Here is a 230,686-nt window from a genome sequence, read left to right on the forward strand (position 1 = left end):
TATGCACGGCATATTCCATCTGAAGGTCAAATTCAGATTTTTTTTGGGAATTGGTACAGTGATTTGTTGTCAACCGCCATGCATGTTTCTAAGCCCTTAGATGAAACCATGTTCGATGCTTATATCGAAAACATGCGTGCTTTTGAACAAGACCTTAAAAATAACCATGTCGATGTAATTAAAGTGTGGTTTGACTTACCATGGAAAAGTTTGCAAAAACGTTTAGATTCAATGGATTCATCTGAACAACGTTGGCATAAGCTCATGGGGCTGGATTGGCGCAATAAGAAACAATACGACACCGTACAAAAGTTGCGACAACGTTTTACTGATGATTGGTATGTGATTGACTGTGATGATTGTATTTCAAGAGATCAGCAATTTGCCCAGTATATTTTACAAGCATTGAAAAAGTTACCCAAGCATAAAACCACGGTCAGAACTAAATGGAAACAAACGGCTGTTCCAGAAGCATTATTACAACCAGCGACGGATGAATTAGATAAAGATCAGTATAAGGATGAATTAAAAAAACTCACTAAAAAAGTTTCAGAAGCGTTGCGAAACGATTCTCGAAATGTTGTGGTGACATTTGAAGGTATGGATGCGGCAGGCAAAGGTGGAGCAATCAAACGTATTGTCAAAAATCTTGATCCTCGCGAATACGAAATTTATACCATCGCAGCACCTGAACAGTATGAGTTGCGTCGACCTTATTTATGGCGTTTTTGGACCAAGATTCAACCAGAGGAAAAAATCAGTATTTTTGATCGAACTTGGTATGGACGGGTCTTGGTTGAACGTATAGAAGGCTTTGCCAAACCTGCTGAGTGGCAACGTGCTTATGATGAAATCAATCGTTTTGAAAAGGACTTGGTAGACAACCAAACGGTATTGGTTAAATTCTGGCTAGCGATCAGTAAAGAAGAGCAAGAAGCCCGTTTTAAAGCCCGTGAACAAACACCGCATAAACGCTTTAAGATTACACCTGAAGATTGGCGTAATCGTGGACATTGGGATGAGTATTTAAATGCAGCGGCGGATATGTTTGAACGAACCAATACTGAATACGCGCCTTGGCATATAGTGGCAACCAACGACAAATATTCAGCGCGTATTCAAGTGTTGAAAGCCATTCTCAAACAGCTAAAAGCAGATTGAAAATTCTTAGGCGTTGGTAGGTATGAGAACATTACAAAAGATTTTGCTTGATCATAAACAGCATTTAACTCTGCCGAGTGAAAAATTAATTCAGCAGTTGCTTCGAAAACTAGATAATGATTCATACTTACCTGATCGTAAAAATGCACAGAAATTGCACCTGCTTTCTACGAATGAGGTCGATAATTTTTTGCTCAATTGTTTTGCTAAATATCAACTGTGCAATGAGCTCTATGATTTAAGCAATCATGATATCGGCAGTTTAAGAGCGGTCTAGGTTGTATTAAGTTTCTCGAAAAATCCTGAGGTCATTCAATAATTTGATGATCTAAAGCTTGCACTGCCACGCTTTAGTGCTAAAGTTTAAATTGTTTTGCGTAGGCGATGCCTCATATGCGCCGAGTTAAGCCATAATAACTCTTCAATTATTTGAATTTCATCATAAATTCATTTGATCATAAACTGTAATTTCCGCTTTCGCCTGCGTTCTGACAGGCTATAAAGTATATCCTCTGTAAATTCAGAGCGCATCGGAAACAATGCCATCAAACCTGCTTTAACTTGATTTTGTATTAGAGTGAGTGGTCGCCAAAGACTTAACGGACGTTCATTCCAAAACTCAAATAAAGTTGTATGCGGAAATTTTTGCACAATCAATTTTTCTAATAAGACCGCATAGAGTAACTTACCCAATAAATAAACCTCTGCAAGCATACTTCCTTTCTTAGCGCGTAACTTATCAATATTTAATATACTTTTCAGTCGTTTAAATGCTATTTCAATCTGCCAACGTGCTTGGTAAATATTCTTGATTTGTTCTGCCGAAAGACGTGTTGGTGGCAAAGTACTGATGATCAACATCCAATTAGCCAAATACAATGTGATCGCTTTTGGTGGGTTCTTTGCACACCTTTTACTGGATTGCCTCTTAATTTTTCGACGTACTTGCTCTGCGTCTGCTTCACTTCTAGGAAATGCATGAATATATACTTTGTAGTATTTTTGCTCTGTTTTCGTTCCTCCTATCATCCAAGCTTCTATCACTTGCGGTTGATTAGAATTTTGATTTAATTTTTCTTGCCAATCTATTTGTTTGAACTCTATATGATCGTTTTTTATTATTTTTTCATAAGTCAGCATCGAATTTGGGTTGTACCGAATCACTATTTCTACCCCCATATCAACAACAGGAAGGATGGTTTTTGTGCGACTGTAGCCACGATCGGCAATCACCACATCTCCTTTCTCAAACCTATGATGTTGTAAACTTTCTGCGACTTTACGAGTACTGAGTACAACTTCAAGTAAAGATAAATTCCATAAGTCCATTGCTGTATGTAAGCGATATGTCGCTCCATCTGCACCGCGTTCTTGGATGCTTGTACTATCAACGATTACAAAACGTAAGCTGTCGTCACTTTGTCGGTGTGTGATTTTAAACATATGAATTATGAGTGATTTAATCCAGTTTATGCTCTTACATAATCGTTCTTTAATCGCATCATCGGACAGACGACCATATGTTTGAGCAAACACGCCTGCACAGCTTTTCAATGATAAATCGTGTACACAATACAACATGATAATTTGAAAAAGTTCTTCAGGGCTTTTGATTTTTCTAATGCGTTGAAATGCTTCATGTTGGTAAGCGAGTTCGGAAAAATGAGTAGGAAGGGCTTGCATTAATTGTTCAAATACATTCATGATTGTGACTTAATGATGGTTGTTGGTAAATATTCACAGTAAGAGGTTAATATCTGCCACACCATCATCACAAATTTATTAATGTTTTCCAATGCTTTAACTCTTAACTCGGCGCATATGAGGCGATGCCTCACTTTTCAGAGATGAAAAGTGACAAAAATCTTTCGTTGAGCGAGGGGTACATCCTATATACCCCCGCTCAACATGGCGACATCCATGTCGCTTCACGATAGCAAGACCATCTATAGATTCAAAAGGGCGAAATAAATGAATCATCTAAATCACTTGTATGAATAATCAGGCGGTTTACCTATATAATTCAACGTAAAAAAGTTGAGGCGTGGATCAAAAATCGGTTTGTGCTTGAATGACAAATTTTCTTTTTCTATGTTCATTTTTTTATGTTGATTTTGTCTCATAAAGCGGACTAAGTCGCGCTTTATGAGTGTATAAATAGAGATTATGAATATTTAACAACGCTGGCTTGTTGTTTTTGCTGAATGCCTTTGGCAAGCTTATAACATTCATCTACATGCGTTTCAGCCACTTTTTTCATGACAATATAGCCTAAACTTGCAGCAATAATTGAACCACCAAGCGGAATGAATTTGGTCACTTGTTTGGTGATGATTTTTGCAGCCATATTGTTAAAGGATGCTTTAACAGCAGTACGTGCCACCACTAAACCTGAAAATTCGAAACCACGTTTGCGCAGTTCATTCCAGTGGATTTTCTTGGTGGCAGGATCATAAACACTGATTTGATCTGGTGCCAAACCAAAGCGAGCATTGATTTCAGGAATCAGGAAAGACAACATACCGACATCAATGACCACATCAAAAAATGGCACTGGTACAACAGCTGCACCTGCGGAGACATAGGAACGCTTTTTGACAAGTTCTAAGCATTCTTCACGAATCTGTTCTAGATTCAAGGTGGGATCAATCGAGTCTGGAATTTTATCAATTTTCATAAATCAAATACCTATGTTTCAAGCTTTTTGTCATATTTCTGGAAACTCATGTTTGAGCTTGAAATTGTGAAGTTATTTCCAAATAATGTTTTAAAAATGCCATAGTATGTTGTTGTTGTATAGTGGCGAATGTTTATGTTTTGTGCATGAACATAGACAATAGAATATTGAAAGTCGAGGAATTATGGCAATACATGTGATTCAAAGCCAACGCATTGATGTCTTGGTGCAAGGGCTTTTGCAAAATACCATTCGGCCATCCAAAAATCCTTTTGCAGTTTTGCAAACGCAACATTTTATTGTACCCAGTCCTGCGGTGCAGGAGTGGTTAAGTCAACGTATCGCAGAACAACAGGGCATTAGCGCCAATAGCCAATTTCATCAGCGTATCCGTGGATTTCAATGGTTTGCTTATCAACAAGTACTTGATGATAAAGACAAAGTACGTAAAGCCAATATTCCACGTCTGATTATGAAGTGGCGGATTTATCAGACTTTAAAAAGCTTTATTGAACATGAGGAAAATAGTCTGGCTGAAGACCATCCGTTGCATTCTATTATTCAACGGATCTATGACGCCGCTTCACAGTTACAACAAGGTTTAGATAAACAACTGAAAAAGCAAAGTATGTTGTATTGGGTGTCTGAGCAGGTTTCAAAACTGTTTAGTCACTATATGTTGTACCGTGCTGATTGTGTACGTGGCTGTCCGCAGAATCAAGCTTGTCAGTGCCCAAGTAATTGGTTGGCGCAATGGGGGCGTGGAGAAGCACTGAATTTAGAACAGCAATTTTTTAAGACCAATCAGCAGATTTCAGCATTTACGCTGAATCAGGCACAAGAACTGGAAAACTGGCAACGTTGGTTATGGCAACATACATTTCATGATGATTTTATTGAAATGCAGAGTATTGATGCTGATTTTTGGCATGTGATGGAGGATGTTCAACAACGACCACAGGCTCTAAAAAAATTACCAAGTCAACTGATTGTCTTTACCTTGTTGGATTTGCCACCCAGTCAATTACAGTTTTTGAGACGACTTGGACAATATCTGGATGTGGTGATTTTACATTACAATCCATCACAAGAGTACTGGGCAGACAGTGTCGATCCCAATTGGAAAAAACAATACGATTTAAGGGTTAAAGAACGCTTTATTGGCAAAAATCCCAATGCAACAGATGCGGATATTCAAAAATTTTTCGATGAATTTACCTTAAATTTTAATGCTGAAATTCGAGAATCTCGTCATCCTTTATTGACACGTTTTGGCAAACAAGCGCGTGATCATTTTTCGATTCTTTCCAATCTATCTTCTGGAGAAGAAGGACAGTGGGTAGATGCTTTTGTCGATGAACAACCGATTAATTTATTGACTAAACTCCAGTCCGATATTCTTTATTTAGTTGAGCCAGAGGCACATGCTTATCCAATCGCAAAAGAGGATGATTCGATTCAGATTCATGTATGTCATTCTGCATTAAGACAACTTGAAGTACTGAGAGATCAATTGATTGCTTGGTTAGCCAAAAGTTCGTTAGATCAGCCTCGTCGTCCAAATGATATTTTAGTTTTAGTGCCAGACTTAAAACAGATTGAGCCACTGATTCGCAGTGTATTCCCACATACACCGAATCAGGACAGTGTTTATTTGCCTGTGAAAATTGCAGGAGTGACGGCATTGGATGCTCATAATGCTTGGCGCGCTGTGTTAGGACGTATTCAATTGATTGAAAGTCGTTTTAGCATTGAGGATTTTGCAGATTGGTTAAGTTTAACTGCGACTCAATTACGTTATGATTTAGATATTGCCAATACAGAACGCATGATTGAATTGCTGATCAATGCTGGATTTAAACGTGGTTTAGATGCGCAACACTTAAAGCGTTCGTTGAGTCATGATGACGATGATTTTCGTTTTAGTTTTAAATTTGCATTGGATCGTTTGGTATTGGGCATTGCAATTCCAGAACACCGATTATTTGAAAATGTATTGAGTTATGCACAAGTCTTTACAGCTGATTTTGAGCTGATCACGACCTTGGTACAGATTTACCAAGATTTTGATCATCGTAGAGATTGGATGATTGCACATGAGCTCGGCAAACAAACCACATTAAAATGTAATGTGGAAGCGTGGTTAAAATTGCTGATGCAGGATATTGTTGAATTTGAACAAGCAGGTGTCGAATCTTTAAAAACGGTACGTGAGATCGTAAAAAAACAAGAACGTATGCTGACTTTGGCGAGTTTCTATGACGAGCAAGAACAGTCTATTCTCCAAGATATTGATTTGCCTTTGGTATATTTACTCAATGAAATTCAAAACTTATTAGAGGGGCAAATTGATCAGGCTTTACCGACAGGGCAGATTACGTTTAGTCAGATCGGACAAATTCGCCCGCTGCCTTATAAGCTGATCGTACTGTTAAATTTGGATGGTGGTAAATTCCCAGATCGTGATGTTCATGTCCCTTTCGACTTAATGCAAATCCTTAAACCACAGTTGGGTGATCGTTCACGTTTGGATGATGATCAAGGTGCATTTTTAGATGCTTTACTGTTGGCACAAGAAAATCTATGGTTATTTTACAATGGCTTTGATGTCAGTGATGGTGAGGTTCGAGACCCATCAAGTGTATTACAAGAGTTGATCAATCATATTGCCTTTATTAGTCAAGCCGATCATTTGCAATCAACATCCACATCAAATACAAGCCCTGAGAACTTGACTGCTGTAGCACAAACCGTGTCCTTAGATGGAATTGAAGTACCAGAACAGATTCAAACTTTATATCATGTCCACACTTTACAGCCCTTTGAGCCTTCTGGTTTTGAATCCCAACAGTCCATCCGTTATCAGGACCAATGGTTCCAAGTCGCACAACAGATTCGTCAAACAGAGGCATTGGCTCAACGTGATGCTTGGGTGAATACCGCTTATCCATCAGCTCAAGACGATATTATAGTATTGGATGCAGGGCAGTGGATTCAAGATATGACCTTCCCTGCACGATTATATTTAAAAACCTTGGGGGTTGAAAATCTAAGCGCAGATGATATGCCAGCATTGAATGAACCTTTGATTTTGGATGGCTTGGCACGTTATCAAATCCGAGATTTTTTACAAAAGGCGACGCTTCATTCTGTAGATGATGCTGCGGTAAATGATATGCGATTATTACAGAATCAACTTCCGATAGGCAAGGTTCAGCTCAGTGCATGGCAAATCGGCTTGGCTGAACAAGATAGTTTAAAAGCACGCTTAAAGCGTTATGCGCCTGAAGTGACATTGACCACACAGCGTCAGTGGCGGATTGAATCTGGTTTGGTTATGAACATTACCTTGCCTCAACAGCAGCGCACAGATTGGGTCAGTTTAGATGCCTCAAGTGGTCGTGCTAAACGTCGTACTAAAGTTTGGTTAGAGTATTTGTTGTGGCTGAGTTATTTAAATCTGGATGCCGAACAGTCGAAAGGTTTACAACGGATTGCGGTATTTAGTGATGTGACGATCATCAATACAGGATTAAGTTCAGCACAAGCAAAACAATATTTATTGGCATGGTTTAAAGCCTTTGCTTATGGACAGTCTGAGCCTTTGGTATTGCCCGCTGCATTATTGTTGAAGCTCAGTGAAAATAATAAAACATTGACCTGGATAGCTGAAGACTCTGGTCGTTCAGTGATTGAGGATTTCACAGTAATACTCAATGAGTGGAATAAAAGTGATGCATTTTTACCTTATGATTTGACGGAAATGGAGTGGAGTAAAAAGCATCGGGATTGGCAATTTATTTTGCAAGAACAAGATACGACTGCACTGCTCAAGCATGCTTGTGATCAATTTGCGTATGATCTGTATCAACCCATTTATCAGTATCAAACTGTTGCGGAGGAATCATGATGACTTCCGTAAATTTATCGCTTAGTAACACAGCCAGTAGCAAAAAAAAGCAGGTTTCGATTCAACCGATTGAAGATATGCACTTTGCTGGTTTACATTGGATCGAAGCTTCTGCAGGTACAGGGAAAACCTATACCTTGTCCAGTTTGATGGTGCGGATTTTTTTAGAAAAATACTTACCAAGCCAAGTGATTGCAACCACATTTACTCGAAAAGCTGCTGCAGAGTTGAAAAGTCGGATTCGTTCACGTTTACAAGATACGTTTCACTATTTTGAATCCTGTCGAGAGCTGACTGAATCACAGGTTTTAAACAAAGCCCAGCAGGAAACCGATCCTTTATTTTCTAAGTTGTTGAAAACATTTGCATCGCAAGTGGCTTATGCCTGTGAACGTCTAAAACTGGTGATTGATCAACTTGATGAATTGTTTGTGGGGACCTTAGATAGCTTTAGTCAAAAACTATTACGTGAATTTGCTTTTGAAAGTGGCAAGATTGAACGTGCAGAAATTACTGATGATGCAAAAAGCTATACTTATCAATTAATTCACGATGTTTTAAGGGCATGGATTCAAAAACAACCGCAAGATATTGTCGATAGTTTGATGTTTGCAGGAGAGTTACATGGTGTCGACTACTATGCATCGACAGTTGAGCAAAGTTTAAATTTCGCATCGGCAAAATTTGTTGAGCCACAATTTTCTACTGTGGATGCTCAATCATTTCAACAGGCAATAGAACAACTGTCGCAAATTCAATTGCAACAGTTACAAACACTTGAAGCTTATTATTTATTGGACGGTGATTATTATAAGTTTTGTAATGGGACAAAATTTAGGAGTGATCGTTTTCATCGTATTTTTACCAAGAGTCTGCCACAAATTATTCAAACCACCCAACAACAGGGCTATAAACATTATTTGAGTTCCGGGTTGACAGTGGAAAAGTCTGATTTTTCCACTTTGATCAAAGTGCTTCGTGAACAACAGATCTTTAAGAAAGCAGCCCCTGAACATGTACAGCTGGGATTTTATCAACATCCGATTGTTCAACAGCTGTTGAGTATCTATGCGCAAATCGAAGTATTTGAAAATCAGTTGCTCGGAACCAATACTTTTCTTAAATATTATTTGGCGCAAGAAGTGAAACAGCGCTTGCCACAAGTATTACAACAAAAGGGCGAAACCACCTTTGCCCAGCAAATTCGAACGCTTGCGGAAGCTTTACAAGGTGAACAAGGACAACGGTTTGCTACTTTTGTCCATGCACGTTATCCCTTAATTTTGGTTGATGAGTTTCAGGATACCAACCAAGATCAAGACGATATGTTAGCGCAAATTTGGCGTCATCCAAGTCGAGTTAAGAATGGCTGTATGATCATGGTGGGTGATCGTAAACAAGCGATTTATGGTTTCCGTGGTGGGGACATGCTGACTTTTTTAAAAGCACATCAGGATGTGTTTGGTAAAGATGGCAACGAATATAACTTGATCTATAACCATCGTTCAGTAAAACCCTTGGTTGAGGTGGTCGATGCCTTATTTCAAAGACAAATGGATTTTGGCGAGCAGGTGATCTATACCCCTGTGCAAGCAGGCAGTCGCCCACATCCAGATTTGATTGATCAGGGACAGATAAATCCTCAACCTTTAAGATGGCTCAAGTTAGCAGATAAACAGCTTGAAGCAGAACAAGTGGCATGGAAAATCCGTGATTTGCTCAATCAAGGTATTCAAGGCAGTTTATTGTTTAAGGAGAAATCCGCGCAGCGTCCGCTAGATGAAAATGACATTGCTATTTTATCGAAAAACCACGATGGGCTGGATAAGGCACAAGCTGCGTTAGAATTTCTGGGGATTCGCACCAATCGACCTTCAAAGAAAAGTGTTTTTGAAAGTCAGATTGCACATGATGTTGGGGCTGTACTGACTGCAATTTTGCACCCTTACCATGAAGCGAAAGTAAAACGTGCCGTATTAAGTCGTATGATTGGTTTGAGCTTAAAAGATTTGATTGCCTTAGAACAGCATGCAGATGGCTTAAGTGAATACATTGAGTTGTTTGATCAGGTCCGTGAAATATGGCTGAATCAAGGTTTCTTAACTGCTTGGCAATATCTACTCAATCAGTGTGCGGTCTGGAAAAAACTGGTGGAAAAGCGTAGTAGTGATAATGAGCGTGTGGTGGTGAATTTACGTCATTTAACTGAACTGCTCAGCCAACACAGTGAAACATATCAAGGTGCGCAAAATCTTTATCATTGGTATTTAAAACAGCTGACTGCACCAATGGAACGAGAGTGGGAAATGGAGCGTAAACTGTCCAATGAGGCAGGGGTCCAGTTGATGACCATTCACCAATCGAAGGGTTTAGAGTTTAAATTTGTTTTTTTACTGGGTGCAGACAAAGAATTTAAAGAAATCAATAAGACCTTGAACTTTTCGACAGCAGTCCAATTAAATAGCCAGACAGGGCAGACTGAACAACAGCGTGTGGTGGCTGTTAATGACAGTAATTTACTGGATAAAAAAGATATCGAACAACATAATGAGCGTGCTTTAGCAGAACATCATCGTTTGTGGTATGTGGCGTTGACCCGTGCCAGTTATCGTGTTTATGCCATGTTGAGTGATACCAAAGAAAAGTCGACAACAGGCTTGGCATTTTGGCGGGGTCAAGGTGCTGATGTTTTTCAGCATATCGGTAGCTGTATGGAAGACTTACTGACTGAGCGTCCTAAAGCACTGGAAAAACCTAAGTCTGAACATCCTTTACCATTAATTGCGCAAGCATTTCCAACACAGCGTTTTTATCCGCGGGGAAAAACCAGTTTTAGTGCTTTGGCCCAACATTTAACACGACAACAAATTCAAGATGCCTTGGCAGTTTCTGAACAAAAGCAAGACCGTGCAGAAGATGAAATTCAACAGCCGATGATTGAAATTATTCAGCAAACACAGCCTGAGCAACCGATTGCATGGATCAAAGCCAATTTTCCAATGGGTACCATTGCAGGAAATTTCTTGCATGAAATCTTCGAACATATTGATTTTCAGAATACACGATATTGGCATCTTGAAATTCGTCGACGTTTTAAAAATGACTACTCCAGTTTGTGGACAGAATTGCTTGAAAAATACCGACTGGCTTTTTTAAACCAAACTGTCGAGGAGAATGCTTTAGCACAATCCAATGCTGAAGAAACTTTGCTGACTTGGGTTGCTGAGTGGCTGGCTGAGGTCTTATCCACACCAATTCTCAAAAATTTCCAATTAAAACAGCTTGAACCTCATCAACATTTGGCTGAGTTCCCATTCTATTTATCGCTTTCAGATCGAGTTTTGGCAATTCAACGGATTTATCAGTTATTTGATGAGTACGGAATAAAAATGCCTGAGTTTAATGATGCTCGTTCAGCCCGTTATCTCAATGGCTCAATTGATTTGGTTTTCTTTGATGGGCAGCAATATCATATTGCCGATTATAAAAGTAATTTTCTGGGTGCGGATCAACACAACTATACCTCAGAAGCCGTGCAAGAGAGTATGTCACATGCCAGTTATTGGTTGCAGGCAGCGTTATATTTGGTGGCTTTACATCGCTATTTAAAAATCCAACTTGAAGACTACCAAATTGAACGGGATTTAGGTGGTGCAACTTATTTGTATTTACGTGGTATGAATGCTCAAGTCGATCAAGGCTATTATTTCTGGCGCCCCACCACAGAGTTTATTTTGAGATTAGATGCGATACTGGGCTATTTTGTTGAGGATAAATCTAGTGAAATTGTGTGAATAGTTGTTTGAAAAACTGTATAAACAATAGGTTATCATGTGGATAACTGTGTTGAAAACCTTGTAGATAACTCTGAGGATAACTGTGTGGAAAATCAACAGGATTTAGAAAGTCAAGTCCCACAATGGATTGAGACATGGAGTAAATATGTTTTAACACAGTATTCCACAAGCCCTAAATTAGATGAACATGCACTTGAACTGGCACAAGAAATACTTTTGGCAAGTACTCAGGGTGATAGTTGTATTCCCGCAAAGGATAAAAATACAACAGGGTTAAAGTCCTTGATGATTCAGGCAGACAATCTAGAAAGCGCAGTTGCGCCGTTTGTACAAGATCATGAATATCTTTATCTCTATCGTTATTGGCAACTTGAGAGACGCTTGGCACAACAAATTAAACGTCTGAGTGTGCAATCTACTACTCAGGTGGATGTTTCGGAATTTGATGAACTATTGACTGATGCTTATCAAAAAGCGGCTTTGGCTATGGTCGCGAAATCGGCTTTGAGCATGATTACGGGGGGACCGGGTACAGGTAAAACCTATACTTTGGCAAGAATCATTGCCGTATTATATCAAGCAACTCCAGATATTCGAATCGCGATGGCAGCACCTACAGGAAAAGCTGCACAACGTATGGGGGAAGCTTTGCAGAAGTCCTTGTCTGATCCTAAATTACAACATTTTGGTTTAAGTCAAAATCTATTTAATCCGATGACCTTGCATCGTTTGTTGGGATTAGGTCATCAACAGACCCCGCGCTTTAACCAACGCCAACCACTGCCTTATGACGTTGTGGTTGTAGATGAAGCTTCAATGCTGGATTTAAATTTAGCAACCATGCTGTTTGAGGCGATTCCTGAACATGGACGTTTGATCCTGTTGGGCGATGCAAATCAATTGGCTTCAGTGGATGTCGGTGCAGTCCTTGCTGATCTACAACAGATGGAAACTTTGTCTGATCATCGGGTCAATTTAATGACCAGTCAACGCTTTAAAGAAGGTGCATTGATTGGGAAAATGGCAAAGTTTATTCAAATGCAAAAAACGCTGGATACTGCTCCATCGCAACTTTTAGCACACTTTGAACAAGAGGTGGTTGTTGCACGAGAACTTAAACCAGTCGATTTATTACCAGACATGCAAGATGTCATTCAACTTGAGTATCTTCCTGAAAAAATTGCGCAAGCTGATTTAGCGGGCTACTACAAGAAATTAAGTTTAGGTTTCCATACTTATTTTGAAAGCCTTCAGGTTTATTTGAATACCGACACAGAACATGATCAAGCCAAGATGGTTGTACACGCGTTTGACAGTTACCGGATTCTCACCGCGATACGTCATGGGGTAATGGGTTTAAACAGTTTAAATACAGAAATGGAAAAAGCTTTATTTGAATATATTCCGACCCTATCCAAACGAGGTGATTGGTATGTGGGGCGTCCTGTGATGATGACCTACAATGATTACCAATTAGGACTCTCTAACGGAGATATTGGGATTTGTCTGAAACACCGTCAACAGCAGGGACAATTCGAAGTCTATTTCCCTAGCCTGGATAAATGGTTTCCTGCAACTCGTTTGCCTAAAGCAATGCAGACGGCTTTTGCACTGACGATTCATAAATCACAAGGCTCAGAATTTACCCATACCGCAGTGGTTTTAGATTCGGCAGCAACTCGGCTATTAAGTCAAGAGTTGATTTATACCGCAATTACACGAGCCAAATCTGTGGTCAGTCTCTTGGTGGATCAAAGCGCATTTGTACAATCTCTGAATATAGCAACCACACGTACTAGTGGATTGGTTAGGATGGTTAATGCGGTATAATTATTTTGAAGTTTAAATTGATAATTTGAACATTGTACGAAATTGCTTACATGAATTCGAGAGATTTGCGCATAGAGCTTCATGTTAGTTTTTGAGATGATGAAGCCATAAAGAGCTCAGCAAGGATCGTTGAGTAAAATCGCAAAATAAGAACAACTTGAAGTCGTGAGACTGCGAACTTACAAGAAAGTAAGTAATAAAAGAGGAAACTTACAGCCGCTAAGCCTTGTAGTTTTGGGAGAGACTACAGGGCTTTTTTATTGCCAAGGGATTGCCACTCTAGTTTTCAAATTATGATAGGTTCATCTTTTATTTTTGTTAGTTTAGATTAAAAATTATACTTGAAATCTACATTTATTATGTCATCTATCACATTTTAAAAGGCTTTTTATGAAACTCACCACGGTCATTTTTCTGTACGCAATTTCTCACATAAAGATGAGTTAAATACGACTTTTGTCTTACATATTTGACATGCATAATAAGTCATATATGGACATAATTGGTCACATGGTCGTGAAAATGAATGTCAGTGATAAAATAATAAGTGTCGAGAGCACAATAAAGATAATAAATAAGATACCGACAATAACTAAACAAGAAACTACAGCGCAACGGAAAAGCCCTAAGAGTAATCTTAGGGCTTTTTCATATCTTATTTTTTGATTTAAACCAACTCTGTTTCAGTACGATCTGTACCAAATACAGCACGACGTTGTGCTTTCGGGATTTTAGGGCAGTTATTGGAAATTTGGTAAAGTGTTTGTGCCAAAGCAGGAATATGTGTACCCATGACGGCTTTTCCTGTATTTAAAATACTGACACTAATATCACGTTGAGGGTCAGCCCAGCATAAGATATTGGAAAATCCAAGATGACCAAACGCTTGTCCTGTCATTGGACCAAAAATACCCAAAGGATTGCTGCCTAACATTGGACCTAATGCATAGCGCATAGGGGCAAGTAGTGTTCGATCAATATTGGTGGTGGATGTTGGTAGCGTTGCACGGAAAACCGTTTCTGGGCTCATGATCCGTTTGCCCTGATATTCTCCGCCATTCAACAACATTTCAAAAAAACGGTTGGCTTGTTCTGCACTGGTATAAATGTTGCCAGCAGGGCAGACAGTATCCATAAAGCGTGGATCATTGGTTACATCTACCGCAAGTTGTAATCCCCCACCTAAAACATGATTTAAATATAAATCAGTTCCAAGTTTTGGATGTACACCAGTCGGATAATTCAGCGCGACTTGATCGCGATATTCAGGTTTTAAACCATAATTGAAAAACGGCATATTCATGGGTTTTTCAATTTTTTCATGGAGGAATTGACGGAGATCTTGTCCAGTCACGCGCTCGATCAATTCACCGAGAATATAACCTGCTGTGACTGCATGGTAAGCTAAATGTGAGCCTGCAGGGGAAATCGGCTGTGCAGCATAGAGATATTGTAAAATTTGATCTTTATCAAATAAGAGCTCTGGGGTGACTTGCATTTCTATACGTGGAATGCCACCACGATGCGACAGTAAATGAAAGATTGTGGCACGGCGTTTGCCATTTTGTGCATATTCAGGAATGTAATGACTGATCGGGTCCAATAAGTTGATTTCACCTGTTTCATCTAACATGTGAATCAAGATGGCGGTAATCATTTTGGATGCTGAAAATAAGCAAATGGGGGTATCTGGATTTGCAATCACAGCATTTTTGGCTAAACCATCCGCAGAGTTTCCTGAGGCATGCCCCAAACTGCGGTTCAATATGATTTGACCTTTACGTCTTAAACACACACTGATCAGGGGGTGATTACCTGTTTGATAAAGGTGCTCAATACTCTGCCAGATTTTATCTACTTGTTTTACGGTCATTCCCCCGAGTTCAGGATGAACTTCATTTTTACTACTGGTGATGCTGCCCAAATCCTTGGGTACAAAACAGGTGTTGGTCGAAAATAACTTCACAATCGTTGTCCATGCTTATTTTTATTCAGAACAAGTGTGAACTGAGTCGAGATAAATGTCTGTGTCCGAATTGCCATGCACTGTGTAAAAAAAGTGCAATATTGATGTGCTTTTATCATCAAGTGAAACTTGCTAGAAGTGAGATGTACAATATTTTTGCAATCTCAACATACTTCCTTTAAAATAAGCCTCTGCTGTAGTGATGCACGGCAGTTAAATTGGTTTTGAAGAATCAATTTGATTTGTATCAAGTATTTAAATTAAGCATCTCGGAGAAATCGAATGGCTTTAACAAACGCAGATCGCGCAGAGATCGTTGCAAAATTCGCTCGTGCTGAAAATGACACTGGTTCACCAGAAGTACAAGTTGCTTTATTGACTGCTCAAATCAATGATTTGCAAGGTCACTTCAAAGAACACAAACACGACCATCATAGCCGTCGTGGTTTGATCCGTATGGTTAACCAACGTCGTAAGCTTCTTGACTACCTTAAAGGTAAAGATGCTACTCGTTATAGCGATTTGATTGCTGCTTTAGGTTTACGTCGTTAATTCGATTTAAACTTTTATTTTCGGATTATTGCATGCAGAATGCTGTATTGATGAAAACTAAAGTCTATCCAGTATTTACTGGATAAAAGGGAAGGGGCGAATATTCGCTCCTTCTTCGTGTTTAAAATTAGTCTAAATAAAGATTTATTGTCTAGTGAGGTCGGCTTCTAAGCTTTGTCATTTATGTAACAGATATGAATGCCAAACCTTAGGGGTCTCCACTAGAATAAAATTAGGAAACAAAAATACATGTCAATGTTTAATGTTATTCGTAAAGAATTTCAATATGGTCAACATCAAGTTGTATTAGAAACAGGTCGCGTTGCTCGTCAAGCAAACACTGTATTGATCACTATGGGTGGTGTAACTGTTCTTGTAGCTGTCGTTGCACAACCTACTGCTAAAGCAGGACAAGACTTTTTTCCACTTACAGTAAACTATCAAGAAAAACAATATGCTGCAGGTCGTATCCCAGGTGGATATGGTAAGCGTGAAGGTCGTGCTTCAGAGTCAGAAACTTTAATTTCTCGTCTTATTGACCGTCCAATTCGTCCATTGTTCCCTGAAGGTTACTATAACGAAATCCAAGTGACTGCTACAGTTGTTTCTTCTGATAAAACAATGGAAGCGGATATCGCTGCAATGTTGGGTACTTCAGCAGCTTTAGCTATCGCTGGCACACCTTTCCGTGGTCCAATCGGTGGTGCGCGTGTTGGTTTAATCAACGGTGAATATGTTCTTAACCCAAATTTAGAACAGCTTGCTCAATCTGATCTTGATCTTGTTGTTGCAGGTACAGAATCTGCGGTATTGATGGTTGAGTCTGAAGCGAAAGAGCTTTCAGAAGACCAAATGTTGGGTGCTGTGCTTTTCGGTCATGATGAAATGCAAATTGCGATCCAAGCGATTAAAGAATTTGCTGCTGCCGCTGGTGCAACAGAGTCAACTTGGACTGCTCCAGTTAAAAACGAAGACCTTCGTGCAAAATTAAAAGACGCATTTGAAGCGAAAATCTCTGAAGCATATACCATTGCGGTTAAACATGACCGTTATGCTGCATTAGATGCTTTACAAGCTGAGGCTGTTGCGCAGTTTGTTCCAGAAGAAGATGTTGATGGTATCGCTGACGACTTAAATGAACTCTTTGAAGATTTAAAATACCGTACAGTGCGTGACAACATCCTTTCAGGTAAACCACGTATTGACGGTCGTGATACCAAAACTGTTCGCGCATTAGACGTACAAGTGGGTGTATTGGATCGTGCTCATGGTTCAGCATTGTTTACGCGTGGTGAAACTCAGGCGTTGGTTACAACGACTTTAGGTAATACACGTGATGCATTGATGGTTGATACTTTAGCGGGTACAAAAACTGACAACTTCATGTTGCACTATAACTTCCCTGCATACTCTGTGGGTGAGACAGGTCGTGAATCTGGTCCTAAACGCCGTGAAATTGGTCATGGTCGTTTGGCTCGCCGTGGTGTTCAAGCGGTACTTCCACCCGCTGATCGCTTCCCGTATGTGATTCGTATCGTGTCTGACATTACTGAATCAAATGGTTCATCTTCAATGGCTTCTGTATGTGGTGCATCATTGTCACTTATGGATGCAGGTGTTCCGCTTAAAGCGCCAGTTGCTGGTATTGCAATGGGTCTCGTAAAAGAAGGTGAGCGTTTTGCTGTGCTTTCTGACATCTTAGGTGATGAAGACCACTTAGGTGATATGGACTTTAAAGTCGCAGGTTCTGCAAACGGTATTACTGCACTTCAAATGGACATCAAAATCGAAGGAATCACAGAAGAAATTATGGAAGTTGCGTTGAATCAAGCATATGCAGGTCGTATGCATATTCTTAACGCAATGAACCAAGTGATTTCACGTGCTCGCCCTGAAATTTCAATGCATGCGCCAACATTCCAAGTGATCAACATCAACCCTGATAAGATCCGTGATGTGATTGGTAAAGGTGGTGCGACAATTCGTCAAATCACTGAAGAAACTAAAGCGGCAATTGATATCGAAGACAACGGCACAGTACGTGTATTTGGTGAAACTAAAGCAGCAGCTCAAGCAGCGATTGCAAAAATCCAAGCACTTACAGCAGAAGTTGAACCAGGTAAAATCTACCCAGGTAAAGTGATTCGTATTGTTGAATTCGGTGCATTTGTAAACATTATGCCGGGTACAGATGGTTTACTTCACATCTCACAAATTTCAAATGAACGTGTTGCAAACGTGACAGATATTTTGGCTGAAGGTCAAGATGTTAAAGTTCAAGTTGCTGATGTAGACAACCGTGGTCGTATTAAATTAACGATGAAAGATGTAGACCAAGCATAAGCTTGCTAGGCTTTAGACCTTTTTAGTTTGTTTAAAGTCTAATAAAAAAAGCCCGCCTTGAGTTTTGCCAAAGTAACAACTTTGGCTTGCTCAGGGCTTTTTTTATGGCATGATGCATAGCAAGAAAGATCAATAATTACTGTGAATATGCAAAGTTTCTATTTTTTTCAGCATCCTGATGAACCTTATACTTGTATACAGAAACAACCTGTGCTCGATGCAGAACAACAGTTCGTTTGGGTGGATTGTACGCGTGAAGATGTAGTTAATCGTGCGGAGCAATGGCAAAAAGAAATTCATAATGATACGGACGTTCATCTCAATGAATATCATATTCGAGATATTTTAAACATCGAACACCCATGTGCCTTTGATACGATGGAAGATTATGATTTATTAATTTTTCGGAAACTGATTACTCCAGATGATCAGATCAGTAGTGGTGACACGGCATTAGAACAACATGATCGTGTTTTTGGTTTAGCGACATCTCCAGTCAGTTTTATTATTACCCCTCAAGCTTTAATCACCGTACGTGAGCAGGGCAATCATGCCTTTGAAAGCTATTTAGCTCGTATCCTGAACATCATGAATAAGGATTTAGAAGAGCAAAACAAACCACGCAAACTCCCGAGAACACCCTTAGATTTAGCGTTACGTTTATTAAATAGTATGATTGATGGCTATCTAGATTTGCGCAATCCGCTTTCACGCCGTGTGGAGTTTTGGCAACAAGAACTTTTGCAAGGCAATCGTCGCTTTTCAAAATGGCATCAGCTATTTCAAGAGAATATGGTGTTTCAACAAATCGAAAACCTATGTGAAGAACAAATTGATTCTTTACAGGAACTTCGAGATGAAATTGTTGAAAACTATGCCCATTTAAAGGGTAAAAAGCATAGTGAAAAGCAAGATATTATTTTGGTTCGGGTCGATGATTTGGTGAGTCATGTCGAGCGTATCCAAAAGTATACGGTGAGATTGAGCACAGCCATTCAAACAGCAATTGATTTACATTTTTCAGCAATCGCCAATCAAACCAATGAAAACATGCGAATACTTGCCATTATTACTGCGGTATTTGCACCACTCACCTTGTTAACGGGTGTTTATGGAATGAATTTTGAATTTATACCAGGTTTGCGTAGTCCCATGGGATTTTGGATTATGCTTGGGGTGATGCTGGCATGTACGATCGGCTTATTAATCTACTTTTACCGCCGTCATTTGGTTGGACGTGGTGAAAGAAGTGTGATTGATATGTTGGCACAACAACATAAAAATCAACACGTGAATTTACTCTGGTTTTTGGATTATGAGCCGATCAAACAAACCATGAAGGAAGTTGAAAAAATCACAAAACTGAAATAATTAAATATTATTCTGGTTGAGGATTGATATGAGCTGTTTTTTGTAAAATCAAATAGAGTTGATCTTTTAATCTCAATTTTTTACGTTTAAGTTGCTCAATATTTTCATGAATATGATTGAGGGGATCAAGTTCAAGATGACTGATTTCACGATCCAGTTCATCATGATCAATTAAAAGCTTGGCAAAATGCGGATCTTCTTGTTTTAGCATACACATGAGATCACGATATTCTGGGAACATGTGTTTCAACTTTTTATTCATTACTTTCGAATTCATTAGCGCCTATAACCTCTTGCATAAAAATTCTAACAATCAAACAAAAACGGAAAGACAAGTTCTGCATCATGACAGGTTAAATATTAACCTGTCACTAGGCATTAACATTTTGAAATGAATTAATGAACATGGAGGTGAAGGTGTTTGACTTGTTTGCGTAATTGTTGAACCTCGTCAAGTAAATCCATCATCATCGCGACAGCAGATAGACTGGCTTCAAAGTCACGTTGCAAGCGGTAGGCTCGACGTGCTCGTGAAATATCTTCTCCAAAAAATTGATGGATACGATTTTCTGGGCGTGCAGGTAAAATCTCATATTCCAATAATTGCAAAATCCATTCAGGGCTTTGACCGCATGCTTCAGCAAAATGTTTGAGATCTAAATTTATGTTTTCATCTACGATTTCCGCATCATGGAAACCGTCATAGACAATTTCACGATATTGAATGGTTGTCATGATTGCTCTCCTTTAGCATCGCTATATGCATCTATAAAAATTATGAACGTGGGTGAAAGTCATTAAAAGCATCTGCAAAATCTTGATATGCTTTTTGCTGTTGGTCTGTGGTGACTTTGGGATAAACAATATTGATCACCAAATAAAGATGCCCGGGTGTCTTATTGGGTATGCCTTTGTCTTTTAGGCGTAACTGTTGATCGTTTTTGGCATTTTTAGGAACAGTGACTTTGACTTTACCAGCAGGGGTGTCGATTTCAATACTTTGACCAAGCGCTGCTTCCCAAGGTGTGACATCAACTGTGTAGTAAACGTCAGCGCCTTCAACGCGAATGCGGTCAGTGTCTTGATATTGAATTTCAATATACAGATCACCATTTTCACCCCCATTGATACCCGCTTGCCCTTGTTTGGACAGACGAATTTGCTGTCCTTCTTTCATGCCTTTTGGGATTTTAACTTGCAATGTTTTTCGCTGTACTTCAGGCTCACCATAAGCATTGTAAGTGGGAATTTGCAAGGTAATGCTTTGTGTTGCACCTTCATAACCAATATTTACAGGAATTTGAATACTGGCATGTTGATCCTCACCTCGATAACTGCGTTGCTGTTGAGACCCTCTTTGTCCAAAATCTTGTGAGCGCCCACCACCAAAACCACTGCCAAAGCGACCAAATAGGTCTTCAAAGCCACTAAAGTCTTCGCCACCACCTTGACTATAACTGCGATGGAACTGGCTACCATCAAAACCACCTTGCCCTGAAGATTGCCCACCGAAGCCACTTGCATTTGCATAAGGGTTGTCTAACTCAAAATCATATTGTTTTTTCTTTTCTTCATTGCTTAGGGTGTCGTAAGCCACATTGATTGCTTGCATTTTGACTTCGGCATCTGCCTCTTTACTCACGTCAGGGTGGTATTTGCGCGCTAATTTTCGATATGCCTTTTTTATCTCATTTGGTGTCGCAGTTCGAGAAACACCTAAATCTTCGTAATAGTTTTTTGCCATAGTTCAGGTCATTATTTTGTTTAACTTTATTCTATTTTTATGCCTTTTTTTAGGCAGATGGAAGAGTAACTTAGTGTGGTTATTGTTTCAAAACTTATTTTTGAGTCATATTGGCATCATCGTGAGTCAAAATGCATTAATATAAAAAAGGGTATAAGCCATGATGACGGCTTTGTATCATGTAATATTCATTGAAAAATAAATGTATCCAAAAAGATGAATCCTGTGAACTCACATCAAAAATATTATAAAAAAAGCGCCAAAGCGCTTTTTTTATAATTAACCACAATTATTCAATTCTGACCCAAGTTTGAGATCGACCCAATAAGGAAATTCCAATATATCCACGGAGTGTTAATCGGTTGCCTTTAGGATTAATTTTAATTTTACCCGAATAGACATTGCCAGATAATGGGTCTAAAACATGTCCTGAAACATATTCACTAGGATTATCTGGACTTTGTTTAAAGTCATCAATAATTTTCAAGCCAACGATTGGGGCGTCTTTAAGATTACCTTTGCATTTATGGCAATATCCCACTAAAGGGCTATTGGGCAGGGGGCGGGTATTATAAATTTTACCGCTATAAGTCCCATTTGGATTTTTACTGATTTCAACATCTGCTCTGGAATAGCCAGTTTTGTCATCAATCGCCTTCCATTTACCTGCAAGATCTGCTGCTTGTGTCAAACCTGTAAACAACAGGAAACTGAACATAACAAGTGCTTTTATTTTCATTGGACATCCTTGTGATGAATTGAAATAGAATAAAAAAAGAGCAAATTAGTTTGCTCTTTTTTAAATTAAAATCAATATGTTAAAGGGTTGGAAACTTAAATATAAATCACTAAAATGTCGATCAATTAACTTAAATGTTCACCAAAGAGATTTAATGCTTCTTTTGCTGTGAACTGATATTTTTTATTGCAGAATTGGCAATCCATTTCGATTGGATTTTGGATTTCCAAAGTTTCCTTCACTGCATCTAAGCCAATTTGAATCAATGCATTTTTACATTTATCACGTGAACAAGTGCAGTTAAATTGAAGTTGTTCAACATCAGGCAAGCGAACTTCTTCTTCATTGTATAAACGATACAGAATTTCTTGCGCAGTCAAGTCGGTTAACTCTTCAGGTTTGAGAGTTTGGGTCAACATAATCAAACGTGGCCACAAATCTTCATCTACACGCTGTTGTTCTTCTTCATTATTACGTGGTAATAACTGAATCAGTAGTCCCCCCGCATTGTGGTGGGTGCTCGCTAAAACAATGCGTGTTGGAATTTGTGCAGAAAGGTCATAGTACTGCATTAAGCAACCCGCAAGGGTAGGTTGATCAAGTGGTACAATTCCTTGATAACGTTCACCCATTTCAGGTTCAATGTTAATAAATAAAACAGGTTGTTGTAGCGTGCTGAGTACAGTGCTGCTGTCTTCACTCAACATAAAGTGTGGATCTTCTTCATAATCTGCAAGCGCACGTACATCACCTAAATGATTGCACTCAGCCATCGCCCATTTAAATGTACCTTGGGCTTGAATTTGTAAGCTAATACGTCCTTTTATTTTTAATGTACTTGCCAATAATGCGGTAGCACTCAACATTTCACCAAGTAAGATACGCACAGCAGGCGCATAATTACGTTGTGACAAAATGGTTTGTAGTGCAGTATCTAAATGCACAATCTCACCACGCACAGGGCTATCTTCAATATAAAAACGTTGACGTAAATCAGACATAAAATTCTCCAAATCCCTGTTTAGATGGTGACGATATTATAAATCACAAGTTCATTTCACCCTAAAAACTATGCTTCTTAAAGTTAATTTTCGTCATCACGGGCAATATTGATACGATCATATTGGGTTGATGCATTTTCGGATTGAGCCACAGGACGTTCTAGACCTGATTCATCCAGATCTGGCATATCTTTGTATTTCTCCAGATTTTGATGTTCTACTTGGGCATCACTTTCAAATAGATGCTCAAGTTCAGAAATAAAATCACGGTAACTTTCAAAAACTTTTTGCTCATCCGTATAAATGCGCTGTTGGCGTGCTAACAGTTCTTCATCATAGTTTCTAAACAACTCAACACTTTTATAAGCTTCTTCTTTGCTCATGCCCAGTTCACAGAGTGTTCGATAACCCATACCCAATGAGGTTAAATAGGTTTCGCGCCAAATATGTTTTACCCCCACATCACGCAGTAAATGCATATGATAGCGATCACGAGCACGTACCAATAATGTCAGGTTGGGGTAATTAAGTAAAATATGGCGAGAAACATTCATGGAGTCCTCAACATCGTCAATCGCCAAAACAAAAACTTTGGCTTGTTCTATTCCTGCTGAACGTAATAAATCGGGTTGTGTGACATCACCATAATATAAAGTACCGCCATAACGGCGAACAAAGTCAATTTGCTGCAGATTGTTGTCAATTGCAGTAAATGGAAAATGGCGAATACGTGCTAAACGTGCAACGATTTGTCCGACACGACCAAATCCAGCAATAATTAAAGCAGGATGTTCATTGGGAATGTCATCGTATTTAGGTGCTGTATTTTTATTGATTAAGGGTAAAAGCCAACTGCTGACCAACCAAAATACAACAGGGGTGAAGATCATGGACAAAGTCACAATCAAGGTGATCGGTTCCAAAATTGCTTCAGTCAACACTTTTTCACTCTTGGCGACATTCAAAACCACAAATGCAAATTCACCACCTTGAGCCAAACAGCTTGCAACCATCAAGCTGTTGGTCCAAGTCATTTTTTTATAGCGTGCAATCGCTAGCATGGTCAGCAGTTTAATCAGGACTAAACCAATCGCCCCACCGACGATCAGGAGCGGCATGTCTATGACTAATGAGATTTGTGTGGTCATACCCACAGTCATAAAGAAGAGACCGAGTAATAATCCTTTAAATGGCGCAATGCTGGCTTCTAGTTCATGACGAAACTCTGAGTCTGCTAGCAATACACCTGTTAAAAATGCACCTAATGTCGTGCTGATGCCCAGTGTATCCATCAATAAAACCACACCCAGAACGATAAATAATCCCACTGCGGTGATGAGTTCTGTAGCACCACTTTTTGCCACAAAGCGGAAAAAGGGACGCATGACATAACGACTAAAAAGAAATAAACCTGTAAATGTCGCGACAATCGCAGCAAAGTAAGCGACACCGTGATGGCTAGATTCACTGCCTGCTAAAAGCGGAATGATAGCAAGTAAGGGAATTGCGGCAATATCCTGAAAAAGTAAAATAGAGAAAGACTGTTGACCGTGGGTGGTGTTGAGTTGTTGTTTTTCTTCCAAAAGCTGTAAAACGAAAGCAGTTGATGACAATGCTAAAGCAAAGCCGATGACAAAGCTTGCGGGCAGTGATTGTTGAAACAGTAAAAAGAGCGTACCCATCAGTACCACGCCGGTCACAACGACTTGTAAACTCCCCATGACAAAAATCGACTGACGCATTTCCCACAAACGTTGTGGGCGAAGTTCCAAGCCAATTAGAAACATTAACAGAATCACGCCAAACTCAGCGAGATGCATAATTTCTTCCGGGTCATTGGCAATATTCAGCGCACTTGGACCAAGCAATATTCCTGTAAAGAGATAACCGAGCACTGTCGCAATGCCCAGTTTTTTCCCGAGGGGAACAAGGATTAAAGCTGCACCAAGAAAAATGGTGATTTGGAGTAACAATGACATTCACGTGCCTTACATTCTTTTCTTTCTCAGGAAATTGTAGCTTGATTTTGTGACTGACTTGGAGATATTTATTGAGAAATTGCTTGTGAGTAGAATAAAAGTAAATAATTTCTTTAAATTTAAAGCCTTAAAATAATGGATTTTTTTAACGTGCTTTTTAAAGCAAAAATCATCTAAATACTTCTAAACCTAGCCTTTTATCGATGTGTGAGGTTACCATCAAGATCAATATTATTAATAACATATGATATTTTTGACTTTTGTAAGATGTCTACGATAGGGTGGATTATTAGGGATGAATTTTAATTTTTTTACTTTATTTTTATAAATTTTGGCTTTTAATACTTGGATTTTTAATAAGAATTTTCAACCAACCGTTATTTAGAAAGACTTAATAAAATCAGAAAGTAATTAAAAAATACAATTGATAATGATTATTATTACTGAATTGGTTGTGTTAGCGTGTCCTATAACTCGAACTTATAGAGAATAACAATGAAAATATTCGTATCTTTGATTTTTTTAATTTTTTTTCCAATTAAAACGTTTGCTGTGTCAACGTTAGAATGCAGAATGGGTTCGGACTCGGAAGAGGAATACAATGAGTGTATTTACGGTGGGAATAGTGGCATAGGGTCATTGCCGACAATAACCGTCACAGCGACAAAACCCGATCCATTTCCTAGTGGAATTTATTACCCTTGGAGTGGCGGTAGCGGTGGGGGAAATTCGGGTTCTGGTGATCGTGAGGTTATTTTTCCCAATTCAACACAAACGGAGTGTTCTACAGACACTACTGCTAATCCTATCGTGATTGCAAATGGAAAAAAGATCCAACAAGAGCAGGACTTTCTAGGCTCTGGTGAAATGCCATTAGCCTTTGTTCGATATTATGATTCTTTTGCGAGTGGTTCTGCGAACTTCTCAGCCAATGGTAAGTGGCGGCACAATTTTGACTATCGTTTAGCCAATGATGCTCAAGGAAGAAAAATTCGAAAATTACCAAACGGTGAAAATTACTACTTCAATGAGTTGATGCTGCTTCAGGGAACTCGTACAGAAACCAATGTTATTTTACCCGATGGTGGTGTTGAAACCTACACACTAGATGGACGGCTACTTCGTAAAAAGAATGCTCATAATATTGGCTGGGTACTTTCTTATGATGAAAAGCAAAGATTAATTAAAGTGACACATACCAATGGGAAAACGGTGGTTTTAACATGGAATCAAGATGGTATGTTGGGCTCAGTGACAGATCCATCAGGGAATATTTATCTTTATAATTACGATTATAGATATAGATACTCTAAAAGAATTGGATTCACCAAAATAAAAATCCCATATCTTGTTTCTGTCACTTATCCAAATAGTTTAGGTTCGCGAGCATACCATTATGGAGAGAATGGTGCAGGTAGTCAGGTACTGAGTGGGATCTCTGTAAACGGTACCCGTTACAATAGTTATTCTTTTAATGGAAATAAAGCGATTCAAAGTGGTCGTAGTGATGGTACACAAGTTGATAACTTGGTTTTTGCCGATAATTATACAACAGTGACAAATCCTTTAGGTGCTGTATTTAAGTATATTTATACCAATAATCAAAAAAATAAACTCGCAAAAATAGAAAGAAGTGGGGTCAATAATTGTCCAAATAGCAGTGCAACCACCACCTATGATGACAATGGGTATGTGATTTCCAAAAAAGACTGGAAGGGTATAGAAACACGCTATCAGCGTGATGGTTTTGGACGAATTACACAAGAAATATCAGGTATCCAGAACAATAACCTTGCCAATGCTCAAATCAGAAATTATAGCTATCTTGAACGAACAAATTTAATTACTCAAATCCAAATATTGGATGGTTCTAATCGTTTAATTCGGGATGAAGTATATAGCTACTATGGTGTGAATGAATCTGCGAGTTATCGACTTAAAAGTCAGAACATCTGTAATAAAACAGGGACAGTCAATTGTCGTGCAACGGGCTATGGCTATAGTTTACACAGCAATGGAATGTTGAGTGCTGTTGTGATCAACAGTAATGGTAAAAATACAATTTATCAATATGATTCTGAAGGGAATTTGATTCAAAACACCAATGCATTAGGGCATGTAACATATTATTCAAATTATAATGGCTTAGGATTGGTCGGTAAAATTACCTATCCAAATGGTTTGATCGAAAACTATCGTTACAATGCTCGTGGTCAAACGACTCAAATTACACAAATACTTGATCAGAATCAGATTCGGACTCAAATATTTGAATATGGACCATTTGGTGCCACGCAGATTGACCGTAATGGCGTGAGAGAATCTATCTATTACAATAATAATGGCACAGTTTCTCAAATTACTCATGGTCGGGGACGCGAGGTTTTAAATAGCCAAGAATACCAGTATTCAAATCTTGGGCAACTGTTGAGCGTTCGCTATAAAGAAAGCGGTTCGGTTCGTTACTCCAAAGCCAATCAACATAATCAACTTGGTTGGACCACTGCGGATCTCGGTAACAATGGGCAAAACCAACGTTATGAATATGATGCAAATGGAAATGTCATCAAACAAACAGACTCTTTGGGCAATATAACGTCATATTCTTATGATTCACAAGGCAATATTAGTCGAGAATCTCGTAGTGATGGCTCATCTGTTACTTATTCCTATGATGCTTTTGGACAATTAACTAATATCAAAGATGCTAAAGGGAATATAACGACATATGCTTATGATGGGTTTGGTCAACTGTTATCAACAAACAGTCCTGATACAGGAGTGACCCAATATCAATATGATAATGATGGTAATTTAATTCGTTTAACACGAGCAAATAATGTTATTACAACGTATAGCTATGATGCTTTAAATCGTCGTATAAAGGCACAATCAGGCAATCAAGTTCAAACTTGGGTTTATGACAATTGTACTAATGGTATTGGACAATTGTGTGCAACAGCAGATGGAGTGACTTCCACAGGTTATGGATATACCAAAGACAGTCAGCTTGCGGTAGAAATCAAAACAATCGCTGGCGTTACTTATTCAACCTATTGGAGCTATGACAATCTCGGCAATTTGATTGGTGAAAGCCGTGAAAATGACAACAACAAAGTCATTTACGAGTATGACCAATTAAATCGAGTGAGTGCGGTTAAATTTAAGACAGGTTCATCCACACAAACAGTAGTCAATAATGTCACTTATGAACCCTATGGTGGCATTAAAAGCTGGACTTATGGCAATGGTTTGTCACGACAAACCAGCTATGATCTAGACTACCGTTTAACAAATATAAACTCACAAGGCGTACAAAATTTAATTCATCGTTATAATGCCAATAACTGGATGACTCAAATTAATAATGGTTTAGATGGTAATAAAACAACTAGTTATCTCTATGATGCTTTAGGACAACTCAATGTTGCTTCTTCAGTGCAATACACTGAAAGATGGCAACAAGACAGTAATCACAATCGGATCAGTCGTACAGGTCATAGCAATGCTGTGACGAATTATGTAATAGGTCAAGGAAATCGCTTAAGTAGTACCACGGGCGCTGAAGCAAAAAGTTTTAGCTATGATAGTGTTGGTAATCTAATCCAGAAAACTGGTTATGGCGGAACAGTTAACTATACTTATGATGGCTTTAACCGTTTAAAAAGTGTCAATACCGGTACTACGGTAAGTTATGACTATGATGTTTTTAATCTCCGTAGCCGTAAATCTGGCAGTGGCGGAACGATTAATTATATTTATTCGGTTGATGGTCGCTTATTGGCTGAAAGCCCACTATCTAGTTCGCAAAATGGTAGTTTGTCTAAGATTTATATTTGGTTGGGTGGTCAACCGATTGGATTCGTTACAAACAATCAATTTTACTATATCCATAATGATCATTTAGGTCGCCCAGAGATCATTACAGATGTAAATCAAGCTATAGTATGGAAAGCACAACTCAGTAGTTATGACAGTGCAGTAGTTCACAGTAGTATTGGGGACTTTAACTTAGGTTTTCCGGGGCAGTATTTTGATGTTGAAAGTGCGCTTTGGTACAACTGGAATCGTTACTATGATGCCAGTATAGGGCGTTATACTCAGAGTGATCCGATTGGCTTGGCGGGTGGTTTAAATACCTATGCTTATGTAGAAAATAATCCGATTAGTTTTATTGATGAAAATGGACTTAACCGAAGACTTCCAAATCCATCTAGTGGATCAGCCTTTATTAACTATCAAGCGGCATCCTTAATAAATCAAATTCGGAGATATGATCCTTCGTTTAGCTATCCAACGATTAGTAATACTTATAGCCCAGCAAGATATACTCGAAATGATATTAATGAATTAAACCAAAACCTACGTAATGCCCAAGCATCAGGTCAATGTGGAAATGGTGTCGCTAATCCAAGACGAGTTAATGAATATGAAAAAATTACTAATCTTAGACCAACTCATGGTCCAACAATGAGTAGGAAAGATTTAAAAGAGCTAACGCAAAGTATTAGGCAACAAGGTGTGAAAGTACCAGTTACTGTAACAAAATATAATGGTCAACTATATATTCTTGATGGTCATCATAGAATAATTGGAGCTAACCGATCGGGAATATTTGAAGTACCGATTGAAAGAGTTGAATTACCATACGGTTATTACAGAACACCAGCAGATCTTATGTACACACCAGGAGGATATTAATGGATATTATTTATTCTATTCGCGCAAACATAATCTCTTGTAGAAATGTTTTGTTAAATGGAAATCCAAAAGAGCATATTGTTGATTGTCTTCAATATGTTATTGATAATTCCTCATTCGTTCCTGTAGAGAGTACGCGTAGAATACTTGATTTCTGTTTAAAAGAGGTATTATTACAAGTTCATTCTTCGGATTTTCGTAGTGCTGGAATGATTTTGAATTTAATACACAATCTACCGCTAGATAAAGAAAAAGAAGAGGTATGGGATGTTGACTATTTTTTGTCTTCAGAATTAATTACCTTTTTGCGAAATTATAAAACTATTATATCGGCAAGAAAAATAGCTTTTTTTGTCTGTAAAGAGCTAAGTTCAAAGTATGTTGAATGAAGAGGACTGGGGTAAAATAAATTATTAAATTTTTATTAGCGCGGTAATCCTTAAATAAAGAGATGACTTGTAATGGAGAAATAGAAATTGTTGACTAAAAACATATTATTCTTATTTTCTTTAATTATAGGTATTCTTTTAATAGGATGTATTTATTTGATTTCTACATTTCATAAATTAAATTTTGTGGAGTCTAATCTATTAAAATCTAGAGTTATCAATGTATGCATGAGGATGCCAAATGAGAAAATTCCTAGTTATTTTTGGACTTCGATGGATTATGAAATTAAAAGAATTAAATTTATAGATCGTAATCAAAGAGTAAAATTTTATACTGCTATTTTAGTTGTCTGTGGTGATAAAATTTCAAGAAATCATGAGCAAAGCTTAATTTTTTACGAAAATGTAAAAATTGAAGATACTGAATTATTAATAAATAGCTTAAAAGAATTTATAAATAGGCATAAATATAAAAACGTATCTGGAGGTGAAATTCAAATGTTAGAGAAATGGGTGGAATATTTTAATGTGAAGTTAAAAGAGAAAAGCTATGAAAATATCCATAATTAGCTTTATTTGTCTGATGATTACTGGGTGCAACTTTATGAAGGTAGACCGCTGTTTGGATAAAGGTGGTCGTTGGGATAAAGAAAAACAAGAATGTATCTACCTTGATGAGTTAAACAAAATTGCTCTGAGAGGTGGTTTTGAAATACCAGAAAAATTTAAATGATATTGAATACTTACACCACTTCTAAAATACCGAACACAAACAACAGCGACTCAACTCAACTCTTGTGGATCAACATCAATCGTTACTTTCATTGTAGAGGGTTTTTGCTGTAGTAATTGGGTCCACCATTGATGCACATAAAAGTGCATTTTTGCTCGATCTTGTGAAAGCAATACCACATGTGCTTGGTAACGACCTGCTTTCCGCTCCATTGGAGCTGGAATAGGTCCCCAAATATCGATTAAATGTGGTTCCGACATTTGACGAAGTAATTGCGTCATTTCAGTCAAAAACTTTAGATTTTCTTCCTGATGTTTAGATTCACAACGTATCAAACTGGCATAGCGAAAAGGGGGAAGCAAAGCGGCTTGACGATCTTTTAAGGTTTGCTTGGCAAAGGTTCGATAGTCATTGTGAATCAAAGTATTTAATAAAGGATGATCAGGTCGAAGTGTTTGCAAATAGACTTCTCCTTTGTTCTCTCCACGACCTGCCCGACCTGCAACTTGAATAATCAATTGGGCTGTACGCTCTGTTGCTCGAAAGTCGACACTGAGTAAACCTGCATCTATATCTAAGATTGCAACCAAAGTGACATAGGGGAAATGATGCCCTTTAGCGAGCATTTGCGTCCCAAGCAAAATCGTGGGTTCACTTTTTTGAATCTGATCATAGATTTTCTGCCAACTGCCGACACGGCTAGTTGAATCCCGATCGACGCGAAGTACAGGAAAGTTGGGGAATAATTCAATTAAGGTTTCTTCAACCTTTGCAGTTCCCATGCCGATTGGTTTTAATTGTTGTTGATTGCATTGTGGGCAGGCATCAGGCAAGCGATTAATCGTCCCACAATGATGACAGTGTAAATGCTGATAAGGTTTTAAGTGTAAGGTAAAGTGTGCATCACAATTTGGGCAGTTGGCTTGCCATCCACAACTTTCACAAATTAATACAGGTGCATAACCGCGACGATTTAAAAAGATTAAGACCTGTTCTTTTTTATCTAAACGCTTTTTAATTTCCCCGATTAAAACATCACTTAAGCCATGTTGCTTCTTAGCAACTTTTAAATCAATCAAATGCATTTTCGGCATCAATGCGACGCCTGCACGTTGATTTAATTCAATACGTGTCAGCTTTTCTTGACGAGCCAAATAATAGCTTTCAATACTTGGTGTGGCAGAACCTAAGATAATTGGACAATTTTCTAAATGCGCACGGTATAACGCAACATCACGGGCATGATAACGGAAACCTTCTTGTTGTTTAAATGAAAGATCATGCTCTTCATCCAGAATAATTAAACCGAGATTAGGTAAGGGTGTATAAATTGCAGAGCGAGTCCCTAAAATAATAGAGGCTTTACCTGTTTGTGCATGTTGCCATGCTTGTAAACGTTTGCTGTCATTTAAACCGGAGTGAAGCAATGCAATATTGCAATGAAAGCGTGACTGAAAACGGCTGATGGTTTGTGGTGTTAAGCCAATTTCAGGGACTAAAACAAGCACTTGTTTGCCTTGTTTCAGTACTTCGTGCATCACTTGTAAATAAACCTCAGTTTTACCACTTCCCGTTAAACCATCTAACAAAAATGCTTGATATTTCTTTAGTGCCTTTAAAATCGTTTGGATGGCTTTCTTTTGATCTTCATTGGGAGTGAGTGGCAACTGAGCCAATTGAACTGGTTCAGGTTGAGTATTTTGAGGTTCAAGTGCAAATTGGATAATTGCTTTTTTCTCAAGCACTTTTAGTGTTGCTGTTTCAATACCACTCAGATTTAGGATATTTTCCTGCGTTGCTTTTGGATGTAATTTTAGAATTTTATAAGCATCTTGTTGTTTTTCAGAACGCTTTACTTTGTCTTCAGCATGTAAATCTATCACTTTCCAAACACGAGCCAATAAATCATAAGGTTTACCTTGGCGGAGTAATGTAGGAAGGGCAGTTTGAATCACCTCACCAATTGGGAATTGGTAATATTGCGATGACCATGTCAATAAATTTAAAACTTTACTGTCTAGAATAGCGTGATCATCTAATAGTTCAATAATTGCTTTGAGTTTAAAATGAGAGTCTATAGGTTCATCAATCGGAATTTTTTTTACAATCACCCCAACAAGATTTTGTCGTCCGAAAGACACAGCAACACGTGCACCGATTTCTGCCTGTGCGTACTGTTCAGCACTCACTTGATAGTCAAAACAGTCATTCAAATACACTGGAACAGCAACTTGAACACGATAAATAGTTTGTGGTGTAACAATGGTATTCGGCATTTTAAATTCAGTGGCTCATTAATTTAGTGAGGCTGTGATGAAATTGTTTCATGTCCATATTCGGCTTGTGTTAGAGTGTAACCGTCATTGATAGACATGAATATGAATGATTTATAGGGTATGACGCAACAGCGTAATCAAAAAATTTGGGAAAATTAGAGCATAACAATGCCAGCATATCAATTTACTGCGCTTGATGCTTCAGGAAAGCAGCACAAAGGCGTGTTAGAAGGTGATTCAGCTCGCCAGATTCGTCAACAATTACGGGATAAAGAATGGATTCCTGTAAGCGTAGATGCTGTTGAACAAAAAGACAAAAATAAAAGTTCGGGTTTGTTTCAACGTAAATTTTCAGCCTATGATTTGGCACTCATGACACGTCAGCTTTCCGTTTTGGTTGCTGCTGCAATTCCACTTGAGGAGGCTTTACGTGCCGTTGCCAAACAAAGTGAAAAAGTCTACGTGCAAAATCTTTTGCTTTCTGTACGTTCCAAAGTTTTAGAAGGACATTCTCTAGCACAAGCGATGCAACAAATAGGGCGTTTCCCTGATTTATATATTGCGACAATTGCTGCGGGTGAGCGTTCAGGGCATTTAGATTTAATTTTAGACCAACTTGCAGACTACACGGAAAACCGTTTTGCGATGCAAAAGAAAATTCAAGGTGCAATGATCTATCCGATTATTCTCATGTTTATGTCTTTTGCAATCGTTATGGGCTTGATGACTTATGTTGTTCCAGACATCGTCAAAACGTTTGACCAAAGCAAACAGGCTTTACCTTGGATTACGGTGGCTTTGATGAAAGCCAGTGAAATTATTCGGCAAGCTTGGCCATTTATTTTGGTTGCCAGTGTGGTGGGAATCTTCTTACTGATTCGTTTTTTACGAACATCGGCAGGGCATTATGCTTTTGATCGTTTAACGCTCAAACTGCCATTAATTGGTAAATTATCTCGTGGTATAAATGCTGCACGTTTTGCCAGTACCTTGTCCATTCTCACTCAATCAGGTGTGCCTTTGGTCGATGCTTTAAAAATTGGCGCAGCCGTGAGTAGCAATTGGGTCATTCGTGATGCAGTCAATGTTGCTGCAGAAAAAGTGACAGAAGGTGGGAATTTGGCAACGCAATTGGAGCGCTGTGGTTATTTCCCACCAATGATGGTACAAATGATTAAAAGCGGTGAAGCTTCTGGTGAGTTAGATCGAATGCTAAGTCGTGCATCAGATATGCAGGATCGAGAAGTATCTTCATTTATTTCAACTTTATTGGCCTTGTTGGAACCGTTAATGTTGGTATTTATGGCTGGTATTGTTTTAGTGATTGTGATTGCTGTCATGTTGCCAATCGTCAATATGAACAATATGATTTAAGCCAATTATTTTTATAAAGAATAGAGAGTAAGTAGATGCTACGTAAGATGAATAGGACTCGTCAGTCAGGTTTTACCTTAATTGAAGTGATGGTTGTGATTGTGATTTTAGGTGTACTTGCCGCTTTGATCGTGCCGAATGTGATGGGACGTGGAGAAAAAGCCAAAGTTGATACCACAAAGATTACTTTAAAAGGTGTGGCAGGTGCACTTGATCAATATAAGTTGGACAATGGTCATTATCCAAATAGCCAAGAAGGTGGTTTAGATGCGTTGGTCAACCAACCTGCAACAGCGAAAAACTGGTTACCAGGTGGTTATGTTAAAGGTGGCTATCCAAAAGACAGTTGGGAAAATGATATTCAATATGTCATTCCGGGTTCAGAAGGTCGTAAGTTTGATTTATATTCTTTTGGTGCCGATGGTAAACAGGGCGGCGAAGGAAACGATGCTGATATTTATTACCAGCCATAATTAAAAGTATTTTTTGCAGTACTTTATGGAATTAATCACTTCACTTTATCGAGATAATAAATGTGGAGTGAAGTGATAATATTTCTTATTTGATAAATATATTATAAGCCATTGAAATTTATCAATTATATTAAATAATTAATGTTTGAGAGTTATAATAAGAATTATTCCCATATTTGATAGTTACAAGAATGTTAAATTGTGAATAAAAATAGACTTTTTATTTATTAAAAAGCTTGCATAATAGTTCTCAAGGCAATTTAAATTGCTTGGAGGATGAGATGAAAGCATTATTATTATCAGATGAAATTAGCCAATTTCATTGGACGATGCTCAAATCTGTTCTTTTAATTTTGAGCTTATTGCCGATTAGCCAGTTTTTTTTAAACCTTTGGCAAAATGCTGATGCCAGTAGTCAAATCGTGATTGGGTTTATGGCGATTAGCGTATTTAGTGCATTATCTATTATCAGTTTTTATAATGCTTTAAATTTAACGGTGATTCAGTTAAAAACTGAATTCTCATCATTATTAGAACAATATTTAGTACGTTTATACCGTTATGTTCCTATGCTGTTTCTAGCAGGCATGTTGTCATATTTAGTGACTCAAATTTAATTGGTGCGTTAAAACCGAGGAAATGTCCTCGGTTTTTCGTTTCTGTGTTTTACTGTTTTGATTAAAAACTGAAATTTAATCCAATTAACTCGGTTGAACAATAAGCATCGTTATTTTACGCACAATCGGTAAAACCAGAAGCAATACTGGAAATGCGATCAGCCATGAAATTCCCCATGCTGAAACCCACGTATTGACGGAAAAATTGTCGAAACCCATACTTCTCAACGTACTAATACATGACACAATAAAGGTCATAATAATTGATAAAAAGAAAGGCATTACAATTGCAGTATAACGATTTGGAATTTTTCTTAAATAAAAAGATTGAGATTTTTGCATTTTTTACTCCGTAAACCAACAAACGCCAGTGCCACATCAAAATATTCAAATTTTGATAAAAAATAGCTCCAAGCCTTGTTGGAGATATGTTGGCACGTTGATTGACGTAAACGTTTACGGCTTTATGATCAGCACAGCTAATGTAGCATAAAGCGAGAAACAATTGAAAGAAAAAATCAGTGAATGGCAGGTAAAGTATAGCGACATATAATTGAATTAGATTCGTTTTTTAAAAATTTGATATGTTGAATAAATGTCCTTTTTAAATGATTCATTGTCCATTTCATATAAGGTCGATGGGGCTAAATTTATTTAAGATGCTAGGGCTGTTGACATTTCATAAATGGCTTGCGCTGTAGGTTAAAATTGAGCAGGCATGAGGAATATACTCCGCAAGGAAAGGAAGAGAATAGCGAGACTATTTTCAAGTTTCATAACACCGGCTGAGATAATTTGAACCACAACCCTGAGCAAAAAAAGCATGACTTTGTTTGTAGCGCAAGTTGCAGCGGGGGGACTCGTGTGTTTTGTATCGCTTCGTCGTTCCCCTGTAAAACAGTGTTTCTCATCATTTAGAGTGGCTAAATTTCGTATTTTTTGCCTAGTGTCGGCTAAAAACACACATAGTCGCAAACATAGGTGAATTGTCAGCAGATCCTAGATATTTATGGTGATCAATAGAAAGAGGAAACCCAAATGCAACAAATTGAATGGAATGACTTTTTTAAAGTGGAATTACGTGTAGGAAAAATTATTCAAGCTGAAGTATTTGAGAAGGCGCGTAATCCTGCTTATATTTTACATGTCGATTTTGGAGAAGAGATTGGTATTAAAAAATCCAGTGCGCAGATTACCCAACTCTATCAGCCTGAAAACTTAATTGGAAAGTTGGTCGTTGCTGTGATTAATTTCCCAAAGAAACAAATTGGTCCTATTCAATCTGAGTGTTTAGTGACAGGTTTTCATAATCAAGATGGGCATGTTGCCTTGTGTGTCCCAGATTTGAATGTGCCTTTGGGGACCAAGTTACTTTAATACATTATGATATATCCGTATCAAAAACACCTCCTTTATGATGCATAGAGAAGGTGCTTTTGATGCGATTGGGGGGCTGCTTTAGCGTCGTGCTTTAAAACTGATGTCGACTGTTTTAGGGCGATAAAACCAACCTAAAATTAACAATAAAAGCGATAAAATTAAAATCGGATAATCGCTAAAACGGGTATACCACGTCTCACCTTGCATTGCAGGTAAATCCCCACGCAGAACCGCTTTCTGATCTACAGGCGCTTGTTTTACGATATGTCCATTGTGGTCAATAAAAGCAGTTACGCCTGTGTTGGTAGCACGGATAAACCAACGCCCATTCTCTTTGGCACGCATTTGAACCATTTGCAAATGTTGTAATGGACCTGCAGTTCCCGTAAACCATGCATCATTCGAAACAGTCACTAAAAAATCACTGTTGATCGCATTACGTCGGGTAAGATTTGGATAAGCAACTTCATAGCAAATCGCAGCAGCTAAATCATGTCCTTTAATATTAAAAGGCTTTTGATTCGATGCACCTTGAGAAAAGCCACTCATCGATGGATCATTTTGCAAAGCGGGTAAGACCCAAGATAACAATCCAGAAAGTGGAATGTACTCACCAAAAGGGACTAAACGTTGTTTTTTATACAAACCTGAAGAATCTGCACCAGAAGCCATCATGCTGTTGTAATACATTGGATAGCCATTCTTTTTTGATTCTTTTAAATCCCAATAAGGAATGCCTGTCACCCATGCTGTACCCGAGCTTTTGGCTTGCTGATCCATCATCTCCAAAAATTGTTCAATATCTGTTTGAAATAGGGGAATGGATGATTCAGGCCAAACAATGAGATCTCTACCCCATTCAGTACGACTTAAGTTGACATAAATTTCTAAAGTCTTGACTTGGTATTCGGTTAGCCATTTTAAATCTTGAGGAATATTACCTTGAATGAGCGATACAGAGAGCGGTTTTTCAGCTTTCGGTTGTACAAAAGTGATAAAAGAAGCTCCCCAGGCGCCAAGTAAAACAACAAGCGCAGGAACAACCCAAAACACTTTCCTATTCAGGATTTCCACCACGGCACAGGCAAGAAGAATAACGGCAAAAGACACCGCAAATACACCAAATAAAGGCGCATAACTATCTAAGAATCGTTCAGTGAACGCATATCCTGCAAACAACCACGGAAAACCGGTGAACACCCATGTTTTAGACCATTCAAAGATGATCCAAAGCGGTGTAAATGTTAATGGGGTTTCAGGGAAAAAACGACGATAAACCCATGTCTGGACTGCCGTAAATAGCCCCATCACAAATGCCATAACTGCAATCATCAATACGCTGAGGACTGCGTTGGTATCACCATAAACGTGGATGGAGGTATAAAGCCAAAATGCCCCAACAAACCACAGTCCAAAGCCATAGCTAAGACCTATGGCAAAGGCTTGACGAGGACTACGACCTTTTAAGCAAGCATAAAGTAAGGCTGGTGATAAGATTGCCAGCCACCACCAATAATAAGGTGCGAGTGCTAAACTAAATACTGCACCTGAGATTAATGCGATGATTAAAGGGAAAATGAGGGGCAATTGTTTTTGTTGTTGTGATGAATTTAACAGCTTGTCAAAATAGGCTCTCATTTACGTACAGCTCGAATCAGATGAATAGTGCGGGCATCTGCTTCAACAATGGTAAATTGCCAATCTTCAAGTTCAACCACTTGACCTTGAAGATCACTGACCAAACCAATTTCCTGAAGCAGTAATCCGCCCATAGTTTCTACTTCATCATCGGAAAATTCAGCATCTAAAACATTGTTAAAATGTTCAATTGGTGTAAGTGCTTGCACAATCCATGCATTGGCTATGTTATGGGTGGTATCAGGAATGATAAATTGAGCTTCTTCATCGGCATTGTCATGCTCATCTTCAATTTCGCCAACAATTTCTTCAAGAATATCTTCCAAAGTCACCAAACCAGCAGTTGAACCATATTCATCAATGACAACGGCAATATGAGTCTGGGTATTTTTTAACATTCTCAAAACTTGATCTGATCGCGCACTTTCAGGGACGAATAAAGGCTGGCGCATTAATGCATGAACATCTACACCAGAGCTACGATTGGTTAAAAATGGCAATAGATCTTTAGCCAATAAAATCCCTACCACGTTTTCAGGTTGGTCAGATGAGAAAACTGGAAAACGTGAATGTGCGGACTCAATCAGCACATCTAAAATATCAAGAAGTTGGTCGTCTTCTTGCAAGCTCACCATCGCTGTGCGAGGGGTCATTACTTCACGAATTTTTGTGGCAGGAAGGTCCAACACGCCCTCTAACATTGCCACAGTATCGGGTTCTAAAAAACGACGTGAATCTTGTACTAATTTTAGCAGTTCATCGCGGGTTTCTGGTGCTGTACCTAACCATTTGCGTAAGCCACGCATTCCCCACGACGGGCCTGATTCCTCGTGCATGATCTTTCCTAAAGACTCTTAATATCTAGTAAATGTTTTTTATCATACCGAAGAAAATACAGATGTCTATCTATTAAATAAGGTAAATAGATGAATGCATGCGTCATTTTTACACAGAGATAACAAGCCTTATTGATTATTTGAGTTTGTGTTAAAATCTTGGACTGATTTAGCTTTTTTGAGATGAGATATGTCTGAACCATTGCCTATAGCAAACATTCAATTAAATACACGTGGCTTGCGTTGTCCTGAGCCTGTAATGATGTTGCATCAAGCAATTCGGAAATCTAAATCTGGCGATGTTGTTGAAATCTTTGCAACAGACAATTCAACCTCTTGGGATATTCCTAAGTTTTGTATGCATTTGGGACATGAACTCGTTTTACAAGAAGAAATTTTGGATGATGCGGGCAATAAAGAATTTCATTATCTCGTCAAAAAAGGTTAATTCTTAAACAATAGCAAAATCATAGAACATTCGTTGAGGCAGATGCATAAACATAATTTTATTGTTTTTATCAAGTGCATCTGGCTAGCGATATTCAACAGCTCATCAATGTTTAAAAGCCAATTAACAAGTAAACATCTATATAAAGTTGAATACAAAAATGAGAGATAAAGCTTTTAAAAATAATCGATAATTGTGGTACAGATTTTGAATAAATTCTTTCTAAAATCAATTACAAATGAGAGTGTCTAGAAAGTTGGATAATCTTCGTACTTGGTTTTAGTTATTTTATATTTTTGATAAATATAAGAAAATATTAAATTTTACAAATTTTCAATGACAGTTTTTTGACTTTTGAGTATAATCTAAACACATTTGTTAATAATAATTAAATCATTCTAATGAATAGTTTAGTCAATAGTATTTATAAAGTATTGGATCAATTAGGATTAACCGCTCAAAAAAGAGCTTTGCATATTCAGTTTAGCAATCCTGATTTGACCGCCCAAGTGTTCTTGCAACGCATTGATGGACAACATGCCATCAATCAAGGCGTGTCTGCGGAACTGATCTGTCTTGCAACATCTGCAAATATTCCACTCAAACAATTTATCGGTTGCCAAGCTGCAATCGACCAAGTCACCGACCGAGGACAACTGTTCCGTACCACAGGCATCATTACCAAAGCTGCACAGGGACAAAGTGATGGTGCACTGACGGTCTATAAGCTCAAACTTGAAGATGCAACGTCACTGTGGCATAAACGCCGTAATAGCAGAGTGTTTCTGAATAAGTCGGTGATTCAAGTTATTGAAATACTTCATAAAGAGTGGCAGCAAAGAAGTCCGCTGTTTGCTGCTAGTTTGAGTTTAGATAAAACTGGTCTAAGCAAAGACTACGATGTTCGTCCATTAATTATACAGATGAACGAAAGCGACCACGATCTACTTACTCGTTTGATGAGAAGTGAAAATTTAAGCTGGTTGATTGATGAAGCAGAACTCAATGTTGCCAACATTTCAGCACCGATCCAAGCCCAAAAACTACGTTTAATTGATGACAACAGCCAATACACTGCGCTAGAACGCAGAAGCATCCGCTTTCACCGCAGCTCCGCGGTAGAACAACAAGACACGATTACATCATTTACAGGTATACGTTCACTCCAACCGACTTCAGTACATATTCACCGTTGGCAAGCCGATATTCTTGAAACCGAAGAAGGTGCTGGCAATGTACAAAGCAAACATCAGCACAGTGACCAGTACGACAATGCTAGTCTAGGCTTAGAACAAGTATGGCACTTTAGCCCTGCATGGATACCTGACTTGAATGGGGAAGATGGTGCAACGGCATCAGGCAACAGTCAGATCGAACGCTTTAACCAAAACCTTAGCAACTACTACGATGCCCAAGCCAAACAATTCACGGCAATATCGACGGTACGAGATGCACAGGTCGGCTATTACCTTGAGCTAAAAGGGCATCCTCAAATCGATCAAAAAGATTCTGCCGATCAGCAGTTTTTGATCATCTCCAAAAACTTTTATAACCAAAATAATTTACCCAAAGACCTCAACGAACAAATCAATCGTTTAGTTGAACACAGCCATTGGCAGCTCACCAGTATCCCCACAAACAACAGTGAAGAACGCCAAGCCAATCAGCTGATCTTACAACGCAGAAACATCAGTACGGCACCAGAATACAACCCACTCAAACACCGTCCAGTGGCGTATCCACAACGCGCCAAAGTGGTTGGTCCGAGTGGAGAAGAAATCCATGTGGATGAATGGGGACGTATCAAGGTTCGCTTCCTCTTTACCCGCAATGAAGACCATAGCCATGATGGTGGTGCAGGCTCGAATGACAATGATACCGACTCAGCTTGGGTTGATGTCTTGACACCATGGGCAGGCGAAGGTTATGGGGCACGTTTCTTACCAAGGATTGGGGAGATTGTTGTCATCGACTTCTTTGATGGCAACATTGACAGACCATTCGTGGTGGGTCGAATCCATGAAGCGCAACGCAGTCCGAGCAAGTTTGATGACCAAGGCAAGTTGCCCGATACCAAGAAATTGGCAGGGATTAAAAGCAAGGAATATCAGGGCAGTGGCTATAACCAACTGAGATTTGATGATACCACCAACCAGATCAGCAGTCAGTTACACAGCAGTCATGGCGCAACGCAACTCAATCTTGGCAACCTCAGTCATCCAAAAGAGACAGATAGCAGCGAAGGTCGAGGAGAAGGCTTTGAGCTAAGAACGGATCAATGGGGTGCGGTACGTGCAGGTCAAGGCTTACTGCTGAGTACGCATGCACAAGATGGGGCATCAGGTAATCATCTAGATACAACCGAAGCCAAAAGTCAGCTAGAAAGTAGCCTGAACAATGCCAAAGCCTTAAGTGAAGTTGCCAAGAATCAACAGACTGATCCTTTAGAAAATCTAGATTATTTGAAATCATTTATTTCGGATTTGGAAAAAGATCAGTCTGATGAATCCAAGAATCAAGCCGATGCATTTAAACAAGCCTTGATGGTTTTAGCCTCGCCGAATTCAATTGGCTTGTCGAGCAATGAAGACATTCATGTCTCTGCGGATAAGCAAATTAGCCTTAGTGCAGGGGATAGCGTCAATCTGAGTACGCAAAAGAATTTCTTGGTGCATGCACAAAACAAGATCAGTATGTTTGCAGCACAAGAAGGTGCAAGGCTTTATGCAGCAAAAGGTAAAGTGGAGATTCAAGCCCAAGGGGATGGTGCAGATTTGATTGCCCGTAAAGGCATTCAGATTATTTCGACTGAAGATCGTATTGAGATTAAAGCCAGTAAGAAAATTGTGTTAATTGCTGATACTACTCAAATTGAGATTGGTGGTGCAGGTGTTTTGCCAACCACACCAGGTCTGTTTGAAGTTAAAGCTGGACAACATAAGTTTTTGGGACCACAAGAAATTGCTGTGGGTTTTGATAAGTTACCAATAAGTTCTATTTTTGATGATAAATTTCAATTATTAGATCCACTAGGAAAAAAACTTGCAGATTTAGATTACAAAATAACGAATACTACCTCTAATGAGCAATTTTTAGGGAAAAGTGATAAAAATGGTTTCACTAAAAGATTGGGTACAGTATCAAGTCAAAAATTAAAGATTGAATTTAATTACGAAGATTTAATAGTTAATGAAATAGAAGATAAAGAGGAACAAAAATGACGATATTGCAAGAAACAGATACAAATGAAATATGTAATAGTAATTGTATTACTAAAGTTGATTGTAAAAATATGTGGTCATTAGTTCAATACTCATCATATATGGCTTTAACAAGTTATAAAAGCTTAGAAGTTATAAAGAAAGTTGTTCATGGGGGAGAGGTTAAGAGAGAATTTTTATATAAAGGAAGTGATGATCAAAAAAGAGTAAAATTAATTTCTAGTCAATATGCGAAAATGTATTTAGAAAAAAATAAAATAGGTAATGTTAAGTATAAAGGGCGATTTTATTGGATGGCTTTAGGAGCGATTGCAGCAAAACAAGTTTATTGTGGAATTTTAGCATTAGATGATTTTGTTTCAAAAATTGGAGGTGGTGTTATTCTTGATGGAGCCAATAAAGTTTTAGATAAAATAGATATAAGTGATAGACGTTTTATAGCGACTGGTGGGATCACAAAATCAGATTTTGATTATATGAGATATTGTATGTTAAAGGGTAATCTTTGGCTTTATTTAGATATATATCCTTATCATGAGTATTATTGTAGATTTTCTAATACATTTAATGACTGTTTATCAAAAAGAGATGGTAACACTTATGATACTAAAGTAGCAAATGATATGCATAAAATTCCATATAATGAAGCATATAATAAATTAGAAAAATTTAAATACTCAGATAATATTTTGAATAATTTGAAAGAAGCTTTTCAATATGTAAAAATTTTTGAAACTGAAAAAATAATCCAAAAGAAACAAGATGCTCAGTTTAATAATTTAATGACAATTGCTGTTCATGAACAACATATTGTTTTAGAAAAAAGTTTTTATTCTCCGAATGGACAACCTGATCAGAGATTAAAAGATATCTTTGATAAACAGTCTAAGCTTGAAAGTAATCATCCATACTATACACAATTTGGAGCTTTAATTGCAGACGTTCAAAATAGGCAGGCAGTATTTACAAATTCATGTACATTGCCAATAGGATTAAATGGATTATCTGATAAAGATAAGTTTTTTGAAGATATGCTAAAAAACGAAAGGCTATATATAGTTAAAGAAAGAATGAAATTTATTACACGCATTGCTGAAGATTTTCATTATGTTATGAAAAAATATCCTGGTTATATGGAAAATTGTTTAGCCAGATTAGCTGAAGGTGATATAACTGAAAAATTGCCAATAATTTAAGTCGGGAATCATAATGAATTCAAATCAAATCATTCAAGTCTTGGTAATTGCACTAATATTCAGTTTGGCAGCATGTAATTCATCCTCAGAGACAATGAGTAAACAGGAAGAAAAGAAAATGAATGAATCTGATTATATTATTAGTTTTATTGTTGGAGATTCTAGAGAAAATTTAATTAGTAATAATGCTAAATTTTTTTCACAATATAGTTCAGGTGCAAGTGTAGGTTTTATAAGACCAAATTTAGATACTAACCAAGAAAGAAAGCTTAAGTTAAATTTAAAAGATGGATATGACCATACAGTTTTAGTTTTCAATCATTTAGAAAATTTAGTTTTTGTATCAGATGCTAACTATCCAAAGCAAGGAATTACTGATATAGGTTTTGATATGAGTAATATAGAGGCCAAAAAAATTAATGAAAAAAGTAGTTATCTTGCTTATGAGGGAATTGTAAAGCAATTGAATAAAAATGGTTGGAAAGTCTTTTACTTCGAGTCTGAGCCAAGAATATTTGGAAAGCAATCATTTGAAGCGAATAATAAAATACCTAACTATCTCGGGAGTTTGGATGGTTTTTATTTAGATAGTGAAGAAAAATGGGAGAAGTATTCGAGTGATTTAAAACGTCAACCTCTTCGATTTTATAAAAACAATGTCATCTTAACGATAAATTTTCGTGAATCTATTGATGATGTGAAAATTCATTTGGATTTCGTTACTTTCTTTTCTCATTATTTTTACCAATATGATGAGAAAATTAGAGATAAAGATTGGAACACATTACTGTCTAATGATTTAAATAAATGGAAGATTGAAAGAGATAGATCTGAGAATAAAATGCAAAAGCTTGGTTACAGCATCAACAAAGATTATCAAAATCCTAACGTTTTTAAATTTTTGAATGTTCATTAGTTATATTTCTTGTTTATATCATGCTTTTAATTAATTGATTCTTACGATACATTAAATGTTGATCTATAAATAATATGAAATAATAAACCCGCCGAAGCGGGTTTATTGATTTACATATTTGGATAGTTAGGACCACCACCACCCTCAGGTGTTACCCATGTGATGTTCTGAGAAGGGTCTTTAATATCACACGTCTTACAGTGAACGCAGTTTGCTGCATTAATCTGGAAGCGCTTAGAACCATCATCATTTTCCATGATTTCATATACACCAGCAGGGCAGTAACGCTGAGCAGGCTCATCCCATTTTGGTAAGTTGACATTCACAGGAATCGTTGGGTCAGTCAGTTTTAAATGTGCTGGCTGATTCTCTTCATGTACCGTGTTAGAAACGAATACAGAAGACAAACGGTCAAAAGTCAATTTACCATCTGGCTTTGGATAGTTCGGTTTAAAGGTAGAAGCATCTACAGTTTTCAATGCACTAAAGTCAGGCACAAGATCATGTAAAGTAAATGGAACTTTAAAGATATTTTGGTCGATAAAGTTAAATGCACCACCCATCCATAAACCAAATTTATGCATTGCAGGGCCAAAGTTACGAGAACGATGTAACTCTTCTTTTAACCAACTGTTGTTGAATTTGTCTGTATATGCCGTCAACTCTTTCGCAAAGAAGTCTTCACCCTCAGTCACACGAGCAATGGCTAAATCACCACCTTTTGCATGACCTGCTTGGATTGCTTCAAATACAGCCTCACCACACAACATCCCCGATTTCATCGCAGTATGAGAGCCTTTGATTTTAGCAAAGTTTAAGAAACCCGCATCATCACCAATCAGGCATCCACCCGGGAAAGTCAATTTTGGCAGTGAGTTTAGACCACCTTTTACAACAGCACGTGCGCCATAAGAAATACGTTTACCACCCTCAAGATATTGCTTGATTAGTGGGTGTGTTTTCCAACGTTGCATTTCAGCAAATGGATACATATGTGGATTTTCATAAGATAAATCGACAATCATACCCAAAGTCACTTGGTTGTTTTCAGCGTGATATAACCACCAACCACCTGAAGAACCAGTTTCAGCAAGTGGCCAACCTGAACCATGCATCACCAAACCTGGTTTATGTTTTGCAGGGTCGATTTCCCAAAGCTCTTTAATCCCGATACCATAATGTTGCGGATCGGCATCTTGATCTAAGTTGTATTTTGCAATTAAACGCTTACCGAGATGTCCACGGCAACCTTCTGCAAAAATCGTATATTTGGCATGAAGTTCATAACCAGGCGTAAAGTTATGCGTCGGTTCACCATCTTTACCAACGCCCATATCACCAGTTTGAATCCCTTTTACAGAACCATCTTCATGATAAAGAACTTCTGAAGCAGCAAAGCCCGGGAAAATAGAAACTTCTAATTCCTCAGCCTTTTGACCCAACCAACGAACAACATTACCCAATGAAATGACATAGTTGCCATCGTTGTGCATGGTTTTAGGAACCATCCAATGCGGTGCTTCTTGAGACTTTTCAGCAGACATGAGGAAATAAGTCTTGTCCTCAGTCACAGGCACATTTAAAGGTGCACCTTGTTCTTTCCAGTCAGGGAAAAGTTCATTGATTGCACGAGGTTCAAGTACAGCACCAGAAAGGATATGCGCACCAACTTCAGAGCCTTTTTCAACCACACAGACAGAAAGGTCTGAAAGGTTGTTTTCAATAGCCAATTGACGAATTTTAATCGCAGCAGAAAGACCCGCAGGACCTGCGCCTACGATCACTACGTCAAACTCCATCGATTCGCGTTCGATGTGTTCCATGTAGGACTCCTCATATTTCTAAGGGTGGCAACCGTGAGCATTTATTGGGAATTAATAAATCGGTGCTGCCATGAGTGTTCTAAAAATTCCGAGATACGAATTAACGCTCGTACCAATAATATATTTTGCGCTAGTATAGTTATAAACCTCAATCTAGCCAATTGGCTGAGTCGTATTATTTTTTAGTCAGCAAGGCATAAACCATGGTAAATCAAAATAATTCAACATCAGCGGCTCAAAATCAGCCTGATTCTGATAATAAAAACTTAATGTCTATTACACAATACTTAAAAGGTGTACAGGCGGGTCACAAAAGGTCAATACCCCCTTTAGAGCAGTGGCAACCAAAGCATTGTGGCAAAATGGATTTGAAGGTAAAAGCCAATGGAGAATGGTGGCACGAAGGTCAATTGATTAAGCGTCAAGCGCTGTTGGACCTGTTTACAAAAGTGCTTTGGAAGGAACAAGGGAAATTCTACTTAAAAACGCCTGTTGAGCAGATTGAAATCGAGGTTGAAGATGAGCCTTTATTGGTTAATCAGGTTGATCAAGTCGAGATCGACGGACAGACTTATTTACAGGTCACTACCACCAATCAAGACATCTGTTTGGTGGATAAAGAACATGCTATTTTTATGCGCGAATATCAAGGTGAGTTAAGACCATACGTGCATATCCGTTTTGGGATAAATGCGTTAATTCAACGCAATGCTTTTTTTCATTTAATTGAATACGGAACCTTACTTGAAAATGAGCAAGGAGATACCATTTTGTCTTTACAAAGTGGTGATTTGCACTTGCAATTAGGCACTTGAGGTTTAAGCTAGTTAATTATTTTCAATACCTATCCATAGTGGATCAAATGAGCGCTATTCTTCCCCTGTATCCTTTAGAAAATCCCATGCCAAAAGCTTTGGCAAATGCGCCTATTGGGATTTTTGATTCAGGAATTGGCGGGCTTTCAATTGCACAAGAGATTGCCAATTATTTGCCAAATGAACGTATTGTTTATTATGCAGATACCGCACATGTTCCATACGGTCCACGAACAGATCAGAATATTCGAGAGTTAACAGCACAAGCGATTGAGTGGCTGTATCGCCAAGGCTGTAAGATTGCTGTTGTCGCTTGTAATACTGCATCTGCTTTTAGTCTGGATTATTTGCGTGAGCATTATGGTGAAAACTTTCCTATTGTCGGTTTGGTTCCTGCATTAAAACCTGCGGTTTTACAAAGCCAATCTAAAGTGGTTTCAGTGTTGGCAACACCTGCAACTTTTCGTGGGCAACTGATCAAAGATGTTATCCAACGCTTTGCTGAGCCTGCCCAAGTCGAGGTACTCACCATTACTAATTTAGACCTAGTTCCGCTGGTCGAATCTGGACGCTATAACACGCTGGAGTGTAAACAAAGTTTGCAGAAGGTTTTGGATCCTGCTGTTGCAAAAGGTGCAGATTACTTGGTTCTGGGATGTACACATTACCCGTATTTAAAGCAAAGTATTCAAGAGCTTTATGGTGCTAAATTGAGCTTAATCGATTCAGGTCTGGCAGTTGCACGACAAACGGCGCGTATATTATTGAAAAATGAGTTAATATCGACTGATTTGCAAGAGAGTGGCGTGCGGTTGCGATGTTTTGTGAGCGGGCAAAATGCAAAAGAATTAGAAAGCGTCCTCAAGCATCTCATACAACCTGAAATTACATGGTCTATCGAAAATATTGTTGAAAAACTCGGCTAATTCTTTCAATATTGGAAAGATTTAATATTTTTAATAAGTGTAGGGCATATTCTACTTAAAGCTCAAGGATGGATTTAAGTTGAGTATGACAAGAATGGGTTAACCTATGCTCGATAAACGTTATCAAGTTTTTATTACAACATCTGGCAAAGAAATGCAGCCAGAACGTATGGTTGTGTCTCAAACATTGATTGGGATGGGGTTCTTTTCTTGGGGATTAGAACAGCGTACACCGTTAAGTACCGCTTTTGCACGTCGTCAGATTGATGATTGTGATTATGTGTTATTGCTGTTGGGGAGCCAATATGGTGAGCAGTCTGTTTCAGGAGTGAGTTATTTACATCTTGAATATATTTATGCAGTGACCAAACAAAAGCCAATTATTGTGTTTATGCATGAAAATCCAGATTCTCGTGAGCCACATTTAAAAGAAGAAAGCGCGATATTAAAAGGCAAATTCAATGAATTTCGTCATCAGCTACAAAAAGAAGTTGAGCAGGTTGTAACCTATCGCACCTTGCGAGATTTAGAGCTCGCAGTACGCTCTTACATGCCACAAATGCTTGAGCGTTATCCTGTTGTTGGTTGGGTAAGACCACAAAATATTCAGGTCTTGCAAGACGAAATTGATCGTTTAAAAGCAAAATTAGCACAGGTCTCAGTTGAACAAGGGCGTAAAGAAGCAGATCCATTTTTAACCTTACCAAAAGTTTCACTGCATGAAGTATTTAACTTCGATTACCGTATGCATGCTTATCAAGATGGTAATTTTAGGGAGCTTTCTCCAGCACGTGAAATGACTTGGGCAGAGTTATTAAAAATATTGTCTGTTGAATTCAGGAAACCAACACCTGAGGATTTTTTCTCTAAAGTGCTGAATGACTATTTAAATAATACAGGTCTGACAGATGCACAAGTAGTCATGCCTCGTGCGCATGCTGTATCTAGAGCACAGATCAATATACGTTCTTTACATACGATTAAACAACAAGTTCGTCAAAATGAATGGATTGTCCCTGTTGGGCGTGATGATCGTCAGCGTATGTTATGGCAAATGACCGATAAATGTGTCAAATTGCTGGAAAATTCACAACGTATCAGTCATCGTTCCTCTATTTTTTAAGGGTATACAGTGTGAATATACAGATAAAAATTCTGTTTATAGATTGACTCTGTTAAGCTGATATTTAGAGATCATGATATTGTGCAAACAGAGTAAAAATGTCTTTATCCAAACCTAAAGTCCTGATTATTATTGCCAATCTTGGCACACCAGACGCACCAACAGCTCCAGCGGTTCGGGCTTTTTTAAAGCAGTTTTTATCGGATCAGCGGGTTATTGAAATTCCCAAAATTTTGTGGGCAATTATTTTAAATGCTTTTGTTCTGCCGTTCCGACCTAAGCGTGTAGCGGAAGCCTATGCGCAGGTATGGTCGAATGACTCTCCAATGCGAGAAATTTTATTTAAACAGGTTCAACAACTTCAAAAGAAATTGAGCGTATTCAATACTGATTTTGATTTAACCATTGTTCCTGCAATGACCTATGGTCGACCAGGTATTGATCGTGTGTTAGATGAAGCTGAATCACAGCTTTATGATCACATTATTCTTTTTCCGCTATTTCCTCAGTACTCGGCAACATCTACCGCACCCTTATATGATGCAGTAGCAAAATGGCTGCTGAAACAACGAAATATTCCAGGTCTAAGCTTCATTCGTGATTATTATCAACACCCGTTATATATACAGGCTTTAGCCAATAGTGTCCGTGATTATCAACAACAGCACGGTCAAGCGGAAAAGTTATTAATGTCTTTTCATGGTATTCCGCAACCTTATGCAGATAAGGGTGATCCGTACGCAGATCGTTGTCGTGTGACTGCGCAAAAGGTTGCTCAGGCACTACAGTTAAGTGATGACCAATGGGCGATAAGTTTCCAGTCACGTTTTGGGAAACAGGAATGGGTCAAGCCTTATACGGATCAATTATTGCAAGCATGGGCAGAACAAGGTGTAGCATCTGTGCAAATCCTGAGTCCTGCATTTTCAGCAGATTGTTTAGAAACTTTAGAAGAGTTGGCAATTCAGAATGCTGAATTATTTTTGAAAGCAGGGGGTAAAGATTATGCTTATATCCCTGCATTGAATGATCGAGACGAACACATTGATCTATTGGGACTGCTGTTACAGACTCAATTAGAGGCACTCAAGTCACAGTTACAGGCTTAGCGTTTTTTGCAATGTCAACAGACGCTATTCTTTTAGGAAAATTATTATGTTACAAGTCAAAATTGTACCCGTAACGGCGTTTGCTCAAAACTGTTCGATTGTTTGGGACTCGGAAACTAAAGAAGCGGTACTGATTGATGCAGGTGGTGAGCCTGAAAAATTAAAACAAGAAGTTGAAGCGCTTGGCTTAACGGTAAAAGCGTTATGGTTAACGCATGGGCATTTGGATCATGCTGGTGCTGTGGGTGCATTGGTTAAAGCATGGAATGTACCTGTGATTGGTCCACATAAAGAAGACCAATTTTGGTTAGATATGATTCAAGAAGTGTCTGCTCGTTATGGCTTTCCTATTCCCGAGCCAGTTAAAGTTGATCAATGGCTTGAAGGTGGTGAAACTTTGAAATTAGGGCAGGAGGAATTTGAAGTTCGTTTTGCGCCTGGACATACCCCTGGTCATGTCATCTTTTACAATGCTAAATACGCTGTGCTGTGGACGGGTGATGTATTGTTTAAAGGTTCAATTGGGCGCACAGATTTTCCAAAAGGCAATCATCAACAATTACTCGATTCTATTCAGCGTGAATGTTTTAGCTTGCCTGATGAAACCCAATTTATTTCAGGGCATGGTCCTATGAGTACGATTGGGTTTGAGAAACAGCATAATCCATTCGTGGCAAGTAAAGCAGGGTAATTTTTTTGAAACTTGCCATCTAATAAAATACAGCTCAGTCAGTGTTGGATAATGCAATGAGTGAGCTAATGATCGTTCATTCTCAATTATTTATTCGATGGTAGTGTTAGCGTTTTATAAACGGATTGGTTGATCGATTTTGCGCCTCTAAAACAATCAAGAGAATTGAAGCTGCAAAGAGAATACCAATAATAATCAGTGATGCATCAAGTGCATAAATGCCTATCGTGGTAAAAAATACACATAAAATGGCTAAAATAGCAGTAAAAACTTTTAAACCTATATACATTTTGATACTCCAATTTAGTTTCAATGAAACTTTTTTTAATTTTTTATATGGAAAAGTGTGACATTTAGCACGCAATGATCATATAGCTAAGCGTGTGTTAAAAAATAGGCGTTTATTGTGAAATATATATGTCTATTGTGTTTAAATTATAAAAAAACTGTTTAATCAGAGTAAGAAAGTTACACTGAATTAAAATATGGAACAAAAATTGTCTTAATTTTGGATTTTGATCTATCTCGTCGGACATGGCGAATAATTTTTACTCATTTTTAACGATAACGACTATCGAACAAAATATTAACTAAACAGGGTCTACAAGGATAGTATTTTTATTTAGAATAAAATTTGAACACTGTTGTGGTACTGATTAGGTGTTAATTTTTTAAATAAGAATTGAATTTGGAGAAAAATTTTATGCAATGGATAAAACCAGCTTTTACTGACTTACGAATTGGTTTTGAAGTTACCATGTACTTCGAAGCCCGTTAATTATTTTTACTTTCAAACCCAAATAAGCCCTAGCCTTGATCTGGGGCTTTGATCTTTATCATCATCAGATCTTACTGCTATGTATATTTATGTATTGGGTTCAGCCGCAGGTGGTGGATTTCCACAATGGAATTGCAATTGTGTTAATTGTGATGGTATCCGTAAAGGCACGATCCAAGCTACAGCTCGAACACAGTCCTCGATTGCCATTTCTGAAAATGGCACGGACTGGATTTTGTTAAACGCTTCGCCAGATATTCGCCAACAGTTATTTGATTTTAGGGCAGCTCAACCAGCGCGTAAATTACGTGATACTGGCATTACGAATGTCATTCTGATGGACAGTCAACTTGACCATACCTCAGGGCTTCTTAGTTTACGCGAAGGATGTCCAATCTCTGTATGGTGTACTGAAATGGTCTATCAAGACCTCAGTACAGGTTTTCCTGTATTTAATATATTGAAGCACTGGAATGGTGGACTGCAATATCGCCAGATTGACCCAAATCATGCTTTTCGAATAGATGGTTTTAAGCATTTGGAATTCATTCCTTTGCTGATTCAAAGTGCGGCTCCGCCATATTCACCTCATCGCCATGATCCGCATGAGGGTGACAATATTGCTTTAATTATTAAAGACCAAAAAACACAAAAGCAGTTGTTTTATGCGCCTGGTCTTGGAAAAGTTGATGACATGATTATGGCGACGATGAGGAACTCAGATTGTGTGATGATTGATGGGACACTATGGACAGATGATGAGATGCAAAAATGTGGTGTAGGCGTAAAAACTGGAAGAGAAATGGGACATCTGTACATTAGTGGTGAAGGTGGATCATTGTCTTATTTGAATCAGCTCTCAGATGTAAAAAAAATACTGATTCATATTAATAATACCAATCCAATTTTAAATGAGAACTCCATCCAATTTGCTGAACTTCAAGCAAATGGGGTAGAGGTTGCTTACGACGGAATGCACATTGAACTTTAATAAGATGCCCTATGAATCAAATACCAAAAGCGTTGACACTAGAAGAATTTAAACAAGCGATTATAGACAAAGGACAGTATTACCATATTTATCATCCGTTTCATGTCATGATGTCGGAAGGAAAGGCAAGCCAACAGCAAATTCAGGCGTGGGTTGCAAATCGTTTCTATTATCAAATTAATATTCCACTTAAAGATGCTGCGATCATGGCAAATTGTCCAGATCAACGGGTACGTCAGGAGTGGATTCAACGAATGATTGATCAAGATGGTACGTATCCCGATGGTGGGGGGCGAGAGGCTTGGTTATGTTTGGCAGAAGCTGTAGGTCTTCGACGTGAACAGGTAATTTCTGAAGAGCTCGTCCTCCCAGGGGTACGTTTTGCTGTAGATGCTTATGTCAACTTTGCACGCAGAGCGTCATGGCGGGAAGCTGCAAGTAGTTCATTAACTGAATTATTTGCACCTAAAATCCACCAATCGCGGTTAGACTCATGGCCAAAACATTATCCCTGGATTGATGATCAGGGGTATCAATATTTTCGCTCTCGATTAAGTCAAGCTCGACGAGATGTTGAGCATGGTTTGACGATTACACTGGATTCCTTCACCAGTTATGAGCAACAGCAACGAATGTTAGAAATACTACAGTTTAAACTTGATGTTTTATGGAGCATTTTAGATGCTTTAACTTTGGCTTATATACATCATGAAGCGCCTTATCATACTGTGACTAAACAACGAGTTTGGCATAAAGGATTATTTAGATGAACAATAAAGCACTTGATCAAAATCTTATTCCTATTTGGCGACCTGGCTACCGTTTTCAGTTTGAACCTGCGCAAAATAGTTTTGTTATTTTATATCCTGAAGGCATGATCAAGTTAAATGAAAGCGCTGGTGCGATTGGGCAATGTATTGATGGGATAAATAGTATTTTAGATATTATTACTTATTTAAAACAACAATTTGGAGATATTGCTGAAATAGACAATGATGTTTTTGATTACATGTTAGTTGCTCAACAACAATATTGGATTGATTTTAAATGACAACCGATATTGGACTACCGTTATGGTTACTTGCAGAGTTAACCTATCGTTGTCCATTACAATGTCCATATTGTTCCAATCCTTTAGACTATACACAACATAAAAATGAGTTAACGACCCAACAGTGGTGTGATGTTTTTGATCAAGCTCGCCAGCTTGGTGCTGTGCAGTTAGGCTTTTCTGGTGGAGAGCCTTTGGTTCGTCGAGATTTAGAGCAGTTAGTTGCACATGCACATCAACAAGGTTTTTATACCAATCTTATCACTTCGGGTATGGGGTTGACGGAACAAAGAGTAAGCTGTTTAAAACAAGCAGGTCTTGATCATATACAAGTGAGTTTTCAGGCAAGCGATCCGTTGGTAAATGATGCATTGGCGGGTTCGAAATATGCCTTTGAACAAAAATACAATATGTGCCGTATTATTAAAAAATATGAATATCCAATGGTGCTTAATTTTGTCATTCATCGACATAATATTGATCAGATTGAACAAATCATTGAGCTTTGTCTTGAATTGAATGCGGACACTGTCGAGTTAGCAATTTGTCAGTTTTATGGATGGGCTTTTTTAAATCGTCAGTATTTATTACCTACTCAAACGCAGTTAATACGTGCTGAGCGCATTACCAATGCTTATCGAGAAAAATTACGTCTGCAAAAGCGTCCTTGTAAGCTTATTTTTGTGGTACCTGACTATTATGAAGAGCGTCCAAAGGCATGTATGAATAGTTGGGGGAAAATATTCTTAACGATAGCGCCTGATGGCATGGCACTGCCATGTCATGCGGCTCGTCAATTACCGATGACTTTTCCGAATGTCCGTCAACAATCTTTAGCAAAAATTTGGTATGAATCTAAGGCTTTTAACCAATATCGTGGAGATGCTTGGATGCCTGAAGGTTGTCGTACATGTCCTGATAAAGACCGTGACTTTGGTGGCTGTCGCTGCCAAGCTTATATGTTAACGGGCAATGCATCTAATGCTGATCCAGTCTGTGCTAAATCGCCATATCATCATTTGATTGAACAAGCACGAGCAGAAACTGAACAAGCTGTTTCCCTCAGTAATTTAATTTTTCGCAATAGTAAAAATTCTAAACGAATGAATAATCACATTTCTGTTCTAAACATTTCAAATGGATAATTTTAGCGAGATGTGCAGTATGCGCCACGATGTTATTCCAATTTTCGATGGTCATAATGATGTTTTAACAAGGCTGTGGTTATCTAATGATCATGATCCTGTCGATGCTTTTATCCATCAAGGATTGCCTGGGCATCTTGATTTCAAACGCTGTCAGAAAGCAGGTTTTGCAGGTGGGTTTTTTGCTATTTTTCTACCGCCATTTGATTATGTAAAGCAACATCATCCTAATAAACTATTCGATCAAAGCATTGATGAGTTTACCCAACAACAGATTGAACAGATTTGTTTGCAGCAGCTTGATTTAGCTCAACAGTTGACTAGACGTTCGCACAATATTCAAATCTGTACATCTGTTGAAGACATTGAATTTTGTATCACTGAAAAAAAGTTGAGTATTGTCCTTCATATGGAGGGGGCAGAAGCTTTACAACAAGATCCTAAACTATTGGATGTCTTATATGATGCAGGGCTGCGTAGTATAGGACCACTATGGAATAGACCAAGTCTGTTTGGACATGGTTTAAATGCTAAATTTCCTCATTCTCCAAATACAGGTCCCGGTCTTACAGTTGAGGGTAAAGCTTTAATTGCACGTTGTGCGGATAAAAAGATGCTCGTTGATGTCTCACATATGAATGAGCGTGCTTTTTGGGATACAGCAGAGATTTTAGCGCAACCGATTGTTGCAACTCACTCCAATGCTTATGGATTATGCCCACAAGCACGAAATTTAACGGATACTCAATTGAAGGCAATACGCGATAGTCAAGGTATGGTTGGAGTAAATTTTGATGTGGCATTTTTACGCCCAGACGGACAGCGCAATGCCGATACGGCCATCAATATTATTTTAGATCATTTGGAATATATGATGCGCTACTTAGGTGAAGAACATGTCGGCTTTGGTTCTGATTTTGATGGTGCACTGATTAGTAATGAACTCAAAGATATTATGGGAGTTTCGAAACTCATCAGTGCAATGCGACAACGCAGTTATTCAGATCAATTGATTGAACAAATATGCTTTAAAAATTGGCTTAAGGTACTTAAACGAATTTGGGCAGCCACATGATTGATTAATCTTCATAATCATCTTCATGTCGTTTTTGATCCATTTGAGGCGCATCTTGAGTAGGAAGTTTATATTCATCATTCGCCCAGGCACCGAGGTCAATCAATTTGCATCGGTCAGAACAAAATGGGCGAAATTCATTTGCTTCCCATGTTGAAGGTTCACCACATCGTGGACAAGGAAATGTTTTAGCCATACAGAAACTCTCATTTAGAAAAGCAAAACCTGCAAAGAATTGTTAAACTTGCAGCGATTTTTCTTAGTTTGATCTGATTATGCCGATTCGTCAATTTCAAGCACAGCGTATGCATGCTCCCCGTGATTTTCAATGTATTGAAAATACTCCTATTTGTGTGGAAATTGGGGCAGGGAAAGGCAAACATGCATTGTTGTTTTCAGGACAACATCCAGACTTGAGCCTGATTGCAATCGAGCGCACACGTGAAAAATTTGTGGCGATGCAAAAACAGCATCAATTAGAAGGGCAAACCAATTTAACACCAATTCATGCCGATGCATTGCCATGGGTTGTACATGCATTGTACCCAGCACAGGTGCAACAGTTGTTTATTCTCTATCCAAATCCTGAACCGCATAATCCAGCACAACGCTGGTTAAATATGCCTTTTTTTGAGTTTTTGATTTCTAGGCTACAGCCAAATGGCAGCATTACATTGGCCAGTAATATTCCCGAATATATCGCGGAAGCAGAGCAACAGTTACAAGACGTTTGGAAACTTCCTTACGAGAAACAAATTATTGCATCAGATTCAGCACGAACACATTTTGAAATTAAATACTTAGAACGTGGTGAGTTGTGTCAGCAATTGATTATTCGTAAGCCTGAGCATTATTTAACTCGTTTTGATGATATGCAACCTCGTCATGGGCAGGCAGCCGAGACATCATCCGAGCAAGCACATGTCGATTAAGAGAGTTGCAATTGTTGGTGCAGGTCCTGCAGGTTTAATGGCGGCAGATGTTTTAAGCCAATATAAAAATTATGAGATTCATGTTTTTGAACAAAAGCCATCGGCAGCACGTAAGTTTTTGATGGCGGGAAAAACGGGACTGAATATCTCACATGCTGAAACCTTTGAGCAATTTATTCAACGTTATGATCAAGTGGAATGGTTGAGACCTTGGATTGAAAAGTGGGATGCTGCTTGGATTCAAAAGTGGATGCAAAGTTTAGGCATTGAATCTTATGTAGGCAGTTCTGGGCGGATTTTTCCTGTAGAAATGAAAGCTGCACCACTGTTAAGAGCATGGTTGAAGCATTTAGTTGAGCAACAGGTTAAGTTTCATTATCGTCATCAAGTTACTGACCTGAAACATCAGCAACTCAAGATGATTGATTTAAAAAGTAATCAAATCAATGAGCAGAAATTTGATGCGATTATTTTGGCATGTGGTGCTGTGTCATGGTCTCGTTTAGGCAGTGATGGCGCATGGCAAAAATGGTTGTCCTCATCTGAAATTGAAACTTTTCAACCCAGTAATGCGGGCGTAGTTTATCCATGGTCAGACTATATGCAGTCTGTTTTTGGTCAGCCTTTAAAGCGCGTAGATGCTTGGGTTGAGCCTTCGGTTAAAACTCAAGGTGATATCGTTATTACCCATTATGGCTTGGAAAGTGGGCTCATCTATAAGCAAGGACGCTCATTGCGTCAACTGATTCAACAAAGTCAACCACTCGTCATGTATCTGGATTTGTTACCCGATCAATCTATTCAGCAATTGGTACAAAAATTACAGCCATCTAAAAAGCAGTCGACTGCCAATATTTGGCGTAAAGCAGGCTTAGACACAGCAAAATCAAGTTTGCTACGTGAATTGGTTGATAAAGCGCTTTGGAATGATCCAGAACAGTTGGCGCAACAGATTAAACACCTCAAAATCGAATTACAGGGATTCCGCCCTATCGAAGAGGCGATTAGTTGTGCAGGTGGTGTCAAAGAACAAGCATTGACTCAGGATTTACAACTCAAATCTCATCTTTCGGTGTTTTGTTGTGGTGAAATGCTGGATTGGGATGCACCGACAGGTGGATATTTATTGACGGCTTGTTTTGCTACTGGTCGAGCGGCAGGTGAAGGCGTGCATCAATATCTTTCTGACCTGTTATAAAAAAGGATTTATTTCCGCTAAAAGTAGATATTTTGTGCTAACTTGATGGAGTAACTAATCATTTTGCACATGGTGAGATTTTCAAAAATGTCTGCTGAAAAATTATATACAGGAAGTTGTTTGTGTGGAGGGATTCATTATGAGGTTCATGGTGAAGTAGGTCCAGTCATCCAATGTCATTGTAAACGTTGCCGAAAAGCAAATGGTACGGCATTTGCGACCAATGCACCCATTCAAAAAGCAGACTTTAAAATCGTAAAGGGTGAGTCGTTGCTAAAACAGTTTGCATCAACCGAGACTACCACGCGATGTTTTTGTCAGGAGTGTGGCTCGCCGATTATCAGCATCAAAGCTGAAGCTCCAGAGACCTATCGTTTAAGAATTGGAACACTCGACACGGCATTGGAACATCAACCCACCATGCATATTTATGCAGCCTATAAAGCAGAGTGGGATCATATTTGTGATGGTTTGCCACAATATGATGAGCGACCATAAGCGCAGAATAAAGGGATCAATTTGATCCCTTTATTGTTTTAATTGCGATATGTAGCTTGAGCCAATTCATTGATGTTTACAATGATGATAGATATTATTTCGCAGTTAAAGCTACACCCTCAAATTGAATGCCATCCCAACCATTTTGCATAAATTGACGAATATTTTGATGATCTGACGCATCTGGAGTCGCCAAAACAGAAGCATAGTGTTCTGCGAACAAGTTCAAGGTTTGCTGTTGGTCGAGTTGATTTAGCTGAGCAAAAGAAAAAACTTTAGCACTGCCTTGGTTTTCTGTTGCTGCATTATGTTGTTGACCATTTTGAAATGCGGTTGGGGTATGTGTATAACGCGCTTCAATATGTTGAATAACATCGGCAAATTTTGCTTTGCCAGTTTGAAGTTGTTGCAATAAATCTTGAACCATGATTTGAGAATTCCATATTCAGTCGTGCACATAGCATAACCTATCGTTCATAGATCAGTAATGTTCTCATGTGTTTTGCCAGATAAATTATTTTTTAACGGTATTTGTTAGAATCAAATGCTTGAAGGGAACAGTCATCGTGTCTTATGAACCGACATCGTCTTAAAAAACAAACTGCAGGCGTTACTTTAAAACTCATTGCATTTTTTGCGCAATGCTCATTTTTACTTCGTTTACGCCGTATCTTGATGCGTTTTATTCCCTTTTTGCAGTTACAAAGTCAGGTAAAAAATATTGTTTATTTGTCGTGGTTGGTGGATATAGAAAAAGTCCGTTCACGCTATCCGAGTCATGTTCAATTGTGGGAAAAACAAGGTAAAACGATTTTTAGTATTTTGACTTACCAACACCAGCATTTTGGCTTTTCTTTTTTAGGTCGTTTACGTCAGCTCATGCCATCACCTCGACAAAGCAATTGGCGTTTTTATATTGCACCTGAGCAACAAGACAAAACGGTGATTTTTGAACAGGTCATGATTGATCAGAAACTGTATGTACTCAGTGGGCGTTTAACAAGTGATGCGATGCGTGCACAATATGCCTTGCAATTTGTCCATGAAAGACAAGATGATATTATTCAGACACAGATTGAGCTAGATGCACTTTATCGACTTTCCAGCGCAGTTAAGATCAAAACAGATCAGCAACTCCCTCAAGCTTGGCACCCTTTGTTTCCTTCATGGAAAGACGCTATTGCCTATCTTGTGGATCAAGATCATGCTTGGGTGGAATGGGTTGATCAGCCTGAACATTTGTCACAAGGTGATATTGAAATGCCTTTTGATTTTAATCAAATTCAAGCAGCACAGGTGCTAAATATTGATTGTCCATTACTACAACAGTGGGAAGTTCGGGAACAAGATGTCTTTGCATTTGTGGTTCCTGCATTGAACTTTTATGTAAAAAATGAGACACCACTCGATTAGATTGCTTACTATTGTTGTGTAAAATTGTGGATAACTATTGGGTTATACACAAACAAAGTGGCATTGCGTCGTTAGTGTTAAAAGAATTGATTTAAAGAAGATTGAAGGACGTTAGAACATGAATTGGCTATTGGTCGCATGTGGTGGAGCAATTGGTGCAAGCTTACGTTATGGGGCTGGTTTTTTGATTTCTAAACCTCTCAGCCTTTTTCCTTGGGCAACATGGTCAATTAATATTTTAGGGTGTTTTCTGGCAGGAATTTTCTTTGCTTTTACCCTGCGTTATCCAATTCTACAACAAGAAACACGCTTGTTTTTCATGGTGGGAATCCTCGGTGGATTTACGACTTTTTCCAGTTTTGGCTTAGAAACTTTTCAACTCATTCGCCAAGGACACTTTCCTATTGCGCTGGCCTATACAGTTTCAAGTGTTATTGTCGGTGTCGTCTTTTTAGCGATTGGTTTTTATATTGTGCAAATGATTTTATCAACAAAATAATATAAATCTCTGTTGCACTTCATCAGAGAATCTAAGAATAAAAAAAAGCCTAAGTTTAGAGAGGTAACTTAGGCTTGAACAACAGTTTTAAACTTAACGTTTAAAACGTGCAAAACGTTTATTAAAGTTGGCAATACGACCTTCATTGCTTGCTTGACGGATTTCACCCGTATAGAAAGGATGAGAAGCACTCGATATATCTAATGTTACATAAGGATATATTTTACCTTCATGTTCTTTGGTATTTGCAGTCTTGATCGTACTGCCAATTACGAAGAATGCATTTGCATTGGTGTCATGGAACAACACTTCACGATACTCTGGATGGATACCTGGACGCATGATTTGATCCTCTCATTATTTTGGCTTAATGAAATATTATAACATAACATATAATTTGTAAAGTCTATTTAAATTTGAGTTCAATCTGTCAGATAAAAATGATTTCATATTGCTGAAAATAAAAAAGAAACCTAAGCAGGAGGAGGGTGCTTAGGTTTCAAATATGGTTTTAATTTAAGATGATTGCCTTAAAATAAAATTAATCACTACCGTGAGAGATAATGATTATTCAATTCGAGTTTTAACGATACATCCCCTGATTCACTCACTGTATAAATGACCTTAGTTATCAACCTTTTCTTAATCTTGCAGTGGAACCAATTCTTCGAAAAGATCATTCAAATTATCATGAACTTTCAGTTGAATCAGATTCCAGTATTGCCCTGAAATGGTACGATTTACCATTAAAGTATCTGGAGATGGCTTAAATACATCCCAGTATTTCAGAGATTTTTTCACCAATTTAATACCATCATGATGGGCTGAGTTTTCAGCAAAATCATAATGTGTCGTCAGTGGGCGTAATAAAACTTCGAGCCATGCTTGATAAAGCTCTTCAGGGAACTCGCTTTTTTCAGCCAATGCATCCAATGCGGTTAAATGCTCTTCAATGCTAGCAATATCTTGTTTTCTCGCAGCTCTGACTAAAGCTTTAAAATGGGTAATGATTTCATTGGATAAGGTTTTTACTCCACCAAAATCATAAATAATCACACTACCATCTTCACGGAAAGCAAAATTGCCTGGGTGTGGATCGCAATGGAAGCGTTTTAAGAAAAAGATCTGTTGACCCAGTGCTAGAATCAAACGACGACCAATTTCATTGCGAATATCTAAGTCCCAAGTGCTTGCAGTTTCAATACTTTCACCTTTTTCAAGGCTTAAGGTCAGGATTCGACGACTTGAGTATTCAGTAAAAACTTTTGGAATAATAATTTTGCTATCCAAAGCCTGATGGAAAGTTCGAAATACTTGTAAATTTTGTGCTTCGATTTCGTAATTCAATTCTTCATGCAGGCTGTCTTGAATTTCTTTAAATAAGCGGTCTTGTAATTTCTTATCAACTTTAAGTACCCCCATAAGACGTAATGCTAGGCGAACTTGTTTTAAATCACTTTCACAGGCTTCATCCACACCTGGGTACTGAACTTTAACCACCACTTCTGTGCCATTTTTCAAAGTTGCTTTATGTACCTGACCAATTGAGGCTGCGGCAAAAGGTTGCTCATCAAAATATAAAAAGGCTTGATCAATGGGTTTGCCAAGCTCTCGTTCGACTTGCTGCTTAATTTCAATAAAGGGCATTGCAGGTGCTTGGCGTTGCAATTTGGCAATGGCACGAGCAACTTCTGGCGGAAAAATATCTTTGTACTGAGAGGCGATTTGCCCAACTTTCATTACAGCACCTTTCATTTCACCTAAGGTGTCTGCGATTTGTACGCCAATATCTTGAAACAGCTTGCTGCGCGCTTCATTTTTCTGCTCTTCATCTGCATTGAAGTTACGAATTGAATTTGATACCGTTTTTGTCGCAATACTTGCAGTCATACTGGCAAGTTTCATAAAGCGGCGACCGGGTGTACTGGTACTTTTCGACATTCGTAATCATCCTTCAGTTTAGATTAGATGTTTCATTTATTTTGATCATAGGCGACTATTGTTAAACTGCCTACTCTAATTTGTTAAGCGTTTGTTTCTGCTTGGCTATTTTTAATATTTAAACTCGTTGGACAGTATAAGCCTGTTTTTGTGTATTTTGGATTAAAATGTTTTCACATATTCATATAGTTGTAGTTGGATGAAAGTTTATCGTTATTTAACGGGCAAAGATGATGTTCACTTTTGTGCAAGGGTGAGCAAAGCGCTTAACGAAGGTTATGCGTTATACGGCGCGCCAACCATGACGTTTAATGGTACGGATGTGATTGTTGGGCAAGCAATCATCAAAGAGGTTGCAGATGTATCGGAAATGTCTGAGAAATTTCAACATGCCTATCAACTTCAATCTGAATAGATGGAAAAATTTAAGTTCATCATGAACTTTATATGATCTGGTCAAGTCACCTGAGGATTTAGACAGATGATGTATTGTTTAGATGATATAACTCAGTTTGAGTTGACTTGATTTAGAAAAAATAATGCTGCTCATAAAACAGCATTATTTAAAATTTTAATTATTAGTTTTGTGCTAAGCGTTTGTTATTGTTATATAAGCGCATAAGTAATAAGACGCAAGCAACCGTTAATCCAATAATTAAACCTGTCCAGACACCCGCCGCACCCATATCAGTATAACGTGCCAAATAGATTCCAATTGGAAAGGCGATGATCCAATAAGCCAGCATCGTGATCCACATGGGTCCTTTGGTATCCTGCATTCCACGTAAACAACCAGCAGCACTCACTTGCCAAGCATCCATGAGCTGATAGCCAATTGCAAATAGAATCAAATAAATGGCAGCTTGAGATACATCATAATCACGCGTATAAACAGAAACGATTTCTGGACGTAATAGCAACAGTAATAACATGGTGGTACAGGCAAATAAGGTACTGGTCATTAATCCAACTTTTTGCACTTTACGCATGGCGAACCAATTTTTTTCACCAAAATAGGTTCCTGTACGAATCGTCAGCGCCAAAGCGAGTGACATTGGGATCATAAACAGCTGAGAGGTGACGGATAAGGCAATTTGATGTGCGGCAACCGTAATCTCTCCCAATGGACTGAGCACAATTGCACCCGTACTAAAAATACTCACTTCAAAGAAAATCGCTAAACCAATCGGTAAACCCAGTTTAAGAATACGCTTGATGAGTACACTGTCCATTTTCTCAAATTTACTCAAGGGTTGAGTCGACTGATAACGCTTTGCTTTGAAAATATAAGTACTGATTGTAATGAACATGAGCCATTGCAATAATGCTGTGGCGAAACCGCACCCCGCGCTCCCTAGATGTGGAATCGGTCCAATACCATACATAAAAATAAAGTTGAGTGGAATTTGCACCACCAGTGCCACGAGGCTAATCACTGTGACAGGACGTGGATAACCTAAAGCTTCAGAATATCCTCGTAAAGTTGAATACATGGTAAAAGCCGGCATACCGAAAGCAATTGCATGTAAAAACAGGCTGGCTTTAGGAAGCAGAGACTCAGGCACACCAACAAGAGGCAAAAGCAATGGAATGATTTGCAAAACCATCATTCCAATCAAGCCAAGTAAGAAAGCAACCCATAACGATTGACGAACAATCGAAGGAATTTTTTCAGGCGTACGTGCGCCGTTGGCTTCAGCAACCAAAGGTGTTGTGGCAATCATGATACCGCTGAACAGCAACATCACTGGAATCCATAATCCAACCCCAACAGCAATTGCGGCGAGATCTTCGGCAGACATATGCCCAGCCATGATGGTATCAATCAATCCAAAGCCTGCGGCAGCAAATTGAGTGATCAAAATCGGCAGCATCAAATGAAAAAGTTGCTTTAATTCAAAGCGGGTAGTCGTGGCTTTTACTGATACAGACACAGGTAATACTCGTTTTAAATGTGCTTAAGAAAAAATAAACTGGTTAGCGTTGTAGAGTGAGAAGCACACCTATAAAAATCACCACGCCACCTATAAGACGTTGCCAGTTGACTGGCACTTTATCTGTACCCAATACACCAAAGTGATCAATGATCATTGATGTGGCGATCTGCCCGAAGATAATCAACCCTGAAAGGGTTAAGAAACCAAGTTTAGGGGCAGTATAAATACTAATACTAATGGCATAAACCCCAAGACAACCCCCTAGCCAGAGATACCAAGGAATCACAGCGAAACTGTGTAGTGTTGGTTTTTGTTCAGACTGGAAGATTACCAAAACTACGAGCAATAGTGTACCCACCAAAAAAGATAAAAGCGCGGCTTGTAAAGGGGAGTAAAGATATTCACGCAGTTGCGTATTGATGGCTGTTTGAAACGCCATAGCAATACCAATGCCCATGGTGAGTGGTAAAAGAAATAACAATTGACTGGATAATTTCATCATTCTTGTTCATCTACTTTTTATTGCGCATATCCAGTCTAAAGCAATTTGATGAGTTGTTCTAATCAGAAGCTAGAAGTCATGTTAAAATTAATTATTCTGTTAGTTGCTTTGAGCTTTTCTTTGACTGCTTTAATCCCTCAAAATATTCCATTATCGCTTTATATCCATATGCCGTGGTGTGTGCGTAAGTGTCCATATTGTGATTTTAATTCGCATGCTGTACCCGACGGAAAATTGTCTTTAGATTTGGAACAGGAATATCTACAGGCATTGGTTGAAGACTTTAAAACGCAAATTGAATTTGCCCAAGGGCGAGAAATTCATAGTGTGTTTATTGGTGGAGGAACGCCGTCACTTATTTCAGCTCAAGGTTATCAATGGTTATTTTCTCAATTAAAAGCCTTACTGCCTTTTGAGCAGGATTGTGAAATTACTTTAGAAGCCAATCCGGGAACAGTTGAACATGATCCTTTTGCAAGTTATTTAGCTGCAGGTATTAATCGATTATCCATAGGCGTGCAAAGTTTTAATACCGAACATTTAAAGAAATTAGGGCGTATTCATTCCAATGATGATGCTGTTTCAGCGATTCGAAATGCTCGAGAAGCAGGTTTTCAACGAGTGAATGTTGACTTGATGCATGGATTACCAGAACAGACCTTGGAACAGGCGTTATACGACTTAAAACTGGCTGTTGAAAATGGTGCGACACATATTTCCTGGTATCAATTAACCATTGAACCCAATACAGTTTTTTTCCGTACACAACCGATTTTGCCAGTCGATGATGTTTTAGAGGCGATACAGGAACAAGGTGAGCAATATCTAAAAGCCAGTGGTTTTATCAATTATGAGGTATCTGCTTGGCGTAAAGAGCAACCATCAGCGCATAATTTGAATTACTGGCAATTTGGTGATTATCTGGCAATTGGTGCAGGAGCACATGGCAAAGTTACTCAAACTGATGGTGTTTACCGCTATCAAAAGACCCGTTTGCCTAAAGACTATTTAGCCAAAGTGCCTGCTGAACATTTGCAGTTTAAACGTATCGAAGATGTTGAGATGCCGTTTGAATTTATGATGAATGCTTTGCGTTTAAATGATGGTGTCGTTGCTGAACTCTATACTGAACGTACAGGTTTGAATCTTGAGGATTTAAATGAGCGAATCAGCCCATTAAAACAGCGTCATTTAATGGTCAATGATGCAACACGCTTGTCCTGTACGGCGCAAGGGCATATATTTTTAAACTCTGTTTTAGAGGCATTTTTATAAATATATTGCTCAAAATAAACAGCAGGAGATATCCAGTTTTGTTATGCTGTGACTGAAAATAAATATTTTAAATCTTTAGGTTATAACAATGAATAAATATCTCATCAGTCTGTTTTTTACCCTAACAGCAATCTCAATTGCTCATGCGAAAAGTGCAGTTCCCCAGTTTCGTGATTATCCTGTGAAATCGGTATATACGGGTAAGACCGCCAAACTGGATATTTCTGATCCAAGAGCCAATATGTTTCGTACTCGACTGAGAGATGCTTTGAAAGAAAAACCAGATTTTGCTGGTGAATATGTCACCACCATGTGGGGATGTGGTGCAAGTTGTAGAATGTATTCTTTCGTCAATAAACGTACAGGGCAACTGTTAGCTGATGGTTTTGGGGGCGAGGCACGAACAGAAGATGTCATCGCAACACGTGCGAATAGTCGTTTATTGGTCACACAAGAAGAACATATGGATCAAAACTATGACGTGGAACAAGTGACTACACGTTTTTATGTGCTTGAAAAAAACGGCTTTAAATTGCTTAAAACCATCGTTGAACCCGTGTCAAAAAATCAAAAATAAGGCAAAACAAGAGATGATTTTTTGGATTCCTGCACAGAATTTTTTAAAAACTTAGCATTTATTTAACCTGAGTTCGATAAAAATCCTTGATGAAAGATGATACAGCCAAACCGCCTGATTATTCATACAAGTGATTTGGATGATTCATTTATTTTGTACTTTTTGAATCATTGATGGTCTTGCGATCGTGAGGCGACATGGATGTCGCCATGTTGAGCGGGGGTATGAGGATGTACCCCTCGCTCAAAGAAAGATTTTTGTCACTTTTCATCTCTGAAAAGTGAGGCATCGCCTACGCAAAAGAATTTAAACTTTAGCATTAAAGCGTGGCAGTGCAAGCTTTAGATCATCAAACAATCTATTGATCGCCTTCATTTTATTGATCAGAGCAATGAAACTATATTGATGGTGGCGCTTACGAAGCTCCGCTACTCATCCAAAATCGGATGAAAATCCAGAAAAAATCCACATAGATTTATTATTTTTCAATGAGTCGAAGATTTAATTGCATCGAATTCACGTTGTTTAGTATGTTTTAGTGCATGGTGGGTGACTAAAAATGCGAAAAAATCAGCTTTCTATTGTTATAAACAAGTAGAAAAGAGGATGAGTTATCGCATATTCCGGCAGAATTTCAATTAACTTTCCTTAAAAATACAAAAGAGCGCCGAAGCGCTCTTTCTATTTTTCTTAGCGAAAACCTACATATTAGTAGTCAAAACTAAAATGTTCAGCTTCAAGTGACATCATGGTCTTAGATGGGTTGACCATCGACTCAGCATGCCCTTGTGCACGCGGTAGCAATTGCTCAAAGTAGAAATCAGCAACTTTGATTTTTGCTTTATAGAACTCAGGAACTTCAGCACCATTTCCTGACGCCAATTTTTCAGAAGCCACGGCTGCTTGTTGTGCCCAGTAATAAGCCATCATTGCATAACCAGAGAACATCAAGAAATCTACAGAAGCAGAAGAAACGATGTCACGGTCTTTACGTGCTGCAAGCATGATACGAACAGTTAAAGCATTCCATTGCGCACAGATTTTAGTTAAATCCCATGCAAAGCGACGCATATATTTATTACGTGCATGTTGACCACAGAACTTCAAGATTTCAGCGGTGTATTCACGAACCACTTTACCTTTAGAAGAAAGCAATACTTTACGCCCGATCAAATCAAGTGCCTGTACGCCAGTTGTACCTTCATACAAGGTTGAAATACGTGCATCACGTGCAATTTGTTCCATGCCATGTTCTTTAATATAACCATGACCACCAAAGACTTGCATCCCGTGATTTGCAGCCTCTAAGCCCATTTCTGTTAAGAAGCCCTTGAGAATTGGCGTATAAAAACCAAGTTTATCGTCATATTCATCAAATTTTGCTTGATCACCTTGCGCCAAAGCATCAGTCATCTTATCAGCCAATTGAGCAGCATGATAAATCATTGAACGACCACCTTCAGCAATTGCCTTTTGGGTCAATAACATGCGACGAACATCAGCATGGTGAATAATTGCATCGGCAACTTTCTCTGGATCTTTTTTACCTGAAAGTGCACGCATAGACATACGATCTTTTGCATAAGGCAGTGCGCCTTGGAATGCTAACTCAGCATGTGCAAGACCTTGAACTGCAGTACCAATACGTGCAGTGTTCATGAAGGTAAACATGGCATGTAAGCCTCTGTTTACTTCACCGATCAAGTAACCTGTTGCAGCATCAAAGTTCAATACCGCAGTTGCTGACGCACGAATCCCCATTTTGTGTTCGATTGAACCACAAGTCACTGGGTTGCGTTCACCAATACCGCCATCTACCGTTGGGATAAATTTTGGTACGATAAATAATGAAATCCCTTTTGTGCCAGCAGGTGCATCTGGTAAGCGCGCAAGTACGATATGAATGATATTTTCAGTCAGATCATGTTCACCCGCAGAGATAAAGATTTTTGTACCAGTGATGGCATAAGTTCCATCTTCTTTTGGCTCTGCTTTGGTTTTAACTTGTCCTAAGTCTGTACCACATTGTGGTTCAGTCAAACACATCGTACCTGACCAAGTCCCAGCAGTAAGATGTGGCATGTAGGTTGCTTTTTGTTCATCCGTACCAAATTGCATGATGGTGTTCATACAGCCCATGCTTAAACCTGGGTACATCGTGAATGACCAGTTTGCAGTTCCCATCATTTCCGATTTAATCAGATTTAAAGACATTGGTAAGCCCTGACCACCAAACTCTTCTGGGTACGACAAACCTTGCCAACCACCTTGAACGAATTGATCGTAAGCTTCTTTAAATCCTTTTGGTGTAGTGACTTCACCTTCTTTAAAGTGGCAACCTTCTTCATCGCCAGACTGATTCAAAGGAGAGAGCACATTTTCACAAAAATCTGCTGCACCTTCTAAAATCATATCAATCGTATCAGCATCGGCATTTTCGCCAATTGATAATGTTTTATAGTGCCCAGAATAGTCAAAAACTTCGTTGATTAAAAAACGAATATCACGGAGCGGCGCTTTATATGCTGGCATGTATTTAATCCTAATTTAGAAATAGTTTTGGATATTCAATCGATAGTTTCATTATTCATAATCATATGAGAAATACATTGATAAGACTCTCTAAAAGAATTGTCAGAAATGCGAATTTGGTAGAAAAAGTACATGCGAATCTGTTGGTTTTTTGATAGTATTGAACAGTTTGTTTTTGTAGTTTCATTGCTATTTTTAGTATCTTTATAATATTGAAGTGAGTCAATCTCTCATGCATTTAAAAAAATTAACATTATGTCTTTTAGGTTTGAGTTTGTCGGCATGTTCAACACATGTGATTAAAAGTAATGCTTTAAATGCAGATCAAGACGCTCCTCAACGTGCAATTCAAGGGTTTAATGCGCTGTATGAATATCCTAATTTTGATTATCGTGGGCAATTTCAAGTTCATTTAGATCGCCCACAGAAAGATCAAAATCTAAAGTCTACGGATTCAAAGCAACTAGATCCTGCCATTGAAAAAAAGGTCAATCAGTATTTAAAAGATCAAAAAATTAAACTGACAGATATACAGAAAAAAGAACTTTATCAAGCGATTGCGAAACAGGATTCAAACTATATCAGTCGTTTTGTCGGCATGGGAGCAGATGTTGTTCAAAATATTGTCAATGATTTGCAAATTCGATACGACGGAACAGTGAATTATCGCCAAAAAATGGCATCGTTTAATTTAGAAACACAATACAAAAAGCCAAATTTATCTGTGGAAATGCGTATTCCTACAGTTTTGGATATGAATAATTATAAATTCTATACCCATATTTTTTCGATCATGCCTTATTTGGCAAATTCTCAAGATCAAGACAAATATGCGTATTATGATTTTTCAAAATATAAAGATGATATTAACAAGGTGAATGGCAAAGCCTTGATCGAGTTGCTTAAACAGTCGGGTGCAACTTCATATTTAATTGCCCCGCCTCATCAAATTCAAAATCTTGCAGTGAGTTCTGCGGACAAGCAAGCAGGAATCGTTGAAAAAATTCGCTTAAATACATCAGTAGAAGAAATGTTCTTACAAGGGCAATTATACTCTACAGTGAATCGTCAATATTTGATGAATTCAGTGTTTGGATTGAATCAATCTAATATTGCAAAAATCCTAGGACCGAGTAGCGACAGTCAGGTAAGTGATGAGGCTTATGAAGCTGCTCAGGAAGCGATGAAAGCTGCAGATGAAGCGGTAGCAGGCATCACATCGAGTGATGATAGTGCCAATGATGCATCAAGCGCAATGTATGAACTTTACAATGCCGTCAATCGTAAGTCTCATGAAAGTTTAGAGGAAGAAGTAGAAGCAGGGGATGCATCGCAAGCAGCATATGATGCGGAACAAGCAGCACGTGCTGCTGTAGAAGATGACGGAGACGATGCGACTGCTGATCAAGAGCGTGATTCTGAAAATGAGACTGTTGAAGCTGCAGCAGACGGCAATACGACAAAAATCTTAACTGAGCAACAATGTGAAGATTTGTCCAAAGCTAAAACAAATCCTCGTTTTGGTGATGTGGAGTATTGTCAATATCATTACGAAATAGACGTCTTAAAAGGTGAGCAACAAAAAGAATCCTCATCAGATACTGCGTTGAGAGAGAAAAATAAGACTGCATTGGTCAGCACATTTAATGGCTATGCGAAAGATCAGTTGGTCGATGCGCAACAATTTAAACAATTGTGGAATCAACATCTCACTGAGATTGAAAGCAGTTTGCCAGCTCCAGACAAACGTAACCCACTGATCGTTGATTTGTCATTGGACAATAAAGGACGAGCAGTTAAAGCAGATTATGATATGGGCTTAGATTTAGATACCTTAAATCGTAAGTTAAACATTAAAATGGACATGCAATTCCTTAATTATGGCAATGCAAGCAAGATTGATCAAAATGTTCTCAAACAGGCGAAACCTTTTAAAGAGATCTTTAAAGGCAGCATTATGCAACAAGCTGTAGGAGGCATTGCAGGTTCAGAACGTAGTGATGAGCAAAAATACTTAAGTTTAGATGAACGTTTAGCGCTATTGGCAGAACAAGTATTTACACAAACTGGGTCTTATGAAAAAACTTATAAAGCAGTGTTTATTGCAAAATTGACTGCGCAAAAACCTGAATTGATCAAGCAATATTCTGTTCAAGATTTACAAGAGATTGCTGCGATTTATGCATATGCATATTCTGATGAAGAGATCTACAATCCAAAAGGTCAGGCTTTAAAACAAATTCAAGCACTTCAGAAAAAGCATCATTTAGAAGATGATCATCAGTATGATGATGAACTTGGAAATGATGTAGATGAGATTGTTGCTAAAATCTGGAAAGCTAAACAAAGTACTTTAGAGGTGCAGGGTTTAGTTAAAAAATATAAAACAACCGAAGCTGTGTTTGCACAATATTACATGCAGAAGTTTGAAGCAGAAAATGAGATTGAAAAGTCTCAGCGTGGAGAGTTTATAAAAACAGCAAAAGTTTTAGCAAAATCTTATGTTGCATTTAAAAATAATAAGTTTAATGATCAAGTCGTATCGACATTGAATGTTGATTCTAATGAATTTATTGATTATGACTTATTCAAGCAAGCTTATCAGGCATTGAGTGATGCCAAGTTAAAGTAATTGTCTTGTAGCGATTGATAAAAAAGAACCTCAATAGAGGTTCTTTTTTTGATGCTTATTCTGTCCTAGATAAGCATTCTACAGAGCTTATACATCAGTATACATTCAGAGAAAATCTTTTAGATTTGGACGGACACCATTCCAGATATAAAATGCCTCTATTGCTTGCCCAACCAACATACCAAAACCTTCCGAGCTTGGAACTTGACGTGCTTTGGCTTGTTCAATAAAACTTGATGCTTTGCCATATGCCATTTCATATGCATGATTAAATGTTAATGTTTCAGGGAGTATAAGGGCGTCACCACTTAGGCTTGCTGAGGTCGCATTGATAACAAGATCAAATTGCCCCTGTAATGCTGTTAAGCTACAAGCCATCAGCTGTGCTTCAGGCACGCTGTCTGCTAAGTCTGCAACCAATTGTTCAGCACGAGCAAGTGTACGGTTGGCGATCACGATTTTTTTTACCCCTGCTTTTACCAACGGATAGATCACACCTCGAGTTGCACCTCCTGCACCAATAATCAGCAAGTCTGCATCCTTTAAGTCCCAATCCAAAGCTTTAATGGCATCGACCAGACCTTGACCATCTGTATTGTCTCCATGTAGCTCACCATTTTCCATCCATAGCGTGTTTACAGCTTTGGCAATTTTTGCGCGTTCAGTAAGTTGCGTGCACATGGCAAAAGCTTGTTCTTTAAAAGGAACTGTGACATTGATTCCTACGCCATTTTGAGAGAAAAACTCATGCACACTGCTTTCAAAACCATCTAGTGGGGCTAGACGTCTGCTGTAATTCAGATCAATACCTGTTTTCTTTGCAAAAGCATGATGTAACTCAGGAGAACGAGAATGTTCAATCGGATTGCCAATGACTGCGAATTGTTTGCTCATGTCCAATGTCCAAGTATTGATAATATTGATTTTTAAGGCGTGGCAACAATATACGGGAAAACGTTGAAGACAACAAAAAGTATCTTGGCGTACTTTGGGATTAAATCGTTATATTTTGATTGTTAAGATTTAAAAAAAAAGAGAAATTATTTTTGAATTATGGATTACATACAGATTCTAGAAAATCGAGAAAAATCATCGCAAAAACGACAACAAAACCAATCGATAAAACAACACTGGAAGTAATTGAAATACTATCCGATAAATCATTGGTAGAGATGATTGTGGTTGAAACAGAACACACCAGTAAAAACAGAATGCCTACTGAAAGTGTAAGTTTATGATTTTCTAATAAATTCCTCATATCAACCTCTCGCGTTAACTGCTATAATCTTCTGATATTCAATATAAATTTATCGAAAAAATTAAGGAAATTTTAAGTCTGCTATAGTAGCCGAGTTTAAGGTTAATTTAAATTAAAAAAGCTGCGTTATTGTGAATCATTCTCATCTTAATTGTGAGTAAATCTTTCAAAACTTATTTTGATGAAGCATAAAAAAGCTACCTCATGTGACTGGGTAGCTTTTTTTAATTGTTTTAGGTCATTTGAGTATAGATAACCAATCATGAGGTTTTAAATAATATTCGGTTAATTGTTTTTCTGGGCTCTGTTCGTCCCATTCAGGACGATAAGACCATGCCGCAAGCGGTGGCATACTGACTAAAATAGATTCAATGCGCCCCCCCGTTTGTAAACCAAATAAAGTGCCTCGGTCATAGACGAGGTTGTACTCAACATAACGACCACGACGATACAACTGGAAATCTCGTTGGGCTTCGGTATAGGGTTTATCTTGATTGCGTTGAAAAATAGGCAAGATGGCTTTTAAATAACCGTTACCCACAGCTTGCATATATTCAAAGCATTTTTCAAAATCCCACTGATTTAAATCATCAAAAAACAAGCCACCAACACCACGTTGTTCATCTCGATGTTTTAAATAGAAATAATCATCACACCATTGCTTATGTTCTGTATAGACTTCTTCTCCAAAGGGTTTGCATAAATCAAATGCGCTTTGATGCCAACTCAATACGTCTTCTTGATTGGGATAAAATGGTGTCAGATCAAAACCACCTCCAAACCACCAAATTGGCTCTTGACCTTCGGGTTCAGCGACGAATAAGCGAACATTGGCATGAGAGGTCGGAACATTTGGATTTTTGGGATGAATCACCAAGGATACGCCTAATGCTTGAGCTTTAGCTCCTGCTATAGCAGGATGGCGCTCAGTCGCAGAAGCAGGTAGTTTTGAAATATTGATGTGCGAGAACATCACACCACCTTTTTCGATTACTGTCCCATTCTGTAAAACGCGGGAACGACCACCGCCACCCTCAGGTCGTTGCCAGTCATCTACTTCAAATTTTGCAGTCCCTTGACCTAATTGTTCTTGTTGTTCCAAAGCTGAACAAATTCGCGCTTGTAAATCGACAAGAAACGTACGAACACGTTGAATATCTTCAGAGGTTGGGTTTTGCATGACGATCCTCAAAGGCGCACAAAATGATTTTATACATCAAAGCATAAAACCATTAAAAAAGAAAACCATTGAAAAAAGAAGATGTTTTTTTGAATACTTTTGCTACTGGATTCAATGCATAAGAATATTATTGACTGTTTCAAGTCTTTTACAAAAAATCCCGAGCAATTCGCTAGGTTGAAATCTATGTTTAAGCTCAGCACAATGGATTGAGGATAGAGGCACTCGTGTGCATTTATAGGTTTGTAAATCTTAATATGGTACTGAGCAGTAAATATGAGTTGTTCTTTAATTCAGAAATATAATGTGGCTGGTCCACGTTATACCAGTTATCCAACAGTTCCGTATTGGGATGAAAGTTCTTTTTCATTGCAACAATGGAAACAGACCCTAAAGCGTTCTTTTGACGAGTCTAATCAAAGTGAGGGCATTAGCTTATATATCCATTTACCGTTTTGTGAGAGTTTATGTACTTTCTGTGGATGTCATAAGAAAGTGACCAAACGGCATGAAATGGAGCAACCTTATATCCAAGCCGTTTTAAAAGAGTGGGATTTGTATTGTCAATTACTTCAAGAAAAACCCATCATTAAAGAAATTCATTTGGGTGGTGGTACACCGACTTTTTTTTCAATAGAGCATTTACAACAGCTTATTCAAGGTGTCTTAGCCAAAGCTGATATTGCGAAAGACTATGAATTTAGTTTTGAGGGACATCCAAATAATACAACACGTGCGCATTTGCAAGCATTGTATGATCTCGGATTCCGCCGCGTAAGCTATGGTGTGCAAGACTATAACGATACTGTTCAAAAAGCCATTCACCGTATTCAACCTTTTGAGCAGGTTGCCAATGTCACACAGTGGGCGCGTGAGATTGGCTATCGTTCAATTTCACATGATCTGGTTTTTGGTTTGCCTTTTCAAAATCTAAATGATGTTTTGAAAACAATTGATTTAACCAACAGTCTTATGCCAGATCGTTTGGCTTTTTATAGCTATGCGCATGTACCTTGGATTAAGGGGAATGGACAGCGTGGTTTTAAAGATCAAGATGTTCCAAAAGATGATGTGAAGCGAACCTTGTATGAAGCGGGTAAAAAGCAACTCTTAGCGCATGGTTATCATGAAATTGGCATGGATCATTTTGCCTTAGCACAAGATGGTATGTATCAATCTTTTCAGGCGGGTACACTGCATCGCAACTTTATGGGCTATACATCGTCAAAAACACAACTCATGATTGGTCTTGGAATATCTTCGATCAGTGATAGCTGGTATAGCTTTGCTCAGAATGAAAAAGACCTGGAAGCATACTATGCGTGTCTAGACCGTGATGAAATTCCTGTCGTAAAAGGTCATGTACTGAGTGCTGAAGACTTGAAAATTCGTCAGCATATTTTAAATTTAATGTGTACTTTTCAGACATCATGGGCTGAGCCGTCTATGGATTTCACAGAACGAGCTCAGGTTATCGAGCAACTTATCGAGATGCAACAGGATGGTTTGCTGACAATTGAAACAGATCGAATTGTGATTACTGAACAAGGCAAGCCTTTTGTTCGTAATATTTGTATGGCTTTTGATTTGCATTTAAAACGAAGAAAGCCTGAAACACAGATTTTCTCAATGACAATTTGATGAAAACTTAATGCCTTTGTTTTAATCATTCTCAATCTTTATGATGGCTCTATTCTGAGCTAAAACATCCTGAGCTAAAACGGCTTTAAACGTTAGAGGAGGTATAGTGCATACCTCCGACTATTAAGCAGACGATGGTTTTTATCACTGCGTTTAGCAATTTCTCAAAAACATACTTGCAACGAATCAGTGATTAAAAATCATCTTTCTCATACATATGAGACATACGATCGTGTTTGGTTTTTAAATAATCTTCATTGAATTTATTTAAGCCAACAGTTAAAGGAACACGATCAACAACGTCTATACCCAAATCTGTTAGCGCTTTTAGTTTTAACGGATTATTGGTGATTAACTTGACTTGTTTAACCTGTAAATGATCCAACATGATGCTACACATGTCATATTGGCGAGCATCAGCAGGGAGGTTTAACAATAAATTGGCATCTACAGTATCATGACCTTGGTCTTGTAAAGCATATGCACGAATTTTATTGGTTAAACCAATTCCGCGACCTTCTTGGCGTAAATATAAAATTACACCTTGACCTGCCTCATTCATCATTTTCATGGTGTTATGTAACTGTGGACCACAGTCACATTTCAATGAGCCAAATGCATCACCAGTTAAGCATTCGGAATGAATGCGAACTAAAACAGGATGTGTGGGAGCGATTTCTAAACCCTTAGAAAGAGCAACATGCTCTTCGCCTGTCAACGGATCTTGAAATACAGAAATTTTAAAATCACCATAAGCGGTGGGTAATTTTGAAGTGGCAACAAACTCTATTGACACAGAATCTTCCATCTATTTGTTTAGAAATTAGCTAAAGTATAGCGTAATGCTTGGACATTGGTAGAATTGAAAAGCATGTTTTTATAGATAACTTTGCGATAAAAAATTCTTTTTTGTATAAAGCGCACGATAATAGTTGATATATAGATAGATTATTCATGATAATTGACACCAAGAGCACACTTGCTGACTTGGAAGTCTCCAATGACGCATCATTATAAATGTGGCTGATCGAATGTGATATGATTTGTTTTCACAATCATGCTAACCCGTGTACCTAGCTTAGATTTGCCAGGCTTTAGAAGGCTTTGCCACATATGTTGTATACCGAAATACCTAATCAACGTCCTGTTACGCCATTGTTGGATGAAGTAGACCATCCTCAACAATTACGTCAGCTTGAGCAAAGCCAATTGGTGCAGGTCGCAGACGAATTGCGTCAATTCATTTTGTATGCTGCTGGACAAAGTGGCGGGCATTTTGGGGCAAACCTCGGCGTTATTGAACTCACTGTCGCTTTACATTATTGCTTTGAAACACCTAAAGATCGTCTAGTTTGGGATGTGGGGCATCAAGCTTACCCACACAAAGCATTGACTGGTCGTCGTGAACAATTAACCACGATTCGTTCCAAAAATGGTTTGGCTGCTTTCCCTGCACGAGAAGAATCAGAGTTTGACACTTTTGGTGTTGGTCACTCTTCAACTGCGATTTCAGCGGGCTTAGGTATGGCGTTAGCACGTCGTTATCAAAAAGATCCTTGTGAAGTCGTGGCGATTGTGGGGGATGGTGCGATGACGGCAGGTATGGCTTTTGAAGCCATGAATGATGCTGTTGCACACAATGCTGATTTGATTGTGGTACTGAATGACAATGATATGTCTATTTCGTGTAGCACAGGCGGTTTTGCAAAGCATTTGGCTGCAATTTGGGAACAAGGGCAATTCATCAATATTGATGAAGAGGGGCAAGCTTTTGTTCAAGACTGTCCAGAGTGGGACTACAATTCTCGTTTACACCAGTCAGCAACAGATGCAGCCGATAATTTATTTAAAGCAATTGGCTTTGATTATTTTGGTCCATTTGATGGTCACGATGTTGAGCAGTTGGTACAAGTATTCAATGCATTGAAAAAACGTAAAGGTCCACGTTTAATCCATGTATATACGGTAAAAGGTAAAGGTTTTGCACCTGCCGAAGCTGATCAAATCAAATATCATGCGATCGGTAAAACGCATGCTTCGCCTGCTAAAAATTCAGCGCCGAAATATTCAGATGTATTTGGGCAATGGTTATGTGATGAAGCCAAACAAGATCAACGATTGTTAGCGATCACACCAGCGATGTGTGAAGGTTCGGGGATGGTGCAGTTTGCCAAACAATTCCCAGAACGCTACTTTGATGTCGCGATTGCAGAGCAACATGCAGTCACTTTAGCAGCAGGTATGGCTTGTGAAGGCTTAAAACCTGTTGTTGCAATTTATTCGACCTTCTTGCAACGTGGTTATGATCAATTGATACATGATGTTGCTTTGCAAAATCTCGATGTAACCTTTGGTATTGATCGTGCGGGATTGGTTGGAGAAGATGGACCGACTCATGCTGGCGCTTATGATTATGCTTATATGCGTACAGTACCGAATATGGTGATCATGGCACCAAAAGACGAAAACGAATGTCGTCAGATGTTGCACACTGCCTATTTATATCCAGGTCCTACGGCTGTGCGTTATCCACGAGGAAATGGTTTAGGGGTTGAAATCCAGCAACAACTGACTGAGCTTGAAATTGGTCAAGCCGAATTATTATTAGAACTCAATACTGAACATGATGAAGGTATGAGTATTTTAGCATTTGGTAGTCGTGTCCAGCCTGCCTTGGAGGCAGCTAAACAGCTTGCTCAACAACTGGATATTGCCGTTCGTGTGGTGAATATGCGTTTTGTTAAACCACTAGATGAGCAGATCATTCGTGATTTGGTGGATAAAACCAGTTTATTTGTTACCGTGGAAGAACACGCTGTCATGGCAGGTGCAGGAAGTGCGGTGAATGAATTTTTAGCACATGCTCAAATCATAAAACCGATTTTAAACTTAGGTTTACCTGATGAGTTTCTGGCTCAAGCAACTCATACTGAAATGCTTCAAGACTGTGGTCTAGATGCGGATGGCATCAAAAACTCAATTCAGCAGACATGGTTGAAACTTGTTCAACATGTTTAAATGACTGTAAAAACTCAATATGTAAAATTTTAGAAACAAAATTTCCCAAAAAGCGCAGATATTTGTTAAAATGCCTGCGCTTTTATGCATTATTCTTTATCAGTATCTTCAAATTTGTAGTGGGTGTTCAATGGAACCTATGGTGGTGATGGCTGCGCGTGCGGCTCAATTAGTTGGTCAAGAGCTTTTAAAAGCGCATCAAAATCGTCATAAACTCGATCTACAAGTCGAAGAAAAAGGGATTGATGGTCCTGTGACTCGTGTAGACCGTTACATTGAGCAACTTACCATTGATACACTTCGTAAAAGTTATAAAAATCACAGCTTCCTTGGTGAAGAATTTGGTCTACAAGAAGGTAAAGGTCACGATGCCGATTGGTGTTGGGTGATCGATCCACTTGATGGCACTTTAAACTTTATCAATGGTTTTCCACATTTCTGTGTATCTATTGCAGTTCAACATAAAGGTGTAACTCAACACGGTGTTATTTATGACCCTGTAAAAGATGAGTTATTCTCAGCAAGCCGTGGTCGCGGTGCTATGTTGAATCAACGCCGTATTCGCGTAAATGTTAAAGACAGCCTTGAAAATACTTTTGTTGGTGTAGGACATGCTTATCGTGCAAAACGTAACGGTGAAATTGTTTCTTATGCAAAAAATCACTTTGAATCTTTGTTAAATGTCACTGAAGCTGGCGCACAATATCGTCGTGCAGGTTCTGCTGCATTAGATTTGGCTTATGTTGCTGCTGGTCGTTTAGATGCTTATTTTGAACTTGGTTTAAAGCCTTGGGATATTGCGGCAGGTGAATTGATTGTGAAAGAAGCGGGCGGTACAGTTGTTGATGCTCGTGGTGGTTCAGAATCAATGGAAAATGGTCAAGTTATCGCTTGTTCTATGAAGTTGTTAAAACCATTGATGCAACAAGTTGTTCCAGCATGGGGCGAAGCTGCGAAATAATTTTTAATTATTTGTGTAGATTGAGTTTTAAAAAGCCTTCATGTGAATGAAGGCTTTTTTATGTTATTTTTAAAACACAAGTTAAAGCAAAAAACACTGCTTTTCCTTGTTTTTTTATTTGTTTCTGCATGGATATTGATAGAGATATTATATGTTGTAATTGAATAAGAAATATTGGGTTTAAAGCTTTTATTGAGAGAACAAAGAAAAATATATTACTCATAACAGGTGTTGAGACAATCTAAACCTTATGAAAACAATTTATCAAAATGAAAAATTCAGTATAGAAACACATCATCAAATTCCCAACAATGATATTACTCAGCAAAACATAGATTTTTGGATTAAAACAGAAGGTAAAAGTTATTGGGGGAGTGCAACAACGATTGCAAATATCCAATATTTAATTCAAAGATACAGTCAAACAGGTGAGAATTCTTTTGGTGCATTTTATTGGCAAGCAAATACCATAATCATTCATGAGTTCACTGTTGATAGTTTGGTTGCTAGTGTTAAAAGTCTGATTGAGGATAGCCACGACAATTTAGGTGATATTTTTTATTTAATTATATAAAGAGCCACAGTAAGTGAATGATACAGGAAAAAACAATAAAACTTCGTGACATTATTATAAATTCTGCTATACTCCGCGCACGCACTAAATTTCGTTCATTACCTGAACATTCTCTTCTATATTGTGTATGCGCGTCCGGTCCAAAGAGAGGACAATATTTCGCGCCCCACCCAATCGCTTAAGCGATTCCTTCAGGTTGCGGCTGTTATCAAATGTGCGTTATACGCATCGTCGTTCTCGGATCGCCGCTGATTCTATATTTTCAGCGATTATTGCTGTGCCGCTTTTTGCCGATGTCCATCAGACCATATATTAATGGAGCACCCACATTAGGGTGAATATCTCTATGAGCAAAACTTTTGCTGAATTTTCATTAGACGAGTCGCTACAGAAAGCACTCGAGAGTCTTGGTTTTACTACACCGACTCCTGTTCAAGAATTATCTATCCCAGCGGCTTTAGAAGGCAAAGACCTTTTAGTATCAAGCCAAACTGGTTCTGGTAAAACTGCTGCATTCTTACTCCCAACGTTAAATGCTTTAGCTGGTCAAGATACATTTGTACCATTTAAAGAACGTATGAAAGCAGTCACTCAACCGAATATTTTGGTGATTTCACCTACTCGCGAACTTGCACAACAAGTATGTCAAGATGCGATTGCATTTGTACGTCACATGAAAGGTGTACGTGTTGCTGCGATTATGGGTGGTATGCCTTTTGGTAAGCAAATCCAACAATTAAAAGGTGCACAAGTTGTTGTTGCAACTCCAGGTCGTTTACTTGACCTTGTGAACCGTCGTCAAATCAAACTTGATTCAGTTGATGCTTTGATTGTAGATGAAGCTGACCGTATGCTTGATTTAGGTTTCTCTGAAGACCTAGAAGCAATTAGTGATTTGGCTTTAAATCGTAAACAAACATTAATGTTCTCTGCAACATTTGCACCACGTATCATTAACCTTGCTGAACGCATGATGAATGATCCAGAACGTATTGCAATTGAAACAGGTCATTCTACCAATACCGACATTACCCAAACCTTACATTGGACTGATGGTTTTGAGCATAAGAAAAAATTGCTTACCCATTGGTTAAATGAAGAAGACGTCGATCAAGCAGTTGTATTCGCATCAACTCAAGAAGATACAGATATGTTGGCTGAAGAGCTTGCAGAAGCGGGTCTTTCTGTTGTTGCGCTTCATGGTGCTATGCCACAAACTGTACGTAATCGTCGTTTACGTAGTATCCGTGAAGGTCGTGCAAAAATCCTTGTTGCTACAGATGTAGCAGCACGTGGTCTTGACGTACCAACAATCTCACACGTAATTAACTTTGGTCTTCCAATGAAGAACGAAGATTATGTACACCGTATCGGTCGTACAGGTCGTGCAGGTCGTACAGGTAAAGCAATCACTTTAGCGACTTACCGTGAGCGCGGAAAAATTCGTGCTTTAGAAGATTATTTGGAAGCGCGTTTAAGTGTTTCTGAAATCGAAGGTTTAGAGCCATCTCCACCTCCTGCACGTGGTGGTCGTGATGGTGGTCGTGGTCGTAACGGCGGTGGTCGTCGTGATGGCGGTCGTGGTGGTTTCGGTGGCGGACGTCGTTTTGAAGGTGAATCAAACTTCAAACGTCGTGAAGGCGGTGATGATCGTCCACGTCGTAGCTTCGATGACAAACCTCGTGGTGATCGTCCATCTTATGGCGAAGATCGTCCTAAGCGTTCTTTCGGTGGTGAAGACCGTCCACGTCGCGAATTTAATTCGGATCGCCCACGTCGTGAAGGTAGTTTTGAAGACCGTCCTAAGCGTTCTTTCGGTGGTGAAGATCGTCCACGTCGCGAATTTAATTCAGATCGTCCACGCCGTGAAGGTGGCTTCGGAGATCGTCCACGTCGTGAAGGTGGTTTTAATGATAAACCGCGTTTCAATGATGACAACCGTGGCAACAGTGTAGATTATAAACCACGTCGTGAAGGTAGCTTCGGTGACCGTCCTAAACGTTCTTTTGGTGAAGATCGTCCACGTCGTGAATTTAACTCAGATCGTCCACGCCGTGAAGGTGGTTTTGAAGACCGTCCTAAACGTTCTTTTGGTGGTGAAGATCGTCCAAAACGTGAGTTTAATTCAGACCGTCCTAAACGTTCTTTTGGCGGTGAAGATCGTCCAAAGCGTGAATTTAACTCAGACCGTCCACGTCGTAAATTCAATGACTAATTAAGCCTTTGCAATAAAAAACCAGCCATTCGGCTGGTTTTTTATTGCAAGTTGAAAAGTATTTGGTAAAATAAAATGTGATGCAGTTCAATTTATTTAATGAAACAGTTAGGTTGTTCTATTCTGTGAGATATTGAGTCTGAAATGAAGGCGATGAGTTTTTTTGAGGCAATTATGTTATACATGTTTTCAGCTTTATTGATTTCCAATGTAGGTTATTTCTTTTATAGCTTCATTTTCAAATAAGCTGGCGTTGTACAATTAAAACACTGCAATTTAGAAGTAAAAAAACAATGCATTTGATTTAAATGATATTATTTAAACAATACATATGAGTTTAAAGCCGTAGTTTTATCTTTTAATTACAAAAAATACAGATATTTCAGAGTATAGTATCTGAGCTGGTAAATGCAGGAAAATGTTCAGCTATGAATAAGCAAAGCCATTCCGAAGCTGAAGCTTTAATTGAAGTCAAAAATTTAAGTTTTAACCGTGGTGAGCGTGTAATTTACGACAACGTGGATTTAAAAATTCGTCGTGGGCAAATTACTGCAATCATGGGTCCATCAGGTACGGGTAAGACGACCTTATTGCGTTTGATTGGTGGTCAGCTAAGCCCTGATGAGGGGCAAGTATTACTTGATGGAAAAAACATTGCGTCAATGTCACGTAGTGAGCTTTTTTCTGCTCGCGCACGTATGGGGATGCTTTTCCAAAGTGGTGCATTATTTACAGATATGACGGTCTATGAAAATGTCGCATTTCCAATTCGCGCACATACACATTTACCCGAAAATTTAATTGCAGAATTAGTCGCGCTTAAACTAGAGTCAGTCGGTTTGCGTGGTGCTGAAAAACTTATGCCTGCTGAGCTTTCAGGTGGGATGAATCGACGTGTTGCTCTGGCACGCGCCATTGCGCTTGATCCAGATTTGATCATGTATGATGAACCTTTTGCCGGACAAGATCCGATTGTGATGGGCGTTTTAACGCGTTTAATTCGTTCATTACGAGAAGCACTAGATCTCACCACGATTATTGTTTCACATGATGTGGATGAAACATTGTCTATCGCTGACTATATTTATGTGGTGGCAGAAGGCAAAGTACAAGGTGAAGGCACGCCTGAGCAATTAAAACAACATGCTTCTCCATTTGTGCAGCAATTTTTAACAGGATCTGTTGAAGGACCTGTGGATTATCAATTTAGCCATCAAGCTTATTTAAGCAATGAGGTGAGTTCATGAATGCTATTGCCTTATTAGGTAGACGCGTTCTAGAACGTGTTCAAGGCATTGGTGTAGCAATGCTGATGTTGTTGCGAATCTTATTTTCGCTTCCCACAATACTGGGCGTAAAGCTGTTCATTTATCAAATGTATCGTGTCGGTGTTTTATCTTTGTTGATTATTGCTGTATCTGGTTTATTTATCGGTGCAGTTCTAGGTCTACAGATGTATAACATTTTGGTGACTTTTGGTAGTGAGGCGATGTTAGGCGCTGCTGTAGCTTTGACGTTGTTGCGTGAGCTTGCACCCGTGGTCGCTGCCTTACTTTTTGCAGGTCGTGCAGGTTCTGCTTTGACTGCTGAAATAGGCTTGATGAAAGCTACAGAACAATTATCCAGTATGGAAATGATCGGTGTTGATCCTTTGAAACGTGTAATTTCACCACGTTTATGGGCAGGTATTGTGAGTTTACCAATGCTTTCTGTCATTTTCGCCGCAATCGGCATTATGGGCGGGAAAATGGTTGGTGTGGATTTTCTAGGTGCAGACGAAGGTTCGTATTGGAGTGGCATTTTAAGCAGCACCCAGTTTATGAAAGATGTCTTTAACGGCACCATCATCAAAAGTTTAGTCTTTGCTTTAATTTGTACTTGGATTGCGGTGTATCAAGGCTATGCCTGTGAACCAACATCTGAGGGAATCGCAACATCTACAACACGTACTGTTGTGTATTCATCACTATGTGTTTTAGGTTTTGATTTCGTGTTGACTGCGGTCATGTTCGGAGGTGTTTAATGAAATCACGTACTAGTGAGTTGACCGTAGGTGTTTTTGTCATCATCTTTGGTATCGCTCTATTCTTTTTAGCAATGAAAGTGAGTGGCTTGGTCGGCACAAACTTAAAAGACAGTTATGAAATGACTGCAACATTTGACAATGTGAATGGTTTAAAACCACGTGCAAAAGTTACAATGAGTGGTGTTAAAATTGGTCAAGTTGATGCAATTACACTTGATCCAGTGACCCGTCAAGCGACAGTTAAATTTGATTTAGATGGTTCATTGACGACGTTTAATGCTGAGCAGCTGAAAAAAGTCAAAGAAAATGCTTTAGGTGATTTGCATTACAGTGCAGATTATCAGGCAGCTACGCCTGAGAAACAAAAAGAAATGGAAACACAACTTTTAAGTAACATGAAATCCATCACAAATATTGATGAAGATGCTTACATAATGGTCGCAACCAATGGTCTTTTAGGCGAAAAATATTTGAAAATCGTTCCTGGTGGCGGCATTAACTATATTAAACGCGGTGAAAGTATTGCCAATACACAAGGTACGATGGATCTAGAAGATTTGATTACCAAATTTATTACGGGTGGTGCTGGAAAGACATCGACTGGCGCATCAGATGCTAAAGACACATCTGCATCCACTGAAACAACTGATGCTCAAACTTCATTCGTTGAATAAGCATTAGAGGAGTTATTGAAATGAATATGTTATTAAAACAAACTTTGACTGCAAGTGTTTTGGCTACGATGGTCGCTACAGCTGTTCAAGCTGCGCCAGCGGAAGCACCGCCTGCCTTTGTTAAACGTGTTGCTGATGGTTTGATTTCACGCCTAAAAGCAGAGCATGGTAAATTACAAAATAATCCAGCTGCGGTGAAAGCGATTGTCCGTCAGAATCTTGATCCGTTTGTAGATGGTCAAGCTTTTACACGTATCGTGATGGGGACTTATGCCAATAACAGTACGCCAGCGCAACGTGCTCAATTTGAACAAAACTTCCGTAATACCTTGATTGAAAACTATGGTAGTGCTTTTGCGAAGTATTCAAACCAGACCTATACAATGCGTCCTTATAAAGCGACCAATAGCAAATTCCCTGTTGTGACGATTGATTTCAATAACAACGGTGAAAAAATTCCAGTTTCTTTCCAATTATCTGATGCAGGTAGCCAATGGAAAGTGCGTAATTTAAATGTGTCTGGTATTGATCTAGGTTTGCAATTCCGTAATCAATTTGCGGCAAATGTGCAACGTAATGGCGGTAATATCGATAAAGCCATTGCGACATTTAAACCAGATGCAGATGCTGCTGTAAAAAAATAAGCGTATCTCATTGAGCTAAGATAGGTGTAAGCAAGTGATTGAATTTAAGAATCAGGAATTATATGTCAGTGGTAAAGTTGCTTATGAAAATGCGGAAAGTTATTATTTAAATGGCTTGAAAGTTATTCAAAGTGAGAAAAACTTTCCATTGACGGTAAATCTGTCTCAGCTTGAACATGGTAGTACGCTTGCACTGTCTGTCTTTGTACAATGGCTGCGTCAAACCCCTGATTTACAAGGGTTACAATTTAAAGCAGTGCCAGAAAAAATGATGAAAATCATTCAGGCTTGTCATTTGCAAGATGATTTGAAATTGATTTAAATCACTTCTCAATAAAAAAGCACCATCAGGTGCTTTTTTATTGAATTGAACTTTGTGTCCTAAAATACTGATTAAAATATTCATCGCTTATGCTGAAAAAGTCATATAACCCACCAGTTTTAGATCCATTTTTTCCATCTAAAGTAAGCCAATGGACCAACAAAAAATGCGATCAACAATGAAATAACAACGTAGAAACTCCAATGCCCATGCGCAAAAGGAAGAATTTCAGTGTTCATTCCATAGATGCTGGCGATCAACATGGGTGGTGCAAGCATGCTGGGTAAAATCGAGAATCGACGAATCGTATCGTTCTGTTCTGTGTTAATGAATCCAGAAGTCGTGTCGAGTAAGAAGCGGACTTTTTGAAACAGGAAGGCATCATGTTCAACAAGAGAACGTACGTCTTCGCTTAACTCTCGGATATCAGCATCATAAATATGACTACCCAATGCACGAGGACGCGATAAGAAGGTGAGAACACGGCGTAAATCAATTAAACAGAGCTGTGCCTTTCCAAGCATGTCCTCTTTCTGTGCAAGACGTGTAATCATGTCATCAAGGTCGAGAATCATCTCACGATGACGTACGTTGAGGACTTCAGTAGAGTACAGTTCTAAATCTCTGTGGATATCTTCCAAGATATCCGCAAGCTCATCAAGTTTCGCTTCGAGTAAACCGAGAAGAATCCAAGTTGGATCTTTATAGTCGATTTCATAATCATTACGTCGAGCACGTGCACGGAAGGCGCGAAAGGCAACCAGTTTCTCTCCGCGCAAAGTAAATAAACGCTCTTTATGCAAGATAAAAGCAACGGTTTGTACATTCGCCAGCATATTCGAGGTGTCTTCTGGATCACCCTCAACTTGGTAATTTTTATTTTTTGTTAAAAAATACGTACTGATATGTAGAATACCATCATCATCACGGTAAAATCGTGCAGAAGATGAAATGTCTTCTAAAGATTTGAGGGTTGGTAAGTTTTGCTCATAGGCATCTAAAACCCATTCTTGTTCTTCTTGTGAAGGTGCAATAAGATCAACCCAAACCAATTCAGGATGTAGGTCGAATCCACCATTAATGGTTGCATCTTCTAAGCTACCGCGCTCAGTGGCGTAAAAGGCTTCAAGCATTGTGTCTTTTCTCCCTTGCGCAGTGTGGTGTCAATTTGATGTGTGTATTTTAGACAAGGATTTTAGGAAAAACACTGCTTACAACGCTCTTTTGTAAAAAAAATCTTTATTGTTCGTCTATATTTTTAGCATGACTAAATTAAAATTAGGTTAAATTTATGAATTCTATTGCTATTTTTTGTGGTTCATCTTTAGGTACAGATCAGATTTTTGCTGATGTTGCACAACTGACTGGTGAAACTATCGCCAAGCATGGTCAAACATTGGTTTATGGTGGTGGACGTTCAGGCTTAATGGGGATCGTCGCTGACAGCGCATTGGCGGCAGGTGGTCAGGTAATTGGTGTGATTCCTCAAGGTCTTGTGGATCGTGAGCTGGCACATCCCGGGCTCACTGAACTTCATATTGTGAAAAATATGCATGAACGTAAAACAAAAATGTCTGAATTGTCTGATGGCTTTATTGCATTACCGGGTGGTGCAGGGACGATTGAGGAAATTTTTGAACAATGGACTTGGGCGCAACTCGGCATTCATTTAAAACCATGTGCATTTTTAAATGTTGAAGGGTTTTATGATGATTTGTTGAAATTTATACAGTTGACCACAGACAAAGGATTTTCTAAGGCAAGATTTACAGATCAATTGATTCATTCTGGATCAATTGAGGATATTTTGGCTCAGTTTAAAGCCTATCAAGCACCAGAACCAAAGTGGGGCGTTAAAGAGCGCGAAGAATTGGTAAAATTAGATTAAAACTTAATTTACTGGTTAGTGCTTTATTCAGTTTGTTTCGCTAATTTTTAAAACACAATATATTGTTTTTAATTTTATTAATGTCACAATATATTGTGTTTTTTAATGTTCCTTAGAATGATGAATGTAATTACTGTAGCTGCCGCTGTGATTTTAAATAATCAAAATCAATTATTACTGGTACGAAAAAAGAATACACAGTTTTTTATGCAAGTTGGTGGGAAGTTGGAACCAAATGAAGCACCTGAACAGACCATGTTACGTGAAATCGCAGAGGAAATAGGTGTTCAAGCTGAGATTAAACACTATATTGGTCGATTTGAAACTTCAGCTGCGAATGAGGCAGGGCATCAGTTGGTGAGTTATGTCTATCAAGTTAATTTACCTGATGCACCCAAAATTGATGCAGAAATTGCTGAAATGAAGTGGATTGATTTAGACGATCAACAGACGTTATTGGCACCCTTAACAAGAGAAGTGGTGATCCCTTGGTGTAAGGAAAATTTTTTAAGCTAAGTCAAATGAATTTAAAAAGCATTATTCTTTAAATTATTGCAATGATCATTTCAGAGAAGGATGTGCTGCTGCAATACAAAGACTGGAAATCTGCTGACAGCCCAAGCGTTGTAAAGCTTGGGTGAGGGCATGAATTGAACTTCCTGTTGTGACCACATCATCCACAATCAATACTTTTTTATATTTTCTCTTTTCGGATTGAATGGTTCGAAATTGATGCTCAATGTTTTCCAGTCGTTCAACTCGACTTAAGCCTTTTTGTGAATGTTGAGCTTGTCGAACCACGGGTTGCCAAACAGGAATTTTTAATTGTTTTGCCATAATTTTAGCCACAATCAACATTTGGTTATAACCCCGTTCTTTAAGGCGCTCTGTTGAAATGGGCATGGGAACAATCGCTTGAACTCTAGAAAATCTTAAGTTTAATAAACTATGTGCAAGCACGTTTTGATATTGTAATTGTTGCTCATATTTATAAGTTTGAATGATGCGATCAATTGGGAAATCATAGTGATGTGCGCAAAGTATTTGTTGTTCATGTCGCTCTATGGATTGTTTGTACCAAGGGAGTTGATTCCAACAGTCCTGACATAAGGAGTGAGCTTGTTGTTGGTCAATGCCGCACAGTAAGCATGGAGAAATATATTGAACGCCTTTATGGAGCAGTTGATGGATAAATTGGAGCATATTTTCTAATCTTTATTTGATCAAACTTCAGCGATGATCCATTCATATCAGCAATTTCAAATAAAAACTTTTCATTCGACGACATCCATAAAGACGATAAATCATCACGATTGTGAAAATTGTATTGCAAAATCCTAGCGTAGTCGAAAGCCTAAATCATTCTATTTTCGTTATGTTAAACATAAGCATATCGCGGTGCTTCAGGGAGCCAACGTTTGAGTAATGCTTCTGCACTTTCTGGAAAATCTTTAAGTACTTGGGCAGCCACATAATGCGCTTGATTGAGCAAATGGTCATCTCGTTCAAGTTTGGCAACCCTAAATCCCATATCTCCAGTCTGTTTTGTTCCCAGTAATTCTCCAGGACCTCTGATTTCTAAATCTTTTTCGGCAATGATGAATCCATCATTGGTTTCACGCATAATTCTTAACCGTTCTTGTCCATTTTGAGACAGTGGGTTTTTATAAAGCAGTGCACAGAAACTTGCTGTTGCACCACGTCCTACACGTCCACGTAATTGATGGAGTTGTGAAAGCCCAAGCCGTTCAGCATTTTCAATCACCATAATCGATGCATTGGGCACATCGACACCCACTTCAATCACTGTAGTGGCAATTAAAAGTTGTAATTCATTGTCTTTGAATTGCTGCATTACAGTTTGTTTGTCGTCAGCTTTCATTTTGCCATGCACTAAACCGATATTGAGGTTTGGAAAGCGTTGTTTAATTTCTTGATAAGTTGCTTCTGCTGCTTGTGCATCCAAGGTTTCAGATTGTTCAACCAGTGTACAGACCCAGTACGCCTGTTTACCCTCAGCACAATTGGTAGCAATTCTTGTTAATACTTCTTCACGTCGATCAAGTGGAATCGTGACGGTCTGAATCGGTGTTCGTCCTGGTGGAAGTTCATCAATGACAGAGGTATCTAAATCACCATAGGCAGACATTGCCAGTGTGCGAGGGATCGGGGTGGCTGTCATGACCAGTTGATGAGGAGTGGTGTTATCCACGCCCTTATTGCGTAGCGCCAGACGTTGATCTACACCAAAACGATGTTGCTCATCAATAATCACTAGACCAAGTTTAGAAAATTCAACATTGTCCTGAAATAAGGCATGGGTACCTACAATAACATTGGCTGTTCCATCCTTAATCGTCTGCTCAGCTGCTGTACGTGCTTTACCTTTTTGTTTGCCTGAGAGCCAAGAAACATTTAAGCCTAAAGGTTCAAACCACTTTTTAAAGTTTAAATAATGCTGTTCTGCTAGGATTTCAGTCGGTGCCATCAGTGCAACTTGCCAACCTTCTTCCAAAGCATGACAAGCAGCAACACCTGCAACCAATGTTTTACCTGCACCCACATCACCCTGTACAAGGCGTAACATCGGTTTATTTTGTTTCAGGTCTTTGGCGATTTCATTCGATACACGTTTTTGCGCATCGGTCATTTCAAAGGGCAAACTTGCCAACAGGGCTTTGGCAAATTTTTTGCTTGGCGAAAAAGATGGGGCCGCAATTTGTTGAATATATGCCCGTCGAGTGAGCAAACTAATTTGGTGTGCAACCAGTTCTTCAAAAATCAGACGTTGTTGAGCAGGATGAGCACCTTGCGCAAGCTGTAGCATGTTGGCATTCACGGGAGGGTGATGGATATATTCCAGTGCTTCTTTGAGCGCAAAACCATTGGTGAATTTTTCTGGCAATAATTCAGGAAGCTCATCTGCATGTTGATTCAGTGCCTGTTTGACATATTCACGTAATTTTGGCTGGGTTAAACCTTCTGTAGCGGGATAGATTGCCGTTAATTGTGTTTTAGGAAGCGGTGTATGTTCGGTAATCAGTTGTATTTCTGGGTGATAAAGTTCTAAGCCACGCGCACCGACTCGCACTTCACCAAATATTCTTAAGCGATTGCCTGCTTTCGCTCGATCAGTTAAAGCTTTATAAACATGGTAAAAGCGTAGCGTGACTTTGCCAAAGTCATCTTGTAATAAAATCGCCATGGATTTACGTTTACCAGGTGGCATGTCGATAGATTTAACAACACCTTCTAACAAGTAACTCCGACCTACCTGTAATTGGTTCATGGCAATGATCGTGCTACGATCCTCATAATCCCGTGGCAAATGAAACAGCAAGTCATCTGTTGTGAAAATATTCAGTTTTTCAAGTAAGGTAGCTGCGGCATTGCCAACCCCTTGTAATTGATGAACTGCTGCCATGTCCCCTCAGCTTAAGTTTGATTGATTTTGAAGAATAGGTCGTGTCATGCATATTCTATTTGTAGGTTATGGTAAAACATCACAACGTGTTGCTAAACAATTATTTCAGCAAGATCACCAAATTACCACAGTTAGCCGTAGCCCGAAAGCGGATGATTTTGCTCAGCACTTGATGCAGGATATTCATGCACTCGACTTGTCACATATTCAAGCTGTGGATGCGGTCTATGTCGCACTCGCACCTTCTCGAAATACTTCGCTCAATGCCTTAGACATGTATCAGCACACCTATGTAGATTCTGTACAACCCATCGTCAAGGCACTGAGAAATCATCCAGTGAAACGTATCATCGTGGTGTCATCTACACGGGTGTATGGAGAAAATCAGGGTGAAGTAATCACCGATGATTCTGTAATTATTCCGAGTGATGAACAAGGTCATTTACTGCTAGAAATGGAACAATTGTGGAGACAGGCTTACCCTGTTGAATGTGTGATTGTTCGACCGACAGGAATTTATGGCATGTCTACAATGAGAATGGCAAAACTTGCAGAAACGACTCGAAGTTATCCAAATATTCATTGGTCAAATCGAATCCATATTGATGATCTTGCCAATTTCTTAGCGTATTTGCTTCACGTGGAACATCCTGAAAAATCATATATTTGTACAAATAATAAGCCGCAACCTTTGCATGAAAAAATTTTAAATCTTCAGCGCGAATTGAATTTATCCGAGTTGGCTTTAGAAAGTGATCGGGAGTCGGGAAAGAAAATTTTTGCGGAGAGGGTGTTGGCAAGTGGGTTTAAATTAATGCATTAAGATATAGTCAATCTGTTGAAAAATTCATACAGTAGAATATCATTTCTCTTGATCAATAAAATTAAAGCGATCAATATATTGTTTGATGATATAAAGCTTGCACAGCCACACTTTAGCTCTAAAGTTTAAATTGTTTTGCGTAGGCGATACTTTACTTTTCAGAGATGAAAAGTAACAAAAATCTTCCGTTGAGCGAGGGGTACATCCTAATACCCCCGCTCAACATGGCGACATCCATGTCGCCTCGTGATAGCAATACTGTTTATGATTCAAAAGTACAAAATAAATGAATCATCCAAATCACTTGTATGAATAATCAGGCGGTTTGACTATAGCTATAAAGCCTAAGAATAAAGATGATCAGTAGGTGATGAATATAAATGTAACCCGAACAAAGAGAGATTCTTTGATAGAAATATTCACATTTTTATAATTTCCCATTTCCTAATCGGAGAGAGGTAGCTAATCATCCCCCTCCTCCTAAAGGAAGAAGGGGGGTGACATTTATTTTTTCTTGCGCTTTAAACGCTTCTTGGCTTGTTGTGCGGCTAAAGCATCTAACGCCTCTTTTAGCTCCTCATCGGTAAACGAGGTAATGTGGTGAAGCATTTGTAAGGTCACATCATCCAGTACCAAATTGGCATATTGCGCAACATTTCTGAACTGCTCATCAAAAACGATTGCATGATCTTCGTTGGTTTTAATATAACCTTGTTCAATTAACACTTTCATAAAACTTTGGAATAAAGCTTTATCAAAGAACTCAGGTGAATTGAACTCGTACAATACGGATAAACGTTGTCCAACCAAATGACTTAATTCTTCAACTTGGCGAATTGAGATATTTCCAGAGCCACGCTGAGTAATAAGCGCAAGCGTCATGTAATAACGTTCAAGACTTTGACGAACAGGTGCAGCTAAAACAGCAAGTTGATTGTGGTCTTCAGAGTTTGGTGCAGGGCTAAAGATAAAGCCTTCATCATCGACAAAAATTAAATTTGCTTGTGCCAAAGCATCGACATATTCAGTCACTTGAGCTTTGATTTCATGATCTTTCCATTTTAAAAACAATTCAGCTTTTAAGAATGGGTATAGTGTGCGAATCACATTGAGCAGATCGCTCTGGCTGATTTTACCATTATGCTCGACCAAAGCAGCAATCAATGATGGAAGTACAAAGGCGTGTAAAATATTATTGCGGAAGTAGGTCAGTAAAATAGCTTGATTATCTTCAATCGCAATAATATCACCCAGTACATGCTGAACCCGTTTAATCAATTTCAGTTTCATGCCATAAGCAATGATTTCTTTACCTGAAAGTGGTGTCACCTGAGTGCGTTGATCATAAGGAATTGCCGTCAATAACTTACGATAAGTATCCAGTTGTTTAATGCAGATTTCTTCATCCAAAGTGTGTTTTGGTGTCGCCAATAAAATAAGTGATAACAGCGAAACAGGATTGATCACTACAGCGCGGTTAATATTTTCTAAAATGGCATTGGCAGAACTGTTGACTGCATTGGATACTTCTTGAGGGATCGGCGCATCATTGTGTTCAATGCGGATTTGATCTGCACCATGCTGTTTCAATAAGTCGTCTAAAAACACAGGTTCGCCGAAGTTAACATGTACTTTACCAAAAATACGCTCAATTTTTTTCAGGGTTTGTACAATCCCCCAAATGGATTCAGCCTCTTTGGGTTTACCATTCATTTCACCCACATAGGTTGCGCCTTCCATCAAGCGTTCATATCCCACATAGGTTGGAATGAAAACAATCGGTTTGGCACGACCACGTAAGTGACCATGTACCGTCATTGCCAACATCCCTGTTTTAGGAGGTAATAAGCGTCCTGTGCGAGAGCGCCCACCTTCAATAAAGTATTCAAGTGGCGTATTACGAGAAAGAATGCTGAATAAATATTCTTTAAACACTGATGTATATAAAGCATTACCACGGAAAGAGCGACGAATAAAGAATGCACCACCACCACGAAGCAATTGCCCTACAAATGGCATATTCAAGTTATCACCAGCGGCAATATACGGCACCATCAAACCACGTTTATAAATCACATAAGACAACAGTAAGTAGTCAATATGACTGCGATGACATGGGGTATAAATCACTTCATAGTCTTTGACCAATTCACGTACTGTATTGAAGTTATGTACTTCAACACCATCGTAAAGTTGCGTCCATAGACGGGTTAATGCCATATCGGCAAAGCGTACAGCCGAAGCGGAATAATCCGATGCAATTTCGTTGACAAAACCGATGGCACGACGTTCAGCATCAATCATACTGATTTTAGAGCGAACACTTTCTTTGCGAATCGCATCTTGGACATCAGGTGCTTTGATCAAAGATTGCATCACATTACGGCGATCAGATAAATCTGGTCCAAGAATAACTTCTCGCTGGCGATCTAGAAAGTCATTGAGTTGATTGACAATATAGGTTGCTGGAGAAATGTTGGGATGATGGATTTTTGCATGTTCAACTAAGCCACGCAGTGATTGTGCTTCATGAAATTCTAAGAAGGACTGACGACCATGTAAGCCGATATTCATCAATTGTTTGACTTTACTTGGTGTCGCCCAAGTGTCGGTAAACAAAAGTTTAAACCAAGAATCTTCTTTATCAGGTGAACGTCCCCATAATACTGTCACAGGAATCAGCTCAATGTCTAAGTTCGAATCTTGATCCAGAGACTCAATCAATCGGAGTAAACGTGGCGGAAATGCATGCTCAGGAGGGTTAAAATAATTATTTTCATCCTGATGCTGTAAAAACAGAATCGCCGCTTTTTCACGGTTCGCACCAATCACTAGTGGATCAAGGGCTGGCGCAAGTTGTAAACGACGTGTTTCACCATCAACGACCAAAGCATTACTTCTAGAGTAATTCTGTAATACATAACACACTACTTTCTGAGGTGTTGATGTATTATTTTCAGTGCGATCTGTTGACTGGTCTAGCGTTGGAGTTTCTGTAGGAACCTCTCCAAGAACATGTGGGGTTACCACAAGGTCAAGTATTTTACTCGAAAGTCGACGATACATTTGACCAAAGCCACTCTTGGACATAAATACTCCTAGCCAATGATGAATCACGCAATACAGCGTATAAAAATAAAAGTTTCTGTAATTGAAGCACAGAACAGGATGTCATTTTCTGACAAATTCACTATTTCTTGTCAGATTTTATCGTTAAAAATCGTATTTTAAACAATCCAGCTAGACAAGAGAAGTGACAGCATGGTTTATGAAAGTTTAGTTTATCACTCTGGATTTATGGCAAAATAGAGTTAAATCTCTAAAATATGAATACTTTATTCTATCCATTTGAATAAAGTCAGTATATAGATAGGTCACTTATGAATGCTTTAACCCAAGAGCTTGTAGAGCTTTTAACGCTAGAAAAACTTGAAGAACATATTTTCCGTGGTCAAAGCCGAAACTTAGTGGGCAAACGTGTTTTTGGTGGACAGGTTTTAGGGCAAGCGCTACGAGCAGCATCATATACTGCGGACCGTCCTGTACATTCATTGCATGCCTACTTCTTATATGGTGGGGATATTAATGCCCCGATTATTTATGAAGTGGATCGTTTGCGTGATGGTAAAAGCTTTTTAAGTCGTCAAGTGCGTGCCATTCAACATGGGCGTACTATTTTTTCAGCAATGGTTTCATTTGCAACACCTGAAGAGGGGTTGAATTATCAAATTGCTGAACCTGAATATCCAGATCCAGAATCATTAAAATCTGAACAGGAATTAAAAGAAAATTTAATCAGTTTTATTCCTGAAAACATTCGTGCTGCATTTATGCGTCCACGTCAGGTAGAAATTCGTCCGATTAACGTAACCAATCCTTTTCAACCGCAGCCAGAAGCGCCATCCTATGCGCATTATTTGCGTACACATGAGCCATTAGCCGCGGAATTGGTAGATGATATTTCATTAAATCAGGCGATTGTTGCCTTCTATTCAGATTATACCTTGATGATGACTGCATTGCGTCCACACGGTTTAAACTATCTCTCGCCAAGTTTGCAGTGTGCGAGTATTGATCATGCGATCTACTTTCATAAGCCTGTCAAAGCAGATGATTGGATGCTGTATGACATGGATGCAACGGTCAGTGCAAATTCACGCGGTCTAAACTTTGGGCGGATGTGGCAAAATGGTGAATTGGTGTGTAGTACTGTTCAGGAAGGTCTGATGCGTGTACGTGAAATCGAAACACAATAAACGAATAAACCATTCAGGATTAAACCATAAAGAATTAAGCCATCACCATTGATGGCTTTTCTATTTTTTAGCAGAGCTTGTGACAAAAAAATGCTCGATTCTAAATAACTTCAATGGCATAGTTTAAAATGTGAAAATATATAACAGTCAATGACGATGAGCTTAAATACCCAAATTTTAATTGCCGCCATTCTTGGTGTGGCATTTGGATTTCTGTTAAACCAATTCCCTGATACTCAGTTTTTAGACGGCAGTATTTATACTTTGAGTATCGCCAGCAGTATTTTTATTGGTTTACTCAAAATGCTGTTGGTACCGCTAATTTTCAGTTCAATTTTAGTTGGGGTTTCTAATTTAGAAGCAGGTAGCCAGTTAAGCCGTGTCTGGAAAATTACCTTAGCTTGCTGTGTAACGACAACCACTTTGGCACTGATTCTTGGTTTGGCCTCCACTCACTTTTTCCATGTCGGGCAGGGTGTGGATATTGACTTGTTTAAAGATGCTATGAGTCAGCATAAAAGCCCTGATTCATTAACGCCTAGTTCATTTCTGACCAATTTTATTCAAAATACCTTAATTAACCCTTTTAAAGCTTTTAGCGATGGCAATGTTTTGGCGGTTGTGCTGTTTGCATTGTTATTGGGTTTAGCATTGGTGCAGGGCGGAGAACGTTTTAATTCAATCAAACAACTGGCACGTCAATTTTTTGACATTATGATGATGTTGGTTGGTTGGGTAATGAAAGTTGCGCCAATTGGTATTTTTGCCTTAATGGCAAAGCTGATTGCAACAGAAGACATCTCTATTTTGAGCCGTCTTGCTGAGTTTGCGATTGTGGTTACTGGGACAACCATATTTCATGGCGTGGTGGTTCTACCGCTGTTGTTATGGATTTTTGGGAAAATGGATCCCATCACTTTTTTCAAAGGAACGCGTGCGGCATTAATCACGGCCTTTGCGACCAGTTCAAGTTCAGCAACAATGCCTTTAAGTCTGAAATGTACCCAAGAAAATTTAGGGGTACGTCCACAAATTGCAGGTTTTGTCGTTCCATTCGGTTCGCAGTTAAACATGGATGGGACCGCACTTTATGAAGCAGCAGCAGCATTATTTATTGCAAACCTCATGGGATTGGAGTTATCGATTACCCAACAAATTATTGTGTGTTTGACAGCGATGATTGCATCATTAGGTGCCCCAGGAATCCCAAGCGCAGGTATGGTCACCATGATTATGGTCTTACAGTCTGTGGGCTTGCCTGCTGAGGCGATTGCGATTTTATTACCAATTGATCGAATTCTCGATACGGTGCGTACTGTAGTGAATGTGCAAGGGGATATGATGATCAGTGTTGTGGTTGATCGACATACTCGAGATATGGAAAGTTCATCTTAGTACAGGGTGTAGACAGAAGCGTTATGCACTTATTTTAAAGTGTTAACTGATGTTACGCAGTAACTCTAAAATTAAATTTTGGAGCTAGAAGAATGTGGATACGCGGAAACGTCATCCGCAATTGCTTGAGGCAGAACTCCTTCTAATAAGTAAAGTTTCTGCGAAATTTTGAATATTTTGACGATAGTGAATGAGTTCTGCGGTGAGCAGCGATGTCGCTGCACAAGATGGTTGCCCTTGCGGAGCTTTGCTCCTCATGCCAAAGCAAAAGTACCTCGAGCCGAAGGCTATTCCATAAATTTAAACTTTGGATGTAAGTCTCCGTCGTGTAAATTTAGCTTTTTCTTTTTCACCTACTTAATTTAAATCAAGTGCGTAACATCAGGTGTTAAGCATAAAAAAGCAGGATTTAAAATCCTGCTTTTTTGATTTCAGTACTATTTAGGCTTGAGCAGTCCCTATGCTGCAACTCTAGGCAAAGCGCGTTTTGCAGCAGGCGATTGATCTAAATACGCAATTGCATCTTCAGTTTTGGCTTCATGTACAGGGTCGTACCATGGCATTAAATACCCCAACTGCTGTGAAACCAACCAAAGAGGGTGTGGCATTAAACGATTGTCAGATTGTGCAATACTTGCCCATTCACGCCAAATCCAAGGTTTATAGAATGCTGGCTTTTTGTCTGCAAAACGTGGGTCTTGTCCCATGATATGTGCAGCACCATCTACCCATAAACCTAATACGGCAGCAATCACGATCACACTTTGATAATAACGTGAAATATAACCACCACCTAAGTGACGATATAGATCAAATGCAACTGTGCGATGTTCAATCTCTTCTGCACCATGCCATTTGACCAAATCGAGCATGTTTGGATCTGCGCCTAATTCAGCCCACTTTTTATTATAAAGTGCATATTTACCCAATACACAGGTCATATGTTCAACAGTTGCCACAATACCTAAACGGAACAAATCCCATTGATGATCAAGAACTTTAGGAACTTTGAAACCAAGTGGTTGATCTGCCAGTAACTTTCCAAACAAGAAATCCATAATTTCAAGATTTCTTTGAATATCAATATGGCGAACGGTTAAGTATTCTTTATTTGCTGACACATGTGCTTGTGCATGCATGGCTTCTTGGCGGATAAAAGCACGAACATCTTCTGCAAGTTTTTCATCTGTGACTTTGGGTAAAACGCGGTTGTATAAACGGCAGAACCAAAACTCACCCGCAGGAAGAATATTGTTGATCTCGTTGATAAAGTAGCTGACAAAAGGCTGATTTGGAATCCAATCGACTGGTGTGTCTTGCCATTCAAACTTCACTTTACGTGGTTTGATGTGGTACTGAATAGACGATCCAATCCGACTGTTTTTAAATTTAGCGAGTAACTTCATCACAGTGTCCTAATTTTTCTTTGGTGATTTCACACTTTATTTATTCAAGTATAAAAAAATGTCCTAAATAGTTATTAGCAATTTAGGACATTGAAGTATCAATATGTGATGAATTTTGTCAGACAAGACGATTTTTAGTTGTTACTCTGGTTTTTCATTTATATTTCCATCAATATTTTCAACATCAAGGTCTGCTTCAGCATCTTGATCGATAAACTCATCTTCGATGTCGTCAGCACTGAGTTCTGGAATCGCATCGAGATCAAAGCCTAAAGTTTTATCTAAGGTGTAATTTAGACGACCTGCCATCACAGAAGCGAGTTCTTCTAAACCTTGTTTATTCAGTGATGAGAACAGTTGAATCGAAAAGTTCAGCTTCATCTTTTTGAGTTGTTGCTGTACTTCTAACAATGCTTTATTGGCAGGACCACGATTGAGCTTATCTGCTTTAGTGAGTAGAACGTGTACAAACAAATGACGAGAATATGCCCATTCCAACATCATGACATCAAAATGTTGCAGAGGATGGCGAATATCCATCAATAAAACTAAGCCTTGTAAACTTTTTCGATGAATCAAATAATTTTCAAGTTCTTTTTGCCAAACGATTTTCATTGCTTCAGGGACAGCGGCATAACCATAACCCGGTAAGTCGACTAGACGTTGGTCTGGATTTCCCAAGCTAAAGAAGTTAATCATTTGGGTGCGACCAGGTTTCTTAGATGCGCGTGCCAATTGTTTTTGATTGGTTAGTGCATTGATGGCGCTGGATTTCCCTGCATTTGAGCGACCCGCAAAGGCGATTTCATAACCTGTATCTTCTACACAAAGATTCAGTTTTGGCGCACTCATCAAGAATTCAGCTTTACGTAACCAGTTTAAAGATGAGGTTGAGTATTCCGAAATCGCAGGATCAGCCTTTTTTTCATAACTGATTTTCTGTTTAGGGGCATGTGATGCCTTACTATTTTTAGACTTTCCACTGCTGCGATGCATACTTCAACTTCAATAAATGGATAAACAAGGGACATTATAAAGGAAGTCGAAGATTCAAGCGAATTTTGACACAGATAATTCAAACGGGATTGAGGCGCTTATTTAAATGCAGACATTAAAATAATTTTAAAACAGTTCAATTGAGATCCAAATGCTTAAACATTCAAGTTTGGGATAGGAGAGTTAACAATGGTAGTTTGTGGTGGGGCATTTAAAACATCGGCAACCGTATATTGGTCTAAACTCTGATAAAACTGTTCAACTGCCTGATCTAGAATACCTTTTAAACCGCAACGAGGGCGAAGGACGCATGGTGGGGTATTGCATTCTACGATTTGTGCATCACCTTGCAGGATGCGCACGATATGCCCTAATCGAAACTCAAGGATTACAGGGTTTAAGCGTAAACCTCCACCTTTACCACGCGTGGTAATTAACCAGTCCTGTTTTCCCATAAAATGCACAATTTTAACCAAATGATTCTGTGAAACATTCAAGTCTTGTGCAATTTCGGCAATCGTATAAGGTGTATCTCTTGGAAGAGAGATGTACATCAAAATACGTAAGGCATAGTCGGTAAATTTATTAAGTTGCATAGATTTAAATTAATTGGACATGAACAGATTGCATGTTTATCTTAGCGTGAATAGACAATGAAAGATATGTTGTCTACAAATTGGCATATTCGAGGATCTCTTGTCCCATGAGTATGCAACCACTTTGGCTATAATACTCAAAGCGCATACGATACTGACCTTTATATATGTAGCCCCAGACTTCTAATACATCGAATCTTTGCTTTTTATTACGTGGGTTGACGATAGATGGAAGCGCTTTGACCTCTGGTTGAATTTCAATACGATCATCTGGACCAAAATGAAACTCTAAAAGTTTGGCGGCTTGTTTGATTGCTTGATCTTTACATTGCGTAGAAGATTTTATTTCAGCTGTATGGCTAGCCACTGAAAAAGATAACAAACTAATGCTTAGACTGAGAATCAATATGATACGTTGCATGATCTGAACTCTGGTTCATCAATATAAGTATCAGTGTATAAATATTGATTTAAAAGTTAAAGCGCAAAAAGATCAACGATAGTGTAGAGATTTTGAGCTATTCAAAGCATCGTAATGTATGGATTAATCAGACACCATACATTACGGGAAATATCATTGAGTATTATTTTACCTGTGGTGCAGTCAATTTGACTTGATCACCCACTTGATAGTGATTCAATAATATATTGGATACCGAATATTCAGTGTGATTTTCTTCAGGCTTTACAGCAAATTGATAAGTGTTTTCAGTCGCCTGAAGGACAGTGTATTGATGTGGTTGCTCAATATTTTTTTGCGGTACTTTTACTTTCACTGAAATGAATTCGCCTCCATGAATCTGGGCAACTGTCTGTTGATCTGCTGACTGTACAGTAAATATTTTACCGTTTTCAGATACTTCAATCGCGATAATTTTAAATGCTCTCCAACCTGCCCAACCGCCATTTTGAGCAACTAGGTTTTCATATTTTTGCTTTTCAACACCAATCAAAATATCTGCCAATTGTAGATAAGCCACTTTCCATGCAGCAATCAATTCAGAGTCCATCGGCACATCTAAAACTTCGCTAATAGAATGCAGTAGATTCTCTCCGACAATTGAATACTGATCAGGTTGAATATCTAAGCTAACATGCTTGGTCGTAATGTGTTGAACTGCTTTTGCTAAAACAGCAGGATTTTCAATATTCTCAGCATAAGCCAAAACTGCTGCTGCAAGTGCACGAGGTTGGCGACCTGAGTTTTGACTATCTAAGTTGAAAATATTGTTCAGCTCAGGATTATTACCCAACATTCTTTTATAAAAATAGCTGGTTAATGCAACACCATTTTCACGAAGTACAGGGACTGTAGATTTTACAAGTTCAATATGCTGTGGAGTCATTGGCTAGACCTTTTTTATCTGGCTTTATAAGATGTATTTAAAATACATCTTATTAAAAATATTTGCAATACATCTATTTGAAAAAGACATAAAATAATTATGGTTTATTTTAAGATTAAGCCTTATTGCTTGAAATAAATGAATTTATTTTTAGATTTTCTGAAAGTTCTTATATGAGTTCGGAGCAAATGATAAGAAAAAAGCAAATATCAAAATAAGTAATATATGTGGCTAAAGCATGGGAAATAAAAAGGAGCGTTAACGCTCCTCATAGATGTGTTTAAAAGAATTAACGTCCACCAAATAACGAACCTAATAAGCCACGTACCAGTTTTTGTCCTGTTGGACCGCCAAGTGTTCTGGCTGCACTCTTGGCAAATGTACCAATGACATCCTGCGTCAGTTTGGCACGAGCAGCGGCGGCTTTGGCTTCTTCTTTTTGTAAACGTTCTTGCTCTTTGGCTTGTTGTTTGTCTAGGACTTGTTGCTGTTTTGCGAGTTCTTCCAATTGTTTGGCTTGTTGTGCGGCAGCTTCAAAGGCAACTTGTTGCTGTGTGTTGTCGGTCACTTTACGTTGAAGCATTTCATAGGCACTGTCACGATCCACTTCATTGTCATAAACACCCGCCACAATACTTTGTGCCATCAGAGCTTTACGTTCTTCAGGTGTGATTGGGCTAAAAGAGGAGTAGGGTGGCATAACCATACCACGCTCTACAATTTGGGGGGTGCCTTGCTCATCCAGAAAACTAATTAATGCCTCACCAACTGCCAGCTCTGTAATGGCTTGATCAACTTTGAATTCAGGGTTGGCACGGAAAGTATCTGCAGCTGTTTTTACTGCTTTTTGGTCCTTGGGGGTGAATGCACGTAAGGCATGTTGTACTCGATTTCCCAATTGCCCTAATACATTTTCAGGAATATCCAGTGGGCTTTGAGTGATGAAATAAATACCCACGCCTTTTGAACGAATCAGACGAACCACTTGTTGGATTTTTTCTTGCAATGTTGGACTGGCATTATTGAATAATAAATGAGCTTCATCGAAAAAGAATACCAATTTAGGTTTGTCTAAATCACCGACTTCAGGCAATTTCTCAAATAACTCTGAAAGCATCCACAGCAAAAAGGTTGCATAAAGCTTTGGCGTATTCATCAACTTATCCGCAGCCAATAGGTTGATGTAGCCATGCCCATTTGAATCAGTTTGAATAAAATCCATAATGTCTAGGCTTGGTTCACCAAAAAAACGCTGTCCGCCTTGATCTCCTAAAGCCAATAAATTACGTTGGATTGCACCTAAGCTGGCAGGAGAGAGATTGCCATATTCAGCTTTTAAGTCAGCAGCATTTTCGCTGACATAAGTCAACATGGCTTTTAAATCTTTAAAATCAATCAATAATAAACCTTGGTCGTCTGCAACACGGAACACAGCTGAAAGCACACCTTCTTGGGTATCATTTAAATTCAACATTTGTGCCAACAATAAGGGACCAATTTCTGAAATGGTGGTGCGAATTGGATGTCCTTGTTCACCAAATAAATCCCAAAAAATGGTTGGTGATGCGGCAAAAGGGATACTGTCTATCCCTAAGCTTTTAATGCGTTCATCGAATTTAGGATTGCTTGAGCCAGCTTTGGCAATACTGGATACATCACCTTTGGCATCAGCAAGAAATACTGGAACACCAATTCTGGAAAAACTTTCAGCGAGCACTTTTAGGGTTACGGTTTTACCAGTACCTGTCGCACCTGCAATGAGTCCGTGACGATTGGCAAATTGTGAGTGTAGAACAATATCTTGAGTGGAATCTGAGGTCTTTTTTGCAATGACGATTGGTGTGCCCATTGTTATTCCTATAGCTTTGATCTAAGTTCGAATCTTATTCATTTGACTCGGTATTTATATGCTTATTGTTATACAAAATTGCATAAAATGATGATGTTGTAAATCTGTGTTCAGTGATAAAAAGTTTTCACGTATCAAAAGCGATACGTGAAGTCATTAAAGCGCTATATTAAAAAAATATCAGATATAAATTAAATTGAAATCGCTTGAAGAGCTGTTTGAATATCATAGATTAAATCTTCTGGATCCTCTAATCCAATACAAAAACGCACCAAGATTCCTTGTTGTAAATGTGGACGTTCTAGCTGACGCATCTGGTCAAGTTGATACAACATCACAAGGCTTACTGGACCGCCCCAGCTAAATCCGAGCTTAAATAGTTGAAGCTGATCGCAAAATTTACGAACTGCCGCGAGATCGAATTCGGATTTGAAGATCACGCTGACGAGTCCAGCACTTTGCTGAGTTTCACAAGTTTCTTTCCAATAAGCGTGACTCACATTGTCTGGGTCCGCTGGATGTAAAACCTGTGCAAAGACCGCTTGTTGTTTTAACCAGTTTAAGAGTTTTAAGGTACTTTGAGATTGATGCTGATAACGCAATTGCATTGACGCTAGACTACGTTGTACTTGGGCAGCATCATCACCTGATATGGAGATTCCTTGTATTGCATGCATACGATACAACTGATGATGTAAAGCCCGATCTTGTGTAACCACAGAACCCATCAAAATATCGCCCCCACCACTAGGGTATTTGGTGAGTGCATGTATGCTGATATCAACGGCTAAATGTTCTTGGCTAAAATCAAAAGCATTAAATGCCAGTCCTGCGCCCCAAGTATTATCCAAAGCGACCAGTATATTTTTGGCTTTTGCTTTTTTCACTAAATTAATCAAATCTGGGAATTCAAGCGTGACTGAACCTGCGGCTTCGAGCCAGATTAATTTTGCTTGTTCAGACGGTTGAAATGAGTCAGCACAAATAGGGTCATAAACTTTGACGATGATCCCATAGCGTTGTTCAAGATTGCGCAAATGTTCCATATTTGGACCATAGATATTGTCTGCAACCCAAACTTCATCACCATGGCTTAAAAAACATGAGTTCACAAGGTTGATGGCTGATAACCCACTTGGAGTAAGCAAGCAATATTGACCACCTTCTATTTTTGCAATGTTGTCACCCAGCGTGAAAGTTGTTGGAGTGCCGTGGGTACCATAACTATAGTCATAATCATCAGTCCAATGGCGATTAAATAGTGCATCGGTATTTTCGAATATGATTGTCGATGCACGAAATAAGGGAGGTTGAACTGTATGGATGTACTGTGGCGCTTGTCTTGGAGAATGAATTAAAGCTGTTTGTGGTTTTAGTTTCACAAGAATACTCAAATTTTGTAAATATCAGGACTAAAATAAGGAAAACATAATCACTCGGTGACGAAAAGCAATAATTTGTGAAAAATAATAAATAAAACTGATATTGGCTTCATTTTTGCATTTGTTGAACTGTGTTTTTTGATTTGTAGCGTAGTCGATACAACAAGAATAGGTGATAACATGAAAAAACTTAAAGTGCATTATTTTCAACATATTGCAGGTGAAGGCTTTGGTAGTTGCTATGAATATTTAAAGGCAATGGGTGCCGAAATTACTGCAACAGAGTTTTTTGCTTTACCGACAGATTCAGCATTAGATATAGATGCATTACCTCATGTCAATGATGTGGATTTGCTCATTATTATGGGTGGGGAAATGAGTGTAAATGATGAAGCAAACTTTCCTTGGTTAAAAGTGGAAAAACGCTGGATTAGACGTTATTTGGCATCTGAGAAACCGGCAATTGGCTTGTGCTTGGGTGGGCAGTTAATTGCTAATGCACTTGGTGCAAATGTGCGCCGTAATAATGTGCAAGAGTTAGGCTGGACTTTTGTCAACAAAAGTGATCATGTGCCAGCAGAATACTTTCAACTTCCTGAGCAAATCAGTGTCATGCAGTGGCATAGTGAGACTTTTGATATTCCTAAAGGTGCGATTCGTTTGGCAGAAAATCAAGCATGTCCAAATCAACTCTATCAAATTGGTAAAAATGTTTTGGGTTTCCAGTTTCATCCAGAAATTACACCGCATAGCTTAAACATATTTATCGAGCATGAAGAGGAAGGAATGGTATTTAGCGATATACATAATCAGTCACTCTCCAATTTGAAAAAAACGCCAAACGCAGATTATGTCATTGGAAACCAGTTGCTGAATCATGCAATTGACTATGTTTTAAGGGTTTAAACCTTTGTTTAAATCTTAAACATTTTATTTCTTTACCAATATTGGAATACTGCGAAAAAAATCTAAATTTATTTGCTTAAGCGTTAAACAATCGTTATAATGGGCGACCCTTCGATATGAAGGGATGAATGGCGAAGAAAGTCATTCAGATCGTTACAGTCGTGGCATCGATCACGACCTTAGTGATTTTCACTGCCTTTGACACTTGCCTTATTTAGTGGGGTGAGATGCGTCAAGGGTGATTCTTTATATATTTGGCTTGGAGTTAACTGGTATGTCTAACCAGAGAATTCGTATCCGTCTTAAGTCTTTTGATCATCGTTTAATTGATCAATCTTCTCAAGAGATCGTAGAAACAGCAAAACGTACTGGCGCACAAGTTTGTGGTCCAATTCCGATGCCTACTCGCATCGAACGTTTTAACGTTTTGACATCACCACACGTGAACAAAGATGCGCGTGACCAATATGAAATCCGCACATATAAACGTTTGATCGACATCGTTCAACCTACAGACAAAACTGTAGATGCATTGATGAAGTTGGATCTTGCAGCTGGTGTTGATGTTCAGATCGCATTGGGTTAAGGCTTTCGGTTAATTAACGCTCTAAGTTAATTAAGCCGCTTTTTTAGAGGTTTATGCACATGGCTATTGGTTTAGTCGGTCGCAAGTGCGGTATGACACGTATCTTTACAGATGCTGGTGTTTCTGTGCCTGTAACAGTGATTGAGGTTGATCCTAACCGTATCACTCAAATCAAAACGCTTGAAACTGATGGTTATCAAGCGATTCAAATCACTACTGGTGAACGTCGCGAATCTCGCGTAACTAACGCTCAAAAAGGTCACTTTGCGAAAGCTGGTGTTGCTGCTGGTCGTTTGGTTAAAGAATTCCGCGTTGCAGAAGCTGATCTTGAAGGTCGTGAAGTTGGTGGAACTATCGGTGTTGATTTGTTCACAGTAGGTCAAGTTGTTGATGTTACTGGTCAATCAAAAGGTAAAGGTTTCCAAGGTGGTGTTAAGCGTTGGAACTTCCGTACGCAAGATGCTACACATGGTAACTCTGTATCTCACCGTGTAATCGGTTCTACAGGTCAAAACCAGACTCCTGGTCGCGTGTTCAAAGGTAAAAAAATGCCTGGTCACTTAGGTGATGATCGCGTAACTGTACAAGGTCTTGAGATTGTATCTATTGACGCAGAACGTTCAGTTCTTGTTGTTAAAGGTGCGGTTCCTGGTGCTACTGGTGGCGACGTTATCGTTCGTCCTACGATCAAGGCCTGAGGGGAAATAACGTGAATTTAAAAACTGTTTCCGGCTCTGCTGTTGAATTGTCTGAAGTTGCTTTCGGACGTGAATTTAATGAAGCTCTTGTACACCAAGTTGTTACAGCTTATTTAGCTGGTGGTCGTCAAGGTTCTAAAGCTCAGAAGTCACGTGCAGACGTTTCTGGCGGTGGTAAAAAACCATTCCGTCAAAAAGGTACTGGCCGCGCTCGTGCTGGTTCTATTCGTAGCCCAATCTGGGTTGGTGGTGGTAAAACTTTTGCTGCTCGTCCACAAGATTGGTCTCAAAAAGTTAACCGTAAAATGTACCGCGGTGCAATGCAATGTATCTTAGCTGAACTTGTTCGCCAAGATCGTCTTGTATTGGTTGAAGAGTTTGCAGTTGAAGCTCCAAAAACTAAAGAATTGCTTGCAAAACTAAACGGCTTGAACGCTACTCGCGCATTAATCGTTACTGAAGCTGTAGATGAAAATCTATACTTAGCTGCACGTAACCTTCCACACGTTGATGTGGTTGATGCTGCTGGGATCGATCCTGTTGGTTTGATTGCGTTCGATAAAGTTGTTATGTCTGTTGCTGCTGCTAAGAAAATTGAGGTAGAACTCGGATGAACAACGAACGTATCTATCAAGTCCTAAAAGGACCTGTATTCTCAGAAAAAGCACAAGTTTTAGGTGAAACTGCTGGTGTTCAAGTATTTAAAGTTGCACTTGATGCAAACAAGCTTGAAATCAAAAAAGCAGTAGAACAATTATTTGGTGTGGAAGTTGTTAAAGTTAACACGACTATCACTAAAGGTAAGACTAAGCGCTTTGGTCGTACATTAGGACGTCGTTCTGATGTTAAGAAAGCATACGTCACCCTGAAAGCTGGCCAAGATGTTGAAATGGCTGACTTGGGCGATACCGCTGAAAGCGCAGCGGAATAAGGACGAAAATTATGCCGATTCAAAAATGTAAGCCAACGTCTCCAGGACGTCGCTTTGTAGAGAAAGTGGTTCATGATCACCTTCACAAAGGCGCGCCTTATGCACCGTTGGTTGAAGCTAAAAAACGTACTGGTGGTCGTAATAACAACGGTCACATTACTACTCGTCACGTTGGTGGTGGTCATAAACAACACTACCGTATCGTTGACTTTAAACGTAACAAAGATGGCATTCCTGCTGTAGTTGAGCGTATTGAATACGATCCTAACCGTACATCTCATATTGCTTTATTGAAATATGCTGACGGTGAACGTCGTTATATTATCGCTGCTAAAGGTTTACGTGCTGGTGATAAAGTACAGTCTGGTAACGATGCTCCAATTCGTCCAGGTAACTGCTTGCCACTTCGTAACATGCCTATCGGTTCTACACTACATAACATCGAGCTTAAAATCGGTAAAGGTGCACAATTAGTGCGTTCAGCTGGTACTTCTGCTCAGTTGTTAGGTCGTGACGGTTCTTACGCAATCATTCGTCTTCGTTCAGGCGAAATGCGTAAAGTACACGTTGAATGTCGTGCTGTGTTAGGTGAAGTATCTAACTCAGAAAGCAACCTTCGTTCACTTGGTAAAGCAGGTGCTGCACGCTGGCGTGGCGTTCGTCCTACCGTTCGTGGTATGGCGATGAACCCAGTAGACCATCCACATGGTGGTGGTGAAGGGCGTAACAAAGGTATTCAACCTGTAAGCCCATGGGGTCAAAAAGCTAAAGGGTACAAGACTCGTACCAATAAGCGTACGACTAAGATGATCATTCGCGACCGTCGCGTTAAGTAACAAGTAAAGGAATCTGACAATGCCTCGTTCTCTGAAAAAAGGCCCATTCGTCGATGCGCACTTGTTCGCTAAGGTTGAAGCGGCAATCGCGGCTAATAACCGTAAGCCGATCAAAACTTGGTCGCGTCGTTCGATGATCCTCCCGGATTTTGTTGGTTTAACAATTTCTGTACACAATGGCCGTAACCATGTTCCAGTGATCGTATCTGAACATATGGTTGGTCATAAATTAGGTGAATTCGCGCCAACTCGTACCTATCGTGGTCACGGTGTTGACAAGAAGTCTAAACGTTAATAGGTGCTATGATGGAAGTAACTGCTAAATTACGCGGTGCCGCTATCTCGGCACAAAAAGCACGTTTGGTTGCAGACCTAATTCGCGGCAAATCTGTTGCGCATGCTTTAAATATCTTGAACTTCAGCAACAAAAAAGCTGCAGTTTTAGTTAAAAAAGCTTTGGAATCTGCGATTGCAAACGCTGAACACAATAACAGTTTAGATGTTGACGATCTTAAAGTATCTACGATTTACGTTGATGAAGGCATGAGCCTTAAACGTATTATGCCACGTGCTAAAGGCCGTGCAGATCGTATTACTAAGCGTACTTGTCACATTACCGTTAAGGTAGGGGTTTGATATGGGTCAGAAGGTTCATCCAATCGGTATCCGCCTTGGTGTTGTAAAACGTCATAACGCCAACTGGTATGCGAGTCCGAAACAATACGCTGAATATTTGCTTAAAGATCTTCAAGTTCGTGAGTTTTTAACTAAAAAACTTAAAAGCGCGATGATCAGCAATATTCTTATCGAACGTCCTACAGGCGCTGCTAAAGTAACAATTAGCTCTGCTCGTCCAGGTATCGTGATCGGTAAAAAAGGCGAAGACATTGAAAAATTACAGCGTGAACTCACCACTATTATGGGTGTTCCAGCGCAAGTAAGCATCAACGAAATCGATCGCCCAGATTTAGACGCTCGTTTAGTTGCTGAAGCAATCGCTTCTCAATTAGAGAAACGTGTAATGTTCCGTCGTGCTATGAAGCGTGCGGTTCAAAATACGATGCGTGCTGGTGCTAAAGGTATCAAAGTTGAAGTTTCTGGTCGTTTAGGCGGTGCAGAGATTGCACGTACTGAATGGTATCGTGAAGGTCGTGTACCTTTGCATACACTTCGTGCTGATATCGACTATGCAACTATGCGTGCTGAAACTACTTACGGTACGATTGGTGTTAAAGTTTGGATTTTCCGTGGTGAGATCTTAGGTGGCATGAAACAAGTCATGAACCCTGCTCCTGCTGAAGAACGTCCAGCTAAACGCGGTCGCGGTCGTGGTGAAGGTCAAGAGCGTCGTGGTCGTCGCAATGATCGTTCTGCTGAAAAAGGAGAATAATCCATGTTGCAACCTAAACGTACTAAATTCCGTAAGGTGCAAAAAGGCCGTAACACTGGTCTAGCGCATCGTGGTAGCACAGTATCTTTCGGTACAATCGCACTTAAATCTATTGAACGTGGTCAAATGACTGCACGTCAAATTGAAGCTGCGCGTCGTACAATTAGCCGTCGTGTTAAACGTGGTGGTAAGATCTTTATCCGTGTTTTCCCAGACAAACCAATTACTGAAAAACCATTAGAAGTTCGTATGGGTAAAGGTAAAGGTTCTGTGGAATACTGGGTTTGCCAAATCAAACCAGGTAAGATCTTGTACGAAATGGATGGTGTTAGTGAAGAATTGGCACGCGAAGCGTTTACGCTTGCAGCTGCTAAGCTTCCATTTAAAACCACTATCGTTACTAAGACGGTGATGTAATGAAAACTAAAGATCTACGTGAAAAGTCGGTAGAAGAGTTGACAGCTTTGCTTGATGAGCAACAGTTGAACCAATTCCGTCTTCGTATGGCGAAAGCAACAGGTCAATTGGGTAAATCGCATGAAGTTGCGTTAACTCGTAAGACTATTGCTCGTATCAAGACCCTCCTTACCGAAAAACAGGGGAACGCACAATGAGTGAGCAAACAGTTCGCACGTTAACAGGCAAAGTAGTAAGTGACAAAATGGACAAGTCTATTGTTGTACTTATCGAACGCCGCGTTCAACACCCGTTGTATGGCAAATCAATCCGCCGTTCAACAAAATTACACGCTCATGATGAGAACAACACTGCTAAAACTGGTGATGTTGTAACCATTAAAGAAAGCCGCCCAATTTCAAAAACTAAAGCTTGGACTTTAGTGGAAGTTATTGAAGCAGCTGCTGAGTAATTAGACGTTCTTGTTGCATCATCGGTCAATTTCGAGTACTCTTTGAGCCTTTCGAAATTGCGACCGGTGATGCTCGGTTTTGGAGTAGGGCAATGATTCAGACCGAAAGTATGCTAGACGTAGCAGACAACAGTGGTGCTCGCCGCGTACAATGTATTAAAGTACTTGGTGGTTCACATCGTCGTTATGCTTCTGTTGGCGACATTATTAAAGTTACTGTAAAAGAAGCAATTCCGCGTGGTCGTGTTAAAAAAGGCGACGTGATGAATGCAGTTGTAGTTCGTACTAAATTCGGTATTCGTCGTCCAGACGGTTCTGTGATCCGTTTCGATGATAATGCTGCAGTTATCTTGAACAACAACAAGGCTCCGATTGCCACTCGTATTTTCGGACCAGTGACTCGTGAACTTCGTACTGAACAGTTCATGAAAATCATTTCATTGGCTCCTGAAGTTCTATAATAGAGGCAATCATGGCTAAGATTAGAAAAGGCGATCAAGTAATTGTGATCGCAGGTAAAGAAAAAGGCAAACAGGGTACTGTTTTGTCTGTTTCAAATGACCAAGTTAAGGTTGAAGGCCTTAATTTAGTTAAGAAGCATCAAAAGCCGAACCGTGCAACAGGTGCTGAAGGCGCTATCGTTACACAAGAAGCTTCGCTTCATATTTCAAACGTGGCAATTTTAAATGCTACAACCCAAAAGGCTGACCGTGTTGGTTACCAAGTGATTGAAGGCGTGAAAACTCGCGTTTACAAATCAAATGGTGAATCAGTGGCGGTAGCGAAGTAATAGGTTGAAATAGGCTATGGCCAGACTTAAAACACGTTATAACGACGAAATCCGAGCTAAGTTAAAAGAAGAACTTGGTTTGGCTAATGTGATGGAGATTCCTCGCATCACTAAAATCACCATCAACATGGGTGTTGGTGCGGCTTCAGCTGACAAGAAATTGTTAGATGGCGCTTTGGCGGATATGCAAGCTATTGCTGGTCAAAAACCAGTTCTTACATTAGCGCGTAAATCAATCGCTGGTTTTAAAATCCGTGATGGTTGGCCGATTGGTTGTAAAGTAACTTTACGCGGCGAACAAATGTACGAATTCTTAGATCGTTTGATCTCTATTGCGATTCCTCGTATTCGTGACTTCCGCGGTTTTTCTGCGAAATCATTCGATGGTCGTGGTAACTACTCAATGGGTCTCAAGGAACAAATCATGTTCCCTGAAATCGATTTTGATAAGATCGATCGTATTCGTGGTATGGATATTACTATCACTACGACTGCTCGCACCGATGACGAAGGCCGTGCGCTAATCCGTGCATTCGGCTTCCCGTTCAAATAAGAGGTCGATATGGCTAAGAAAGGTATGATTAATCGCGAATTGAAACGCGAAGCTACAGTTGCTAAATACGCTGCAAAACGTGCTGAATTAAAAGCAACAATTGCAAACGTAAATGCTTCTGATGAAGAACGTTTCGAAGCGATGATGAAGTTACAAGCATTACCACGTAATGCGTCTCCAGTACGTCTTCGTAACCGTTGTGGTTTAACTGGTCGTCCTCATGGTTACTTCCGTAAGTTCGGTTTAAGCCGTAACAAATTACGTGACACAGTAATGCAAGGTGATGTACCGGGCGTTGTTAAGGCAAGCTGGTAAGGAGCGACTATAAATGAGTATGCAAGATACCGTTGCCGACATGTTAACTCGTGTTCGTAACGCACAAATGGCAAAGAAACAAACTGTTTCTATGCCTAATTCTAAGTTGAAAGTTGCAATTGCAAACGTACTTCAACAAGAAGGTTACATTTCAAATGTAGAAGTTGCTGATCTTGAAGGCAAAGCTACTTTGACAATTACTTTAAAATATTTTGAAGGCAAACCAGTTATCGAAACTGTGAAGCGCGTAAGCCGTCCAGGTCTACGTCAGTATCGCGGTAAAGATGCACTTCCGAGCGTTAAGCAAGGTTTAGGTATTGCAATTGTTTCTACAAGCAAAGGCATCATGACTGATCGCGCTGCACGTGCTGCGGGCGTTGGTGGTGAAGTTATTGCTTTTGTTTCTTAATAGGTGATTCCTCATGTCTCGTGTGGCTAAAGCCCCAGTAACTGTACCTAACGGTGTAGCAGTTACTCAGAACGGCCGGCAGGTCGAAGTGAAAGGCAGCAAAGGTACGTTGTCTTTCAACCTGCATGCGCTGGTCGAGCTTAAACAGGAAGAAGGTCAACTTCATATTGCTCCAGTTAAAGAATCTCGTGATTCTTGGATGCAAGCTGGTACTGCTCGCGCTGTTCTTAATAACCTTGTTAAAGGTGTTAACGAAGGCTTCGAACGTAAGTTACAACTGATCGGTGTTGGTTATAAAGCTGCGGTTAAAGGTACTGTTGTAAACCTTAACCTTGGTTATTCTCATCCAATCGATTACGCTCTTCCAGAAGGTGTAACTGCTGAAACTCCGACTGCTACTGAAATCATTTTGAAATCAGCTAACAAGCAATTGTTAGGTCAAGTTGCTGCAGAAATCCGTGGTTATCGTCCGCCAGAGCCTTATAAAGGTAAAGGTGTTCGTTATTCTGACGAAGTTGTACTTCGTAAAGAAGCTAAGAAGAAATAAGGCGCGAGGTTCTTATGAACGAAAAGAAACAATCCCGTTTGCGTCGTGCGAAAAGCACACGCTTGCACATTCGTGCATTGGGTGCGACTCGTTTGTGTGTAAACCGCACGCCGCGTCACATCTATGCTCAAGTTATTTCTGCAGATGGTGGCAAAGTATTAGCGCAAGCTTCTACTTTGGATGCATCTTTACGTAGCGGAACTACTGGTAATGTAGATTCAGCTACTAAAGTAGGTGCTTTAATCGCAGAACGTGCAAAAGCTGCTGGTGTAACTAAAGTTGCATTTGACCGTTCTGGTTTTAAATATCATGGTCGTATCAAAGCCTTGGCTGATGCTGCTCGTGAAAACGGCTTGGAGTTCTAATCATGGCTAAAGTTGAACAAAACGAAGGTCTTGTTGAAAAGCTGGTTGCCGTTGATCGTGTAGCCAAAGTTGTTAAGGGTGGTCGTATCTTCTCTTTCACAGCATTAACTGTTGTGGGTGATGGTAATGGTCGTGTAGGTTTTGGTCGCGGTAAAGCGCGTGAAGTTCCAGCTGCTATTTCTAAAGCACTTGAAGCTGCACGCCGCAACATGATCACTGTTGATCTTGTTGATGGTACTGTACAACATCCTATTAATGCTCGTCATGGCGCTAGCCGTGTTTACATGCAACCTGCATCAGAAGGTACTGGCGTAATCGCTGGTGGTTCTATGCGTGCGGTTTTAGAAGCTGCTGGTGTACGTAACGTATTGACGAAGTGCTATGGTTCTACTAACGCAGCTAACGTTGTAAACGCGACTTTTAACGGTTTGCGTGATATGACTTCTCCTGAGAAAGTTGCTGCGAAACGTGGTCTTTCAGTAGAACAAATTTTAGGGTAATCAATCATGAAAACGATTAAAGTTACCCAGACTAAATCTTCTTCGCATCGTTTGAAAAATCACAAACTTTGCCTACAAGGTTTAGGTCTGCGTCGTATTGGTCATACAGTAGAAGTGGTAGATACTCCTTCTAACCGTGGTATGATCAACAAAGTCTACTATATGGTTAGTGTAGAGGAATAAGCCATGACTCTGCGTTTAAATGAGCTTGCACCTGCTGAAGGTGCAAAACGTGAAAACCGTCGTTTAGGCCGTGGTATCGGTTCTGGCGTTGGTAAGACTGGTGGCCGTGGTGTCAAAGGTCAAAAATCACGTAAAAGCGGTGGCGTTCGTCCAGGCTTTGAAGGTGGTCAAACTGCGTTATATCGTCGTTTACCTAAATTCGGTTTCACAAGCCAATTGGCTTTGAAAACTGCTGAAGTACGTTTGTCTGAACTTGCTAAAGTTGAAGGTGATATCGTTTCACTTGAAACTTTGAAAGCTGCGAATGTAGTACGTAAAGATATGATACGTGCTCGTGTCGTTCTTTCTGGTGAAATCACTCGTGCATTCACTGTTCAAGGTGTTGCATTGACTAAAGGCGCTAAAGCTGCTGTTGAAGCTGCTGGCGGTAAAGTCGAGGAGTAATCGCGAGTGACTATGTCTCCTAGTTCTACAGGTCATGTTAACATGATGAAAGGTCAGCCATTTCACGTGAAATACCGTGAAATTATTCGCCGATTAATGTTCTTGATTGGCGCATTGGTGGTCTTTCGACTAGGAGCGCATATTCCGCTGCCAGGTATTGATAATGTTGCTCTAGAACGTTTTTTCAAAGCTAATGAAGGTACTTTCTTAGGTTTGTTTAATATGTTCTCGGGTGGAGCATTAGAACGAATGTCCATTCTTGCGTTGGGGATCATGCCATACATTTCTGCATCCATTATTGTGCAGTTAATGTCTACAGTGGTTCCTTCGTTAGAAGCATTGAAGAAAGAAGGCGAGCAAGGTAAGCGTAAGATCAATCAATATACGCGTTACGGCACTCTATTGCTTGCATTGGTTCAAGGTATCGGGATGTGTGCTGGTCTGATTAGTCAAGGGATTACTTTGACTTCAGGACTGGCTTTTTACGTTCCAGCACTAACATCGTTGGTTGCAGGTACTATGTTCCTGATGTGGTTAGGTGAGCAGATTACTGAACGTGGTGTCGGTAATGGTATCTCAATGATTATCTTTGCAGGTATTGTTGCTGGTTTACCGAACTTAGTGATTCAAGCATTTACTTCGGTAGATAATGGTCAATCCAGTCTTATTGGTTTGGCTGTATTTGGATTGCTATCAGTTGCTGTTTTAGCCGCAATTGTGTTTATTGAGAAAGCTCAACGTCGCATACCTGTAAACTATGCACAAAAACAGCAAGGTCGTCGTGTATTTACTGCACAGCAAACGCATTTGCCATTGAAAATCAACATGGCAGGGGTAATTCCAGCAATTTTCGCAAGTTCGTTATTGTTGTTCCCTGCAAGTTTAGGACAATGGTTAGGCAGTGCTGATCCAAATGCAGGAATTGTAAAACGTAGCCTACAAGATTTGGCATTGGTATTATCGCCTGGACAACCGTTGTATTTAGTGCTCTTCGGTGCGTTAATTATCTTTTTCTGTTATTTCTATACGGCGCTTGTATTTAGCCCGAAAGAAGTATCAGAGAACTTGAAACGCAGTGGAGCTTACGTACCTGGTATTCGCCCAGGTGAGCAAACTGCTCGTTACTTAGATCATATTCTTAATCGTTTGACGTTTATTGGTGCAATCTATATCACGGTCATCTGTTTAATGCCGATGATTTTACAAAGCTCTTTCGGTATTCCATTCCATTTGGGTGGTACCTCATTGCTTATCGTGGTTGTGGTTGTGATGGACTTTATGGCTCAGCTTCAAGCCCATCTCACTTCGCATCAATATGACAATCAATCGTTAATGAGAAAAACGACTGCTCATCCTAAGGGATAAGCGCACTTAGAAGGTTTCATCATGAAAGTACAAGCTTCTGTAAAGAAAATTTGTGGTAGCTGTAAAGTTATCCGTCGTAATGGGGTTATTCGCGTAATTTGCAGCGCAGAACCTCGTCATAAGCAGCGTCAAGGTTAATTTAATTAAGACCTGTTGATTTCAGTAGGCTAATTAGGTTATTATCCGCCCCTCAAGATTTTTGTGGGGCGGTTGATTATCTCTACTGCCTTTTTGGAGAAATTTGAATGGCTCGTATTGCCGGTGTAAACATTCCGGATAACAAGCATGCTGTTATCTCTCTCACGTATATTTTTGGTATTGGTCGCCACACTGCTAAGAGCATCTTAGCTGCTGCTGGTATTGCAACTACGACTAAAATCCGTGAATTAGATGACGCTCAGCTTGATGCGATTCGTGCTGAAGTTGCTAAGGTTCCTACCGAAGGTGACTTACGTCGCGAAATTTCCATGAACATTAAACGTTTAATGGATTTAGGCTGCTACCGCGGTCTTCGTCATCGTCGCAGCTTGCCTGTTCGTGGACAACGCACCAAAACTAACGCACGTACCCGTAAAGGTCCGCGCAAACCTATTAAGAAATAAGATTTCTGGAAGCTAAAAGATGGCTAAAGATACTCGCACACGCAAGAAGGTCACTCGTACCGTCTCTGAAGGTGTTGCACACATTCACGCTTCTTTTAATAACACCATTGTTACGATTACTGATCGTCAAGGTAATGCATTGGCTTGGGCTACTTCAGGTGGACAAGGCTTCCGTGGATCACGTAAATCAACTCCGTTTGCTGCTCAGGTAGCTGCTGAAGTTGCTGGTAAAGCTGCTTTAGATTACGGTTTGAAAAACTTGGACGTCCTTGTTAAAGGTCCTGGTCCAGGTCGTGAATCTGCGGTTCGTGCATTAGGTGCAGTGGGTTATAAAATTAACAGCATTACCGATGTGACTCCGATTCCGCACAACGGTTGCCGTCCACCTAAAAAACGTCGCGTGTAAGGAGAAACATTCATGGCTCGTTATATTGGTCCAAAATGCAAACTCTCTCGCCGCGAAGGGACAGACCTGCAATTAAAATCTGGCGTTAAACCTTTTGACGTCAAAACAAAAAAATCTGCTAAAGCTCCTGGTCAACATGGCCAAAGCCGTGCTAAACAATCTGAGTATTCACTACAATTACGTGAAAAACAAAAAGTACGTCGTATGTACGGTGTTTTAGAGCGTCAATTTAGTAATTACTACAAAGAAGCTGCTCGTGTTAAAGGCGCAACTGGTGAAAACTTGTTGAAATTGCTTGAAAGCCGCCTCGATAACGTTGTTTATCGCATGGGTTTTGGTTCTACACGTGCAGAAGCTCGTCAGCTGGTATCTCACCGTTCAATCACTTTAAATGGTCGTCGTGTTAACATCGCGTCTATCCAAGTTAAAGCGGGTGACGTGATTGCAGTTCACGAAAGCGCTAAACAACAATTACGTATCAAAAACGCAATTGAATTAGCTGCTCAACGTGGCACAGCTGCTTGGATTGACGTAGATCATTCAAAACTTGAAGGTACATTTAAAGCTGCACCTGATCGTTCTGATTTACCTGCTGAAATCAACGAAAGCTTGATTGTAGAATTGTATTCTAAATAATCCTTGAGGTAGCAATAATGACGCGTACTGCAAACGAGTTTCTAACTCCGCAAGCGATCAAGGTCGAAGCGGCAAGCGGGACCTCGGCAAAAGTGATTCTTGAACCATTAGAGCGTGGCTTCGGTCATACTCTTGGTAATGCTTTACGTCGCATCCTATTGTCTTCTTTACCTGGCGCTGCTGTGGTAGAAGTTGAAATAGAGGGTGTCGAGCACGAGTACAGTACTTTAGAAGGCTTGCAGCAGGACATCGTCGAGCTCTTGCTGAACCTAAAAGGATTGTCTATTAAGCTGTTCGATCAAAACGAAGCATATTTAACATTGGAAAAGCAAGGTCCTGGCGATGTAACTGCTGCTGATCTTCGCTTACCGCATAATGTTGAAGTGGTTAACCCTGAACATTTGATCGGTACTTTAAGTGCTTCAGGCTCATTAAAAATGCGCTTGAAAGTTTCTCAAGGTCGTGGTTATGAAACTTCTGACTCACGTTTCCCTGAAGGTGAAACGCGTCCTGTAGGTCGTCTACAGTTAGATGCTTCTTATAGCCCAATCAAACGTGTGTCTTACACAGTTGAAAACGCTCGTGTAGAACAACGTACTGACCTTGATAAGCTGATCATTGATCTTGAAACAAATGGAACAGTAGATCCTGAAGAAGCGATCCGCAAAGCGGCAACAATCTTGCAACAACAAATTGCAATTTTTGTTGATCTTCAGAAAGATCAAGCTCCAGTTGCTCAAGAGCCACGTGAAGAAGTTGATCCAATCTTGCTTCGTCCAGTTGATGATCTAGAGCTTACTGTTCGTTCTGCTAACTGTTTGAAAGCAGAAAATATTTACTACATTGGTGATCTAGTACAGCGTACTGAGGTTGAGTTGCTTAAAACTCCTAACCTTGGTAAAAAATCGCTTACTGAGATCAAAGATGTTCTGGCTTCTAAGGGCTTACAGCTCGGCATGCGTTTAGAGAACTGGCCACCAGCTAGTCTCCGTATGGACGATCGTTTCGCCTATCGTAGCCGTTAATTAAGTAGGACTATCACCATGCGTCATCGTAATAGTGGTGTGAAATTAGGCCGTACCAGCAGCCATCGTAAAGCGATGTTCCAAAACATGGCGAATTCTTTGTTTGAGCACGAGTTAATCAAAACAACTGTGCCTAAAGCAAAAGAGTTACGTCGTGTAGCTGAGCCTTTAATCACTTTAGCTAAAAACGATACTGTAGCAAACCGTCGTTTAGCGTTTGCTCGTACTCGTTCAGCAGCAACAGTTGGTAAATTATTTACCGTTCTTGGCCCTCGTTACAAAGAACGTAACGGCGGTTATCTACGTGTTCTTAAAGCTGGTTTCCGTGCAGGTGATGCTGCGCCGATGGCTTATGTAGAGCTTGTGGATCGTGAAGTAAACTAATTACTTACGTCATAGAACAATCGGTTGTTCGAAAAAGGTCGGTATTTCACCGACCTTTTTTTGTGCCTGTATTGTTAGACAATTTTTTAAATTTGTCCTCAATTGACATGAATTTCGTCAGAAAAATTCAAACTTGACATTGCGTATTGTCAAATTTATGCTTTAATAAAAATGTACTCTTAAAAAGGTTATAAAAAGAACATGGAAAAGCAAGTTGATATTCTTATCGTTGGCGCAGGTATCTCTGGTATCGGTGTTGCTGCACATCTTTCTAAAAACTCGCCACAACGTTCATTTGAAATTATTGAACGTCGTGCAAGCTTCGGTGGTACGTGGGATTTATTTAAATATCCTGGTATTCGCTCTGACTCAGATATGTCTACATTTGGTTTTAATTTTAAACCATGGCAAAAAGCCAATGTATTAGCTGATGGCGCATCAATCAAAGGCTATGTTGCAGAAGTTGTTGAAGAGTTTAAGTTAAAAGATAAAATTCATTTTAATCATCGTGTGCGTACTGCAAATTATGATTCTTCAATCAAAAAATGGATTGTAGAAATCGAAGATGAAAATCAAAAATTACAAACTTGGGTCGCAAACTTCGTAGTTGGCTGTACGGGTTATTATAATTACGATCAAGGGTATCAACCCGACTATCCAGGTAAAAATGATTTTAAAGGTGAATTCGTTAATCCACAATTTTGGCCAGAAAACTTAGATTACACAGGTAAAAAAGTAGTGATTATTGGTAGTGGTGCAACTGCCATTACTTTAGTTCCTGCAATGGCTAAAGGTGGAGCAGGTCATGTGACCATGTTACAACGATCACCGACTTATATTGCCTCTATTCCATCTGTTGATTTTGTTTATGACAAGATGCGTAAAGTTTTACCAGAAGATATTGCCTATAAATTGACTCGCGCACGTAACATTGGCATTCAACGTGGTTTATATGCTTTGGCACAGCGCCAACCAAAAATTGTTAGAAGTTTTTTACTGAATCGAATTGAACGTCAGTTAAAAGGCTCAACAACAGATATTAAGCATTTTACACCTAGTTATAATCCTTGGGATCAACGTCTATGTGTTGTTCCAGACAGTGATTTATTTAAAACCTTACGTTCAGGTAAAGCCAGTGTGGAAACCGATCATATAGAAAGAATCACTGAAACAGGTATTCAGCTCAAGTCTGGTAAGCATTTAGATGCAGACATCATTGTTTCGGCAACCGGTTTAGAAATTCAAATTTTAGGTGGTATTAAAGCTACTATTGATAATAAGCCAATGAATACCTCTCAACATATGTTGTATCAGGGTGTAATGGTCAGCGATGTGCCAAACATGGCGATGATTATTGGTTATATCAACGCATCATGGACATTGAAAGTTGATATTGCAGCTGAATATATCTGTCGTCTGGTCAATTATATGGACAAGAAAGGCTATGATGAAGTGATTCCTCAAGGTGATGCAACAGAGTTGATGGAAGATACTGTGATGGGTAGCTTAAGCTCGGGCTATATCGCACGTGCTGCGGATGTTATGCCAAAACAAGGTAAGCATGCGCCTTGGAAAGTGACCAATAATTATCTTGCAGATCGTAAAGAGCTTAAAAATGCCAAGTTTGATGATGGGGTTTTAAAGTTTCACAAACGTGAAGCGCAAACAGCAAAAAAGCCTAAACTGGTTTCCTAATTTAATTTAGAAATAAAAAAGGAGCATAAGCTCCTTTTTTATGTGATGATAAAATTTAATTATAAAAAGCTTGGCTACAGAAAAAGGAGCCGGAGCTCCTTGATCAGAACATTTCAATTATAAGGAGCGTGAAATGAGTTCTTTCATAATTTCATTGGTGCCTGCATAAATCCGATTTGCACGATTATCAATATATGCACGAGCAATTGGATATTCCATCATATAGCCATAGCCACCATGCAATTGTAGACATTCATCGACAACATTTGAAAATAGTTCAGAAATTTTATATTTTGCCGCTGCTGCAGCATCGACCCCTAAGCTTCCTTGAAGTTGTAATTCCATACAACGATCAAGATAAGCACGGCAGAAATCAATTTCTGTGCGCATTTCTGCAAGTTTGAAACGGGTATTCTGAAATGCACCAATCGGTTTACCAAAGGCTTTACGATCTTTGGTATATTGAACGGTATGCGCCAGTGCGGCTTCTGCACCCGCCTGACAAATAATTGCCACCAACATACGTTCCCAAGCCAACTCTTTCATTAGCATGATGAAGCCCATACCTTCCATACCCAAAAGGTTTTCTTTCGGGACTCGTACATCTTCAAAGAACAATTCACAAGTGTCTTGACCTTTCATCCCAATTTTATTGAGGGGTTTGCCTTTGGTAAATCCAGCACGGTCTGCTTCAACGATAATTAAGGATAGGTTTGCCGAACCTTTATCAGAATTGCCTGTTTTACAGACCACAATTGCCATATCACAAAGATAGCCATTGGTAATAAATATCTTAGAACCATTGATGACATATTCATCACCATCCAGAACGGCTGTAGTGCGAACACCTTGCAAGTCAGATCCAGTACCCGGTTCAGTCATTGCAATTGCAGTGACGGTTTCACCAGATGCCATTTTAGGCAACCAATGTTTCTTTTGCGCTTCATTACCAAAATTATTGATATAGTTGGCAACGATATCTGAATGTAGAGAAAAGCCAGTTGAAGAATCCATCGCATAGGCTTGTTCTTCAATTAAGATCATGCTGTATAGGCGATCTACTCCATAACCACCATATTCTTCAGGCATGGTTGCACAAAGTAAACCCAGCTCACCAGCCTTATTCCACAAGTCACGGTCGACATGTTGTTGTTGCTCATACTTTGCAATATTCGGTACAACTTCTTTTTCATAAAATTTTCGTACAGTTTCACGAAAAGCCTCGTGATCTGAATTAAATAATTGGCGTGGCAACATATTGCTTAGAGGTCGAATTGCACCTGATTGCATTTTTATAATATCCATATGAGTTTTAGTGAGTTGAAATTAGGTGAAATGTCGAATTGCCGCAATGAGATGAATGCTCAAAACTTATTTTTAAATGATGAATTTGGTCATTTCAAAGAATTTAGCGCGAAATTAATGTTGAATAAGGTAAACTAAGCCAGAACTGAATCATTGGGGTAAAAAATGTCAGAAGAAATGAGTTTAGAAGAGCGTAAGGTGATTTATCGCGCACGTCGTGGTCTAAAAGAGATTGATGTTTATTTTGACCCTTATGTAAAACAATATTACTTACAAGCGGATGCACAAGAAAAAGCCTTATTTAAAGAATTGGTTGATCAAGAAGATCCAGACCTACTCGATTGGTTTATGGAGGTTTCTGAACCACCACGTCCAGAGTTAAGAGTATTGATCAATAAGTTAAAACATTATGTTCATGGCTGAATCAAGTCAACATCAGCGATATGAATTAAGACCCAGTCGGATTGCACTGGGTTTTCAGCTTTTATGCCTAGCATTGATGTTTATTCTGTGGCTGAAAATTTTGAATATTTGGTTGTGTTTGTTGTTACTGTTGTTGGGATTACTCAGTTTAAAATGGTTGAGAAAACATCGGCAGGTAAAAAGTTTGGCACAATTGGATTTAGCTGAATGGGTGATTCAATATACGGATTTACAACAAGCAAAGCATGTGCAGATCAAACACATGATTGATCATAGTTTTTATGTTGTGGTGTATTTTAATGAAAAAAAACATGCGAATTTGATTATTTGGCAGGATCAAATGAGTATTTTGGCGTGGAAATCTTTGAAATCTCGGGTCAAACTTCAATAATTGTCTAACAAATATAAATTTTTAAAGTTAAATTTAATCCTGATAAAACAATTTCTTAATTAAAAAAATGGCAATCTAGTTCACATTGTTAGACCAAAAGGATAAAAAATTGTGCAATTCAGCAATTGTCTGACAATTATCTCTTCAAAAACATACTTCTACCTGTAAATTAAAAAAACCAACAGCGAGGAGGAATTTCCAAATGGGTGAAATTCATACGTTTTGGTTCTTAGTGGTTGCAATCATGCTTGCAATTATATTTGGAAGACTAGGAACTATGCTGAGGGAACAGATTGAAAAGGCTCACGATAACAAAGTTAACGCGAGTAAGTTTAAAACCAATAAGCTCTCTCAATAGAGTTTACCTTTTAATAAGTAGCATGTGCTGAACCGTCGCAATGCTACTTTTTTTTGCCTAAAATTTCTATAAAAAAAAGATCAGGTCAATTGAATACACAACGAAGTCTGTCAAATTGTTCAGATAGAATTAGAGCAATTACTCTTTTATTCAGAGAATGCATCTGATATTGTTATTTAAAAAGGATATAAACACAATTATATAGAGGACAGGAGTATGTCTAAGGCCCGTAAATTTGGTCAATTGATGCTGACCGCTGTGATTGCTTCGTCTGTATTATCAGGATGCTCATATGTCGTTAAATCAGGTGCCAATGTTGCACTTGGATTTAGTGAAAAGCATATCGTTCCACCAATTTTGGCGGGAAATGATACTGATATGGCTTGTAATTCTGGCAATGCATTAACTCCAGCAATCATGGCAACTAAAGATATGGGGGCAGATCCAACCCGTATGGCAGTATTACTCTATTCCGCTGCGGGAATGTGTGCAGAAAATCGCGCCTTGGATGCTGAACTCAGATATTTACGTGCTTCCAAAGACGGTAAAGTCACAGAAGCGCAAGATGCGCGTGTAGAACAAAAGCGCTGGGCAGCATTGGCAGCAGAACGCCAATACACGGGTTATCAGTTATTTGCAGAACGTTGGCAAGCCAAATATAAATATACCTTGGGTGACTCTTGTACAACCATGCGTAAGGACTTAGATCAAACAATCTATCTCATTGGTTTATTGAGTGGCTTGCAGGCTATGACCAATGATATTAACTCTGGCGGTGCAGTGAATGTGCCTAAAGATATTGCTGCAATTGTTGAACGTGGTATGACTTGTTTAGACAATAACAAATTCTGGGGTGCGCCAATGGCGACCCGTGCTGTAATTTGGATATTGTTACCAGGTGCAGGAGATGGTAAGCCAGATCCGACACAAACCTTACAACAATCTATGCAAATTGCAGAACAAAAAGGCGTTCGTTTGGCATTTGCAATGAATGCTGTGGCTGCTCAAGCCAGCGGTGATGACGCAAAATTGCGATCTGCGTTAAAAGCTTATGCTGCATCTCGTGCTGATGATAAGCCTGTTAACCCTGAATTTAGATTGTTAGATGGTATGGCAGGTCAGATGATCCAAGGTATCGCAGATCGTTACTGGACTGAAAATACAGGTGTACGTGCGCCAGATGATGGTATGTCTACTTTCTGGGATGAACAAGCTTCTTCTGGTGATGACGAGTTATTCAATGACTTACCTGCGCCAACAGAAGATCCTGCTCCATCTACAGAAGAACCCGCAAATAATCCATAATATTCATTTTCTTTCTAATGAATAGATTGGTTAGAATCAAAGAAGAGCAATAGCTCTTCTTTTTTATGGTGTCGCATGGTCCAACAGAAGCATAATGAGAATTTTTGGTTTATTGGTTTAAGCATCACTTTTTTTGCAGTTCTTCAGCTTTTTCAAAATGCCTTGATTTATCAATCAGACTTATTTCTGACTCAACCTTGGCGTTGGTGGACAGGGCATTGGGTACATGTGGGATGGATTCATTATGGCTTAAATGTGTTGGCTTTGGCATGTCTCCCTTTGCTATTTCCCAACATTCAACAAAAAGTCTTAATCTTATTATTGCTGGTTTTATCACCTTTACTCAGTCTTTGTTTTTACCTGTTTTATCCTCAGATTTTCGCTTATGCAGGCTTGTCAGGTGTTTTGCATGGTTTATTTATTTTTGGTGCAATTGTAAGTTTGCAACAACCGCATGAACGTAAATTTGCTGTATTGCTACTCTTACTCATCCTTGGAAAAATAGCTTGTGAATATCGCTTTGGCGCTCTACAAACAGAACAATTGATTGGTCATCCTGTATTGACGCAGGCTCATTTACTAGGTGTCATTTTTGGCAGTATTTGTTCAATTTTAACTTTGGTTTTTCATTTTAATGTTTTAAAGAATAAGTAATATTATAAGGGGAGACAAAAATATTAACTTCTTACAATTGATTAATTTTGATCTGCTTTTGTTCTTGATTCTTCAGGCATTCAGCGTATTTTAGTAAGAATAATAGATAAACACTGATTTTTTCTCATATTAAATTATAAATTTAGAGGTGAGTTGACAAAAAGGTCGCCAAAAAAATTAATCTTTGTCATGTTTTTTCTAGGAAAATTACGGCAAATTTAAGATGTACCGATAGGAATGGGTATTGGTAAAGGATTTTACCTCTGACCTAATAATAAAGATAAGTTATGCAAGCAATTGCATAGTGGTTTTAAAACTGGAATAACAATGCAAGAACCTGTAAATAATAGATCGGGATTAGGTCTACTCAGTTATCTCTGGAATGAGTGGTTCTCAACCTTTTCCATCCTTATTCTACTCCTGCTGACCTTGATTATTGGGACAGGGGATATGATCCATGGGCAAATGCTCCGTTTAGGCGAACGCCTGTATGGAGACGAAAAAATAGGAATGCAATATTCCTTTTTACGTGCCGAACCAAAACAACCTTCATGTGATCGCAATCTAGACATCGATAAGCTGGTAAAAGAAAAAATGCAACAGGAAGCCAGTGATCCTGATGCTGCGTTTTTCGGGTTAACACCTGAGGCAGATGTCCGAGCGTCATTTGTTTCAGCCCAGACTGATTGTGAACAAAAATATGCGTTCTATGATAAGTCAATGAAGCATATGGAAGATCATCCATCCATTCGTACTTATCGTTCAATGGAAACGGGCTTTTTCTGGATATTGAAATGGGGCTCTGAACATCGCGTCCTGATTTTAATTTTGATGGTGGTGATTGCTGCAATCACAGCATCATTAAAAATGCATCATATTGGTTTACGCCCTGCACGAACCAAACTTGATTTTAAAGTTTATAACGTTGCAATGGTGCTTGGTAATGCATTGCTCAGTTTCTCGGTAATTAGCCAGTATCGTTCCGTACAAAACTCAGGTGTAGAATCTACACTGGAAACCATCGGTGTCTACTGGTTGTGGATGATTCTATTTACCGTCCTCACCGTGATTAGCCTGTATAAATTATTCCGCACACCTGAAACAGCCGAAGAAGGTGGGAATTTTGGACTAGCACTGCTCAGCATTCCTTTATATGCCTTCATGGCGATTGTAACGGGTATTGCCTTTACATTCTTTATGGACTATCCAATGGGACAAGGGATTTACCTTGGCTTATTGACTGAGTTCTCTAATATCTTCCTGAACTTAGCGCTGTTCATTTGGGCGGGGATGTTACTGACTCAAACCCGAGTCATGGACTTGTTCTTGGCGATTTTACGCCCTTGGAACTTGGCGCCAGAAACATTGACTTGGATCATTTTGATTGGTGCTGCAATTCCTACAGCCTATACTGGCGCATCGGGTATCTTCGTTGTTGCCGCGGGTGCGATCATCTATAAAGAAGTATGGAATTCTGGTGCACGCCGTCAATATGCATTGGCTGTTTCAGCAATGTCAGGTTCATTGGGTGTGGTATTACGTCCATGTCTGTTGGTGATTTTAATTTCGATGCTTGATAGCCGCCATGTCACTTCTGATGAATTATTTGATCACGGTATCTATGTATTCTGGTTAACTGCATTTATTTTCCTCGGGGTGTCATTGTTCCTTGCAGAGAATAAATTCCGCATTAACTCACCAAAAGTTGCAGTTCCAGGTATGTTGCGCGCATTTTTACCTGTGATCCCATATATTTTGATTGTTGCAGTTGTGATCGGCTTCTATAAGTTCGGTTTAGACACGCAAATGGATGAGTTTACTGCACCTGTTATTCTTCCAATCATGCTGTTGGCATTTATTTTGTTTGATAAATTATTTGGCAATAAATTACCAATTCCGGAAAATCCAAATAAAGCACTTGCACTGGAACATGAAAAGAATTCAGAGTACTTACGTGAGCATGGAGATACCGCAGAAACTAAGCGTGGTTTCCGCAGTGCGATTCGTTTTGCGACCTCTGAGAGTGTAGGACATATTGGTGCACTGATTATCCTGATGGCATTGTCTGCAAGTGTGGGTGGTTTGATTGAGCGTAGCGAAATCGTGACCATGGTTCCAACGCATCTGGGCAGTATCTTGGTAACGCTTGGCTTTATGGCGTTATTGCTTGCAATGATCGGGATGACAACAGATCCATTCGGTGCGGTGATTCTTGTTGCTGCAACGATTGCGCCAGTTGCATTTGATAATGGTATCCATCCAATCCACTTCTGGATGATTGTATTGGTTGCATTCGAGTTCGGTTATGTGACGCCACCAGTTGCACTGAATCATTTGCTGACGAGGCTCTCTGTGGGCGATGCTGAAGTCGCCGCCGCTGACGCTGAAGCGAAAGCAAAATATACCAGCTTCTATTATCGTTATGAGCGTTGGATCTTACCAATCGTGGTCTTGTTCTCTGCCTTAATGATCGTGACCTATGCACCTTACTTATTTAATCTATTTGATTGGTATAGTGCGAAGTAATGACCACAATTAAAAAGCGCCTTAGGGCGCTTTTTTTGATGGTATGTATTATGTGGAGAAATTACAGCTTTTAAGTGCTGATATATTTGAGCAAAAAAGTTAAAGCGAACATTTATAAATAGCTGTAGTCGATATGTCGATGATTGTGCTAAAACTTGATGACCGTGTTTAGAGTGAGTCAGACTGAAATTGTTGAATATATTCACTGGGCGTTAAACTGGTCTCTCGTTTAAACATGGCACTAAAAGCACTTGCACTGTCATAACCTAAATCTAAAGCAACATTGAAAATTGACTTATTCATTGCGAGATCAATCATTGCTTGCATCAAGCGGGCTTGGCGAACCCAATGACTAAAATGCATTTGGGTTTCTTTTTGAAAATGTCGTGTAAGGGTTTTGGGGCTGATATGCAAAAGTGCTGCGGCATGTGCTAAGCTCCAATCCTGAGCCAGATCATTTTTAATAGCAACGCAGAGTTTTTGCAGTTTAATATTTTGCGGTTCGGGCAAATTAAAAGGCAGTACATTTAGTAGAGCCACTTCATCTAAAATCAACTCAAGTAATCGCTGCTCTCGACTGTGTGGCTGAATTGGGCTTTGAATCTGCATGACATGACGAATCAACTCTTTGAGCAGGGGAGAAATACTCACGACACGACAATGATTCACCAATTGATCACGTGCATCAGGCTCGATAAATACGCCATAGGCTTGTACATCACCACTGATGTGTAAGGCATGAAGCTGATAGGCAGGAATCCATACACCACGTCCAGGAGGTGTAACCCAAGTTCCCTCTGTGGTTTGTACTCGAATTACACCCGTAAGCGTATGAATGAGCTGAACTCGATCATGGCTGTGCCAATCTTCTACATGACCGTGACTATAGTTTTCTGTAAATGCATATACAGGATAATCTAAAAATCCATGATCGTAATTATTGCCCAACGACCTACCCCCATATTTGAATGTTTGGTTTTATTTTCAACATGACCCTGTGCCTATCATAAATAAAATGTCCTTTTCTCGATAATTTTTGTCATTTTGTCGTACAAGCCCGAAATCAATATTTTTTAACATGATTGCTTCTTTCTGTATAGGCAGAAGCTTATGTTCCAAAAAGCATATTTCTATCCCTTGTTTGCCATTTTGTTTTGGGCTGGAAATGTCATTGTGTCCAAAATGGCGAGTCATGCGATTTCACCGATAGCGATTACATTTTATCGATTGGTCTTTGCATTGGCTGTGATGAGTACTTTTGTTCTGATTCCGACATGGAAAAATCGTAAAGTCATTGCTCAATACTGGAAGCACTTGGCTTTAGGTGGCTTTCTATCAGTCTCATTATTTCAGTTTTTATCTTATCAGGCTGCTGCTACCACGACTGCAACCAATATGTCGATTGTCACAGCGCTGATTCCCTTATTGACAATTATTTTAAGTACTTGGATTTTAAAAGATCAGATGAGTTATGGTTTGGTGATCGGGGGCTTATTATCTTTTTATGGTATTTTGTACTTATTGAGTCATGGACATATTGCTCAGGTGTTTACTCAACGTATGCATCTTGGTGATGCCTTGATGCTTATTGCATCAATCGGTTATGCGCTATATGGTGTTCTGTTAAAGCGTTGGAAAATGCCGATCCCTGCTTGGCAAGCAAATTTTGTGATGTCTACTTTTGCAATCCTATATGTTTTACCTTTTTCCATTTTTTTACCTGCTTCTCAAATGCAGTTGAATCAACACACCATTCCTTTAATTTTATATGCCAGCATTTTCTCGTCTATTTTGTTGTCTTATTTATGGATTGAGGGGGTAAGGCATTTAGGACCGAATAAGAATAGTATTTTTATGAATTTATTGCCGATTTTTACTGCTTTAATTGCAGTGGCGTTGCTCGGAGAACAGCTGCAAGTTTTCCATTTGGTTGGTGGTGGTCTGACATTGTGTGGAATTTTATTGGCACAAATGATGCAAAAACCGATTCAATGGGGCAAACGAAATAAACAGTCACTCGACTCACTTTAAATGTATTTTATTGACCATAAAAAAGCCTAAACAGTGTGTTTGTTTAGGTTTTTATGAATCCACCGCTTTATTGCTTTTGAGTAGCAAGTTGTTGTTCTAATATTTTAATTTGCTCTTCTTTCAACTTAATCAATTGATCTGCATCCGCATGTTGAGAGGTGAGGTTCTGCTGTTGATCATCCAATTGTTTTTGAATGTCTTCTAACTTGGCAACTTCCTCTTTTGCCAAACTGGCATTCTCTGGGACTTTATCTTTTAAAATCGTTTCATTGACTAATTCCACATTGGCTGCAGAAGCGCTTTGCTCAGCGGGCTGTGCGGTAACTGGAGCAGTTTCTGGTACTTTTTTGGTAGGTGCAGTTTGATGAATTTGCTCATTATTTTGTGCCGTTTCAGATGAATGATTCAACCAGAAAAAACCTGCAATTAATAAAATAACCGCTATTAAGCCACCTGCAATGATCCACATTAATTTTGAATTATTTCTTTCTTCTACATACATTTTATAAGATCCAATTTATTTTGAAGAGCGAGGCTTGAATTGAATCACCCCAATTTCATCAGGTATGGCTGGCTCTTCAGGCGCATCTACATGAGTAGGGCGATTTTCAGAGTAACCACACTCGATGCATTCAATCCATTCAGCATCGCCTTGGGTGAGCATTACAATACGATCCATCGCTTCACATTTCGGACATTTTGCACCAGCAATGAAACGACGTTTAATATTCATACACCCACCACACTTTAAACAATTTTGACCGTTAGTTTAAGCGTTTTTTTAGCTATTCGTCCAACCTTGATGACGCAATAATGCATCTATTTTTGGCTCACGACCACGGAAATTGATAAATGCGTCAAGTGCTGTATCTTTTCCGCCAACTGCAAGAATTGCCTTACGAAATTCTTGACCAGTCTGGGTGTTAAAAACACCTTCATTTTCAAAACGGTCAAAAGCATCACTGGCTAAAACTTCAGCCCATTTGTAGGAATAATAGCCTGCAGCATAACCTCCTGCAAAAATATGACTGAACCCATTTTGGAAACGGTTATAAGGTGCAGTCGCTAACACTGCATATTTATGTCGAATATCATCTAAAGTCGCTTGGATCTGTTCTGCATTCAGTGCAGGAGTGAGCTTGTGAATGGTTAAGTCAAATAAAGCAAATTCGATTTGACGTAACGTTTGCATACCTGATTGGAAGAAACGTGCATCCAACAATGCTTTAAGCAGGTGATCGGGCAGTGTATCTTTAGATTCGATATGTTCACTGATTAAAGCTAAACTTTCACGGTCCCAAGTCCAAAACTCCATAAATTGACTTGGTAATTCAACTGCATCCCAAGCCACACCGTGTGTTCCTGCAACTGCGATATTATCCACTTCGGTTAACATGTGATGTAAGCCATGACCAAACTCATGGAATAAGGTATTCACTTCATCATGTGTTAATAACGCAGGTTGATTACCTACAGGAGGGGTGAAATTTCCAACCATATAGCAAATTGGTTTTTGTAAACCTGTTTCGGTTTGCATACGTGACCGGAAGCCACTCATCCATGCACCACCACGTTTACCATTGCGGGCATAAAGGTCAAAATAGAATCCACCTATTACAGTCCCTTGATCTTCTAGCTCATAGTAGTGTGCATCTTTATGCCAAAGTGGAGCTTCACGCTCAATCACTTGGATACCATACAAGCGTTTTACAATATTGAATAAGCCTTGAATGACTTTAGGTGCAGGAAAGTAAGGTTTTAAATCTTCTTGAGAAAGATTGAACTGTTGAACTTTAAGTTTCTCAGAATAATAGGTACTGTCCCAGGCTTTCAGTTCATCGATACCATCTTGTTGGGCGATGGCTTTGAGTTCATCAACTTCTTTTAATGCTGGAGTGCGCGCATGTTCTGCTAAATCCACAAGAAATTGATCTACAGTGGCAACATCGGGTGCCATTTTTGATGCAAGTGAATATTCAGCATAATTGTCAAAACCTAAAAGCTTTGCCATTTCCTGACGTAAGCTCAGGATTTCAACCATGACCGGCGCATTGTCAAACTGTGTGTCAATTGCTTGATCAGATGCACGTGTTACGTAGGCATGGTAAAGCTCTTCACGTAAAGCCCGATCATCAGCATAGGTCATGATCGCCAAATAGGATGGAATATCTAAAGTAGCAACAGGTTGGTCTAACTCACGTTGCTGTCCATATTGTTTGAGCAATTCGATGCTACTTTGCGGTAAACCTTTTAACTGTTCTGTCGTTAAAACTTTACTATATGCTTGGGTCGAGTCTAAAACATGATTTGAAAAGTCTGACGAGAGTTGTGATAGACGTGCTGAAATTTCAGCATAGCGTTTTTTGGCTTGACCTTCTAAAGCGACACCTGAAAGCTTAAAGTCTCGAAGCGCGAGTTTAATTGCACTCTGTTGAGCTGCTGATAAGTCAGCAAAAATTGAGTTGTCATAGACATTTTGATAAGTCTGGAACAAAGCAACATGTTGACCAAGCTGAGTGTAGTATTCGCTGAGGCTTGGTAATAAGGCTTGATACACTTCGCGTGTTTCGGCATTGTTCATGACCGCATTGAGGTGTGACAAAATTCCCCAAGATTCACTCATATTGTTTTCAAGTGTATCTACCGTTTCAATCACGGTAAGTTGTTGCTGAATCGTTTCAGGAACTTGAGTCAATTCATTTAAAAAGTTTTGACCATTTTGAATGGCTTGTTCAATATTGTGTTGAAGTTGATCTAGGGTGATTTGATCAAATTGGGGGATAGGCAAAGTTGCCTTTTCTAATGTCATATGCTTTATGCCATATCAATTCTAAAGTTATAGATAGATGTAGGGCTTTTAAGTGGCGAAATCAAGGTATAACAATAAAATTAACACAGTGCTTAGTCTAACTGTTTGGTTTTGATGTTGTATTCAAAAGGTACAGAAAACGGTCCAGCATCGAAACTAATGCCTAAAATATCTTTGTTCAGATAAAAACCATCTGCTTTTTTTAGATCAATGATCTTTCGATCTTCTGCATAGTCTCGATATAGATATTGCAGATCTGCGCTGTCACAAGTCTCAGCGATTGCTGATTTTTGTTGCTCAATACATGGATCAAGTTGTTTGGCAATTTCACTTGAAATTTGGCTTGCGGACAATTGATATTTTTTGAGTAATTGTGGCAAAGTCACGAATTGTTTCTTTTTTAAATCGATCACATAGTATTTTTCACGATAATAACTTCGACCACCTTCAATCTCTAAATGGATATGAATACTTAAATAATCGTGATTTTGATAAACCTGCTCTGAACTAAAATCAATTCGAGATGTTTCATCTGCTAAAAGTTCTTGCTGGATCTGTTGATTGATTTTTTCAAAGCCTTTGCCTTGGATAAAAGGAATAGTTCCTGAAAAGTTTGTGTATTTTGAAGGAATCGTTTGAGTTTTAAAGGTGATGGTTTCAGCAGAAGCTACACAGCTGAGTAACAGTGTTGCAAGTGACATGGTGGTTTTAATTTTCATAACTTTGCTTCTTGGGCTATTCTTATTTAATAATTATAGAGTAAACGCATATTGAACATTTCAATTTTAACGAATGGAATCATCCGTGACTAAATACTTTAATGTGAGTAATTAAAGAGCCTAATGGTGACTCAACGACAATAAGTTGAGTCGGAATTTCTTGCTGATCCTTAAATTTGTTATAGAAATCTTCTGAAATGCAGAGATTTAGAAATTCATTAGAATGATCATTGATACCCAATTGATAATTACACGTGAAAAAATTACGGCGATTTGATTTATAAATGGTATGTGTTTGAACATTTATCAGTTTCTGTTCTCCCAAAAGTGAGGTATATGCTATAGGAACAATTCCAGAAACTTGGCAATCAATAAAAAAGAAAATAAGTAGGGGTAACCATAATAAATTAAAAGCTTTTTCTGGATCATAAATTATATTTAAAGGATCAATTTGTTTGATATTTTTTCTAAAAACATAAATTAAAATTGTAGCAATTATCGTGAGTACTGCACAAAGCACCAATAATGCAATATCTAACTTAGGGTTAAGTAAAAAGCTTGCATTTGATTTAACCCAGATCGCACTGACGAGCATATAAATATAGATCAAACAAACAATAGATTTTATATTTTTATTTTGCATATTTTGAATGATAAAGTGACTCAATTAATCAAAAGAAGCCTTACAAAGTAAGGCTTCCTAAAAAATTATTCATCTTTTGCTTTCGCATTCGACTTTTTCTTTTTTACCTTTTTCTTCACTTTATCTTTAGTCTTTGTTTCAGACTTTGTTGAAGTACTTTTTCCAGATTTTTTACTGTAAGAGCTGGGTTTTCCTTTGGCTTTTTTCTTTCGAATGGGGCGTTCTCCATCTTCACTGACATTTGAACGATCAGATTCAGATTTAGCTTTGTTTGGACGCTCAGAGAAAACTTCTTCTTTTGCTGTTGGTTTTGCAACACGTGGAGCACGACTGCGAATCGCACGACCTGCATGAGACAGTTGTTGCAACAACTCAAAATCAATCTTACGCTCATCCAGATTGACGCCAGCAACCTTAATCTTCACCTCATCACCTAGACCAAAAACTTGTCCACGATTTTGTCCAATTAAAGTTTGGCTCATTTGATCGTAAACAAAATAATCATCGCCTAGCTGGCTGACATGCACCATACCATCGACATACAAGTCTTTTAAGGTGATGAATAATCCAAACTCAGCCGTTGCGCTGATTACACCAACAAACTCTTCACCCAAATGCTGTTGCATATAGTGACATTTCAACCATGAGGTGACAGAACGAGAAGCTTCATCTGCACGACGTTCAGTTGCAGAGAAATGTTCACCTGCATCTTCTAACGCCGCACCTGAAAGTGGATACTTTTTGTTGGTTAAACTGGCTTTAATCGCACGATGTAAGAGCAGGTCAGGGTAGCGACGAATTGGTGAGGTAAAATGAGTATATGCTTCATAAGCCAAACCATAGTGACCTACATTTTTTGGTCCATAATAAGCTTGCATCATTGAACGTAACAACACTGCATGGATACTTGGCGCATCAATACGATCTTTGGTCGCTTCAATAACAGCTTGATAGTCCGCCTGTGTCGGCTGATCAGGAAATTTAAGACCAAGTAACTTGACGAAGTCTTTGACTTTCTGAATTCGAGAAAACTCTGGTGCCTCATGTACGCGGTATAACATTGGTACATCATTTTTTAGACAATATTCTGCTGCGGCAACGTTGGCGAGCAACATACATTCTTCAATCAGTTTGTGTGCAACATTTCGAGTGCGCGGTAAAATCTCTTTAATTCCACCTAATTCATCAAAGGTCATATACGTTTCAACGGTTTCAAATTCCATTGCATGACGCTGTGCACGTAAACCTTTTAATGTTTCATATAATTGGTAAAGTGTATTGACAGATTTACGCACATCACGATCTTCAGGAATCGAATTGCTGTCGCCATCTAAGTATTGTGCAACTTGAGTGTATGTCAATCTTGCTTTTGAATGCATCACCGATGGGTAGAATTCAAATTTGGTTACACGACCTGCACGGCTGAGATTTAAATCACAGACCATACATAAACGGTCAACATGTGGATTTAAAGAACATAATCCATTTGATAACGCTTCAGGCAACATGGGCAATACATAATGAGGGAAATACACGGATGTACCGCGCTCTTGTGCTTCATCATCTAAAGGTTGACCGATTCGCACATAATGGCTGACATCGGCAATAGCCACGACTACACGATAACCACCACCTGCACGCTTTTCAGCATAAACGGCATCATCAAAATCACGAGCATCTTCACCATCAATGGTGACTAGTGGCAAATCACGTAAATCTATACGCCCTTGTCGATCTTTTGCTGAAGGTTCTTTATAAGCTTCAGCCTCTTTGATGACTTCTTCTGGGAATTCATAAGGTAAACCATATTCTAAAATGGTTTGTGGGATGATAATTTCAGTATCTGCTTTATCCGCCATGGACTGAATCACATGACCTGTGGCAAATTCGTCCCGTGTAGGATAATCATCAATTTCTACACGTAAAGCATCACCCACTTTGGCTTTGGCATGCTCAATGAGTTCTTTTTCTAAGGTAATGGGTTGATGTGCATTAGGATTGGCAGGTTGTATAAAGTACTCACCATCAAATTCTGCAACTTTACCAATCAATTGCTTCACTCGGCGTTGAGTCACTTCGGTGATATATCCCCAAGCTTTACCTTTACGGTCTACAGAGGTTTGCTGAACTTTTACTCGGTCACCATGAAAGACTTGGCGTAATTCACGCTCAGGTAGCAAGTATTCATCTTTTTTACCATCCAGACTGGCAACCCCTAAGCCTTTTGCATTGACATAAACTGTGGCATCAAGGGTCGGTTGATCTGCCATGAGTTGATATTTAAAACCATCTTTCATCAACTGACCATCACGTACCATTGCACTTAAACGATGGCTTAAAGCATCTATACTTTTTTGATCGACAATTTCAAACAGTTCTACAAGATCGGCATGTGACAATGCTTCTTGTTTTTGCTCAATGATTTCTAAGATCAGCGTACGACTTGGAATGGGATTGTCGTAACGCTCAGCTTCAGCTTTGGCTTCAGGATCGACCCAATTTTTCATGATGTATTTGGTTTCTAGTCAGAAGATAGGATTAGCATAAGACATACCGTGCAATACTGCACGTAATTGATTGCAATATTGTGTTTTTAATTTGGTTTTTTTAGAAATTGGGCATGTTTTTTAAGATGATGAATATTTTGCAGCATAAAAAAACAACAAAATGATGAAAAACGCTTAAAAAGTATTTAATTGAGTAAATTTCTCTATTTTTTTTAATATCATCACTTGCCGAATCGGGTTTAACTTTGTATTATGGCGGCTCGTTACGGTGAGATGGGTGAGTGGCTGAAACCACATCCCTGCTAAGGATGCATACGGGTAACTGTATCGAGGGTTCGAATCCCTCTCTCACCGCCAACGATTACTTATGACGCGCTCATAGCTCAGCTGGATAGAGCACTTGGCTACGAACTAAGGGGTCGGGAGTTCGAATCTCTCTGAGCGCACCAATAAGTTAATCAACATGTAACGAATGCCTTTAGGCAACACAAGTATTGCGCTCATAGCTCAGCTGGATAGAGCACTTGGCTACGAACTAAGGGGTCGGGAGTTCGAATCTCTCTGAGCGCACCAACTTGAACATCTTCGGATGGTAAATCAACCGCTTCATTGCGGTTTTTTTGTGTCTGTAATTTGATAAACTAAAAAAAATAACTTAAGAAAATTATCTATGCAGAAAATTTGTGACTTATATATTCCTCATATTTTGGATGATTATTCACCTCTAGAATATTTACATATCTTGGAACCACATTTTACATATGACCCAGAGAAAAGTTATCAAGGATATTTGAATGTTAATGTTCGCCGTATAACACTAGTAAATTTTATTACAGAATTCCGAAAACGGAAAATGCAAATTTATAATGTTCCAATTCAGTATCGAGATCAGGCAAATTTATCAATAGATCAAGCATTTGAATATGCATTAAAAGCAATAGATTTGGAAAATTATCACATAACTAAAACGAGTTTTATGGGAATGGATTCTCCTGTTGTTTGGCGATTTCCGTTGTCTCATTTATTTGAGGAAAAAGCGGGTGCAGGGATCAGTGTGGATAAATTAGATGGTCATATTTGGACAATGGAAGAAATAGAAGAATATGATTATGATTTTAATAATTTTTTATAGTTTATTAAAAGAAATTCTTTGAGTTTGTTTTTAGGTTTTTGATTTATCTTTTATGATTCAATGTTAACAAATTGGACCACATCAGCATCTAAATCATTTCGCATATTCTCTTCTAAATATAGTTCAACAGAAAGCGCTAAGTGAGAGTAAGCTTTAACCTTTTTTAGGTTAGGATTTTTTAGGAGTTGAGGATAAAAATTTAACATTTTGATTAAAATCGAGTACACATTTTGAGTATCTGATTCTTCCACCATCGCAAATAAATCATCAAGTCAAGAATTACATATTCTTGACTTTGACTTTTTAAGAAATCTAGAAATAATTGGGAAAGCTGTAGTGCTTCATAACTAAAGTGGATCCCTGTCCCAAAATATTTCTGAAAATTATAAATAGTATGCAAGTAGTTGTTTTATAGTTAATAATATGAATATTTACCCTCTATTTGAGATTCGTAAAGATGGATATTTTCTTTAGAAAAGAGTGCTAACCAAAATAAAGGAATTAAATTTTTGATGCAAAGCCAAGCGCACTAACATCATTGAAATCACATTTAGGAGAAGGACTATTTGAAAAATACAAAGTAATACAACAGCTCATTTTTAATATAGTGGCTAAGAGTTATTTAATTAATAAAACTATAAAAGTTAAGTAAAGTGTACACCTCTAATTGCATTTAAATCTACGCGTCTATTCTTGTCGCGAAGTAAGTTGTCTAAGCCCAATTTCCAAGCTAAAAACTTTAAAATGGTAACAAGAATATTGGCTTTGAAGGGATCACATGACAGCATATACAGACGGATACTATATCTATGAGCATGTGGATTTCATTTGCCATTTTAATTTACAACAATGTGATGGCTGTAATCGAACCTTGACAGGTTTTGTCTATGAACTGCAAATTCAAAGCTTGGACAATGAGTCTGTGATTTTTTGTACCGCATGTATGGAGCAATTGGAGTTGGTGAACGTGGATTAATTACTTTAAATCTTGTGCTTTATTGTTCTGATTATCCCCCCGATATTCTCTATAAAAAATCAACGACGGACCATTATATTTATCGAAAAGCTTATCTGATAATCATATTTATTTAGAAAAAAATATCGCTGTAAGATAGTTCAAAATCATTTTTTCTGCTTTAGCACATTGCATAAAATAATTATTCTGGATGATTTCTTTGAATTGGCAATATATCTATAGTGTGATGCCTCAGTTTGTTTCGGCAACGCTGACGACACTTAAAATCTCAATCATCAGCATTATTCTCGCCATCTTGGTGGGTTTAATATGCAGTATTTTGATGACTTATCAAGTACGTGTATTCGACAAAATAGCCAAAGTTTATATTGAGCTATCTCGCAATACCCCCTTATTAATTCAGCTTTTTTTCCTTTATTACGGTTTACCCAAATTAGGAATCAAAATCGATGGATTTACCTGTGGTGTGATCGGTTTGACCTTCTTAGGTGGAAGCTATATGGCGGAAGCGTTTCGGGCAGGATTGCAATCAGTTGCCCAAGGGCAAATTGATTCAGGGGAAAGTATTGGTCTGAATCGAGTGCAAGTCTTTCAATATGTCGTTTTCCCCCAAGCCCTATCCGTTTCGATTCCTGCAATTGGGGCAAACTGTTTATTTCTGATTAAAGAAAGTTCAGTCGTCAGTGCAATCGCCGTGGTTGAATTACTATTTGTCACCAAAGACTTGATTGGTATGGACTATAAGACCACAGAAGCATTGTTTCTGCTGATCCTGTCCTATCTGATTATTTTAATGCCTGTCTCTATTCTTACCAGTTATCTGGAATACCGTAGTCGGAGGGCAAGCCATGGAGTTTGATTATCTCTTTCAAACAAGCCACCTTGTTCGGTTGTTTGAAGGGCTATGGGTTACTGCCAAAATCGCCTTCATTTCTGTATTTTTCTCGGCAATTTTTGGCACTGTTTTGGGGGTGATCATGACCTCAAAAAATATTCTGATTAAAGCAATTTGTCGTCTGTACTTAGAGGCGATACGCATCATCCCTATTCTGGTTTTACTGTTTGTTTTCTACTTTGGTTTTGCAACATGGTTTAACTGGCAATGGTCAGCAGTGTTGGTTTGCATTGTTGTTTTTGTTTTGTGGGGAACTGCGGAAATGGGTGATTTGGTCCGAGCGGCAATCACCTCTATTGATCAGCATCAAAAGGATGCTGCCTATGCACTGGGTTTGAGCCCAATACAAACTTTGAGTTTTGTGGTTTTTCCATTGAGCCTTAAACGTGTTACGCCTGGTGCAATCAATTTGTTTACCCGTATGATCAAAACCAGTTCCTTGGCTGTCCTGATCGGGGTGGTGGAAGTGATCAAAGTTGGACAACAAATTATTGAAAACTCGCTGTTGGTTGTACCCAATGCCTCGCTGTGGATCTATGGTTTGATCTTCTTTTTATATTTCCTCATTTGCTATCCCTTATCTCGTTTGGCAACACATTTAGAAAAAGTTTGGGAGTCACGATGACTTTGTTATCTATACAACAATTACAGAAATCATTTGCAGAAAGTCATATTTTACAAGGCATAGATTTGGACGTAAAACAAGGTGAGGTTGTGGTGGTTCTGGGTCCTTCAGGATGCGGAAAAAGCACTTTGTTGCGCTGTATTAATGGCTTGGAAAAGATCCAAGGCGGTCAGATCTATTTAGAGGGTTCGGGAGTGTTAGGGCAGGATTTACCATGGGTTGATGTACGTCAAAAAATTGGCATGGTGTTTCAAAACTACGAACTTTTTGGACATATGAATGTGATTGATAACATTCTGTTAGGACCCTTAAAAGTTCAGAAACGTCTTCGCATAGAAGCAGAAAAGGTTGCGGATGAATTATTAAAGCGGGTCGGATTATATGATCGCAAGCAGGATTATCCACGACAACTTTCGGGTGGTCAAAAACAACGTATAGCAATAGTGCGCTCTTTAGTCATGCAACCCCAAGTGATTTTACTGGATGAGATTACAGCGGCTTTAGATCCAGAAATGGTGCGAGAGGTTTTGGATGTGGTGTTGAAACTTGCCCATGAGGGAATGACCATGTTGATCGTGACACATGAAATGTCGTTTGCTCGAAAAGTCGCAGATCGTATTATCTTCATGGACAAAGGCAAAATTATTGAACAAGCCACACCTGAACAGTTTTTTCAGCAGCCACAAACTGAACGTGCGAAAGCATTTTTAAATATGTTGAATTATTAGCAAATCGATTTAGAAATAATAACGAGGAAGTATGGCTTTATCTTATTTAACACAATCTCCGAATTTTTTAAAAATTTCCACGGCTGTTCGAACATTGGGTATCGCACTATGTGTGGGAATAATGACTGCTTGTAGTCCCTCATCAGAATCACAGCAATCGATCACGCAGGATCAACAAAAGGATCAATCTTTAGAAAAGATCAAGCAGAAAGGAATTTTTCGAGTTGCCGTTTTTGCCGATAATCCACCATTTGGTTATGTGGACAGTACGGGTAAACCACAAGGTTTTGATATCGCTTTAGCAAAAAGAGTGACCAAAGATATGCTTGGGGATGAAAATAAGATTGAACTTGTGGTGACTGAGGCTGCAAACCGTGTGGAATTTTTAAAATCAGGTAAAGTGGATGCCGTATTTGCGAGTTTTTCAGTCACACCAGAGCGTAAACAAGTGGTCGATTTTGCTCAGCCTTATTTAAAGGCAGCCTTGGGTATCGTATCGCCTAAAGCTAAGGTGATTACAGATATTCACCAGCTCGAAGGTAAAACCTTGATCGTCAATAAAGGTTCAACTTCTGATATTTATTTCACCAAGAACTATCCAAAAATTAAATTATTAAAGTTTGAACAAAATACCGATGCATTTAATGCCCTTAAAGATGGTCGTGGTGATGCTATTTCGCAAGACAGCACTTATGCCTTGGCATGGGCATCGGAAAACCCAACATTTACTGCGGGGATTCAACAAATTGGAAACCAAGATTTTATTGCACCAGCCGTAAAAAAAGGTGATACGCAACTTTTAGCTTGGTTGAATCATGAAATTTTAAGCTTACAAAAAACGGGCGAAATTCAGAAAATTTACGATCAAACCCTACAACCCGTTTATGGCACAACCATAGATTCCAAAGTCTTTTTGGATGTCACACCGAAATCATAGTTGAACAAAACATCAAAATAACGATCGCTTAAATATCAAAATAGAGCAGAGGATAATGAAATGAATATATCGCTTAAACAGTTCACTCATTTACTGGCGGCATCCGTATTGAGCTTGGGTTTGGTGGCGTGTAATAAAAATACAGCTAGCACTGACAAAACGGTCGAACCTGAGCAAACAGCGACAAACAGTATTGAACAGATTAAGAAAAATGGGGTTGTTCGTATAGGTGTATTTAGTGATAAACCACCTTTTGGTTATCTCGATGCACAAGGTAAAAATCAAGGCTTCGACGTGGAAATTGCCAAGCATGTTGCCAAAGACTTATTGGGTGATGAAAATAAAGTTCAGTTTGTTTTAACTGAGGCGGCTAATCGTGTTGAATATTTAAAAGCCAATAAAGTGGATATTATTTTTGCCAATTTCACTGTGACACCTGAGCGTCAGGAAGTGGTCGATTTTGCTAAACCTTATTTAAAGGTTTCTTTGGGAGTGGTTTCACCTAAAGCCAAGCCGATTACAGATCTGGCTCAATTAAAAGGGCAAACCTTGTTGGTCAATAAAGGCACTACAGCAGATTCATTTTTCTCTAAATCCCATCCTGAAATTAAATTACAGAAATATGAGCAAAATACAGAAACTTTTGACGCGTTGAAAGATGGTCGAGGTGTCGCACTGGCTCATGATAATTTATTGGTTTTGGCTTGGGCAAAAGAGAACCCAAATTATACAGTAGGTATTACCAGCTTAGGTCAGCATGATTTAATTGCACCTGCAGTGAAAAAGGGCGACAAAGCACTTTTAGATTGGTTAAATCAAGACCTCGAAAAATTATCTAAAGCAGGTGTAATCCAACAAGCCTATGAGAAAACACTCAAACCTGTCTATGGCGACAGCATCAATCCAAAAGATTTGCTGGTGGAGTAATGTCATCATCAGGTTCTACGACTGAAAAAGCTTAGCACGTTGAGTACAAGGGAAGCATTTTGCAACTAAGAGATTTTTTTGACGAAAGTATCTTGTGCAAGAATCTGCTTTCCTTGTTTTGTCATGGGTTGCATAAGTGCTAACTCTTCTCCTGTATGTTGATCTATCAAAATAGAGTGGGGTTGATTGTGATCAAATAAAAATTGTTCGCCCCATTGTCTGAATGCAACCACAATTGGAAATAAGGCAATGCCTTGTTCTGTTAATGCATATTCTAAATAAGCAGAGCCATCTGAAGCAGGTTGAGTTTTAAGAATTTGCGCATCAACTAATTTGGTCAAACGATCGGAGAGAATGTTTTTGGCAACATTTAAATTTTTTTGGAAATCGCTAAAACGCTTAAGACCATCAAAAGCATCTCTAATGATCAGTAAGACCCAACGATCTCCAATCAACTGTACTGAACGAGCCACAGGGCAGGCTTGGTATTTTTCTTGATTCATTTTATTTACACGTCATCAAAACTAAGACTATAAAACCAGTTGCAATTTAAAACAAGTTTAAGTAGTTTTAATCTGGTTGCAAATTAAAACCAGGTTAATATGAAATGAAAAATAAGACGATCCAAGCGCAACAAATAAAAGCCCATCAAGAAAATTTCTCAACACTGCCACAGGCTTTGGTGATTTTATTGGCATGTGCTGCTGGGTTGAGTGTGGCAAATGTTTATTATGCCCAGCCTTTACTGGATTTGTTTGCTCAAGATTTTAAATTGTCTTATTCATGGGCAGGTCTCATTGTTTCATTGACTCAAATAGGCTCAATCATTGCGCTGATTTTTATTGTGCCTTTAGGTGATTTATTACAACCAAAGCGATTGATATTGTTGCAAATACTGAGCTTGTGTGTGTCACTGGTTTTATTGATTGTTTCAACGCATATTGTTGCTCTATTTGCAAGTATTTTGCTTGTGGGAATGCTGGGAACAGCAATGACTCAAGGGCTAATTGTATACGCATCAGTATTAGCACCTGCTGAAGCACGTGGAAAAGTAGTGGGTACGGTTCAAGCTGGCGTGTTGTTGGGCATACTGTTATCCAGAGTTGTGGCTGGAACTTTAGCCGACTGGTTCGGGTGGCAAGGAACTTATGTATTTTCACTCATCTGTATGAGCATGACCTGTATGCTGTTATGGAAATTTCTACCGATGACTTTTCAAGGTATTGCATTATCTAAAAAGCCCAGTTACTTACAGATTATATTTTCAGTATTTGAACAACTATATCGTCATCGTGTTTTACAAATTCGTGGTCTATTGGCTTTGATTATTTTTATCAATTTAAATCTTTTTTGGAATGCTTTGGTTTTTCCTTTATCTATCCCGCCGTTTGAATATTCACATCGTTTAATCGGCTGGTTGGGTGCGATTGGTGCGATCGGAGCAGTAATGGCGATTCGTGTAGGGGGATTGGCAGACCGCGGTTATGCACAACAGGTCACCCAATTTGCATTTTTACTCATGATCATTTCGTGGTGGGTGTTGAGCAGTTTGTATTTTTCAATTTGGATATTTATTTTGGGTATTGTCTTGTTGGATGTTGCCATTCAAGCCGTACATGTGATTAACCAAAGTTTAATCTTTCAAGCAGACATTCAGTTACATGGGCGTTTGGTGGGGGCGTATATGTTGTTTTATGCATTGGGTAGTTCTATCGGTTCAATCTTAGCAACAACTTTATATAGTTCTTGGGGGTGGTCAGCCGTGTGTTTGGCTGGCGGAATATTGAGTTTAGTCGGGTATTTATTTTGGTATTTGACTCGGAGGATCGTTGCTGAATGGCAAAAAAGTATGCTTCGGTCGATTGCTAAAGCTTAAAGCGACTGCTTTTTAGCTACTTAGAAAGGAATAGCCCAAATACTAGACACTTAGATCATAACGGGATAAATAGCACTTAACAAAAAACTGAAAAGGCGTATAATGCGTCTCATCAAGACGTCGCGCTCATAGCTCAGCTGGATAGAGCACTTGGCTACGAACTAAGGGGTCGGGAGTTCGAATCTCTCTGAGCGCACCAACTTGATAAAATATTGAAAAAACCGCTTCTTTGCGGTTTTTTTGTGCCTAAAAAATGTCACAATGACAAGGATAACAAAAAATAAGGTCAGTGTTTTGATGTATGAAAAATCTTTATTTTTGCTGATGGTTGTTGTTACGCTGTTGAGTGGATGTACAGCAATTTTATGGAATAATAGTGATTCTGGAACGCTAGCCACAGGTAAAGTAGTTTCTAGTCATGCAGATAGAGTCACTGTAGATCAGGATCAAATTGTTGGCTTTGCCTACTTAAAAGAAAGTTCCTCTTCAACAAACAATGTTGATATAAAAAAACTGGACACATCTTTAATTGTGATTGGGCAAAAATATGCTTATATGATTGATATTGGTAATCAGGAAATTTTAGAGACCATTCAATCTGATTTAGACCCAAAATATTGGCGAATTAGACCTGTTCGTTCAAATGAAGAATATTTTGGATTATCTTTACTCCCTAAAATCGATGACGATAAGCATTTACAACAGGTTAAATTCAGTGCTGATATTGAACTGTATTATGCTAAAAACAATTTAACCCAAAATGAGCAGCAGCAATTATCTCGGTTGGATTTGAGTCAATATGAATATGGTCAAGAAAACACTGAGTTCTATCGTAGAAAAATTGGATTGGTAGGGCATATTGTGGGTCTAAATGCTGAAATGAACAAAATGAAATTTCAGGACTTTAGCCATAATTATCCGATTGATATCTATACAAGTGGTAAAACACATTATTCTCTACATGGGAAAAACCTTTTACAGAAGATTGCACTCACTCCTGTGACCTTAGTCGGGGATATTGTGGCAATCCCGCTTTATTTGCTTTTCAATATCGGATCGACCATTAAAAATATTGCCCATTGATGGGGGATAGCAAGCAACACCGATTATTTCACTTTCTGAGCAAAAATAGCATTTGCCCCTAATGCAGGTAACATTTCATGATAGGGTAAGCTACGTGCTGCTTTGAGTAAAAATGGTGCTTTTTCATCGATTTTGATGGTTGTGGTCATCTTTAATAAAGTGTCATTGCCTTGAGGTAAGAACTGAATTTGACCTTTGAGATAGCGCAAATCTCCTCCATTGGCGTAGAAGTTATTTTCAGTTGCTTTGGGGTAGCTAAAATGCATCTTAAAATCAAAAGGAATACTGATCACACCTAAACCTACACTGACTTTAAATTCCGCATCTTGACCTTGTTGAGTACTAGGTGTTGTTTTTATGTTTTTGATTTGTCTTGGAAAAATTTCTTTATAAGACATCGGTTGAGTCCAACGCTGTAACTGTTGTGGTGTTGCATTGATATATTGGTAAGTGGTGGTAAAGCGTAGAACTTCACGACCATGCGTATAAGGAACTGTGACAGGATTTAATATCAGGCTCACAGGTTGTTGAGCATTGGCACTCACTTGAACAATTTTATTGATTTGAGCTGTGCTCAATTGAGGACTAGGCAGTTGACCTGCGTTTAATGCGGTTATCTTTTTCGTTGAAAACTTATTTTTTAATGCTTCCAATACAAATGCACTTGAACCATTCGGAATGGCAAGTTTGACTTCAGGAAATGCATTTAAAATCTTCTTAAATAAAAATCCTTGCGGCTGATTTAAATCTCCCCACTGCGTTAGGGTAATTAAGGTTTTATTCTCACCTAAACTAAACCATTCAAATTTTCCTGCTGCATAAGGAATAGGACCATCAATCACCAGTGTTGAAACACTGTTTGTTCCGAGTTGATGTTGTAAGATAACATCTTCGTTAAAATTTAAAACAGGGATCGGTGTAGGGATTGAAATACGATATTTCAGTTGACTGACTTGACCTACGGTTTCCATGACTTTTGCTGATTTTAAAGTGGGAAATAATCCGACATATTGGCTGTAATTGCTTAACGTTTTTGCAACGTCTTGACTGCTTACAGGGACAACGATTGCCGCTGTAGAAAAATGAGCAATCGGTTGTGGATTTTTGGTCAAGGTTGGTAACGCCGTTTTAATGGCAGGATGCGGATAAATTAAAATATTATCTTGTGCAATTGCAGCAATTTGTTGTGCATTTTGGTCAAAAGGTTTTAATGCACTTGGAATGTTTTCTGTCCATGCTACTAATTTTGCAACACTATTTTGGTTTATTCCAAGCAAAATAATCAAACTGATATTCACATAAACGTGTTTCATTGCGGTTCCTTTGCAAACTTTATTTTTGGTGATCTTCATTCAATTTAGACGATCTTTGTCTTATGGTTATTAAAAAGGGTTTGGCTGAAAAAAGTAGAACTGTTGTGTAAAACGTGACGAAAATCGGTCTATCAGGCTCTAATCTGGTGTAATATCTTGGCATCCTAAAATATTTATATTGAAGCAACTATGTCAGACACTCAGCCTGCATTATCTGCACGTTATTATCTTAATCTAGAAGAATCTCAAGATGGTTTTAAACTGGCGACATTTGGAAAAAAACAAATCAGCCAATTGCTTACCCCTTTGGTCAGTATTGGGATCATTGTATGGGGTATTTATCTTGGTTTGGATGGTGTGGGTAAGTATTACGTTTGCTTGGGTGCTTTTTTCTTAATTTTACAGATGTTGATGCGCTATTGGTTTTTACCGATGATGTTTAAACGCCAGTTTGTAAAGTACCAATTTGGTAAGAGTGAGCAAGGCATTGAACTGTTCCAAGATTATATGGAATTATTCAGTAGTGGGCGACCGAAACAAGTGCATCATTATTCAGATGTACAGAAATTTGCAGAAGGCAAACTCACTTATATGATTGAATTAAAAAATCGTACTGTGGTGATTGTACCAAAACGTGCTTTTGCAACACCCACAGATCAAAGCATTTTTATTAATACATTCAAGAAGTAATTAGACTGAACAGTTTTTAACGGTGATCAATAAGAAGGGAATAATATGAGTACACGTCCATCTAAAATTGTGTGTGTAGGTCGTAGTTATGCAGCACATGCAGCAGAATTAGGAAATGCAATTCCAGACCGTCCAGTCTTATTTATCAAACCACCTAGTAGTCTGATTTCATTACAAGAGGGTATTTCTTGGAATGAAGCATGGGGAAATTGCCACCATGAGTGTGAACTGGCTTTACGTATAGATCAACCCCTCAAAGCTGAGACCAATCTAGACAAAGTTTTAGATGCAATTGGTGCTGTGACTTTAGGTTTGGATCTGACGTTGCGTGATTTACAGGATGATTTAAAGAAAAAAGGTCAACCGTGGGAGCGCGCTAAAGCATTTGATGGTTCATGTGTGTTGGCGGATTGGGTTAGTGTAGATGAAGTCAAAGACTGGTCGGCAGTAAAGTTTGAATTTGCTGTAAATGATCAAGTTCGACAAAAAGGGGATACCTCACTGTTGATTTTTGATATTGCTTATTTACTTGCAGATATTAATCAAGTGTTCTGTTTAGAACCGGGTGATGTCATCATGACAGGAACGCCAGCAGGGGTCGCTGCCTTGGCTTCAGGGGATCAACTTTCGATGACATTACATGGTCAAAGTCAAGATTTTGTTTGGAAAACCTTTGTAAAATAAAAAAGCAATCACCAACATTAAACCCATTGTTTATACCTGACTAAACAATGGGTTTTTTGTTGAATGTGATTCTTATTTGTCTCTTTTAAATACTTGAATTTTTAAGATAAATTTCTTGTTTTGGTTTGTTGAAAATTACAAAAGCCCTATTTTTTTGATTCAATATTCAGTATATTGACTACTATTGTTTATATTTAAATATAAATCATTTTAATAAAATTAAATTATAAGAGCAGAATTATGAATAAGCCGATTATTGTCCAAGGCTGTAAAACTGATCATGGTGGCGTTGTTTTGCATGGTCATCCAACAATATCAATAAATGGTATAGGGATGGCAGGCAAAGGTTATATGGTCGCTTGTCCTAAGTGTAAAGGCATTTTTCCAATAACCGAAGGTGCACCTAATTTTATTCTTCCTGATGATACTCAAGTTGCTTTAGTTGGAATGAAAACTGCCTGTGGCGCAAAATTACTGCCAAGCTCATTTCAGGTGGTTGTTGAGCCCAGTTCACCCTTTGGTTCTCAGTTAATAGGCAATCCAAATGATGAGGGTGAGGAAACAGTCCCACCACCACAAGACCATCAAGGGCGTTTTCAATTGGTTGATCAAAACACTGGTGAACCTATAGCGAATCGTCGAGTTCGTGTGACGATGGGAGATGGTACAACGACGATTTATGCAAGTGATGACCAAGGTTTTACCGATTGGATCTATACGCCATCCGAAGAGGAAATTCATCTTAATTTAGTGGATGAATTAGACAATGGCTGATCAAGGAAAACCGCAAGGGATTTTAACGACAGGACCCTCTCAAAATCCGACCATTAAAGTCGTTGCTATTATTAGCGATGCCTTAGATCTTCAAGATAAAAAAGTGATTTGTAAGGCGATTTGTTATTGTGAAGTCAATCCCAACAAAGGAAAAAAGAAAGAAACCAATCAATACCAAGCTTGCGTATCAGAACGTTTAGGAGAGCTGGATAAATTTTTAAATTATCAAAGCCCTTACAAAGCAGAAGTGAATTATGATATGCATCGGAATCCGCCCGCACCAATTATGGAAAAAGGAATAATCACCAAAGTACACCCTTATCTTCCAGGTTGGATTAAAAAGTATTGGGAAGTTGAAAAAGGTTATTCTTTTGAAAAGGGGCAGGGTATGGTGCGTCGTCCTGATGTGGTGATTGTGAAAGATCCTAATCTTCCCCCAACCCAAGACAATATCAAACATGTTATTGAAATAAAATTTAAAGACAGAATAAGTAAAGCGCAAAAGGATGATTATCCAATAATAGCAGGAGATCCAAACAAAGTTAAACAATTAGATCTCAATGAATGTGATTGTGGAAATGATGATGAGAATGGTAAAACCTCAACGGTTGTCGAGTTTATAACTTGGGCTGCTGGACTGATTGCTGCTGCAATTCAATTAAGAAAAGGCAAACTTCCAAAACTTCCTCGATTTCCATCACCTAAACCTTCACCTCAGCCTGCGTGGTAAACGGAGAATACAATGTATTTAAAAACTGAAGAAGAATATAAACTGTGGGCTGAGCAACAAGAGCAAGGTGCAATTGGTGGGGGGCTTTTTGCTAAAGGTGGTCCTGAAGATTATGTGGGTGCAATACCTGCAATTCGTGCAGTTTTATATTTTAAAGAGGGCTTTAGTGATGATATGCGAGAAGCGATTGCCCAATGCTTTGATGATTATCAAGCTTATGCCAAAGACCATTTAACATGGTTATGGCAGGATGAACCGCCAAAAGGGGAAAGGGATAATATTGCTTATAGTGATGCCAAGCCTATTCGGGAGAGCTTAAAAAACTATAGTCCAATGAAAGCTTTTTACTTTATATATATTAGCGGTAAAGAAAAATTTGCAACTGGAGCTTGGGAATTTACCGTTGCAGGAAAAAGTAAGTGGCAAGTTGAAATGGGAATTCATCAAAGTACCTTAACTTTTTCTATGCCCATTGAATGGGTAGAAAAAAATACGAAAATTTTTATTGAGTTATTTATTAAATTTGCAAATCGCCTAAAAGCCAAGCATGGTTATGCTGGCTATGCTTGTATTCTCTCTCAAATTCGAGATGAAAAAAATGAACCAACGGAAGCTTACTTATCTCGAAAATGGTGGGCAATGGATGTAGGTGACCCTATTTTAGGAGCAAAATATCTCATAAATGGTATGAAAACAGTGAGTTGGTTAACAGCAATTAATTATGAATGGTTTAATCCGATCAAGGAAGAACAAGCGCTCAATAGTGAATTGCCCATGAGTTGGTTTATTGGCTATGACTATGGCACAGGGATCGTCATTCAGGCAGGAAATTTAGCTCTAAATGGCTTTGTTGAAGAAGACCCATTACCTGCTCCCTATGTATTGTTAAATCGAGTTCTAAAACCGTTACGTGTTGAAAAGATTCGAGCAATACACTATGGGAATCATAATAATGAAGAAAATCCTTTGATTACTGGTTATCGCGCAGAAGCATGGATGAAACGCTTTGATATCGAAGAAGCAGAAAAGTTGGATTATTTTGGGAAATTGCAACAAGAAGCTAAATTGATTTCTAAATATGCCTTTTTAGATAGGCGAGTAGATTGGTAGGATAATCTGTTTATCATATGTATTTAAAAACTGAAGAAGAATATAAATTTTGGGCTGAGCAACAAGAACAAGGTGCGATTGGTGGAGGGCTTTTTGCCAAAGGTGGTCCTGAAGATTATGTGGGTGCAATACCTGCAATTCGTGCAGTTTTATATTTTAAAGAGGGCTTTAGTGATGACATGCGAGAAGCGATTGCCCAATGCTTTGATGATTATCAAACTTATGCCAAAGATCATTTAACATGGCTGTGGTTGGATGAACCACCCAAAGGAGCAGGTTCTGATAGCACAGAATTTAAAAATGTAAAACCCATACGTGAGATTTTTAAATTTTATAGTCCAATGAAATCACTGGGTTTTTTATATACCAGTGGTAAAGAAAAGTTTGCAACGGGAGCATGGGAATTTAATATTGGTGGTGCGAGTAAATGGCAAATCATAAATGGTACTTATCAAAGTACCTTAACTTTTTCTATGCCTATTGAATGGGTAGAAAAAAACACGAAAATTTTTATTGAGTTATTTATTAAATTTGCAAATCGCTTAAAAGCCAAGCATGGTTACGCATGTATCATTTCACGAATTCGAGATGATAAAAATGAACTAACGGAAGCCTACTTATCTCGAAAATGGTGGGCAATGGATGTGGGTAATCCTTATCTTGAGTCAGACAATCTACTGAATGGAATAAAAACCGTGAGTTGGTTAACAGCAATTAATTATGAATGGTTTAATCCGATCAAGGAAGAACAAGCGCTCAATAGTGAATTGCCCATGAGTTGGTTTATTGGTTATGACTATGGCACAGGGATCGTCATTCAGGCAGGAAATTTAGCTCTAAATGGCTTTGTTGAAGAAGACCCATTACCTGCTCCCTATGTATTGTTAAATCGAGTTCTAAAACCGTTACGTGTTGAAAAAATTGGAAGTTTACATCGGGGAAATCATAATAATGATGAAAATCCTTTGATTACTGGCTATCGCGCAGAAGCATGGATGAAACGCTTTGATATCGAAGAAGCAGAAAAGTTGGATTATTTTGGGAAATTGCAACAAGAAGCTAAATTGATTTCTAAATATGCCTTTTTAGATAGGCGAGTGGATTGGAGTTGATTTGTATGTGTCAAAATTTTTTAATTTATTAAAACGTTTTTATTTTCAATTAACTGATCATTATATTCAGTAGATTGACCATTTCAATTTATTGTTAAAACGGTCTAATGATCAAATAATTTTCTAAACTGATCTGGTGTGAGCATCATCCAACGTTTAAACATATTAATAAATGCAGAGGCATTGGCATAACCTAGATCTAAAGCAATACTTTCTACAGTTCGACCTTCATTCAGCAAAGACATGGCTTTCATGACTTTGAGGCGTTGTCGCCATTCATTCAAAGACATAGCAAGTTCCTTTTGACTGAGTCGCGCTAAAGTACGCTCAGTCATATTGATTCGTTTAGCCAAGCTTTCCAAGGTGCTTTGATCAGCGGGATGGGCATGTAAGAAATCTAAAATTTGCTTGAGCGCATGATGTTCTGTGTGAGGTAAATAGCTGCCAATGAGTTCTGCATGTTGAAGTTGATCCAATAAGACTTGTAATAATCTTAAATATTCAGGTTCTGTCTCTTGAAGTGAATGCTGTTTGAGATGCTGTAAAATGGCAGAAACAAGCGGAGAGGTTAAAAGAATCCCTGCTTGTTGCGGTAGGGCATGACAAAGTGACTCATGTATATATAAGGTGGCATGTGAAACAGGGGTCCGGTTTAATCCACTATGTTGGGTATTTGGAGGTAACCAAACCCCATAAGGTGGTGGAGTAATATAATTCATCTGATGAATATTCACTTCCATAACACCATTGAATGCATAAATAAATTCTCCCCAAGCATGCCCGTGTTGAGGATAAATAGATTGTGCAGGATCATGTCGAAAAATAAGCCAAAGCGGGGCAATAATCTCATCATTGGTCGTGAGTTGAGTAAAATGCATTGCATGGACTGTTTTTCTTATGACCACGATAAATTGCCTGAATTAGATGATGCTTTGTCTACTTTGAATTATATTCTATAAAACAGACAGGAATATAGTGTAACTATTCTCTTGAGTTCGAGTGCAATATCGTGGATACGCGTAAAATGCTGGATCGCAAAGCATCTGCTTTGATGGTTGGATTATGTATGATTTGGGGCTTACAACAAGTCGTACTTAAATTGGCAGCAGCAGATATTTCACCCATGATGCAAATTGCCATTCGCTCAGGACTTTCTGCAATTTTAGTCTATCCCTTAATACAGCGACAAAAAGGGACAACGCTATGGTCTAAACAATATTTATTTCCAGGCATGTGGGTTGCATTTTTATTTTCAGCGGAGTTTTTCCTCGTAGCAGAAGCACTTAGGTATACTTCTGCATCTCATACCGTAGTTTTACTCTATACCGCACCTATCTTTGTAGCACTGGGTTTACATTGGAAACTTCCTGCAGAGCGACTCTCCATGTTGCAATGGGTGGGAATTTTTATTGCATTTTTAGGTATCGTGGTGACCTTTTTAGGTCGGGAAGAAGTACACAGCACTGCTACACAAGCGATGATTTCTAATACTTTGTTTGGTGATTTTCTCGCTTTGCTTGCGGGCTTACTTTGGGCTCTGACCACGATTTCTTTGCGTTTAACTCAGTTATCGGATGCGCATCCGACACAAACTTTATTCTATCAATTGGTTGGTGGCTGTGTATTGCTATTGCCTTTGGCTTTTCTGATGGGGCAAGCTGAAATTCATTGGACAGGTTTAGCTATTGGGAGTCTGATTTTCCATACCATTGTGGTGTCGTTTATCAGTTTTATGCTGTGGTTTTGGCTACTTCGAAATTACTTGGCTAATCGCTTGGGGGTATTTTCTTTTCTTACTCCGATTTTTGGAATGTTATTTGGTGTACTTTTTCTGAATGAACAGATTGAATTAAATTTTCTTTTTGGTGCAGCAATGGTCATGTTGGGCGTAATTATTGTCAGCTTACATCATTGGATTGAAAAGAAATTCTATTCTCAAGTAAAGACCAATGAGTGGTCTGAATAACAGTATTTCAATCGCAAAAGGCTAAGCATTTTTTATTGCCACCGACTGATCAGTGGGATGGAAAATGCTTAGCGCCAGTGACTTATTTCAATTATTTATCATCTAAAATCGTTGAAAGTGGAATTGATAATTTGGCTGCCAAATATTCATCAGACTCAATCAGTGTTGGACCAATATGTTTCATCCACACATCATCATCATGAACATGTTCGACATCTTTACGACGTGGCAGTGTATAAGGCAGTGAAGTATAGAAAGACCAAAAATCGATTTCATCTAAATTTCTGACCAATACATACTCGTTGTTATCTGTGCGTTTAACCAAATTCTGCTTTTCTAAAAGCTGCACGTAAAGAGGCCAGCGTCCAATTTCACCACGACCTAAAATATCGAGAGCTTCAGTATCCGTGACCACTTGTCCTGTTTTTTGCTTTTTATAGAATAATTCCAAGATGTCCAACATCATCAGTACAGGGTGGCGCGTCTGAATCTTGCCTGTATGAAAAGCAGTTAAGGCATAACTAATTTCCACACCCAATAAGACGATATTCCAAGATAAAAATATCCATAACAGGAAAATTGGTACAGCAGCAAATGCCCCGTAGACTAAGGTATAGCTGGTGAAATTGGTCATCACAAAACCAAACAGATTTTTTAGTAATTCAAAAGCAACAGCGCCAAATACTCCAGCGATAGCAGCTGCCTTGATTGGAACGCTACGATTGGGAATCGTCCAATATAAAATAAAAAATCCTAAAGTGGTGAGTGCAAAAGAGATCACTGCAAATAAGGCTGTACCATCTACTTCATAGCCCGCAAAGTTATTACTGAGTACATTCATTGATGCCAATGTAGACGAAATCACAAAGGCACTGCCCAACAAAATTGGTCCTAAGGAAATAATCGTCCAATAGCGCATAAAGCCTATGATGCCATTACGTGTTTCTTTGACGCGCCAAATACGGTTGAACACACTTTCAATACTGGTCAGCATCAGCACGGTTGTGATGAATAAAAACAATACCCCGATCACGGTTAAATTGCTTGAATTCTCTGTAAACACATTAAAGGCTTTATCAAAAGCAATACTGGTTTTAGGTAGAAAATTACTGTAAATCATCTGCTGGAGTTGTTGTCTGGCAGGTTCTAGCGCCTTAATCGACGAAATGATGACCAAGAACACTGTCAACATGGGGACAACCGCAAATAAAGTGGTATAGGTCAGTGATCCTGCTTGATCACGACAACGATCTGCTTCAAAACGACGTATTACAAAAAGAATGAATTGAAACCAAGTTTTTTGATAGAAGGGTAATTTTTTAATTAATTCAAACATATATCTCTGATCTCAATTATTTTTCGGCATATCTTTCAGTTTCATTTATTAAGCTTACCCAAAAAAGCCGAAAAATACCGTATAGTTTTATTGTCTTAGCTATTATCAACCCATACTTATGCAAGCCTATGTTCTCGTACTTTACTATAGCAAATATGGATCTACCAAAGAAATGGCACACTTGATTGCCAATGGTATCGAAGCAACCGGAACGGCGGTAAAAATTCGCACAGTTCCTCATCTTTCAACGGTGGTTCAAGAAGCACAACCGAGTATTCCAGAAGAAGGCGATATTTATTGTAGTTTGGAAGATTTACAAAACTGTGCAGGTTTGGCGCTTGGCTCTCCAACACGCTTTGGAAATATGGCTTCTGAAATGAAATATTTTTGGGACCAAACCACCAGTCTCTGGTTAAACGGTGCTTTGCACAATAAACCTGCTTGTGTCTTTACCTCATCAGGTTCAATGCACGGTGGACAGGAAAGTACATTACTGACCATGTTACCGCCGTTATTTCATCACGGAATGATGATTATGGGATTGACCAATGCTCATCCCGCATTATCAAATACCAAATCTGGTGGTACACCTTATGGGGTGAGTCATGTCAGTGGACCACGTCATGACCAAAGTTTGAGTACAGATGAAAAATTATTATGTACTGAGCAGGGTAAGCGTTTAGGTGAAATCGTTCAAAAGTTAAATCGTTAAGCAGACACTGGCTTTAATACTGCTTTGATTCTTTTATAAAATAAAGCCATGCGTATTAAAGCCACAATTATAAAATAAAGTCACGATGCAAGATGATCTGGATTCACTTTGGGACCTTCGACATTTTGTAAGTTCGTGATGCTTTATGATAAAAGCATCATGTGACGAGTCCTGTGATTTTATTGTTTGATATTAAAGCGATATTTGCATTTTTGGCATTGATAATCAAAGAAAATATTTTGATCGACAATCACACCCGCTTTTTTACCAAAGCGATTTCCTAAAAAACCACCAGTGATACCTACACTGATTGCCCCCACAAATGTACCGACAGTGCCGCCAACAATCACACCCAAAGGTCCAGCGACCGTACCGATTGCAGCACCAATTGAAGCCCCTGATGCTGCACCGCCTACCGTGCCAGCTGCTGCACCTGCAGAGGTCAGCAAGACACTTCCTGCTTTGCCTAAAAGTTGTTCATGATCACGTCGTGTTAAGTCTGTCGAGCCACATTTTGGGCAAGTTACTGCTTGTTCATCAGTCATTGATTGTTTACTCACTCAACAAAGTCCATTTGTCTTCGCTAAGTTATAGTTAATATTTCACTCATTTTCACGACAGCTGTTTTACAATGCTGATCATGAGACTTGATTCGATTGTAACTGAATATAATGTAGATTCTTTATATTTTATGTGAAGACGTTGGGTAGAAAAGTTTAAATATAAATATAGGTTTAAGCGATTAAATCAAAAACTTACATGATACCATGTAATGTTTTATCGTGATTTAACACGCATTAAACTCTCTTGGGTGACGCTGCATACTAATTTTCCAGCTTGCCAGATTCGCCCAAAATTCAGCCCTCTAGATTGACTGGAAACAGTCGCATCCATGTCATACAACAACCATTCATCAACTCTAAATGCTGAATGAAAATAAATGCTGTGATCTAGACTTGCACTGCGAACTCCGCCATTTGCATAACTTACGCCATGCGGTCTGAGTGATGTGGTCAACAGATTATAGTCGGAATAATAAGCAACAATTGCTTGATGAATCATGGGAAGATCGAACTCTGCAGGGATTCTGTGAAAAGTTTGCATATATTCGGCATAGCGGGTTTCTGATTTGACGGGTTTAAATGGATTAAAGGGTTGTACTGGATGTACTTTAACGAAAAACTGACGCATAAACATATCCTGAGCAGCTTTAGGCACATCCTTATAGATCAACTGCTTATGCTGTTGTTCTGATAAAAGATGATCGGGTAGAGGATAATCTGGTGCTTCAATGTGATTATTTAAACCAGTTTCAATCAGTGCAAATGAAATCATCGCTGAAAATATAATATGACCAGCTTGCCATGCATTCACTTGTCGAGTGGTAAAGCTTTTGCCGTCTCGTAAATTTTCCACTTTAAATAAAATGGGTAAATCTGTACGACCACTACGAATAAAATATGCATATAAGGAGTGTGCAGGACGATCAGTGGTTTTTGATGCAGCAATCAAAGCCTGTGCAACCAATTGTCCTCCCATCAAGTGTGAACCAAAGAGTTGTGTATTTTGTCCTTGAAATAAGTAGCTATCCAGTTGTTTTACATTCAACAGATCAATGAATTCTTGGGTGAGTGATCTCATCTATAATTGCCTGAGTGCATCATTATTTAAAGAATATAGAATAAAAAAACAAGGAAAAGAATGGTTAAAAAGACCTGAGCACTTTTTTATAAGCGATAAAAAAGAGCGCATAGAGCGCTCAATTTTAAGATAAAAGCTTAAGCTAACAGTCTTAGTCTTTTACAAAAGTAACAGTACCATTTGCCAAAGATTCAACACGTGCCAAAGATTCAACACGGTAACCTTTATCTAGCAACAGTTGACGACCGGGTTGGAATGATTTCTCAATCACGATCCCGATGCCAACCACCTCTGCTTCAGCCTGATGAATTAAGTCAGCAAGACCTAAAGCAGCTTGACCATTGGCTAAGAAATCATCAATGACTAAAGCTTTATCGCCTTTAGTAATATGCTTTTTAGAAATCGCAATGGTACTTTCAATTTGTTTTGTAAAAGAGAATACTTTTGAACGATATAAATCATCTTTAAGGGTTAAAGATTGATATTTGCGTGCAAAAATAACAGGTACACCAAGCTCCAAACCAGCCATTACAGCAGGAGCAATACCTGACGCTTCAATTGTAATGATTTTGGTAATACCCGCATCTTTAAAGAGGCGAGCAAATTCCTGACCAATCAGTTGCATCATGGCAGGGTCAATTTGGTGGTTTAAGAAAGAATCGACTTTCAGAACTTGATCAGATAGAACGATACCTTCAGCTAAGATTTTCTGTTCTAGTGCGTGCACAGGGAGAATCCTCTAGAGGCAAGGTGCTTTTTAAAGCAAAGGCGTATTTTAAAAAGCACCAAAAAAAATGCAAGCTCAAATTGACCAAAAGGTGAAAAATCTCTTACTTTTTGTAACTGGTCAGGGTTAAGTTATAAGAGGTCTTACCATCTACATGCGACATTTTTACAGGTAAATAGTCCAATTGTGGTGCTAACCAGAAGATTGAGCTTTTTTCCCCATTATCATGAGTGAGTACCACTTTGATGGTATTGTACGTTCCCGCTGGGGTTTTAATGGATTCAGTACCTTGTTTTACAAAACGACGAGCGTCAAGCCCCTTAGCATCAGCGATCAGATAGCTCGATTTTAAACCAGAACCTTTTAAGTCTTCACGTACTTGTAATTCAGCATTGAGTTCATCCAAAGCACCTGCTTTCCAAGGGAAAGATCGTGCTTGATCTTTTTTCTTGGTATTGATGGTTTTATTGTTTGGATTGAAGTTAATGGTCATCGTGTCGTTATGTACCAACACTTTACTGGTACGACTAAAACTATTGGAATTAATTTGACCATTGCTAAAAGTAAAACGACTGGTTTCGCTTGCTGATGCAATTGCAGCCGCTTTGGCAGCAAAGACATAGGTCCAATTGTTACCATTTTGACTTAAAGTACGGGTAGCAGAGCCTAGATTTTTGCCATTATAAGCAAATTGATAGCTGGCTTGGAATGGACTCATGGCAAGAGCATTGCTTGAAAATCCAACCAATAACATTGCAGTAGAAATACCGGCTGCTGTGCTGAATGTTTTAAATAACGTTTTTGCCATCATTAAATGTCCTATGCATTTAAAAGTATCTGTGAGTTATAGCATCTATTATGCAATGTAATTGGGGAGAAAATATTCACTTTATTTCAAATCCTGTGAATTTATGTATTGGTTTTGCTCGGTTTGACTTGAAATTTGACCCAAAATGAACGATTTAGCTTTTTTGCTCGATGGGTGTGACCTTATCGTCGATATAATCCTCTTCTTCTAAGTCAACCATGCGGTCATCATCTTCTCTAAAATTACTGAATATGGCTGTGAGATTGACATTCCCAATCACCACTAACTCTGTTTCACGAAGTTCGGCATGATTAACATGAACTTTATTTAAAGTGTCCATAATAGAGCGGTTTTTACCTAACCAACGGTTAAGGTCTAAATGTAATAATTCATCCTTCACGCGAATGACATCAAATTTTTCTAAGATCATGCCCAAAGGATCTTTTTTAAGTACCTTTTGATAGAAGAACAATGCACAATTTACGCCCATTTTGTACCAAATATTAGGATACTTTGCTTCGATGACTTGGGTGTTGCTGATTTGTTCAAAAACAATCAGTTGCATATCTTTGTTCATTTCCATTTGAACTAATTTAAGATCGACAGACAATACCAAATGCATGCCTTTAACATTCAGTGTTGCATAAAGTCTTAACCAATCATCATGCAAGTCGGCATGTAAATCTTCAAGAATTTTGACATTGTCAGTCACATAACGTTTAAACGTTGCATTTAAAAATACTTGAGAGAGTGGAAATTCGCGCTCTTCTTCTATAAAACCTTCGGCTTTTTGGTATACTTGTCGAATACGTTTAACAATGTTAGAAAGTAGCGTCGGCATAAGTATGGTCCCAAATCATCATCACTTTTAGGCGATAAACTTGTCGATGATTAAAAAAATTCAAGTCTAAAGATTGCAGTTTAGCAAAAAACATTGCACCATTTTGAGTGTTTTAAAATTACGTTTTTACTTTCATTAAGTCAGTCACAAAGTTTGTGAATAATGTAAGACTAAACTTATTTTAATAAATTTTAAATTTGGCAATTGGGGAATTTTGTCGGATTAATGTCATGATAAAAAAATTATTTGCCAATACGCAACATACTGGGTACTGGTGGCAAGATGCATTATTTGTCGGGGCAGTTTCAATTGCTGTAATTGTCCACGGGTTATTTTTATCTGTGCAATTTGGTATGCCGCAAGAAAATAATACTGCGACAAAAGAAATTGCTGTCAGTATTCGCCCAAGTGAAGATAAAGTCAAAGATGCTGATTTCCTTGCGCAAGCAGATCAACAAGGTTCAGGAACCTTTCGTAAAGAACATCGGATGTCCTCTGATATGCCAGCACAAGCTGAAGATAAAAGTGCAGGGGATCAACAGCTTGAAGCTTTAGAGCAAATACAGCAAAAACGTGAATTAAAATTTGAAGAAAAAGTGCTGATGACCGTTTTAAGTTGGCAAAAGCAAGCTGAACAAAACGATCGAAAAAAGGCAATGGAAGAATTACAAAGCCAAATGCAAGCCAAAGCCGCGATGGTGGCGAGCTTAGAAGCACAATATTTACAAAAGCAGCAAAATTTTAGTAAACAACAAAAAATTAAAACCTTAGATGGCATTCAAGCGAAACAAGATGCATCGGCTGGTTATTTGGATAAATTCCGTGAAAAAGTCGAAATGTATGGCAACCGCTATTATCCTGATCTTGCTAAGCAACAGCGCCTTTCAGGTGAAGTTCGTTTAATGGTGATTCTGAATAATGAAGGGGGAATACGGGCAATTCGTTTAATCGAAAGTTCAGGTCATGCCATTTTAGATGAAGCCGCTAAAAATTCGGTACGTAAGGGTGCTCCATTTGGACGTTTTGATGCAAAAATGAAAGATATTTCTGAACTACGAATTGTCAGAACGTGGCGTTTCGATCCCGCTGAGTCTGAATTTGAAGTCCATTAGAGCGCTTAGCAAAACCTTGTATTGCCTAGTTCAATCAATGCACTCGCAGCTTAAAAATCTGCTAAAGTCGACTGACTATAAAGAATGAGTTTGGTACTGTTGCACCAAGCTGATACCTTCTGGGAATTTCATCAACAATGCCAAATCATAAGGGCTTTTCGCAGAGCGATTTTTGCTGTTTAAATCAGCACCGTTTTCTAGTAATAGCTTAACCAGATCATAGTGTTGTTGAGCATTAAAAATAGCAGTCCAAAGCGAAATATTTCCTGAATGATCTTGCAGTGATAAGTCTGCGCCATGTGCGATGATTGCGCGAGCAATACCGATATTATTTTTATAAACAGCTATCAAATGTAATGCTGTTTGTCCTTGATTATTTTGCAAATTTACATCAATGCCAAGCTCAATTAGTTTGAGCGCAATGTCATCTTGTTGATGTTGCAAGGCATACATCAGCAATGATGAACCATCAAGCTGTTGATTGAGGGTTTCAGCGGTGAGTTTTCCTAAAGCAGCGTTGCTTTCGCCGTGTAAAATCAGTTGGAATAATTCTGACATAGCAAAGTCCTTTTATAATTATATTTGGTCTGCCAATTTTAAGCGTTTTATGAAGAGATTGTCGATATTTCAGCTGTCGTAAGCATCTGTGAAGTGTCAACAGATGTTAATAAGATCTTGTGATTTCACAAATTTCGACACGAAAGTTTTTATACCACTGCAGTTTGCCAATCCTTTGAGCTGCTTGATGTTCTGCATCTTTATGCCATGCTTGGATATCTTCAAGTGAGTTCCAATAGGAAAGCGCAATTTCAAAGTCATTTTCGCAAATCGATTCAAATTTTTGACAGTTAAATTGAGTCAGCGCTTTTTCTCGTAAATGCTGCGCGGTTTGAATATAGGTCTGATCAAGTACATTGACCTGAGCTTTAAAAATAACCACATATTTCATATTTTATCCCTAGCTCTATATCACAGACATCATTCGATGTTGAATCCGCTTGGAAGCATGCTTGAGTTACTTAAGATCAGTTCTCAAGCGATTCTGCATTAAAGTAAATTATGATCCTGTGCTTGAATTGGTGGTGGGGTAGGTTTACCTAGGGTTCCGAGCAGTTCAATTTCAATCATACGAACCATCGAGTCGAGTGGTAAGTCATTGCTTTGAGTACCAAAAGGTTCTTCAATCTCAGTACTTAAAGCATCTAAGCCGAGAAATGTATACGCCAAAATGCCCACCAATAACGGTGTGGCTAAACCCAATAATGAACCTAAGCTAAATGGAAGCATAAAGCAGAAAAAATAGACAGTTCGATTTAATAAAACTGAATAGGCAAATGGTAAAGGTGTCGTAGCAATACGATCACAACCTGTTTGTACCAAACTGAGTTCATTAACATGCTCATTGAGCTGGGTGTAGATGATGTCTGAAATCTCACCTTCTTTCAAAGCTTGCATCAATTCCCATTGAATTAGACTCAGGGTGTATTGCGGTGCATTGGTCTGTTGGTAGAGTTGGGTTAATGCTTGAGGACTCATACCACTAGTTTCGACCAGAGCATCGGGATTGGCAGTTTGATGTCGTAAGCGATCTCTCAATAAGTTTGCAAAAACAATGACATGTTGAATAATTCTTTCGCGACGACCTTGCGGAAAAATACGGCAGTCACGGTCAAAGTGACGCGCATTTGCAATCAACATTCCCCAAAGCTTACGGGCTTCCCACCAACGGTCATAACATGCTGTGTTTTTAAAGCCTAAAAAAATAGACAGGACAACCCCGATAAGGGTAAAACCGACCAGAGGAAGCTCAGGAAAACGATATAAATCAGTATATTCAATTCCACCTACGATGGCAGAGATGAGCATCACAAAACCTAGCGGTGGTAACACTTTTGGCAGAATCGTACCACGCCAAGACAGGAGTAATTTAAGAGTATCGTTTTGATCGCGGACAATCATGTTTTTAAGTCTATAATTTTTTAGTGATCTTCACCGCTTCAAGGATACTTGTCAATCTTATTTGCAGGGAAAGTTTTAGATTTGATGAGTCCATGTTCAGTAAAGGAATAGCTTTGTTCAGCGGCGATGATCATATGATCTAATAATTCTATTTCAAGCAGTTGACAGGCTTTGAATATTTGCTGAGTTAGATCGTAATCTTCACGTGAAGGTTTTGCTAAACCTTTAGGATGATTATGGGCAATGACAATAAACGTCGCCTGTTTTTGTATGGCATGGCGTAATAATTGATTGATCGAAATGTTGCAGTAATTGATAGAACCAAAAAATAACTTTTTAAAGCTTAACTTGCGTAATTGGCTATCTAAACAAAGCACAGCAAAGACTTCTTGTTGTTCTCCAATCAATTCATAACGTAAATAATCTCGAATTAAATCAGAACGACTTAAGTCCATACCTTGTTGGAGTTGATGTTTAAGATAGCGACGACCTAATTCTTTGACTGCCATCAGTTGCGAATATTTAGTTTCTGCAATCCCATGAAACTGACGAAGCTCTTCTAAAGAGGCATCAAAGACGGCATTTAAATGTCCAAAATGCTGAATCAATATACGTGATAATTCGACCGCAGAGTGCTGTTTAGAGCCTGAACGAAGGAAGATTGCCAAAAGTTCGGCATCGGATAAACTGTGTGCCCCTTGCAAGAGTAATCTTTCACGTGGGCGTTCTTGTTCGGGCCATTGTTTGATTGAATGGTTCATTATTTTCCACATTTTTAATTTATTGTACTTTTCATTTTTCTCCCGATAACTGCTTGGGAGATAGACTATTTAATGCTATTGTGAGCGCCACTGCAACAGAAAGGTAGCCTGATCGTGAGTTTCGATCTCAGTGTGTTTTCTAATAAAAATATTATTCTTGCTGTCACTGGCGGTATTGCTGCCTATAAAAGTGCCATCCTTGTACGTCGTTTAAAGGATTACGGTTTTAATGTCCGTGTGGTGATGACGCATGGTGCACAAGCATTTATTACACCGCTGACTTTTCAGGCATTGTCAGGTAACCCCGTTCATACAGAATTATTAGACCCTGAAGCAGAAGCAGGGATGGGACATATTGAATTAGCACGTTGGGCAGATCTGGTTTTGGTTGCGCCAGCCAGTTGTGACACGATTGCAAAATTTGCTGCGGGATTGGCAGATGATTTACTCAGTACGCTTTATCTGGCAACAAAAGCACCTGTTTGGGTTGCCCCTGCAATGAACCAACAGATGTGGGCTGCCAAACCTACTCAACGTAATTTAAATACATTGGTTGAAGATGGTGTGCATGTGATCATGCCAGAAGCAGGCTCTCAAGCTTGTGGCGATGTTGGCTTAGGGCGTATGCCTGAACCAGAAGATCTCGCAGAACAGGTTAAAAATTATTTCCATCAGGCACAACGTGCGATTGCGGAAAAATTTGGCTTATTGGCTGGAAAGCGTGTGGTGATTACCGCAGGACCAACACGTGAAGCAATTGACCCCGTCCGTTATATTTCCAACCACAGTACAGGAAAAATGGGTTTTGCCATTGCAGCTGCGTGTTATTCAGCAGGAGCAAAAGTCACCTTATTGGCAGGACCAGTTAGTTTAGATACCCCGAATGGTGTGCGTCGTATCAATGTCTCTTCAGCAATCAAGATGCTGGATGAGAGCATGCATCAACTCGAAGAAGGTTGTGATGTTTTCATCGCAACTGCTGCTGTTGCGGACTATCGTGTGGCTGAAGTTGCTGAGCATAAGATCAAGAAAGCAGGTGATGAACTCAATGTTTCTCTAGTTAAAAATCCTGATATTGTGGCGACGATTGCACAACAGTCCAAGCGTCCATTTATGGTGGGTTTTGCTGCTGAAACACGCAATGTTGAAGAGTATGCAGCAGGAAAGCTAGTAGCAAAAAAACTCGATATGATTGCATGTAATGATGTTTCACGTGCAGATATTGGTTTTGCTTCAGATCAAAATGCAATGACCGTGTTCTTTGCTGAGCAATATCAAATGGAAAAACGAGACTTGGAAAAAGCATCTAAACAAGAAATTGCTCAACAGTTGGTTGAAGCGATTCACGATGCTTTAAATCACAAAATTGAGCCTGTATAGATTTTCTTGGTCGGTTTTAAATATAAAAATGCAACGATTTCGTTGCATTTTTTATTTGCTATTTTTTGTGGTTTTAAACTATGTTTAATGTTGAATATGGATAATAGCTGTACTTTCATTCCCGTTGATAATTCACAATAGCCACAGTTTTAAGGAAGATCACAATGATCAAAAAAACTTTAGCCACCGTAATGATGATGTCTGCTTTGAGTTTGAGTTCAATGAGTTTTGCAGCAACTCTGCAACAGAATATGCAGGCATTGGGTAAAAACTATAAAGCATTTAATCAAACCACAAATCCAGCAGAAGCCAATAAAGCACTAGACAACATGCGTGCGGCTGCAACAGATGCAAAAAAAGTTAAACTGAAAGGTCGTGGTGATGCCAGTGCGCCAAGCTCAACACAACTTTATGATCAATTGATTGCACAGATTGATAAAACGCAAGCCTTAGTCAAAGGTGGACATTTAGATCATGCCAAAATGGAAGGCAAAAAAATTGCTGAAATTCGTGATCAAGGTCATAAGATCTATCAATAGTCTTACTGCGGAACTATGCATTTAGATGATTTATAAATAAGTCAAAATTATAGATCATATATTTATATACGTTCATTAACGTGATCCATATGGTTATAAAGCTTGCAATGCCACACTTTATAATTTACGTGTAGTGATAGCTCATCACGACAGAGAATCAGGTAAATTTATATCGCTTGTGTATAAACGACTTGTTTTTTTGACTAACGCAATTTCGAAGAATAGATTTATCCATTTAAAAAGCCGCTAGTTTAATGACTAACGGTTTTTTATTGTATGGTGATTTTTAAACGATATTGAATCACTAAACTCAGCATGATTCGGATTTGTTCATCACTTTATCTTTGTTAAGTTATAACGAGAAGATCAGGAGACATGTGATGCAACAGCAAAATCACTTTGCACGTATTGCAAAAGCCATAACCTATATTCAGCACAACTTTAAAGCACAGCCCAATCTTGATGAAGTGGCGGCACATATTCATTTAAGCCCTGCTCATTTTCAACGCTTATTTACTGAATGGGCGGGAACCAGCCCTAAAAAATTCTTGCAATATATTAGCTTGGAACATGCCAAAACATTATTAAAGCAAGATCATTCGGTATTTGATGCGGCTTATGATACTGGGCTTTCCAGTACCAGTCGTTTGCATGACTTATTTATACAAATAGAAGGGATGACGCCGGCTGAATATAAGCGTGGTGGTGAAGATTTAACGATCCATTATCAATATGCTGAAAGTCCATTTGGAACTGTTTTGGTGGCATCTACAGCGAAAGGCATTTGCTTTATGTCCTTTGTGGACAACGAGCAGGAAAGTTTTGCTGCAATGCTCGAAAAATTCCCCAATGCTCAATTTTATCAACAAGCAGATGTACTCCATGAGCATGCTTTGGCAATTTTTTCATCTGATTTTTCATCTGAGAATCAGCCATTAGGACAAATTAAACTTCATTTAAAAGGGACTGATTTTCAGCTAAAAGTCTGGGAAAGTTTACTTAAAATTCCAATGGGACAATTAACCACCTATGGTGATTTAGCTGAACAAGTGGGAAATCCTAAAGCCTCTCGTGCAGTGGGTACGGCAGTGGGGCACAACCCCGTGGCATTCTTAATCCCCTGTCATCGAGTCATTCAAGCCACAGGCGTACTCGGTGAATATCATTGGGGTAAAAGTCGAAAAATGGCGATGATTGGTTGGGAAGGTGTTCAAACACATGTCGACATTTAATATTCAACAGGCTCAAGTCCTGAGCGAGAAAATTAAGCATTTGGACTGGACGATAATCCATGAGCAACTCAATCAGCAAGGTTATTCACACATTGAGAATTTTTTATCCGATGAGCTTTGTGAATTAATCAAAGCACATTATCACCATGAAGATTTATACCGTAAAACTGTCAATATGCAACGCTATCGTTTTGGCGAGGGTGAATATAAATATTTTCGTCACCCTTTACCCAATTTATTGCAATTGCTGCGTACACAGTTTTACTCCCACCTCGTTCCGCTCGCCAATGCTTGGTTTGCGAATTTAAACATCAATCGGCAATATCCAACATCACATGAAGCATTTTTACAGCAATGTCAGCAAGCGGGTCAAAACAAAGCGACTGTATTGATTTTGCATTATCAACAACATGGTTTTAATACCTTACATCAAGATCTCTATGGTGAGGTTTATTTTCCGATTCAAATGGTGATTTGTCTCAATCAAGCCAATGCTGATTTTAAGGGCGGTGAGCTGGTACTGACAGAGCAAATTCCTCGTGCACAGTCCAAAGCAATGGTGATACAACCGAACAAGGGAGACGTTTTACTTTTGACCACACACTTTAGACCCAAGAAAGGTACGCATGGTTACTATCGGGTCAATATGAAGCATGGTGTAAGTCAGTTAACTGAAGGAGAGCGTTTTAGTTTAGGTATTATTTTTCATGATGCAGTGAGTTAAAGCATGATTCAGCATAGTGAAATAGAGAGATTAGCGTTATATAGCAAGCTTAAAAATGCTGAAATTTTATTTGCGGGCAACCAAAAACTAAGAATTTATGGACGTCTAGACTGCGCCTCTGGTAAACGGATGTTAAAAAACAATCGAGTATTCTTTAGTAGTGAAGCGGAAGCTTTAGCATTGCAATATCGACCATGTGGACACTGTATGAAATCAGCCTATTTGAAGTGGAAAAATGCAACAATTTGAATTTAAACCTGAGCAAAATCAAAACTTGCTTCCATATGATGGCGTGGTTCATTATTTTGGAACCATTATGCAAGAACCTGTGGCGCACGCTTATTTTGAGCAACTGTTAAAGACGATTGAATGGAAAAATGATCAAGCGATTATTTTTGGCAAAAAGATCATCACCAAACGTAAAGTGGCATGGTATGGCAATCAGCCTTATGAATATACCTATTCCAACACATCAAAGTACGCCTTGCCGTGGACAAAGCAATTACTGGAACTTAAACAGCAGATTGAACGGATTACAGGTGAAACATTTAATTCCTGTCTGCTTAATCTTTACCACACAGGCAAAGAGGGAATGGCTTGGCACAGTGATGGTGAAACAGATCTAAAAAGGAATGGTACGATCGCATCTTTAAGCTTTGGAGCAGTCCGAAAATTTGCCTTTAAACATAAAAATAGCCAAGAAAAAGTTGAGATTTTTCTCGAAAATGGCAGTTTACTGATCATGAAAGACACCACACAAACCCATTGGTTGCATCGCTTGCCACCGACCAAAAAAGTCCACACTGCTCGGATTAATTTGACCTTTAGAACGATTGTTGAGACGGGTGTATAAAAATTTTTGTTGTTATTTTTCATGCAGCAGAAACAGGATGCCGCCAAAGATAAAGCCAATAAAACAACCATAAAAAATAAAAGGGTAGGGAATTAAATTTAGCAGAAATTGAGTTTGACTGAAGGGATAAAAAGGGTACATGTCTGCATGCATCAAACCATCTAAAAGAATGTGACTAAAACTGCCTGTCAGTGCACTGAGAGTTGCCACTCGCCATGTGATTTGCCAATTTTTTTGTTTGAGTAGTCTGCGCAAGACAAACTCACTCATCACTTTGCCTATGGGAATTGCGATTAAAGCAATCAATAAGGCACCGATTAAATTGTGGGTATAAAGATGTAAAGTATTCCAGCCCAAAATCATACCAAGCAAGGGTTCGATATCCATCAGGACTTGAATACCCGAAAAAATCAGTAAGCTAAAGCGATGATTTCCGATTCCTTTACACGTTGTACCTAAACCTAAATGTAAGGGGGTAATGGGCATAGGTGATTTGTCGTCGTATTTTGATTTTTAAAGTATAAAAAATGCCATGATCAAATTTTGTGAAATTTGAGTGAACTTTATTTTACTGATTCGGCAATAAAAAAGACCGCACAAAGCGGTCTTTTCAAACTTAAAATCTAAGAAATTAAGCTTGACCTTCAGCAGCAGCGGCTTGAGCGCGCTCCATATTTGCTTCGAACTCAGCATCAAAATTGATTGGCGTAAGAAGTAATTGTGGGAAGCTACCTTTAGTCACAAGATCGTTCACAGCTTCACGTAAGAATGGGAATAAAATGTTCGGGCAGTATGCACCTAAGATGTAAGGAAGACGATCTTCTTCGATACCATCAATCAAGAAAATACCTGATTGTGTAACATCCACGATAAATGCTGTATCACCTGCATTGTTTGCTTGAACCACGACTTTTAACGATACTTCAAAGTGTGTTGCATCAACTTTTTCAGCAGCAGAAGACAAGTTGATGTTTAATTCAGGTTGCCATTCTTTCGTAAAAACTTGAGCGCCAGGCACTTCAAAAGAAATGTCTTTTGTATAAATACGTTCTAAAGCTAGTTGTGGTTGAGCTTGTTGTTCTTCACTCATTCTTTATTCCTTAAATTTTAAGAAGTGATTAATTACGCAAGTAATTCATCGAGTTTGCCCGCTTTTTCTAAAGCATAAAGCTGGTCGAAACCACCGATGAATTCATTATTAATAAAAATCTGTGGCACAGTACGGTGCTTGGTTTGCTGGATTAGCTCAGTCTTAACCTCAGGTGCTTCTTGATCGAGATTAATTTCGGTAAAAGCAACACCTTTACGCTCAAGCAGAGATTTTGCACGTACACAGTATGGGCAGAAAGTTGTTGAATAAACTTTTACTTCAGCAGACATGTTGAGCTCCTTAAGCTTATTTTTTAGCTTTAACTAATGGCAAGCCTTGGGCTTTCCAGTTACTAATACCACCATCTAGACGATAACTGTCTGCATGACCGACTTGTTGCAAGGCACTACCTGCCACTTGACCTAAGTTACAGATAAAGACTAAAGGGCGATCTGCAGTTTTCAATTCTTCAATATGACTGGCAATTTGGCTGTAGGGAATATTGCGGCTACCACTGACATGACCTTCGCGAAAATCTTTCGCATCACGTAAATCAATCAGCATTGCATTTTTGGCTTTCACCAAAATACCAAGGGATTGTGGTGAAATTTTACGACCACTACGTTGTCCTTCAAAAATAAAGAACAAGACAATGAGTGCCCCTAAAATACCAAATAAGAAGGGGTGATTCCCCATAAACTCAAACCAACGTTCCACAAGTCACCTAATTACAATCAAAAACTGCGTCGAGTATAGCGTATATATATGGTGATCAAAATCACCGCTTCAAGGTTATCGCAGAAGAAATTTAATTTTTTTGTTGCGCATCAGTGATTTCTTCAATTAAGCGCAAATAACTTTCCAGACGTCTGGCTAGAATTTGACCATCATCCACTGCTTTTTTAACCGCACATTGCTTTTCATGGGTATGCGTGCAATTACGATATTGACAATGTCCAATCAAGTTGGAGATTTCGGGAAAACCAGCATCAATTTTTTCAAGGCTTAGATGCCACAGTCCAAACTCACGGATTCCTGGTGAGTCAATCAATGCACCATTTTCACCAAAGCGAATTAAACGTGTTGATGTTGTCGTGTGTTGTCCAAGTGCTGAGTTTTCAGAAATGATGTTGGTTTTCTGTTCTGCATCGGGAACAATAACATTAATCAATGTACTTTTGCCTACACCCGATTGACCTACAAAAGCGACGGTTTCATTGTCTAAACGTTGCTTCGGTTCGCTAATATCACCTTCAGACTGTGTGATCAACACTTCATAGCCCAAGTCTTGATACTCTTTGATGAGATCTAAAATTGGGTCACTGTCTTTGAGTAAGTCGGATTTGTTCAAAACCAACAGCACAGGAATATTGGCATCTGCACAAGCCACCAAATAACGATCAATTAAGGTAGGTGCAGGTTCTGGTAAAGGCGCAAAAACAATCACGATCAAGCTGATATTGGCTGCCACAGGTTTGACCTTGTGGTAACGGTCTGGGCGAGTTAACAGTGATGTTCTCGGGTGAATAGCTGTGATAATACCTAAACCGGTATTGGGGTCTGCCTGCCATTTAACTTTATCCCCTGTGACCAACAATTCAAGATTGGTACGGGTATGACAACGCCAGACACTGCCGATTTCAATTGGTTTCCAAAAGGGTTCAGGTTCGCCTGCTTGAACAATAGGTTTTTGTGGATGTTGAGCGGGTGTAGAAAGGGCTTGTACTTCGAGTTGTCGTCCATAATGCTGAACAACCAGACCTTCTAGGTCGTTGGAAGTGTCGATTTCTTCTTGACGTGTTTTATGTTGTTTCTGAATGCGGCGTTGCTGCTGTTCAGTCAAACGACGTTTACGAATTAAAGCCATTCATGTCCTAAAAAAACCTTGAAAATGAGAAGGCAAAAATACCATGATGAGCGAATGAATTACAGCGCAGAAGTAAGAAATTTGCTACTATTCATTTTTTTATTGACCTAATAAGATTGACTCTATGAGCAGTACACTGGATACCCGCTTAATTTGGATTGACCTCGAGATGACAGGTCTAGATACTGATAATGACAAGATCATTGAAATCGCAACCATTGTGACAGATGACCATTTAAATATTTTGGCGGAAGGTCCGGTACTTGCAGTGCATCAATCAGATATTATTCTCAATGCAATGGATGAGTGGAATACCAAACAACATGGTCAGTCAGGTTTGATCGAACGTGTACGTCGCAGTAAACTCACAGCGCAAGATGCGGAACAACAAACCTTAGAATTTTTAAAGAAATGGGTCAGTCCGAAATCATCACCGATGTGTGGTAATTCAATCTGCCAAGATCGTCGCTTTATGCATCGTTTAATGCCAGAGCTTGAGCAATTTTTCCATTATCGTAATTTGGATGTATCGTCTGTTAAAGAGTTGGCAAAACGCTGGAGACCAGAAATTATGAGTGGTCTTAAGAAAAATGCATCACATTTGGCGATGGATGATATTCGCGACTCAATCGCAGAATTAAAATACTACCGTCAATATTTCTTTATTGAGAATAAAGATTAAGCCAGTTTGAGTGAGATGATCGGCTAGGGTACTCCCCCTAAGTTTGTTGCTGTTGCTCTTTGGTATTCAAAGAGCATCATCATCTGACTATATTTATATTGGCTCTATTCTATGCCTACTTGGATAATATAAAATTTCAATCTCGACATCGCTCGTGTAAGTTACAGTCAATCTGTTGAAAACTTATACAGTAAGATATAATTTCAATAGATCAATAAAATCAATGCTACGAACATTTTGTTGAATAATATAAAGCTTTTAATGCCCCCGCTTTATTGTTAAAGTTTAAATAGATTTGCGTAGGCGATGTTTTACTTTTCAGAGACGAAAAGATAGCAAAAATCTTTTTTCGGTCAAAGGGGATATCCATATCGCCCTTGACCGACGGCGGCATCCATGCCGCCAACCGCGATAGCGACATCGTCTGACTATATTGGCTTGGTTTATTCAGTCAAGTTATACCTACATCGTTGATATAAAATTTCAATCTCAAGATCGCTCGTGTAAGTTACAGTCAATCTGTTGAAAAATTATACAGTAAAATATAATTTCAATAGATCAATAAAATCAATGCTACGAACATTTTGTTGAATAATATAAAGCTTTTAATGCCCCCGCTTTATTGTTAAAGTTTAAATAAGCTGAGTTTGATCTAAAAATCTTGATAAAACATGAGACTCGGAAAGGTTATCTGCAATATGTGAGGAGATCACATGGCTTTACTAAAATACGTTCAGTCACATCATGGATTGGGCTTTATCGAGTTTAAACTCATCTAATCATTTATTTATAACAAGTTTATTCATCTTTCAATTGTTAGATATAAACTGATATATAGGTATATATCAGATTGAAACAAGGGAATTTTTAATCTCTTTTTTACTATGAATTTTAATTTTTTAAGCTATACTGAAAGCGATGTCTTCTGACAACTCGTTACAAAAAAGAGCAAGCAGTTCAAATTGTTTGCATAAAAAACGTTTTAATATCCTTTTATATTTGAATTATTACAAAGAGATTGACTATGCAAAGTAATAACCCAATTTTAACGCGTGCGGAAACGTATGCGGATTATGAACAGCCAATGACCATACAAGGCGCAATTCAAAAGTCTATTTTATTGACTGTGATTGCTGCGGTATTAGGTGTTGGAATTTTCTTTTATAGCTTTAGCACCATGAATGTAGGAATTGCATACGCTGCTACAATGGTTGGTGCAATTGGTGGTTTGATTTTAGGTTTAATTGCGACATTTAAACCGAATACAGCACGTGTGTTGGCGATTCCTTATGCATTCTTTGAAGGTGCATTTTTAGGTGGTGTTTCCGTCATCTTCCAATTGAAGTTCCCAGGTATTCCTTTACAAGCGCTTTTGGCAACTTTTGTCACAACTTTGGTGATGTTTGGTTTATATAAATTCCAAATTATCCGTGCAACTGAAAAATTTAAATCGGTTGTGATTTCAGCGTCCATCGCCATTGGTTTGGTGTTTGTGGTGCAATTCATCATGCGTTTGGCATTTGGTTCAAGCATTCCGTTCTTATTTGAAAGTAACCTGTTAGGTATTGGTTTTGCTGCATTTGTTGCAGTGATTGCTTCACTTAATTTGATCCTTGACTTTGATTTGATTGAATCTGCTGCTGCACAACGTGCGCCTAAATCATATGAATGGTTATGTGGTATTGCTTTATTGGCAACTTTGGTTTGGATGTACTATTCATTCCTACGTTTATTGAGCTTATTGCAAGGTGATGATTAATCATTACTGATCGAGCAAAATAGATTTGATAAAGACGCACTTTTTACAGTGCGTTTTTTTATATTTTTACTAAACTTTTAAAAAAAGATGCATTATGCAATTTAGTTCTGAGCCAAGACTTGGCATTATGCTTACAAAATTAATCAAGTGAGAATTTCATGGCACAAGGACTATTGGCAGGTAAACGCTTTTTAATCGCGGGTATTGCAAGTAAATTATCCATTGCATTTGGTATTGCTCAGGCATTACACCGTGAAGGTGCAGAACTCGCATTTACTTACCCAAATGATAAATTAAAAAAACGTGTGGATGAGTTTGCAGAACAATTTGGTTCAACGCTGGTTTTTCCTTGTGATGTTGCTGTAGATGCAGAAATTGACCATGCTTTTGCTGAACTGGCAAAACATTGGGATGGTTTGGATGGTGTTGTCCACTCTATCGGCTTTGCACCTGCGCATACGCTGGATGGTGATTTTACGGACGTAACTGACCGCGAAGGCTTTAAAATTGCACATGACATCAGTGCTTATAGCTTTGTGGCAATGGCACGTGCTGCGAAACCTTTATTGCTTGCTCGCCAAGGATGTTTACTGACTTTGACCTACCAAGGTTCTGAGTCTGTGATGCCAAACTACAACGTGATGGGTATGGCAAAAGCATCTTTAGAAGCAGGTGTACGTTACTTGGCTTCGAGTCTAGGTGCAGAAGGAATTCGTGTAAATGCGATTTCAGCAGGTCCAATCCGTACTCTAGCGGCATCAGGGATTAAGTCTTTCCGTAAGATGTTAGATGCCAATGAAAAAATAGCACCACTGAAACGCAATGTGACAATTGAAGATGTTGGTAATGCGGCATTGTTCTTATGTTCACCTTGGGCAAATGGTATTACAGGTGAAATCTTGTATGTCGATGCAGGTTTCAATACTGTGGGTATGAGCCAATCCATGATGGATAGCGAATAAAGTTAAGTATATTTAACTGACTGAATTCAAAACATAAACCTCAATATTAAAATATGAATATTGAGGTTTTTTTACAATTTCTTAAAAATTAACCGATCAATAAACTAGGATTCAATCGTTTTTTTTGATTAAATATAGATAAATATTAATATTATTTTAAGTTAGATAAGAAAATGAATTTTGCCAATATATTTTCGGCTTTAGAACAACTTGGATTAACCGCTCAAAAAAGAGCTTTGCACATTCAGTTTAGCAATCCTGATTTGACTGCCCAAGTGTTCTTGCAACGCATTGATGGACAACATGCCATCAATCAAGGCGTGTCTGTGGAACTGATCTGTCTTGCAACATCTGCAAATATTCCACTCAAACAATTTATCGGTTGCCAAGCTGCAATCGACCAAGTCACCGACCGAGGACAATTGTTCCGTACCACAGGCATCATTACCGAAGCTGCACAAGGACAAAGTGATGGCGCACTGACGGTCTATAAGCTCAAACTTGAGGATGCAACGTCACTGTGGCATAAACGCCGTAATAGTAGAGTTTTTCTGAATAAGTCGGTGATTCAAGTTGTTGAAATACTTCATAAAGAATGGCAACAAAGAAGTCCGCTGTTTGCTGCTAGTTTGAGTTTAGATAAAACTGGGCTGACCAAAGACTATGATATTCGACCACTCATTATGCAGAATAATGAACGAGATATAGATCTTATTCAAAGGCTTCTAGCATCGGAAGGTGTGACGAGTTTAATTGATGAAGCACAGCTTAAAGTCTCTCATTTTAATGAACCCATCCAGCCTCAAAAGCTTCGATTGATTGATGACAATACTCAATACGAAAGTTTAGAACGACGCACGATCCGCTTTCATCGAAGTTCGGCTATAGAGACTAGCGATTCGATTATCAATTTTACAGGACAACGCTCCCTTCAACCGACATCGGTACATATCCACCGTTGGCAAGCCGATATTCTTGAAACCGAAGAAGGTGCAGGCAATGTACAAAGCAAATATCAGCACAGTGACCAGTACGATAACGCCAGTCTTGGCTTAGAACAAGTATGGCACTTTAGCCCTGCATGGATTCCTGATCTGAATGGGGAAGATGGTGCAACGCCATCGGGCAACAGTCAGATCGAACGCTTTAACCAAAACCTCAGCAACTACTACGATGCCCAAGCCAAACAATTCACGGCAATATCGACGGTACGAGATGCGCAGGTTGGTTATCACTTTGAGCTTGACCAACATCCAAGTCTAGAGCTAAAAGATTCTGCCGATCAGCAGTTCTTGATCATCTCCAAAAACTTTTATAACCAAAATAATTTACCCAAAGACTTGAGCCATCAAGTCGAAACTTTGTTAAAACAAAGTGATTGGCAACGCCCCCATCTCACCGTAAACAACAACGAAGAACGCCAAGCGAATCAGTTGGTGCTACAACGACGTAATATTACGGTTGTTCCTGAATATAATCCCTTAACTCAAAGACCCGCAGTCCATCCAATGCGAGCGAGAGTGGTTGGTCCAAGTGGAGAAGAAATCCATGTGGATGAATGGGGACGCATCAAGGTTCGCTTCCTCTTTACCCGCAATGAAGACCACAGTCATGATGGTGGCGCAGGCGCGAATAACAATGATACTGACTCAGCTTGGGTTGATGTCTTGACCCCATGGGCAGGCGAAGGTTATGGAGCTCGCTTCCTACCGAGGATTGGGGAGATTGTTGTCATCGACTTCTTTGATGGCAACATTGACAGACCATTTGTGGTGGGTCGAATTCATGAAGCGCAACGCAGCCCGAGCAAGTTTGATGACAAAGGCAAGTTGCCCGATACCAAGAAATTGGCAGGGATCAAAAGTAAGGAATATCAGGGTAGTGGCTATAACCAACTGAGATTTGACGATACCACCAACCAGATCAGCAGTCAGTTACACAGCAGTCATGGCGCAACTCAACTCAATCTTGGCAACCTCAGTCATCCAAAAGAGACAGATAGTAGCGAAGGTCGAGGAGAAGGCTTTGAGTTAAGAACTGATCAATGGGGTGCGGTACGTGCAGGTCAAGGCTTACTGCTGAGTAGCCATGCACAAGATGGGGCATCAGGTAATCATCTAGATACAACCGCAGCCAAAAGTCAGCTAGAAAGTAACCTGAACAATGCCAAAGCCTTAAGTGAGGTTGCCAAGAACCAACAGACTGATCCTTTAGAGGTCTTAGAACGAATCAAAGGGTTTATCAATACACTGGCTCAACAAGATCCGAAAAAAGCGGATGCATTTAAGTCCGCAGTAATGATGCTGGCTTCACCAAATTCAATTGCACTATCAAGCAATGAAGACATCCACCTCTCTGCGGATGGGCAAATCAGTCATAGTGCAGGCGGAAGCATTAATCTAAGCACACAAAAATCCTTGGTGGGACATGCCAGTTCAAAGATCAGCCTATTTGCAGCACAGGAAGGTGCAAGACTTTATGCTGGCAAGGGGAAAGTAGAGATTCAAGCACAGGGTGATGGTGCTGATTTGATTGCACGCAAAGGCATTCAAATCATTTCCACAGAAGATACGATTTATATTATCAGTCCGAAAGAAATCAAGCTGATTGGTGATGGCTCGGAAGTGAAGCTCAATGGTTCAGGTGTATTTGCAACGACTGGTGGATTATTTGAAGTGAAATCTGGGCAGCAGAAGTTTACTAGTGGTGCAAAGGTTGAAATGAAATCTCGTGAATTCAAAGAAACGCCTTGTTATTTAACCTATGAAGCTAAAGACTTACTTGGAAATCCATTAGCGAATAAAAAGTATTTAATGATACTGCAGAATGGTGATGTTATTCAGGGTGTTACGGATAGTCAGGGTAAAACACAAAAAGTAACAACACCATCTCCTGAAAATATCTCTATTTATATAGAAGATGAAAATATTAATAGCTATAATTTAAAAATAAAGGAATAGATTGTGGAAAATTTTTTATTAAAAAATAATCAAAATGGCGATATTTTTAAAGCAAATATACAGCCAAAAAATAATAAACTCATTTTGGTTGTAAAAGATAATGTAGGTAATGTGCTTTCTGGAATAAACTATAAATTAATAGTTAAAAATTTAAGTACAATTGGTCCAAATGTACTACTACAGGACTCCTTTTCAACCAATAGCAAAGGAGAAACGAGAGCAGTATATTTTGATGCTTATTTGACTGCGGAAGTTACTATTTGGCTTGATAGTAAGAAGCCCATAACTAAAGATGATAAAAATGGTGTTTATAGAATAAAATCGGAAAGTTATAGTTATATCAGTACGAGACCAGTTTTTAATAAATCTGGTGATTTAAAAGTAAACAAGAAAGAGACGATTGTTGTAGAAAAACGAATTGATGTTTTACAGAAAGCTTTTATTTTGTATCAGGTTTTTATGAGAGTAGGAGGGCAAATAAAGTATTTTCCTAAAGGTGGTTATCGAATATTTAATGAAAAAAATGAAAGATTGGATGCCTCATTAAAACAAATTAAATCCAGTGTATTGAATGAAAAATCAATATCAAATCTGTTATATACGGATCATAAAACTTATATTGAATTTGATTTGAATGGAATTAAATTTAAATCTCCATTAATGGTACCACTAGTGACTTCAACTAAAGGGAATTTTCATCCTTTTGAAATTAAGCTAAGTAGCACGACTACAAATCCTAAAGAAACTTATACAGCGAGTTTAGGTGCTAAAACAACATTACCGATAATTATTGTACCAAAAACCAATGAAATTTATATTTTACCGATGGATGTTTTTAAGCCGTTCGATAAGTTAACTAAAGATTTTGAGAAATCTATATCTTCAATTTATAAAAATAAAAAAGATTTAGAGTTACAACTTGAAGCAAGAAATCCAACTGACATAAAAAAAATTGAAGAAAGACTGGGTATCGCAAAAAAGGACGCCCTAGACAAAATTAATGGAGAGTTTAAAAACAGTGCAGAAATCCAAGAAGTACTTGTGATTGAAGCAAGTGGAAACTCAAATGGTAATCCAAATATCTTAAGAAGATATGCCAATAAACGTAGAATCGAAGAATTAAGAACTCAACGAATAAATAAAAGCACAACTAAAATCAAGATAACCAGTGATACAAGTACAAATGCTAGAGAAGGGACAGAGGAAATAAACACATCGAATCCTCGAGAGTTTAATGATAGTTTAAAAAAATTTATAAATGGTGTAGGTGTTGAATTAGCAAGTTACAAATCAAAATCAGCGGATGAAAAAAGCATTCGAGATTTGTATTTACCAGTGTTGGGACGTGTGGGAGGAGAGTATTCTAACCAATACAATATGATGAGTGAAAATGATGAACTCACAGTAGATGCGCAGTGGATGAGATTTGTAGGTACAAATGGTACAGAGGCTACGCTTAACTTGTCTAAGGAACATTTACATGGTAAAGCTGAAGCAAAGGCGGCTGCAAAATTTGTATTATTTGAGGGACGAGCAAATTGGGACTTTTTTTGGCCATCTAAATACGGTTGGAGTATTGTTTTTGATGGTGGCGATCCCATTGCGACAATTCGAGTTGTTGCTGGTGCCGCATTACAAGGATTTGCAGGTGCAAATCTAGCAATTGCAGGTCAAACGAGTGTCGCGATTGGTAACGTTGCAGGCTATCAAAAACTACAAGCAATTTCACATGATCCTAAAAAGTCGATGAAAGATGCAGTGGATGCAGTAAAAGGCTTAAAAGTAGAAGTCAAAAGTAATGAAGATATACCTCCTGATGTGCTAAATAAAGCTCAAGTAGAAGTAAAAGCCTTTGCTGGCGCCCAATTAGCGCTTACTCCAAAAGTTGAATTGCAGTGGTTTAATGCGAATGGAAACCCTCGTGAATCAAGTGGAGAGCCTAAGTTTGAAACATTAGCAAAAGCAGCCGTTACTGCTGGCGTGAGTGGTGGTGCAGGAGCAGAATTTAATTTTTATATGTACATTCACACGAATGGTTCGATCAGGATCAAGTTGGCTGCCCATTTGTGTTATGGGATTGGGGCAAAAGGCGCGGTTGATTTGGAGGTAAATCCTAAAGATTTAGTATCTTTAATGCTGTTTATCAAAAAGAATTTACTGAAAATGGGCTTTATGCATTTGGCTTATATTGCTACTGATTTATTTGAGCAATTATCACAACTTTTTGCGATGCTTGCCGCAAATAATGATTATACAATTTTAAAAAAATATTCTACCCAGTTAAATAATATATCAGATTTTCTCGGTGATGTAAGCCAAGACTTTAGAAAATGGACAGCAACAATTAAATCTGAAGAAGCCAAATTGGCATGCGCTCAAAATATAAATAATAATTTACAGTCATTGATCGGTTTAACACCCAACTCCAAAGGGATCTTGGTATATTCTCTATGTCATTGGAATACTCGTTGGGCACATTATGATGATTTCCCAGCTATAGATTGGGATGGGATTCATTATTTGGATCAACGAAAAACAGCTATTGTTAATATTTTTAAATCAACACTGCATGTAAATGAATGGCGAAATATTATAGAAAGAGTCAATCAGCAAGGTAAAAAAAGTACTGGAAATACAAAAAACCTTGAAAGACATATTATTAATTTTTTAGCCAGTGGTTTAAACTTGGTGCGGTTTCAAATAGAAAATATTGTTTTGGCTCTAAATAACAATACCAAATATACAGGACCTACCAATAAATGGATTAAAGACTTTATAGAAGCAAGAACAAGTTTGGAAGGAATTAAGACATGGCCTTTACCACAAATTGCTTATAATCAGGATGACAGTATTTTTAAACAAGTCAAAATTATGCAGGGATATGATGAAAATAATGAAATTCTATATTTGGCGAGTGCTAACGATAAACCATTATTCTCAGAACCTGATAACGATACATATTTAACGTAAAATATTAAGGATCTTAGGGCATAATAAATATTTCCTAAGATCCGTTTTATGGTTAAAAATGAAATTTAAAATTTCACTGAATAAAAAATATGAGCTTAGACTTTAAACTAATGGGGTCATAGGTATTCTATTTTTGTATAGGCGTTGGACTATTGGCAGCACATCGGACTGAAGTAGTGTAATAGCGAGAAAAATCCTTTCCTTTTAAGCCAGGTTCTTTAAACATTCTTGAAAAAGTAAAGCCAAAAGCAGTCCGAATCATATATTCATCTTTTGCATTTGTACTTCTAAGGACCTTAGCCGTACCTGTTTCAGGTCCTTTGGGATTTTTTTCAGGTGATTTAGAATAATAGTCAGGTGCATACCAGTCAGCGACCCATTCTAAGTTTTCATTGATTAAGTCGTAAAAACCTAATGGAGTAGGCTGATGAGCGCCAAGTTGAGTGATGAGTATTATCGAGTTCTCTGCAACAGTTTCTGTGAATGCTTGTTGTTGTTCATAACTATTAAAGTTTTTACCATATTCTACTTTACCATTATCGGTGGGATAAACCACTTGTTGGCCGCGGTTACGAGCAGCATATTCCCACTGCGCTTCGGTTGGTAAGTCCATAGGTACATTTAATTGTTTGCCTAACCATTGGCAGTAATCACGCGCTTGATACCAATTGAGTCCAGCGGCAGCATCTTTATATCGTAAATCTTGCAAATCTGGATCATTCATAACTTTAGGCTTCCCTGTTGCTGCACTATAAGTATCTAAGTCTTCATAACTGGACTTATAGGCATTTAGGCTATAACTATCTAAAGTGACTTTATGTAAAGGTTTACTATGAGCATCACCATCAAAAGGTAATTTTCCTTTATTGACGAGTTCACCGAAGTCACCCATCATAAACGTACCACCTTGTACAAAAATCATATTCTTTTTGGTTTTCTCCACCAATTTTTTAATTCTTTGTTGTAACTCAAGATCGTTTTTTTCATTGGTCTTTTGAGCTGTTGAGTTGCTATGCGTCTCATTGGTGGTTTTTGCACAAGCAGATAAGGCTAAAGTGGAGAGTAAAATAGCAATTATATTGTGTTTCATCATTTTTAAATAAGACTATCAATATTTTAGTTTTTATCCTAACTGATAATCTGTACAATATAAAGTTTGATTCTGTTAAAAAATATAAAGGTTAAAGGGGTTTGGCGTTTGTATAATAATAATTAATTAAAATAAAGGTTTAGGACTATTAGCAACACATCTCACTGAGGTCCTATAATAATCTTCAAAGTCATGACCTTTTAAATCGGGTTCTTTAAACATTCTTGAAAAAGTAAAGCCAAAAGCAGTTCGAATCATATATTCATCCCTGGTATTGGTACTTCTAAGGACTTTAGCTGTACCTGTTTCAGGTCCCTTAGGATTTTTTTCTGATGATTTAGAATAATAATCAGGTGCATACCAGTCAGCAACCCATTCTAAGTTTTCATTGATTAAGTCGTAAAAACCTAATGGAGTAGGTTGGTACGCACCTAATTGAGAAACTAAAATGATGGCATCCCCTGAAACCTTACGCGAGAAATCTTTTTGTTGTTCATAACTATTAAAGTTTTTCCCATATTCTACTTTACCATTATCGGTGGGATAGACCACTTGTTGTCCACGATTACGAGCAGCATATTCCCATTGTGCTTCAGTTGGTAAGTCCATAGGTACATTTAATTGTTTGCCTAACCATTGGCAGTAATCACGCGCTTGATACCAATTGAGTCCAGCGGCAGCATCTTTATATCTCTTATCAATGATATCTGGATCATCCATAACTTTAGGCTGTCCTGTTGCTGCACTATAAGTGTCTAAGTCTTCATAACTGGACTTATAGGCATTTAGGCTATAACTATCTAAAGTGACTTTATGTAAAGGTTTACTATGAGCTTCACCATCAAAAGGTAATTTTCCTTTATTGAAGAGTTCACCGAAGTCACCCATCATAAACGTGCCACCTTGTACAAAAATCATATTCTTTTTGGTTTTCTCCACCAATGTTTTAATTCTTTGTTGTAACTCAAGATCGTTTTTTTCATTGGTCTTTTGAGCTGTTGAATTGCTATGCGTCTCATTGGTGGTTTTTGCACAAGCAGAGAAGGTTAAGGTCGAGAGTAAAACAACGATTATATTATGTTTTATCATTTTTAAATAAGACTATCAATATTTTAGCTTTTATCTTAACGGCTAATCTGCACGATATAAAGATTGATTCTGTTAAAAAATATATAGGTTAAAGGGATTTAGCGTTTGTATAATAATAATTAATTAAAATAAAGGTTTAGTGTTGTTGGCAGCACATCGGACTGAAGTAGTGTAATAATGAGCAAAATCCTTTCCTTTTAAATCGGGTTCTTTAAACATTCTTGAAAAAGTGAAGCCAAAAGCAGTTCGAATCATATATTCATCATTAATATTGGTACTTCTAAGGACTTTAGCTGTACCTGTTTCAGGTCCCTTAGGATTTTTTTCTGATGATTTAGAATAATAATCAGGTGCATACCAGTCAGCAACCCATTCTAAGTTTTCATTGATTAAGTCGTAAAAACCTAATGGAGTAGGTTGGTACGCACCTAATTGAGAAACTAAAATGATGGCATCCCCTGAAACCTTACGCGAGAAATCTTTTTGTTGTTGATAACTATTAAAGTTTTTACCATATTCTAGTTTACCATTATCGGTGGGATAGACCACTTGTTGACCGCGGTTACGAGCAGCATATTCCCATTGTGCTTCAGTTGGTAAGTCCATAGGTACATTTAATTGTTTGCCTAACCATTGGCAGTAATCACGGGCTTGATACCAATTGAGTCCAGCGGCAGCATCTTTATATCTCTTATCAATGATATCTGGATCATCCATAACTTTAGGCTGTCCTGTTGCTGCACTATAAGTGTCTAAGTCTTCATAACTGGACTTATAGGCATTTAGGCTATAACTATCTAAAGTGACTTTATGTAAAGGTTTACTATGAGCATCGCCATCAAAAGGTAATTTTCCTTTATTGACGAGTTCACCGAAGTCACCCATCATAAACGTACCACCTTGTACAAAAATCATATTCTTTTTGGTTTTCTCCACCAATGTTTTAATTCTTTGTTGTAACTCAAGATCGTTTTTTTCATTGGTCTTTTGAGCTGTTGAATTGCTATGCGTCTCATTGGTGGTTTTTGCACAAGCAGATAAGGCTAAAGTGGAGAGTAAAATAGCAATTATATTGTGTTTCATCATTTTTAAATAAGACTATCAATATTTTAGTTTTTATCCTAACTGATAATTGGCATGTTATAAAGAAGACTTATTAAAAACTGAATTGAGTCTTTAAATGCTTATATTTTAATGATATTAGCGTTGTTGAGTAACTTGGATTGTACTAAATAAATAGGTTTAAAATGAAAAATCCATGGTATTTCGTTCCTCGTACAAAAGTTGGAGAGCGTGTAAAGAAATATCAGCTTTTTAAAATTGATACTTTTGAACTGAAACGAGTGATCAATCATAATTTTTCGGTTGTGCAGATGAATTCTTCATTTATAGAGTTTATTAATAAAGAATATATTTGGATTGGGAAGTCATTTATCTATTCTTTTCTAATCGGCATTCCTGTGCTTGTAATGAGTATTTTCTTCATATATATGATTTTTTTTGATTATGGTGAAATAGATTACATTATGTGGTTTGGGGCAATATCTATTTTTATTGCAAGCTTATACATTCTTATAACGATGCTTCACCCCCTGATAAGTAAGGAACTTTTTAAGCCTTTATACAATTCGATAATGCTAAATAGGAAGAACAAAGTAGTAACTTTTCATGAAAATAACGAATTTCTGCGATTACAATTAAGTGATCTTTATTTTGATATTGTTCAATCACAAGGTATCGTTGGACTACCTTTGTATGAGTTACATGCCTATATACTTGATGGTGAAGTGATAAAACATGATATACAGTTAGGCATACCGAATATCCATAAAGACTATATAGAAGGCTTTTTATTATTTATCAAAACTTATGTAGAGCAGGGACCTGAACCCTTGTACTACAGAGAAGGGATAGACGACCCTGAGCAAGATTATAAAAGTAAATTAACCTATTGCTATGATATTCAAGAGAAAAAAGAATCCTTGAAGCAAAGTTGGCAAACCGTGTTTATCAATCATTTTCAGACACCACTCTATGCGCTTATTTTTGCTGTACCTGAATTTGTAAGGTTCTTTGGACGACGAATCACCGTTGTTTTTTCAAAGCCATTTTATTGGAGTGAAGCACTAAAAAAGGAGCATGTTGTAGATGAAAATGATCCCTATAGTGTGACAGCAAAAGACAATTTGAAATTTGGTTTTTTTAGTGTGAAAGAGAAGCAACATGAATAATGAAGCTTTATACATATTCAGTTTAAAACTAAAGATAGCAGATAAAGCACGAGAAGGTGATTTTATCTTAAACCATATTGAATAGGTCAAATATGCTTAATGGTACATTACAATATCCAGTGTATAAGAATGCTAGGCACCTAACACCTAAAGAAAAGCAAAATATTCTTTCGAAGAAAATAGCTTATAAATCAAGTGTGTTTCATGGCTATCACTTTGTAAAAATGAATTCTACCTATATGGAATGTGTAAATAACAGCTTCTTTTTAAAAGGTAATTCCTATTTTAATTTGCTTGGAGTTCTTTTTATAGCAGTTCCAGTTATTTTGATTGTTTGGCTCATATTTTTTTATATAACAGTAATTCGTGATGCTGAAAGTTTACTCGGCTTCATCGTCGTTTTTTCTCCAATGCATATTTTATTTTCTTTTATTTTTTATGTTTTTTATAAAGGTTATCAAAATTTTAAAAAGTATGAAAAATTAGGCTATAACTATTATCCAATCCGATTTAATAGAAAAAATCAAAAAGTCTATGTTTATGATGTCAGTGGTCAAATCTTTTCAGAGAATTGGGAGAAGATTGATTTTATTTTAAATCATCGACTGGGAGGCTACGAGGGCACTTTTTGGGAGATCAAGGGGTTTATCAAGGATAACAATGGCTTGATTACTTATACCTTTGCTTTTGCACTGAGTAAGCATAAAAAGCAAGAAACGCTTGAAATATGGCAGTTTATTAAAGAGTATATGAATAATGGACCTGAAAAGCTTTATTTTAATAAACATATAGTAGAAACGAGTCCTCGTTTAGTACCTGAGAAATTAAGCTATTGTTTAAATATTGAAGCACAGCCTGAGTCTTTAGAAACCAGTCAGGAAATCGTTGCATTAGATTATCAAAGTGAATTTCGATCATTCTACTCAAGGGCAATGATTAAAATTTTAGGTGCAACGCGCAATAAATTTATTCGTGCTGATAAACAACCGAAATGGTCTCAACAAGTTGAAAATGAATGTCAGGTTGATGCTAAAGACCCCTATGTTGTTGATGCTTCGACAACATACCAACTCGATACTTTTGGAAAAATAATCAAATAAAAAAAGCCCCGAAGGACTTTCTTATCTCAACAAATTTTTAAGGCATCTGCTGAATCGGACTACCACCTAAAGCCTGCATCAACGTCACATAAGCGTTGTACTGGCTTTGTTTGGTTTGTACCAAAGCCAAACGAGCGCTACGTGTTGTTTCCTGTGCATCCAAAAGATTTTTTAAAGCAATCGCACCATTACGATAACGAACATCAGTCAAACGTTCAGTTTTTTCTGCAAGCTCAAGATTCTTTTGTTGTAGCGCAACTTGTTTATCTAATTCAGTTCGATTCGATAACGCATTTTCCGTGTCTGCAAAAGCTTGATATAGGGTATTGCGGTATTGAACGATGGCTTTTTCATAGTCCAATTCACTAATCTTTAGGTTCTTTTGCATATCGTTATATTGCAAAAACGGTAAACTTAAACTTGCACCTAAAGTAAGCGCAGGATTTTTCAGTAAATTGGTCAGAGAGGTGCTGGTCGAACCTAGATTTCCAGTCAAGCTAATAGATGGATAATAACTTGCTTTGGTCGCATCTTTGGTAGCTAAAGACTCACGTAAACGTAACTCAGCAGCTCTCAAATCTGGACGACGTGACAAAATATCGGCGGGTAAGCCTGCCGCAATTTCAGGTAAACGAATCCGTGGCAACTGTTGAGGTTCTTGAATATTCAACTGTTGTACTGGAATCTGCAATAACACAGCCAAAGCAGTACGTGCTTCAACACGCTGTTGTTCAATCTGACTTAAACTTGCTTTTTGGCTTTGTACAGACTGCTCAGCTTGGGTTAAATCTAACCCTGAAACAGCACCTGCACGGTATTGGGTGCGCACCAATTCATAGGTTTTTTGGGTAGAGGCTAAGCTTTGTTGTGCAGAGCTATAGCGTTCATTTAAATAACCCAATTGCCAGTATAAGTTTGCAGTTGTACCAATTAAGGTTTGTCCTGTCGCTTGCAAGTCTTGTTCAGTGGCTAAAGACTCCCATTTAGAGGCTTCAGTCTGACGCGCCAATTTACCAAATAAATCGACTTCATAACTTACGCCAGCACTGAGCGATAGACCTCTGGCAGCATCATCGCCCGAGTTGAGATCAAAGCTATGTCCAGTTGAAACACTTGAATTGACACGTGGTCCTTGTTGATCACGTGCTAACCCAGCTCTTAATCGTGCAGTTTGTAAATTGATCCCTGCCACAGCCAAATCAGCATTTCGTTCAATCACTTGATTGACCAATTGATTGAGTTGCGTATCGCCAAATAAAGTCCACCATTGGTCTGCATAAAGATCAGCTTGAACTTGTTGAGATTTTGCTTTGTCATAAGCAAAACCATTGGGGATTTGTACCGCAGGTGCTTCATACGGGGTTTTCACCACAGCAGCACATCCCACCAGTGAGCTTCCAAGAATCAAGGCTGTTGCAAGTTTGCTTAAATTCATTTGCATTAATATTTTCCTTATTCTTCGGTTATTCACGTGAAAGTGCATCGACAGGATTCAACTGCGCGGCATTTCGTGCTGGGATAAATCCAAACACCACACCAATCAAAGTTGAACATACAAATGCTGCAATGATCGAAGTACTTGAATACGCCATTTGGAAACTGCCTTTGGCAATATGTCCGATCAACTGTCCAATACCTAATGAAAGTAAGACACCTAATATTCCGCCTAAAATACACACCAAAATCGCTTCAATCAGAAACTGTTGTAGAATATCGCTTTGTCGTGCACCCACCGCCATACGTACCCCAATTTCCTGAGTACGTTCAGTCACGGAAACCAGCATAATATTCATTACACCGATCCCACCCACCACAAGCGAAATCACTGCAATTGCAGACACCAATAAGGTCATGGTTTGGGTGGTTTGTTCAATAGTTTGACGGATACTGTCAGAGTTTTGTGTAAAGACATCTTGTGCACCGTGGCGCTGTTCTAACAAGCTTAAAATGGCATTTTCAGCCACAGCGGTCGGGTAGGTGTCTTTGACACGAACAATGATGCTACGTACATTAGACTGCCCTAACATGCGACTCATCACGGTTGAGTAAGGGAGATAGACATTTAGGCTATCAGAACTCATAAAGCCTTGTTGTGCATCAATGACCCCGATGATTCGACTCGGAACACTGCCCAATAAAATCACTTGCCCTAACGGGTCAGTACCATCAGCAAAGAATGTCTTTTTGGTGTTGGAGTCAATCACGACATCCTGTGCACGTTGAGTCACACTTTGTTTGTCAAAAGGTTGACCTGCGACAAACTCTAAACCTCTTACATTGAAGAAGTCTGCACTTACGCCATTTACGGTGGCTGCTGCTTCGGTATCTTTAAATCGCGCTGTAACGCTACTGTTCACTGTTGGGCTAACTGCTTCTACATAGGGCTGTTCAGATAGTGCTTCAGCATCAGCGGGCACAAGGGTTTTAAATTGAGCTGTCTTTGAGTTGTCACCAAAGCCTCGACCCTGAAAGACCGTAATGGTATTGGTACCTAAACTGCTGATGTTTTCCAAAATTTGTTTTTGTGAGCCATTTCCGAGTGCAACGACAGACACCACGGATGCAATCCCGATAATGATCCCCAACATGGTCAGGAAAGTACGCATACGATGTGCATTCATTGCGAGCAAAGCCATACGGAAAGCTTCAGCAAAACGATCTAGTGCTGAACGCCAACGAGATGATTTTTTTCGACTGGATTTGGGCTCTGCATCTGCAACAACCTCAATCACATCGTCATGTTCTGGAACATTAGGCTTATCTGCAATAATATTCCCGTCACTGATTTCAATAATACGTGTCGCATTTTTTGCGACATTCATATCATGTGTAACCAAAATGATGGTATGACCTTTGGCATTTAGCTCACGCAAGATGCGCATCACTTCGATACCGCTATTTTTATCCAATGCGCCTGTTGGCTCATCGGCAAGAATAACATCACCACCATTCATCAAGGCACGGGCAATCGAAACACGCTGTTGCTGACCGCCTGAAAGTTGATTTGGACGGTTTTCAGTTTTTTCACCAAGTCCAAGATCAGTCAGGATTTCATGCGAGCGCTTTTGACGAACGGTGGGGTCCATACCTGCATAAATTGCAGGGACTTCGACGTTTCCAGCAGCATTCAAATCACCCAATAAGTGATAGCGCTGGAAGATAAAGCCAAAATACTCACGACGTAACTGAGCCAGCTCATCAGGTTCAAGTTTACGGGTTTCACGCCCATTTACCTGATAGCTTCCTGATGTTGGCTGATCCAGACAACCCAAAATATTCATCAAGGTCGATTTACCAGAACCAGACTGACCAACGATGGCAACCAACTCACCCGGATAAATCTTTAAATTAATACTTTTTAAAATCTGAATAGTGGATTCACCCGCAGGGAACTCACGTATCAGATTACTAACCTCGAGTAGAGGTTTGATCTGATGATTGTTCTGATCCATGCTTAGAGTCTCATTGGGCCATTTCTGTTACTACGTTTTGCAGAATCATTCGACGTGTCTGAACCATCGGCGAGAATCACTTGATCACCTTCATTTAAGCCACGTAACACTTCTGCTGTAACACGGTTATTTAAACCAATTAATACTTGTTTACGTTTGGCGCTGCCATCAGCCTGTAAAACACGAACGATTGCAACGGATGCTTTACCTTGATCTAGCAAAGCTTTCTCGTCTGCGGTTAACTCAAGACGCTCTGGGCGATCTGCTGCATTTTGTCCCTCTTTATGGGTTTGACCTTGAGCAGAAGAAGCAGGGCGATTTGAATTTGCACCAGATTGACCATTTGATTTATTGGCACGTTGTGGGCGATTTGAGGCTTGAAGTGCAGCTGCAGGAACAGTCAAAGCATTTTTAGCTTCCGCTAAAATAATATAAACCTGAGCTGTCATATCAATACGCAACTTGCCATCATCATTTGGCACATCGAAGAGCGCATTATAATAAATCGCAGTGCTTGATGACGATGATGAAGAATTGCTGGTTGTTTCTGTATTGATTGATTCAGGTGCAGGCTCTACTTGACGCAGTGTTGCATAACGTTTTTTCTCACTGTCTCCCAGTGTTGTGAAATAAACTTTTTGACCTTCCTGAACTTTCATGACATCAGCTTCTGATACTTGGGCTTTGATGGTCATGGTGTCAAGTTTAGCAAGCTTCACAATCGTTGGAGCGCTTTGATTCGCGTTAACGGTTTGACCTTCTTCAGTCACAATTGCAACCACAGTACCATCCATCGGCGCAACAATACGGGTATAACCTAAGTTTTCTTGTGAGGTTGCCAGTGTCAGTTTAGATTGTTCAATTTGCGCATTCATCGATGCAATATCGGCTTGTGCTGTCTTAAACGCAGCCAACGCACTGTCGTAATCAGCCTTAGATGTCGCATCTTGTGCATACATATTCTTCTGACGATTATATTCAGCTTCAGCCTTGGCTAAAGTGGCTTGTTTTGTGGTCAATTGTGCCTGTTGGTTTTTAATACTTGCTTCTGCTGTTTTTAAATCGTTGGTTTGTCGTACAGAATCAATTTGTGCGATCAATTGTCCTTGTTTGACTTGATCTCCCAGCTTTACATACATTTTTTTGACCTGACCAGAAACCTGTGCACCCACACTGACCATTTTGGTTGCTTCCAAGTCACCTGTTGCAAGTACAGAATCTTCAATATCTCCACGGGTTACTTCAGCAGTAATATACTGAGGCTGTGTATTTTTTGGTTTTAATGTGTACCATGCGATTGCTGCGACGATCGCTACACAGGCCGCTATAAAAATGGCTTTGGCTGGTTTTATTTTTGGCATAGCAATAATGAGACTGAGAGAAAAATTGATCAAATTATAATGATGAATTAAGGATAAAGCGTGAATTTTTTATAATAAATAGAAATGAGAATTATTCTAGTTGATCTTTGTGATTAAAAATTAAGCATTGATAAATAAAGACTTTCCACACAACTCTGCAATACATTGTTGAATGATATGTTCTGGTTTTTCTTGACTAAGCCCTTTAATAGCAGCATCAATGCGTAATAAAAGTGTCGGCCATGTTAAAAACGATTGTGGATTTAAACGTCTAAGTGCTTGTTGGTACAAAGAAATTTTTGTTTTCCAAATGCCAAGTTGTAAAGCATTTTGTGGCTGTTCATACAATTGCATCAAAAGACGCATTTCTTTACTAATGGTCCATAAAATTAAACTATCAGGTTCTCCAGACTCCAAAAGATATTGGAAAATCTTAATGGCTAAAGCTAAATTTCCAGCGATCAATGCATCGCTTAAATCAAAAGTGCTGTAGCGGGATTGATCTTGTAAGCATTGTTGTAAATGGTCGATTTCAATCTGTTTTTGATCGGGGAATGTATCTGCAACACGCATTAAACTGTTTTTAGCAGCCAATAAATTGTGTTCATGATGTTGTTCAAGCCATACCCATGCATCTTGATTGAGTTGAATACCAAGTTGTTCTGCTTCAATTACCAAGATGCGCTGACGGTCTTGTGGGTAATTCGCCGTCAATGCAACAACTACACCGTTGGCTTCAACCGTTTGGAAGAAAGCAGATTTTAAACTACTTGAATCCTGCTTTGGCATCACGATTACAAGTAAATTGTGTTCGTTATGTTGAATATATTGTTTGAGTTGTTTTAATCCATTGGCATCTGGCTTGATATTGCCATGCACTTCAAGTGCGAGATGTTGTGAAAATAAAGACAGGCTGTTTAAAGCATTAAAAACATTTTTCCAGTCTGAAACACTATTTAAATCATGACGCTGTCTTTCAATTTCATGCTTTGCCCAGCTTTTTCTTAATGCATCAAGCAAATTTTGCTCTAACAGTGGCTCTTGACCATGTAAAATCCAAACACCGCGCGCTTCATCAACACGTTTAAGGGCTTGTAAATAGTCAAGTTTCATAAGTTTATTGTGCTACTGGTTGGGTGGTAATATTTCTAGCTTTCGGTAAGCGGTTGGCTGCAATTTGACGAGACATTTGTTGAGCGATGTCATCAATCAAAATTTGGCTTAAATATTTATATTGTTGGTCATCGGTATTGACTGTCGCAACATCATATTGATAACTACGAGAGGCAGTCAATGTACGAGGTTCTGTAATTGGATTTCCTTGTTTGTCCTCAATCTGGAAAGTTACAGTGAGACGCAGTAAGGTTTCAACCAATTTACCATTGAGCTCATGGCGTACAGGTTTGTAACTGAGTACACGTAACACATAGGCATCATTCGCATTACTGAGTTGGACACCCGTTGCAGTCAAATAAACACTGAGTTTTTTCTCAAGATCTTCTGTATTTTCAGGTAGAACCAACTGTAATTTGGTATAAACCAAAGGCGTTGCTTGAGTATTGGTTCCCTTTAAATGAAAGCCACAACCGACTAAGCCCGCACTCAGACCCAAAGTTAATACAACTGCTGCAACACGTTGAACCAAATGCATGCTTTGTCCTCATGATATTTCATTAAAATATGAAATATTTAATCTTGATAAATTGTCCACATTTTAGAATCAAAGCCCGTTGAATGACAACGGGCTTTGTTTGGGTTTTGTTTATCGCATTAAGTCCCTCTTAGAAAGAGAGGCTTAAAAACTTTTAAACCACCAAATTCACTAATTTATTCGGCACAACAATTTCTTTCTTGGTTGGACCCGTCAAGAACTGTTGAACTTCTGGAAGTGCTTTCGCTAAGGTCAATAACTCATCTTTTGATGCATCTACAGACACTTCTAACTTACCACGAAGCTTACCATTTACCTGAACCACAATAGTTTGTGTATTACGAGTGAGTGCTGACTCATCCACAGTCGGGAACAAGACCGAAGTCAAGTCAACATTAAACTCAGCCAATAAAGTTTGACTTAAGTGTGGTGCAAAAGGTGCAAGCAAGGTCAATAGGGTAATAATCGCTTCACGTTCAACAGCGACATCATTGTCATCTTTTGCTTCAAACTTATTGCTGGCATTGAGTAATTCCATCAATGCTGCAATGGCTGTATTGAATGCATGACGACGTTCAATATCATCACCTACCTTTTGAATGGTTTCGTGAGTTTTACGACGTAAATCTTGTGCTTCTGTTGAAAGTTTAGCTGCATCAATCGCAGTTGCAGTATTGCCTTTTTCAAGGAACCCAGCTACCAAACGCCAAACACGTTTTAAGAAACGGTTTGCCCCTTCAACACCTGCATCCGACCATTCCAATGATTGATCAGGTGGCGCAGCAAACATCATAAATACGCGGGCAGTATCTGCGCCGTATTGGTCAATAATTGCTTGTGGATCGATGCCGTTATTTTTTGACTTCGACATTTTTTCTTGCCCACCAATGACAACTTCTTGTCCATCGCCATTATATTTAGCAGAAAGTATGCGACCTTTTTCGTCTTTTTCTAACTCAATATCCGCAGGGTTGAACCAGGTTTTTTTACCACTTTCAGCTTCACGGTAGAATGTGTCCGCCAAGACCATGCCTTGAGTGAGTAAGTTGGTGAATGGTTCGTTGCCTTGAACCACACCTTCATCACGCATTAACTTATGGAAGAAACGTGCATAAAGAAGATGAAGAATGGCATGTTCTACACCGCCAATATATTGGTTCACTGGCAACCATGACTGTGCAGCTTCAGGTTTTACCATACCACCAGTAAAATCAGGAGAAGCATAACGCGCATAGTACCAAGAGGATTCAACGAATGTATCCAAAGTATCCGTTTCACGACGGGCATCACCGCCACAGCTTGGACATTTTGTTTGATAGAATTCAGGCATTTTGTTTAAAGGATTACCTGAACCATCTGGTACCACATCTGTTGGAAGCACAACAGGGAGTTGGTCTTCAGGAACAGTGACTTGACCACACTGGTCACAGTTAATCATTGGAATTGGGCAACCCCAGTAACGTTGACGAGAAACACCCCAGTCACGTAAACGGAATTGAACTTTAGAACTTGCCAATGATTGTGGTTCTAATTTTGCAAGAAAAGCGTCAAAAGCAGCTTGGAATGTTAAGCCATCAAATTCGCCAGAATTAACCAATTTACCTTCTTTAGAACCGTACCACTCTTGCCACGTTGATGCAGAATATTCGGCATCATCTGCACCTTTGGCATCGATGACTTGTTTGATTGGCAAATTAAATTTATTGGCAAACTCAAAGTCACGTTCATCGTGCGCAGGAACAGCCATGACTGCACCTGAGCCGTAGGACATCAATACATAGTTGGCAATCCAGACTGGAATTTCTTCACCAGTCACAGGATGCTTCACCGATAAGCCTGTTGCCATGCCTTTCTTTTCAGCGGTTGCCAAGTCTGCTTCTGCCACTGAACCCATGCGACATTCTTCAATAAATGCAGCAAGTTCAGGCTGTCCAGCTTCTGATTGGATCGCGGCAGCTTTCAACGCCATTGGATGTTCAGCTGCAACTGCAACATAGGTTACACCCATGAGCGTGTCAGCACGTGTGGTATAAACCGTCAAACCATCGGCATAAACTTCTGGGTTCGCAGACGGGAAGGTGATGTCCATACCCGTTGAACGACCAATCCAGTTACGCTGCATGGTCAATACTTGTTGTGGCCAACCGTCTTTTAGTGTGTCGAGATCATCTAAGAGTTCTTGCGCATAGTCTGTGATGCGGAAGTAGTACATTGGAATATCACGCTTTTCTACCAATGCACCTGAGCGCCAGCCACGACCGTTTTCAACTTGCTCATTGGCAAGAACAGTCTGGTCAACTGGATCCCAGTTTACTGTAGAGAGTTTGCGATAAATCAGTCCTTTTTTATACAGTTGGACAAATAACCATTGTTCCCAGTGATAATATTCTGGTGTACATGTTGCAAATTCACGGTCCCAATCAACAGACAAACCAAGTTTTTTCAATTGGTCGCGCATATATGCGATGTTTTCAAACGTCCATTTTGCAGGCGCAACTTGATGTGCAATTGCTGCATTTTCAGCAGGCAAACCAAAGGCATCCCAACCCATAGGTTGCAGGACAGTTTCACCCTTGAGACGGTGAAAACGACTAATCACATCGCCAATCGTATAGTTCCGCACATGACCCATATGCAGTTTGCCACTTGGATAAGGGAACATCGAGAGGATATAACGACGTGGACCTTCTACAGTGTCGGCAACTTTAAACGATTTACGATCTTCCCAGTCTTTCTGGACTTGAGGTTCAATCGCACTAGCTTGATATTCAGGATCAATATGAGTAGTCATAAACGTATTTTGAGAACAATGGTTAAAAAACTGTGTTGCACAGCATAGCGCAAAATACACCTAAAAGTGAATTTTGCGCGTTTTTAAATATGAAAAACTTGCAATTTTGTTCTTAATTGAACTAGCGAAGCGTTGAATCGCTATTGGTATTATTTTGTGGAATCACTGTAGGTTGTTGTAGCTGTGGTGGATTCACGACAGGAACATTATTTACAGGTTGTCCATTTTGAGGAGCATTTTGCTGCGTATTGGATGGATTGTTTTGTGGGGCTGTCTGTTGGGCTGTAGGTTGGTTGGTCGGTGAAGGCGTTCCACGATAACCATAAGTGTCGACTTTAGTTTTATTGCGTGCATTTTTAGGTGGTGGCGTCGTGGTGTAATGGGTAGAGCCGTTACTGTCGACCCACTTATAATACTGTTTTGCATGACTGGTTGCAGCAGTCACAGACAACAAAGCAAAAATGGTCGATACAAAAACTGTGTGTGTAAAGCGTTGGTGTTGTTTCATGGTGCAGAACCTTTGCGTCAATTTTTATGCAGACTAAAGCTAGAAATAGTTATAGCGTCTAATATACAACGGATTGTTTTAGCTTGATCTGGATATTTTTTAAATTGTATTTATTTTATACAAAAAAATAAGTTTTAAAATAATTCTTTTGCAATTTTATTGGGTTATATCTGTGTTCTCTTATACGGAAACACGAGGTTTAGTGTTGGGTGCCATAGAATATCGTCCTCACCCAACACTAAATTTTTATTTCTCTTTTGAATAAAAGCCATGGTTTTTTATCATTAAAATCATTGTATATCATCTTGATATTCAATAAATGTGATCTTGACTGAAACTATATTTTGCTATCGTCATCTTTTAATTTCTATTTATGGCAGAGTTGTTTTAACTTGGACCGTTGCTATTACTGGTTTTCCGTCTATCAGAACAGGTTGGTGTTGATCATTGGCGAGCAATACGCCTATTGTATGTTCTCCAGCAGGTTCAGTGCAGGCGCCAAAATTGGCTTTGATAAGTGGACCTCCAAAATCACTGTTCATACTGTTATACGAACGGTTGGGTAAATTACAGCTATCACCTTGTGGATCAATCTTCATATGAATATGACCACAATGTGAATCATTGCCACACTGCCCCGCAGGTAATAATTTGAAATTACTACTTACGATGACTCCGATCGCACGCTCAGAGTCATTGCCTAAAGGGATTGCTGAGTGAGGAATAGGCCATACAATCTGTAATTTGGCAGATTCAACTTGAGGTGTTGTTGGTTTGGGTTGCGCCATTGCTGGATTGATTGACCCAACGTATAGTGCGAGTGAATAAAAAAGAGTGGATGTAGAGAGTAATGTTTTAAAAGAATACATAGGCTTACCGTTGTTTTTGTTGAGTTGGAATTTTAATGTAATCAGTGCATACATTGTGAAAATAGCATATCGTATAACCGCAACGAATTGCAATAGAGGAGAGTTATGACTCAATCGTCTTCAGATAAGTCAGCTGTATCAAGTACACGTACTACTTATCATCATGGTCACTTACGTGAAGCTTTAATTGAAGCCGCAGTACAATTGATTGATGAACAAGGGGTGGAGAAACTGAGTGTACGTGAGACCGCTAAACGTGCAGGTGTGTCTCCAGGTGCACCTTTTCGTCATTTTGCAACTCGTACTGCATTACTTACAGCTGTAGCTGAACAGGCAACAGAGCGCTTAGAGCTAGAAGTGCAACAAATGATGCACGCAGTAGAGGAGCAACCGCCATTGGTACGTTTCGCCACTATTGGTCGGAGCTATCTAAAGTGGGCGGCAACTTACCCTGTACACTTTCGTATTATCAGTGATCGTTCACTCATCGATTATGAGAGTTCCGACAAGTTAATATCCAGCAATACGAACATTCGTCATTTGATGCAACAATTGTTAAGAGATGCGTTTGGTGAGCAGATGGATGAACATAATCAGGCATTGGCAATCATAACAGCTCGTGCATTGGTGTATGGCTTAGCAAGAATGATGGTGGATGGTCATTTCCCAGAATGGGGTATAGCACAACAAACAACAGAACAGACAGTGGAGGAAATATTAGATTTTTTTGTCAAACATTTGTCTAAAATGTAATCATATTATTTAGCGATATATCAAAACGTTATTGATCGGAATGTAATAAATACTTTAAGTGAAGTTTTACAGTATTTTGATCATTATTATTTTGGCTAGAAAAAAATAGTGTGCCTGAATGAATTTTTTATATCAATTTTACAAAACCATCGTTATTTGGTGGGAGGATATTTTTCATACAAAAATATAAGTTTTAAAATAATTCTTTTGCATTTTTATTGAGTTATAAGTGATTGAAATTTTATTTATAATACACTTAAAAAAAAGGAATAGTTTTAAAAATAAACGGTTGGTAAATAATCAATAAAAACCTTATGAGAAACCTTGACTTTGTTCGCTAAAACTACAAAAATGCTTGCTCAAGTTTCAGATGTTTTTTTCGATCACCCTTCGAATAAAAGTATCAAAGCAAGCAATAACATTTTCTCTAAGCCGAGAAAATGACCAATACCGAAACATGTTTATCCCAACATATTTCAGTGATTCATACAGCCCACACGGTTGCGTGACGATTTATTTTTTTATTGCTGCAAAAACGAGTCAATATGTGTGCTATAACAGAGCGCACAATCAATGAATGAAACACAGTCTATGTCTCCCATAGTGCTGTGGAAAAAAGATTAGGGTGAATACGTTGGAACTTTTATCTGGTGGTGAAATGCTTGTTCGTGCATTGGCGGACGAAGGCGTTGAACATGTTTTTGGATACCCAGGCGGCGCAGTATTACATATTTATGATGCGCTATTTAAACAAGATAAAATTAATCATTACCTCGTGCGTCATGAGCAAGCTGCTGGTCACATGGCAGATGCATACTCACGCGTGACAGGTAAAACAGGTGTCGTACTGGTCACTTCTGGACCTGGCGCAACCAATACCGTAACACCAATCGCCACAGCTTATATGGACTCAATCCCAATGGTGATTTTGTCTGGACAGGTTGCAAGCCATCTGATTGGTGAAGACGCATTCCAAGAAACAGATATGGTGGGGATTTCTCGTCCAATCGTAAAACATAGTTTCCAAGTGCGTCATGCAAGTGAAATTCCTGCAATAATTAAAAAAGCATTTTATATCGCTTCTTCTGGACGTCCGGGTCCTGTTGTTGTTGATATTCCAAAGGATGCGACCAATCCTGCAGAAAAATTTGCGTATGAATATCCTGAAAAAGTAAAAATGCGTTCTTACCAGCCTCCGCATCGAGGTCATTCAGGTCAAATTCGTAAAGCAATTGATGAATTGGTGAATGCAAAGCGCCCAGTGATTTATACGGGTGGTGGTGTGGTTCAGGGCAATGCTTCTGAATTACTCACGGAATTGGCGCATTTATTAAATTATCCAGTGACCAATACCTTGATGGGTTTAGGTGCTTTTTCTGGAAATGATCCGCAATTCGTAGGCATGCTCGGAATGCATGGTACTTACGAAGCCAATATGACCATGGCAAATGCGGACGTTATTTTAGCAATCGGCGCACGTTTTGATGACCGTGTAACCAACAATCCTGCTAAATTCTGTCCAAATGCTAAAGTCATTCACATTGATATTGACCCTGCGACCATTTCGAAAACGATTATGGCGCATATCCCAATCGTCGGTGCGGTAGAACCTGTACTTCAAGAGATGTTGGTTCAGTTGAAGCAAATGAATGTTTCAAAGCCAAATCCAGAAGCGATTGCAGATTGGTGGACACAAATCAATGAATGGCGCAAAGTTCATGGTCTGAAGTATGAAGCAGGTCAAGATGGTGTGATGAAGCCACAACAAGTGGTTGAAGCATTGGATAAGATTACCAATAGTCAAGCAATCATTACTTCTGATGTTGGTCAACATCAAATGTTTGGTGCCTTGTATTATAAGTACACACGTCCACGCCAATGGATTAACTCAGGTGGTTTGGGGACAATGGGTGTAGGTTTGCCTTATGCAATGGCGGCAAAATTGGCATTCCCAGATCAACAGGTGGTGTGTATTACAGGTGAAGCATCTATTCAGATGTGTATCCAAGAGCTTTCTACATGTAAGCAATATGGCTTAAATGTGAAAATTCTTTGCTTAAATAACCGTGCTTTAGGAATGGTTAAGCAGTGGCAAGATATGAACTATGAAGGACGTCATTCAAGTTCTTATGTTGAATCTTTACCTGATTTTCCAAAACTTATGGAAGCATACGGGCATGTTGGTATCCAGATTGACCATGCAGATGAGCTTGAATCTAAGCTTCAAGAAGCGATGGCGATCGACGATAAATGTGTGTTTATCAATGTCATGGTTGACCGTACAGAGCATGTATATCCAATGCTGATTGCAGGTCAGTCAATGAAAGATATGTGGTTGTCTAAAGGGGAGCGTACTGAATGAGACATATAATTTCTGTACTCGTTGAAAACGAAGCTGGTGCGCTTTCTCGTTTGGTGGGGTTGTTTTCTCAACGTAACTACAACATTGAAACTTTAAATGTAGCACCAACTGAAGATCCAACCATGTCGCGTTTGACATTGACGACTTATGGTGATGATCACAAGATCGAGCAGATTACCAAGCAACTCAACAAATTGGTTGAGGTGGTTAAGGTTGTTGATCTGTCTGAGGGTGCGCACATTGAGCGTGAACTGATGCTGATTAAAGTCAAAGCATTAGGTTCTGCACGTGCTGAGATCAAACGCACTGCGGATATTTTTCGTGCGCAAATTGTCGATGTAACACCAACGACTTATACCATTCAGATTGCGGGTACAACAGAAAAAATTGACGGCTTTATTGATGCGCTTGCAGAGAACACAATTTTAGAAGTGGTTCGTTCTGGCGTATCAGGTATTGCCCGCGGTGAAAAAGTTCTTTCACTGTAATTTATTCAACCCTTAATTAATTATTTGATTTTTTATTCCCTCATGTATAACCTCTTCTCGGAATAGAAGAGGGACTTAGACTAGAAGATTCCAAACAAAAATCTTCAGGATAAGAAGAGGAAACACAGCATTATAGCGGAGACAGCAATGCAAATTTTTTATGATAAAGACTGCGACTTATCTATCATCCAAGGTAAAAAAGTAGCGATCATTGGCTACGGTTCACAAGGTCACGCACATGCGCTTAACCTTAAAGATTCAGGTGTAGACGTTACTGTTGGTTTACGTGCTGGTTCAACTTCTTGGAAAAAAGCTGAGAATGCAGGTCTTAAAGTTGCTGAAGTTCCAGCTGCTGTTGCTCAAGCTGATTTAGTCATGATTTTGACGCCGGATGAGTTCCAATCACAACTTTATCGTGATGTGATTGAACCAAACATCAAAGAAGGCGCAACTTTGGCATTTGCTCATGGTTTCTCTGTTCTTTATAACCAAGTTGTTCCGCGTAAAGATTTAGATGTAATCATGGTTGCACCAAAAGCGCCTGGTCACACTGTACGTTCAGAGTTCCAACGTGGTTCAGGTGTTCCTGATTTGATCGCCATCCATCAAGATGCTTCTGGTAATGCACGTAATGTTGCACTTTCTTATGCTTCTGGCGTAGGTGGTGGTCGTACAGGAATCATCGAAACTTCATTCCGTGAAGAAACTGAAACTGACTTATTCGGTGAGCAAGCAGTTCTTTGTGGTGGTGCGGTTGAATTGGTTAAAATGGGTTATGAAACGCTTGTTGAAGCGGGTTATGCACCAGAAATGGCTTATTTCGAATGCTTACACGAACTTAAATTAATCGTTGATTTGATGTTCGAAGGCGGTATCGCAGACATGAACTATTCAGTATCAAACAATGCTGAATATGGTGAATATGTGACTGGTGTTGAAGTGATCAACGAGCAATCACGTGAAGCGATGCGTAATGCGCTTAAACGTATCCAATCTGGTGAATATGCGAAGATGTTCATTCAAGAAGGTGCGTTGAACTACCCATCAATGACTGCTCGCCGTCGTCAAAATGCAGCGCACGGTATCGAAGTAACAGGTTCTAAGTTACGTGCAATGATGCCTTGGATTCAAGCGAACAAAATCGTTGATAAAGAAAAGAACTAATTTTTAGTTTTACCAAAGCCCACTCTTTTGAGTGGGTTTTTTTATGCTATATTTTAGATAAATTGAATAATAAAGTCGCACAAAATGGTATTAAAAAAACAATTTACCTTGATTGGTTTGCTGAGTTATTTTGCTATAAGTTTGACGTTTGCGCAAAATAGAGTTGTAGAAGCTACTCGGCATACATCTCAGTCTGAATCGAGTAATGTTCAAAATTTGGAAAAGAATGTGCTTGATGAAAAGCTTGCCTATGATGCTTTAGAAAAAGCCAATCAGTATTTAATCGCAGGACATCCGCAGCAGGCGATTGTAACCTTACATACTGCAATTCAATATTTTGAAAAATATCAAAATAGTCGTCAATATGTCCTTTATGCTGCCAGCGGAACAGCTGAAACCTTACTGTATCTAACGCTTGATATCGGAAAGCAAAAAGATATTAGAGTCTTTTCAGGAACTTGGGCTGACTTATATTTTCAAACAGCTTATGCCTATATTGAAATGAGTGATTGGAGCAATGCACAGTCAGCGTTACAAAAAGCATTGTTATTGTCTCCTTTTAATAGTGGGTATTTAAAAGAACTGGGATTTATTCAGCAAGCACAAAAACTGTGGCAAGCATCATTAGAAAGTTTTAAAGCAGCTGAAGAGTATGTGTATTTGGTTGAGCCTAAGCAGAAAAGATTGACGATTCAACAGGGTGTAATGCGTAGTCTAGGAGTGAGTTTAATTGAATTAAATCAACTGGATGAAGCGGTTAAATATTTTAATCAGGTGTTAGAAGTTGATCCGTCTGACTCAAAGGCGCGTAATGAATTAAAATACATTGATGAGTTGAAGAAAAAAGGTGATATTGCCAAACAGCCAATTGGTCGCGTTTAGATTCCGATCTTTTAAATCATCTAAGGGGCGCAATAATTAACTTATAAAAAATTATTTTGTGATAAATTACACATTATTGATTATCGTTGAATATGGTTTTGAATCATGAAATTTAAACTTTTTCTCACTATGATGACTTTGTCTATTTCATGTTTTAGTTATGCTGAAACTCAGTCTACTTCTGTACAGGCAAATACCAGTTTAAAGCCATTAAGTGGTGTGCGTGTGTCGATGCAGCGTATGCTTAAATCAGGTGAAGGTCGTTATTATATGAATCTTTATGCAGGGATTGCACATCCGCATGGCGTACTGACTGATTTAATGAATGGTACAACGATAGACTTTAAAGGAACTCAAAAAGGCGATCAGTTAGATTTAAAATCACTGGCTTCAGAAGCAGATAACACCACTGTTGGCAAGTATCAACTGACAGGTGTGCTGAATGCAAATAGCGGATTGTTTAAAGCTACACTTTTAGAAGCAGGCAAAACAGCTGGGCAATCCATACAATTTGAACCTGCTTTTAAGGTCGTGAATAAACCAGTTTTTATCTTTAAATTCTATGGTCAGGACGATGCCAATAGCCCATTTGGCAAAACTTTAAAACGTGTAGATGTATTGAATAAAAACAACAATACTGTCGTGCAAAGCCTTACTGGGTTTACAGGCTATCCAAACAGTGTCGGTTATATGGATATCAATTTTGATGGTTATTATGATGTAATTGTTTCTGACTTATCTCAAGGTCGCGCAGTAGAGGATAAACGCTATATTTATTGGATGTATAATCCAAAAACTCAACAGTTTCAGCGTTCTCCACAACTGGAAAAGATTGCAGGCTTTCCAAACCTGCATGGTGAAAAGCAACAGATTGACTTTGGCAATGGACAAGTTTACCAAGTGGAAAACGGTCTACTCATTCGCGTGAAAGGCGATCAGTAATTGGTCAAAAAACTGTCATAAAATAATCATTAAATTGTCAAGAAAATAACCTAATCTGTTAAAAAAATGAACAGATTAGGTATCGTATGAATAAACCGTTCACGAACACCTTGCAATTTAAACAACAAGATTTTCCCGATAATATTCAGTATTATTTCAACCCAAACAACAAGAAAACGACAACGAATAATGATGACCTTATTCGTGATTTATCTCGACCTCGTCTCAAAATTGCAATCGTGACTGAAACATGGCCACCAGAAATTAATGGTGTTGCTTTATCTTTGATGCAACTGTGTAAAGGGTTGCAAAATCAAGGACATAAAATTCTGCTTATTCGTCCTGAGCAAAAAGCGCAATGCTATGACTTCGTTCCCAATAAAGAATGCTTGGTGAATGGGCAATCAATTCCAAAATATCCAGATATGAAGTTCGGTTGGCCACAATTCCTCAAAGTTTCTCAAGCGATTTCTGCATTTACACCCGATGTCGTGCATATCGTGACTGAAGGACCATTAGGATTTACAGCATTACACGCAGCTAAAACACGACGTATCCCCGTTTCAAGTGGCTTTCATTCACAATTCCAAGAGTTTAGTCGGTTCTTTGATTTGGCATTCTTGGTCAAGCCGATTCAAAGTTATTTGAGATGGTTTCATAATGCAACACAACTGACCTGTGTCCCTAGCCGTGACACTGAAATCGCTTTACGTGAATTTGGTGTGACCTGCCCATTGGTCGTCGTAGGCAGGGGGATTGATACAGATCGGTTTTCTTCACAACGTTATTCAGCACAGCTTAGACAGCAGTGGGGCGCAGATGAAAACACTACGGTGTTGATTTATGTTGGGCGTTTATCTTCGGAAAAAGAAGTTAATGTGGTGATTGATGCTTATTCCGCGTTACGTAAGCAATCTCAGCGTCAAGTCAAATTGGTGTTGGTGGGAGATGGTCCTGATCGTAGCCTATTAGAAAAAATGCCAGGTGCAGAACATGTGATTTTCATGGGTAGCCTAAGTGGCACGCAACTTGCTGAAGCTTATGCAAGTGCTAATGTTTTTGTATTTGCCAGCCAAGTCGAAACTTTTGGTAATGTGGTCATTGAGGCGATGGCAAGTGGCTTACCGATTATTGCCTATGATTATGCCTGTGCCCAACTTCATGGCAAACACACTCAAACAGGTTGGTTATGTTCAATTGGCGATATTCAACAGTTAACACAACATGTGTTGCAAATTCCAGATAACAACATGCTGAAACGCATGGGGCAACAAGCCATGCAAGATGTTCAAAGCATCGGATGGCAACATCCAGTTCATCAATTCGAAGAAGCACTATATCAGGTTACGCACTATGCAAAACGGCTGACCTAGTTCATCTCAAATAATGAGAGGAGAGTGAAAATGAATTTTAAAAATACCAAAATAAAAATGCTCGATCTCGATCTTAGAGGTTGCTTATATCTCAATAACTTATCGCATACGCAAAGTGTTGCAACGTTTTTTAAAACCATTAGTCGTCTAGGTGATGGTGCTTTTTGGTGCGCAATGTTAATGCTGATATGGTTGCAAAAAGGCTGGATGTATGGACTGCAATTGCTCTATGTCGTGGTTGCAGGTCTGTTAGGAACGGGGATTTATAAATTTCTAAAACATAAAACAGTTCGCCCGCGACCTTATCAAGTTCATCAGGTGATTATTTTAGGTGAGCGCCCTTTAGATCATTTTAGTTTTCCATCAGGTCATACACTACATGCTGTGATGGCAACGATTGTTTTTGGCTATATCCAACCCCTGATGTTATTTATCATGACACCTTTCACTGTGTTGATTGCGCTGTCACGAATGGTTTTGGGCTTGCATTATCCAAGTGATGTGATTGTTGGGGCACTGATTGGTGCAAGTGTCGCAAGCTTGATTGTTTTAACTGCGCCTTATTTAGGAGTAATTCTATGATGGTTTATTTATTGGTGGTGTGTAACTTCATTTTTAAAGAATCAGATGACTTTGATCATCAAGGTTTTAATTTTGAATGATGGTCTACACCTAGTCGCAAATATAGATGAATTGTCCACAGCCCCTAAGATTTGGTAAAGTAGCAGAATTAAATAAAGCAAAGGAATATGAGCATGGGCTTACGTTGGACAGATACGATTGACATCGCAATTGAACTCAGTGAAGCGCACCCAGATGTGGATCCACAATGGGTGCGTTTTACCGATATGCATGCTTGGATTTGTGCTTTGCCAGAGTTTAGTGATGATCCAACAAAATCGACAGAAGGTTTGTTGGAAGCCATTCAAATGGCATGGATTGATGAAGCAAATTAATCGCTTCTCGATGTAATTCAATGGTGGAATCTCACTACACATCGAAAAATCCAATTTTTTTACAGATTAAAAGCGGAAAATTATTCATTATTCGGTATAATGCGCCAAAAATTTCGTGTCAAATTGACTTAAGGAGCCAATCATGGCTATTGAACGTACTTTATCTATCGTAAAACCAGATGCAGTTGCTAAAAACCACATCGGTGACATCTTTGCTCGTTTCGAAAAAGCTGGTCTTAAAATCGTTGCGACTAAAATGAAACACCTTTCTAAAGCTGAAGCTGAAGGTTTCTATGCTGAGCATAAAGAACGTGGTTTCTTTGGTGATTTAGTTGCATTCATGACTTCTGGTCCAGTAGTTGTATCTGTTCTTGAAGGCGAAAACGCTGTTCTTGCTCACCGTGAAATTCTTGGTGCGACAAACCCTAAAGAAGCTGCTCCTGGTACAATCCGTGCAGATTTCGCTGTAAGCATCGATGAAAATGCTGCTCACGGTTCTGACTCAGTTGCATCTGCTGATCGTGAAGTAAACTACTTCTTCGCTCAAACTGAAGTTTGTCCACGTACTCGTTAATTCGACGTATTTAGGGTCTATTTTCTTATCCAATAAATCTTCGATTTATGAATTGATAACAGACCCGAAACCAGATAAGTGATATACTGCTTGTCTGGTTTTTTTATTTTTGTTGTTTTTATTGATTAAATACTGATCAATATTTTTCATTCTACGGCATGATTTAGGTAATCCCCATGAGTTCTGAAGTTGTCGCTTCATCGTTAAATTTAGATGAACAGCAGCCTGCATCGTCACATACAGTACAGGCTGACCGTGTTCAGTCTGCACATGCACAGAAAGTGAATTTACTTGGCATGTCACGTCCGCAATTGGAAAAATTCTTCGAAGAAATGGGGGAGAAAAAATTCCGTGCTGGGCAAGTAATGAAATGGATTCATCAGTTTTTTGTCACTGATTTTGCTGAAATGACCAATATTTCAGGCAAACTTCGAGAAAAATTAGAACGAATTTGCGAAATTAAGGCACCAGAGGTTGTTCATCGCAACTATTCAAAAGACGGCACACGTAAATGGGTTTTCCGTGTGGGCGATGGTGCAGGTTCACTGGTAGAAACCGTGTTGATTCCTGCTGAGGATAAGACGGGGTCACGTAAAACCTTATGTATTTCTTCACAAGTCGGCTGTGCGCTTGACTGTTCATTCTGTTCAACAGGTAAGCAGGGTTTTCAGCGTGATTTATTGCCAGATGAAATCATTGGGCAATTGTGGATGGCGAACTATTCTTATATGGAAGATGTACCAGTCGCAGAGCGCGAACGTTCTGTGACCAATGTGGTTATGATGGGAATGGGCGAACCACTGTTGAACTATGATGCAGTTTTGAGTTCGATGAATATCATGCTGGATGATTTTGCTTATGGAATGTCAAAACGCCGTGTCACATTATCGACATCAGGTGTTGTTCCGAAAATTGACCAATTGGCACAAGATATTGACGTTGCTTTGGCGATTTCCTTACACGCGCCAAATGATGAATTGCGTAATGAATTGGTACCAATCAATAAGAAATATCCTTTGGCTCAATTGATTGCTGCATGTCAGCGTTATATTGCCAAAGATGGTAATGAAAGTTCACGCAAGCATGTGACGATTGAATATGTGATGTTGGATGGTGTGAACGATCAACCTGAACATGCACAACAAATGATTAAATTGCTGAAAAACTTACCAAGCAAAATTAATTTAATCCCATTTAACCCATTTCCACATGCGCCTTATGGGCGTTCAAGCCGAAATCGAATTATTTCTTTCCAAAAAACTTTGTCTGATGCAGGTTTTGTGTGTACGATTCGTCAGACACGTGGTGATGATATTGATGCGGCTTGTGGACAATTGGTGGGGCAGGTTGCAGACCGTACACGTCGTGCTGAACAGTGGAAAAAGAAAGTGGCTGAACGTGGTGAAATTATACGTTCACAAGGTTAAAGATCTGTAGACATAGATTTATATCAACAATGAATCAGGGGCTGACTTTGAGAAAATCGATGTATCAAAAAGCAGTTGTAATATTGGCAATTGGTTTATCTGCATTGGTGGTACAGGGTTGTCAAACGACAAACTCAGACACAATTATAAAAAAAGATCCTGAGAAAGCCGTCAAAGTTCGTACCCAGTTAGCTGCGGAGTATATTCGATCAGGCGATCTGGATGCAGCCAAACGTGCACTTGATCAAGCCCTTGAAACAGATTCACGAGATTCTGCTGCCAATATGATGATGGGAGTTTTACTACAACAAGAAGGTAGTAAGATCAGCATGGAAAAAGCGGATGGTTACTTTAAGCGTGCAATTTCCAGTGATTCGAAAAATGCGCAGGCTCGTAATAATTATGGAACATATTTATTTGTTAGCGAGCGTTATAATGATGCGATTGAGCAGTTGAGTATTGCAGGCGCATCTCTTGGATACGACCAGCGTTATAAGGCTTTAGAAAATTTGGGGCGGGTATATTTAAAAGTTGGTGATACAGCAAATGCCGAAAAAGCATTCAAAAATGCCCTACAAGTCAATCGCGATTCGATCATTTCTTTGGTAGAGTTGTCAGAGATTTTCTATTTGCAACAAAAAAATGCGCAAGCAAGTCAACTCTATGAACAATATGTTCGTTTAGTAGGTCAGGACAAACAGGGCGCAAGAGCACTCTGGATTGGTTTACGTATTGCACGTGCCAATAATGACCAGATGGGAATGCAAGTACTGGTGAACCAGTTGCGGGCATTATTCCCTGACAGTAAAGAATATCAACGTTATCTGCAATTACAGTACAGTACTGAGGCCGTATGGAAGTAAATCCTAATTCACAGCAACCTACAGGTTCAAACGTAGCATCTAATGGCTTAGGAAATGTTCAACGTCCAGGTGAGTACTTGCGTCAAATTCGAGTCTCGAAGAACCTAGACATTCAAGATGTTGCAAAAGAGCTGAAAATGCCTGTAAAAACCTTACAAGCATTAGAGCAAGATGAATATAAATCTTTGCCAGAAGCGACTTTTATTAAAGGCTATTATCGTTCATATGCGAAGTTTTTGGGTGTTGATGCAACTGTCATCATTCAACGTTTTGATGAAATTTATCAAAATGATACAGGGCTTTTGCCGAACCATGCATTGAACAATTCTCCGATCAAGATCATGGGTAAGCTTCCGGGTTCAAACAGCGATCGTAATAAAAAATGGTTGAAGCGTGCTTTGATTGCCATTGTTGCGATTGCCGTGATTTGGGCTTTGATCGCAGGAATTCAAAAGTTTACATCTAGTAAAAGCAATGACACTGATGCTAAACCACAAGAGTCTGAAGTAGAGGTATTGAACTTAAACAATGCAACTGCGACTTCTGGTGACCAAATGGTGTTGAATTTTAGCCATCCAACTTCTGTGCATATTGTGGACAGCACAGGGAAAGTTTTGGCAACTGGTCGTCAATCTGCGACATTGACACTGAGTGGTCAGTCACCATTCCAAATTCGACTCGATGATGCAACTGCTGTGTCATTAAGCCTTAATAATGAACAGATTTCATTGTCTCCATATACAGTGAACGGAAAAGCAGAATTCCGTTTGTCACGTTAATGGGCAAGAGTAGATAAGATCATGATTGAGAATCCAATCAAGCGTCGTCCAACACGTAAAATACGTGTGGGTTCGGTGTATGTCGGTGGTGATGCCCCGATCAGTATTCAAAGTATGACCAATACTGAAACATGCGATGTTGATGCAACGGTTGCGCAGATTCAACGCTGTGCAGATGTGGGCGCTGATATCATGCGTGTTTCAGTACCAACGATGGAAGCTGCCGAAGCTTTTGGTGAAATTCGTAAGCGTGTTACCGTTCCTTTGGTGGCGGACATTCATTTCGATTATAAGATTGCTTTGAAAGTCGCTGATATGGGTGCAGATTGTTTGCGTATCAATCCTGGTAATATTGGTTCTGAAGCCAAAATTCGTGAGGTTGTGGCTGCCGCACGTCATCACGATATTTCGATGCGTATTGGGGTCAATGCTGGATCTTTAGAGAAAGATATTCAAAAGAAATATGGTGAACCGACAGGACAAGCTTTGCTTGAGTCTGCGATGCGTCATATTGATATTTTGGATCGCTTGGATTTTCATGAGTTTAAAGTGTCGGTAAAAGCGTCAAATGTATTTTTGACAATGGATGCTTATCGTTTATTATCTGCACAGATTGATAACCCACTGCATTTGGGTGTGACTGAAGCAGGGGTATATCGTACAGGTTCTGTGAAATCTGCGATTGCTTTAGGTGGTTTGTTGATGGAAGGCATTGGTGACACCATGCGTATTTCATTGGCAGCAGAGCCTGAAGAAGAAGTTAAAATTGGTTTTGATATTTTAAAATCATTGAGTCTTCGTTCAAATGGGATCAATTTTATTGCCTGTCCAAGTTGTTCACGTCAAGAGTTTAACGTGATTAAGGTCATGCAAGCTCTTGAAGAACGTTTGGAAGATATTCGTACACCGATGGATGTATCTGTCATTGGGTGTAAAGTCAATGGTCCGGGTGAAGCCAAAGAAGCTGATATTGGTATTGTCGGTGCAAGTCCTCGCTCACTCGTGTATCGTAATGGCGAAAAGAGTCATTTAATAGATACAAATCAGTTGGTTGATGAAATCGAAACGATGGTTCGTCAACGTGTTCAAGAGCTTGAAAAAGCTAAAGCTAAAGAGATTATCCGTAGTTCATCATGAGTTCAATTGTCGCAATTAAAGGTTTTAACGATGTTCTTCCAACGCAAACTGCTGCATGGAGACGTCTTGAGCAACATTTAGCATCAATTATGGATGCTTATGGTTATCAGCAAATCCGTTTGCCGATCGTTGAACATACCCATTTGTTTAAACGTTCAATTGGTGATGCAACTGACATCGTTGAAAAGGAAATGTATACATTTCTGGATAAAGGTAATCCACCTGAATCTTTAACATTGCGTCCAGAAGGGACTGCGGGTTGTGTGCGTGCGATGTTGGAGCATAACTTGTTGCGTGGTGCGAATCCACGTGTTTGGTATGTGGGGCCAATGTTCCGTTATGAGAAACCTCAAAAAGGACGCTATCGCCAATTCCACCAATTTGGTGTTGAAACTTTTGGTGTGGCAACGCCAGATCAAGATGCTGAACTGATTCTCATGACTGCACGTTTGTGGAAGCGCATGGGGGTTGCAGATAAAGTTCAACTTGAGTTGAATACTTTGGGTGAATCTGATGAGCGTGCCGAGTATCGTGCAGCATTGGTTGAGTTTTTGACAGCTCATCAAGCGGACTTGGATGAAGATTCACAACGCCGTTTGACAACTAATCCTTTACGTATCTTAGATTCAAAAGATGCGCGTACCCAACAAATTCTTGAAAATGCGCCAAAGTTGCATGATTTCTTGAAAGAAGACAGTTTGAATCATTTTGCCCAGTTACAACAGTATTTAACGGATGCTGGAATTAGTTTTGTGATCAATCAAAAACTGGTACGTGGTTTAGATTATTACAATAAAACAGTATTTGAGTGGACCACAACGCATTTGGGTTCTCAAGGAACTGTCTGCGCAGGTGGTCGTTACGATGGTTTGGTTGGGCAGCTTAAAGGTAAGCCGGATCAATCTGTGCCAGCTGTAGGTTTCGCCATGGGGATGGAACGTTTATTGTTGTTGCTTGAGCAAGTTGAAGACAATACTCCAACGCGTGAGTGTGAGCTGTTTTTGCTTTCTGACCCGGCGACACAAGGGCAGGCTCTGGTTCTGGCTGAGCAAATGCGAGATCAAATCGAAACGGCAAACAGTGCAATCCGTTTAAAAACAGGTTCACAAGGTTCTATGAAGAGTCAAATGAAGAAAGCAGACCAGTCTGGTGCGATCTATGCATTGATCTTTGGTGAACGTGAAGCTGAAGCACAGCAAGTTTTAGTTAAAGAACTTGCTACAGCTGAACAACATGAAATTCAGGTGTCTGAAATAGTACCGTTTTTCATTGAAAAACTTTCGTCAAAATAAGCCGATAATCATAAGGAAAAGGGGAGTCAAATGAGCGCAATGACTGATGAAGAACAACTGGATAGTGTGAAGTCATTCTTTAAAAAATATGGCTCGGCTATGGTCACTGGTGTGCTCATTGCATTGATTGCCTTTTTCGGTTGGGAATATTGGCAAAAGAAAACTTTGGCTGAAAATCAAAACCAAACAGCTAAAATTCAACAATTGATGGATGAGGCAAGAGCAGCCAATGGTGATGCTAAAGTCACGGCTGCATTGGTGTCATCCGCAGATAAAATTGTGAAAGACAATCCAGATTCAGTGCAGGCGATTCAGGCTCAAATTATCATGGCAAAACTTGCTTATGATAAAAATGATTATGCCTTGGCTGAACGTGAGTTGAAAAAAGTCGAAAATTCTAAAATTAAAGATGCTGGTTTGTTACAAGTTGTAAAAATCAAATTGGCTGATGCGCAATTGGCGCAAAAAAAGTTTGATGATGCTTTAAAAACCTTGTCAGCTGTGAATGATCCTGCATTTCAAGCCAGTGCTGATGAGATGAAAGGCGACATTTATGTAGCAAAAAATGATACTGAAAATGCCAAAAAATCGTATCAAGCAGCATGGAATGCAGTTGTTGAGCGTAAGCAAGAACGACAAATTTTACAAATTAAACTCGAAAGTGTTGGCGTATTAGTAGAAGATCCTGATCTTGAGCGCCCAATTTTAGCAACACAAGTGGATGAGTCTTAATGGATAGAAACTTTAAAATACCTTTTGCTTTAGCAATCTTATCAATCGCTTTAATCGGCTGTTCAAGCAATAAGACGAAAGAAGTTAAGATTAAGCCGAATCCACTCCCTAAAGTTGCACAAGCATCAAGCTTGGTTCAAGTTTTTTCGACCAGTGTTTCGTCGACCAGCAGTGAAGATGCACTGCGTCTTCGTTTGGATACGGACAATGGTGTCGTATTTGCTTTAGATCCAAAAGGTGAGGTGTCAGCCTATAAAGGTAAACAACGCCTATGGGAAGCTAAAGTGACCAAAGAAGGTCTAAGCTCAGGTGTTGAAGCTGCTGACGGTGTGGTGATTGTGGGCAATCAAAAAGGGCGCATCTTTGCTTTAGATCAAGCTACGGGTGCAACCAAATGGTCTACACAGTTATCGGGCGCAATCATTAGTTCAGCATTGATCCAATCTGGTCGAGTAATTGTGGTTGCAAATGATGGCACTGTCTATGCGTTAGATGTTGAGTCAGGTCAACAAGCTTGGACCTACAAATTACCAAATGCTTCGTTGAGCTTACGTGGTCAGGCTGCCCCAGTAAGTTTGGATCCGCGTACAGTGCTTATAGGAACATCTACAGGCTACCTTTTTGTAATTGATAGTCTTGCAGGTGTGCCTCGCTTACAACGTCGCGTTGCCGTTTCAGAAGGGCGTTCGGATATTCAACGTTTAATTGATGTTGATAGTGAACCTGTGGTTTCTGGGCAGTATGTCGTAACAACAAGTTTTCAAGGGCAAGTTACTGTGCTTGATTTAGCGACACAACGTATTTTGTGGAGTGAAAATTCAAGCAGTATCAATCGTCCAGAAGTGACAGATGGTAAAGTCATCGTGTCACAAACAGACGGTCAAATTATTGCGTATGATTTGATTACTGGGCAAGAAATCTGGAAAAATGAGCAATTGCTAAATCGTAACCTGAGTAATCCTGTACTACTCGGCTCAAATCTTGTCGTTGGTGATCTTGATGGTTACTTGCATCAAATTGATCTCAACAGTGGAACTACACTGGGGCGCGCTAAAACCAGTGGTGAAGTCCGTACTTTAAGAGTGATCGATAATCAGCTCTATGTTTCGACACGTAAAGGTGCTTTAAGTATTTGGCAAAGTCGTTAACTGATTAGGATTCTCTATTTTTTTAGTCTTGTGCTAAAATAGAGCCATCCGTAAGAATTTCATGCACGGGGTGATTGCAAATCAATACCCCGTGTTTTTATTTTAGGTTTTTCCTACTTTTCTTCCTATACATTTCTGATGTTCAGACCAGTCATACTGGCTGATCTTGAATAAAGGTTATTTTATGAAACCCGTAATTGCGCTCATTGGTCGTCCAAACGTCGGCAAATCAACGTTATTCAACCAGATTACCAAGAGCCGTGATGCACTTGTTGCTGACTTTGCAGGTCTAACCCGTGACCGCAAATATGGTGATGCAACTTATCAAAATAAATCTTTCATTGTTGTCGATACTGGGGGTATTGGTGAAAATGAAGGCGGTATCGATTCATATATGGCAGAACAATCAAAAACTGCGATAAATGAAGCGGATATTATTATTTTTGTCGTGGATGCGCGCGCAGGTTTATTGGCTTCAGATGAGCAGATTGCACGCGAGTTACGTACGCTTGGCAAAAAAGTGTATTTGGTTGCCAATAAAGTCGATGGTGTCCATGCGGAAGCTGCTTTAGTTGAATTCTATAAGTTGGGCATGGGCGAGCCTTTGCAAGTGGCTGCAAGTCATGGGCGTGGTGTTCAACAAATGCTTGAAGACGTCTTGACGGATATTCCTGAAGATGAAAATGAAGATGAGCATGATCAAGCCACAGGTTTACGCTTAGCAATTATTGGTCGCCCAAATGTGGGTAAATCAACACTGGTCAACCGTTTATTGGGTGAAGAGCGTGTGGTGGCTTTTGACCAACCAGGTACAACGCGAGATTCAATCTATATTCCTTTTGAACGTGATGGGCGCAAATATACCTTGATTGATACGGCAGGGGTGCGCCGTAAAGGTAAAGTAGATGAAATGATTGAGAAATTCTCAGTTGTGAAAACGCTACAAGCCATGAAAGATGCACATGTTGTTGTGGTGGTGGTTGATGCGCGTGAAGGGATTGTTGAACAAGATTTGCATTTAATTGGTTATGCACTTGAAGCTGGTCGTGCGATGGTAATTGCCATTAATAAATGGGATAACATGACCGAATATGACCGGAAACAATGTAAATTAGATGTTGAACGTCGTTTTGATTTTATTCCTTGGGCAAAAATCCATTTAATTTCTGCTTTGCATGGCACAGGTGTGGGGGAGCTTTATCCATCTATCCATCGTGCTTATGATTCTTCTCATTTGAAAGTCTCACCTGCAAAATTGACTCAAATTTTGAATGATGCGACTGATGCACATCAACCACCAATGATTAGTGGTAAACGCATTAAAATGCGTTATGCGCATATGGGTGGGCAAAATCCACCAACGATTGTGATTCACGGTAACAAAGTGGATAAGACACCAGCAGATTATCGCCGTTATCTTGAAAATGTTTTCCGTAAAGTCTATAAGCTTGAAGGAACACCTGTTCGTATTGACTTTAAAACTTCAGAAAACCCATTCGAAGGGCGTAAAACCCAAGTGGATGAACGTACAGCAGCACGTCGCCGTCGTTATATTCAAAAGTTTAAAAAGGCTGAGAAAAAATTTAGCCGTTAATACAGTCCTCTATGTTGATAAAAACCCAAAGTGATCTTTGGGTTTTTTTGATTTAAACTAAGAAAAAATCTTTGGAATATATTGTGAATCGTACTATTCGGCTTGACCTTAATTCTATTCAAAATATTCTTCCCACTTTTCAATCAACTGATCGTAAAAGCCAAATTCAAGAACTCAAAAATGCTATTTATGAATACCGTAATCAATTGATCTCTGATTTGTTATGTAAAGAAATCACAAACCCCAGTTTTGCTCAGACTGAATTTGGCAAACCATACTTAATTGATTATCCAAAGTTTCACGTGAATCATTCGCACAGCCAGCAACATTATGCATTGGCAAGTAGCCAACATATGCATGATTTAGGGGTGGATGTCGAAGATTTAGATCGTAAAGTGCGTTTTGAAGCACTGGCAAAACATGCTTTTCATCCTGAAGAATATCAGACTTGGCAGTCGTTAGATTTTGATCCAGTATTTTGGTTTAAAGTCTGGACAACCAAAGAAGCGATTTTAAAAGCTTCGGGCTTGGGGATTCGTTTAAGTTTAAATGAGCTTAATACGCATGTGCATCGTATAAATGATGGGGGATTATGTACTCATCCATTATTAGGCAGTTTTGCCTATCAGAATTTTAATCTCAGTCGGGTCATGCTTACGGTTGCGTGGCGTTCAGAATTATCCTGCAAAGGTTTTGCTTTTCCACAAATTGAAATTATTCAGCATGATTAAAATACGACTCAAAAGCAATGACTCAATTGAATAGTTGAATAAGTGAAATACACCTATTTTCTTGAATATACACTGCATTATAGACAGAAATTTTGATGTTTATTTGTGTGAGTCAAAGGCTGGTTTTTGCAAATCACCAAGCAAATTGAATATTATCAATATCATCTAAAATATATAAAGATCCACAAGTCGATGAGTCGTGATAATTTCTTAAAAAAGAGTTTATTTATTCTGGAAATTCTCTATACTTGATAAATTAAATGAAAAGCAAGTCTCTGAAATATTAATTATTGTGAATTTAGAGTAATAAATGATCAATACATTAGGGTCAATGTGTGCAATTAAAATATCTCCTCAGTTTAATTTTTCTCATATTTGTTTGCCCAAATTTTGCATTTGCTTCCGCGATAGAAAGTGACATTGCTGCTTTTAATCTTATTACAAATTATAAACTTCTATTCCTTGGTGGTGTATTTGTCATCTTGATGCAAGCAGGTTTTGCTGTTGTTGAAGGTGGTTATGAAAATACCCAAAAATCCGTTTATGCACTGATTGTGAATTATATTTCAGCGATTTTAGGCACACTGTTTTTTAGTTTGGTGTGTTCCAAAATATTTCATGCTGATGTGGTGGATTCAGTCAATTATCTTAGTGCCATGTTACGGGGGTGGCATTGGAATCTTTTGTTTTTCTATATGCTGATGGCAACGACGATAACCACTGTCGTTGGAAGGGTTATTCCAAATAGAACTTCTTTATGGGGCAACTGGATTGTCGGCTTTATGATCGCAGGAGTTATTTTTCCATTTTTCAGTAGTTGGGTTTGGGGAAATATTGCTTTTGGTGGTGGTTGGTTAAAAGCCCTAGGTTTTATCGATTTTGCTGGCTCAACTGTAGTACATTCAACTGCGGCATGGATTGTCTTGGCGGGATATTTCACCTCTAAATCAAATGATAAGCAGGAAATTTCTAAGAAAGACTTAATCTTTGAAGATTACAAAATTTTATCCTTGGCTTTGGCGGGTTTTATTCTTTGGTTAGCGTGGTCGGGCTTAAATATTGTTTATATTTCGACATACCGTATTGATATTGGTTTGATTGTCGTCAATGCTTTTGCCGCTTTATTTGGTGCAATGCTGGCTTCTTGGGCTTTAACTTTGTTGATGGATAATAAAATCATTTCATGGGCTGAATTGATCAAAGCTGCATTAGGTGGTTTGGTTGCAATTACCGCCAGTTGTGGTTTGGTGGGCTTTTCATCAGCATTGATTATTGGTTTGGTTTCAGGTGCATTGACAAACTATCTACCTCATTTGTTGACCCGTTGGATCGCTTCAAAACATATTCGCGAAGTTGTCGTGGTACATGGAATATGCGGCATTTGGGGAACTTTGGCAGTATCATTGAGTAACAATCCAAACATTCAACTCACTCATAGAGCCAGCGTACTGGATCAAATTATGGGAATTGGTGTGAATTTTATTTGGAGCTTTGGCGTTGCATTCCTAGTTTTTAAGCTGATTTGTAGCATCAATTCAAGATTTAAAGCTCAGATTTAAGACCCTTATGCTCAAACTGCCTGATGATTGATATGCATGATTTTATTTCAATCATTCATATTCAATCGGCTTTATACTTTTGTAAAGATTGCTAAAATCATAAGTGATTCATTTATTGCGTACTTTTAAATCATTGATAATCTTTCTATGGTGAGGCGACATAGATGTTGTAACGTCAAACAGAGTATATGAACAAAAACAAAGCTTAATTGTGTTTGCTGCTCAACAATGTGGTTAAAAAAAAAAGTAAAGCCAAAAAAGAGTAAAGCAAAAAATGGGTGAAGCAAAGTAAGATATTGCCTAAGCAAATTTATTTAAACTTTAGAGCTAAAGTGTGACAATGAACGCTTTAGATCATTTGATGATAGATTCATTGGATTGATGTGAGAGATCAAGAAAAAATTTATAGTATCTTATGGGGTTTAATAGATCGACTAGCGCTTATTAATGAAGATTATAGATGCAAAAAAAGCGACATAAAGTCGCTTTTTCTATTTTTACAAGTTCAGAAAAAGTTTAGGCTACACTTTCAGGTGTTGCACGCCATAAACTTTCTAAATCGTAAAATTTACGTGCTGTTGGAAGCATTACATGTACAACCACAACACCGAGATCAATAAGGATCCATTCAGCATCTCTTTCACCCTCAACACCAATTGGGCGAAAACCTGCTTTACGTGCTTCGTCAGCAACATTATCAGCAAGGGCTTTAACATGACGAGTTGATGTTCCGCTCGCAATAACAATAGCATCTGCTACGTTACTGATTTTGCTTACATCAAGTTGAATAATATCTTTGGCTTTTACATCAAGTAGAGCTTCTTGTACGACATTTAAACAGGTCTGTACGTCTTGATTTTGAGTGTTCATTGCAAGTTCGTGAGAATTAGAAGCGCTGGGCGATGGTTCTAAATTCATATAAGGTATATTTTCCAGAAAATATCTCATCTTCTAATATAGCGCTTTTGGCTAAAAAATACAATTATTCAGTGCCAATAATGATGCAAGATATTGTTTAATTAATAGCTATGATTGTTTGAAAAGTATTTTTCTTTCCATGCAAAAGATTGATTCGAATGAGATTGTGGCTTGTATTCTGCCGCAATAAAACCTGTGTAATGACTTTGTTTTAACCATGAAAAAATGGATGAATAATCAATCTGTGCAGTGTCTGGTTCATGTCGCCCTGGGCAATCTGCAAATTGAATATGTCCAATCCAGTCAATATTTTCTTGCAAAGCAGGAAGAACATCTTCGCCCATCATCGCCATATGGTAGCAGTCAAACTGCATTTTTAAAGCAGGGTATTGCACTGCCTCAAGCATTTCTTGGGCTTGGGCAATATTCTGTACCAGAAAGCGAGGCATGTCTGTTCCATTGATCATTTCAAAAACTGGTTGAATATCGTATTCAGACAACATATGGCATGCCAGTTTGAGGTTGTTTGCTAAAGTGTTTAAACATGGCAGTAAATCTGCATCTTCAGGTTGTTTACCTGCCAATATATTGATGTTTGGAACATTCAGTGCATCGGCATATTCGAGTGCTTGTTCTAAAGCTTGGTGAAACTCAAGTTCTTTACCGGGTACGCCTGCAAGTCCATTACCGCCTTGCATCAAATCTCCGGCAGGTGCGTTGATGAGACAGATATGCAAATCATATTGTTCCAATTGTGCTTGAATTTCTTCAATACTCAATTCATAGGGAAATTGAATTTCTACATGTTGAAAGCCGTGGCAATGTGCCAAAGCAAAGCGTTCAATGAGTGGAACTTCAGTAAAAATCATCGATAGGTTTACTGCGAGTTTAGTCATGGCAATCTTCCGTGCTCTTCTTGGCTTTTATCTTCAATGTAGACGGCAATAGATTATTTTTCAACTTATTTCTGTATGAAGTAAAGCGCCTATATGCCTAAATTTTCTCGACTTGGTGAATGACTGTAGCAAGATCTGCTTCTGCAAAACCCCGGCTTTGGTGGCTGTGCAACTGGTCTAAGGCGCGTTGAGCAACAGGAATGTCTAAACCAAATTGTTGGGCTAATTGAACGGCATTATTGAGATCTTTGGATAAGGTTTGCACTTTCCATTGTACGGGTTCAAAGGTATGACTCGCCATACGTGGCGCAAGAATTTGAAAGGGTTTAGAGTCTGCAAATCCACCGGCTAATGCAGGTGCAAGCAGAGTAGTATCAACACCCGCCTGACCAGCAAGTGCAACGGCTTCCGCAATCAGTGTACTGTTTGCAGCAACGATCAATTGATTACATATTTTGGTTGCTTGTCCTGTGCCCGTTTCCCCCATGCAAGTCACTCTTTGCGAAAGAACGTTATAAACCAAACTCAAGTCTTGGATGGTTTCGCGATGCCCCCCTGCGAAAATCACCAACGTACCATTTTCTGCACCTGCCGTACCACCCGAAACAGGTGAGTCAATCCAAATCACCTGTTTGTTTGCTGCCTGACTTGCAAGTTGTTTGGTGACTACCACAGATAAACTTGAAAAATCCACAATAACTTGTTGAGCGCGTAAGTAAGGTTCAATGTGTTGGTAAACCTGTTGAACGGCTTGGTCATCCGCGAGGCAGGTCAAAATAATGGGGTAGTCTGCAATTTGACCGAACTCTAGAGTATGCGCACCCATATCAATCAGGGGTTCACATGCTGTTGCTGTGCGATTCCATACTGCCACATCAAATCCAGCCTGAATTAATCGAGCTGCCATGCGACTTCCCATCAAGCCCATACCAAGAAATGCAATTTTACTGTTACGATCAAAATTCATCTTATTGTTCCCAAGCCTTGTACAGAAATGTTTTTAAACTATTTATATTGGCGTGGTAAGAATTGTACTTCAGGATTCTTGTCTTTTTTACGCGCAATTTGACTGTTTTTTCCTAGAAGTAATTTTAACTGCCAAATCTTTTCTAAACGTAGCGCTTTTTTAGGCTGGTGCTCCATGGCATCTAAAACACGTTTGGCAGCCATCAAAGCATCAGGAGAGCGTTGTAACATTTCTTCAGCAATGGCTTGGGCTTTTTCTAAGGGTGAGGTGCTTAGATGCGTAACCAAACCAATTTCTTTGGCATAATGTCCATCAAAAATACGTGCAGTCAGTGTAAGCTCTTTGGCTAAATCGATGCCGATTACGCCTTTGATAGAACGTGTAAGCCCCATATCTGGTACAAGCCCCCAACGACTTTCCATGATTGACATTTTAGTCTCTGGATGCGCAATACGAATATCAGCAGCTAAAGCCAGTTGCATTCCCGCACCAAAGCAAAATCCTTCAATGGCGGCGATGACAGGAACAGGCAATTCTTGCCAAATTAGGAATGCTTTTTGGAACAGGCTTTGCCCCGGTTTAATCAATTCCCAAGCTGCAAATGCAGTATTTTTAGGACTATTTAAATCAGCTAAATCAATCCCTGCACTAAATACATTGGCTGCGCCTGTCAAAATCACTACTCGAATGCTGCGATCTTTTTTAATTTTCTCTGCGACTTTGACGAGTTCACGCAGTAAAGCAAAGCTCATGGCGTTGCGTTTATCTGGGCGATTTAATGTAACTGTTGCGATACCATTGTTTTTTTCTATATGTAATAGTGCCATGATCTTGACTCATTTTTCCTTGGTCATCAGCATAGCATGTGGATGGAAGAGTTACATGACAGTACAGTCACAGAAAGTTAAAGCGGAAGTCAATGCTGAATTCTAAGCTTGATTAAGCATCATTTAGATGAACGATATATCTCTACATTTATTCGGCATTAGAAATTCGATAGCAGATGATTTATAGCTACTTGGTAATCATGGGCGACTGATATAGAAATTAATTTACTAAGATTTGCTGCGCCGCAGTTTCGACTTCATGAATCACCAATTGCAAATCATCCAAACGTTGCATCACATCCTGAATGAATGCCTCATCTGCCTTCCGACGTTCTTTGCGTAAGGTTGAGATAAATTGTTCAAAATCACCTGTAACTCTCTGCAATTTTGGTGTGCCAACATAACGGGTCGCACCATATAAACGATGTAATACATGTTCAAGCTGAGGGAAGTCCTCAAGCTCGATCAGCTGTGAAATTTCATCCAGTTCAGTTGGGAAACTGTCGACCAGCATTTTTAAAAGATCTTGTGCAAGATCCTCTTTGTTGGCTGCGAGGGCAAGACTTTGTTTCCAATCGAGAATATCGGTGTCAAATGCCTCAATATAAATTGTATTTTCAACAGGTGTTTGATGTTGGATAAACTTATCCGATGTCCAGTTGGTGAGGATTTGAATAATTTGTTCGATTTGAATCGGTTTGGTGACATAGTCATCCATGCCAACTTTAAGTAATTTCTGTTTTTCATCTGCCAATGCATGGGCAGTTAAGGCAATAATTGGCATGCGCATGCCATCTAAAGTCGATTCTAATGATCGGATCGCTCGTGTGGTATCAATGCCTGACATGACAGGCATTTGAATGTCCATAAAGATTAAATCGAATGGTTTTGAACCTTGTTCAACAGCTTGTTGAATAATGGTGAGCGCTTCTTGACCACTTTGTGCCTTGGTGGTTTTTACATTCAATTCACCAAGTAGTGCTTCCAGTACAATTAAGTTCGGTAAATGATCATCAACTGCCAAGATATGTAAATCTTGACCTTTAAAGTCTTTATGTTGTTCCTGCTCAAAGATCGGTTTATTGCTGAGTAATTGAATCACTGAGCTACGACTAAGAGGTTGATACAATGGACGCGCCATATATTCGTTTAACATATTAGGATCAAGTGACATCTGATAACCATAAACAGCCAGATGTCCTTGATAGCGACCACGAATTTCTTTTAATAAGGCTTCTGTATCGCCACTGTGATCAACGATTAACCACGTATTTTCAATATTTTTTTCCAAGCTATTTAGACGGCTGAACAAATCTAAAATTGATTGTGCCTCAGTGTGCTGAACTTGATAATTTTCTAAATAGTGTCGTAAAACATTGGCTGTGGCGGGGTGTGCCAAGAAGGACACCACATTTAAATCTTTAAAGGATGGATGGATAATCTCTTCATTTTCATTGGTCGTCAACATCGCGGTAAACCAGAATGTTGAGCCTTTTTCTGTAGGCGCACGCTCTTGATTATCTTCAAAACCAATCTGACCATGCATCAAGTGAACCAATTGTTTAGAAATTGCCAACCCTAAACCTGTACCACCAAACTGACGAGTAACAGATGTATCACCTTGCGAGAATGATTCAAATAGTTTTTTACGGTCTGTACCACTCAGCCCAATACCACTGTCTTGTACGCTGAAATGTAATAAGCATTGCCCAATATCATCATGTTCCATACGCGCACGAACAATAATTTCACCATCAGGAGTAAATTTAATCGCATTGGAAATTAAATTGGTCAGGACTTGCTTAAAGCGTAAAGCATCACCAATCACATGTTTTGGCACGTTATCGGCAAAATAGAATGCCATTTCAATATGTTTTTGCGCGGCTAATGGCGACAACATATCCATCACATCGAAAATCGCTTCTTCAAGATCGAATGGTGCTGTTTCTAACTCTAATTTACCCGCATCAATTTTAGAAAAATCGAGCACATCATTAATCAATGCCAATAAATGTGCAGAAGATTTTCGAATGGTTTGTAAATACAAACTTTGATCATTGCTCAGATTATCCTGACGTAGCATCAGATGAATGAAACCGTCAATACTGTTCAATGGTGTTCTTAATTCATGGCTGATGTTTGCAAGAAATACGGATTTTGCCTGATTTGAAGAAATTGCCTGATCACGTGCTTGTTTATAAGTGATGTTTTGAACTTCTAAGGTGTCTAAAGTACGTCTTAAATCATCTTCTGTTTGTTCAGTATGTTCTTTAAGTTCTAGAAAGCTGAAATGCAGGCGTTTAACCACATTGGCAATGTCACGTTGTAACAAACGTAACTCACCTGTACTGTTAATCACCATGTGTTGATCAAGAGTATCGGCATTTAAACGTTGTAATTGCATCCGAATTTCGTACATCGGGGCGATCCAGCGACGTGAATAAAAATTCAAACACAATAAAAGCAAAAGCAATGTCAGTAGCGCAGTCGTAATCAAAACAATCATGACGCGATAATGTGAGATTTCTAAAGGTTGATTATCTAATTCAATCACTAACCACATATTTTGCACATTATTGATTGGATTGAGTTTGATTCCATAAATATTGTTGTACTTATTATGAATAGGTCCAAAAAATGTTCCTGTTTTAGGTATTTTGGGCCATTCACGCTGATTTTGATAACCGACACTTAAATGATTGACATTGTTTCCATCTAAGATTGCCGCACTGAGCAAATGTTTTTCATTAAATATTTTTTGTAGAATATTTTCAGCTTTGGTGTGCTGTAGTGGACTTTTCTCCATCACTGCGGTGAGTTGTTCCGCGGTGTATTGATAACGGCTCAATATTGCAATGGCTTGAAAGCGTTGTTTAGACTTTGCAGCTGCAGATGTTTCGGAAAGTACAAGCGCTGTTCCGACACATGCCAAAATCATGATCGGCACGAAAATTAACGCGATGAGTTGACCATAAGCGTGATTGAGTTTTAAACGTTTAAAGAGCTTTTTATTGAAATTCGACATGGTTCCAGCAACTCATTGACCATGCGCAAGATATTAACATGCTTTAATGATCCTGCATGACAATATGATTAAAAATCTTGCAAATTACGTTCCAGCTATGCTGTTTTAGAGATAACCTTATCACTTCTAATTCTAAGTCTTGATGTTTTTTTTATATCTATCTAATTTTATTAGATAAACAAATTTTTTCTTGGTTTTAACTGAATTGTTTAGAATGGGGTTTGTTTGATCATTCTCGTAAAAATCAAATGGAAAGATGTGCAGTGACATTTATTTTTTCATACAATATGCCCACCTCAATATAGGTGCAGTCCATGAGTAACACACAACCTGATTTCTTAGCCGACGAATTTTTGTTAGATCACTATGTTGGGAAAACACCATTAGTACGTCTACAGCGTTTGGCAAGTCATACTCAAGCAACAGTATTGGCTAAACTGGAAGGGAATAACCCTGCAGGTTCGGTAAAAGATCGCCCAGCATATAACATGATTATGAAAGCTGAACAACGTGGTCAAATCAAACCAGGCGATACGTTGATCGAAGCGACAAGCGGAAATACAGGGATTGCATTGGCAATGGTGGCTGCCATGCGTGGTTATAAAATGAAGTTAATCATGCCGGGGAATTCAAGTCAGGAACGTAAGGACGCAATGCGTGCTTATGGTGCAGAATTGATTGAAGCACCGAATATGGAAGCTGCACGAGATATGGCTCTACAAATGCAAACTGAAGGTTTGGGTTTGGTTCTCAATCAATTTGGTAATCCTGATAATGTCGAAGCGCATTATCTGACCACCGGTCCCGAAATTTGGCAACAAACAGGCGGCAAAATTACCCATTTCGTGAGTTCTATGGGAACTACAGGCACGATTATGGGTATTTCAAAATATTTAAAAGAACAAAATCCAGAGATTCAAATTATTGGTTTGCAGCCTTCTGAAGGTTCAAATATTGCAGGGATTCGTCGTTGGCCTCAAGAATATTTACCGACGATTTTTGATCCAAAGCGTGTTGATCAAATTATGGATATTCCGCAAATTGAAGCGGAAAAAACGGCTCGCCGTTTAGCACGTCAGGAAGGTATTAGCGCAGGAACATCTTCTGGTGGGGCAGTGTGGGCTTCAGTAAAAATTGCAGAAGAAAATCCAGATGCGGTGATTGTATGTATCGTGTGTGATCGTGGTGATCGTTATTTATCTACAGGTTTATTCTCTGTTGAAGATGATGAATAATGGTTTTAAGTCGATCCATGATTTCATGATCACTAGAGAGTAATTGAGTAAGTTATATGCGTCTTCCTGTTTTAGTTTTTGATATTGAAACCCTAACAGATCTCAAATCTGGGGCGCATTTGTATGGATTGGACTTAGCTGAAGATGATTTAGAGCAAGCACTTGCCAAGTTACGCCGTCAAGAATCTGGTATGGATTTTCAACGTTTGGCTTTGCATGAAATTGTCTGCATTTCAGGTTTATGGATTGATGAAAATGGGGCGATGAAGCTCTTTTCATTTAGCCGAGAACATTATACCGAAGCCGAAATTTTACAAAAATTTTTATCTATTTTTGATAAGCGTCATCCGACTTTGGTGAGTTGGAATGGCTCACAGTTTGATTTACCTGTGATTTTATTCCGTTCGATGTATCACGGATTATCTGCACCAAGTTTGTTCGATCAAGGTGAGATTGACACGCAAAAAAGGTATAATAACTACCAGAATCGATACCACAACCGTCATGTTGATTTAATGGATGTGATGGCGATGTTTAATGGGCGTCATTTTCAGAAATTGGATGATGTTGCGCATTTGCTAGGTTATCCCGGCAAACGTGGTATCTCAGGTTATTTTGTCCCTGAATATGTGAAGACCCAGCAATGGCTAAAATTGACCAGTTATTGCGAGGGTGATGTTTTAAATACCTGGTTGATTTATTTGCGTTGGTCCTTGTTAAAAGGACAGATCACTTTGCAAGATCACCGTTTGTGGGTTCAAGCTTCGATTCATTATTTACAAGGACAACCTCAGCAACATGAGTTTTTAAATGTTTGGCGTGAAATGTCACAACTTACTGAATTTACTCAGGCAGATTTTTCCTCCACACCCAATTAGGTATTCCTTTGAAGCATAGAGCCAAACCTCGACCATCTCAACTTCCTCAATATGTTTTTAAAGTTGAACGATTGTCACATGAGGGGCGAGGGATTGCACATTACGGGACTGAGTTTTCCCATCCAACGGAAAAACAAGGTAAAAAAGTTTTTATTCGCTACGCATTGCCTGGTGAAACCGTTAAAGCTCAAATCACACGTCAGGTTTCAAAACTTGAAGAAGCTGACAGTATTGAATTACTGAGTGAGCCAAACCATTATCGTATTGAACCCATTTGTCCGCATTTCGGGACTTGTGGTGGATGTAATATGCAACACATTCATCCTGATGAGCAAATTCGCTTAAAACAGGATGTGTTAAAATCCCATCTCAGTCATTTTGCAGGTTTAGAACCAGCGCAATGGTTGTCACCACTGCGCTCTACACGTGTCGATTATCGTCATAAAGCACGGATTGGTGTACGGTTTTTGCCCAAACAAAATAAATTATTGATGGGCTTTCGGGAAGCTCAAAGCAACCATCTCACTGAAATCCAGACCTGTAAAATCTTAGACCTTCAACTGGATCAAGCCTTACCTGAAATTAAGGCATTACTCGAAAGTCTAAAAGGCAAAAGCAGTATTGGTCATATAGAATTAGCCAAAGGGGATTGTGAAATTTCTTTACTGGTTCGCCATACTGAAAAATTAAAACAGCATGATGTCAACCTATTGCAACAATATGCGTTACAGAAGCAATGGCAGTTGTATTTGCAACCTGCAGGGGTTGAAAGTGTCCATCGGGTCGATGATGTTGATGCAGCGATGTATTTACATTATCGCTTAAATGATTTTGATGTTGATTTTGCGTTTAATCCTACCGATTTTACCCAAGTCAATCCGACAGTAAATCCGCAAATGGTCAAACTGGCATGTGATTTGCTTGAGTTAAAGCAAGGTGAAAAAGTTTTAGATCTTTTTTGTGGATTAGGTAATTTTTCTCTTCCGCTTGCAAAATGTGTGGGTGACACAGGCAAAGTTGTTGCGGTGGAGGGAAGTGAGGCGATGGTGACGCGTGGTACAGAAAACGCACTGAACAATCGTATCAGCAATGTTAAATTCTATTCACAAGATTTAACAAAAGACTTTTCGCATTATTCTTGGGCAAATCAAGGATTTGATGCATTATTGATTGACCCACCTCGTGCGGGAGCTGAGCAGGTTATGCATTATCTCCCTAAATTTGGTGCGAAAAGAATCGTTTATGTATCGTGTAATCCAGCGACTTTAGCGAGGGATGCAGGGATTTTGGTGCAACACGGTTATCAGCTAAAAAAGGCAGGTGTAATGGACATGTTTACACATACTGGACATGTTGAATCCATCGCTTTATTTGAAAAGAAACTAGAGATAAACGATTTATAATGAAATATAGAGTTAGAGGAGTAGGGTATGGTCACAGTACGTGAGCAACTTCCTGATCAGCTCAATGAGCTATCAGAGGAAGCGACTGTAGAGCATGCCGATGAAGCGCAACAAGCTCTAGCAACTTGGCTAGATCGGGTGCGTGGAATTTTAGACGGTGCTGAACTAAAACAGTTAGAAGAAGTTGCACAATTAGTATTACAAAAAGAATTGGCGACCACAGTAAATTCACGAACCAATACCTTTGCTACAGGTATTGGGATGGCAGATATTCTTGCACACTTGCATGTAGACGAAGACACACTGGCAGCAGCAGTACTCTATCGTAGTGTGCGTGAAGATCTCACCACTTTAGAGGAAATTCAGCAGCAGTGTGGGGAACAGGTTTACAATCTTGTCAAAGGCACTTTGGCAATGGGTAAACTGTCTGAACTGATTGAAAAAAATAAACGTTTA

Annotated in this window: 224 protein-coding genes, 4 tRNA genes and 1 pseudogene (2 of these 229 cut by a window edge); 150 read left to right on the plus strand and 79 right to left on the minus strand. The window is 38.9% G+C overall.

Going from position 1 to position 230,686, the window contains the following annotated elements; translation table 11 throughout:
• Both pap and I9192_RS01855 read left to right on the plus strand, forming a co-directional pair.
• A protein-coding gene (pap, locus tag I9192_RS01850) for a polyphosphate:AMP phosphotransferase (protein WP_005034278.1) crosses the window boundary here: on the plus strand, positions 1–1,161 show its 3' portion. The gene continues 258 nt to the left of window position 1, outside the view; the window shows 1,161 of its 1,419 coding nt (coding positions 259–1,419); the start codon falls outside the window, past its left edge; its stop codon occupies positions 1,159–1,161.
• Between the two features lie 22 nt (positions 1,162–1,183).
• Complete coding sequence (locus tag I9192_RS01855; protein WP_005034277.1) at positions 1,184–1,438, plus strand: hypothetical protein; 255 nt, start codon at positions 1,184–1,186, stop codon at positions 1,436–1,438.
• Positions 1,439–1,608: 170 nt separating this feature from the next.
• On the opposite strand, the gene I9192_RS01860 is transcribed toward I9192_RS01855, so the two are convergent.
• Both I9192_RS01860 and I9192_RS01865 read right to left on the minus strand, forming a co-directional pair.
• Complete coding sequence (locus I9192_RS01860; RefSeq protein ID WP_005034183.1) at positions 1,609–2,865, minus strand: transposase; 1,257 nt, start codon at positions 2,863–2,865, stop codon at positions 1,609–1,611.
• 460 nt (positions 2,866–3,325) lie between these two features.
• A complete protein-coding gene (locus I9192_RS01865) occupies positions 3,326–3,838 on the minus strand; it encodes a hypothetical protein (protein ID WP_004825336.1) in 513 nt (170 codons plus the stop codon).
• A gap of 184 nt (positions 3,839–4,022) precedes the next feature.
• On the opposite strand from I9192_RS01865, the gene I9192_RS01870 reads away from it, so the two are divergent.
• The 3 genes from I9192_RS01870 to recD all read left to right on the plus strand — a co-directional run bounded on the left by I9192_RS01870 (position 4,023) and on the right by recD (position 13,375).
• Entirely contained in the window at positions 4,023–7,748 is a 3,726-nt protein-coding gene (locus tag I9192_RS01870) for an exodeoxyribonuclease V subunit gamma (RefSeq protein ID WP_005034276.1), read from the plus strand.
• On the plus strand, positions 7,748–11,542 hold the full coding sequence (locus I9192_RS01875; protein WP_010591333.1) for a UvrD-helicase domain-containing protein: 3,795 nt from the start codon (positions 7,748–7,750) through the stop codon (positions 11,540–11,542). The genes I9192_RS01870 and I9192_RS01875 overlap by 1 nt, the downstream gene beginning before the upstream one ends.
• An 87-nt stretch (positions 11,543–11,629) precedes the next feature.
• Complete coding sequence (gene recD / locus I9192_RS01880) at positions 11,630–13,375, plus strand: exodeoxyribonuclease V subunit alpha (protein WP_010591334.1); 1,746 nt, start codon at positions 11,630–11,632, stop codon at positions 13,373–13,375.
• Between the two features lie 667 nt (positions 13,376–14,042).
• On the opposite strand, the gene I9192_RS01885 is transcribed toward recD, so the two are convergent.
• Entirely contained in the window at positions 14,043–15,341 is a 1,299-nt protein-coding gene (locus I9192_RS01885; RefSeq protein ID WP_005034271.1) for an EstA family serine hydrolase, read from the minus strand.
• Between the two features lie 282 nt (positions 15,342–15,623).
• Between I9192_RS01885 and rpsO the strand changes: the two genes are divergently transcribed.
• The 3 genes from rpsO (at position 15,624) to I9192_RS01900 (ending at position 19,607) form a co-directional block, all read left to right on the plus strand.
• Positions 15,624–15,893: a 30S ribosomal protein S15 gene (gene rpsO, locus I9192_RS01890; protein ID WP_004725514.1), complete on the plus strand. Its 270-nt coding sequence runs from the start codon at positions 15,624–15,626 to the stop codon at positions 15,891–15,893.
• 255 nt (positions 15,894–16,148) lie between these two features.
• Positions 16,149–18,236, plus strand: coding sequence for a polyribonucleotide nucleotidyltransferase (pnp, locus tag I9192_RS01895; protein WP_171064930.1), 2,088 nt, complete (start codon positions 16,149–16,151; stop codon positions 18,234–18,236).
• Positions 18,237–18,383: 147 nt separating this feature from the next.
• On the plus strand, positions 18,384–19,607 hold the full coding sequence (locus tag I9192_RS01900) for a magnesium transporter CorA family protein (RefSeq protein ID WP_005034269.1): 1,224 nt from the start codon (positions 18,384–18,386) through the stop codon (positions 19,605–19,607).
• A 7-nt stretch (positions 19,608–19,614) separates the two neighbouring features.
• Here the strand turns inward: I9192_RS01900 and I9192_RS01905 are convergent, their stop codons facing one another.
• The 6 genes from I9192_RS01905 to I9192_RS01930 all read right to left on the minus strand — a co-directional run bounded on the left by I9192_RS01905 (position 19,615) and on the right by I9192_RS01930 (position 25,070).
• The gene (locus I9192_RS01905; RefSeq protein ID WP_004825328.1) at positions 19,615–19,884 is read right to left on the minus strand and encodes a YdcH family protein; all 270 of its coding nucleotides are present in this window, start codon (positions 19,882–19,884) and stop codon (positions 19,615–19,617) included.
• 119 nt (positions 19,885–20,003) lie between these two features.
• The gene (locus I9192_RS01910) at positions 20,004–20,342 is read right to left on the minus strand and encodes a chaperone modulator CbpM (protein WP_004825327.1); all 339 of its coding nucleotides are present in this window, start codon (positions 20,340–20,342) and stop codon (positions 20,004–20,006) included.
• A 40-nt stretch (positions 20,343–20,382) separates the two neighbouring features.
• Entirely contained in the window at positions 20,383–21,351 is a 969-nt protein-coding gene (locus I9192_RS01915) for a DnaJ C-terminal domain-containing protein (protein ID WP_005034267.1), read from the minus strand.
• 289 nt (positions 21,352–21,640) lie between these two features.
• Positions 21,641–22,090: a DUF2147 domain-containing protein gene (locus tag I9192_RS01920; RefSeq protein WP_005034264.1), complete on the minus strand. Its 450-nt coding sequence runs from the start codon at positions 22,088–22,090 to the stop codon at positions 21,641–21,643.
• Positions 22,091–22,215: 125 nt separating this feature from the next.
• Complete coding sequence (gene hslO, locus I9192_RS01925; RefSeq protein ID WP_004825322.1) at positions 22,216–23,091, minus strand: Hsp33 family molecular chaperone HslO; 876 nt, start codon at positions 23,089–23,091, stop codon at positions 22,216–22,218.
• 83 nt (positions 23,092–23,174) lie between these two features.
• Positions 23,175–25,070, minus strand: a complete 1,896-nt coding sequence (locus I9192_RS01930; protein ID WP_005034260.1) for a monovalent cation:proton antiporter-2 (CPA2) family protein — start codon at positions 25,068–25,070, stop codon at positions 23,175–23,177.
• Between the two features lie 573 nt (positions 25,071–25,643).
• On the opposite strand from I9192_RS01930, the gene I9192_RS01935 reads away from it, so the two are divergent.
• From I9192_RS01935 to I9192_RS22445, 4 genes are all read left to right on the plus strand, one after another.
• Entirely contained in the window at positions 25,644–29,771 is a 4,128-nt protein-coding gene (locus tag I9192_RS01935) for an RHS repeat-associated core domain-containing protein (protein WP_227567250.1), read from the plus strand.
• Complete coding sequence (locus I9192_RS01940; protein ID WP_005034252.1) at positions 29,771–30,160, plus strand: hypothetical protein; 390 nt, start codon at positions 29,771–29,773, stop codon at positions 30,158–30,160. Before I9192_RS01935 ends, I9192_RS01940 begins: the two co-directional genes overlap by 1 nt.
• 273 nt (positions 30,161–30,433) lie before the next feature.
• A complete protein-coding gene (locus I9192_RS22225; protein ID WP_227567252.1) occupies positions 30,434–30,730 on the plus strand; it encodes a hypothetical protein in 297 nt (98 codons plus the stop codon).
• 34 nt (positions 30,731–30,764) lie between these two features.
• Positions 30,765–30,893: a hypothetical protein gene (locus tag I9192_RS22445; protein ID WP_009587170.1), complete on the plus strand. Its 129-nt coding sequence runs from the start codon at positions 30,765–30,767 to the stop codon at positions 30,891–30,893.
• 50 nt (positions 30,894–30,943) lie between these two features.
• Here the strand turns inward: I9192_RS22445 and I9192_RS01950 are convergent, their stop codons facing one another.
• Entirely contained in the window at positions 30,944–33,169 is a 2,226-nt protein-coding gene (locus tag I9192_RS01950) for a primosomal protein N' (RefSeq protein ID WP_005034245.1), read from the minus strand.
• 168 nt (positions 33,170–33,337) lie between these two features.
• Here I9192_RS01950 and gspF point away from each other — a divergent pair, with 168 nt between their 5' ends.
• From gspF to I9192_RS01965, 3 genes are all read left to right on the plus strand, one after another.
• Entirely contained in the window at positions 33,338–34,543 is a 1,206-nt protein-coding gene (gene gspF / locus I9192_RS01955) for a type II secretion system inner membrane protein GspF (RefSeq protein ID WP_005034243.1), read from the plus strand.
• 35 nt (positions 34,544–34,578) lie between these two features.
• Positions 34,579–35,016 (plus strand): type II secretion system major pseudopilin GspG, encoded by a 438-nt coding sequence (gene gspG, locus I9192_RS01960; protein ID WP_004825310.1) that lies wholly within the window; start codon positions 34,579–34,581, stop codon positions 35,014–35,016.
• Between the two features lie 281 nt (positions 35,017–35,297).
• Positions 35,298–35,633, plus strand: coding sequence for a hypothetical protein (locus I9192_RS01965; protein ID WP_005034242.1), 336 nt, complete (start codon positions 35,298–35,300; stop codon positions 35,631–35,633).
• Positions 35,634–35,717: 84 nt separating this feature from the next.
• Here I9192_RS01965 and I9192_RS01970 read toward each other — a convergent pair whose 3' ends face one another.
• Positions 35,718–35,975 (minus strand): DUF2798 domain-containing protein, encoded by a 258-nt coding sequence (locus I9192_RS01970; RefSeq protein ID WP_005034240.1) that lies wholly within the window; start codon positions 35,973–35,975, stop codon positions 35,718–35,720.
• Positions 35,976–36,671: 696 nt separating this feature from the next.
• Between I9192_RS01970 and I9192_RS01975 the strand changes: the two genes are divergently transcribed.
• A complete protein-coding gene (locus tag I9192_RS01975) occupies positions 36,672–37,010 on the plus strand; it encodes a tRNA-binding protein (RefSeq protein ID WP_100884414.1) in 339 nt (112 codons plus the stop codon).
• A gap of 81 nt (positions 37,011–37,091) precedes the next feature.
• Here I9192_RS01975 and lnt read toward each other — a convergent pair whose 3' ends face one another.
• Both lnt and I9192_RS01985 read right to left on the minus strand, forming a co-directional pair.
• On the minus strand, positions 37,092–38,651 hold the full coding sequence (gene lnt, locus I9192_RS01980) for an apolipoprotein N-acyltransferase (protein WP_100884415.1): 1,560 nt from the start codon (positions 38,649–38,651) through the stop codon (positions 37,092–37,094).
• A complete protein-coding gene (locus I9192_RS01985) occupies positions 38,648–39,487 on the minus strand; it encodes an HlyC/CorC family transporter (RefSeq protein WP_004825299.1) in 840 nt (279 codons plus the stop codon). The genes lnt and I9192_RS01985 overlap by 4 nt, the downstream gene beginning before the upstream one ends.
• Before the next feature lie 190 nt (positions 39,488–39,677).
• On the opposite strand from I9192_RS01985, the gene tusA reads away from it, so the two are divergent.
• The 4 genes from tusA (at position 39,678) to I9192_RS02005 (ending at position 45,268) form a co-directional block, all read left to right on the plus strand.
• A complete protein-coding gene (gene tusA / locus I9192_RS01990; RefSeq protein ID WP_005034237.1) occupies positions 39,678–39,935 on the plus strand; it encodes a sulfurtransferase TusA in 258 nt (85 codons plus the stop codon).
• Between the two features lie 401 nt (positions 39,936–40,336).
• Entirely contained in the window at positions 40,337–43,156 is a 2,820-nt protein-coding gene (locus I9192_RS01995) for a type VI secretion system Vgr family protein (RefSeq protein ID WP_005034236.1), read from the plus strand.
• Entirely contained in the window at positions 43,153–44,352 is a 1,200-nt protein-coding gene (locus tag I9192_RS02000; RefSeq protein WP_005034235.1) for a DUF2515 family protein, read from the plus strand. The genes I9192_RS01995 and I9192_RS02000 overlap by 4 nt, the downstream gene beginning before the upstream one ends.
• Before the next feature lie 13 nt (positions 44,353–44,365).
• The gene (locus tag I9192_RS02005; RefSeq protein WP_005034234.1) at positions 44,366–45,268 is read left to right on the plus strand and encodes a hypothetical protein; all 903 of its coding nucleotides are present in this window, start codon (positions 44,366–44,368) and stop codon (positions 45,266–45,268) included.
• Positions 45,269–45,378: 110 nt separating this feature from the next.
• Here the strand turns inward: I9192_RS02005 and I9192_RS02010 are convergent, their stop codons facing one another.
• A complete protein-coding gene (locus I9192_RS02010) occupies positions 45,379–47,091 on the minus strand; it encodes an electron transfer flavoprotein-ubiquinone oxidoreductase (RefSeq protein WP_139420418.1) in 1,713 nt (570 codons plus the stop codon).
• Positions 47,092–47,294: 203 nt separating this feature from the next.
• Here I9192_RS02010 and I9192_RS02015 point away from each other — a divergent pair, with 203 nt between their 5' ends.
• From I9192_RS02015 to I9192_RS02035, 5 genes are all read left to right on the plus strand, one after another.
• Positions 47,295–47,906: a DUF1285 domain-containing protein gene (locus I9192_RS02015; RefSeq protein WP_139420416.1), complete on the plus strand. Its 612-nt coding sequence runs from the start codon at positions 47,295–47,297 to the stop codon at positions 47,904–47,906.
• 47 nt (positions 47,907–47,953) lie between these two features.
• Positions 47,954–48,832 (plus strand): glutamate racemase, encoded by an 879-nt coding sequence (gene murI, locus I9192_RS02020; RefSeq protein ID WP_200150080.1) that lies wholly within the window; start codon positions 47,954–47,956, stop codon positions 48,830–48,832.
• A gap of 106 nt (positions 48,833–48,938) precedes the next feature.
• The gene (locus tag I9192_RS02025; protein ID WP_004825284.1) at positions 48,939–49,955 is read left to right on the plus strand and encodes a DUF4062 domain-containing protein; all 1,017 of its coding nucleotides are present in this window, start codon (positions 48,939–48,941) and stop codon (positions 49,953–49,955) included.
• Positions 49,956–50,053: 98 nt separating this feature from the next.
• Entirely contained in the window at positions 50,054–51,064 is a 1,011-nt protein-coding gene (hemH, locus tag I9192_RS02030) for a ferrochelatase (protein ID WP_200150081.1), read from the plus strand.
• 46 nt (positions 51,065–51,110) lie between these two features.
• A complete protein-coding gene (locus tag I9192_RS02035; protein WP_004825281.1) occupies positions 51,111–51,755 on the plus strand; it encodes an MBL fold metallo-hydrolase in 645 nt (214 codons plus the stop codon).
• 106 nt (positions 51,756–51,861) lie between these two features.
• Here I9192_RS02035 and I9192_RS02040 read toward each other — a convergent pair whose 3' ends face one another.
• On the minus strand, positions 51,862–52,044 hold the full coding sequence (locus I9192_RS02040; protein ID WP_005034225.1) for a hypothetical protein: 183 nt from the start codon (positions 52,042–52,044) through the stop codon (positions 51,862–51,864).
• Between the two features lie 414 nt (positions 52,045–52,458).
• Between I9192_RS02040 and pqqA the strand changes: the two genes are divergently transcribed.
• The 6 genes from pqqA (at position 52,459) to I9192_RS02070 (ending at position 56,795) form a co-directional block, all read left to right on the plus strand.
• Positions 52,459–52,533: a pyrroloquinoline quinone precursor peptide PqqA gene (gene pqqA, locus I9192_RS02045; protein WP_009584944.1), complete on the plus strand. Its 75-nt coding sequence runs from the start codon at positions 52,459–52,461 to the stop codon at positions 52,531–52,533.
• 79 nt (positions 52,534–52,612) lie between these two features.
• Entirely contained in the window at positions 52,613–53,524 is a 912-nt protein-coding gene (pqqB, locus tag I9192_RS02050) for a pyrroloquinoline quinone biosynthesis protein PqqB (RefSeq protein ID WP_009584942.1), read from the plus strand.
• A gap of 11 nt (positions 53,525–53,535) precedes the next feature.
• The gene (gene pqqC / locus I9192_RS02055) at positions 53,536–54,294 is read left to right on the plus strand and encodes a pyrroloquinoline-quinone synthase PqqC (RefSeq protein WP_005034221.1); all 759 of its coding nucleotides are present in this window, start codon (positions 53,536–53,538) and stop codon (positions 54,292–54,294) included.
• Positions 54,291–54,575, plus strand: a complete 285-nt coding sequence (gene pqqD, locus I9192_RS02060; protein WP_005034218.1) for a pyrroloquinoline quinone biosynthesis peptide chaperone PqqD — start codon at positions 54,291–54,293, stop codon at positions 54,573–54,575. Before pqqC ends, pqqD begins: the two co-directional genes overlap by 4 nt.
• Complete coding sequence (pqqE, locus tag I9192_RS02065) at positions 54,572–55,720, plus strand: pyrroloquinoline quinone biosynthesis protein PqqE (protein ID WP_198260936.1); 1,149 nt, start codon at positions 54,572–54,574, stop codon at positions 55,718–55,720. The genes pqqD and pqqE overlap by 4 nt, the downstream gene beginning before the upstream one ends.
• A gap of 19 nt (positions 55,721–55,739) precedes the next feature.
• Positions 55,740–56,795, plus strand: coding sequence for a dipeptidase (locus tag I9192_RS02070; protein WP_200150082.1), 1,056 nt, complete (start codon positions 55,740–55,742; stop codon positions 56,793–56,795).
• A 4-nt stretch (positions 56,796–56,799) separates the two neighbouring features.
• Here I9192_RS02070 and I9192_RS02075 read toward each other — a convergent pair whose 3' ends face one another.
• Positions 56,800–56,991 (minus strand): DNA gyrase inhibitor YacG, encoded by a 192-nt coding sequence (locus I9192_RS02075; protein ID WP_005034213.1) that lies wholly within the window; start codon positions 56,989–56,991, stop codon positions 56,800–56,802.
• A 73-nt stretch (positions 56,992–57,064) separates the two neighbouring features.
• Here I9192_RS02075 and I9192_RS02080 point away from each other — a divergent pair, with 73 nt between their 5' ends.
• The 3 genes from I9192_RS02080 to I9192_RS02090 all read left to right on the plus strand — a co-directional run bounded on the left by I9192_RS02080 (position 57,065) and on the right by I9192_RS02090 (position 59,423).
• Positions 57,065–57,727 (plus strand): class I SAM-dependent methyltransferase, encoded by a 663-nt coding sequence (locus tag I9192_RS02080; protein ID WP_171064878.1) that lies wholly within the window; start codon positions 57,065–57,067, stop codon positions 57,725–57,727.
• Positions 57,717–58,925, plus strand: coding sequence for a TIGR03862 family flavoprotein (locus tag I9192_RS02085; RefSeq protein WP_005034212.1), 1,209 nt, complete (start codon positions 57,717–57,719; stop codon positions 58,923–58,925). The genes I9192_RS02080 and I9192_RS02085 overlap by 11 nt, the downstream gene beginning before the upstream one ends.
• 87 nt (positions 58,926–59,012) lie before the next feature.
• Complete coding sequence (locus tag I9192_RS02090; RefSeq protein ID WP_005034210.1) at positions 59,013–59,423, plus strand: GFA family protein; 411 nt, start codon at positions 59,013–59,015, stop codon at positions 59,421–59,423.
• A 94-nt stretch (positions 59,424–59,517) separates the two neighbouring features.
• Here the strand turns inward: I9192_RS02090 and I9192_RS02095 are convergent, their stop codons facing one another.
• Positions 59,518–59,850, minus strand: a complete 333-nt coding sequence (locus I9192_RS02095; protein WP_200150083.1) for a HopJ type III effector protein — start codon at positions 59,848–59,850, stop codon at positions 59,518–59,520.
• A gap of 146 nt (positions 59,851–59,996) precedes the next feature.
• Here I9192_RS02095 and I9192_RS02100 point away from each other — a divergent pair, with 146 nt between their 5' ends.
• Both I9192_RS02100 and crcB read left to right on the plus strand, forming a co-directional pair.
• Positions 59,997–60,836 carry a DUF2071 domain-containing protein gene (locus I9192_RS02100; protein ID WP_200150084.1) on the plus strand — a complete coding sequence of 280 codons (840 nt, stop codon included), beginning with the start codon at positions 59,997–59,999 and terminating at the stop codon, positions 60,834–60,836.
• Positions 60,837–60,954: 118 nt separating this feature from the next.
• The gene (crcB, locus tag I9192_RS02105; RefSeq protein ID WP_005034204.1) at positions 60,955–61,335 is read left to right on the plus strand and encodes a fluoride efflux transporter CrcB; all 381 of its coding nucleotides are present in this window, start codon (positions 60,955–60,957) and stop codon (positions 61,333–61,335) included.
• A gap of 93 nt (positions 61,336–61,428) precedes the next feature.
• On the opposite strand, the gene I9192_RS02110 is transcribed toward crcB, so the two are convergent.
• Both I9192_RS02110 and I9192_RS02115 read right to left on the minus strand, forming a co-directional pair.
• On the minus strand, positions 61,429–61,677 hold the full coding sequence (locus tag I9192_RS02110; protein ID WP_005034202.1) for a type B 50S ribosomal protein L31: 249 nt from the start codon (positions 61,675–61,677) through the stop codon (positions 61,429–61,431).
• 300 nt (positions 61,678–61,977) lie between these two features.
• The gene (locus tag I9192_RS02115; protein WP_005034200.1) at positions 61,978–63,276 is read right to left on the minus strand and encodes an ABC1 kinase family protein; all 1,299 of its coding nucleotides are present in this window, start codon (positions 63,274–63,276) and stop codon (positions 61,978–61,980) included.
• Positions 63,277–63,475: 199 nt separating this feature from the next.
• On the opposite strand from I9192_RS02115, the gene I9192_RS02120 reads away from it, so the two are divergent.
• Positions 63,476–63,691 (plus strand): DUF1737 domain-containing protein, encoded by a 216-nt coding sequence (locus I9192_RS02120; RefSeq protein WP_005034198.1) that lies wholly within the window; start codon positions 63,476–63,478, stop codon positions 63,689–63,691.
• A gap of 163 nt (positions 63,692–63,854) precedes the next feature.
• Here I9192_RS02120 and I9192_RS02125 read toward each other — a convergent pair whose 3' ends face one another.
• Both I9192_RS02125 and I9192_RS02130 read right to left on the minus strand, forming a co-directional pair.
• Complete coding sequence (locus I9192_RS02125) at positions 63,855–65,210, minus strand: MATE family efflux transporter (RefSeq protein ID WP_004825259.1); 1,356 nt, start codon at positions 65,208–65,210, stop codon at positions 63,855–63,857.
• Between the two features lie 43 nt (positions 65,211–65,253).
• The gene (locus tag I9192_RS02130; RefSeq protein WP_005034196.1) at positions 65,254–65,715 is read right to left on the minus strand and encodes a DMT family transporter; all 462 of its coding nucleotides are present in this window, start codon (positions 65,713–65,715) and stop codon (positions 65,254–65,256) included.
• A 78-nt stretch (positions 65,716–65,793) separates the two neighbouring features.
• On the opposite strand from I9192_RS02130, the gene hemW reads away from it, so the two are divergent.
• Both hemW and I9192_RS02140 read left to right on the plus strand, forming a co-directional pair.
• Positions 65,794–66,990 (plus strand): radical SAM family heme chaperone HemW, encoded by a 1,197-nt coding sequence (gene hemW / locus I9192_RS02135; RefSeq protein WP_005034189.1) that lies wholly within the window; start codon positions 65,794–65,796, stop codon positions 66,988–66,990.
• Positions 66,991–67,078: 88 nt separating this feature from the next.
• On the plus strand, positions 67,079–67,567 hold the full coding sequence (locus I9192_RS02140; RefSeq protein WP_151801126.1) for a hypothetical protein: 489 nt from the start codon (positions 67,079–67,081) through the stop codon (positions 67,565–67,567).
• A 708-nt stretch (positions 67,568–68,275) separates the two neighbouring features.
• On the opposite strand, the gene I9192_RS02145 is transcribed toward I9192_RS02140, so the two are convergent.
• Positions 68,276–70,099, minus strand: coding sequence for an acyl-CoA dehydrogenase C-terminal domain-containing protein (locus tag I9192_RS02145; RefSeq protein WP_004825249.1), 1,824 nt, complete (start codon positions 70,097–70,099; stop codon positions 68,276–68,278).
• A 232-nt stretch (positions 70,100–70,331) separates the two neighbouring features.
• On the opposite strand from I9192_RS02145, the gene I9192_RS02150 reads away from it, so the two are divergent.
• On the plus strand, positions 70,332–72,731 hold the full coding sequence (locus I9192_RS02150) for a hypothetical protein (RefSeq protein WP_200150085.1): 2,400 nt from the start codon (positions 70,332–70,334) through the stop codon (positions 72,729–72,731).
• Positions 72,732–72,836: 105 nt separating this feature from the next.
• On the opposite strand, the gene aroE is transcribed toward I9192_RS02150, so the two are convergent.
• From aroE to hemF, 3 genes are all read right to left on the minus strand, one after another.
• Complete coding sequence (gene aroE / locus I9192_RS02155) at positions 72,837–73,625, minus strand: shikimate dehydrogenase (protein WP_005034179.1); 789 nt, start codon at positions 73,623–73,625, stop codon at positions 72,837–72,839.
• A 157-nt stretch (positions 73,626–73,782) separates the two neighbouring features.
• Complete coding sequence (locus I9192_RS02160) at positions 73,783–73,989, minus strand: hypothetical protein (RefSeq protein ID WP_004825243.1); 207 nt, start codon at positions 73,987–73,989, stop codon at positions 73,783–73,785.
• 238 nt (positions 73,990–74,227) lie between these two features.
• Positions 74,228–75,169: an oxygen-dependent coproporphyrinogen oxidase gene (hemF, locus tag I9192_RS02165; RefSeq protein WP_005034177.1), complete on the minus strand. Its 942-nt coding sequence runs from the start codon at positions 75,167–75,169 to the stop codon at positions 74,228–74,230.
• A 276-nt stretch (positions 75,170–75,445) separates the two neighbouring features.
• On the opposite strand from hemF, the gene hemN reads away from it, so the two are divergent.
• Entirely contained in the window at positions 75,446–76,810 is a 1,365-nt protein-coding gene (hemN, locus tag I9192_RS02170) for an oxygen-independent coproporphyrinogen III oxidase (RefSeq protein WP_009586028.1), read from the plus strand.
• A 193-nt stretch (positions 76,811–77,003) separates the two neighbouring features.
• Here the strand turns inward: hemN and ribA are convergent, their stop codons facing one another.
• Positions 77,004–77,606: a GTP cyclohydrolase II gene (gene ribA, locus I9192_RS02175; RefSeq protein WP_010590772.1), complete on the minus strand. Its 603-nt coding sequence runs from the start codon at positions 77,604–77,606 to the stop codon at positions 77,004–77,006.
• Between the two features lie 317 nt (positions 77,607–77,923).
• On the opposite strand from ribA, the gene dxs reads away from it, so the two are divergent.
• The 9 genes from dxs to I9192_RS02220 all read left to right on the plus strand — a co-directional run bounded on the left by dxs (position 77,924) and on the right by I9192_RS02220 (position 87,244).
• Positions 77,924–79,828: a 1-deoxy-D-xylulose-5-phosphate synthase gene (gene dxs / locus I9192_RS02180; protein ID WP_005034172.1), complete on the plus strand. Its 1,905-nt coding sequence runs from the start codon at positions 77,924–77,926 to the stop codon at positions 79,826–79,828.
• A gap of 130 nt (positions 79,829–79,958) precedes the next feature.
• Positions 79,959–80,789, plus strand: a complete 831-nt coding sequence (locus I9192_RS02185; protein ID WP_004825232.1) for an inositol monophosphatase family protein — start codon at positions 79,959–79,961, stop codon at positions 80,787–80,789.
• 250 nt (positions 80,790–81,039) lie between these two features.
• Positions 81,040–81,363, plus strand: coding sequence for a hypothetical protein (locus tag I9192_RS02190; protein WP_005034169.1), 324 nt, complete (start codon positions 81,040–81,042; stop codon positions 81,361–81,363).
• A 346-nt stretch (positions 81,364–81,709) separates the two neighbouring features.
• Positions 81,710–83,578 carry a DEAD/DEAH box helicase gene (locus tag I9192_RS02195; RefSeq protein WP_005034166.1) on the plus strand — a complete coding sequence of 623 codons (1,869 nt, stop codon included), beginning with the start codon at positions 81,710–81,712 and terminating at the stop codon, positions 83,576–83,578.
• Between the two features lie 428 nt (positions 83,579–84,006).
• On the plus strand, positions 84,007–84,825 hold the full coding sequence (locus tag I9192_RS02200) for an ABC transporter ATP-binding protein (RefSeq protein ID WP_004825229.1): 819 nt from the start codon (positions 84,007–84,009) through the stop codon (positions 84,823–84,825).
• Complete coding sequence (mlaE, locus tag I9192_RS02205) at positions 84,822–85,601, plus strand: lipid asymmetry maintenance ABC transporter permease subunit MlaE (RefSeq protein ID WP_004725633.1); 780 nt, start codon at positions 84,822–84,824, stop codon at positions 85,599–85,601. The genes I9192_RS02200 and mlaE overlap by 4 nt, the downstream gene beginning before the upstream one ends.
• The gene (mlaD, locus tag I9192_RS02210) at positions 85,601–86,278 is read left to right on the plus strand and encodes an outer membrane lipid asymmetry maintenance protein MlaD (RefSeq protein WP_004825227.1); all 678 of its coding nucleotides are present in this window, start codon (positions 85,601–85,603) and stop codon (positions 86,276–86,278) included. The genes mlaE and mlaD overlap by 1 nt, the downstream gene beginning before the upstream one ends.
• Positions 86,279–86,298: 20 nt before the next feature.
• On the plus strand, positions 86,299–86,922 hold the full coding sequence (locus I9192_RS02215) for an MlaC/ttg2D family ABC transporter substrate-binding protein (protein WP_005034162.1): 624 nt from the start codon (positions 86,299–86,301) through the stop codon (positions 86,920–86,922).
• A gap of 34 nt (positions 86,923–86,956) precedes the next feature.
• Positions 86,957–87,244 (plus strand): hypothetical protein, encoded by a 288-nt coding sequence (locus I9192_RS02220; RefSeq protein WP_005034161.1) that lies wholly within the window; start codon positions 86,957–86,959, stop codon positions 87,242–87,244.
• A gap of 119 nt (positions 87,245–87,363) precedes the next feature.
• On the opposite strand, the gene I9192_RS02225 is transcribed toward I9192_RS02220, so the two are convergent.
• Positions 87,364–88,377 (minus strand): magnesium and cobalt transport protein CorA, encoded by a 1,014-nt coding sequence (locus I9192_RS02225; RefSeq protein WP_004825220.1) that lies wholly within the window; start codon positions 88,375–88,377, stop codon positions 87,364–87,366.
• Between the two features lie 158 nt (positions 88,378–88,535).
• Between I9192_RS02225 and I9192_RS02230 the strand changes: the two genes are divergently transcribed.
• Positions 88,536–89,132: an LOG family protein gene (locus I9192_RS02230; protein ID WP_005034160.1), complete on the plus strand. Its 597-nt coding sequence runs from the start codon at positions 88,536–88,538 to the stop codon at positions 89,130–89,132.
• A 120-nt stretch (positions 89,133–89,252) separates the two neighbouring features.
• Positions 89,253–89,648, plus strand: a complete 396-nt coding sequence (locus tag I9192_RS02235; protein WP_010590771.1) for an NUDIX hydrolase — start codon at positions 89,253–89,255, stop codon at positions 89,646–89,648.
• A 45-nt stretch (positions 89,649–89,693) separates the two neighbouring features.
• Here I9192_RS02235 and I9192_RS02240 read toward each other — a convergent pair whose 3' ends face one another.
• Together I9192_RS02240 and recG are read right to left on the minus strand one after the other, a co-directional pair.
• A complete protein-coding gene (locus I9192_RS02240; protein ID WP_005034159.1) occupies positions 89,694–90,335 on the minus strand; it encodes a ComF family protein in 642 nt (213 codons plus the stop codon).
• A 175-nt stretch (positions 90,336–90,510) separates the two neighbouring features.
• Positions 90,511–92,556 (minus strand): ATP-dependent DNA helicase RecG, encoded by a 2,046-nt coding sequence (recG, locus tag I9192_RS02245; protein WP_005034158.1) that lies wholly within the window; start codon positions 92,554–92,556, stop codon positions 90,511–90,513.
• 46 nt (positions 92,557–92,602) lie between these two features.
• Here recG and I9192_RS02250 point away from each other — a divergent pair, with 46 nt between their 5' ends.
• On the plus strand, positions 92,603–93,379 hold the full coding sequence (locus I9192_RS02250) for an NAD(P)H-binding protein (protein WP_005034156.1): 777 nt from the start codon (positions 92,603–92,605) through the stop codon (positions 93,377–93,379).
• Positions 93,380–93,883: 504 nt separating this feature from the next.
• Here I9192_RS02250 and plsB read toward each other — a convergent pair.
• The gene (gene plsB, locus I9192_RS02255) at positions 93,884–96,469 is read right to left on the minus strand and encodes a glycerol-3-phosphate 1-O-acyltransferase PlsB (protein ID WP_005034154.1); all 2,586 of its coding nucleotides are present in this window, start codon (positions 96,467–96,469) and stop codon (positions 93,884–93,886) included.
• A gap of 290 nt (positions 96,470–96,759) precedes the next feature.
• Here plsB and I9192_RS02260 point away from each other — a divergent pair, with 290 nt between their 5' ends.
• Positions 96,760–97,635, plus strand: a complete 876-nt coding sequence (locus I9192_RS02260) for an acyl-CoA thioesterase (protein ID WP_005034152.1) — start codon at positions 96,760–96,762, stop codon at positions 97,633–97,635.
• A 156-nt stretch (positions 97,636–97,791) separates the two neighbouring features.
• Positions 97,792–99,030 (plus strand): dicarboxylate/amino acid:cation symporter, encoded by a 1,239-nt coding sequence (locus I9192_RS02265; RefSeq protein ID WP_010590770.1) that lies wholly within the window; start codon positions 97,792–97,794, stop codon positions 99,028–99,030.
• 458 nt (positions 99,031–99,488) lie between these two features.
• Here I9192_RS02265 and I9192_RS02270 read toward each other — a convergent pair whose 3' ends face one another.
• The 7 genes from I9192_RS02270 to I9192_RS02300 form a co-directional block, all read right to left on the minus strand.
• Positions 99,489–100,436, minus strand: coding sequence for a metal-dependent hydrolase (locus I9192_RS02270; protein WP_004825204.1), 948 nt, complete (start codon positions 100,434–100,436; stop codon positions 99,489–99,491).
• A gap of 141 nt (positions 100,437–100,577) precedes the next feature.
• Positions 100,578–101,432 (minus strand): ribosome biogenesis GTP-binding protein YihA/YsxC, encoded by an 855-nt coding sequence (yihA, locus tag I9192_RS02275; protein ID WP_004825201.1) that lies wholly within the window; start codon positions 101,430–101,432, stop codon positions 100,578–100,580.
• A gap of 155 nt (positions 101,433–101,587) precedes the next feature.
• Positions 101,588–102,028 carry an RrF2 family transcriptional regulator gene (locus I9192_RS02280; protein ID WP_004825199.1) on the minus strand — a complete coding sequence of 147 codons (441 nt, stop codon included), beginning with the start codon at positions 102,026–102,028 and terminating at the stop codon, positions 101,588–101,590.
• A gap of 73 nt (positions 102,029–102,101) precedes the next feature.
• Entirely contained in the window at positions 102,102–102,449 is a 348-nt protein-coding gene (locus I9192_RS02285; RefSeq protein WP_200150086.1) for a hypothetical protein, read from the minus strand.
• A 163-nt stretch (positions 102,450–102,612) separates the two neighbouring features.
• A complete protein-coding gene (locus tag I9192_RS02290; protein WP_005034149.1) occupies positions 102,613–103,374 on the minus strand; it encodes a globin domain-containing protein in 762 nt (253 codons plus the stop codon).
• 289 nt (positions 103,375–103,663) lie between these two features.
• Positions 103,664–105,223, minus strand: coding sequence for a helicase HerA-like domain-containing protein (locus I9192_RS02295; RefSeq protein WP_005034147.1), 1,560 nt, complete (start codon positions 105,221–105,223; stop codon positions 103,664–103,666).
• A gap of 191 nt (positions 105,224–105,414) precedes the next feature.
• Positions 105,415–106,605, minus strand: coding sequence for a PLP-dependent transferase (locus I9192_RS02300; protein WP_005034145.1), 1,191 nt, complete (start codon positions 106,603–106,605; stop codon positions 105,415–105,417).
• 180 nt (positions 106,606–106,785) lie between these two features.
• Between I9192_RS02300 and I9192_RS02305 the strand changes: the two genes are divergently transcribed.
• The 30 genes and pseudogenes from I9192_RS02305 to I9192_RS02450 all read left to right on the plus strand — a co-directional run bounded on the left by I9192_RS02305 (position 106,786) and on the right by I9192_RS02450 (position 123,039).
• Positions 106,786–107,511: a type 1 glutamine amidotransferase gene (locus tag I9192_RS02305; protein ID WP_004825194.1), complete on the plus strand. Its 726-nt coding sequence runs from the start codon at positions 106,786–106,788 to the stop codon at positions 107,509–107,511.
• Between the two features lie 274 nt (positions 107,512–107,785).
• Positions 107,786–108,097, plus strand: coding sequence for a 30S ribosomal protein S10 (gene rpsJ, locus I9192_RS02310; RefSeq protein ID WP_004725677.1), 312 nt, complete (start codon positions 107,786–107,788; stop codon positions 108,095–108,097).
• A 59-nt stretch (positions 108,098–108,156) separates the two neighbouring features.
• Complete coding sequence (gene rplC / locus I9192_RS02315; protein ID WP_005034134.1) at positions 108,157–108,795, plus strand: 50S ribosomal protein L3; 639 nt, start codon at positions 108,157–108,159, stop codon at positions 108,793–108,795.
• 11 nt (positions 108,796–108,806) lie between these two features.
• A complete protein-coding gene (gene rplD / locus I9192_RS02320) occupies positions 108,807–109,409 on the plus strand; it encodes a 50S ribosomal protein L4 (protein WP_004816870.1) in 603 nt (200 codons plus the stop codon).
• Positions 109,406–109,726: a 50S ribosomal protein L23 gene (rplW, locus tag I9192_RS02325; protein WP_004825192.1), complete on the plus strand. Its 321-nt coding sequence runs from the start codon at positions 109,406–109,408 to the stop codon at positions 109,724–109,726. The genes rplD and rplW overlap by 4 nt, the downstream gene beginning before the upstream one ends.
• 11 nt (positions 109,727–109,737) lie before the next feature.
• On the plus strand, positions 109,738–110,562 hold the full coding sequence (rplB, locus tag I9192_RS02330; protein WP_004825191.1) for a 50S ribosomal protein L2: 825 nt from the start codon (positions 109,738–109,740) through the stop codon (positions 110,560–110,562).
• A gap of 19 nt (positions 110,563–110,581) precedes the next feature.
• Positions 110,582–110,857, plus strand: coding sequence for a 30S ribosomal protein S19 (rpsS, locus tag I9192_RS02335; protein ID WP_004281508.1), 276 nt, complete (start codon positions 110,582–110,584; stop codon positions 110,855–110,857).
• Positions 110,858–110,868: 11 nt separating this feature from the next.
• Positions 110,869–111,198, plus strand: a complete 330-nt coding sequence (rplV, locus tag I9192_RS02340; protein WP_001982638.1) for a 50S ribosomal protein L22 — start codon at positions 110,869–110,871, stop codon at positions 111,196–111,198.
• A gap of 1 nt (position 111,199) precedes the next feature.
• Positions 111,200–112,016: pseudogene (gene rpsC, locus I9192_RS02345) on the plus strand (30S ribosomal protein S3).
• A complete protein-coding gene (gene rplP, locus I9192_RS02350) occupies positions 111,956–112,369 on the plus strand; it encodes a 50S ribosomal protein L16 (protein WP_004825189.1) in 414 nt (137 codons plus the stop codon). Before rpsC ends, rplP begins: the two are co-directional and overlap by 61 nt.
• The gene (gene rpmC / locus I9192_RS02355) at positions 112,369–112,566 is read left to right on the plus strand and encodes a 50S ribosomal protein L29 (protein ID WP_004825188.1); all 198 of its coding nucleotides are present in this window, start codon (positions 112,369–112,371) and stop codon (positions 112,564–112,566) included. The genes rplP and rpmC overlap by 1 nt, the downstream gene beginning before the upstream one ends.
• Positions 112,563–112,820, plus strand: a complete 258-nt coding sequence (gene rpsQ, locus I9192_RS02360; RefSeq protein WP_004725698.1) for a 30S ribosomal protein S17 — start codon at positions 112,563–112,565, stop codon at positions 112,818–112,820. Before rpmC ends, rpsQ begins: the two co-directional genes overlap by 4 nt.
• Positions 112,821–112,912: 92 nt before the next feature.
• Entirely contained in the window at positions 112,913–113,281 is a 369-nt protein-coding gene (gene rplN, locus I9192_RS02365; RefSeq protein ID WP_004725701.1) for a 50S ribosomal protein L14, read from the plus strand.
• A gap of 11 nt (positions 113,282–113,292) precedes the next feature.
• Positions 113,293–113,610 carry a 50S ribosomal protein L24 gene (rplX, locus tag I9192_RS02370; protein ID WP_004825187.1) on the plus strand — a complete coding sequence of 106 codons (318 nt, stop codon included), beginning with the start codon at positions 113,293–113,295 and terminating at the stop codon, positions 113,608–113,610.
• A gap of 16 nt (positions 113,611–113,626) precedes the next feature.
• Positions 113,627–114,163: a 50S ribosomal protein L5 gene (gene rplE, locus I9192_RS02375; protein ID WP_004825186.1), complete on the plus strand. Its 537-nt coding sequence runs from the start codon at positions 113,627–113,629 to the stop codon at positions 114,161–114,163.
• Positions 114,164–114,172: 9 nt separating this feature from the next.
• A complete protein-coding gene (gene rpsN, locus I9192_RS02380; RefSeq protein ID WP_004825185.1) occupies positions 114,173–114,478 on the plus strand; it encodes a 30S ribosomal protein S14 in 306 nt (101 codons plus the stop codon).
• A gap of 13 nt (positions 114,479–114,491) precedes the next feature.
• Entirely contained in the window at positions 114,492–114,887 is a 396-nt protein-coding gene (rpsH, locus tag I9192_RS02385) for a 30S ribosomal protein S8 (protein ID WP_004725709.1), read from the plus strand.
• A 13-nt stretch (positions 114,888–114,900) separates the two neighbouring features.
• On the plus strand, positions 114,901–115,434 hold the full coding sequence (gene rplF, locus I9192_RS02390; RefSeq protein ID WP_004725711.1) for a 50S ribosomal protein L6: 534 nt from the start codon (positions 114,901–114,903) through the stop codon (positions 115,432–115,434).
• Positions 115,435–115,448: 14 nt separating this feature from the next.
• Complete coding sequence (gene rplR / locus I9192_RS02395) at positions 115,449–115,799, plus strand: 50S ribosomal protein L18 (RefSeq protein WP_004725713.1); 351 nt, start codon at positions 115,449–115,451, stop codon at positions 115,797–115,799.
• 2 nt (positions 115,800–115,801) lie between these two features.
• A complete protein-coding gene (gene rpsE, locus I9192_RS02400) occupies positions 115,802–116,299 on the plus strand; it encodes a 30S ribosomal protein S5 (protein ID WP_004825184.1) in 498 nt (165 codons plus the stop codon).
• A gap of 6 nt (positions 116,300–116,305) precedes the next feature.
• A complete protein-coding gene (gene rpmD / locus I9192_RS02405; RefSeq protein WP_004825182.1) occupies positions 116,306–116,482 on the plus strand; it encodes a 50S ribosomal protein L30 in 177 nt (58 codons plus the stop codon).
• Positions 116,483–116,485: 3 nt separating this feature from the next.
• On the plus strand, positions 116,486–116,926 hold the full coding sequence (rplO, locus tag I9192_RS02410; protein ID WP_004825179.1) for a 50S ribosomal protein L15: 441 nt from the start codon (positions 116,486–116,488) through the stop codon (positions 116,924–116,926).
• A 45-nt stretch (positions 116,927–116,971) separates the two neighbouring features.
• Positions 116,972–118,291 carry a preprotein translocase subunit SecY gene (secY, locus tag I9192_RS02415; protein WP_171064902.1) on the plus strand — a complete coding sequence of 440 codons (1,320 nt, stop codon included), beginning with the start codon at positions 116,972–116,974 and terminating at the stop codon, positions 118,289–118,291.
• A 21-nt stretch (positions 118,292–118,312) separates the two neighbouring features.
• On the plus strand, positions 118,313–118,429 hold the full coding sequence (gene rpmJ / locus I9192_RS02420) for a 50S ribosomal protein L36 (RefSeq protein WP_000867907.1): 117 nt from the start codon (positions 118,313–118,315) through the stop codon (positions 118,427–118,429).
• Between the two features lie 107 nt (positions 118,430–118,536).
• Positions 118,537–118,893, plus strand: coding sequence for a 30S ribosomal protein S13 (rpsM, locus tag I9192_RS02425; RefSeq protein ID WP_004825176.1), 357 nt, complete (start codon positions 118,537–118,539; stop codon positions 118,891–118,893).
• Between the two features lie 19 nt (positions 118,894–118,912).
• Positions 118,913–119,299, plus strand: coding sequence for a 30S ribosomal protein S11 (gene rpsK, locus I9192_RS02430; RefSeq protein WP_001040166.1), 387 nt, complete (start codon positions 118,913–118,915; stop codon positions 119,297–119,299).
• A 12-nt stretch (positions 119,300–119,311) separates the two neighbouring features.
• Positions 119,312–119,935, plus strand: coding sequence for a 30S ribosomal protein S4 (gene rpsD / locus I9192_RS02435; protein ID WP_004825175.1), 624 nt, complete (start codon positions 119,312–119,314; stop codon positions 119,933–119,935).
• A 17-nt stretch (positions 119,936–119,952) separates the two neighbouring features.
• Positions 119,953–120,960 (plus strand): DNA-directed RNA polymerase subunit alpha, encoded by a 1,008-nt coding sequence (locus I9192_RS02440; RefSeq protein ID WP_004650465.1) that lies wholly within the window; start codon positions 119,953–119,955, stop codon positions 120,958–120,960.
• An 18-nt stretch (positions 120,961–120,978) separates the two neighbouring features.
• Positions 120,979–121,344, plus strand: a complete 366-nt coding sequence (rplQ, locus tag I9192_RS02445; protein WP_004281488.1) for a 50S ribosomal protein L17 — start codon at positions 120,979–120,981, stop codon at positions 121,342–121,344.
• Positions 121,345–121,545: 201 nt separating this feature from the next.
• Positions 121,546–123,039, plus strand: a complete 1,494-nt coding sequence (locus tag I9192_RS02450) for a flavin-containing monooxygenase (protein WP_004825174.1) — start codon at positions 121,546–121,548, stop codon at positions 123,037–123,039.
• Between the two features lie 117 nt (positions 123,040–123,156).
• Here the strand turns inward: I9192_RS02450 and I9192_RS02455 are convergent, their stop codons facing one another.
• Complete coding sequence (locus I9192_RS02455; protein ID WP_005034122.1) at positions 123,157–124,329, minus strand: acyl-CoA dehydrogenase family protein; 1,173 nt, start codon at positions 124,327–124,329, stop codon at positions 123,157–123,159.
• 180 nt (positions 124,330–124,509) lie between these two features.
• On the opposite strand from I9192_RS02455, the gene I9192_RS02460 reads away from it, so the two are divergent.
• The 5 genes from I9192_RS02460 (at position 124,510) to I9192_RS02480 (ending at position 130,001) form a co-directional block, all read left to right on the plus strand.
• The gene (locus tag I9192_RS02460; protein WP_004825172.1) at positions 124,510–124,767 is read left to right on the plus strand and encodes an FAD assembly factor SdhE; all 258 of its coding nucleotides are present in this window, start codon (positions 124,510–124,512) and stop codon (positions 124,765–124,767) included.
• Positions 124,760–125,158, plus strand: coding sequence for a hypothetical protein (locus tag I9192_RS02465; RefSeq protein ID WP_004825170.1), 399 nt, complete (start codon positions 124,760–124,762; stop codon positions 125,156–125,158). Before I9192_RS02460 ends, I9192_RS02465 begins: the two co-directional genes overlap by 8 nt.
• Before the next feature lie 574 nt (positions 125,159–125,732).
• A complete protein-coding gene (locus tag I9192_RS02470) occupies positions 125,733–126,821 on the plus strand; it encodes a hypothetical protein (RefSeq protein ID WP_005034120.1) in 1,089 nt (362 codons plus the stop codon).
• Between the two features lie 75 nt (positions 126,822–126,896).
• Positions 126,897–127,475, plus strand: coding sequence for a rhombosortase (rrtA, locus tag I9192_RS02475; RefSeq protein WP_200150088.1), 579 nt, complete (start codon positions 126,897–126,899; stop codon positions 127,473–127,475).
• Between the two features lie 327 nt (positions 127,476–127,802).
• On the plus strand, positions 127,803–130,001 hold the full coding sequence (locus tag I9192_RS02480; protein ID WP_004825161.1) for a TRAP transporter large permease subunit: 2,199 nt from the start codon (positions 127,803–127,805) through the stop codon (positions 129,999–130,001).
• Positions 130,002–130,169: 168 nt separating this feature from the next.
• On the opposite strand, the gene I9192_RS02485 is transcribed toward I9192_RS02480, so the two are convergent.
• Positions 130,170–130,949 carry an AraC family transcriptional regulator gene (locus I9192_RS02485; protein WP_200150089.1) on the minus strand — a complete coding sequence of 260 codons (780 nt, stop codon included), beginning with the start codon at positions 130,947–130,949 and terminating at the stop codon, positions 130,170–130,172.
• Positions 130,950–131,111: 162 nt separating this feature from the next.
• Here I9192_RS02485 and I9192_RS02490 point away from each other — a divergent pair, with 162 nt between their 5' ends.
• Positions 131,112–132,032 (plus strand): DMT family transporter, encoded by a 921-nt coding sequence (locus I9192_RS02490; RefSeq protein WP_005034113.1) that lies wholly within the window; start codon positions 131,112–131,114, stop codon positions 132,030–132,032.
• 67 nt (positions 132,033–132,099) lie between these two features.
• On the opposite strand, the gene I9192_RS02495 is transcribed toward I9192_RS02490, so the two are convergent.
• From I9192_RS02495 to rnr, 6 genes are all read right to left on the minus strand, one after another.
• Complete coding sequence (locus I9192_RS02495) at positions 132,100–132,534, minus strand: hypothetical protein (protein WP_005034111.1); 435 nt, start codon at positions 132,532–132,534, stop codon at positions 132,100–132,102.
• A gap of 15 nt (positions 132,535–132,549) precedes the next feature.
• Positions 132,550–132,759 carry a YheV family putative zinc ribbon protein gene (locus tag I9192_RS02500; RefSeq protein ID WP_171064900.1) on the minus strand — a complete coding sequence of 70 codons (210 nt, stop codon included), beginning with the start codon at positions 132,757–132,759 and terminating at the stop codon, positions 132,550–132,552.
• A 54-nt stretch (positions 132,760–132,813) separates the two neighbouring features.
• A complete protein-coding gene (locus tag I9192_RS02505; RefSeq protein WP_005034109.1) occupies positions 132,814–134,841 on the minus strand; it encodes a M3 family metallopeptidase in 2,028 nt (675 codons plus the stop codon).
• Between the two features lie 92 nt (positions 134,842–134,933).
• Positions 134,934–135,560 carry a hypothetical protein gene (locus I9192_RS02510; protein WP_005034106.1) on the minus strand — a complete coding sequence of 209 codons (627 nt, stop codon included), beginning with the start codon at positions 135,558–135,560 and terminating at the stop codon, positions 134,934–134,936.
• 79 nt (positions 135,561–135,639) lie between these two features.
• Positions 135,640–136,203 carry a hypothetical protein gene (locus I9192_RS02515; protein ID WP_005034104.1) on the minus strand — a complete coding sequence of 188 codons (564 nt, stop codon included), beginning with the start codon at positions 136,201–136,203 and terminating at the stop codon, positions 135,640–135,642.
• Between the two features lie 65 nt (positions 136,204–136,268).
• Positions 136,269–138,713, minus strand: coding sequence for a ribonuclease R (gene rnr, locus I9192_RS02520; RefSeq protein ID WP_026040254.1), 2,445 nt, complete (start codon positions 138,711–138,713; stop codon positions 136,269–136,271).
• 264 nt (positions 138,714–138,977) lie between these two features.
• Here rnr and I9192_RS02525 point away from each other — a divergent pair.
• From I9192_RS02525 to I9192_RS02570, 10 genes are all read left to right on the plus strand, one after another.
• Positions 138,978–139,067: transfer RNA gene (locus tag I9192_RS02525), tRNA-Ser, on the plus strand.
• A gap of 15 nt (positions 139,068–139,082) precedes the next feature.
• Positions 139,083–139,159 (plus strand) — tRNA-Arg (locus tag I9192_RS02530).
• Positions 139,160–139,206: 47 nt separating this feature from the next.
• Positions 139,207–139,283: transfer RNA gene (locus I9192_RS02535), tRNA-Arg, on the plus strand.
• A gap of 97 nt (positions 139,284–139,380) precedes the next feature.
• On the plus strand, positions 139,381–139,842 hold the full coding sequence (locus I9192_RS02540) for a hypothetical protein (RefSeq protein ID WP_005034002.1): 462 nt from the start codon (positions 139,381–139,383) through the stop codon (positions 139,840–139,842).
• A 778-nt stretch (positions 139,843–140,620) separates the two neighbouring features.
• Positions 140,621–140,818 (plus strand): hypothetical protein, encoded by a 198-nt coding sequence (locus I9192_RS02545; protein ID WP_004825146.1) that lies wholly within the window; start codon positions 140,621–140,623, stop codon positions 140,816–140,818.
• 199 nt (positions 140,819–141,017) lie between these two features.
• Positions 141,018–141,677 carry an amino acid ABC transporter permease gene (locus tag I9192_RS02550; protein ID WP_010590763.1) on the plus strand — a complete coding sequence of 220 codons (660 nt, stop codon included), beginning with the start codon at positions 141,018–141,020 and terminating at the stop codon, positions 141,675–141,677.
• Positions 141,667–142,338 carry an amino acid ABC transporter permease gene (locus I9192_RS02555; RefSeq protein WP_005033993.1) on the plus strand — a complete coding sequence of 224 codons (672 nt, stop codon included), beginning with the start codon at positions 141,667–141,669 and terminating at the stop codon, positions 142,336–142,338. The genes I9192_RS02550 and I9192_RS02555 overlap by 11 nt, the downstream gene beginning before the upstream one ends.
• The gene (locus tag I9192_RS02560; RefSeq protein WP_004825143.1) at positions 142,335–143,066 is read left to right on the plus strand and encodes an amino acid ABC transporter ATP-binding protein; all 732 of its coding nucleotides are present in this window, start codon (positions 142,335–142,337) and stop codon (positions 143,064–143,066) included. The genes I9192_RS02555 and I9192_RS02560 overlap by 4 nt, the downstream gene beginning before the upstream one ends.
• 31 nt (positions 143,067–143,097) lie before the next feature.
• Positions 143,098–144,003 (plus strand): cysteine ABC transporter substrate-binding protein, encoded by a 906-nt coding sequence (locus I9192_RS02565; protein ID WP_005033991.1) that lies wholly within the window; start codon positions 143,098–143,100, stop codon positions 144,001–144,003.
• Positions 144,004–144,063: 60 nt separating this feature from the next.
• On the plus strand, positions 144,064–144,930 hold the full coding sequence (locus I9192_RS02570) for a cysteine ABC transporter substrate-binding protein (RefSeq protein ID WP_005033989.1): 867 nt from the start codon (positions 144,064–144,066) through the stop codon (positions 144,928–144,930).
• 65 nt (positions 144,931–144,995) lie between these two features.
• Here the strand turns inward: I9192_RS02570 and I9192_RS02575 are convergent, their stop codons facing one another.
• Positions 144,996–145,433 (minus strand): winged helix-turn-helix transcriptional regulator, encoded by a 438-nt coding sequence (locus tag I9192_RS02575; protein WP_005033986.1) that lies wholly within the window; start codon positions 145,431–145,433, stop codon positions 144,996–144,998.
• Between the two features lie 104 nt (positions 145,434–145,537).
• Here I9192_RS02575 and I9192_RS02580 point away from each other — a divergent pair, with 104 nt between their 5' ends.
• The 3 genes from I9192_RS02580 to I9192_RS02590 all read left to right on the plus strand — a co-directional run bounded on the left by I9192_RS02580 (position 145,538) and on the right by I9192_RS02590 (position 147,889).
• On the plus strand, positions 145,538–146,806 hold the full coding sequence (locus tag I9192_RS02580) for an MFS transporter (protein ID WP_005033980.1): 1,269 nt from the start codon (positions 145,538–145,540) through the stop codon (positions 146,804–146,806).
• A gap of 122 nt (positions 146,807–146,928) precedes the next feature.
• Positions 146,929–147,005 (plus strand) — tRNA-Arg (locus I9192_RS02585).
• 98 nt (positions 147,006–147,103) lie between these two features.
• On the plus strand, positions 147,104–147,889 hold the full coding sequence (locus I9192_RS02590) for a YidX family protein (RefSeq protein ID WP_005033979.1): 786 nt from the start codon (positions 147,104–147,106) through the stop codon (positions 147,887–147,889).
• A 23-nt stretch (positions 147,890–147,912) separates the two neighbouring features.
• Here I9192_RS02590 and I9192_RS02595 read toward each other — a convergent pair whose 3' ends face one another.
• The gene (locus I9192_RS02595) at positions 147,913–149,202 is read right to left on the minus strand and encodes a hypothetical protein (protein WP_005033978.1); all 1,290 of its coding nucleotides are present in this window, start codon (positions 149,200–149,202) and stop codon (positions 147,913–147,915) included.
• A 189-nt stretch (positions 149,203–149,391) separates the two neighbouring features.
• Here I9192_RS02595 and I9192_RS02600 point away from each other — a divergent pair, with 189 nt between their 5' ends.
• The 6 genes from I9192_RS02600 (at position 149,392) to I9192_RS02625 (ending at position 154,302) form a co-directional block, all read left to right on the plus strand.
• A complete protein-coding gene (locus I9192_RS02600; protein WP_004825133.1) occupies positions 149,392–149,892 on the plus strand; it encodes a YcxB family protein in 501 nt (166 codons plus the stop codon).
• A 45-nt stretch (positions 149,893–149,937) separates the two neighbouring features.
• Positions 149,938–150,576, plus strand: coding sequence for a fumarylacetoacetate hydrolase family protein (locus I9192_RS02605; protein WP_005033976.1), 639 nt, complete (start codon positions 149,938–149,940; stop codon positions 150,574–150,576).
• 240 nt (positions 150,577–150,816) lie between these two features.
• The gene (locus I9192_RS02610) at positions 150,817–151,350 is read left to right on the plus strand and encodes a PAAR domain-containing protein (protein ID WP_005033974.1); all 534 of its coding nucleotides are present in this window, start codon (positions 150,817–150,819) and stop codon (positions 151,348–151,350) included.
• Positions 151,343–152,080, plus strand: coding sequence for a VRR-NUC domain-containing protein (locus I9192_RS02615; protein ID WP_005033973.1), 738 nt, complete (start codon positions 151,343–151,345; stop codon positions 152,078–152,080). Before I9192_RS02610 ends, I9192_RS02615 begins: the two co-directional genes overlap by 8 nt.
• Before the next feature lie 12 nt (positions 152,081–152,092).
• Entirely contained in the window at positions 152,093–153,190 is a 1,098-nt protein-coding gene (locus tag I9192_RS02620) for a type VI immunity family protein (RefSeq protein WP_042066331.1), read from the plus strand.
• A gap of 17 nt (positions 153,191–153,207) precedes the next feature.
• Positions 153,208–154,302 carry a type VI immunity family protein gene (locus I9192_RS02625; RefSeq protein WP_042066329.1) on the plus strand — a complete coding sequence of 365 codons (1,095 nt, stop codon included), beginning with the start codon at positions 153,208–153,210 and terminating at the stop codon, positions 154,300–154,302.
• 104 nt (positions 154,303–154,406) lie between these two features.
• Here the strand turns inward: I9192_RS02625 and I9192_RS02630 are convergent, their stop codons facing one another.
• Positions 154,407–155,180, minus strand: coding sequence for an AraC family transcriptional regulator (locus tag I9192_RS02630; RefSeq protein ID WP_010591291.1), 774 nt, complete (start codon positions 155,178–155,180; stop codon positions 154,407–154,409).
• A gap of 146 nt (positions 155,181–155,326) precedes the next feature.
• On the opposite strand from I9192_RS02630, the gene I9192_RS02635 reads away from it, so the two are divergent.
• Complete coding sequence (locus I9192_RS02635) at positions 155,327–156,268, plus strand: DMT family transporter (protein WP_005033967.1); 942 nt, start codon at positions 155,327–155,329, stop codon at positions 156,266–156,268.
• A gap of 91 nt (positions 156,269–156,359) precedes the next feature.
• On the opposite strand, the gene I9192_RS02640 is transcribed toward I9192_RS02635, so the two are convergent.
• Positions 156,360–157,604 carry a YihY family inner membrane protein gene (locus I9192_RS02640; protein ID WP_004825126.1) on the minus strand — a complete coding sequence of 415 codons (1,245 nt, stop codon included), beginning with the start codon at positions 157,602–157,604 and terminating at the stop codon, positions 156,360–156,362.
• 118 nt (positions 157,605–157,722) lie between these two features.
• On the opposite strand from I9192_RS02640, the gene wrbA reads away from it, so the two are divergent.
• Positions 157,723–158,316 (plus strand): NAD(P)H:quinone oxidoreductase, encoded by a 594-nt coding sequence (gene wrbA / locus I9192_RS02645; RefSeq protein WP_004825125.1) that lies wholly within the window; start codon positions 157,723–157,725, stop codon positions 158,314–158,316.
• A gap of 179 nt (positions 158,317–158,495) precedes the next feature.
• Here the strand turns inward: wrbA and I9192_RS02650 are convergent, their stop codons facing one another.
• The 5 genes from I9192_RS02650 to I9192_RS02670 form a co-directional block, all read right to left on the minus strand.
• A complete protein-coding gene (locus I9192_RS02650) occupies positions 158,496–158,861 on the minus strand; it encodes a hypothetical protein (RefSeq protein WP_005033964.1) in 366 nt (121 codons plus the stop codon).
• A gap of 232 nt (positions 158,862–159,093) precedes the next feature.
• The gene (locus I9192_RS02655) at positions 159,094–159,957 is read right to left on the minus strand and encodes an acyl-CoA thioesterase (protein ID WP_200150090.1); all 864 of its coding nucleotides are present in this window, start codon (positions 159,955–159,957) and stop codon (positions 159,094–159,096) included.
• 151 nt (positions 159,958–160,108) lie between these two features.
• Entirely contained in the window at positions 160,109–160,684 is a 576-nt protein-coding gene (locus I9192_RS02660; protein WP_004825120.1) for a xanthine phosphoribosyltransferase, read from the minus strand.
• Positions 160,685–160,787: 103 nt separating this feature from the next.
• Positions 160,788–161,492 carry a DUF3108 domain-containing protein gene (locus tag I9192_RS02665; protein WP_010591293.1) on the minus strand — a complete coding sequence of 235 codons (705 nt, stop codon included), beginning with the start codon at positions 161,490–161,492 and terminating at the stop codon, positions 160,788–160,790.
• A gap of 154 nt (positions 161,493–161,646) precedes the next feature.
• Entirely contained in the window at positions 161,647–162,333 is a 687-nt protein-coding gene (locus I9192_RS02670; RefSeq protein WP_005033958.1) for a hypothetical protein, read from the minus strand.
• A 230-nt stretch (positions 162,334–162,563) separates the two neighbouring features.
• Here I9192_RS02670 and I9192_RS02675 point away from each other — a divergent pair, with 230 nt between their 5' ends.
• Entirely contained in the window at positions 162,564–163,445 is an 882-nt protein-coding gene (locus I9192_RS02675) for an energy transducer TonB (RefSeq protein WP_004825113.1), read from the plus strand.
• A gap of 75 nt (positions 163,446–163,520) precedes the next feature.
• Here I9192_RS02675 and I9192_RS02680 read toward each other — a convergent pair whose 3' ends face one another.
• The 4 genes from I9192_RS02680 to radC form a co-directional block, all read right to left on the minus strand.
• Complete coding sequence (locus I9192_RS02680) at positions 163,521–164,003, minus strand: ankyrin repeat domain-containing protein (protein ID WP_005033955.1); 483 nt, start codon at positions 164,001–164,003, stop codon at positions 163,521–163,523.
• A 106-nt stretch (positions 164,004–164,109) separates the two neighbouring features.
• A complete protein-coding gene (locus I9192_RS02685) occupies positions 164,110–164,394 on the minus strand; it encodes an antibiotic biosynthesis monooxygenase family protein (protein ID WP_004825107.1) in 285 nt (94 codons plus the stop codon).
• 98 nt (positions 164,395–164,492) lie between these two features.
• Positions 164,493–165,404 (minus strand): bestrophin family protein, encoded by a 912-nt coding sequence (locus I9192_RS02690; RefSeq protein WP_004825105.1) that lies wholly within the window; start codon positions 165,402–165,404, stop codon positions 164,493–164,495.
• A 38-nt stretch (positions 165,405–165,442) separates the two neighbouring features.
• Entirely contained in the window at positions 165,443–166,165 is a 723-nt protein-coding gene (gene radC / locus I9192_RS02695; RefSeq protein WP_004825103.1) for a RadC family protein, read from the minus strand.
• 114 nt (positions 166,166–166,279) lie between these two features.
• Here radC and coaBC point away from each other — a divergent pair, with 114 nt between their 5' ends.
• From coaBC to I9192_RS02725, 6 genes are all read left to right on the plus strand, one after another.
• A complete protein-coding gene (gene coaBC / locus I9192_RS02700) occupies positions 166,280–167,545 on the plus strand; it encodes a bifunctional phosphopantothenoylcysteine decarboxylase/phosphopantothenate--cysteine ligase CoaBC (RefSeq protein ID WP_005033953.1) in 1,266 nt (421 codons plus the stop codon).
• Positions 167,546–167,709: 164 nt separating this feature from the next.
• A complete protein-coding gene (locus I9192_RS02705; protein WP_004825098.1) occupies positions 167,710–168,084 on the plus strand; it encodes a cytochrome b562 in 375 nt (124 codons plus the stop codon).
• 380 nt (positions 168,085–168,464) lie between these two features.
• Entirely contained in the window at positions 168,465–169,316 is an 852-nt protein-coding gene (locus tag I9192_RS02710) for a bifunctional transcriptional activator/DNA repair enzyme AdaA (protein ID WP_151780535.1), read from the plus strand.
• The gene (locus I9192_RS02715; RefSeq protein ID WP_151778946.1) at positions 169,303–170,040 is read left to right on the plus strand and encodes a 2OG-Fe(II) oxygenase; all 738 of its coding nucleotides are present in this window, start codon (positions 169,303–169,305) and stop codon (positions 170,038–170,040) included. Before I9192_RS02710 ends, I9192_RS02715 begins: the two co-directional genes overlap by 14 nt.
• Before the next feature lie 3 nt (positions 170,041–170,043).
• Positions 170,044–170,289: an Ada metal-binding domain-containing protein gene (locus I9192_RS02720; protein ID WP_009586966.1), complete on the plus strand. Its 246-nt coding sequence runs from the start codon at positions 170,044–170,046 to the stop codon at positions 170,287–170,289.
• Positions 170,276–170,893 (plus strand): alpha-ketoglutarate-dependent dioxygenase AlkB family protein, encoded by a 618-nt coding sequence (locus I9192_RS02725; protein ID WP_151780533.1) that lies wholly within the window; start codon positions 170,276–170,278, stop codon positions 170,891–170,893. The genes I9192_RS02720 and I9192_RS02725 overlap by 14 nt, the downstream gene beginning before the upstream one ends.
• 12 nt (positions 170,894–170,905) lie before the next feature.
• Here the strand turns inward: I9192_RS02725 and I9192_RS02730 are convergent, their stop codons facing one another.
• From I9192_RS02730 to rsgA, 5 genes are all read right to left on the minus strand, one after another.
• Positions 170,906–171,379, minus strand: coding sequence for a DUF4184 family protein (locus I9192_RS02730; RefSeq protein ID WP_200150091.1), 474 nt, complete (start codon positions 171,377–171,379; stop codon positions 170,906–170,908).
• Positions 171,380–171,524: 145 nt separating this feature from the next.
• Positions 171,525–171,983: a protein-export chaperone SecB gene (gene secB / locus I9192_RS02735; RefSeq protein WP_004825088.1), complete on the minus strand. Its 459-nt coding sequence runs from the start codon at positions 171,981–171,983 to the stop codon at positions 171,525–171,527.
• Between the two features lie 32 nt (positions 171,984–172,015).
• On the minus strand, positions 172,016–172,273 hold the full coding sequence (gene grxC, locus I9192_RS02740; protein WP_004825086.1) for a glutaredoxin 3: 258 nt from the start codon (positions 172,271–172,273) through the stop codon (positions 172,016–172,018).
• A 16-nt stretch (positions 172,274–172,289) separates the two neighbouring features.
• Positions 172,290–172,700, minus strand: coding sequence for a rhodanese-like domain-containing protein (locus I9192_RS02745; RefSeq protein ID WP_004825084.1), 411 nt, complete (start codon positions 172,698–172,700; stop codon positions 172,290–172,292).
• Between the two features lie 91 nt (positions 172,701–172,791).
• Positions 172,792–173,850: a ribosome small subunit-dependent GTPase A gene (gene rsgA / locus I9192_RS02750; RefSeq protein WP_151780532.1), complete on the minus strand. Its 1,059-nt coding sequence runs from the start codon at positions 173,848–173,850 to the stop codon at positions 172,792–172,794.
• A 124-nt stretch (positions 173,851–173,974) separates the two neighbouring features.
• On the opposite strand from rsgA, the gene orn reads away from it, so the two are divergent.
• The 5 genes from orn to I9192_RS02775 all read left to right on the plus strand — a co-directional run bounded on the left by orn (position 173,975) and on the right by I9192_RS02775 (position 183,183).
• A complete protein-coding gene (gene orn, locus I9192_RS02755) occupies positions 173,975–174,532 on the plus strand; it encodes an oligoribonuclease (RefSeq protein WP_009586958.1) in 558 nt (185 codons plus the stop codon).
• Between the two features lie 1,024 nt (positions 174,533–175,556).
• Positions 175,557–176,291, plus strand: a complete 735-nt coding sequence (locus I9192_RS02760) for a Bax inhibitor-1/YccA family protein (RefSeq protein WP_005033931.1) — start codon at positions 175,557–175,559, stop codon at positions 176,289–176,291.
• Positions 176,292–176,449: 158 nt separating this feature from the next.
• A complete protein-coding gene (locus I9192_RS02765; RefSeq protein WP_005033929.1) occupies positions 176,450–177,253 on the plus strand; it encodes an enoyl-ACP reductase FabI in 804 nt (267 codons plus the stop codon).
• A gap of 173 nt (positions 177,254–177,426) precedes the next feature.
• Positions 177,427–180,213: a type VI secretion system Vgr family protein gene (locus I9192_RS02770; protein WP_200150092.1), complete on the plus strand. Its 2,787-nt coding sequence runs from the start codon at positions 177,427–177,429 to the stop codon at positions 180,211–180,213.
• Between the two features lie 3 nt (positions 180,214–180,216).
• Positions 180,217–183,183, plus strand: a complete 2,967-nt coding sequence (locus I9192_RS02775; protein WP_200150093.1) for a hypothetical protein — start codon at positions 180,217–180,219, stop codon at positions 183,181–183,183.
• Positions 183,184–183,310: 127 nt separating this feature from the next.
• On the opposite strand, the gene I9192_RS02780 is transcribed toward I9192_RS02775, so the two are convergent.
• The 3 genes from I9192_RS02780 to I9192_RS02790 form a co-directional block, all read right to left on the minus strand.
• Positions 183,311–184,273 (minus strand): formylglycine-generating enzyme family protein, encoded by a 963-nt coding sequence (locus I9192_RS02780; RefSeq protein ID WP_049044658.1) that lies wholly within the window; start codon positions 184,271–184,273, stop codon positions 183,311–183,313.
• Between the two features lie 126 nt (positions 184,274–184,399).
• A complete protein-coding gene (locus tag I9192_RS02785) occupies positions 184,400–185,362 on the minus strand; it encodes a formylglycine-generating enzyme family protein (protein WP_227560654.1) in 963 nt (320 codons plus the stop codon).
• Between the two features lie 123 nt (positions 185,363–185,485).
• Positions 185,486–186,445, minus strand: coding sequence for a formylglycine-generating enzyme family protein (locus I9192_RS02790; RefSeq protein WP_198114651.1), 960 nt, complete (start codon positions 186,443–186,445; stop codon positions 185,486–185,488).
• A 164-nt stretch (positions 186,446–186,609) separates the two neighbouring features.
• On the opposite strand from I9192_RS02790, the gene I9192_RS02795 reads away from it, so the two are divergent.
• Both I9192_RS02795 and I9192_RS02800 read left to right on the plus strand, forming a co-directional pair.
• Positions 186,610–187,593 (plus strand): hypothetical protein, encoded by a 984-nt coding sequence (locus tag I9192_RS02795; RefSeq protein ID WP_009584364.1) that lies wholly within the window; start codon positions 186,610–186,612, stop codon positions 187,591–187,593.
• Between the two features lie 92 nt (positions 187,594–187,685).
• The gene (locus tag I9192_RS02800) at positions 187,686–188,693 is read left to right on the plus strand and encodes a DUF6708 domain-containing protein (protein ID WP_005033912.1); all 1,008 of its coding nucleotides are present in this window, start codon (positions 187,686–187,688) and stop codon (positions 188,691–188,693) included.
• Between the two features lie 37 nt (positions 188,694–188,730).
• On the opposite strand, the gene I9192_RS02805 is transcribed toward I9192_RS02800, so the two are convergent.
• The 8 genes from I9192_RS02805 to I9192_RS02840 form a co-directional block, all read right to left on the minus strand.
• A complete protein-coding gene (locus I9192_RS02805; RefSeq protein ID WP_005033909.1) occupies positions 188,731–190,134 on the minus strand; it encodes an efflux transporter outer membrane subunit in 1,404 nt (467 codons plus the stop codon).
• 22 nt (positions 190,135–190,156) lie between these two features.
• Positions 190,157–192,145, minus strand: coding sequence for a MacB family efflux pump subunit (locus tag I9192_RS02810; protein ID WP_151800897.1), 1,989 nt, complete (start codon positions 192,143–192,145; stop codon positions 190,157–190,159).
• Positions 192,146–192,147: 2 nt separating this feature from the next.
• Positions 192,148–193,506, minus strand: a complete 1,359-nt coding sequence (locus tag I9192_RS02815; protein ID WP_005033905.1) for a MacA family efflux pump subunit — start codon at positions 193,504–193,506, stop codon at positions 192,148–192,150.
• 120 nt (positions 193,507–193,626) lie between these two features.
• Complete coding sequence (holA, locus tag I9192_RS02820; protein ID WP_004825040.1) at positions 193,627–194,619, minus strand: DNA polymerase III subunit delta; 993 nt, start codon at positions 194,617–194,619, stop codon at positions 193,627–193,629.
• Between the two features lie 4 nt (positions 194,620–194,623).
• Entirely contained in the window at positions 194,624–195,157 is a 534-nt protein-coding gene (locus I9192_RS02825) for an LPS-assembly lipoprotein LptE (protein ID WP_004825039.1), read from the minus strand.
• Between the two features lie 154 nt (positions 195,158–195,311).
• Positions 195,312–197,948: a leucine--tRNA ligase gene (gene leuS, locus I9192_RS02830; RefSeq protein ID WP_005033902.1), complete on the minus strand. Its 2,637-nt coding sequence runs from the start codon at positions 197,946–197,948 to the stop codon at positions 195,312–195,314.
• A gap of 121 nt (positions 197,949–198,069) precedes the next feature.
• Positions 198,070–198,456: a DUF4124 domain-containing protein gene (locus tag I9192_RS02835; protein ID WP_005033900.1), complete on the minus strand. Its 387-nt coding sequence runs from the start codon at positions 198,454–198,456 to the stop codon at positions 198,070–198,072.
• 371 nt (positions 198,457–198,827) lie between these two features.
• Positions 198,828–199,379 carry a hypothetical protein gene (locus I9192_RS02840; protein ID WP_005033898.1) on the minus strand — a complete coding sequence of 184 codons (552 nt, stop codon included), beginning with the start codon at positions 199,377–199,379 and terminating at the stop codon, positions 198,828–198,830.
• A 51-nt stretch (positions 199,380–199,430) separates the two neighbouring features.
• Between I9192_RS02840 and I9192_RS02845 the strand changes: the two genes are divergently transcribed.
• From I9192_RS02845 to I9192_RS02940, 20 genes are all read left to right on the plus strand, one after another.
• A complete protein-coding gene (locus I9192_RS02845) occupies positions 199,431–200,078 on the plus strand; it encodes a TetR/AcrR family transcriptional regulator (RefSeq protein WP_005033896.1) in 648 nt (215 codons plus the stop codon).
• A 634-nt stretch (positions 200,079–200,712) separates the two neighbouring features.
• Positions 200,713–202,440 (plus strand): acetolactate synthase 3 large subunit, encoded by a 1,728-nt coding sequence (locus I9192_RS02850; protein WP_010591029.1) that lies wholly within the window; start codon positions 200,713–200,715, stop codon positions 202,438–202,440.
• Positions 202,437–202,928, plus strand: coding sequence for an acetolactate synthase small subunit (gene ilvN / locus I9192_RS02855; protein WP_004825027.1), 492 nt, complete (start codon positions 202,437–202,439; stop codon positions 202,926–202,928). Before I9192_RS02850 ends, ilvN begins: the two co-directional genes overlap by 4 nt.
• A 147-nt stretch (positions 202,929–203,075) precedes the next feature.
• Positions 203,076–204,092, plus strand: a complete 1,017-nt coding sequence (gene ilvC / locus I9192_RS02860) for a ketol-acid reductoisomerase (RefSeq protein ID WP_004825025.1) — start codon at positions 203,076–203,078, stop codon at positions 204,090–204,092.
• An 84-nt stretch (positions 204,093–204,176) separates the two neighbouring features.
• Positions 204,177–204,974, plus strand: a complete 798-nt coding sequence (locus I9192_RS02865) for a tetratricopeptide repeat protein (protein ID WP_005033894.1) — start codon at positions 204,177–204,179, stop codon at positions 204,972–204,974.
• A 105-nt stretch (positions 204,975–205,079) separates the two neighbouring features.
• Positions 205,080–205,916, plus strand: a complete 837-nt coding sequence (locus I9192_RS02870) for an XAC2610-related protein (RefSeq protein ID WP_004825022.1) — start codon at positions 205,080–205,082, stop codon at positions 205,914–205,916.
• 86 nt (positions 205,917–206,002) lie between these two features.
• Positions 206,003–207,289, plus strand: coding sequence for a glycosyltransferase family 4 protein (locus I9192_RS02875; RefSeq protein ID WP_200150094.1), 1,287 nt, complete (start codon positions 206,003–206,005; stop codon positions 207,287–207,289).
• 30 nt (positions 207,290–207,319) lie between these two features.
• Positions 207,320–207,871, plus strand: coding sequence for a phosphatase PAP2 family protein (locus I9192_RS02880; RefSeq protein ID WP_005033890.1), 552 nt, complete (start codon positions 207,320–207,322; stop codon positions 207,869–207,871).
• Positions 207,872–208,044: 173 nt separating this feature from the next.
• A complete protein-coding gene (gene iscX / locus I9192_RS02885; RefSeq protein WP_004725877.1) occupies positions 208,045–208,245 on the plus strand; it encodes a Fe-S cluster assembly protein IscX in 201 nt (66 codons plus the stop codon).
• 142 nt (positions 208,246–208,387) lie between these two features.
• The gene (gene ndk, locus I9192_RS02890) at positions 208,388–208,819 is read left to right on the plus strand and encodes a nucleoside-diphosphate kinase (RefSeq protein ID WP_004725878.1); all 432 of its coding nucleotides are present in this window, start codon (positions 208,388–208,390) and stop codon (positions 208,817–208,819) included.
• Positions 208,820–208,995: 176 nt separating this feature from the next.
• A complete protein-coding gene (gene rlmN / locus I9192_RS02895; RefSeq protein WP_005033888.1) occupies positions 208,996–210,246 on the plus strand; it encodes a 23S rRNA (adenine(2503)-C(2))-methyltransferase RlmN in 1,251 nt (416 codons plus the stop codon).
• 59 nt (positions 210,247–210,305) lie between these two features.
• Positions 210,306–211,109, plus strand: coding sequence for a type IV pilus biogenesis/stability protein PilW (gene pilW / locus I9192_RS02900; protein ID WP_004825013.1), 804 nt, complete (start codon positions 210,306–210,308; stop codon positions 211,107–211,109).
• Entirely contained in the window at positions 211,100–211,888 is a 789-nt protein-coding gene (locus I9192_RS02905) for a helix-turn-helix domain-containing protein (protein ID WP_004825011.1), read from the plus strand. The genes pilW and I9192_RS02905 overlap by 10 nt, the downstream gene beginning before the upstream one ends.
• A gap of 21 nt (positions 211,889–211,909) precedes the next feature.
• Complete coding sequence (ispG, locus tag I9192_RS02910) at positions 211,910–213,025, plus strand: flavodoxin-dependent (E)-4-hydroxy-3-methylbut-2-enyl-diphosphate synthase (RefSeq protein WP_004825009.1); 1,116 nt, start codon at positions 211,910–211,912, stop codon at positions 213,023–213,025.
• Positions 213,022–214,317: a histidine--tRNA ligase gene (gene hisS, locus I9192_RS02915; protein WP_005033885.1), complete on the plus strand. Its 1,296-nt coding sequence runs from the start codon at positions 213,022–213,024 to the stop codon at positions 214,315–214,317. The genes ispG and hisS overlap by 4 nt, the downstream gene beginning before the upstream one ends.
• Before the next feature lie 30 nt (positions 214,318–214,347).
• Complete coding sequence (locus I9192_RS02920) at positions 214,348–215,049, plus strand: YfgM family protein (RefSeq protein ID WP_004825005.1); 702 nt, start codon at positions 214,348–214,350, stop codon at positions 215,047–215,049.
• Positions 215,049–216,197, plus strand: a complete 1,149-nt coding sequence (gene bamB / locus I9192_RS02925) for an outer membrane protein assembly factor BamB (protein ID WP_200150095.1) — start codon at positions 215,049–215,051, stop codon at positions 216,195–216,197. The genes I9192_RS02920 and bamB overlap by 1 nt, the downstream gene beginning before the upstream one ends.
• A 184-nt stretch (positions 216,198–216,381) precedes the next feature.
• A complete protein-coding gene (gene der, locus I9192_RS02930) occupies positions 216,382–217,791 on the plus strand; it encodes a ribosome biogenesis GTPase Der (protein ID WP_004825001.1) in 1,410 nt (469 codons plus the stop codon).
• A gap of 83 nt (positions 217,792–217,874) precedes the next feature.
• Positions 217,875–218,522: a 4'-phosphopantetheinyl transferase family protein gene (locus I9192_RS02935; RefSeq protein WP_005033881.1), complete on the plus strand. Its 648-nt coding sequence runs from the start codon at positions 217,875–217,877 to the stop codon at positions 218,520–218,522.
• Positions 218,523–218,857: 335 nt separating this feature from the next.
• Positions 218,858–220,081 carry an ammonium transporter gene (locus tag I9192_RS02940; RefSeq protein WP_200150096.1) on the plus strand — a complete coding sequence of 408 codons (1,224 nt, stop codon included), beginning with the start codon at positions 218,858–218,860 and terminating at the stop codon, positions 220,079–220,081.
• Between the two features lie 516 nt (positions 220,082–220,597).
• On the opposite strand, the gene rsfS is transcribed toward I9192_RS02940, so the two are convergent.
• The 5 genes from rsfS to I9192_RS02965 all read right to left on the minus strand — a co-directional run bounded on the left by rsfS (position 220,598) and on the right by I9192_RS02965 (position 226,714).
• The gene (gene rsfS, locus I9192_RS02945) at positions 220,598–220,999 is read right to left on the minus strand and encodes a ribosome silencing factor (RefSeq protein ID WP_009584388.1); all 402 of its coding nucleotides are present in this window, start codon (positions 220,997–220,999) and stop codon (positions 220,598–220,600) included.
• A gap of 101 nt (positions 221,000–221,100) precedes the next feature.
• A complete protein-coding gene (locus tag I9192_RS02950) occupies positions 221,101–221,895 on the minus strand; it encodes a hydroxypyruvate isomerase family protein (RefSeq protein WP_005033875.1) in 795 nt (264 codons plus the stop codon).
• A gap of 97 nt (positions 221,896–221,992) precedes the next feature.
• Positions 221,993–222,862, minus strand: a complete 870-nt coding sequence (locus tag I9192_RS02955; protein WP_005033872.1) for an NAD(P)-dependent oxidoreductase — start codon at positions 222,860–222,862, stop codon at positions 221,993–221,995.
• A 38-nt stretch (positions 222,863–222,900) separates the two neighbouring features.
• Positions 222,901–223,689 (minus strand): crotonase/enoyl-CoA hydratase family protein, encoded by a 789-nt coding sequence (locus I9192_RS02960; protein WP_005033870.1) that lies wholly within the window; start codon positions 223,687–223,689, stop codon positions 222,901–222,903.
• 220 nt (positions 223,690–223,909) lie between these two features.
• The gene (locus I9192_RS02965; protein WP_200150097.1) at positions 223,910–226,714 is read right to left on the minus strand and encodes a GacS-like sensor histidine kinase; all 2,805 of its coding nucleotides are present in this window, start codon (positions 226,712–226,714) and stop codon (positions 223,910–223,912) included.
• A gap of 314 nt (positions 226,715–227,028) precedes the next feature.
• On the opposite strand from I9192_RS02965, the gene cysM reads away from it, so the two are divergent.
• The 4 genes in view from cysM to I9192_RS02985 are tightly spaced (at most 56 nt apart) and all read left to right on the plus strand, a layout consistent with a single transcriptional unit that may run on beyond the window.
• Positions 227,029–227,949: a cysteine synthase CysM gene (cysM, locus tag I9192_RS02970; protein ID WP_004824991.1), complete on the plus strand. Its 921-nt coding sequence runs from the start codon at positions 227,029–227,031 to the stop codon at positions 227,947–227,949.
• A 56-nt stretch (positions 227,950–228,005) separates the two neighbouring features.
• Positions 228,006–228,827 carry a 3'-5' exonuclease gene (locus tag I9192_RS02975; RefSeq protein ID WP_005033866.1) on the plus strand — a complete coding sequence of 274 codons (822 nt, stop codon included), beginning with the start codon at positions 228,006–228,008 and terminating at the stop codon, positions 228,825–228,827.
• Positions 228,828–228,835: 8 nt separating this feature from the next.
• Positions 228,836–230,230, plus strand: coding sequence for a 23S rRNA (uracil(1939)-C(5))-methyltransferase RlmD (rlmD, locus tag I9192_RS02980; protein ID WP_005033864.1), 1,395 nt, complete (start codon positions 228,836–228,838; stop codon positions 230,228–230,230).
• Between the two features lie 27 nt (positions 230,231–230,257).
• Positions 230,258–230,686, plus strand: partial view of a RelA/SpoT family protein gene (locus I9192_RS02985; protein ID WP_004824987.1) — the start only. Its footprint extends 1,878 nt past the window's final position; only the first 429 of its 2,307 coding nucleotides appear in the window; the start codon lies at positions 230,258–230,260; the stop codon falls past the right edge of the window.

The sequence above is a fragment of the Acinetobacter bereziniae genome, assembly GCF_016576965.1.
Classification (GTDB): domain Bacteria; phylum Pseudomonadota; class Gammaproteobacteria; order Pseudomonadales; family Moraxellaceae; genus Acinetobacter; species Acinetobacter bereziniae.

What these genes read in the sequence shown, in the direction of transcription:
- rplE (WP_004825186.1), top strand. Translation starts at nt 113,627, where the DNA reads ATGGCCAGACTTAAAACACGTTATAACGACGAAATCCGAGCTAAGTTA.
- I9192_RS02040 (WP_005034225.1), bottom strand. Translation starts at nt 52,044, where the DNA reads ATGTATATAGGTTTAAAAGTTTTTACTGCTATTTTAGCCATTTTATGT.
- wrbA (WP_004825125.1), top strand. Translation starts at nt 157,723, where the DNA reads ATGCAAGCCTATGTTCTCGTACTTTACTATAGCAAATATGGATCTACC.
- gspG (WP_004825310.1), top strand. Translation starts at nt 34,579, where the DNA reads ATGCTACGTAAGATGAATAGGACTCGTCAGTCAGGTTTTACCTTAATT.
- ilvC (WP_004825025.1), top strand. Translation starts at nt 203,076, where the DNA reads ATGCAAATTTTTTATGATAAAGACTGCGACTTATCTATCATCCAAGGT.
- I9192_RS02620 (WP_042066331.1), top strand. Translation starts at nt 152,093, where the DNA reads ATGTATTTAAAAACTGAAGAAGAATATAAACTGTGGGCTGAGCAACAA.
- rlmN (WP_005033888.1), top strand. Translation starts at nt 208,996, where the DNA reads ATGAGTTCTGAAGTTGTCGCTTCATCGTTAAATTTAGATGAACAGCAG.
- I9192_RS02495 (WP_005034111.1), bottom strand. Translation starts at nt 132,534, where the DNA reads ATGTATGTAGAAGAAAGAAATAATTCAAAATTAATGTGGATCATTGCA.
- I9192_RS02160 (WP_004825243.1), bottom strand. Translation starts at nt 73,989, where the DNA reads ATGAGGAATTTATTAGAAAATCATAAACTTACACTTTCAGTAGGCATT.
- hemF (WP_005034177.1), bottom strand. Translation starts at nt 75,169, where the DNA reads ATGCAAAACCCAACCTCTGAAGATATTCAACGTGTTCGTACGTTTCTT.
- I9192_RS02905 (WP_004825011.1), top strand. Translation starts at nt 211,100, where the DNA reads ATGGAAGTAAATCCTAATTCACAGCAACCTACAGGTTCAAACGTAGCA.
- rsfS (WP_009584388.1), bottom strand. Translation starts at nt 220,999, where the DNA reads ATGAATTTAGAACCATCGCCCAGCGCTTCTAATTCTCACGAACTTGCA.
- I9192_RS02235 (WP_010590771.1), top strand. Translation starts at nt 89,253, where the DNA reads ATGAATGTAATTACTGTAGCTGCCGCTGTGATTTTAAATAATCAAAAT.
- I9192_RS02610 (WP_005033974.1), top strand. Translation starts at nt 150,817, where the DNA reads ATGAATAAGCCGATTATTGTCCAAGGCTGTAAAACTGATCATGGTGGC.
- I9192_RS02630 (WP_010591291.1), bottom strand. Translation starts at nt 155,180, where the DNA reads ATGCATTTTACTCAACTCACGACCAATGATGAGATTATTGCCCCGCTT.
- I9192_RS02635 (WP_005033967.1), top strand. Translation starts at nt 155,327, where the DNA reads ATGCTGGATCGCAAAGCATCTGCTTTGATGGTTGGATTATGTATGATT.
- I9192_RS02815 (WP_005033905.1), bottom strand. Translation starts at nt 193,506, where the DNA reads ATGCCAAAAATAAAACCAGCCAAAGCCATTTTTATAGCGGCCTGTGTA.
- rpsH (WP_004725709.1), top strand. Translation starts at nt 114,492, where the DNA reads ATGAGTATGCAAGATACCGTTGCCGACATGTTAACTCGTGTTCGTAAC.
- I9192_RS01985 (WP_004825299.1), bottom strand. Translation starts at nt 39,487, where the DNA reads ATGCACGAGGAATCAGGCCCGTCGTGGGGAATGCGTGGCTTACGCAAA.
- holA (WP_004825040.1), bottom strand. Translation starts at nt 194,619, where the DNA reads ATGAAACTTGACTATTTACAAGCCCTTAAACGTGTTGATGAAGCGCGC.
- I9192_RS01860 (WP_005034183.1), bottom strand. Translation starts at nt 2,865, where the DNA reads ATGAATGTATTTGAACAATTAATGCAAGCCCTTCCTACTCATTTTTCC.
- pqqC (WP_005034221.1), top strand. Translation starts at nt 53,536, where the DNA reads ATGAATCAAATACCAAAAGCGTTGACACTAGAAGAATTTAAACAAGCG.
- I9192_RS02100 (WP_200150084.1), top strand. Translation starts at nt 59,997, where the DNA reads ATGAACCGACATCGTCTTAAAAAACAAACTGCAGGCGTTACTTTAAAA.
- rplP (WP_004825189.1), top strand. Translation starts at nt 111,956, where the DNA reads ATGTTGCAACCTAAACGTACTAAATTCCGTAAGGTGCAAAAAGGCCGT.
- rplW (WP_004825192.1), top strand. Translation starts at nt 109,406, where the DNA reads ATGAACAACGAACGTATCTATCAAGTCCTAAAAGGACCTGTATTCTCA.
- lnt (WP_100884415.1), bottom strand. Translation starts at nt 38,651, where the DNA reads ATGAGAGCCTATTTTGACAAGCTGTTAAATTCATCACAACAACAAAAA.
- grxC (WP_004825086.1), bottom strand. Translation starts at nt 172,273, where the DNA reads ATGTCTGCTGAAGTAAAAGTTTATTCAACAACTTTCTGCCCATACTGT.
- I9192_RS02670 (WP_005033958.1), bottom strand. Translation starts at nt 162,333, where the DNA reads ATGCCGACGCTACTTTCTAACATTGTTAAACGTATTCGACAAGTATAC.
- hemW (WP_005034189.1), top strand. Translation starts at nt 65,794, where the DNA reads ATGTTAAAATTAATTATTCTGTTAGTTGCTTTGAGCTTTTCTTTGACT.
- rpmJ (WP_000867907.1), top strand. Translation starts at nt 118,313, where the DNA reads ATGAAAGTACAAGCTTCTGTAAAGAAAATTTGTGGTAGCTGTAAAGTT.
- I9192_RS02095 (WP_200150083.1), bottom strand. Translation starts at nt 59,850, where the DNA reads ATGGTTCAAGATTTATTGCAACAACTTCAAACTGGCAAAGCAAAATTT.
- tusA (WP_005034237.1), top strand. Translation starts at nt 39,678, where the DNA reads ATGTCTGAACCATTGCCTATAGCAAACATTCAATTAAATACACGTGGC.
- crcB (WP_005034204.1), top strand. Translation starts at nt 60,955, where the DNA reads ATGAATTGGCTATTGGTCGCATGTGGTGGAGCAATTGGTGCAAGCTTA.
- I9192_RS02250 (WP_005034156.1), top strand. Translation starts at nt 92,603, where the DNA reads ATGCATATTCTATTTGTAGGTTATGGTAAAACATCACAACGTGTTGCT.
- I9192_RS01930 (WP_005034260.1), bottom strand. Translation starts at nt 25,070, where the DNA reads ATGTCATTGTTACTCCAAATCACCATTTTTCTTGGTGCAGCTTTAATC.
- I9192_RS01975 (WP_100884414.1), top strand. Translation starts at nt 36,672, where the DNA reads ATGCAACAAATTGAATGGAATGACTTTTTTAAAGTGGAATTACGTGTA.
- I9192_RS02035 (WP_004825281.1), top strand. Translation starts at nt 51,111, where the DNA reads ATGTTACAAGTCAAAATTGTACCCGTAACGGCGTTTGCTCAAAACTGT.
- I9192_RS02480 (WP_004825161.1), top strand. Translation starts at nt 127,803, where the DNA reads ATGCAAGAACCTGTAAATAATAGATCGGGATTAGGTCTACTCAGTTAT.
- I9192_RS02440 (WP_004650465.1), top strand. Translation starts at nt 119,953, where the DNA reads ATGACGCGTACTGCAAACGAGTTTCTAACTCCGCAAGCGATCAAGGTC.
- I9192_RS02655 (WP_200150090.1), bottom strand. Translation starts at nt 159,957, where the DNA reads ATGAGATCACTCACCCAAGAATTCATTGATCTGTTGAATGTAAAACAA.
- rpsM (WP_004825176.1), top strand. Translation starts at nt 118,537, where the DNA reads ATGGCTCGTATTGCCGGTGTAAACATTCCGGATAACAAGCATGCTGTT.
- leuS (WP_005033902.1), bottom strand. Translation starts at nt 197,948, where the DNA reads ATGACTACTCATATTGATCCTGAATATCAAGCTAGTGCGATTGAACCT.
- pilW (WP_004825013.1), top strand. Translation starts at nt 210,306, where the DNA reads ATGTATCAAAAAGCAGTTGTAATATTGGCAATTGGTTTATCTGCATTG.
- I9192_RS02770 (WP_200150092.1), top strand. Translation starts at nt 177,427, where the DNA reads ATGAATTTTGCCAATATATTTTCGGCTTTAGAACAACTTGGATTAACC.
- I9192_RS02285 (WP_200150086.1), bottom strand. Translation starts at nt 102,449, where the DNA reads ATGCAACGTATCATATTGATTCTCAGTCTAAGCATTAGTTTGTTATCT.
- hemH (WP_200150081.1), top strand. Translation starts at nt 50,054, where the DNA reads ATGTCTTTATCCAAACCTAAAGTCCTGATTATTATTGCCAATCTTGGC.
- I9192_RS02140 (WP_151801126.1), top strand. Translation starts at nt 67,079, where the DNA reads ATGAATAAATATCTCATCAGTCTGTTTTTTACCCTAACAGCAATCTCA.
- I9192_RS01875 (WP_010591333.1), top strand. Translation starts at nt 7,748, where the DNA reads ATGACTTCCGTAAATTTATCGCTTAGTAACACAGCCAGTAGCAAAAAA.
- I9192_RS02800 (WP_005033912.1), top strand. Translation starts at nt 187,686, where the DNA reads ATGCTTAATGGTACATTACAATATCCAGTGTATAAGAATGCTAGGCAC.
- I9192_RS02145 (WP_004825249.1), bottom strand. Translation starts at nt 70,099, where the DNA reads ATGCCAGCATATAAAGCGCCGCTCCGTGATATTCGTTTTTTAATCAAC.
- I9192_RS02705 (WP_004825098.1), top strand. Translation starts at nt 167,710, where the DNA reads ATGATCAAAAAAACTTTAGCCACCGTAATGATGATGTCTGCTTTGAGT.
- I9192_RS02545 (WP_004825146.1), top strand. Translation starts at nt 140,621, where the DNA reads ATGACAGCATATACAGACGGATACTATATCTATGAGCATGTGGATTTC.
- I9192_RS02025 (WP_004825284.1), top strand. Translation starts at nt 48,939, where the DNA reads ATGCTCGATAAACGTTATCAAGTTTTTATTACAACATCTGGCAAAGAA.
- rpsQ (WP_004725698.1), top strand. Translation starts at nt 112,563, where the DNA reads ATGAGTGAGCAAACAGTTCGCACGTTAACAGGCAAAGTAGTAAGTGAC.
- I9192_RS01910 (WP_004825327.1), bottom strand. Translation starts at nt 20,342, where the DNA reads ATGACAACCATTCAATATCGTGAAATTGTCTATGACGGTTTCCATGAT.
- I9192_RS02230 (WP_005034160.1), top strand. Translation starts at nt 88,536, where the DNA reads ATGAATTCTATTGCTATTTTTTGTGGTTCATCTTTAGGTACAGATCAG.
- rplR (WP_004725713.1), top strand. Translation starts at nt 115,449, where the DNA reads ATGAACGAAAAGAAACAATCCCGTTTGCGTCGTGCGAAAAGCACACGC.
- iscX (WP_004725877.1), top strand. Translation starts at nt 208,045, where the DNA reads ATGGGCTTACGTTGGACAGATACGATTGACATCGCAATTGAACTCAGT.
- I9192_RS02950 (WP_005033875.1), bottom strand. Translation starts at nt 221,895, where the DNA reads ATGACTAAACTCGCAGTAAACCTATCGATGATTTTTACTGAAGTTCCA.
- hisS (WP_005033885.1), top strand. Translation starts at nt 213,022, where the DNA reads ATGAGTTCAATTGTCGCAATTAAAGGTTTTAACGATGTTCTTCCAACG.
- radC (WP_004825103.1), bottom strand. Translation starts at nt 166,165, where the DNA reads ATGAACCATTCAATCAAACAATGGCCCGAACAAGAACGCCCACGTGAA.
- I9192_RS02760 (WP_005033931.1), top strand. Translation starts at nt 175,557, where the DNA reads ATGCAAAGTAATAACCCAATTTTAACGCGTGCGGAAACGTATGCGGAT.
- I9192_RS02625 (WP_042066329.1), top strand. Translation starts at nt 153,208, where the DNA reads ATGTATTTAAAAACTGAAGAAGAATATAAATTTTGGGCTGAGCAACAA.
- I9192_RS02730 (WP_200150091.1), bottom strand. Translation starts at nt 171,379, where the DNA reads ATGCCCATTACCCCCTTACATTTAGGTTTAGGTACAACGTGTAAAGGA.
- rpsD (WP_004825175.1), top strand. Translation starts at nt 119,312, where the DNA reads ATGGCTCGTTATATTGGTCCAAAATGCAAACTCTCTCGCCGCGAAGGG.
- plsB (WP_005034154.1), bottom strand. Translation starts at nt 96,469, where the DNA reads ATGTCCAAGAGTGGCTTTGGTCAAATGTATCGTCGACTTTCGAGTAAA.
- rpmD (WP_004825182.1), top strand. Translation starts at nt 116,306, where the DNA reads ATGAAAACGATTAAAGTTACCCAGACTAAATCTTCTTCGCATCGTTTG.
- rpsE (WP_004825184.1), top strand. Translation starts at nt 115,802, where the DNA reads ATGGCTAAAGTTGAACAAAACGAAGGTCTTGTTGAAAAGCTGGTTGCC.
- I9192_RS02305 (WP_004825194.1), top strand. Translation starts at nt 106,786, where the DNA reads ATGAAAAAACTTAAAGTGCATTATTTTCAACATATTGCAGGTGAAGGC.
- I9192_RS02450 (WP_004825174.1), top strand. Translation starts at nt 121,546, where the DNA reads ATGGAAAAGCAAGTTGATATTCTTATCGTTGGCGCAGGTATCTCTGGT.
- mlaD (WP_004825227.1), top strand. Translation starts at nt 85,601, where the DNA reads ATGAAATCACGTACTAGTGAGTTGACCGTAGGTGTTTTTGTCATCATC.
- gspF (WP_005034243.1), top strand. Translation starts at nt 33,338, where the DNA reads ATGCCAGCATATCAATTTACTGCGCTTGATGCTTCAGGAAAGCAGCAC.
- der (WP_004825001.1), top strand. Translation starts at nt 216,382, where the DNA reads ATGAAACCCGTAATTGCGCTCATTGGTCGTCCAAACGTCGGCAAATCA.
- pqqB (WP_009584942.1), top strand. Translation starts at nt 52,613, where the DNA reads ATGTATATTTATGTATTGGGTTCAGCCGCAGGTGGTGGATTTCCACAA.
- I9192_RS01940 (WP_005034252.1), top strand. Translation starts at nt 29,771, where the DNA reads ATGGATATTATTTATTCTATTCGCGCAAACATAATCTCTTGTAGAAAT.
- I9192_RS02715 (WP_151778946.1), top strand. Translation starts at nt 169,303, where the DNA reads ATGTCGACATTTAATATTCAACAGGCTCAAGTCCTGAGCGAGAAAATT.
- rpsS (WP_004281508.1), top strand. Translation starts at nt 110,582, where the DNA reads ATGCCTCGTTCTCTGAAAAAAGGCCCATTCGTCGATGCGCACTTGTTC.
- I9192_RS02110 (WP_005034202.1), bottom strand. Translation starts at nt 61,677, where the DNA reads ATGCGTCCAGGTATCCATCCAGAGTATCGTGAAGTGTTGTTCCATGAC.
- I9192_RS01900 (WP_005034269.1), top strand. Translation starts at nt 18,384, where the DNA reads ATGCAAAGTTTCTATTTTTTTCAGCATCCTGATGAACCTTATACTTGT.
- I9192_RS02465 (WP_004825170.1), top strand. Translation starts at nt 124,760, where the DNA reads ATGGCTGAATCAAGTCAACATCAGCGATATGAATTAAGACCCAGTCGG.
- rplN (WP_004725701.1), top strand. Translation starts at nt 112,913, where the DNA reads ATGATTCAGACCGAAAGTATGCTAGACGTAGCAGACAACAGTGGTGCT.
- I9192_RS02920 (WP_004825005.1), top strand. Translation starts at nt 214,348, where the DNA reads ATGAGCGCAATGACTGATGAAGAACAACTGGATAGTGTGAAGTCATTC.
- I9192_RS02650 (WP_005033964.1), bottom strand. Translation starts at nt 158,861, where the DNA reads ATGACTGATGAACAAGCAGTAACTTGCCCAAAATGTGGCTCGACAGAC.
- I9192_RS02560 (WP_004825143.1), top strand. Translation starts at nt 142,335, where the DNA reads ATGACTTTGTTATCTATACAACAATTACAGAAATCATTTGCAGAAAGT.
- I9192_RS02825 (WP_004825039.1), bottom strand. Translation starts at nt 195,157, where the DNA reads ATGCATTTGGTTCAACGTGTTGCAGCAGTTGTATTAACTTTGGGTCTG.
- I9192_RS02575 (WP_005033986.1), bottom strand. Translation starts at nt 145,433, where the DNA reads ATGAATCAAGAAAAATACCAAGCCTGCCCTGTGGCTCGTTCAGTACAG.
- dxs (WP_005034172.1), top strand. Translation starts at nt 77,924, where the DNA reads ATGTTGTATACCGAAATACCTAATCAACGTCCTGTTACGCCATTGTTG.
- I9192_RS02185 (WP_004825232.1), top strand. Translation starts at nt 79,959, where the DNA reads ATGGAACCTATGGTGGTGATGGCTGCGCGTGCGGCTCAATTAGTTGGT.
- I9192_RS02960 (WP_005033870.1), bottom strand. Translation starts at nt 223,689, where the DNA reads ATGGCACTATTACATATAGAAAAAAACAATGGTATCGCAACAGTTACA.
- I9192_RS02270 (WP_004825204.1), bottom strand. Translation starts at nt 100,436, where the DNA reads ATGAAGTTACTCGCTAAATTTAAAAACAGTCGGATTGGATCGTCTATT.
- I9192_RS02460 (WP_004825172.1), top strand. Translation starts at nt 124,510, where the DNA reads ATGTCAGAAGAAATGAGTTTAGAAGAGCGTAAGGTGATTTATCGCGCA.
- rplB (WP_004825191.1), top strand. Translation starts at nt 109,738, where the DNA reads ATGCCGATTCAAAAATGTAAGCCAACGTCTCCAGGACGTCGCTTTGTA.
- I9192_RS02195 (WP_005034166.1), top strand. Translation starts at nt 81,710, where the DNA reads ATGAGCAAAACTTTTGCTGAATTTTCATTAGACGAGTCGCTACAGAAA.
- I9192_RS02085 (WP_005034212.1), top strand. Translation starts at nt 57,717, where the DNA reads ATGTCGATTAAGAGAGTTGCAATTGTTGGTGCAGGTCCTGCAGGTTTA.
- I9192_RS02470 (WP_005034120.1), top strand. Translation starts at nt 125,733, where the DNA reads ATGTCTAAGGCCCGTAAATTTGGTCAATTGATGCTGACCGCTGTGATT.
- I9192_RS02200 (WP_004825229.1), top strand. Translation starts at nt 84,007, where the DNA reads ATGAATAAGCAAAGCCATTCCGAAGCTGAAGCTTTAATTGAAGTCAAA.
- I9192_RS02260 (WP_005034152.1), top strand. Translation starts at nt 96,760, where the DNA reads ATGAATGCTTTAACCCAAGAGCTTGTAGAGCTTTTAACGCTAGAAAAA.
- I9192_RS02965 (WP_200150097.1), bottom strand. Translation starts at nt 226,714, where the DNA reads ATGTCGAATTTCAATAAAAAGCTCTTTAAACGTTTAAAACTCAATCAC.
- I9192_RS02845 (WP_005033896.1), top strand. Translation starts at nt 199,431, where the DNA reads ATGACTCAATCGTCTTCAGATAAGTCAGCTGTATCAAGTACACGTACT.
- I9192_RS01905 (WP_004825328.1), bottom strand. Translation starts at nt 19,884, where the DNA reads ATGAATTCGAAAGTAATGAATAAAAAGTTGAAACACATGTTCCCAGAA.
- I9192_RS02955 (WP_005033872.1), bottom strand. Translation starts at nt 222,862, where the DNA reads ATGAATTTTGATCGTAACAGTAAAATTGCATTTCTTGGTATGGGCTTG.
- I9192_RS02215 (WP_005034162.1), top strand. Translation starts at nt 86,299, where the DNA reads ATGAATATGTTATTAAAACAAACTTTGACTGCAAGTGTTTTGGCTACG.
- rsgA (WP_151780532.1), bottom strand. Translation starts at nt 173,850, where the DNA reads ATGGCTTTAATTCGTAAACGTCGTTTGACTGAACAGCAGCAACGCCGC.
- I9192_RS02290 (WP_005034149.1), bottom strand. Translation starts at nt 103,374, where the DNA reads ATGACTCCACAGCATATTGAACTTGTAAAATCTACAGTCCCTGTACTT.
- rpsK (WP_001040166.1), top strand. Translation starts at nt 118,913, where the DNA reads ATGGCTAAAGATACTCGCACACGCAAGAAGGTCACTCGTACCGTCTCT.
- pqqD (WP_005034218.1), top strand. Translation starts at nt 54,291, where the DNA reads ATGAACAATAAAGCACTTGATCAAAATCTTATTCCTATTTGGCGACCT.
- I9192_RS01920 (WP_005034264.1), bottom strand. Translation starts at nt 22,090, where the DNA reads ATGAAAATAAAAGCACTTGTTATGTTCAGTTTCCTGTTGTTTACAGGT.
- I9192_RS02605 (WP_005033976.1), top strand. Translation starts at nt 149,938, where the DNA reads ATGAGTACACGTCCATCTAAAATTGTGTGTGTAGGTCGTAGTTATGCA.
- ispG (WP_004825009.1), top strand. Translation starts at nt 211,910, where the DNA reads ATGATTGAGAATCCAATCAAGCGTCGTCCAACACGTAAAATACGTGTG.
- I9192_RS02665 (WP_010591293.1), bottom strand. Translation starts at nt 161,492, where the DNA reads ATGGCAAAAACGTTATTTAAAACATTCAGCACAGCAGCCGGTATTTCT.
- I9192_RS22445 (WP_009587170.1), top strand. Translation starts at nt 30,765, where the DNA reads ATGAAGGTAGACCGCTGTTTGGATAAAGGTGGTCGTTGGGATAAAGAA.
- ndk (WP_004725878.1), top strand. Translation starts at nt 208,388, where the DNA reads ATGGCTATTGAACGTACTTTATCTATCGTAAAACCAGATGCAGTTGCT.
- I9192_RS02640 (WP_004825126.1), bottom strand. Translation starts at nt 157,604, where the DNA reads ATGTTTGAATTAATTAAAAAATTACCCTTCTATCAAAAAACTTGGTTT.
- recG (WP_005034158.1), bottom strand. Translation starts at nt 92,556, where the DNA reads ATGGCAGCAGTTCATCAATTACAAGGGGTTGGCAATGCCGCAGCTACC.
- I9192_RS02785 (WP_227560654.1), bottom strand. Translation starts at nt 185,362, where the DNA reads ATGATAAAACATAATATAATCGTTGTTTTACTCTCGACCTTAACCTTC.
- I9192_RS02115 (WP_005034200.1), bottom strand. Translation starts at nt 63,276, where the DNA reads ATGTCGAAAAGTACCAGTACACCCGGTCGCCGCTTTATGAAACTTGCC.
- I9192_RS02690 (WP_004825105.1), bottom strand. Translation starts at nt 165,404, where the DNA reads ATGATTGTCCGCGATCAAAACGATACTCTTAAATTACTCCTGTCTTGG.
- rpsJ (WP_004725677.1), top strand. Translation starts at nt 107,786, where the DNA reads ATGTCTAACCAGAGAATTCGTATCCGTCTTAAGTCTTTTGATCATCGT.
- I9192_RS02120 (WP_005034198.1), top strand. Translation starts at nt 63,476, where the DNA reads ATGAAAGTTTATCGTTATTTAACGGGCAAAGATGATGTTCACTTTTGT.
- I9192_RS02685 (WP_004825107.1), bottom strand. Translation starts at nt 164,394, where the DNA reads ATGAAATATGTGGTTATTTTTAAAGCTCAGGTCAATGTACTTGATCAG.
- I9192_RS02090 (WP_005034210.1), top strand. Translation starts at nt 59,013, where the DNA reads ATGTCTGCTGAAAAATTATATACAGGAAGTTGTTTGTGTGGAGGGATT.
- aroE (WP_005034179.1), bottom strand. Translation starts at nt 73,625, where the DNA reads ATGAGCAAACAATTCGCAGTCATTGGCAATCCGATTGAACATTCTCGT.
- I9192_RS02805 (WP_005033909.1), bottom strand. Translation starts at nt 190,134, where the DNA reads ATGCAAATGAATTTAAGCAAACTTGCAACAGCCTTGATTCTTGGAAGC.
- orn (WP_009586958.1), top strand. Translation starts at nt 173,975, where the DNA reads ATGAGCAGTACACTGGATACCCGCTTAATTTGGATTGACCTCGAGATG.
- I9192_RS01865 (WP_004825336.1), bottom strand. Translation starts at nt 3,838, where the DNA reads ATGAAAATTGATAAAATTCCAGACTCGATTGATCCCACCTTGAATCTA.
- rplF (WP_004725711.1), top strand. Translation starts at nt 114,901, where the DNA reads ATGTCTCGTGTGGCTAAAGCCCCAGTAACTGTACCTAACGGTGTAGCA.
- hslO (WP_004825322.1), bottom strand. Translation starts at nt 23,091, where the DNA reads ATGTCTGATTTACGTCAACGTTTTTATATTGAAGATAGCCCTGTGCGT.
- I9192_RS02455 (WP_005034122.1), bottom strand. Translation starts at nt 124,329, where the DNA reads ATGCAATCAGGTGCAATTCGACCTCTAAGCAATATGTTGCCACGCCAA.
- I9192_RS01935 (WP_227567250.1), top strand. Translation starts at nt 25,644, where the DNA reads ATGGGTTCGGACTCGGAAGAGGAATACAATGAGTGTATTTACGGTGGG.
- I9192_RS02510 (WP_005034106.1), bottom strand. Translation starts at nt 135,560, where the DNA reads ATGAAAATTAAAACCACCATGTCACTTGCAACACTGTTACTCAGCTGT.
- secB (WP_004825088.1), bottom strand. Translation starts at nt 171,983, where the DNA reads ATGAGTGAAGAACAACAAGCTCAACCACAACTAGCTTTAGAACGTATT.
- I9192_RS02190 (WP_005034169.1), top strand. Translation starts at nt 81,040, where the DNA reads ATGAAAACAATTTATCAAAATGAAAAATTCAGTATAGAAACACATCAT.
- I9192_RS02240 (WP_005034159.1), bottom strand. Translation starts at nt 90,335, where the DNA reads ATGCTCCAATTTATCCATCAACTGCTCCATAAAGGCGTTCAATATATT.
- cysM (WP_004824991.1), top strand. Translation starts at nt 227,029, where the DNA reads ATGAGTAACACACAACCTGATTTCTTAGCCGACGAATTTTTGTTAGAT.
- bamB (WP_200150095.1), top strand. Translation starts at nt 215,049, where the DNA reads ATGGATAGAAACTTTAAAATACCTTTTGCTTTAGCAATCTTATCAATC.
- rrtA (WP_200150088.1), top strand. Translation starts at nt 126,897, where the DNA reads ATGGTCCAACAGAAGCATAATGAGAATTTTTGGTTTATTGGTTTAAGC.
- I9192_RS02790 (WP_198114651.1), bottom strand. Translation starts at nt 186,445, where the DNA reads ATGAAACACAATATAATTGCTATTTTACTCTCCACTTTAGCCTTATCT.
- I9192_RS02810 (WP_151800897.1), bottom strand. Translation starts at nt 192,145, where the DNA reads ATGGATCAGAACAATCATCAGATCAAACCTCTACTCGAGGTTAGTAAT.
- murI (WP_200150080.1), top strand. Translation starts at nt 47,954, where the DNA reads ATGAGCGCTATTCTTCCCCTGTATCCTTTAGAAAATCCCATGCCAAAA.
- I9192_RS02710 (WP_151780535.1), top strand. Translation starts at nt 168,465, where the DNA reads ATGCAACAGCAAAATCACTTTGCACGTATTGCAAAAGCCATAACCTAT.
- rpsO (WP_004725514.1), top strand. Translation starts at nt 15,624, where the DNA reads ATGGCTTTAACAAACGCAGATCGCGCAGAGATCGTTGCAAAATTCGCT.
- I9192_RS01870 (WP_005034276.1), top strand. Translation starts at nt 4,023, where the DNA reads ATGGCAATACATGTGATTCAAAGCCAACGCATTGATGTCTTGGTGCAA.
- I9192_RS02005 (WP_005034234.1), top strand. Translation starts at nt 44,366, where the DNA reads ATGAATTCAAATCAAATCATTCAAGTCTTGGTAATTGCACTAATATTC.
- I9192_RS02595 (WP_005033978.1), bottom strand. Translation starts at nt 149,202, where the DNA reads ATGAAACACGTTTATGTGAATATCAGTTTGATTATTTTGCTTGGAATA.
- mlaE (WP_004725633.1), top strand. Translation starts at nt 84,822, where the DNA reads ATGAATGCTATTGCCTTATTAGGTAGACGCGTTCTAGAACGTGTTCAA.
- I9192_RS01855 (WP_005034277.1), top strand. Translation starts at nt 1,184, where the DNA reads ATGAGAACATTACAAAAGATTTTGCTTGATCATAAACAGCATTTAACT.
- I9192_RS02680 (WP_005033955.1), bottom strand. Translation starts at nt 164,003, where the DNA reads ATGTCAGAATTATTCCAACTGATTTTACACGGCGAAAGCAACGCTGCT.
- I9192_RS02490 (WP_005034113.1), top strand. Translation starts at nt 131,112, where the DNA reads ATGTTCCAAAAAGCATATTTCTATCCCTTGTTTGCCATTTTGTTTTGG.
- I9192_RS02880 (WP_005033890.1), top strand. Translation starts at nt 207,320, where the DNA reads ATGAATTTTAAAAATACCAAAATAAAAATGCTCGATCTCGATCTTAGA.
- I9192_RS02075 (WP_005034213.1), bottom strand. Translation starts at nt 56,991, where the DNA reads ATGGCTAAAACATTTCCTTGTCCACGATGTGGTGAACCTTCAACATGG.
- rpmC (WP_004825188.1), top strand. Translation starts at nt 112,369, where the DNA reads ATGAAAACTAAAGATCTACGTGAAAAGTCGGTAGAAGAGTTGACAGCT.
- I9192_RS02225 (WP_004825220.1), bottom strand. Translation starts at nt 88,377, where the DNA reads ATGCTTGAAGCCTTTTACGCCACTGAGCGCGGTAGCTTAGAAGATGCA.
- I9192_RS02870 (WP_004825022.1), top strand. Translation starts at nt 205,080, where the DNA reads ATGAAATTTAAACTTTTTCTCACTATGATGACTTTGTCTATTTCATGT.
- I9192_RS01915 (WP_005034267.1), bottom strand. Translation starts at nt 21,351, where the DNA reads ATGGCAAAAAACTATTACGAAGATTTAGGTGTTTCTCGAACTGCGACA.
- rplO (WP_004825179.1), top strand. Translation starts at nt 116,486, where the DNA reads ATGACTCTGCGTTTAAATGAGCTTGCACCTGCTGAAGGTGCAAAACGT.
- I9192_RS01950 (WP_005034245.1), bottom strand. Translation starts at nt 33,169, where the DNA reads ATGCCGAATACCATTGTTACACCACAAACTATTTATCGTGTTCAAGTT.
- I9192_RS02570 (WP_005033989.1), top strand. Translation starts at nt 144,064, where the DNA reads ATGAATATATCGCTTAAACAGTTCACTCATTTACTGGCGGCATCCGTA.
- I9192_RS02010 (WP_139420418.1), bottom strand. Translation starts at nt 47,091, where the DNA reads ATGGAACACATCGAACGCGAATCGATGGAGTTTGACGTAGTGATCGTA.
- I9192_RS02780 (WP_049044658.1), bottom strand. Translation starts at nt 184,273, where the DNA reads ATGAAACACAATATAATTGCTATTTTACTCTCCACTTTAGCCTTATCT.
- pqqE (WP_198260936.1), top strand. Translation starts at nt 54,572, where the DNA reads ATGACAACCGATATTGGACTACCGTTATGGTTACTTGCAGAGTTAACC.
- I9192_RS02865 (WP_005033894.1), top strand. Translation starts at nt 204,177, where the DNA reads ATGGTATTAAAAAAACAATTTACCTTGATTGGTTTGCTGAGTTATTTT.
- I9192_RS02565 (WP_005033991.1), top strand. Translation starts at nt 143,098, where the DNA reads ATGGCTTTATCTTATTTAACACAATCTCCGAATTTTTTAAAAATTTCC.
- I9192_RS02540 (WP_005034002.1), top strand. Translation starts at nt 139,381, where the DNA reads ATGCAGAAAATTTGTGACTTATATATTCCTCATATTTTGGATGATTAT.
- I9192_RS02720 (WP_009586966.1), top strand. Translation starts at nt 170,044, where the DNA reads ATGATTCAGCATAGTGAAATAGAGAGATTAGCGTTATATAGCAAGCTT.
- I9192_RS01965 (WP_005034242.1), top strand. Translation starts at nt 35,298, where the DNA reads ATGAAAGCATTATTATTATCAGATGAAATTAGCCAATTTCATTGGACG.
- pnp (WP_171064930.1), top strand. Translation starts at nt 16,149, where the DNA reads ATGTTTAATGTTATTCGTAAAGAATTTCAATATGGTCAACATCAAGTT.
- rplQ (WP_004281488.1), top strand. Translation starts at nt 120,979, where the DNA reads ATGCGTCATCGTAATAGTGGTGTGAAATTAGGCCGTACCAGCAGCCAT.
- I9192_RS02000 (WP_005034235.1), top strand. Translation starts at nt 43,153, where the DNA reads ATGACGATATTGCAAGAAACAGATACAAATGAAATATGTAATAGTAAT.
- I9192_RS02515 (WP_005034104.1), bottom strand. Translation starts at nt 136,203, where the DNA reads ATGCAAAATAAAAATATAAAATCTATTGTTTGTTTGATCTATATTTAT.
- secY (WP_171064902.1), top strand. Translation starts at nt 116,972, where the DNA reads ATGAAAGGTCAGCCATTTCACGTGAAATACCGTGAAATTATTCGCCGA.
- I9192_RS02505 (WP_005034109.1), bottom strand. Translation starts at nt 134,841, where the DNA reads ATGACATTAGAAAAGGCAACTTTGCCTATCCCCCAATTTGATCAAATC.
- I9192_RS02295 (WP_005034147.1), bottom strand. Translation starts at nt 105,223, where the DNA reads ATGGGCACACCAATCGTCATTGCAAAAAAGACCTCAGATTCCACTCAA.
- yihA (WP_004825201.1), bottom strand. Translation starts at nt 101,432, where the DNA reads ATGCATCGCAGCAGTGGAAAGTCTAAAAATAGTAAGGCATCACATGCC.
- I9192_RS01970 (WP_005034240.1), bottom strand. Translation starts at nt 35,975, where the DNA reads ATGCAAAAATCTCAATCTTTTTATTTAAGAAAAATTCCAAATCGTTAT.
- hemN (WP_009586028.1), top strand. Translation starts at nt 75,446, where the DNA reads ATGAGTTGTTCTTTAATTCAGAAATATAATGTGGCTGGTCCACGTTAT.
- I9192_RS02070 (WP_200150082.1), top strand. Translation starts at nt 55,740, where the DNA reads ATGCGCCACGATGTTATTCCAATTTTCGATGGTCATAATGATGTTTTA.
- I9192_RS02795 (WP_009584364.1), top strand. Translation starts at nt 186,610, where the DNA reads ATGAAAAATCCATGGTATTTCGTTCCTCGTACAAAAGTTGGAGAGCGT.
- ilvN (WP_004825027.1), top strand. Translation starts at nt 202,437, where the DNA reads ATGAGACATATAATTTCTGTACTCGTTGAAAACGAAGCTGGTGCGCTT.
- I9192_RS02765 (WP_005033929.1), top strand. Translation starts at nt 176,450, where the DNA reads ATGGCACAAGGACTATTGGCAGGTAAACGCTTTTTAATCGCGGGTATT.
- I9192_RS01995 (WP_005034236.1), top strand. Translation starts at nt 40,337, where the DNA reads ATGAATAGTTTAGTCAATAGTATTTATAAAGTATTGGATCAATTAGGA.
- I9192_RS02130 (WP_005034196.1), bottom strand. Translation starts at nt 65,715, where the DNA reads ATGATGAAATTATCCAGTCAATTGTTATTTCTTTTACCACTCACCATG.
- rplC (WP_005034134.1), top strand. Translation starts at nt 108,157, where the DNA reads ATGGCTATTGGTTTAGTCGGTCGCAAGTGCGGTATGACACGTATCTTT.
- I9192_RS22225 (WP_227567252.1), top strand. Translation starts at nt 30,434, where the DNA reads ATGGATTATGAAATTAAAAGAATTAAATTTATAGATCGTAATCAAAGA.
- I9192_RS02590 (WP_005033979.1), top strand. Translation starts at nt 147,104, where the DNA reads ATGTATGAAAAATCTTTATTTTTGCTGATGGTTGTTGTTACGCTGTTG.
- I9192_RS02675 (WP_004825113.1), top strand. Translation starts at nt 162,564, where the DNA reads ATGATAAAAAAATTATTTGCCAATACGCAACATACTGGGTACTGGTGG.
- I9192_RS02615 (WP_005033973.1), top strand. Translation starts at nt 151,343, where the DNA reads ATGGCTGATCAAGGAAAACCGCAAGGGATTTTAACGACAGGACCCTCT.
- I9192_RS02975 (WP_005033866.1), top strand. Translation starts at nt 228,006, where the DNA reads ATGCGTCTTCCTGTTTTAGTTTTTGATATTGAAACCCTAACAGATCTC.
- rplV (WP_001982638.1), top strand. Translation starts at nt 110,869, where the DNA reads ATGGAAGTAACTGCTAAATTACGCGGTGCCGCTATCTCGGCACAAAAA.
- I9192_RS02265 (WP_010590770.1), top strand. Translation starts at nt 97,792, where the DNA reads ATGAGCTTAAATACCCAAATTTTAATTGCCGCCATTCTTGGTGTGGCA.
- I9192_RS02840 (WP_005033898.1), bottom strand. Translation starts at nt 199,379, where the DNA reads ATGTATGCACTGATTACATTAAAATTCCAACTCAACAAAAACAACGGT.
- I9192_RS02555 (WP_005033993.1), top strand. Translation starts at nt 141,667, where the DNA reads ATGGAGTTTGATTATCTCTTTCAAACAAGCCACCTTGTTCGGTTGTTT.
- rpsN (WP_004825185.1), top strand. Translation starts at nt 114,173, where the DNA reads ATGGCTAAGAAAGGTATGATTAATCGCGAATTGAAACGCGAAGCTACA.
- I9192_RS02150 (WP_200150085.1), top strand. Translation starts at nt 70,332, where the DNA reads ATGCATTTAAAAAAATTAACATTATGTCTTTTAGGTTTGAGTTTGTCG.
- I9192_RS02580 (WP_005033980.1), top strand. Translation starts at nt 145,538, where the DNA reads ATGAAAAATAAGACGATCCAAGCGCAACAAATAAAAGCCCATCAAGAA.
- rplX (WP_004825187.1), top strand. Translation starts at nt 113,293, where the DNA reads ATGGCTAAGATTAGAAAAGGCGATCAAGTAATTGTGATCGCAGGTAAA.
- I9192_RS02280 (WP_004825199.1), bottom strand. Translation starts at nt 102,028, where the DNA reads ATGCAACTTAATAAATTTACCGACTATGCCTTACGTATTTTGATGTAC.
- I9192_RS02725 (WP_151780533.1), top strand. Translation starts at nt 170,276, where the DNA reads ATGCAACAATTTGAATTTAAACCTGAGCAAAATCAAAACTTGCTTCCA.
- I9192_RS02015 (WP_139420416.1), top strand. Translation starts at nt 47,295, where the DNA reads ATGGTAAATCAAAATAATTCAACATCAGCGGCTCAAAATCAGCCTGAT.
- I9192_RS02835 (WP_005033900.1), bottom strand. Translation starts at nt 198,456, where the DNA reads ATGAAACAACACCAACGCTTTACACACACAGTTTTTGTATCGACCATT.
- I9192_RS02600 (WP_004825133.1), top strand. Translation starts at nt 149,392, where the DNA reads ATGTCAGACACTCAGCCTGCATTATCTGCACGTTATTATCTTAATCTA.
- I9192_RS02875 (WP_200150094.1), top strand. Translation starts at nt 206,003, where the DNA reads ATGAATAAACCGTTCACGAACACCTTGCAATTTAAACAACAAGATTTT.